Annotated in this window: 203 protein-coding genes, 4 tRNA genes, 7 rRNA genes, 1 other RNA gene and 5 pseudogenes (2 of these 220 cut by a window edge); 64 read left to right on the top strand and 156 right to left on the bottom strand. The window is 52.7% G+C overall.

Translation table 11 applies throughout. The features are described 5' to 3' along the window. Positions 1–399, top strand: partial view of a DUF481 domain-containing protein gene (locus K5621_RS02985; protein WP_100143083.1) — the 3' portion only. The gene continues 345 nt to the left of window position 1, outside the view; 399 of the gene's 744 nt are visible here — the last part of the coding sequence; its start codon lies beyond the left edge, outside the window; its stop codon occupies positions 397–399. A 26-nt stretch (positions 400–425) separates the two neighbouring features. Here K5621_RS02985 and K5621_RS02980 read toward each other — a convergent pair whose 3' ends face one another. From K5621_RS02980 to zapE, 9 genes are all read right to left on the bottom strand, one after another. Continuing rightward, positions 426–992 (bottom strand): hypothetical protein, encoded by a 567-nt coding sequence (locus K5621_RS02980; protein WP_221050388.1) that lies wholly within the window; start codon positions 990–992, stop codon positions 426–428. 9 nt (positions 993–1,001) lie between these two features. Continuing rightward, a complete protein-coding gene (gene rlmB / locus K5621_RS02975) occupies positions 1,002–1,739 on the bottom strand; it encodes a 23S rRNA (guanosine(2251)-2'-O)-methyltransferase RlmB (protein ID WP_100143081.1) in 738 nt (245 codons plus the stop codon). Further along, a complete protein-coding gene (gene rnr / locus K5621_RS02970; RefSeq protein ID WP_221050387.1) occupies positions 1,740–4,154 on the bottom strand; it encodes a ribonuclease R in 2,415 nt (804 codons plus the stop codon). Between the two features lie 46 nt (positions 4,155–4,200). Further along, positions 4,201–4,821, bottom strand: coding sequence for a tetratricopeptide repeat protein (locus K5621_RS02965; RefSeq protein ID WP_025009338.1), 621 nt, complete (start codon positions 4,819–4,821; stop codon positions 4,201–4,203). Between the two features lie 113 nt (positions 4,822–4,934). Then, positions 4,935–6,230: an adenylosuccinate synthase gene (locus tag K5621_RS02960; protein ID WP_100143079.1), complete on the bottom strand. Its 1,296-nt coding sequence runs from the start codon at positions 6,228–6,230 to the stop codon at positions 4,935–4,937. A 65-nt stretch (positions 6,231–6,295) separates the two neighbouring features. Next, positions 6,296–6,484, bottom strand: a complete 189-nt coding sequence (locus K5621_RS02955; RefSeq protein WP_100143078.1) for a DUF2065 domain-containing protein — start codon at positions 6,482–6,484, stop codon at positions 6,296–6,298. Positions 6,485–6,600: 116 nt separating this feature from the next. Beyond that, positions 6,601–6,993: a 30S ribosomal protein S9 gene (rpsI, locus tag K5621_RS02950; RefSeq protein ID WP_025009335.1), complete on the bottom strand. Its 393-nt coding sequence runs from the start codon at positions 6,991–6,993 to the stop codon at positions 6,601–6,603. A 14-nt stretch (positions 6,994–7,007) separates the two neighbouring features. Further along, entirely contained in the window at positions 7,008–7,436 is a 429-nt protein-coding gene (gene rplM, locus K5621_RS02945) for a 50S ribosomal protein L13 (RefSeq protein ID WP_025009334.1), read from the bottom strand. A gap of 298 nt (positions 7,437–7,734) precedes the next feature. Continuing rightward, a complete protein-coding gene (zapE, locus tag K5621_RS02940) occupies positions 7,735–8,829 on the bottom strand; it encodes a cell division protein ZapE (RefSeq protein ID WP_100143077.1) in 1,095 nt (364 codons plus the stop codon). Positions 8,830–8,998: 169 nt separating this feature from the next. On the opposite strand from zapE, the gene K5621_RS02935 reads away from it, so the two are divergent. From K5621_RS02935 to degS, 3 genes are all read left to right on the top strand, one after another. Further along, positions 8,999–9,352, top strand: a complete 354-nt coding sequence (locus tag K5621_RS02935; RefSeq protein ID WP_100143076.1) for a ZapG family protein — start codon at positions 8,999–9,001, stop codon at positions 9,350–9,352. Between the two features lie 142 nt (positions 9,353–9,494). Then, entirely contained in the window at positions 9,495–10,850 is a 1,356-nt protein-coding gene (degQ, locus tag K5621_RS02930; RefSeq protein WP_100143075.1) for a Do family serine endopeptidase DegQ, read from the top strand. Between the two features lie 164 nt (positions 10,851–11,014). Beyond that, positions 11,015–12,097 carry an outer membrane-stress sensor serine endopeptidase DegS gene (gene degS, locus K5621_RS02925; protein ID WP_221051108.1) on the top strand — a complete coding sequence of 361 codons (1,083 nt, stop codon included), beginning with the start codon at positions 11,015–11,017 and terminating at the stop codon, positions 12,095–12,097. A gap of 76 nt (positions 12,098–12,173) precedes the next feature. On the opposite strand, the gene rraB is transcribed toward degS, so the two are convergent. The 6 genes from rraB to K5621_RS02895 form a co-directional block, all read right to left on the bottom strand. Continuing rightward, positions 12,174–12,563 (bottom strand): ribonuclease E inhibitor RraB, encoded by a 390-nt coding sequence (gene rraB, locus K5621_RS02920; RefSeq protein WP_221050386.1) that lies wholly within the window; start codon positions 12,561–12,563, stop codon positions 12,174–12,176. 31 nt (positions 12,564–12,594) lie between these two features. Beyond that, entirely contained in the window at positions 12,595–13,338 is a 744-nt protein-coding gene (locus tag K5621_RS02915; protein WP_100143072.1) for a 1-acylglycerol-3-phosphate O-acyltransferase, read from the bottom strand. Positions 13,339–13,487: 149 nt separating this feature from the next. After that, entirely contained in the window at positions 13,488–14,249 is a 762-nt protein-coding gene (locus tag K5621_RS02910; RefSeq protein WP_221050385.1) for a metal ABC transporter permease, read from the bottom strand. 2 nt (positions 14,250–14,251) lie between these two features. Continuing rightward, positions 14,252–15,160: a metal ABC transporter solute-binding protein, Zn/Mn family gene (locus K5621_RS02905; protein WP_039034462.1), complete on the bottom strand. Its 909-nt coding sequence runs from the start codon at positions 15,158–15,160 to the stop codon at positions 14,252–14,254. Beyond that, on the bottom strand, positions 15,144–16,349 hold the full coding sequence (locus K5621_RS02900) for a hypothetical protein (protein ID WP_221050384.1): 1,206 nt from the start codon (positions 16,347–16,349) through the stop codon (positions 15,144–15,146). The genes K5621_RS02905 and K5621_RS02900 overlap by 17 nt, the downstream gene beginning before the upstream one ends. A gap of 81 nt (positions 16,350–16,430) precedes the next feature. Then, on the bottom strand, positions 16,431–16,730 hold the full coding sequence (locus K5621_RS02895) for a DUF2946 domain-containing protein (protein WP_100143069.1): 300 nt from the start codon (positions 16,728–16,730) through the stop codon (positions 16,431–16,433). 226 nt (positions 16,731–16,956) lie between these two features. Here K5621_RS02895 and K5621_RS20080 point away from each other — a divergent pair, with 226 nt between their 5' ends. Next, complete coding sequence (locus K5621_RS20080; protein WP_039034459.1) at positions 16,957–17,082, top strand: hypothetical protein; 126 nt, start codon at positions 16,957–16,959, stop codon at positions 17,080–17,082. Between the two features lie 4 nt (positions 17,083–17,086). On the opposite strand, the gene K5621_RS20120 is transcribed toward K5621_RS20080, so the two are convergent. Then, complete coding sequence (locus K5621_RS20120) at positions 17,087–17,281, bottom strand: hypothetical protein (protein WP_342370145.1); 195 nt, start codon at positions 17,279–17,281, stop codon at positions 17,087–17,089. A gap of 322 nt (positions 17,282–17,603) precedes the next feature. Here K5621_RS20120 and K5621_RS02885 point away from each other — a divergent pair, with 322 nt between their 5' ends. Further along, positions 17,604–19,223, top strand: a complete 1,620-nt coding sequence (locus tag K5621_RS02885) for a mechanosensitive ion channel family protein (protein ID WP_221050383.1) — start codon at positions 17,604–17,606, stop codon at positions 19,221–19,223. 60 nt (positions 19,224–19,283) lie between these two features. Here K5621_RS02885 and K5621_RS02880 read toward each other — a convergent pair whose 3' ends face one another. Beyond that, positions 19,284–20,990 (bottom strand): formate--tetrahydrofolate ligase, encoded by a 1,707-nt coding sequence (locus K5621_RS02880; protein WP_100143067.1) that lies wholly within the window; start codon positions 20,988–20,990, stop codon positions 19,284–19,286. A 233-nt stretch (positions 20,991–21,223) separates the two neighbouring features. Next, positions 21,224–22,057 carry a MaoC/PaaZ C-terminal domain-containing protein gene (locus K5621_RS02875; RefSeq protein ID WP_221051107.1) on the bottom strand — a complete coding sequence of 278 codons (834 nt, stop codon included), beginning with the start codon at positions 22,055–22,057 and terminating at the stop codon, positions 21,224–21,226. 199 nt (positions 22,058–22,256) lie between these two features. Between K5621_RS02875 and K5621_RS02870 the strand changes: the two genes are divergently transcribed. Next, positions 22,257–23,051: a methyltransferase domain-containing protein gene (locus K5621_RS02870; protein WP_221050382.1), complete on the top strand. Its 795-nt coding sequence runs from the start codon at positions 22,257–22,259 to the stop codon at positions 23,049–23,051. Here the strand turns inward: K5621_RS02870 and K5621_RS02865 are convergent. After that, positions 23,012–23,647, bottom strand: coding sequence for a chemoreceptor glutamine deamidase CheD (locus K5621_RS02865; RefSeq protein ID WP_221050381.1), 636 nt, complete (start codon positions 23,645–23,647; stop codon positions 23,012–23,014). The two genes, K5621_RS02870 and K5621_RS02865, sit on opposite strands and share 40 nt — an antisense overlap. A 45-nt stretch (positions 23,648–23,692) precedes the next feature. Next, entirely contained in the window at positions 23,693–24,580 is an 888-nt protein-coding gene (locus tag K5621_RS02860) for a TraB/GumN family protein (RefSeq protein ID WP_221050380.1), read from the bottom strand. 47 nt (positions 24,581–24,627) lie between these two features. Between K5621_RS02860 and K5621_RS02855 the strand changes: the two genes are divergently transcribed. Both K5621_RS02855 and K5621_RS02850 read left to right on the top strand, forming a co-directional pair. Next, positions 24,628–24,939, top strand: coding sequence for a prephenate dehydrogenase (locus K5621_RS02855; RefSeq protein WP_221050379.1), 312 nt, complete (start codon positions 24,628–24,630; stop codon positions 24,937–24,939). Between the two features lie 117 nt (positions 24,940–25,056). Next, the gene (locus K5621_RS02850) at positions 25,057–26,790 is read left to right on the top strand and encodes a bifunctional diguanylate cyclase/phosphodiesterase (RefSeq protein ID WP_221051106.1); all 1,734 of its coding nucleotides are present in this window, start codon (positions 25,057–25,059) and stop codon (positions 26,788–26,790) included. Here the strand turns inward: K5621_RS02850 and K5621_RS02845 are convergent. After that, on the bottom strand, positions 26,787–27,311 hold the full coding sequence (locus K5621_RS02845; protein WP_221050378.1) for a DUF3016 domain-containing protein: 525 nt from the start codon (positions 27,309–27,311) through the stop codon (positions 26,787–26,789). The two genes, K5621_RS02850 and K5621_RS02845, sit on opposite strands and share 4 nt — an antisense overlap. Positions 27,312–27,591: 280 nt before the next feature. Here K5621_RS02845 and K5621_RS02840 point away from each other — a divergent pair, with 280 nt between their 5' ends. After that, a complete protein-coding gene (locus K5621_RS02840) occupies positions 27,592–27,897 on the top strand; it encodes a hypothetical protein (protein ID WP_221050377.1) in 306 nt (101 codons plus the stop codon). A gap of 6 nt (positions 27,898–27,903) precedes the next feature. On the opposite strand, the gene K5621_RS02835 is transcribed toward K5621_RS02840, so the two are convergent. Then, complete coding sequence (locus K5621_RS02835; protein WP_208193918.1) at positions 27,904–28,413, bottom strand: DUF4240 domain-containing protein; 510 nt, start codon at positions 28,411–28,413, stop codon at positions 27,904–27,906. Between the two features lie 119 nt (positions 28,414–28,532). Between K5621_RS02835 and K5621_RS02830 the strand changes: the two genes are divergently transcribed. From K5621_RS02830 to K5621_RS02820, 3 genes and pseudogenes are all read left to right on the top strand, one after another. Further along, positions 28,533–28,928 carry a hypothetical protein gene (locus K5621_RS02830; protein WP_221050376.1) on the top strand — a complete coding sequence of 132 codons (396 nt, stop codon included), beginning with the start codon at positions 28,533–28,535 and terminating at the stop codon, positions 28,926–28,928. A 166-nt stretch (positions 28,929–29,094) separates the two neighbouring features. Beyond that, positions 29,095–29,373, top strand: a pseudogene (locus K5621_RS02825) (HU family DNA-binding protein); the annotation flags it as partial. A gap of 266 nt (positions 29,374–29,639) precedes the next feature. Continuing rightward, complete coding sequence (locus tag K5621_RS02820; RefSeq protein WP_221050375.1) at positions 29,640–30,332, top strand: TorF family putative porin; 693 nt, start codon at positions 29,640–29,642, stop codon at positions 30,330–30,332. 23 nt (positions 30,333–30,355) lie between these two features. On the opposite strand, the gene rimK is transcribed toward K5621_RS02820, so the two are convergent. The 4 genes from rimK to K5621_RS02800 form a co-directional block, all read right to left on the bottom strand. Continuing rightward, positions 30,356–31,261 carry a 30S ribosomal protein S6--L-glutamate ligase gene (rimK, locus tag K5621_RS02815; RefSeq protein ID WP_100143172.1) on the bottom strand — a complete coding sequence of 302 codons (906 nt, stop codon included), beginning with the start codon at positions 31,259–31,261 and terminating at the stop codon, positions 30,356–30,358. 81 nt (positions 31,262–31,342) lie between these two features. Next, positions 31,343–33,070, bottom strand: a complete 1,728-nt coding sequence (locus K5621_RS02810) for a putative bifunctional diguanylate cyclase/phosphodiesterase (protein WP_221050374.1) — start codon at positions 33,068–33,070, stop codon at positions 31,343–31,345. Positions 33,071–33,082: 12 nt separating this feature from the next. Continuing rightward, on the bottom strand, positions 33,083–33,514 hold the full coding sequence (locus K5621_RS02805) for a response regulator (RefSeq protein WP_221050373.1): 432 nt from the start codon (positions 33,512–33,514) through the stop codon (positions 33,083–33,085). Then, positions 33,511–35,643, bottom strand: coding sequence for a CHASE domain-containing sensor histidine kinase (locus K5621_RS02800; RefSeq protein ID WP_425332463.1), 2,133 nt, complete (start codon positions 35,641–35,643; stop codon positions 33,511–33,513). Before K5621_RS02800 ends, K5621_RS02805 begins: the two co-directional genes overlap by 4 nt. Before the next feature lie 304 nt (positions 35,644–35,947). On the opposite strand from K5621_RS02800, the gene K5621_RS02795 reads away from it, so the two are divergent. Further along, positions 35,948–36,130: a PA3496 family putative envelope integrity protein gene (locus K5621_RS02795; RefSeq protein WP_039034443.1), complete on the top strand. Its 183-nt coding sequence runs from the start codon at positions 35,948–35,950 to the stop codon at positions 36,128–36,130. Positions 36,131–36,165: 35 nt separating this feature from the next. On the opposite strand, the gene K5621_RS02790 is transcribed toward K5621_RS02795, so the two are convergent. Then, entirely contained in the window at positions 36,166–37,131 is a 966-nt protein-coding gene (locus K5621_RS02790; RefSeq protein WP_221050371.1) for a PDC sensor domain-containing protein, read from the bottom strand. 221 nt (positions 37,132–37,352) lie between these two features. On the opposite strand from K5621_RS02790, the gene K5621_RS02785 reads away from it, so the two are divergent. Then, positions 37,353–38,705 (top strand): flavohemoglobin expression-modulating QEGLA motif protein, encoded by a 1,353-nt coding sequence (locus tag K5621_RS02785; RefSeq protein WP_100143053.1) that lies wholly within the window; start codon positions 37,353–37,355, stop codon positions 38,703–38,705. Positions 38,706–38,755: 50 nt separating this feature from the next. On the opposite strand, the gene K5621_RS02780 is transcribed toward K5621_RS02785, so the two are convergent. Both K5621_RS02780 and K5621_RS02775 read right to left on the bottom strand, forming a co-directional pair. Then, complete coding sequence (locus K5621_RS02780; protein ID WP_221050370.1) at positions 38,756–40,123, bottom strand: alanine/glycine:cation symporter family protein; 1,368 nt, start codon at positions 40,121–40,123, stop codon at positions 38,756–38,758. Positions 40,124–40,241: 118 nt separating this feature from the next. Beyond that, the gene (locus K5621_RS02775) at positions 40,242–41,204 is read right to left on the bottom strand and encodes a LysR family transcriptional regulator (protein WP_100143051.1); all 963 of its coding nucleotides are present in this window, start codon (positions 41,202–41,204) and stop codon (positions 40,242–40,244) included. Between the two features lie 92 nt (positions 41,205–41,296). Here K5621_RS02775 and K5621_RS02770 point away from each other — a divergent pair, with 92 nt between their 5' ends. Further along, a complete protein-coding gene (locus tag K5621_RS02770) occupies positions 41,297–42,238 on the top strand; it encodes a sodium-dependent bicarbonate transport family permease (protein WP_221050369.1) in 942 nt (313 codons plus the stop codon). Here K5621_RS02770 and K5621_RS02765 read toward each other — a convergent pair. Beyond that, positions 42,226–42,798, bottom strand: a complete 573-nt coding sequence (locus K5621_RS02765; protein WP_221050368.1) for an SRPBCC family protein — start codon at positions 42,796–42,798, stop codon at positions 42,226–42,228. The two genes, K5621_RS02770 and K5621_RS02765, sit on opposite strands and share 13 nt — an antisense overlap. 234 nt (positions 42,799–43,032) lie before the next feature. Here K5621_RS02765 and K5621_RS02760 point away from each other — a divergent pair, with 234 nt between their 5' ends. Both K5621_RS02760 and K5621_RS02755 read left to right on the top strand, forming a co-directional pair. Next, positions 43,033–43,434 carry a hypothetical protein gene (locus tag K5621_RS02760; protein WP_221050367.1) on the top strand — a complete coding sequence of 134 codons (402 nt, stop codon included), beginning with the start codon at positions 43,033–43,035 and terminating at the stop codon, positions 43,432–43,434. Positions 43,435–43,528: 94 nt separating this feature from the next. Continuing rightward, positions 43,529–43,768 (top strand): hypothetical protein, encoded by a 240-nt coding sequence (locus K5621_RS02755; protein WP_221050366.1) that lies wholly within the window; start codon positions 43,529–43,531, stop codon positions 43,766–43,768. A gap of 117 nt (positions 43,769–43,885) precedes the next feature. On the opposite strand, the gene K5621_RS02750 is transcribed toward K5621_RS02755, so the two are convergent. The 5 genes from K5621_RS02750 to K5621_RS02730 form a co-directional block, all read right to left on the bottom strand. After that, the gene (locus tag K5621_RS02750; RefSeq protein ID WP_221050365.1) at positions 43,886–45,340 is read right to left on the bottom strand and encodes an MBL fold metallo-hydrolase RNA specificity domain-containing protein; all 1,455 of its coding nucleotides are present in this window, start codon (positions 45,338–45,340) and stop codon (positions 43,886–43,888) included. 440 nt (positions 45,341–45,780) lie between these two features. Continuing rightward, complete coding sequence (gene arsJ / locus K5621_RS02745) at positions 45,781–47,022, bottom strand: organoarsenical effux MFS transporter ArsJ (protein WP_245003128.1); 1,242 nt, start codon at positions 47,020–47,022, stop codon at positions 45,781–45,783. A gap of 11 nt (positions 47,023–47,033) precedes the next feature. Then, positions 47,034–48,047 (bottom strand): ArsJ-associated glyceraldehyde-3-phosphate dehydrogenase, encoded by a 1,014-nt coding sequence (locus K5621_RS02740; RefSeq protein ID WP_221050364.1) that lies wholly within the window; start codon positions 48,045–48,047, stop codon positions 47,034–47,036. Between the two features lie 13 nt (positions 48,048–48,060). After that, on the bottom strand, positions 48,061–49,083 hold the full coding sequence (gene arsB / locus K5621_RS02735) for an ACR3 family arsenite efflux transporter (protein WP_221050363.1): 1,023 nt from the start codon (positions 49,081–49,083) through the stop codon (positions 48,061–48,063). A 65-nt stretch (positions 49,084–49,148) separates the two neighbouring features. After that, complete coding sequence (locus tag K5621_RS02730) at positions 49,149–49,484, bottom strand: ArsR/SmtB family transcription factor (protein WP_221050362.1); 336 nt, start codon at positions 49,482–49,484, stop codon at positions 49,149–49,151. A gap of 778 nt (positions 49,485–50,262) precedes the next feature. Here K5621_RS02730 and putP point away from each other — a divergent pair. The 3 genes from putP (at position 50,263) to K5621_RS02715 (ending at position 54,301) form a co-directional block, all read left to right on the top strand. After that, positions 50,263–51,759, top strand: coding sequence for a sodium/proline symporter PutP (gene putP, locus K5621_RS02725; protein WP_100143042.1), 1,497 nt, complete (start codon positions 50,263–50,265; stop codon positions 51,757–51,759). A gap of 105 nt (positions 51,760–51,864) precedes the next feature. After that, positions 51,865–53,007 (top strand): glutamate 5-kinase, encoded by a 1,143-nt coding sequence (gene proB / locus K5621_RS02720; protein ID WP_101095655.1) that lies wholly within the window; start codon positions 51,865–51,867, stop codon positions 53,005–53,007. A 46-nt stretch (positions 53,008–53,053) separates the two neighbouring features. Further along, entirely contained in the window at positions 53,054–54,301 is a 1,248-nt protein-coding gene (locus K5621_RS02715; RefSeq protein ID WP_100143040.1) for a glutamate-5-semialdehyde dehydrogenase, read from the top strand. 570 nt (positions 54,302–54,871) lie between these two features. Here the strand turns inward: K5621_RS02715 and K5621_RS02710 are convergent. Next, positions 54,872–55,888 (bottom strand): IS110 family RNA-guided transposase, encoded by a 1,017-nt coding sequence (locus K5621_RS02710; protein WP_039034405.1) that lies wholly within the window; start codon positions 55,886–55,888, stop codon positions 54,872–54,874. 2,266 nt (positions 55,889–58,154) lie between these two features. On the opposite strand from K5621_RS02710, the gene K5621_RS02705 reads away from it, so the two are divergent. Beyond that, positions 58,155–59,258 (top strand): phosphoribosylaminoimidazolesuccinocarboxamide synthase, encoded by a 1,104-nt coding sequence (locus tag K5621_RS02705; RefSeq protein ID WP_025009300.1) that lies wholly within the window; start codon positions 58,155–58,157, stop codon positions 59,256–59,258. 359 nt (positions 59,259–59,617) lie between these two features. On the opposite strand, the gene K5621_RS02700 is transcribed toward K5621_RS02705, so the two are convergent. The 3 genes from K5621_RS02700 to K5621_RS02690 are packed head-to-tail and all read right to left on the bottom strand — an operon-like array spanning position 59,618 to position 62,161. Further along, complete coding sequence (locus tag K5621_RS02700; protein ID WP_028779627.1) at positions 59,618–60,091, bottom strand: GNAT family N-acetyltransferase; 474 nt, start codon at positions 60,089–60,091, stop codon at positions 59,618–59,620. Continuing rightward, on the bottom strand, positions 60,084–61,007 hold the full coding sequence (locus tag K5621_RS02695) for an ornithine cyclodeaminase family protein (RefSeq protein ID WP_028779626.1): 924 nt from the start codon (positions 61,005–61,007) through the stop codon (positions 60,084–60,086). The genes K5621_RS02700 and K5621_RS02695 overlap by 8 nt, the downstream gene beginning before the upstream one ends. A 2-nt stretch (positions 61,008–61,009) precedes the next feature. Next, positions 61,010–62,161 (bottom strand): alanine racemase, encoded by a 1,152-nt coding sequence (locus tag K5621_RS02690; RefSeq protein ID WP_028779625.1) that lies wholly within the window; start codon positions 62,159–62,161, stop codon positions 61,010–61,012. Between the two features lie 112 nt (positions 62,162–62,273). Between K5621_RS02690 and K5621_RS02685 the strand changes: the two genes are divergently transcribed. Continuing rightward, positions 62,274–63,188 carry a LysR family transcriptional regulator gene (locus tag K5621_RS02685; protein ID WP_028779624.1) on the top strand — a complete coding sequence of 305 codons (915 nt, stop codon included), beginning with the start codon at positions 62,274–62,276 and terminating at the stop codon, positions 63,186–63,188. 161 nt (positions 63,189–63,349) lie between these two features. Further along, positions 63,350–63,559: a universal stress protein gene (locus tag K5621_RS02680; RefSeq protein ID WP_221050361.1), complete on the top strand. Its 210-nt coding sequence runs from the start codon at positions 63,350–63,352 to the stop codon at positions 63,557–63,559. A 16-nt stretch (positions 63,560–63,575) separates the two neighbouring features. Here the strand turns inward: K5621_RS02680 and K5621_RS02675 are convergent, their stop codons facing one another. The 9 genes from K5621_RS02675 to K5621_RS02635 form a co-directional block, all read right to left on the bottom strand. Further along, positions 63,576–64,856 (bottom strand): winged helix-turn-helix domain-containing protein, encoded by a 1,281-nt coding sequence (locus K5621_RS02675; RefSeq protein WP_221050360.1) that lies wholly within the window; start codon positions 64,854–64,856, stop codon positions 63,576–63,578. Between the two features lie 174 nt (positions 64,857–65,030). Beyond that, positions 65,031–65,873, bottom strand: coding sequence for an ABC transporter permease (locus tag K5621_RS02670; RefSeq protein WP_245003164.1), 843 nt, complete (start codon positions 65,871–65,873; stop codon positions 65,031–65,033). Continuing rightward, positions 65,873–66,787 carry an ATP-binding cassette domain-containing protein gene (locus K5621_RS02665; RefSeq protein WP_100143034.1) on the bottom strand — a complete coding sequence of 305 codons (915 nt, stop codon included), beginning with the start codon at positions 66,785–66,787 and terminating at the stop codon, positions 65,873–65,875. The genes K5621_RS02670 and K5621_RS02665 overlap by 1 nt, the downstream gene beginning before the upstream one ends. Then, a complete protein-coding gene (nosD, locus tag K5621_RS02660; RefSeq protein WP_100143033.1) occupies positions 66,774–68,078 on the bottom strand; it encodes a nitrous oxide reductase family maturation protein NosD in 1,305 nt (434 codons plus the stop codon). Before nosD ends, K5621_RS02665 begins: the two co-directional genes overlap by 14 nt. A gap of 5 nt (positions 68,079–68,083) precedes the next feature. Beyond that, complete coding sequence (locus tag K5621_RS02655) at positions 68,084–68,584, bottom strand: nitrous oxide reductase accessory protein NosL (RefSeq protein WP_100143032.1); 501 nt, start codon at positions 68,582–68,584, stop codon at positions 68,084–68,086. 76 nt (positions 68,585–68,660) lie between these two features. Then, entirely contained in the window at positions 68,661–69,314 is a 654-nt protein-coding gene (locus K5621_RS02650; RefSeq protein ID WP_100143031.1) for a nitrite reductase, read from the bottom strand. A gap of 11 nt (positions 69,315–69,325) precedes the next feature. Further along, positions 69,326–70,069, bottom strand: coding sequence for an FKBP-type peptidyl-prolyl cis-trans isomerase (locus tag K5621_RS02645; RefSeq protein ID WP_100143030.1), 744 nt, complete (start codon positions 70,067–70,069; stop codon positions 69,326–69,328). 47 nt (positions 70,070–70,116) lie between these two features. Further along, positions 70,117–70,566: a rhodanese-like domain-containing protein gene (locus tag K5621_RS02640; RefSeq protein WP_100143029.1), complete on the bottom strand. Its 450-nt coding sequence runs from the start codon at positions 70,564–70,566 to the stop codon at positions 70,117–70,119. 54 nt (positions 70,567–70,620) lie between these two features. Further along, positions 70,621–72,657 carry a multiheme c-type cytochrome gene (locus tag K5621_RS02635; protein WP_100143028.1) on the bottom strand — a complete coding sequence of 679 codons (2,037 nt, stop codon included), beginning with the start codon at positions 72,655–72,657 and terminating at the stop codon, positions 70,621–70,623. A 385-nt stretch (positions 72,658–73,042) separates the two neighbouring features. Here K5621_RS02635 and K5621_RS02630 point away from each other — a divergent pair, with 385 nt between their 5' ends. Genes K5621_RS02630 through K5621_RS02620 form a run of 3 tightly spaced genes read left to right on the top strand, consistent with a single transcriptional unit; the run spans position 73,043 to position 75,964 of the window. After that, positions 73,043–74,971, top strand: a complete 1,929-nt coding sequence (locus tag K5621_RS02630; protein ID WP_100143027.1) for a heme lyase CcmF/NrfE family subunit — start codon at positions 73,043–73,045, stop codon at positions 74,969–74,971. Continuing rightward, a complete protein-coding gene (locus K5621_RS02625) occupies positions 74,964–75,362 on the top strand; it encodes a cytochrome c-type biogenesis protein (protein WP_100143026.1) in 399 nt (132 codons plus the stop codon). The genes K5621_RS02630 and K5621_RS02625 overlap by 8 nt, the downstream gene beginning before the upstream one ends. After that, positions 75,359–75,964 carry a TlpA family protein disulfide reductase gene (locus K5621_RS02620; RefSeq protein ID WP_229671847.1) on the top strand — a complete coding sequence of 202 codons (606 nt, stop codon included), beginning with the start codon at positions 75,359–75,361 and terminating at the stop codon, positions 75,962–75,964. Before K5621_RS02625 ends, K5621_RS02620 begins: the two co-directional genes overlap by 4 nt. 264 nt (positions 75,965–76,228) lie before the next feature. Here the strand turns inward: K5621_RS02620 and K5621_RS02615 are convergent, their stop codons facing one another. The 3 genes from K5621_RS02615 to K5621_RS02605 form a co-directional block, all read right to left on the bottom strand. Then, positions 76,229–77,170: a pseudouridine synthase gene (locus tag K5621_RS02615; protein ID WP_221050358.1), complete on the bottom strand. Its 942-nt coding sequence runs from the start codon at positions 77,168–77,170 to the stop codon at positions 76,229–76,231. Between the two features lie 82 nt (positions 77,171–77,252). Further along, positions 77,253–77,840, bottom strand: a complete 588-nt coding sequence (locus K5621_RS02610; RefSeq protein ID WP_100143023.1) for an LON peptidase substrate-binding domain-containing protein — start codon at positions 77,838–77,840, stop codon at positions 77,253–77,255. Positions 77,841–78,008: 168 nt separating this feature from the next. Further along, on the bottom strand, positions 78,009–79,064 hold the full coding sequence (locus K5621_RS02605) for an alpha/beta hydrolase (RefSeq protein WP_221050357.1): 1,056 nt from the start codon (positions 79,062–79,064) through the stop codon (positions 78,009–78,011). Positions 79,065–79,561: 497 nt separating this feature from the next. On the opposite strand from K5621_RS02605, the gene K5621_RS02600 reads away from it, so the two are divergent. Both K5621_RS02600 and K5621_RS02595 read left to right on the top strand, forming a co-directional pair. Continuing rightward, complete coding sequence (locus K5621_RS02600) at positions 79,562–81,955, top strand: TonB-dependent receptor plug domain-containing protein (RefSeq protein WP_221050356.1); 2,394 nt, start codon at positions 79,562–79,564, stop codon at positions 81,953–81,955. A gap of 215 nt (positions 81,956–82,170) precedes the next feature. Continuing rightward, on the top strand, positions 82,171–82,635 hold the full coding sequence (locus K5621_RS02595; protein WP_221050355.1) for a NanQ anomerase/TabA/YiaL family protein: 465 nt from the start codon (positions 82,171–82,173) through the stop codon (positions 82,633–82,635). A 41-nt stretch (positions 82,636–82,676) separates the two neighbouring features. Here K5621_RS02595 and K5621_RS02590 read toward each other — a convergent pair whose 3' ends face one another. The 9 genes from K5621_RS02590 to K5621_RS02550 form a co-directional block, all read right to left on the bottom strand. Then, positions 82,677–83,384, bottom strand: a complete 708-nt coding sequence (locus K5621_RS02590) for an MliC family protein (RefSeq protein WP_221050354.1) — start codon at positions 83,382–83,384, stop codon at positions 82,677–82,679. 126 nt (positions 83,385–83,510) lie between these two features. Beyond that, positions 83,511–84,188 (bottom strand): Crp/Fnr family transcriptional regulator, encoded by a 678-nt coding sequence (locus K5621_RS02585; protein WP_025009282.1) that lies wholly within the window; start codon positions 84,186–84,188, stop codon positions 83,511–83,513. A gap of 62 nt (positions 84,189–84,250) precedes the next feature. After that, on the bottom strand, positions 84,251–84,982 hold the full coding sequence (locus K5621_RS02580) for a nucleoside phosphorylase (RefSeq protein WP_221050353.1): 732 nt from the start codon (positions 84,980–84,982) through the stop codon (positions 84,251–84,253). Next, positions 84,982–85,713 (bottom strand): nicotinamide riboside transporter PnuC, encoded by a 732-nt coding sequence (pnuC, locus tag K5621_RS02575; RefSeq protein ID WP_269149838.1) that lies wholly within the window; start codon positions 85,711–85,713, stop codon positions 84,982–84,984. The genes K5621_RS02580 and pnuC overlap by 1 nt, the downstream gene beginning before the upstream one ends. 136 nt (positions 85,714–85,849) lie before the next feature. Next, positions 85,850–87,631 (bottom strand): SWIM zinc finger family protein, encoded by a 1,782-nt coding sequence (locus K5621_RS02570; protein WP_221050352.1) that lies wholly within the window; start codon positions 87,629–87,631, stop codon positions 85,850–85,852. Continuing rightward, the gene (locus K5621_RS02565) at positions 87,628–88,737 is read right to left on the bottom strand and encodes a VWA domain-containing protein (RefSeq protein WP_101094978.1); all 1,110 of its coding nucleotides are present in this window, start codon (positions 88,735–88,737) and stop codon (positions 87,628–87,630) included. The genes K5621_RS02570 and K5621_RS02565 overlap by 4 nt, the downstream gene beginning before the upstream one ends. Beyond that, the gene (locus K5621_RS02560; protein ID WP_221050351.1) at positions 88,722–90,932 is read right to left on the bottom strand and encodes a DUF5682 family protein; all 2,211 of its coding nucleotides are present in this window, start codon (positions 90,930–90,932) and stop codon (positions 88,722–88,724) included. The genes K5621_RS02565 and K5621_RS02560 overlap by 16 nt, the downstream gene beginning before the upstream one ends. Next, entirely contained in the window at positions 90,920–91,972 is a 1,053-nt protein-coding gene (locus K5621_RS02555) for an AAA family ATPase (protein ID WP_028779601.1), read from the bottom strand. Before K5621_RS02555 ends, K5621_RS02560 begins: the two co-directional genes overlap by 13 nt. Positions 91,973–92,038: 66 nt before the next feature. Further along, complete coding sequence (locus K5621_RS02550) at positions 92,039–95,716, bottom strand: DUF4132 domain-containing protein (RefSeq protein WP_221050350.1); 3,678 nt, start codon at positions 95,714–95,716, stop codon at positions 92,039–92,041. A 567-nt stretch (positions 95,717–96,283) separates the two neighbouring features. On the opposite strand from K5621_RS02550, the gene K5621_RS20075 reads away from it, so the two are divergent. Continuing rightward, a complete protein-coding gene (locus K5621_RS20075) occupies positions 96,284–96,418 on the top strand; it encodes a hypothetical protein (protein WP_280638580.1) in 135 nt (44 codons plus the stop codon). 58 nt (positions 96,419–96,476) lie between these two features. Here K5621_RS20075 and K5621_RS02545 read toward each other — a convergent pair whose 3' ends face one another. The 48 genes from K5621_RS02545 to K5621_RS02310 form a co-directional block, all read right to left on the bottom strand. Next, on the bottom strand, positions 96,477–98,654 hold the full coding sequence (locus K5621_RS02545; protein ID WP_221050349.1) for a hypothetical protein: 2,178 nt from the start codon (positions 98,652–98,654) through the stop codon (positions 96,477–96,479). Positions 98,655–98,702: 48 nt separating this feature from the next. Further along, on the bottom strand, positions 98,703–99,257 hold the full coding sequence (locus tag K5621_RS02540) for a YmfQ family protein (RefSeq protein WP_245003127.1): 555 nt from the start codon (positions 99,255–99,257) through the stop codon (positions 98,703–98,705). 20 nt (positions 99,258–99,277) lie between these two features. Next, the gene (locus tag K5621_RS02535) at positions 99,278–100,345 is read right to left on the bottom strand and encodes a baseplate J/gp47 family protein (protein WP_221050347.1); all 1,068 of its coding nucleotides are present in this window, start codon (positions 100,343–100,345) and stop codon (positions 99,278–99,280) included. Beyond that, positions 100,335–100,787, bottom strand: coding sequence for a phage GP46 family protein (locus K5621_RS02530; RefSeq protein WP_208180656.1), 453 nt, complete (start codon positions 100,785–100,787; stop codon positions 100,335–100,337). Before K5621_RS02530 ends, K5621_RS02535 begins: the two co-directional genes overlap by 11 nt. A gap of 7 nt (positions 100,788–100,794) precedes the next feature. Beyond that, entirely contained in the window at positions 100,795–101,397 is a 603-nt protein-coding gene (locus K5621_RS02525; protein WP_208193553.1) for a phage baseplate assembly protein V, read from the bottom strand. After that, on the bottom strand, positions 101,391–102,470 hold the full coding sequence (locus K5621_RS02520) for a phage baseplate assembly protein (RefSeq protein WP_221050346.1): 1,080 nt from the start codon (positions 102,468–102,470) through the stop codon (positions 101,391–101,393). Before K5621_RS02520 ends, K5621_RS02525 begins: the two co-directional genes overlap by 7 nt. Positions 102,471–102,476: 6 nt before the next feature. After that, on the bottom strand, positions 102,477–103,799 hold the full coding sequence (locus K5621_RS02515; RefSeq protein ID WP_221050345.1) for a DNA circularization protein: 1,323 nt from the start codon (positions 103,797–103,799) through the stop codon (positions 102,477–102,479). Positions 103,800–103,810: 11 nt separating this feature from the next. Then, on the bottom strand, positions 103,811–105,562 hold the full coding sequence (locus K5621_RS02510) for a phage tail tape measure protein (RefSeq protein ID WP_221050344.1): 1,752 nt from the start codon (positions 105,560–105,562) through the stop codon (positions 103,811–103,813). Positions 105,563–105,690: 128 nt separating this feature from the next. Next, complete coding sequence (locus K5621_RS02505) at positions 105,691–106,044, bottom strand: phage tail assembly protein (RefSeq protein WP_221050343.1); 354 nt, start codon at positions 106,042–106,044, stop codon at positions 105,691–105,693. Then, the gene (locus K5621_RS02500; RefSeq protein WP_221050342.1) at positions 106,044–106,397 is read right to left on the bottom strand and encodes a phage tail tube protein; all 354 of its coding nucleotides are present in this window, start codon (positions 106,395–106,397) and stop codon (positions 106,044–106,046) included. Before K5621_RS02500 ends, K5621_RS02505 begins: the two co-directional genes overlap by 1 nt. A gap of 16 nt (positions 106,398–106,413) precedes the next feature. Next, entirely contained in the window at positions 106,414–107,892 is a 1,479-nt protein-coding gene (locus K5621_RS02495) for a phage tail sheath subtilisin-like domain-containing protein (RefSeq protein WP_221050341.1), read from the bottom strand. 2 nt (positions 107,893–107,894) lie between these two features. Further along, entirely contained in the window at positions 107,895–108,077 is a 183-nt protein-coding gene (locus tag K5621_RS02490; RefSeq protein ID WP_144361180.1) for a DUF2635 domain-containing protein, read from the bottom strand. Between the two features lie 24 nt (positions 108,078–108,101). Beyond that, positions 108,102–108,695, bottom strand: coding sequence for a hypothetical protein (locus tag K5621_RS02485; RefSeq protein WP_221050340.1), 594 nt, complete (start codon positions 108,693–108,695; stop codon positions 108,102–108,104). Then, complete coding sequence (locus tag K5621_RS02480; RefSeq protein WP_208180664.1) at positions 108,692–109,231, bottom strand: phage virion morphogenesis protein; 540 nt, start codon at positions 109,229–109,231, stop codon at positions 108,692–108,694. The genes K5621_RS02485 and K5621_RS02480 overlap by 4 nt, the downstream gene beginning before the upstream one ends. After that, a complete protein-coding gene (locus K5621_RS02475; RefSeq protein WP_221050339.1) occupies positions 109,231–109,665 on the bottom strand; it encodes a gp436 family protein in 435 nt (144 codons plus the stop codon). Before K5621_RS02475 ends, K5621_RS02480 begins: the two co-directional genes overlap by 1 nt. A gap of 10 nt (positions 109,666–109,675) precedes the next feature. Next, positions 109,676–110,329: a hypothetical protein gene (locus K5621_RS02470; protein ID WP_221050338.1), complete on the bottom strand. Its 654-nt coding sequence runs from the start codon at positions 110,327–110,329 to the stop codon at positions 109,676–109,678. Between the two features lie 38 nt (positions 110,330–110,367). Further along, a complete protein-coding gene (locus tag K5621_RS02465; RefSeq protein WP_221050337.1) occupies positions 110,368–110,904 on the bottom strand; it encodes a hypothetical protein in 537 nt (178 codons plus the stop codon). Between the two features lie 2 nt (positions 110,905–110,906). Further along, a complete protein-coding gene (locus tag K5621_RS02460) occupies positions 110,907–111,164 on the bottom strand; it encodes a hypothetical protein (protein WP_221050336.1) in 258 nt (85 codons plus the stop codon). A gap of 64 nt (positions 111,165–111,228) precedes the next feature. Further along, positions 111,229–112,128, bottom strand: a complete 900-nt coding sequence (locus K5621_RS02455; protein ID WP_221050335.1) for a Mu-like prophage major head subunit gpT family protein — start codon at positions 112,126–112,128, stop codon at positions 111,229–111,231. Beyond that, a complete protein-coding gene (locus tag K5621_RS02450) occupies positions 112,128–113,099 on the bottom strand; it encodes a phage protease (protein WP_245003126.1) in 972 nt (323 codons plus the stop codon). Before K5621_RS02450 ends, K5621_RS02455 begins: the two co-directional genes overlap by 1 nt. Before the next feature lie 313 nt (positions 113,100–113,412). Further along, entirely contained in the window at positions 113,413–114,186 is a 774-nt protein-coding gene (locus K5621_RS02445) for a phage head morphogenesis protein (RefSeq protein ID WP_221050334.1), read from the bottom strand. Continuing rightward, complete coding sequence (locus K5621_RS02440) at positions 114,179–115,762, bottom strand: DUF935 domain-containing protein (RefSeq protein ID WP_221050333.1); 1,584 nt, start codon at positions 115,760–115,762, stop codon at positions 114,179–114,181. Before K5621_RS02440 ends, K5621_RS02445 begins: the two co-directional genes overlap by 8 nt. Next, the gene (locus K5621_RS02435; protein ID WP_221050332.1) at positions 115,759–117,417 is read right to left on the bottom strand and encodes a terminase large subunit domain-containing protein; all 1,659 of its coding nucleotides are present in this window, start codon (positions 117,415–117,417) and stop codon (positions 115,759–115,761) included. The genes K5621_RS02440 and K5621_RS02435 overlap by 4 nt, the downstream gene beginning before the upstream one ends. Beyond that, positions 117,417–117,998: a DUF3486 family protein gene (locus K5621_RS02430; RefSeq protein ID WP_221050331.1), complete on the bottom strand. Its 582-nt coding sequence runs from the start codon at positions 117,996–117,998 to the stop codon at positions 117,417–117,419. The genes K5621_RS02435 and K5621_RS02430 overlap by 1 nt, the downstream gene beginning before the upstream one ends. 9 nt (positions 117,999–118,007) lie before the next feature. Continuing rightward, complete coding sequence (locus K5621_RS02425; RefSeq protein ID WP_144361167.1) at positions 118,008–118,298, bottom strand: VpaChn25_0724 family phage protein; 291 nt, start codon at positions 118,296–118,298, stop codon at positions 118,008–118,010. Between the two features lie 8 nt (positions 118,299–118,306). Continuing rightward, a complete protein-coding gene (locus tag K5621_RS02420) occupies positions 118,307–118,609 on the bottom strand; it encodes a DUF2730 family protein (protein ID WP_144361166.1) in 303 nt (100 codons plus the stop codon). Then, complete coding sequence (locus tag K5621_RS02415) at positions 118,609–118,827, bottom strand: TraR/DksA C4-type zinc finger protein (RefSeq protein WP_208180673.1); 219 nt, start codon at positions 118,825–118,827, stop codon at positions 118,609–118,611. Before K5621_RS02415 ends, K5621_RS02420 begins: the two co-directional genes overlap by 1 nt. Before the next feature lie 11 nt (positions 118,828–118,838). After that, positions 118,839–119,438 (bottom strand): hypothetical protein, encoded by a 600-nt coding sequence (locus tag K5621_RS02410; protein ID WP_221050330.1) that lies wholly within the window; start codon positions 119,436–119,438, stop codon positions 118,839–118,841. After that, a complete protein-coding gene (locus tag K5621_RS02405) occupies positions 119,423–119,701 on the bottom strand; it encodes a hypothetical protein (protein ID WP_144361164.1) in 279 nt (92 codons plus the stop codon). The genes K5621_RS02410 and K5621_RS02405 overlap by 16 nt, the downstream gene beginning before the upstream one ends. Further along, positions 119,701–120,249 (bottom strand): glycoside hydrolase family 108 protein, encoded by a 549-nt coding sequence (locus tag K5621_RS02400; RefSeq protein WP_221050329.1) that lies wholly within the window; start codon positions 120,247–120,249, stop codon positions 119,701–119,703. Before K5621_RS02400 ends, K5621_RS02405 begins: the two co-directional genes overlap by 1 nt. 91 nt (positions 120,250–120,340) lie before the next feature. Continuing rightward, the gene (locus K5621_RS02395; protein WP_221050328.1) at positions 120,341–120,790 is read right to left on the bottom strand and encodes a hypothetical protein; all 450 of its coding nucleotides are present in this window, start codon (positions 120,788–120,790) and stop codon (positions 120,341–120,343) included. A gap of 9 nt (positions 120,791–120,799) precedes the next feature. Beyond that, complete coding sequence (locus K5621_RS02390; RefSeq protein ID WP_144361161.1) at positions 120,800–121,225, bottom strand: Mor transcription activator family protein; 426 nt, start codon at positions 121,223–121,225, stop codon at positions 120,800–120,802. Between the two features lie 84 nt (positions 121,226–121,309). Beyond that, the gene (locus tag K5621_RS02385) at positions 121,310–121,645 is read right to left on the bottom strand and encodes a hypothetical protein (RefSeq protein WP_221050327.1); all 336 of its coding nucleotides are present in this window, start codon (positions 121,643–121,645) and stop codon (positions 121,310–121,312) included. Next, positions 121,632–122,150, bottom strand: a complete 519-nt coding sequence (locus K5621_RS02380; protein ID WP_221050326.1) for a gp16 family protein — start codon at positions 122,148–122,150, stop codon at positions 121,632–121,634. The genes K5621_RS02385 and K5621_RS02380 overlap by 14 nt, the downstream gene beginning before the upstream one ends. 3 nt (positions 122,151–122,153) lie before the next feature. After that, positions 122,154–122,561, bottom strand: a complete 408-nt coding sequence (locus K5621_RS02375; RefSeq protein ID WP_221050325.1) for a hypothetical protein — start codon at positions 122,559–122,561, stop codon at positions 122,154–122,156. 10 nt (positions 122,562–122,571) lie between these two features. Further along, positions 122,572–122,826, bottom strand: coding sequence for a hypothetical protein (locus K5621_RS02370; RefSeq protein WP_144361159.1), 255 nt, complete (start codon positions 122,824–122,826; stop codon positions 122,572–122,574). A 26-nt stretch (positions 122,827–122,852) separates the two neighbouring features. Then, positions 122,853–123,062, bottom strand: coding sequence for a hypothetical protein (locus K5621_RS02365; RefSeq protein ID WP_221050324.1), 210 nt, complete (start codon positions 123,060–123,062; stop codon positions 122,853–122,855). 11 nt (positions 123,063–123,073) lie between these two features. Then, positions 123,074–123,146, bottom strand: an RNA gene (locus tag K5621_RS02360) — hammerhead ribozyme type II. Between the two features lie 10 nt (positions 123,147–123,156). Next, positions 123,157–123,615 (bottom strand): hypothetical protein, encoded by a 459-nt coding sequence (locus tag K5621_RS02355; RefSeq protein ID WP_221050323.1) that lies wholly within the window; start codon positions 123,613–123,615, stop codon positions 123,157–123,159. Beyond that, entirely contained in the window at positions 123,608–123,793 is a 186-nt protein-coding gene (locus K5621_RS02350; RefSeq protein WP_208193576.1) for a hypothetical protein, read from the bottom strand. Before K5621_RS02350 ends, K5621_RS02355 begins: the two co-directional genes overlap by 8 nt. Then, positions 123,768–124,007: a hypothetical protein gene (locus K5621_RS02345; protein ID WP_144361155.1), complete on the bottom strand. Its 240-nt coding sequence runs from the start codon at positions 124,005–124,007 to the stop codon at positions 123,768–123,770. The genes K5621_RS02350 and K5621_RS02345 overlap by 26 nt, the downstream gene beginning before the upstream one ends. A gap of 222 nt (positions 124,008–124,229) precedes the next feature. Next, the gene (locus K5621_RS02340; protein ID WP_208180684.1) at positions 124,230–124,871 is read right to left on the bottom strand and encodes a DUF3164 family protein; all 642 of its coding nucleotides are present in this window, start codon (positions 124,869–124,871) and stop codon (positions 124,230–124,232) included. Positions 124,872–124,882: 11 nt separating this feature from the next. Then, complete coding sequence (locus K5621_RS02335; RefSeq protein ID WP_221050322.1) at positions 124,883–125,227, bottom strand: hypothetical protein; 345 nt, start codon at positions 125,225–125,227, stop codon at positions 124,883–124,885. Positions 125,228–125,235: 8 nt separating this feature from the next. Then, on the bottom strand, positions 125,236–125,430 hold the full coding sequence (locus K5621_RS02330) for a hypothetical protein (RefSeq protein ID WP_221050321.1): 195 nt from the start codon (positions 125,428–125,430) through the stop codon (positions 125,236–125,238). A 3-nt stretch (positions 125,431–125,433) separates the two neighbouring features. Further along, positions 125,434–125,607, bottom strand: a complete 174-nt coding sequence (locus tag K5621_RS02325; RefSeq protein WP_221050320.1) for a hypothetical protein — start codon at positions 125,605–125,607, stop codon at positions 125,434–125,436. Positions 125,608–125,626: 19 nt separating this feature from the next. Continuing rightward, positions 125,627–126,571: an AAA family ATPase gene (locus tag K5621_RS02320; RefSeq protein WP_221050319.1), complete on the bottom strand. Its 945-nt coding sequence runs from the start codon at positions 126,569–126,571 to the stop codon at positions 125,627–125,629. 24 nt (positions 126,572–126,595) lie between these two features. Then, the gene (locus K5621_RS02315; protein WP_221050318.1) at positions 126,596–128,602 is read right to left on the bottom strand and encodes a transposase domain-containing protein; all 2,007 of its coding nucleotides are present in this window, start codon (positions 128,600–128,602) and stop codon (positions 126,596–126,598) included. A gap of 11 nt (positions 128,603–128,613) precedes the next feature. Next, a complete protein-coding gene (locus K5621_RS02310; protein ID WP_221050317.1) occupies positions 128,614–128,871 on the bottom strand; it encodes a helix-turn-helix domain-containing protein in 258 nt (85 codons plus the stop codon). 130 nt (positions 128,872–129,001) lie between these two features. Between K5621_RS02310 and K5621_RS19980 the strand changes: the two genes are divergently transcribed. The 3 genes from K5621_RS19980 to K5621_RS02295 all read left to right on the top strand — a co-directional run bounded on the left by K5621_RS19980 (position 129,002) and on the right by K5621_RS02295 (position 131,141). Beyond that, positions 129,002–129,775, top strand: a complete 774-nt coding sequence (locus K5621_RS19980; protein ID WP_245003125.1) for a S24 family peptidase — start codon at positions 129,002–129,004, stop codon at positions 129,773–129,775. A gap of 288 nt (positions 129,776–130,063) precedes the next feature. Continuing rightward, complete coding sequence (locus K5621_RS02300; RefSeq protein ID WP_221050316.1) at positions 130,064–130,486, top strand: carboxymuconolactone decarboxylase family protein; 423 nt, start codon at positions 130,064–130,066, stop codon at positions 130,484–130,486. A 73-nt stretch (positions 130,487–130,559) separates the two neighbouring features. Next, a complete protein-coding gene (locus tag K5621_RS02295; protein WP_221050315.1) occupies positions 130,560–131,141 on the top strand; it encodes a TetR/AcrR family transcriptional regulator in 582 nt (193 codons plus the stop codon). A 183-nt stretch (positions 131,142–131,324) separates the two neighbouring features. On the opposite strand, the gene K5621_RS02290 is transcribed toward K5621_RS02295, so the two are convergent. From K5621_RS02290 to K5621_RS02265, 6 genes are all read right to left on the bottom strand, one after another. Next, positions 131,325–134,531, bottom strand: a complete 3,207-nt coding sequence (locus K5621_RS02290; protein WP_221050314.1) for an efflux RND transporter permease subunit — start codon at positions 134,529–134,531, stop codon at positions 131,325–131,327. 10 nt (positions 134,532–134,541) lie between these two features. Continuing rightward, positions 134,542–135,600, bottom strand: a complete 1,059-nt coding sequence (locus tag K5621_RS02285) for an efflux RND transporter periplasmic adaptor subunit (RefSeq protein WP_245003163.1) — start codon at positions 135,598–135,600, stop codon at positions 134,542–134,544. 80 nt (positions 135,601–135,680) lie between these two features. Further along, the gene (locus K5621_RS02280; RefSeq protein ID WP_100143010.1) at positions 135,681–136,949 is read right to left on the bottom strand and encodes a TolC family protein; all 1,269 of its coding nucleotides are present in this window, start codon (positions 136,947–136,949) and stop codon (positions 135,681–135,683) included. Positions 136,950–137,221: 272 nt separating this feature from the next. Then, a complete protein-coding gene (locus K5621_RS02275) occupies positions 137,222–137,611 on the bottom strand; it encodes a hypothetical protein (protein WP_425332462.1) in 390 nt (129 codons plus the stop codon). A gap of 100 nt (positions 137,612–137,711) precedes the next feature. Beyond that, complete coding sequence (locus tag K5621_RS02270; protein WP_100143007.1) at positions 137,712–137,888, bottom strand: DUF3012 domain-containing protein; 177 nt, start codon at positions 137,886–137,888, stop codon at positions 137,712–137,714. Between the two features lie 74 nt (positions 137,889–137,962). Continuing rightward, the gene (locus tag K5621_RS02265) at positions 137,963–138,328 is read right to left on the bottom strand and encodes a SpoIIAA family protein (protein ID WP_100143006.1); all 366 of its coding nucleotides are present in this window, start codon (positions 138,326–138,328) and stop codon (positions 137,963–137,965) included. 243 nt (positions 138,329–138,571) lie between these two features. Here K5621_RS02265 and arfB point away from each other — a divergent pair, with 243 nt between their 5' ends. The 3 genes from arfB (at position 138,572) to K5621_RS02250 (ending at position 140,013) form a co-directional block, all read left to right on the top strand. Continuing rightward, entirely contained in the window at positions 138,572–138,988 is a 417-nt protein-coding gene (arfB, locus tag K5621_RS02260) for an alternative ribosome rescue aminoacyl-tRNA hydrolase ArfB (protein WP_100143005.1), read from the top strand. A 159-nt stretch (positions 138,989–139,147) separates the two neighbouring features. Next, positions 139,148–139,591, top strand: coding sequence for a type II 3-dehydroquinate dehydratase (gene aroQ / locus K5621_RS02255; RefSeq protein WP_100143004.1), 444 nt, complete (start codon positions 139,148–139,150; stop codon positions 139,589–139,591). Between the two features lie 41 nt (positions 139,592–139,632). After that, positions 139,633–140,013: an acetyl-CoA carboxylase biotin carboxyl carrier protein gene (locus K5621_RS02250; RefSeq protein WP_100143003.1), complete on the top strand. Its 381-nt coding sequence runs from the start codon at positions 139,633–139,635 to the stop codon at positions 140,011–140,013. Here the strand turns inward: K5621_RS02250 and K5621_RS02245 are convergent. From K5621_RS02245 to K5621_RS02220, 6 genes and pseudogenes are all read right to left on the bottom strand, one after another. After that, complete coding sequence (locus tag K5621_RS02245; RefSeq protein ID WP_221050311.1) at positions 140,010–140,456, bottom strand: hypothetical protein; 447 nt, start codon at positions 140,454–140,456, stop codon at positions 140,010–140,012. The two genes, K5621_RS02250 and K5621_RS02245, sit on opposite strands and share 4 nt — an antisense overlap. Before the next feature lie 12 nt (positions 140,457–140,468). Next, a complete protein-coding gene (locus tag K5621_RS02240) occupies positions 140,469–141,131 on the bottom strand; it encodes a TorD/DmsD family molecular chaperone (RefSeq protein ID WP_100143001.1) in 663 nt (220 codons plus the stop codon). Positions 141,132–141,182: 51 nt separating this feature from the next. Continuing rightward, positions 141,183–141,863, bottom strand: coding sequence for a DMSO/selenate family reductase complex B subunit (locus K5621_RS02235; protein WP_100143000.1), 681 nt, complete (start codon positions 141,861–141,863; stop codon positions 141,183–141,185). Between the two features lie 14 nt (positions 141,864–141,877). Next, positions 141,878–144,395 (bottom strand): annotated as a pseudogene (locus K5621_RS02230) (DMSO/selenate family reductase complex A subunit). Positions 144,396–144,424: 29 nt separating this feature from the next. Beyond that, positions 144,425–146,419 carry an MtrB/PioB family decaheme-associated outer membrane protein gene (locus tag K5621_RS02225; RefSeq protein ID WP_221050309.1) on the bottom strand — a complete coding sequence of 665 codons (1,995 nt, stop codon included), beginning with the start codon at positions 146,417–146,419 and terminating at the stop codon, positions 144,425–144,427. A gap of 15 nt (positions 146,420–146,434) precedes the next feature. Next, positions 146,435–147,356: pseudogene (locus K5621_RS02220) on the bottom strand (DmsE family decaheme c-type cytochrome). Between the two features lie 933 nt (positions 147,357–148,289). Here K5621_RS02220 and K5621_RS02215 point away from each other — a divergent pair. From K5621_RS02215 to K5621_RS02190, 6 genes and pseudogenes are all read left to right on the top strand, one after another. Next, positions 148,290–149,181 (top strand): annotated as a pseudogene (locus K5621_RS02215) (DmsE family decaheme c-type cytochrome); the annotation flags it as partial. Between the two features lie 40 nt (positions 149,182–149,221). After that, positions 149,222–151,216: an MtrB/PioB family decaheme-associated outer membrane protein gene (locus K5621_RS02210; RefSeq protein ID WP_221050308.1), complete on the top strand. Its 1,995-nt coding sequence runs from the start codon at positions 149,222–149,224 to the stop codon at positions 151,214–151,216. A 29-nt stretch (positions 151,217–151,245) separates the two neighbouring features. Next, positions 151,246–153,795 (top strand): DMSO/selenate family reductase complex A subunit, encoded by a 2,550-nt coding sequence (locus K5621_RS02205; protein WP_221050307.1) that lies wholly within the window; start codon positions 151,246–151,248, stop codon positions 153,793–153,795. A gap of 15 nt (positions 153,796–153,810) precedes the next feature. Next, entirely contained in the window at positions 153,811–154,476 is a 666-nt protein-coding gene (locus K5621_RS02200) for a DMSO/selenate family reductase complex B subunit (protein ID WP_221050306.1), read from the top strand. Between the two features lie 46 nt (positions 154,477–154,522). Next, a complete protein-coding gene (locus K5621_RS02195) occupies positions 154,523–155,179 on the top strand; it encodes a TorD/DmsD family molecular chaperone (RefSeq protein ID WP_157929047.1) in 657 nt (218 codons plus the stop codon). A gap of 136 nt (positions 155,180–155,315) precedes the next feature. Next, positions 155,316–156,113 carry a Crp/Fnr family transcriptional regulator gene (locus K5621_RS02190; protein WP_100142993.1) on the top strand — a complete coding sequence of 266 codons (798 nt, stop codon included), beginning with the start codon at positions 155,316–155,318 and terminating at the stop codon, positions 156,111–156,113. A gap of 211 nt (positions 156,114–156,324) precedes the next feature. Here K5621_RS02190 and rpmE read toward each other — a convergent pair whose 3' ends face one another. Then, positions 156,325–156,537, bottom strand: coding sequence for a 50S ribosomal protein L31 (gene rpmE / locus K5621_RS02185; RefSeq protein ID WP_025009259.1), 213 nt, complete (start codon positions 156,535–156,537; stop codon positions 156,325–156,327). A 125-nt stretch (positions 156,538–156,662) separates the two neighbouring features. Beyond that, positions 156,663–157,472, bottom strand: coding sequence for a FimV/HubP family polar landmark protein (locus tag K5621_RS02180; RefSeq protein ID WP_221050305.1), 810 nt, complete (start codon positions 157,470–157,472; stop codon positions 156,663–156,665). Positions 157,473–157,709: 237 nt separating this feature from the next. Between K5621_RS02180 and priA the strand changes: the two genes are divergently transcribed. Continuing rightward, entirely contained in the window at positions 157,710–159,905 is a 2,196-nt protein-coding gene (gene priA / locus K5621_RS02175; RefSeq protein WP_221050304.1) for a primosomal protein N', read from the top strand. Between the two features lie 54 nt (positions 159,906–159,959). Here priA and K5621_RS02170 read toward each other — a convergent pair whose 3' ends face one another. Next, on the bottom strand, positions 159,960–160,637 hold the full coding sequence (locus K5621_RS02170; RefSeq protein ID WP_100142990.1) for a DedA family protein: 678 nt from the start codon (positions 160,635–160,637) through the stop codon (positions 159,960–159,962). 280 nt (positions 160,638–160,917) lie between these two features. Here K5621_RS02170 and argS point away from each other — a divergent pair, with 280 nt between their 5' ends. The 5 genes from argS to K5621_RS02145 all read left to right on the top strand — a co-directional run bounded on the left by argS (position 160,918) and on the right by K5621_RS02145 (position 166,014). Continuing rightward, on the top strand, positions 160,918–162,663 hold the full coding sequence (argS, locus tag K5621_RS02165) for an arginine--tRNA ligase (protein ID WP_100142988.1): 1,746 nt from the start codon (positions 160,918–160,920) through the stop codon (positions 162,661–162,663). 3 nt (positions 162,664–162,666) lie between these two features. Next, positions 162,667–163,236 carry an SPOR domain-containing protein gene (locus K5621_RS02160; RefSeq protein WP_221050303.1) on the top strand — a complete coding sequence of 190 codons (570 nt, stop codon included), beginning with the start codon at positions 162,667–162,669 and terminating at the stop codon, positions 163,234–163,236. Between the two features lie 223 nt (positions 163,237–163,459). After that, on the top strand, positions 163,460–163,984 hold the full coding sequence (hslV, locus tag K5621_RS02155) for an ATP-dependent protease subunit HslV (protein ID WP_100142986.1): 525 nt from the start codon (positions 163,460–163,462) through the stop codon (positions 163,982–163,984). A gap of 21 nt (positions 163,985–164,005) precedes the next feature. Next, the gene (gene hslU, locus K5621_RS02150) at positions 164,006–165,331 is read left to right on the top strand and encodes an ATP-dependent protease ATPase subunit HslU (protein ID WP_100142985.1); all 1,326 of its coding nucleotides are present in this window, start codon (positions 164,006–164,008) and stop codon (positions 165,329–165,331) included. Positions 165,332–165,441: 110 nt separating this feature from the next. After that, complete coding sequence (locus tag K5621_RS02145) at positions 165,442–166,014, top strand: nucleoside triphosphate pyrophosphohydrolase family protein (RefSeq protein WP_221050302.1); 573 nt, start codon at positions 165,442–165,444, stop codon at positions 166,012–166,014. A gap of 145 nt (positions 166,015–166,159) precedes the next feature. On the opposite strand, the gene K5621_RS02140 is transcribed toward K5621_RS02145, so the two are convergent. From K5621_RS02140 to uvrD, 4 genes are all read right to left on the bottom strand, one after another. After that, on the bottom strand, positions 166,160–166,588 hold the full coding sequence (locus K5621_RS02140) for an excinuclease ABC subunit A (RefSeq protein ID WP_221050301.1): 429 nt from the start codon (positions 166,586–166,588) through the stop codon (positions 166,160–166,162). A gap of 139 nt (positions 166,589–166,727) precedes the next feature. Further along, a complete protein-coding gene (locus K5621_RS02135) occupies positions 166,728–167,768 on the bottom strand; it encodes an NAD(P)H-dependent flavin oxidoreductase (protein ID WP_221050300.1) in 1,041 nt (346 codons plus the stop codon). A 150-nt stretch (positions 167,769–167,918) separates the two neighbouring features. Next, complete coding sequence (gene ubiA / locus K5621_RS02130) at positions 167,919–168,779, bottom strand: 4-hydroxybenzoate octaprenyltransferase (RefSeq protein ID WP_039034837.1); 861 nt, start codon at positions 168,777–168,779, stop codon at positions 167,919–167,921. 101 nt (positions 168,780–168,880) lie between these two features. Next, positions 168,881–171,046 (bottom strand): DNA helicase II, encoded by a 2,166-nt coding sequence (uvrD, locus tag K5621_RS02125; RefSeq protein ID WP_221050299.1) that lies wholly within the window; start codon positions 171,044–171,046, stop codon positions 168,881–168,883. Between the two features lie 469 nt (positions 171,047–171,515). Between uvrD and K5621_RS02120 the strand changes: the two genes are divergently transcribed. Continuing rightward, complete coding sequence (locus K5621_RS02120; protein WP_245003124.1) at positions 171,516–173,159, top strand: methyl-accepting chemotaxis protein; 1,644 nt, start codon at positions 171,516–171,518, stop codon at positions 173,157–173,159. Between the two features lie 99 nt (positions 173,160–173,258). Next, positions 173,259–173,483 carry a hypothetical protein gene (locus tag K5621_RS02115; RefSeq protein WP_100142980.1) on the top strand — a complete coding sequence of 75 codons (225 nt, stop codon included), beginning with the start codon at positions 173,259–173,261 and terminating at the stop codon, positions 173,481–173,483. 52 nt (positions 173,484–173,535) lie between these two features. Here K5621_RS02115 and K5621_RS02110 read toward each other — a convergent pair whose 3' ends face one another. The 3 genes from K5621_RS02110 to hemE all read right to left on the bottom strand — a co-directional run bounded on the left by K5621_RS02110 (position 173,536) and on the right by hemE (position 178,513). Further along, on the bottom strand, positions 173,536–174,339 hold the full coding sequence (locus K5621_RS02110; protein ID WP_221050298.1) for an SDR family oxidoreductase: 804 nt from the start codon (positions 174,337–174,339) through the stop codon (positions 173,536–173,538). Between the two features lie 26 nt (positions 174,340–174,365). Then, positions 174,366–176,963 (bottom strand): putative bifunctional diguanylate cyclase/phosphodiesterase, encoded by a 2,598-nt coding sequence (locus K5621_RS02105; protein WP_221050297.1) that lies wholly within the window; start codon positions 176,961–176,963, stop codon positions 174,366–174,368. Between the two features lie 485 nt (positions 176,964–177,448). Then, a complete protein-coding gene (hemE, locus tag K5621_RS02100) occupies positions 177,449–178,513 on the bottom strand; it encodes a uroporphyrinogen decarboxylase (protein WP_100142977.1) in 1,065 nt (354 codons plus the stop codon). A gap of 502 nt (positions 178,514–179,015) precedes the next feature. Between hemE and rsd the strand changes: the two genes are divergently transcribed. Beyond that, the gene (rsd, locus tag K5621_RS02095; protein WP_100142976.1) at positions 179,016–179,498 is read left to right on the top strand and encodes a sigma D regulator; all 483 of its coding nucleotides are present in this window, start codon (positions 179,016–179,018) and stop codon (positions 179,496–179,498) included. 108 nt (positions 179,499–179,606) lie between these two features. Here rsd and acnB read toward each other — a convergent pair whose 3' ends face one another. Next, positions 179,607–182,204: a bifunctional aconitate hydratase 2/2-methylisocitrate dehydratase gene (gene acnB / locus K5621_RS02090; RefSeq protein ID WP_221050296.1), complete on the bottom strand. Its 2,598-nt coding sequence runs from the start codon at positions 182,202–182,204 to the stop codon at positions 179,607–179,609. 394 nt (positions 182,205–182,598) lie between these two features. Between acnB and hxpB the strand changes: the two genes are divergently transcribed. Beyond that, complete coding sequence (gene hxpB, locus K5621_RS02085) at positions 182,599–183,261, top strand: hexitol phosphatase HxpB (RefSeq protein WP_221050295.1); 663 nt, start codon at positions 182,599–182,601, stop codon at positions 183,259–183,261. Between the two features lie 57 nt (positions 183,262–183,318). Here hxpB and K5621_RS02080 read toward each other — a convergent pair whose 3' ends face one another. The 9 genes from K5621_RS02080 to ampD form a co-directional block, all read right to left on the bottom strand. Further along, a complete protein-coding gene (locus tag K5621_RS02080) occupies positions 183,319–185,373 on the bottom strand; it encodes a M13 family metallopeptidase (protein WP_221050294.1) in 2,055 nt (684 codons plus the stop codon). Positions 185,374–185,524: 151 nt separating this feature from the next. Then, positions 185,525–187,741 (bottom strand): patatin-like phospholipase family protein, encoded by a 2,217-nt coding sequence (locus tag K5621_RS02075; protein ID WP_100142973.1) that lies wholly within the window; start codon positions 187,739–187,741, stop codon positions 185,525–185,527. 98 nt (positions 187,742–187,839) lie between these two features. Next, the gene (locus tag K5621_RS02070; protein ID WP_221050293.1) at positions 187,840–192,270 is read right to left on the bottom strand and encodes an EAL domain-containing protein; all 4,431 of its coding nucleotides are present in this window, start codon (positions 192,268–192,270) and stop codon (positions 187,840–187,842) included. 170 nt (positions 192,271–192,440) lie between these two features. Continuing rightward, positions 192,441–193,871: a dihydrolipoyl dehydrogenase gene (lpdA, locus tag K5621_RS02065; protein WP_100142971.1), complete on the bottom strand. Its 1,431-nt coding sequence runs from the start codon at positions 193,869–193,871 to the stop codon at positions 192,441–192,443. A 157-nt stretch (positions 193,872–194,028) separates the two neighbouring features. Beyond that, positions 194,029–195,999 (bottom strand): dihydrolipoyllysine-residue acetyltransferase, encoded by a 1,971-nt coding sequence (gene aceF, locus K5621_RS02060; RefSeq protein ID WP_221050292.1) that lies wholly within the window; start codon positions 195,997–195,999, stop codon positions 194,029–194,031. 13 nt (positions 196,000–196,012) lie between these two features. Then, on the bottom strand, positions 196,013–198,679 hold the full coding sequence (gene aceE, locus K5621_RS02055) for a pyruvate dehydrogenase (acetyl-transferring), homodimeric type (protein WP_100142969.1): 2,667 nt from the start codon (positions 198,677–198,679) through the stop codon (positions 196,013–196,015). A gap of 71 nt (positions 198,680–198,750) precedes the next feature. Beyond that, complete coding sequence (gene pdhR / locus K5621_RS02050; RefSeq protein WP_221050291.1) at positions 198,751–199,503, bottom strand: pyruvate dehydrogenase complex transcriptional repressor PdhR; 753 nt, start codon at positions 199,501–199,503, stop codon at positions 198,751–198,753. A 201-nt stretch (positions 199,504–199,704) separates the two neighbouring features. Beyond that, positions 199,705–200,556 (bottom strand): beta-lactamase regulator AmpE, encoded by an 852-nt coding sequence (gene ampE, locus K5621_RS02045; RefSeq protein ID WP_221050290.1) that lies wholly within the window; start codon positions 200,554–200,556, stop codon positions 199,705–199,707. A 53-nt stretch (positions 200,557–200,609) separates the two neighbouring features. Then, the gene (ampD, locus tag K5621_RS02040) at positions 200,610–201,155 is read right to left on the bottom strand and encodes a 1,6-anhydro-N-acetylmuramyl-L-alanine amidase AmpD (RefSeq protein ID WP_221050289.1); all 546 of its coding nucleotides are present in this window, start codon (positions 201,153–201,155) and stop codon (positions 200,610–200,612) included. A 222-nt stretch (positions 201,156–201,377) separates the two neighbouring features. Here ampD and nadC point away from each other — a divergent pair, with 222 nt between their 5' ends. The 10 genes and pseudogenes from nadC to K5621_RS19975 all read left to right on the top strand — a co-directional run. After that, on the top strand, positions 201,378–202,238 hold the full coding sequence (nadC, locus tag K5621_RS02035) for a carboxylating nicotinate-nucleotide diphosphorylase (protein ID WP_100142965.1): 861 nt from the start codon (positions 201,378–201,380) through the stop codon (positions 202,236–202,238). Positions 202,239–203,105: 867 nt separating this feature from the next. Continuing rightward, positions 203,106–203,558, top strand: coding sequence for a pilin (locus K5621_RS02030; protein WP_221050288.1), 453 nt, complete (start codon positions 203,106–203,108; stop codon positions 203,556–203,558). Between the two features lie 8 nt (positions 203,559–203,566). After that, a complete protein-coding gene (gene pilB / locus K5621_RS02025) occupies positions 203,567–205,273 on the top strand; it encodes a type IV-A pilus assembly ATPase PilB (RefSeq protein WP_221050287.1) in 1,707 nt (568 codons plus the stop codon). Positions 205,274–205,358: 85 nt separating this feature from the next. Continuing rightward, positions 205,359–206,627, top strand: coding sequence for a type II secretion system F family protein (locus K5621_RS02020; protein ID WP_221050286.1), 1,269 nt, complete (start codon positions 205,359–205,361; stop codon positions 206,625–206,627). Between the two features lie 80 nt (positions 206,628–206,707). Continuing rightward, on the top strand, positions 206,708–207,622 hold the full coding sequence (locus K5621_RS02015) for a prepilin peptidase (protein WP_100142961.1): 915 nt from the start codon (positions 206,708–206,710) through the stop codon (positions 207,620–207,622). Beyond that, positions 207,623–208,234 (top strand): dephospho-CoA kinase, encoded by a 612-nt coding sequence (coaE, locus tag K5621_RS02010; protein ID WP_100142960.1) that lies wholly within the window; start codon positions 207,623–207,625, stop codon positions 208,232–208,234. It begins immediately after the preceding gene. Beyond that, on the top strand, positions 208,231–208,971 hold the full coding sequence (zapD, locus tag K5621_RS02005; RefSeq protein WP_100142959.1) for a cell division protein ZapD: 741 nt from the start codon (positions 208,231–208,233) through the stop codon (positions 208,969–208,971). The genes coaE and zapD overlap by 4 nt, the downstream gene beginning before the upstream one ends. A 44-nt stretch (positions 208,972–209,015) precedes the next feature. Further along, positions 209,016–209,228, top strand: a complete 213-nt coding sequence (yacG, locus tag K5621_RS02000) for a DNA gyrase inhibitor YacG (protein WP_100142958.1) — start codon at positions 209,016–209,018, stop codon at positions 209,226–209,228. A 2-nt stretch (positions 209,229–209,230) separates the two neighbouring features. After that, positions 209,231–209,626 (top strand): 8-oxo-dGTP diphosphatase MutT, encoded by a 396-nt coding sequence (gene mutT, locus K5621_RS01995; RefSeq protein ID WP_188726048.1) that lies wholly within the window; start codon positions 209,231–209,233, stop codon positions 209,624–209,626. Positions 209,627–209,705: 79 nt separating this feature from the next. Beyond that, positions 209,706–209,954, top strand: a pseudogene (locus K5621_RS19975) (transposase); the annotation flags it as partial. Between the two features lie 264 nt (positions 209,955–210,218). Here K5621_RS19975 and rrf (K5621_RS01985) read toward each other — a convergent pair. The 4 genes from rrf (K5621_RS01985) to K5621_RS01970 all read right to left on the bottom strand — a co-directional run bounded on the left by rrf (K5621_RS01985) (position 210,219) and on the right by K5621_RS01970 (position 215,394). Next, a 5S ribosomal RNA gene (gene rrf, locus K5621_RS01985) occupies positions 210,219–210,334 on the bottom strand. Positions 210,335–210,500: 166 nt separating this feature from the next. Further along, positions 210,501–210,576, bottom strand: a tRNA-Val gene (locus K5621_RS01980). Between the two features lie 92 nt (positions 210,577–210,668). Beyond that, positions 210,669–213,561, bottom strand: a 23S ribosomal RNA gene (locus K5621_RS01975). A gap of 289 nt (positions 213,562–213,850) precedes the next feature. Then, positions 213,851–215,394 (bottom strand): 16S ribosomal RNA (locus tag K5621_RS01970). Between the two features lie 1,044 nt (positions 215,395–216,438). On the opposite strand from K5621_RS01970, the gene K5621_RS01965 reads away from it, so the two are divergent. Further along, a complete protein-coding gene (locus K5621_RS01965) occupies positions 216,439–216,717 on the top strand; it encodes a transposase (RefSeq protein WP_221051102.1) in 279 nt (92 codons plus the stop codon). Between the two features lie 607 nt (positions 216,718–217,324). On the opposite strand, the gene rrf (K5621_RS01960) is transcribed toward K5621_RS01965, so the two are convergent. The 9 genes from rrf (K5621_RS01960) to K5621_RS01920 all read right to left on the bottom strand — a co-directional run bounded on the left by rrf (K5621_RS01960) (position 217,325) and on the right by K5621_RS01920 (position 227,322). Next, positions 217,325–217,440: ribosomal RNA gene (gene rrf / locus K5621_RS01960) — 5S ribosomal RNA — on the bottom strand. 40 nt (positions 217,441–217,480) lie between these two features. Further along, positions 217,481–217,556: transfer RNA gene (locus tag K5621_RS01955), tRNA-Thr, on the bottom strand. A 50-nt stretch (positions 217,557–217,606) separates the two neighbouring features. Beyond that, positions 217,607–217,724: ribosomal RNA gene (gene rrf, locus K5621_RS01950) — 5S ribosomal RNA — on the bottom strand. A 178-nt stretch (positions 217,725–217,902) separates the two neighbouring features. Further along, positions 217,903–220,796 (bottom strand): 23S ribosomal RNA (locus K5621_RS01945). Between the two features lie 295 nt (positions 220,797–221,091). Continuing rightward, positions 221,092–221,166: transfer RNA gene (locus K5621_RS01940), tRNA-Ala, on the bottom strand. Positions 221,167–221,224: 58 nt separating this feature from the next. Further along, a tRNA-Ile gene (locus tag K5621_RS01935) sits at positions 221,225–221,301 on the bottom strand. Between the two features lie 65 nt (positions 221,302–221,366). Beyond that, positions 221,367–222,908, bottom strand: a 16S ribosomal RNA gene (locus K5621_RS01930). Together the 16S, 23S and 5S rRNA genes with 4 tRNA genes alongside form the textbook arrangement of a ribosomal RNA operon. A gap of 732 nt (positions 222,909–223,640) precedes the next feature. After that, entirely contained in the window at positions 223,641–226,364 is a 2,724-nt protein-coding gene (gene secA, locus K5621_RS01925; RefSeq protein ID WP_221050284.1) for a preprotein translocase subunit SecA, read from the bottom strand. Positions 226,365–226,422: 58 nt separating this feature from the next. Further along, positions 226,423–227,322, bottom strand: a complete 900-nt coding sequence (locus K5621_RS01920; protein WP_100146120.1) for a M23 family metallopeptidase — start codon at positions 227,320–227,322, stop codon at positions 226,423–226,425. 28 nt (positions 227,323–227,350) lie between these two features. On the opposite strand from K5621_RS01920, the gene K5621_RS01915 reads away from it, so the two are divergent. Next, positions 227,351–227,803 (top strand): DUF721 domain-containing protein, encoded by a 453-nt coding sequence (locus tag K5621_RS01915; protein WP_025010897.1) that lies wholly within the window; start codon positions 227,351–227,353, stop codon positions 227,801–227,803. Between the two features lie 8 nt (positions 227,804–227,811). Here the strand turns inward: K5621_RS01915 and lpxC are convergent, their stop codons facing one another. From lpxC to ftsA, 3 genes are all read right to left on the bottom strand, one after another. Beyond that, on the bottom strand, positions 227,812–228,732 hold the full coding sequence (gene lpxC, locus K5621_RS01910; RefSeq protein WP_100146118.1) for a UDP-3-O-acyl-N-acetylglucosamine deacetylase: 921 nt from the start codon (positions 228,730–228,732) through the stop codon (positions 227,812–227,814). A gap of 179 nt (positions 228,733–228,911) precedes the next feature. Beyond that, positions 228,912–230,084 (bottom strand): cell division protein FtsZ, encoded by a 1,173-nt coding sequence (ftsZ, locus tag K5621_RS01905; protein ID WP_100146116.1) that lies wholly within the window; start codon positions 230,082–230,084, stop codon positions 228,912–228,914. 35 nt (positions 230,085–230,119) lie between these two features. Next, positions 230,120–230,686, bottom strand: partial view of a cell division protein FtsA gene (gene ftsA, locus K5621_RS01900; RefSeq protein WP_039035199.1) — the final stretch only. The gene runs 669 nt beyond the window's last position; 567 of the gene's 1,236 nt are visible here — the last part of the coding sequence; its start codon lies off the right edge, out of view; its stop codon occupies positions 230,120–230,122.

Here is a 230,686-nt window from a genome sequence, read left to right as displayed (position 1 = left end):
TACACAGAGATCTACACGGTTTCCAGTGGTTATGGTTTCGATGCCATCAGCACCCGCCGAACCAAGTTGAGTCTCGAAGTCGGCCCAGGTTATCGATACAACATGCCAATAGAAACTGACGCGGCGCCGGATCCTGTAGCCGAGAAAGATGTGATCCTACGAACCGCGGCCAAGTTTGAGCAGAAGATCCACGAGTACACCAGTTTCACTGCCGACCTGACCGCCGAGGTAGGCGAAAATAACAATACTCTGGCTCTGGACATGGGTTATAAAAACACCCTGTTTCAGGACTGGGCCTTCAAGATAGGCTTCAACGTTAAATACACAGAAGTGGTGCCGGAAGGCAGTAAGCAGACAGATACCATCACCACCTTCAACTTGCTCTATACCTTCCAGTAATTTCCGCACTTGAAGAGCTCTTTCAACTAAAGAGCTCCAAGAAAACGCTCCAGGATTAACGCGGCGTGCTTGTCACCGCGCTCAAGCGCCTGCAGATAGAGATAGATGGCGGTTTCATGCCGCTCCAACAGACGAAAGGCTACGCCGTACTCAGAGTTACTCTCGGCATCATCCGCCCACTTGGCATATTTTTGCTGGTAAGGTTCGACCCAGAGGCGCAGCGCCGCAAGCAGTTCATGCCAGGAAAGCTTAAGCCAACTGTCCACCTCTTTTTGCGCTTGCATGCGCACCTGCTCCAACAACGCCTCGTCCAGAGTTGCCAGCTCAGGCAGCAGTTTCAACAAAGCCTCGGCAGTATATTGCTCCACCTTGAACAATAGAGAAAACACGGCTTGGCTTTCTGTTAAGAGGCTTTCAGTTAAGTGGATTTCTGTTAACTGGCTCTCGGTTACCTGAGAATGATAATCCTGGCCGAGGCGCTCGAAGAACGCCATGCCATAGATTTCACCCAGATAGCCTTGTTGCAGTTGCATGAGATTCGGGCTGGCGCGGCCGTGAAGCTCGCCGCCCGTATTCCAAAGAGGGCTAGTCATACTCGGCAATTAGAGGCGCTGACGCACGGCTTCAAACAGACAGATACCGGTCGCCACCGACACGTTCAGACTGGAAACACTGCCCGCCATAGGAATAGAGATCAGGGTGTCGCAGCTTTCGCGGCTCAAGCGTCTCAGCCCCTTGCCTTCGGCGCCCATGGCAATAGCCAGAGCCCCCTTGAGGTCAGCCTGATACAGAGTGCTGTCGGCCTCGCCTGCAGTGCCGGCAATCCACACACCCCGTTCCTGCAAACGCTTCATGGTACGCGCCAGGTTGGTCACCTGAAACAGCGGCACTGTCTCGGCCGCGCCGCAAGCCACCTTGCTGACGGTCGGCGTCAGTCCCACGGAGTTGTCTTTAGGCACTATGACGCCGTGAACTCCGGCCGCATCGGCATTTCGCAGACAGGCCCCCAGATTGTGGGGATCTGTGACACCATCCAGGATCAGCAAAAATGGCGATTCCGTCTTGTCTAATAAAGCTTCCAGATCATTTTCGGTCAATACTTTGGCCGGACGCACCCGGATGATGATCCCCTGGTGCTGAGTGCTTTCGGCCTTGTCATCCAGTGTCTTGCGAGATGCCTGCTGGGCGCGAATGCCCCACTGAGCCGCCATCTCCAACAAGGGCTTGACCCTGTCATCCTGACGACCGCTGAGTAGCCACATTTCCAGCACCCGCTCCGGAGCGTGTTTCAGCAAAGACTCGACCGCGTGAATGCCAAACACCAGTTCCTGTTTTTTCATTTACTTCTTTCTCTTGACTCGTTTGGCTGCCTTGGGCTTTTTCGCCCCGGCGTTGCCGGCAGCCTTGGTTAATTTGCTCTTGGCGGATGCGCCTGTGGACTTAGACTTGGCGCTCCCTTTACCTGCCGGTTTCTGTGCCTTGGCCGAGCGGCGGGCTCCTTCAATATTGACCCTTTCCCGAGCGGTCAGCGGCTTACTCTTGCTGCGGCCTTTGCGGCGCTGGCTGCGGCCCTCTTCGTCCACCATCAGCAAGTCTATCTGTCTGTCGTCCAGATTGACCGAGGCGACTTTAACTGTCACAGGATCGCCAATCTGGTAGATCTGCCCTGAGTGCTCACCTATCAGGCGCTGGCGCATGGGATCATACTGGAAGTAGTCGCTGCCCAGGGTAGAGATATGCACCAAGCCGTCGATAAACAGCGCATTGAGGCGCACAAACAGCCCGAAGCTGGTGACGGAAGCCACCACCGCATCGAAGGTGTCACCCACATGGTCCTGCATAAACTCACACTTGAGCCAGTCGGAGACGTCACGGGTGGCTTCATCGGCGCGGCGCTCAGTGTTGGAACACTCTTCGCCAAGCTGATCCAGCTCATCGAGCTGATAGTGATAGCCACCGTCCGGGGTCCACTTGTCGCTCGCTTCGCCACGCTCTTTGGCGAGCAGGTAACGGATCACCCTGTGCAACACCAAGTCAGGATAACGGCGAATCGGCGAAGTAAAGTGAGCATACTCCTCCAGCGCCAGACCAAAGTGGCCTTCATTGTCCGGTGTGTAAGTCGCCTGCCGCATGGAGCGCAGCAACATCACCTGAATAAGTTCGGCATCGGCGCGACCCTGTACTTTTTCCATCAGCGCCTGGTAGTCACTGGGTTCGGGTTCGAGACCGCCGCCCATGGAGAGCCCCCGCTCAGCCAGAAACTCCTTGAACTGAGTCAGCTTCTGCTCGGATGGCGCTTCATGCACCCGATAGAGGACTTCACCCTTGTGCTTTTTAACAAACTTGGCCGCCGCCACGTTGGCGAGGATCATAAACTCTTCAATGATCTTGTGCGCCTGGTTACGGGCTCTGGGCACTATCTTGTCTATCTTGCGCTGCTCATTGAAGATGAACTGGGTTTCCAGCGTCTCAAAGGCGATGGCGCCACGGTTGGCCCGCTGGCTATCGAGCGCCAGATACAATTCCTGCAACACCTTGAGATGCGGCAGTAAAGGCTTATGCTCTTCCAGGCCTTCTTCGCCTTCCAGCATGGCCGCCACCTGGGTATAGGTGAAGCGGGCGTGGGAATGCATCACCGCCGGATAGAACTTGTAGCCGGATAACTTACCCGCCGCCGATACTGTCATCTCGGCCACCATACAGAGGCGGTCGACTCCCGGATTCAGGGAGCACAGGCCGTTGGAGAGCTTTTCCGGCAACATGGGGATCACCTGTGACGGGAAGTACACAGAGTTGCCTCGGGCACGGGCTTCTTGATCCAGTGCCGATTGAGTACGTACATAATAGCTGACATCGGCAATGGCCACCCACAGGCGCCAACCGCCGCCGCGCTTGCACTCGGCATAGACGGCATCGTCAAAGTCGCGGGCATCTTCACCGTCTATGGTGACCAAGGGCAGTTGTCGCAGGTCAACCCGACCTAACTTATCTTGTTCCTGCACTTCATCGGGGATCTTGTTCAGTTTCTTCTCGATGGCGGCAGACCAGGTATGGGGCAGATCATAGTTGCGCAGGGCAATCTCTATCTCCATGCCCGGTGCCATCTCTTTGCCCAGCACCTCAACCACCTTACCGGCGGCTTTGACATAGCGCCCCGGCCTGCGAGTAAGCTCTACCACCACCACATCACCCTGACGGGCACCGTTGCGATCGGCGTTGTCTATCAATATTTCCTGGGTAATACGCTTATCATTGGCGATAACAAAGGCCATGCCGCAATCGACATGGAAACGCCCCACCAAGGCGGCGGTTCGCTCGGCGACCAGGCGCACTATGCGGGCTTCGCGGCGTCCCTTGCGATCAACCCCGGCCTTCTGCGCCAACACCTTGTCGCCATGGAAGTACCTGAGCATATCGCCATGGTTGATAAACAGGTCATCGCCGCCTTCGTCGGGACGGAAGAAGCCATAGCCATCTCTGTGGCCCAGCACAGTGCCCTGGATCAAGTCCATCCGCTCCGGCAGGCCGTAACACTGACCGCGGGTAAATACCAGCTGACCATCGCGCTCCATGGCACGCAACCGACGCCGCAGCGCCTCGAGTTGTTCTTCGTCGGAGATGTTGAGGGCCGTGGCGATCCGCTCACGATTCAGGGGAGAGGTCTGCGAGCGCAGATATTCCAATATAAATTCCCGGCTGGGGATGGGGTTGTCGTACTTATCTTGTTCTCGCTCAAAATGAGGATCTTTTATCATTCAATTTCCAATTTTTTTCGTTGTCGCATCCAGTGCGACAAGCTAATTAACGGCTTTGCAGATGTTCCTTTTTGGCCTTCTCCACCTGACTGGCGGGCATTTTAGCCGCTAACAGCTGCAATAATCTTTTGGCGTCTTGCTGGGTCTGTTCATCGCTGAACACCTGGTTGTAGAGCCAGTGATACCCCAAGACATAATCCCTTGGGCTGCCATAACCCTTGGCAAACAGCTCGACCAGCATCATTCTGGCCGGTAGGTCACCGTTGGCGGCAGCGGGTAACAGGTACTGCACCGAACGTTCTTTGTCCTGCAGTACAAACTTGCCATCTTTATAATACTCGGCAATGCGCACCATGGCTTCGGCACTGCCCTGCTCGGCGGCATCCCTGAGCAGCGATATTCCTCTGGGCGGATTGGCCTTGACGCAGATGCCAAAATTAAGCATCTCCCCCCAGAGGTACTGGTACAACGGCTGCTTGAGCACTTCGGCGCGCGCCTCAATATCCTGTACCAGCTGACAGTCATCGGCTTTGACCCGGGTCAGGTATTGCTTGCTGCGAATAAGCTCCAGCAGTTCTTCCTGGCTGTAGATATCCACGGCCTTGGTTTCTTCGGCCAACACATTGGCACTGGTTACTAACAAGAGTAATAGGGCTATACGCAACATAAGCTGTCCTGATGACAAATAGACTGTCTTTTCATCGGCAGTATAACCCAATTCTTAAGGGCAAACAGTGTAAGCCCCATAAACGAAAAAGGCCGCTTAGGCGGCCTTTTTACTTAACTGAATGGATTCACCAGAATCATGGTCTCATTCCGGTCTGGCCCGGTTGAGATGATATCGACAGGTGTTTCCAGCAGTTCTTCAATCCGCTTGATATAGTTGATTGCTGCCTGTGGCAGTTGCTCCAGTGAAGTGGCACCAAAGGTGTTTTCACTCCAGCCTGGCATGGTTTCATACACAGGAGTAACGTGCTCATAGCCTTCAGCCGCCAGCGGAGTCACATTGGACACAGTACCGTCTGGGTGCTGATAGCCTACGCAGAGCTTCACTTCTTTCAAGCCGTCCAAAACGTCGAGCTTGGTCAGGCAGAAACCACTGATGCTGTTGATCTGAACCGCGCGGCGCATAGCCACTATGTCCAACCAACCCGGACGACGCTTACGACCGGTTGTCGCACCAAATTCCTGGCCCTTGGTTCCCAAGTGATCGCCGATTTCACATTCCAGTTCAGTCGGGAATGGGCCGGCACCCACACGGGTGGTATAAGCCTTGATGATGCCGCAGACATAGTCCAGATGACGTGGGCCAAATCCGGAACCTGTTGCCACACCACCCGCGGTAGTGTTGGAAGAGGTTACAAATGGATAAGTACCGTGGTCGATATCCAGCAATGTGCCCTGAGCGCCTTCAAACAGTATGTTGTCGCCATTCTTGCGGGCTTGATCCAGCAATTCGGTGACATCCACACACAGACCTTTCAGATAGTCTGCCAGTGCCAGTGCTTCATCCAGAGTCTTCTGGTAATCAACAGCTTCACACTTATAGTATTCGGTGAGCATAAAGTTGTGATAGGCCATCACTTCTTTCAGCTTCTCGGCAAACAGCTGTGGATTGAAGAGATCCCCTACGCGCAAACCGCGACGGGAAATTTTATCTTCATAAGCCGGGCCGATGCCGCGTCCTGTAGTGCCGATAGCCTTATTACCACGCGCTTTTTCGCGAGCGATATCCAGCGCACAGTGGAAAGGAAGGATCAGAGGACAAGCTTCAGAGATCAGCAGGCGTTCCTCTACCGGAATACCTTTCTCTTTTAGCATGCCGATCTCTTTCATCAGAGCATCGGGCGCCAAAACCACGCCGTTGCCGATAATGCACTTGACGTTATCGCGCAGAATGCCTGAGGGGATCAGATGAAGAACGGTTTTTTCACCATCGATAACCAGAGTATGACCAGCGTTGTGGCCACCTTGGTAACGGACTACGAATTTTGCCTGTTCGGTCAGAAGGTCGACAATCTTACCTTTTCCCTCGTCACCCCATTGAGTGCCGAGAACAACTACATTTTTGCCCATTGTTTGCTGCAAGGTTGCGGTTAAAGCAGGATTCTAACAGATATTGACATGGAAGGGGCAAGTATTTATGAAAAAATAATCAATATGACGATTCCTGCAACAACCAGAGCGCCACCCAAGCGTTGCATGATGGCTGTCGGTTGAGAAGCCACCTCCAGCAGATAGCGGCGCCAGCGATTAGGGAATAACAAGGGCCCTATCCCCTCAAGGATCAATACCAAACCCAAGGCCATCAACAGTAGTTGCCAACTCATGTTTCACCCCATTTAAACCTGCCACAACAACCCTGAGTATACAGGGCTGCTAGGGATAAATCTCAGCCATAAAAAAACCCAGCATATGCTGGGTTTTTGGTATCTCGAAAGCGATATTAACGCTTGGAGAACTGTGGCTTACGACGTGCTTTACGCAGACCAACTTTCTTACGCTCAACCTTACGAGCATCGCGGGTTACATAACCAGCAGAACGTAAAGTAGGACGCAGAGCTTCGTCCAGCTCCATCAGAGCACGGGTGATACCGTGACGGATAGCGCCAGCTTGGCCAGTGATACCACCGCCCTTAACAGTTACATAGATGTCCAGCTTTTCAGTCATTTCAACCAGCTCAAGCGGTTGACGAACAACCATACGAGCGGTTTCACGACCAAAGTAAACATCCAGAGGACGTTGGTTAACAACGATGTTGCCACTACCTGCTTTAGCGAATACGCGAGCAGTTGAAGTTTTGCGACGGCCAGTGCCGTAGTACTGAGTTGCAGCCATTTGCTTAATCCCGTTTAGATATCAAGAACTTGAGGTTGTTGTGCAGCGTGGTTGTGCTCTGCGCCAGCGTAAACTTTCAGCTTACGGAACATGGCACGACCCAGAGGGCCTTTTGGCAACATACCCTTGACTGCTTTCTCGATGATCATTTCTGGCTTGTGAGCTTGCAGCTTCTCGAAGCTGATTTGCTTGATGCCACCTGGGAAGCCTGAGTGCGAGTAGTACGTCTTGCCTGCAGCCTTGTTACCGGTCACAGTTACTTTCTCGGCGTTGATCACGATGATGTAGTCACCGGTATCTACGTGAGGAGTGTACTCAGCCTTGTGCTTGCCACGCAGACGCAGAGCGATTTCAGTGGCGATACGACCCAGGGTCTTACCTTCGGCATCAACAACGTACCAGTCACGAGCTACAGTTTCTGGCTTAGCAGTAAAAGTCTTCATTATTACAAAAACCCAAAGTTAAATTCTGTCACATGCTACCTGCGGATGCAGATAACACAAAAATGCCTTACTCTGCCCCTTCGAGCAAAGAAACTGGCTTTTAAATCCGCCCAATCGGCGGAGTAACGTGGGCAGGTGGCGGATTATAGTCAAAGCTGAACTAAAAATCACCTGCTTTTTAATATCTCGCCGCAAAAGGTGATCTTTTTCGAGCCGTTATCGCTCTGCCGCTATTCAAGCCTTATTGACCATGCCTATTTAATTGAATTTTCTATGGCAAAACGGATTTTGCTCTTACCTAAGGCAGATGTTCCAACGCCAGGTAATCCCGGGACTGCATCTCAATCAGACGGGAGCGGCAACGGCGGAACTCGAAACTCAGTTGCCCATCTGTATAAATCTGCTCGAGCGGAACCTCGGCCGAAATAATCAGTTTCACATGCCGCTCATAGAACTCATCCACCAGCGCCAGGAACCGGCGGGCGATATCATCCCCTGTCTGCTGGGCGCCCATCTGTTCCAGGCCACTGAGCAACACGGTGTGAAACAGCTGTGCCAGTTCCATATAGTCCCGCTGACTGCGAGGTCCATCACACAGTGCGCGGAAGTCGGCCAGCAAAACACCTTGAGCCTGCTTGCGGATCACTATGCTGCGTCCATCGATTTCTAGCGGTGTTTCAGAGACTTCTGACTCGGGCGCCAGTTGGGTGAAATAACGTTGTAGGTTGGATTCGGCCGTTTCATCGAGAGGATGATGGTAGATCTCAGCCTGCTCCAGGGTCCTCAGTCTGTAGTCGATTCCTGAATCGACATTCAGCACCTGGCAGTTGGCCTTAATCTCGGCGATGGCTGGTAAAAACCTGGCCCGCTGCAAACCATTCTTATAGAGGTCATCCGGCACTATGTTGGAGGTAGCAACCAAGACCACACCCTCCTTGAACAAGGCCTCGAACAGCGTACCCAGTAACATGGCATCTGTGATGTCCGAAACAAAGAACTCATCGAAGCAGATCACCCGATATTGTGCTGCCATCTGTTTGGCTATTACCAACAGCGGGTCCCGGGTTCCCTTGAGTTCGTCCAGTTCCCGATGAATTCTGTGCATAAAGCGATGAAAATGCGCCCTCAGTTTCTGCTCACCCGGCAATGCATCGAAAAAGGTATCCATAAGATAGGTCTTGCCGCGCCCGACACCGCCCCATAGATAAAGCCCTTGAACTTTTGCGTTTTTTTCACGGCTAAACCAAGCACGCCAAGCTGACTTTTGCGGCCGTTGCAGCTCATCATAAACACGCTGCAATGCCCGTACTGCCTGTTCCTGCGCCGGGTCATGGCTGAAATCATCACGGGTGAGATCTTGTTGGTAATGCTGCCAGGGGGTTAACTGCGACACTTGAATTCTTCTCTTTTAACCTTATTTGATGGGTACCTAACCTAACTCACGTAACAGAGTCGGGGCGGCAAATGGTATCATGAGACCTTAGCTCGGGGTATATTTTGCCCATATCCCCACGGGATAGGGCAAGCGCAGCAAGACACAAAGACAAATTTAAGGAGTCGATATGGAATGGCCACTGGTATTTGCGGCTTTTATTCTGGGGTTGATACTGGGTTATATCGGCAAGACCTTGGTCAGCCGCGGGCTCGGCAAGAGCAGTAAAGGGGCAGCCATAGAGCGCAGCAAGATGGAATTGAGCCAACACAAGCAGGAAGTCAGTGATCATCTGGCCGAACAGCGAGCACTATTGGGACAACTGACAGAACAGATCAATCGCCTCAATCAGCATTGGAATCAAGGCAGCCAAAGACTGGCCAAAGAGGAACAACTGCCCCCCTTGCCATTTATGCAAACAAGTACCAATGATGCTGATGACCAGGTTGAAACTACGCCCTCGCTCAGAGCAGAGCAGAATTAATCTTTATTAATGAATGATGAACTTTTTCACCAGGCGTAAAGTCGGATTAGTTAACGGACGCTCATACGAGCCTTTATGATTCAGCCACCTCGGTGGCAAACAATACATGGTTATTTGATCCCGTATTAGGAGCAATGCATAGATGAAAACCAAGTTATCTCTTGTTTCCGCCGCCCTGCTGGGGGCTACTCTGACACTGGCCCCGGTTGTTTCACAGGCCGCTTTGCCACAAGCCGTAGACGGCCAAACCATGCCGAGTCTGGCTCCCATGTTGGAACAGACCACTCCGGCAGTTGTCTCTGTGGCTGTTTCCGGCACTCAAGTTTCTCGTCAACGGGTACCGGATATCTTCCGCTACTTCTTCGGCCCCAACGCCCCACAGGAGCAAGTACAGGAGCGCCCCTTCCGCGGCCTGGGCTCCGGTGTCATCATAGATGCGGATAAGGGCTATATAGTCACCAACAACCATGTGATTGATGGTGCCGATGATATTCAGGTGGGTCTACACGACGGTCGTGAGATCAAGGCCAAATTAATAGGTAAGGATAAAGACGCCGATATCGCTCTGCTGCAGATTGAGGCAGACAACCTCACGGCAGTCAAGTCTGCCGATTCGGATGACTTAAGGGTTGGCGACTTCGCCGTGGCCATAGGTAACCCCTTCGGTCTTGGGCAAACCGTCACCTCGGGTATCGTCAGTGCCCTGGGGCGCACCGGCCTTGGCATAGAGATGCTGGAAAACTTCATTCAAACCGATGCCGCCATCAACAGCGGTAACTCAGGCGGCGCCTTGGTTAACCTGCGCGGCGAGCTTATCGGTATCAATACCGCCATTGTGGCTCCCGGCGGCGGTAACGTAGGTATCGGCTTCGCGATCCCAGCCAACATGGTTCATAGCCTGGTGGATCAGATCATCGAACACGGCGAAGTGCGCCGCGGCGTGCTGGGGGTCATGGGCCGAGATCTAGACAATGAACTGGCTCAAGGCTTCGGTCTCGAGACCCAGCATGGCGGCTTTGTCAGTGAAGTAATGGAAGGCAGCGCCGCCGACAAGGCAGGCATCAAGGCCGGTGATATTATCGTGAGTATCAATGGCCGTAAGATCAAGAGCTTCCAGGAACTGCGAGCCAAGATTGGCACCATGGGCGCCGGTAGCAAGGTAGAGCTTGGCTTAATACGTGATGGTGATGACAAGACGGTCAAAGTCACCCTGGGTGAAGCCAGCCAAGTGAAAGAAACCGCAGCCGGCGCTGTTCATCCGATGTTGGCCGGTGCCACTCTGGAGAACAGCAAGAAAGGTATCGAGATCACCGATATCGCCCAGAATTCTCCAGCGGCTATGAGTGGTTTACAAAAGGGGGACCTGATTATTGGGGTCAACCGCACCAAGACCACCACGCTCAAGGCTCTGAAAGAGGAGCTCAAAGAGCAGCAAGGCGCGGTGGCGCTGAAGATAGTCAGGGGCAACAGCAGCCTGTATCTGATCCTCAGGGGTTAACCATGGCGTAGAAACAGCGGGGAATTACCCCGCTGTTTTATTTTCAACGGTTAAAGTGATCTACAGAATCTGCTGTTTATCACGTGACTATTGTTCTGAACTATTGCTCCGAACCGTAAGAAACATGCTAATCTAACGAGCCTTTTTTAATATTCAGCAATATCATCACAATGAAAGAAACCCTGATCTATATCTGCAAAGCAGTGGTCTTTGGCCTGGTTATGGCAGCCGTCTTTTTGCTGGCCAACCGTTTTCTGGGCGAAGGCAATCTCGGTGGCAACCTGTTGCAGTTCAGGGGGAACAGTGGTGCAGAGCTGTCCTTTGCCAAGGCGGTACGCCGCGCCGCGCCAGCAGTAGTGAACATCTACAGCCTGGGTATCAATCAGAGCCGACCTCTGGATGGTGGTTTACTGCAGGGTCTAGGCTCAGGCGTCATCATGAGCAAGGAAGGCTACATTCTCACCAACTATCATGTGGTCAAGAAGGCCGATGAAATTGTGGTGGCATTGCAGGATGGTCGAAAATTCGGTGCCGAAGTCGTCGGTCAGGATCCGGAAACTGACCTCGCCGTGCTGGAAATCCAAGGCGAGAACCTACCCGTGGTACCAGTGAATCTCGACAGTCCTCCTCAAGTAGGCGATGTGGTGCTAGCCATAGGTAATCCCTATAACCTGGGGCAAACCATCACTCAGGGGATCATCAGTGCCACAGGGCGTAACGGCTTGAGTACAGGTTATCTGGACTTTCTGCAAACTGATGCCGCCATCAATGCCGGTAACTCGGGTGGCGCCCTGATAGACACCCATGGTGGTCTGATAGGCATTAATACCGCCGCCTTCCAGATAGGCGGTGAAGGGGGGGGCCATGGCATCAACTTCGCTATTCCCATCAAGCTGGCCTATGCGGTCATGGGTAAACTGATCAAGGATGGCCGGGTGATTCGCGGTGCCTTGGGGATCTCAGGTGAAGACGTCAGCCCGGTTGTGGCACAAATACTCAACTTGCCGGATCTTCGCGGTGTAGTAGTGACCGGCATAGAACCCAATGGCCCGGCAGCACTGGCCGGTCTGAGGCCCAGAGATGTGATCACTCAGTATCAGGGCGAAGAAGTTACCCGCATCTATATGCTGATGGACAGGATTGCCGAAACCACACCCGGTACCAAGGTTACCCTGCAAGTGATCCGTGCAGGTAAACAGATAGAGTTTCCGGTTGTAATAGGTGAGAAGCCGGTCGACTACAACTGAAAATAAATCTGCCAGCAAAACAGGCAGAGACAAAAACACCGGGCCAAGAACCCGGTGTTTTTATTGGTAACAGGACTTAGTCCTGCTCTTCGTCGTCTTCATCTTCCAGCTCGTCACCTATGTAATAGGTGCCCCAGCCGTCATAGTCGACCTTGTGCTTGACCGCCAGCTGCAGCAACTGCTCACAGGCCTTATCCAGAAGCTCGGCTTCAAGTTGATGGTAGGCAATAGCGTCAAAACAGAAGATCAGGCTACCGTCATCCAGCTCCACCTCTTCGGCATCATTAACCTCAAAGCCCAATTTAAAGGCATCGACAGCGGCCTTCTCCAGGCGCTCAAAGTTAGTGGACGAAAAATGGTGCTCTATGGTGTATTCAGCATCGGCCTCAGAACCGTCATCCAGCAAGGACTGAATAATGTCACGGTTTTCCTGCTTCTGCGCCTGCAACAGACGTTCAATAGACATGCTTGTCTCCGAAAAAAAGTGTCAGGGAGTATTATACGATATCCGCTGGCACAGTTTTACCCATAAGTGCTGCCGCCTCGGCATTCAGTTGTTTCAGCTTGCTGGCCATGGTGGCATGGATCTTATCGGATAACTCTTTGACATTGGCCTTGCTTAGACCGGTAGTCGCCACAGGCTCCATCATCTCAATGATCACCACACCGTTGTTCCAGCGGTTGAGCTTGATATGGCATTGATTGGAAGCCAGCACCGGCACCATAGGCACTCCGGCGGCTATGGCGGTATGAAATGCTCCAGCCTTAAAGGGCAATAGACCGCGACCGCGACTACGGGTACCCTCAGGAAAGATCCACACAGAGAGACATTTCTCCTTGATCTTGCGCGCCGTCTCGGCCATGGTTTCAAAGGCGCGGGCACGGTTCTTGCGATCGATGAGAATATTACCCGAAAGCCAATAAAGCTGACCAAAAAGTGGCATCCACAACAGGCTCTTCTTCCCCAGACTGACAGTACCTTTGGGAACCGCAGCCGTGTGGGTAAACATATCGAAATTATTTTGATGGTTCGCCAGAAAGATACAGGGCTCACCCGGGTTGGTTTTGCCTGCTCGCACTATGACTTTAACACCCAATATAGGGGCTACCGCCGAAAACAGTCGGGCAAACAGGTGTACATTATCCCTGTGTCTTGGACGCAAGATGCAAAAAATGCCACCAAAAACAAAGGCCAGCAACAAAAGCACTGCCAGCAGCAGAGAACGGACTATCAACAGCATAAATTTACTCCACTTATGCAACGGCGGACAGTATAGCTACAGGCCTGCTGTGGCTCAATCTTTTGTTTACATCTGTGCGCTGATTTTTAACAGCAGAAAAAATGCGGCCGCCGGGCCGCATTTGGAGGTTAGTTCTCAGCGGCCTGGACTCAGGGACGATCGCTGAAACTTAGCAGTATACGAAACAGCAGCGCACTCAGTGCCAGAGTTGCCACTATAGCGGCCCCACTAGGCAGGTCATAACTCGCCGAGGCCCACAGACCGGCGACATAACCCAATACTCCGACCAGATAGGCCCAACCAAGTGCGAAACGGCCGCTGTATTTATTCAACGCCAGTGCCGGCAGAATCAAGGTGCTGAACACCAGATAGACACCCACCAGCTCCACCGACAGGGTTATCACCAGGGCAAACAGGGGATAAAACACGGCGCCATTGAGCAAAGACGGGCGCCACAGCAATAGCCCCAACACCAGAGCATAAACCAGAGCCGGCAAGATCAGTTGTGGCCAGTTGACCCAAAGGATCTGCCCCGACATCAGCTGCTTGAGCAGCTCGGCACCATGGGGGTCGTTGGAGAGCAACAACATGGCAGTCACAGCAGCCAACACGTAGAAGCAGCCGATCATGGCCTCCAGTTCAGAGGCCATTTTACGTGACAACCAGGCTATGATTCCGGCCCCGGCCAGGGCAAACAATGCCGGCATCCATACATGAGAATAAGGAATATCCTCCAGATCATGGTTAAGATGCGCCACTATCGCCCCCAGTGCCGCGACTTGGGCAATCGCCAGATCGATAAAGATGATCCCGCGCTTCAACACCTGGCGCCCCAATACCACATGGGTTGAGAGCACCAGCAGGCCGGCCGCAAAAGCCGGCAGGAGTATGCTGAACAGTCCGCTGTCCATAATCAATTCACGCTCTTGAGCAGCGAGATGGCGCTGTCATACAGGCTGAAAAGATCCTGGCTCTGGGCGTTACCACCTACCGACATGGGCAATACCAATACCGGCAGCTTGGCTCTTTCACCCAACCAGTTGGCGCCACGTTCATCCTGATAGGATGCCACTACCACGGCACTGACATCCCCTTGCCCTGCCCGCTCAAGCAGCGAAGCCAAGTGTGAACTGCTGGGGGGCAACCCGGGCTTGGGCTCAAGATCCGCGACCTGAGAAACTCCCAACCAGTTGAACAGATAGCGGAAACTGGTGTGATAGGCGATAACCTTCTTGCCCTTGAGTGATGCCGCTTCGGCCTCCCAGTTGGGAATAGCCTGCTGCCAACGCTCGCTGAATGCCTTGAGCGCAGCCTCATAGTCGGCTTTTCCTTGAGGATCCAGGGCCACCAGCTTGGCGCTCAGCGCCTTGGCGATATCCAGCATCCGATAAGGGTCAAAGTGCAGATGCGGATTCCCCTTGGCGTGCACATCCCCCATGCTGCGGTCGACCGAATCCAGCTTATCCAGGGTCTCAACCTGATCGGCTGCAAAAAACAGCCCCTGATCCGTAGAGCGCACCTTGGCGTTGGAAGATTTCATCTGCAGCATAGGCAACCAACCGATTTCCAGATCCGCACCGGCGCAGACCGCCAGATCCGCCTGGCGCATCTTGGCGATCAAACTGGGCCGCGCCTGCACCTGGTGAGGATCCTGCAAGGCCGTTGTGGCCGAATAGATGTCCGCATCCGGTGCCAAGCTCTTGGCCAACGCGGCATATTCAGGTTCACAGGCAAAAATATTCAGGCTGGCCTGAGCCTGCCAACTGGCCACCAGAGTCAAAGCGGCCGTGGCCAGGCCGACAAATTTAGAATTGATGCGCACCGTGGGCCCCCAGAGTCATAACGTATTGCAGAGTGATAACATTGTCGTCTTCGATACCGTCGAAATTAGTGCCACGCTGATTGGTGTACTGCAGTCTTACGGTAGAGAAATGGCTGTGATGCCAGGCCAGGCTAACTTCGGTTTCTTTCAGCTTCTGACCGTGGAAATGATCGTCGTGGGCCTGCTGGGTATCCAACTCGCCATAGCGGATCCCGGTAGACCAGCTGGGGCTCCATTGGTAGACACCGCTCAGATACCAGCCCTGATGGTAATCTTTCGGCTCAGCATGGGCGTGTTCATCCTCGTGATGCTCATGCCCGGCCTCGGCAACGAAATCTGCCACCCGGAAATACTCACCACTCACAGTCAGATGCTGATACTTGTAGTTGCCGTTGGGTGCCCACTTATAAACAAAGTCGGCAATATAGGTGTTTTCACCCGTATAGGCTGCACCATGGCTGTGACCTTCGTGGTCGTGGCCGTGATCATGCTCCTCTTCCTCACCCGCGTGCTCTTCAAAAGGGGTCAGGCGGCCATTTTCATTGCGCAGATATGACAGTCCCAACTGCCAGGAACTGTCTGTCCCTATATCACCACCTATCTTGGTGTAAGCGGTGTAGACACCCACATCCTCGAACTCGCGCTCGCCGTGTTCATCCTCGGCACGCATCTTGTCGCCCTTGAAGGCCTCCAGCCCCATGACCCAGTAAAGATCAGTCGGCGCCACATAGTTCAAGCGGATACCATCATCGAAGTAATGATTGCCTAGGAAGGCGCGGTAAGCCGCCGGTCGGTCGGTAAAGACATCCGAGTGCGGGTGTTGGTTATTGAGATAGCCCACGTCAGACAGGAAACGACCGGCACGCACCGCAAACCCAGCCGGCATCGCCAAAGTTTGAATAAAAGCCTCTTCCAGCTCCACTTCGGTATCACCATCATGGTTTTCTATGATGGTGGTGACTTTTCCATAGAACATATCATCAATATTAGCGCTGAGTGCCAGTTCGGTTTCCCCCAGACCAAAACCTTCCTGACGCTCGGCCAAGGGACGATCCGCCGTTTGATAATAGCCATCCAAAACCGCACTGATCGCCGGATTGGTCAGCGTAGGGTTCTGGGCCATTGCACAGGTGGAAACCAAGCCACAGGCCAAGGCCAGAGGCGAAATACGAGTTGAAAAAACAGTCATTTTAGCTCCTGAAATACAGCAGTCATCGCACCGCAATTCGATGCGGTCGATAGCAAAATTTAAATAGCAGTTTCTTTAAATTCAGGCTGTAACAGGGGGTGCACGACTGTTAAACAGGCGAACGTGGGGCGCCTGCCAGGAAGAAGCCGTAAAACTGGCTCTGATATAGGATTGTTTGACAGCATCCAGATGCAGCCCGGTGCCGGGCATGACCTTATTCAGCTGATGCTGATGGAAGCAGAGAGTACAGTGAGTCTTGTGCCCCTCTTCGAGATGGGAAATGCTGTGGGCCGACGCAGCCACAGACAAGAGCACCAATATGGCGGCAAGCCATATGGCAATAGTGCTTCTTGTGCGAACAGCGATATCCAAACCTAACATCCCCCAGACAGATCCGGCGCTAGTTTAAGTCAGCTGAGACAAAGGTTGCAACAAGGTTACTGAGGGAAAATAAAGCTGCAAGCGTTACAAAATGTGTAAATTTGCAATCTATATTGAAGATATTTTGCTGACACGACAGGCGATTAAGTTCTGCTTAAGCTCTGCCGGATAAGGTTTAAGCGATACAGTATCAGCCATGCAATAGGCATCAACCAAAGGAAAAGCTATGTTGGCATTTCTCAAAAATAACCTGGGAATCATCCTGTTTGCCATTCTGTTTTGTGGCGCAATTTTAGGTGGCATCTATTACGTCGAAACCTCCCTGGCCAATCAGGTACAGGTGATAGAGTAAGCCGTTAACGGTACTTCTGCCGCTGCGCCGAATCATCCTCTTCAACTTTAACCGGCGCCTCAACCGTGTGCAGATGATCCATCAAGTGGCTGATCAGCAAGACGATCAGCCCAAGAATTGCGATGGGTATCCCAAAGTGTCTGGTCTCTGGGACCAACCAGGCACAGATAGTCGCCGCCAGCCCCAGGTAAAATCCCATCAGTTTCAATTTTAATAACCAAGGCGTCTTCCCTAGCCAGGCTTCACAATGAGGGCACTGGATCTGCGCAGAAAAGCCACTACCCCGCTGCTGAGCTATCTGAGAAACATTAAAGGTTTTATTGCAATTGGGGCATAACACTCGGGCTTTCTCCGACGAGTTCACAAAGGGGCGCCATTCTAGCAAAGCTGAGGTCCGCCTTATATCTCTCATGTGTGAAAAACCACAAATCTGTAAGCTTTTTTAGGCGCCATATGACGTTTCGTGTCATATTTATTGACTCAAACGCTTCAAAAAATACAGATAAGAATCGGACAAAAACATGGTTAGAACTCTCTTACTGGTGTTGTGTTTATCCCTCTCCTGGCAATCCTTTGCATCTGAACCTGAACCACTCGCCACCGAGCAGCTCACTTTGATGCAGCAAACCATAAAACAAAATATTCAACAGCTTCGCAGCGCCAAGGGCGAACTCAAGGCGGTAACGGAGTTTAGGATCAAGGCGCTGACTCTGGCGCAAAGAAATAAGCTCAAAGAGAGCATTGATGCCATTGGCGACAAGAATGCAGACCCTCAGGCCCTGATGAGCGTTCTGCCGCACCTGGAGGCGCAGCGACAACTGTTGCAGCAAATGGTGCAATATCTCGACAAGGAGATAGTGGCGCTGCAGGGCAAACTCGGCAAAGGGGAAGATCAACGGCTGATGCTTGAGATCTCCCGCCGCAGCCTGGAAAAGGATGAAATTCAAAAAGGCTTGCTGGAACTGCTCAATTGGTCTGAACAACTGGGGCAGGATGTCAGCCAGGCGAAAGACTCTCTCAAACAACATCTTATCGTCAGAGCCGAGTTGTTGGAGAGCCTGGTGAGCTACAACCAGCAGCAGTTGGGGGTTCAAATGGCCGAAAATGCTTTGGCGGGCAAAGATGTCAGCAGCGAGCAGAACAAGGCCTTGACCCTGCTGAAAGAGCGGCTAGAAAATAACAGCAGCAGCCTGAGCGCTGTAATTGGCATGCTGGATAAACTGGATGTGGATACCAGCGATCTGAAAAAGACCCTGTTTGCCATCTCCGGGGATATCACTCAGGACGTCCTCAATATCGATGTCGTCTCCAGCCTGGCCGGACAATGGCTCGATATCGCTAAGGCGCAGCTGATTGAAGGCGGGCCGGATATGCTGTTCAAGATATTTATCTTCTTGTTTATCCTGCTACTTACCGGCTTGCTGGCCAAACTGACCAAGCGAATCGTTGCCAAGGCGGTCAGTAACTCCAAGCTCAAGTTCAGCAAGCTGCTGCAAGATTTCTTCACCTCGCTTTCAGGCAAGGTCATCTTTACTTTGGGCTTGTTGATCGCCTTGTCACAACTGGGGTTCGAACTCGGGCCTCTACTGGCCGGTTTCGGTATTGCCGGGGTGATTATCGGTTTTGCGCTGCAAGATACCCTATCCAACTTCGCCTCAGGGATGATGATCCTTATCTATCGCCCCTTCGATGTGGGAGATCTGATCAATGCCGCCGGGGTCACTGGCCGAGTCAGCCATATGAGCCTGGTTTCTACCACCATCAAGACCCTGGACAACCAACGACTGATTGTTCCCAACAACAAAATTTGGGGCGATACCATTAACAATATCACCGCCGAGCATCACAGACGGGTAGATATGACCTTCGGCATCAGTTACAGCGACAATATCGAAAAAGCCGAAGCCGTGTTGGAGCAACTGGTGCAAGAGCATCCCAAGGTACTGAAACACCCTGAGCCCACGGTTAAACTGCACCTATTGGGTGAATCCTCGGTGGACTTTGTAGTGCGCCCTTGGGTCAGGCCGGAAGATTATTGGGAAGTTTACTGGGACATTACCCGGGCGGTGAAGATGCGCTTCGACGAGGAAGGGATCAGCATTCCATTCCCGCAGCGGGATGTACACTTCTACCGCGGTTAAACCGGTGCGGCAGTATCCAACACCACAAAGGGCGCAGATGCGCCCTTTGTCATTGCCGAGTTAAAGCCCTATCACTTCACCCTGTTCATCGATATCGATATGCAAATAGCCGGGGTTCAAGCCCAGCCCAGGCATGGTCATCACCTTACCCACCAAGGCGGTGACAAAACCGGCTCCGGCATTGAGCCTAAGCTCGGTGATTGGCAGAGTGAAACCGCTTGGCGCCCCCTTGAGTTTGGGATCGTGACTGATAGACATTGGCGTCTTGGCCATACACACAGGCAGCTTGTCTGCGCCAAGGCGCTGGATCTCGGCCAGTTGCTCACGGGCCTTGGCCGACAACTCAACTCCTGCTGCACCATAACCAAGCTCGGCCAGAGTCGCCAAGCTGGCCTCGAGTCCAAGCGAAGGGTCATAGAGAGGCTTGAAACCACGGCCCTTGCCTATGGCCGCCAATACCGACTCGGCCAGCGCCTTGGCGCCATCGGCACCTAGAGCGAAGGCCTCGCTGAGTTCGCAAGCATCGGCGCCCTCAGTCAGACAGGCTTGTCTCAGCCACTCAAGCTCCTGCTCGGTATCTTCGGGGAAGCGATTGATGGCCACCACCACAGGAGTACCATAGCGACGCACATTGGCCAAGTGCCAGGCCAGATTGGCAAAGCCCTGCTCCAGAGCCTGCCGGTCAGGCCGACTGACAGCCTCACCCTTGAGTCCGGCATTACTCTTAAGCGCTCTCAAGGTCGCCACCAAGACGGTGCAATCAGGCCGACGTCCGGAAACCGGCGCCTTGATATTACAAAACTTTTCAAAGCCCATATCCGAACCAAAACCGCCTTCAGTGACCACATAGTCGCTGAGTTTCAGCGCCATCTCATCGGCAATGACAGAGGAGTTGCCGTGGGCGATATTGGCAAAGGGTCCTGTGTGGATAAGACAAGGGGCACCATTGAGAGTCTGCATCAGTGTCGGCTCCAATGCCTGACGCAAGATGGCACACATGGCACCGGCAACCCCGAGTCGCTCGGCGGTAATCGCCTGTCCAGCGGTGTCGAGAGCCAGCAACACCTGGCCGACACGGCGACGCATATCATTAATATCACGACTCAGGGCCAAAATGGCCATCAGCTCTGAGGCGGCGGTGATATCAAAGCTCGATTCATGCTCCGGGCCATTATTCTCTCCCAGCCCTATCTGAATCTGTCGCAGGCTGCGATCATTGTGATCCATCACCCTGTGCCAAAAGATCTTTTCCGGATCGATATTGAGCGCATCCAAACCACTGCGACGGCTGAACTCTACCGCCCCGAGACGCTGCTCGTGATGCAGCCGGGCATCCAGCGCGGCGGCGGCCAGGTTGTGAGCGCTGGTAATGGCATGAATATCTCCGGTGAGGTGCAGATTCAGCTCTTCCATCGGCACCACCTGAGCATAACCGCCTCCAGCGGCTCCCCCTTTGACGCCAAAGACAGGCCCCATACTGGGCTGACGCAGACAGGCGCAGACCTTGTGTTCGAGCGCATGCAAGGCCTGGGTCAAGCCTATGCTGGTCACCGTCTTACCTTCACCATGGGGGGTAGGTGTTATTGCAGTCACCAGAATCAACTTGCCGGGCAAGTAATCATCGACCCGTTTGAGCAAACTCAGCGGGATTTTTGCCTTGTGGTCGCCGTAACAGCTGAATTCTCCAGGCCGCAGTCCCAGCTCGGTAGCAATATGCTCAATGGGACGCCTCGGCGTCATCCTAGAGATCTCTATGTCCTTCAACATTCAGTAAAACTCCCGCAGGGGCCAAAGCTAATCGTTCAAAAGACCCGCATACTAGGGTATTCCCGCCTCAAGCAAAAGCCCGAAAAAACGTCATTCAGTATTACCTTAATCTGAGTCAAAAAAACTTAACTGAAAATGGTTGAAAAACAGTTTCCAAGCGGAAGGAAAATGGCGAGCGCCAGAGAGGCCATTAAGACAGAGGCCCAGGTGCAAAACCTAGGCCCCCTTATGGCTCAGAGTAGTGAGACCTCGCCGCAAAGATGCGGCCTGCGCCCCTTCTGATCCCTGAGTTCAAACTTATAACCCTGCTCCAGGGTCTGAGCACAGAAACAGACACTGGCCGGCATAAACAGCGGCAGCTTGAATGCCACATCGATGACACAGGGCTTATTGCCCAGCTCCGGCATCAGCTGAGCCACGCAGCGGGCCTTGGACCACATGCCATGGGCCAACACCCGGTCGAAACCAAAACGCTTGGAAAGCAAGGGGTGCAGATGGATCAGGTTATAGTCGCCCGAGGCTCTGGCATAACGCCGACCCAGGTCGTCACCCAACTCCCAGACGCTGGGGTTTTCCCATTGAATATCCCCGGCCTTGGGAGGCCTGGCTCTGCGCCCGGGCTTATCTATACGGTACAGGTAAGTAGACAAGGATTCCCACACCAACTCTCCGGCCACAGTCACTCTGGAGATAAGGTCAAACTCGAGTCCGGAATCTGTCTCACGACTATCGGTGAGACGGCAATCGATATCGAAACACTCATCGACAGTAACACTGCGAAACTGACTGATACGGTTACGCAGGTGGATCATTCCCAGCAGAGGAAAAGTGATGGCATCATGAGTAAAGATCACCGCGTGCAACCTGAAGGCCATCACATACAAGTAAGTAGGCGGCAAAGTTTTACCATCAAACTCGAAGCCACACACCTGAGCGTAATCGGCCACCTTGCCGGGCTCCAAAGCCACGCCGGGAGTATTAACACTGATACGAGGTAAAGGCTGGTTGTCCCAGCCAGGCTTTCGCCCGAAAAAAATCTTGCGATACAGCGAAAACAACGAAGGCATCGTTCGCAGTTCGACACTGAATTTCATAACCAAAAAGCCCACCTTGAGTATTCCAAGCCGAACATTATACCTCATCCCCGCGATTTGCGGAGCTATCTATGATTTTGCCAACGGTCAGCCACCCGTTATCTGGGACTAATGCCAAGAACCACGGCTTGTGAGACACTATATGTCTTCGAGTCTTTTAGAACATCCAAAAGTGCAAGATCAGAACTTTGACAAGCTGGCGCAGAAGTTCGCCAACAATATCTATGGAACCCCCAAAGGACAGATCAGAGCCGCGGTACTCTGGCGCGATCTGCAAGAGCACCTCCCCTACTTTGCCGGCCGAAAACTCAGAGTATTAGATGCCGGCGGCGGTTTTGGCTTTTTCAGCCAGAAGCTGGCAGCCATGGGGCATGAAGTCGTACTTTGCGACATCTCCTCGGCCATGTTGGAACAAGCCAAAGAGCAGATTGCCGCCTCGTCCAAGCCCTTGGATATTCAACTGCTGCATTGCGCCATTCAGGAACTGAACATAACGGAACTGGGCCAGTTCGACCTTATCCTGTGCCATGCCGTTGCCGAATGGCTGCATGATGCCAAGGGCACACTAGCGGGTTTGCTGTCACTCTTGAAAGATGACGGCCTGTTTTCACTGATGTTTTTCAATAAGGAAGCGATGCGCTTTCACGCCCTGGTGTCGGGCAATTTCGACTATGTGGCCGCCGATCTGCAGACTCGCAAAAAAGTCCGCCTCAGCCCGAAACATCCGCTGCAGATAACCGATGTACAAGCTTGGTTTAACGAGTGGCAACTGGAGTTGAGATGTGAATCCGGGGTAAGAGTCATCCATGACTATCTTAAAAAGAGCCTGCCGGAAAATTTCGACTTCCAGCAACTGCTGGAGATGGAACTGAAATACTCACGCCAGCAACCCTATCTGTCTCTGGGCCGCTACGTGCATTTCATTGCTCACAAGGCATCCGGCCCGAACAACTCGATTGAGGGTTGATCTTTGCCATCCACTATCTGAGCCAGATAACGATTCTCTTCCGGCACCAACTGCGCCAGGCGTTCGGGATCCATGTGCTTGAGCAAGACCTTGCCGCTGTTGGGGTGAAACATCACCTTACGCGGCCAAGGGCCGCCCAAATCCTCCGCCTGCACTGGGATCTGCTCGAGTTCGAGATAACGCAGTACAAAATCTATGTTGGACTGGCCGACATTCAGCACACTGCTTTGGCCCATTCTGGCGCCGCCGAATACTTTGGCCTGTAATCTGTGTCGCTGACCACCGACACAGAGTATGGCATTGATCAACTGCTCCATGGCCCAGTTGCCGTAGCGGCAGCTGTAGCTGGTCAGTCGGTGCCAATCTTCGTGAAGTTTGCGCTCGGGTAACAGAAAGTGATTCAGGCCACCTATGCCGAGTACGGGGTCCCAGATACAAGCCGCCACACAAGACCCCAAGCGGGTAAAAATGTACTCATCGGCACCTGTAATATAAAAATCGCCGGGTTCGACCCTGGCAACCACCTTGCCAAAACGTTGATCCCACTGACGAACTGTTCCTTCAAACCCCTTGTACGCATCGCTAATGCCTTGCATCTCAACTCCCTGTGTCCAAGCACAGCAAGTATAGACCTCAGCGCCTCAGTTTGCCTCGCCGGACGGTACATCACAGCTTTGCTGCCAGCAGTTACGGCTGTTGACACCAGCTTTATGCAAATACTCGAGTAGGCTCTTTTTACCGGCCAGATGCCCGGCACCGACGGCCACAAATAGTGGCGCCTGATTGGAAGCCATCAGACTCAACAGGCGCTCGGCCATGCCTTGGTTACGCTGCCATAGCAGTTTTTCCAGCAATACGTCTTCACCTTCGCTGGACAGCTGATGCAACATCAACTCTGCCAACGCTTTTTCATTACCGCTGCGCCAAGCCGTGATCAGCGCCTGGATCTCCCTATCTTCACCGCGAATGCTCTCCCGCACCATACTCCACTGGTGCTCCAGCGCCAGCGAGTCCAGCAGTGCTAACTGCATTTCTGTACTTTCCAGCTCCAGCACGGGTCTGCCACCGACCCCATCCAACAGATACTGTTCCACACCCAGGCTGGGTTGATAACCCAGCTCCACGAAACGCTGCATACTGATTTGCACCGACTGCAACCAGGGGGACATCATCGCCAATTGCCGACACAAAGGCTTACCGCCACAGTAGCCCTGCAGCAGCGTCTGGGTTTCCTCATCAGGTGTTGCGGCCTTCAAGCCATACTTCTGCAGCAATTGCTGCGCCGCAGGATCGCGGACATCGGCTTCCAGCACCAGAGCACCGGCATTGTGATAGGCCTGCTCTATCTGATTTGACAGTGGGTAGAAGTCGGCCTTGCCAACATGTACTGAGCCCATGATAAAGGCCGTCTTGCCAGCGAACTCCAGTTGGTAGAAAGGCGGCTTGTCACCATCTCTTGCTTGAGCAATACCACTTAAAAACAAGCCACATCCGAAGAAGAACCACAGCAGTCGACTTGTTGCGCACATCCCTGTTCCTTATAATTTCAGCCAAAGTTCATCAGTTAGAGGCTGTTATGCCATATACCAAGGTCATTGAGCAACTGAAAGCCAATCTGCAGACCGCTTACCGCCAGGCTGTCGATGCCGATAATCGTCTGGATCAGCTGCAACAGGTCGGCCATGGGAAGTTTTCTGCCGTATTCACCCAAGATCAAGGCTTTACCACATGCAGCAATCGCTTCCTCCCTTATGTACAGGAGTTGGCACAGGCGGTAGCGGATCTTGAAGCCGAAACGGCGCCCACCCCGGAACAGTTGGAGGCATTGCTGCCGAAACTGGCAGTCTTACTGCAGACGCTGCAAAAATTTAAACAGCAGAGTAAGTAGCAAGAGTTCAAACAGCAAAATCACTGCGTTAAGCCGGGCCAAGCCCGGCTTTGTCATCTTAGTGTCACTTGCAACACCTAGACTCTATCCGATTTGGGCCTGGTGAGGTATTGCAGTTTGGTGGCCATAGACAGGATTGCTGAGCTTAGAAGAGTGTTGGATAAAGAGGATATCACCGCTCTGTTTCAGCCGATTATCAACATAGACAGCAACAGTATTCATGGTTTTGAAGCCCTAAGCCGCGGCCCTATCGGCAGCAGCGTTCATTCTCCATTTCATCTGTTCAATACCGCCGAACGACTGGGGCGCCTCTCCGAGCTGGAGACCTTGTGCCGCCGGGTCTCCATAGCCCAATTCCAGCAAAGACAACTGCCGGGCAAGCTGTTTATCAATATCTCCCCCAAGGCGCTGCTGGATCCCAGTCATCCCAAGGGACAAACACTCAAACTCTTGCAACAGTTCGGCATAGCGCCATCCAATGTGGTCATAGAGCTGTCGGAACAATACCCGGCCGATGACATAGATCAGCTCAAAGCTTGTCTGGATCACTATCGCAATCAAGGGTTTCTGACCGCACTCGACGACCTTGGCGCCGGCTACTCAGGCTTGCGCCTCTGGTCAGAACTCTCCCCCGACTATGTCAAAATTGATCGCCACTTTATCCATCAGATAGATAAGTTTCCGGTTAAACAGGAGTTTGTCCGCTCCATCATAGAACTGTGCCAGAGCCTGACCTGTAAAGTCATCGCCGAGGGCATAGAGACAGAAGCCGAGCTGACGATACTGCGCCAGCTCGGGATCACCTATTGTCAGGGCTTTTTGCTTGGCAGACCCGAGGCGCTGCCGGATAGGCAACTGCAGACCCGCTATCTCGCCATTCGTCAGCAGGAACAACCGAGATACAACGAGGCGGCAGAGAGCCTGTGCCATCAGGCGCAAACCTGCGGCTCTGATACCGAACTCAAGCAGTTGAGCGAACGCTTTCTCTCCCAGCCGGAACTTCAGTGCATAGTAGTTCTGGAGCAGAAGCATCCCTTGGGGCTGGTCTATCGCCATCGATTAATGGAGCTGTTTTCCCGGCCCTATGGCCGCGCCCTTCATGAGCACCAAGCGGCCACAGAACTCATGGACAAAGATGTGCTTATGGTCGATGCGGCCACGCCGCTGTCGCGGGTGAGTCAAAAGCTCACCGCCAAGCCTGGCTCCGAAATAGCACAGGAATTCATTATTCTGCGTCAGGGTGACTTCATCGGTCTGGGCCTTACCCGCGAGCTGCTGCAACGCATCACTGAACACAGAATACAGACGGCGCGCCACGCCAACCCATTGACTGAATTGCCCGGGAATGTGCCCATTCAGGAAGAGCTGCAACGGCTACGGAAACTACGACAGCATTTCTATCTGGCCTATTTTGATCTATGCCATTTCAAACCCTATAACGACATCTATGGCTTCAGTCGCGGTGATGAGGTGATAAGGGCCGTCGCCGGCCTGCTCAGACAATACGGCAAGGCGCAATTTATCGGCCACGTGGGTGGAGATGATTTCGTAATGATAGGCACAGAGCTGCAACTGCAAGGGGTTTGTCAGCAAATATTGGCAGAGTTTGAACAGGGCAAGAGGCAGTTTTTCAGTGACGAGCATTGGCAAAGACAACACTTGTTTACCCAGGACCGACAAGGGCTGGAATGCCGTCAACCGCTACTGCGCCTCAGCGTTGGAATACTGCCACCGCCATTGAGCCTGAACGCCAACGAACATGAATTGTCCCGCCTGTGTGCACTGGCAAAAAAACAGGCCAAGCACAGCCCCCGAGGGCTGTGCTTGCTGGAAATGCCCAGGACGGCTTAGAGTTTGGGCTTGAGTGTTTTCTGGAACCAATCTTTCAGCATTCGCTGTTCATAGCGAAAGCTATCGCTGTTAATTCTGTCCACATGGTCAAGAAACTGCATATCAGTCAGCTTTTCATCGCCAGTCATGACCACCTGATCGCCTTCCAGCAAGCGATAACTGAAGCTGAACTTGGGCGGGTAAACGTTCTTGACTACACGTATATCGTTAACGGTCGCACCAAAGGTAGGCCGTACATCGCCGGCCAAATCCACATCTGTGACTGTCAGTTCCAGCTTTTGGTTGTCTTTTAGAGATGAGGAAACGTCTTTATCCAAGGCTTTGGTCAAGGTCTCGAACAGACGCTGTTCGTAACGGGATTGCAGCTCGCTGGCAGACTTGATATCCCGAAAATCCTTGGGTGACTGCCACTCAATTTTGACCTTACCCGACTCGGTCACCGGGTTTTCATCGACCTTGTCGGCCGCCAGCGCCGAGCCAGAGGCCAGGGCAGCTGCAAGTAACAGATATCTGATTTTCATCTCAGCCTCCTTTGGGAGCGAATGTCAGTATGCATTTGGTTCAAACTCAGAGTATAAAATTTAACCTGAATCCGGGCTTAACGCAAAACTAATATGCGAACATCATCCTGTTATAAGTGATTATTTTATTGTGTTATTTTTATCTCATACCACAAAAATGCGTTAACCTGAGTATCAATTTGTAGCGACGCGACCCAACTTTCAAACAACACGGCTTGAGTCGGGCCCGAGGAAGTACTCTAATAGCAAAGCTAAAAAACCAGTCACAACAGGAGCGCCAGTGAAACTCTCACCGTCTTTGCTGATTACTTTGGGACTCTTTACCGCCCTGGGAGTTGTTCTCGTGGCCATCAATCAGGACGCCAAACCCAAGGGTCCGGAAACCTGGAGCGCCTTCATTTATACCCATGGCTTCGATTCGGGGCGTTATATCAAAGAGGACGATTTTAGCGACTATGCCAGCTGTAAGGCGTTTGCCATCGAGAAGTCCCAGGCCTCGGAGGGGGCACCTTGGGAGTGTGGCAGCTACTGCCGCTTCGACTCCCGCCGCCAGGGCTTTCAGTGCGAGCAGATGCGCAACGACTAAGCCTGCTTAGAAGGGGAAACGGGCGCTTAGCTTGGGGTAAAGCTTGCGCAGTGCCTTGGGTTGATCGTTGAAACGCTTGCCCTTGGGCTGACTCAGCCCCGAAGGCACAAAAGGCAACTCTTTCCCGGTACGGGTCTCGTATAGCTGGCCGGCCAGCAGATCTATCTCCTCAACAAAAGGATAGGCGTAACCATTCAGCTGCGGCCAAACGTCCAGCTCTCCCAGCGAATCCGCTGCATTGCAGGCCGCCTGATAACGCTCCTTACCCAGAGTCACCAGGAAATTGCGAAACTCGGCAAAGCCATAATCTGAATCGACTCCGGCGATGATGTAAGCTGCTCCCCAGAGATCCCAGCTATAACTCAGTCTGAGCTGCCGGGCAAAGTGCTTATCAAACTCGGCCAGATCATCATCGCTCAAGTCTTGCAATTTTTCGGTCAAACGTGCCTGGAGTTCCTGTTGGTCCTGTTCGGGATAGTCGCGGCTGACCAGCTCCCAAAACTGCTCTTCTGTCATTGAGTGTTATCCTGCCAAAAATGTCGGCGGTTATTTTACCGCAAATAGTGGCCAAAATCCGACTGGACTCCCCCCTGGGCTTTCCATAGACTTAGGCCAATTTCTCACAGGAGTCATTTATGTCCAACTCAAGACCAATACCCCTAGTAATGCTTGGTATCCTCTACCTGGTACTGGCCGTAGTTGCACTGTGGCGTACAATCAATACAGGCGCCCTGGACCTGTTTACCCTAGGGGTGATCCCGGTTTTGATCGGCATGTTCCTACGCACATCCTGGTCATTGTGGGCCCTACGCATCTATCTCTTTATTCAGACACTAGGACTACTGGCATTCGCCACTACGGCTCTGATAGCGCTGCAGATAACACCTGAAGATGTCAAACTGGAACTGGCTGGGCGAAATATCCCCTTGTTGCCGCTGGCGGCTGTGTTGTTGGCCTTGCTGGCATTCCAGTATTGGGTGGCTTTTTCGGCCAAGACCAAACGCTTTTTGCAGCAGGAAAAGTCTAGCTAGATGGCACCGATGACAATAAATCAGCGACCGGCTCACAATTTTGTGTCTTTTTAGTTAAAAAATAGTAGATAAAGCCCAAGAACCCCGCTGAAATGCCTTTTCAAGCCAAAAACCTTATGGCATGTTAGACGAGCAATAACAAACTTATCGACGGAAAGAAGAGACGCTCCAGATGAACAAAACTGAACTGATCGCTAAAATGGCAGAACACGCCAACCTGTCCAAGGCCGAAGCTGCCCGCGCCCTCAAGTCGTTCGAAGTAGCAGTGACCGATGCCATGAAAGAAGGAACTAAAATCTCCATCGTAGGCTTTGGCTCTTTCGAAACTTCAACCCGTGCCGCCCGCACAGGTCGTAACCCGCAAACCGGTAAAGAGATCCAGATCCCTGCCGCTACGATTCCCAAGTTCAAGGCTGGCAAATCACTGCGTGACAGCGTCAACTAAACCGCTTTTCACGAATGAAAGCGCCTCATATTGAGGCGTTTTTTATTGCCTGCGGTTTCCCATTCTCGACTGCACAAAAGCAGTGCAGCCCGCCCCAGCAGAATGCAACACTTTATTAACCAGTCTTGCAATCAAAATCTAACTATTTGTATTTAATGTTCATTTAAACTTGGCATGGGATTCGCTCATTCCGCACAGACAATAACGAGTGTCTGCACCGGTCAAGCTTGTCCGGTTCCAGAACCTAAACCATCGAGGGGATGAGAATGAAACACACCAAGTTTTCACTGTCAGTTATTGCGGGTCTGTTGTTGCTGGCCGGCGAAACCCAGGCCGCTGTATCGGGGAATATAGGAGCTACCTCCAACTATCTGTGGCGCGGCACCACCCAGACTGATGATGCGGTCGCCGTCCAAGGCGGTATAGACTATAGCCACGACTCGGGCTTCTACCTGGGAACCTGGGCCTCCAATGTCGACTTTGGTGACGACACCAGTTACGAACTCGATTTTTACGGCGGTTACTCCGGCACCCTAGGCGAAGACTTTGGCTATGACATCGGCTATCTCTACTATGGCTATCCGGATGCCGAAGGCGATATCGACTTTGGTGAGCTGGCGCTGACCCTCAGCTGGAAGTGGTTTGAGTTGGGTTATGCCAAGGTGGTCAACGCCGGTGATGACGTGGCCGCAGCGCCACTGGATAACAAGGATTTGAGCTATATCCACGCCGGGTTCAGCTATCCCATCACGGAAACCGTGACGCTGACAGCACACTATGGTTATTCAGACGGTGATGTGGTGCAGAGCTGGTTCGGGGTTTCCGACTACGCCGACTACCATTTGGCCATCAGCAAGGAAACCGGCATAGGCTCAGTCTCCTTTATGGTGGCCGATACGGATCTGCCGGACGACGATGCCAAGATAGTGCTCAGCTATGTCTATGAGTTCGAATTCTAAGGATGGGAAAGCCCGAGGCGCAATCAGGCGATGACTGGACGATTGCGTTTACGGGCGGCAACCATTTTTTCGATATGCTCCACTATCGGCTCGGCCACCTTGATACCCGTGGTCAGCTCTATACCTTCGATACCGGGAGCCGAATTGACCTCAAGCACTAAGGCGCCGCGCTCGGAGCGAAGAATATCCACCCCGGCCACGGCCAACCCCATCGCCTTGACTGCATCAATGGCGGTCTTGCGTTCCTGAGGGGTAATCTTGATCTTCTCGGCGCTACCACCCAAATGCAGATTGGAACGAAAATCTCCCTCAGGCCCCTGACGCTTCATGGCCGCAACCACCTTGTCACCCACCACGAAGCAGCGGATATCACTGCCGTTGGCTTCTTTGATATATTCCTGCACCAGAATGTTAGCCTTAAGCCCCAGAAAGGCTTCTATCACGCTCTCGGCGGCCTTTTTGGTTTCGGCCAGCACCACGCCGATTCCCTGGGTGCCCTCCAAAAGCTTAATCACCAGCGGCGCCCCACCCACCATGGCGATGAGATCCGGAATATCATCCGGCTTGCTGGCAAAGCCAGTGACCGGCATACCCACCCCTTTGCGAGAGAGCAACTGCAGTGCCCGCAGCTTATCCCTTGAGCGGGCTATGGAGATAGAGTCATTGGCGGCGTATACCCCCATCATCTCGAACTGGCGTACCAGGGCACAGCCGTAAAAAGTCACACTGGCATGGATCCTCGGGATAATGGCATCAAAACCGGCAAGCTCTTCACCTTCTAGATGAATACTGGGCTGCACCGAATTGATATTCATATAACAGTTAAGCGGATTGATCACCCGGGCCTGATGGCCGCGCCCTTCACAAGCTTCCACCAGCCTGCGGGTAGAATAAAGCTCTGGAAATTGAGAGAGAATACCGATTTTCATGTTTGAGAGATCCGCCAAAGAGTTATGGCCCAGCAAAAGAGGTGGCATCTTTGACTATCCCTTACCAATAGGCAAGCAAAATCAAACATCCCCCTCGGTCAGCAAAGGTAAAATTTGCTGCGCCTCAAAGTCCTCGGGCCGAATCGGCCGACAATAGAGGTATCCCTGCAGCAGATTGCAACCCCGCTCACGACAAAACTGCGCCTGCGCTTCGGTTTCTATGCCCTCTGCCACCGACACCACGTTAAAACCGTTGGCGAAGTTAATCAAGGCCGATAACAAACGTTTACCGCGTTCATCCTGCTCAACCGAGGCCACAAAACTCTTGTCGATTTTCAGTACATTGATAGGAAAATATTTGATGTGCTCAAGGGACGAAAAGCCGGTGCCAAAGTCATCCAGTGACAACACCACACCAAGAGAGGCAATCCGCTCCAACACCTTGGCCAGCTCCAAAGGCTCCTCAATCAGGGCATTTTCGGTGAGTTCCAGCTCCAGCTGCGTTGCCGGCAGTCCGCTCTGCTGCAACACCCTGACAATGGTCTGATATAGGGTTTCACGAATGATCTGCGATGGCGACAGGTTGACCGCCACAGATAACTGCTTCCCCCTGGGGGTCAGCATCGCAAGCCACTTAACCGTTTGCGCGCAGGCCTGTGCCAACACCCACTCGCCTATCTCATCTACCAGGCCTATCTCTTCGGCTATCGGCAGGAAACTGTCTGGCGCCAGCAGGCCATCTTCCGGATGTTGCCAGCGCAGCAAGGCCTCCATACCCAACAACTCGCCGGTAATCGCATCAAATTTGCCCTGATAAAAGACCCTGAACTCATCCCGCTCCAGCGCGGTTCTCAGGCCCATTTCGATACGGTTGCGAAACCTCACCTCCCTGGCCAACTCTTCGGAATAAAACTGGATCTGATTCCGGCCCATTTTTTTAGCGCGATACATGGCAATATCGGCACACTTGAGCAGCTCAGAGCTATCGCAAACCAAGTCGCTATATACCGCTATACCGATGCTGGCACCGATAAGCACCTCATGCTCTCCAAGCGGAAAAGGCTCTTCAAAGGCCTGTTGCAGCCTGTTGGCCACGACCATAGGGAAGTATCGATTCTCGGACTCTGTCACCAGCACCACAAATTCATCACCGCCGAGGCGGGCAATGAGATCTCCTTCCCTGAGCGCCGCGCTGAGACGGTTGGCCACTTCCACCAGTAGGACATCTCCCACCTGGTGCCCTAAGGTGTCGTTGATACCCTTGAAATCATCCAGATCCAAGAGGATCACCGCCAGCATGTCCTGATGACGCTTGACCTGACTCAAGGTGCGATTCAGACAGAGTTCAAAACCGTAGCGATTGACCAGCTTGGTCAGGGAATCATGTTCGGCCAGTTCTTTGAGTTTCTCGTGGCTTTGGCGCAGTGCCAACGCCATCGAGGCCCGCTGTTTAGCGTTGCGAATTGCGCGGGTCAAGCGACTGGTATTCACTTCATCCTTGAGCAGAAAATCCTGCGCTCCCAACTCGATGCAGCGCTGGGCCAGCTTGTCGTCCTCATAACGGGAGATCATCACTACCGCGGTCTGCTCCCCGGCAGATTCATTGAGGCGGCTCAAGACCTCCAGGCCATTGGCATCGGGCAACATATAGTCGAGCAATATGCCGTCGAAACGCTGCTGACAGGCAAACTCCAAGCCCCTCTGGGCGCAGTTGGCCTCCATCACCTTGAATGCCAGGGAAGATTGATCCAAGGCGCGGATGATAGCGGCTCTGTCTATCTCATCATCATCGATCAACAGCAGATTCATGCTTTCCATCCCTCAGGCTTCCGGCAATTCGACAATACGCCAATAACTTTCCAGCATATTGAAAATATTATAAAAACCATCACTTATTTCATGCTTGACCATATAACCTGCCACATGATGCTTATAAGCCTCGACCTTGTCTTCATCGGCACTTGAGGTAGTCAGCACAAAGACCACGGAGAGAGACAACACAGGGTCATTGCGAATATGGCTGAGAAACTCCAGGCCATTCATCCTTGGCATATTGAGATCCAGCAGGATCAGATAGGGGTGGCGCACCCGACCATCATTCAGCATCTCCAAGGCCTCCAAACCATCTTTGGCTCTGACCAAGGGATTCAGTAGCCTAAGCTGCCGCATTGCTCGTTGTACCGCCATGTAATCGACATCATCGTCGTCAACCAACAGAATAGTGACTTCCTTATATCCGGCAGTTTGGCTCATGACTCCTCCTTGAAGTGGACCGGCCAAGTGAAATAAAAGCTGCAACCGCGCCCTTCCGATTTCACCCAGATCTTGCCGCCCATGTTTTCCACCGACTTTTTCACCAAAGAGAGCCCCAGACCACTGCCTTCAACTTCATCTCTTGGTTTAAGTGTTTGGAATATGGCGAAAATTTTATGATGAAACTTGACCGCTATCCCAGGGCCGTCATCCATAACACAAAAACAATAGTAGTCTCCCTGACGCTCGCTGCTGACGCTGAGTACCCCCTCTTCTTTATCGTGATGTTTGATGGCGTTGCTGAACAGGTTTCTAAATACCAACTCCAGCGGCACCCTGGCCGTGGTCAGCACAGGCATTTCAGACAAGATAACCAGCTTGAACCCAGTTGGCGGAGCCACCAGGCTGAAGGTATCCTGCAGCAACTGTTTGCTATCCACCTCTGTCAACTCGGTATCCACCCTGCCTATGCGCGAGAAGGTCAACAAGCCATCCAGCAGCCGAACCATTCGCTGGACCCGGCTCTTGATCAGTCGCAAATACTTTTGTACCTGTTCGCTGCTGTTGTCACTGAGATCTTCTGCTAGCCACTCGGATAACTGCTCTATGCCCCGCAGCGGCGATTTGAGGTCGTGAGAAGCTATGTAGGCAAAACTGTCCAGCTCACGGTTTATTTTCTCCAGCGCTTCCGTGTGGCGGGCTTTTTCCGCTTCAATCCGTTTGCGATCCGAGACATCATTGATAGTGGCCAGAATCGACTGGCCATTAGTAAAATGAATTGGGGTCAACCCCACTTCAACCGCCACCAGAGAGCCATCTTTGGCGCGGCCAAACAGATCATCACGCTGGGACATATTCTTGGCAATCGGCTGCTGCAGGTAGCCCCCCATGTGTTGATTGTGCGACTTATGCAGGCTCTCCGGCAGCAGTATATTCACGCTGCGGCCCAACAGCTCATCCCGGGCATAACCGAACAGTTGCTCTGTATGGGCATTCACCAGAGTGATGAGTCCATGACCGTCGACCATGATCAGCGCCGACGGCGAGGCCTCAATAACCAAACGGAAGCGCTTTTCATTGGCCAGGATCTCATTGGCCAGCAAGCCTTCCTGATACCTGGCCCTGGCGTTACTGAGCAGAAAATAGAGCAACACCATGATAAATAGCACGCCTATGCCCAACATCAGCTTGCTTTGCAGCTTCTCGGTTTCGGTGACAAAACTCTTGTCGGCACCGATTTGCAGCAACCATTGATGACCGCCGACCTTGAGTGGCAGTACTTGGTTATAGGTTTTGGTAACCTGGCCTTCCTCCTCAGTGCTGTACAGCAGCGAAGTGTCAGAGGGGGTGTCGCCATCGAAGATCTCTAGATTCAGACTGGGAAACTTGTCGGCCAAAATGCCTTGCATCAGGTTGTTCATTCGAAAGGCAGCATAAACCACACCTTTAGCGGCCTTGGGGCCGACAGAGGTGTCATCATAAAGTGCTAAGTACATCAAGAAGCCGGCCTGAATATCCTGCTGAGTTTCCTGTACCAGGGTAATTTTGCCGGATATTGCCGCCTCCCCAGTGTTGATGGCTCTGTCTATCGCTTCTCGGCGAGTCGGTTCGGAATACATGTCATAACCAAATGCCCGCCGATTACGCCAATCGAAGGGTTCCAGATAGATAATGGCCTGGTAAGTCTCACGCTCGCCCGTTGGGTATATTCGATACTCCTCAAAACCTTCAGCACGGATGGCGGCCTCATGAGCCGCCAATTGTTCCGAGGGCACAATAACGCTGTAACCTATCCCCTGGATCCCGGGATAAAAGCTCTCCATCTTGGCGTTGGTCACATACTCGTGCCACTCCTCACGGGTCACGCCGTCGGATGCCATAAACAGGCCCACGCCGCCCCGCAGCACCTGTTCATAGGTCAACAGACGATCTCTTATGGCATCTTTGACCAGCATGGCCTGATACTCAAAACGCTCACGTCCGCGCTGCTCCGCATATTGATTGAACAGGTACCAACCCAGGCAAGTAAAAAGGAGTGCAACCAGGATAATCACCCAAACCGAGGCCGGAGTGGAAAAGCCGAAGCGTTTTACAGAGGTGGATGATGCGGTGAGACGATCGTCCTGGATCATAAACAGCCGAGTCCTTAGCCAATTAAGCGAATGCTATGAGGTTAATTCTGGTCGGGTTCATGAAAAAAACAAGTCAAAAACAGCACAAAAGCCCCAAGATTTAGGTTCTTGGAAAATATGCTCAAAATGCTGTCTCGATCTCATATCCCTCAGAACCTCAATGCTAGATTTCAATTTAACCAAAACTAATATTGATTAGAGGGACGGAAAGAATCATTTGCTTTGTTAGACAAAAATTTTTGCTTTTCAGCCAATGCTTTTTTGGCTAGAAAATCCTTGGATAAACCGTGAGGAATTCGTGATGGCCCATATTGTTGAACTCGTGCCCAACGATGCTGAAATTGAAGCGATGACCACCCCAAAAAACCGCCAGGCCGAGAAGGCGCTGCAACATAAACGCCAGATAAAACGCCGTTTGGAGGATTATCTGGAACGCCTGGAACTCAGACGAGCCATGGGGCTCGATGATGACGATATGTTTTAGCCTTCAGAAATAGGAGGATGTCAGCAACATCCTCCTTACCCTTGCCGTCCCCGTAAAGACTGGGTTTGAATAAGCAGGGCCTCGGCCTTGGCACCCAACCAGACGTATAGTCCCAAGGCCACCAACAAGCCAACCACCGCCAACATCATCAAAATCGCTCCCTGAATATATTCCACCTGTCCGAGTGATGCCTTGAACATGGTCAGCAAGGCCTCAATAGAGATGGCGATCAATATGGTGGAAACAAAGCGGGTAATGGTGCGCCGGGTGGAACTGTGGCGGAAGATGTCTTTGTGCATCAACACCTCCTCTTCCAGTATGGTCTTGCCGAGATCGAATATCGCCAACGCCAGGGTGATATAGATGATGATCCCGAACGGCTTGAGCGAGTCATGAGCCAGTTGCGGCCCCTGCACCAACAAGTGCCAGATATCCCTGGCCGAAATCAGCACTAATACCCCGACTATGATGAATAGCCCTGTCACCAGAGTGAGATAAACTGCCTTGAACAGCGGCGTCACCTTGCGCCTTAAACTGTCGCCCATCATAAACTCAATCAGCCGGGTCAGATTGATATCTACCACCACAAAGCCACGACTGGCATCCAAACGGCTCACGTCCAGGGACGCCGATAAGCATAACTGCCCGGACGCATTGGAAAGATAAGGCGAAGTTATCTGTACCCCGCTCTTGTCGCTGGCATTGAGAAAATAGGGGCGCTGGCTGCGATCCGGGTGTTCACCCACAGCCAGCAGTTTGATCTTTTGCTGGATAAGCGCCAGGTTAGGACTCACCTGCTGGCCATTCTCATCGAGCAAATACATCAACTCCACAAAGGGATAGCAGACCGCTACTTCGGAAAATACCTTGATAGCCTTTCCGGTATCCTCAAAGAGCTGAGCATCGGCCATGCCGGTCAGAATCGACTGTAACAGTTCATCGATTAGCGGCTGATACTCATGAAAACGTTCAATCACACTCAAGTAACTCATGTTTGCCATAACGGCTCCTGAAATTCCTGCCATCTATCTCAGGTAAGCAGTTTGAATGCCAAGAATACAAAACCATAAATATCAAATAATTACTGAATTCCAGGTTAGCCAAGCATGCTCAATAATCAAACAGTTGCACCAAGATCTGGCAAGGATAAATTCTGTTGCCAGATAGCGCGTTATCCAAGATGATAATCGTTAATAACCTGTGTCTTCCGAGGAGACCATTGATGCCAGACACAAGTGCTTATAAAGAGGATCTGCGGCGCCTCTCGGATGAGCTGATCCGGTTGCAAAAACCGATAAAAATCCTCGATGCCATCAAGTGGCCGAGAGAGATAGAGGCCCGATTTCTCGAGAATAACGGCAAGCAATTACCCGCGATAGACGCCGAGTTTTACCAGCGTCTGCCGCTGCCTTTTGACCCGGATAAGACCCGCCAAGAGTTAACTGAATTGCGTCTGCAGACCCGCAAGCGTCTGGGAAGATACGACAAGCTGGGCAAGATATTGATAGCCAATATCGAGCAATATCTTCAGGTTATCGACATGCTGCAACACCGCGGCAAGGCCGACTTCGGTGAATTCAGCCGTCGCCTCTACGGCAGCGCCAACCATAAGCTCCACGGCGACAGACACAATCTCAGGCAGCTCGGCGATCGTTTGAGTTATATCTTCTCGCTGCCGGCAGCGCTGCGCAGCAATCGTCATCACCCCAAAGAAATCGCCGCGCCGGAGGCGGTGGACATACTCGGCCGCCGCCTGAAAGATTACTTTCACAGTGACGATATTCGGGTGCGCTTAAGTGACGGCATAGTCTCGGATGCCGCCGTGGGCGGCGATACGGTCAAGCTCAACAGCAAGGCGCTATTCAGCCAATCGGATCTCGATGTTTATGAGGTACATGAGGGCTGGGTACATGTGGGCACCACCCTCAATGGCCGGGCTCAACCCTGGGCCACCTGGCTCAGCGTCGGTTCTCCCAGGGTAGCTGCAGCCCAGGAAGGGCTGGCCGTATTGATGGAAACCATCACCCTGAGCTCCAACCCAGGGAGGGCCAGGCGTATCAGCGACAGGATCACCGCGGTCGATATGGCCGAGCAAGGTGCCGACTTTATTGAAGTATTCAACTATTTCTGCGGCCAGAATCTCAGTAAGCGAGACAGTTACCGGGTCACTCAGCGGGTATTTCGCGGCGGCATGGTGCAAGGTGGCAGCTATTTCACCAAGGATATCTCCTATGTGCGCGGCTATGTGGAAAACATTAACTTTATCCGCTCCGCCATCACCGCCGGGATCCCGGAGATTATCCCTATGCTGTTTGTCGGCAAGCTGGCTATTGAGGATATCCCGGTGCTTTATCAGGCCCACAGGGAGGGGCTTATTGCCGCCCCCAAGTATCTGCCGCCCATGTTCGATAACTTCAGCGGCCTCTATGCCTGGTTTGGTTTCGCCTCAGGGATGGCCGGAATAGATCTCAAGGGGGTGCAGCGTCACTTCAGTCATCTATTCAAACAGTTACCCAACGCCGAACCTATGTTCGAGTTACTGGAAGACACTGAGTTTGACAGCAACGCCGACTGATAAAAAACAGGGCAACTTAAGTTGCCCTGTTTTGGGTTCTAAACCAATCACTATTTTTGCAACTCAGCCTGACGCTGCTTGATAAAGTATTCCCGAGTCAAAGTAAAGACCACTGGGCTGAGCAGCGCCAGAGCTATCAAGTTGGGGATCGCCATCATGGCATTCAGGGTATCGGCCACCAGCCAGATAAAGTCCAAAGACGCCATGGCGCCCACAGGCACCATCAGAGTCCAGACCAGGCGAAACGGCACTATGGCCTTGGTACCCAATAAATACTGCACGCATTTTTCACTGTAAAAGCTCCAGCCGAGAATGGTGGTAAAGGCAAAAATCGCCAGTGCCACGGCCACTATGTACTGCCCTATGGGCAAGGCATGGCTGAAGGCATAGGAGGTCAAGGCAGCGCCGGTTTCCCCCGAGGTCCAGGCGCCGGAAACGATAATCGCCAAACCTGTGATGGAGCAGACCACTATGGTATCGATAAAGGTACCCAACATGGCCACCAGTCCTTGAGCCACAGGGTTATTGGTCTGGGCAGCCGCATGGGCAATCGGCGCACTGCCAAGACCCGCCTCATTGGAAAACACCCCTCGGGCCACCCCGAAACGTATGGCGGCCCACACGGCCGCCCCGGCGAAACCGCCCTGGGCCGCCACTGGGTTGAAGGCGCTCTCGAATACCAGCTCCAGCGCCGCCGGGATTTGATCGAAATAGACCACAATCACAGCCAAGCCTGAGGTAATATAAAACACAGTCATCAGGGGAACCAACTTACCGGCAACGTCGGCAATCCGCTTGATGCCGCCCATCAGGACGGCCCCCACCAGGATCATCATCGCCAGGCCGGTTGCCCAGACTGGAACACCAAAGTTGCTGTCCAAGGCATCGGCCACCGAATTGGCCTGCACTGTATTGCCGATACCAAAACCGGCAAAGCCACCAAATAAAGCAAATAGCGTTCCCAACCAGGCCCATTTCTGGCCGAGGCCATTCTTGATGTAGTACATGGGGCCGCCTATGTGGTTGCCGCTGTCATCGACCTCGCGATACTTGACCGCCAGCACGGCTTCAGAGAACTTGGTGGCCATTCCCACCAGCGCGGTGCACCACATCCAGAACAGTGCCCCCGGGCCGCCAAGAAATATTGCCGTCGCCACTCCGGCGATATTCCCTGTGCCTATGGTGGCCGACAGTGACGTCATCAGCGCATTGAAGGGGCTGATCTCCCCTTTCATATTGGTGTCTTTATCCGGGATCCGCCCGGACCAGAGTAAACGGAAGCCTCTCCCCAGCTTGAGAAGTTGCATAAAGCGCAAACCTATGGACAGAAACAGTCCTACCCCCAGGATCATCACCAGCATGGGCACACCCCAAACCAGGCTGTTGAGCTGGCTAACCCACTCCATTATTGTTTCCATTCCAACCTCATATAGTTATTGTTATCACTGCAATTTCTACCTGTTATTTATGGCAAAATTGCATAGGGAACGTCCAGATTACAACGAAAGATTAACAATTGGAAACCCGAGGTCAAACTCAGTCGGCGCTCAACCCCAGGTTGGTTGGTAGCTGGGCGATATCACCAGCCACCCATTCGGCCTCTATGCACTGCTGCAGATGCTCAGCCATAAAATGTACCAGCTGCCGCGCCGCATAGGGCATACGCCTGTCTTTACGGCTCACCAGATACCAGTTGCTCTCCAACGGGAAGCCCTTCACGTTCAGAATGGCCGGGCGCTCACGCCCTTCCTCTAGGGTATGGGCCGAAATAACTGATAGCCCCAACCCAGAGGCGACCCCCAAACGAATGGCCTCATTGCTTTCTATCTGCATACAGTCGCCCAGTTCCATCCCCTGACCGCTGAGCCAAGACTCAAACATCAAACGGGTAGCCGACCCCGGCTCACGAATGAGAAAGCGCTCGCGACTGAGCTGCTCAAACTTGAGTTCACTCTGCCCGGCGGCCCAATGATCTCTGGGGGCAATCAACTGCAGAGGGTTACGAATGATCCGTGCCGATTGCACAGTTTCGCCCCTGGGAGGATGGCTGAAGAGGTAGAGATCGTCTTCCAGATGCTCAAAACGATTCAGCACATGGGCACGGTTACCTATGTTCAGGGTGACTCGGACACCGGGGAAATGGCGATAGAAGGCGCCTAGGATCCGCGGCACCACGTACTTGGCCGTGGTCACCAGGCCGATATTGATGTGGCCGCTCTGCCCTTCCCGCACCTTGGCCAGCATGCCGTTGAAGTCTTCCAGACGGGTCATCACATCGATGGCGGCCCGGTACAGCTCCTGCCCAACCTGAGTCGGCCGTAGTCCTCCCGGGCCGGTTTCCAGTATGGGCTCACCCACCAGCTCGGCCAGCTTTTTCAATTGCAGCGACACGGTCGGCTGAGTCAGATACAGGTGTCTGGCAGCGGCGGAAATATTCTGCCGCCGGACCACTTCGATATACACCTGCAACAAGCGCAGGCTGAGATGGCGAAGATCCATAGATAATTATCTATATATATGTAGTGAATAATTTATTTTCCAATATAGCGCCGGGCGAGCACAATCTCCAGCCGTCTAACAAGGAGAACCCCATGCCTGATGTTGTTATTGCCTTTTTCGGCCTAGGCCTGTTGGCCGGTCTGCTCAAATCGGATCTCAGAGTCCCCGAATCCACCTACGAAACCCTTTCCATCCTGTTAATGCTGACCCTGGGCCTCAAGGGCGGCATGGCGCTACACGGCCACACGGATCAGCTGTCCTTTGCCGAGCTGGGATTGGTGATAGGTCTGGGACTGGCTATCCCGCTGGCGCTGTATCCCATATTGAAAAAAGTGGTTCGCCTATCCCAGAGCGATGCCATCAGTATTGCCGCCCACTACGGTTCGGTCAGTGCCGGGACTTTTGCCGTTGTCTACGCCATGACAGAGCAGCTGGGCTGGCCACTCAAGCCCGAAACCACTCTCTATCTGGTATTGCTGGAGCTGCCATCCATCATAGTCATGCTGTGGCTCTATCGACGCCTGAACCGGGATAAGCCGGGACGCAGCGGTAATATCCTGCTGGAAGCGCTTACCAGTCGTGGGGTGATATTGCTGGGGGGCGGCGTGCTTATCGGATGGGGCTACGGCGCTGAAGGCTTGGCCTCTTTGAGCCCTGTGCTGATGCAGGGATTCAAGACCTTGCTGGCGCTGTTCCTGCTGGAGATGGGCTTATGTACCGCCAGGGTGTGTGCTCCGCTGCCCTTGAGTCACTGGCGTCTGTTGGCATTCGCTGCCATCACGCCTTTCGTACTCGCCTGGGTGGGTATCATTACAGGTCACGCCCTGGGGCTGCCCGCCGGTTCGGCACTGGTACTGGCCGGCCTCTGCGCCAGCGCCTCTTATATTGCGGCACCAGCGGCGATCCGCGCGGCCATTCCATCGGCCAATATCGGCGTGGCCATGCTGGCCTCGCTGGGGGTCACCTTCCCGATTAACCTGCTGATAGGGCTGAATCTTTACCGTCAATGGGTAGCCTGGATTTACGGGCTCTGAACTTGTTCCTGCGGCGCGGGTGCAGACTCGAGTAACAGCTTGAGATTGCTGAGCCCGCGCAATAGATCCGTGGCGATCATGGTTTCAAAATCGACAAACAGAAACATCAGATTCATCGGATAATCCAGATGCCCCTTAAAGCCCCAACTGAGGTTGGTTCTATTACCTTCATAGGGCTCAAACAGCATGTAGGCGGGTTCAGTGGCCTCTAAGGGAGTCAGAAATCTGAGCTCATAATCGATGCGTTTGTTGGTATCCATGGCGACTATCTCCTGCTCGCCGCGGCCCACCTCTGGGTTATCACTCTCCCAAGCCGAGACAAAGCCAACAGAACCATCGATGCCACGATAACTGCGCTTCATCGCCGGATCCATCTTGGCCCAGACGCTGAAGTTATCTTGATTCTTAAGATACTTCACATAGTCATAGACCTCGGCCACCGGGCGGTTGATCACCACATTGGTGGTCACCTGGTAGTCGCTTTTGACAAACAGGGCGGCGATCAGCGGCACAGCCACCATCAATGCCGACAGGATAAACAGTGTCTTGATAAAACGCATAAGGATTCTCCAAACAAGTTTTCACCCGACAACCATTACTTGCCTGAGTATATCCCGCAAACCGCCCAAAAGTAACAAGATTGTTAATTGATGGGGATTGCAATTTGAAAAGATCGAAAAATAAACTTTGGCAGAGAAGCGAGCCAAGCCACAGTTCCCGCCAGGCGATTTGTTGTACAAATACTTTTAGGTTACAGTCACCTATATACACGGATGTCTAACCAAGGGATTGTAATGGGACTTATCCTGGCACCACTGCTGATTATCTGGCTGGCAATACTGACTGTGGCGGGTTACCAGACCACCTTATACTTCAAAGAGACCTTCAGTCTCAGCGGCCTATTGGTTTTTGCCGGCATCAGTTTGCTTTGCGCCGCCCTCTATTTACTGATCCATTTTCGGCGCTATCAAGACGCCGAAACCTTAAGTGTTTTCGAGATCAGTCTGGACCTCTTATTCAACCCCATCAGCGGTGGCATTTGCGTATTGGCGCTGCTGCTGATCTGGCTGGTGCCCATGGGGGCTTGCAAGCCTCTGCTGCTGGCATTGGTGCTTGGCCTGGCGATCGCTACTCTGGCTGGGGTCGCTCTTGAGGAGAGTTTTATGACAAAAAATGGGATCCAACGTACCCACTAAATAGAGGTGGATGCGGCTAAGGCTCGCCGAAGCCTTAGCCGCATCTTCACTGTGATATCCGGCCACTGAGGCCACAGCAATCCAAGGAGAGAGAATGATCCAACTCAGCAATAAAGAAACCGGCACCGTTATCGGGCATATCTCCGAACAGCAGTTGCAGTTCCTGATCGACAACCTGGTAGAAGAGCATGATGACGATCAGGATTACTGGCTGAACCGTACTCAACTAGAAACCTTTAAGGCCATAGAGGCCGATGCCGAGCTCATCAATCTATTGGAAGCCGCCATGGGCGAAGCCGATGAGCTGGAGATCATCTGGCAGCGCCAGGGCTAAAGCCAGGTTTGCACCAACAATAAAAATGCTCCTTAATAACGGAGCGTTTTTATTGTTAATGGCAAAGATAAAATAACCCAGGTTAATTCTCAGAAGCTGTTAAGCCTGACAACTCACTTAGCCCACAATCCAACTCAGTTCGGGAAGACGGCTAAGATCCAGCTTGTCGCCTTCGGTCGCTATGGCCGAGGCCTGGGGTCTGGGCTTGGGCTGCACGCCATCGGCATGTTCCAGCACACTCAGGAGTTGCCGCTGGGCATCCGGCTCACCGTGAACCAGAATGAGTGGCGGCGCCCCTTCAAACTCACGATACCAGCGCAGCAGTTCGGCCTGATCCGCATGGGCCGACAATCCGCCGACTGTGTGAATTCTGGCGGCGACATTCACCGAATTGCCGTTGATGGTGAGCTCACTGGCACCATCGACCAACAGCCGCCCCGGGGTTCCCAGTGCCTGAAAACCACAGATGATAATGTCGCACTCGGGCCGCCACAGATTGTGTTCCAGATGACAGCGGATACGACCGCCGTTACACATGCCGCTGCCGGCAATAATAATAAGCCCCTGGTGTACGTCGTTGAGTTCCATCGACTCTTCGGTACTTTGAATAAACTCTATCCCAGACAGCAGCGGGTGCTGCCCGGGGTGCTGATGCACGAAGCGCTTGAAGTCCTCGTCCATCAAGGGATAGTTATTGATATACACCTTGGTGGCCTCTATGGCCATGGGGCTGTCGAGGCAGATTTTCCAGCGTGACAGATCCCATTCCCCGGCATAGAGGTGAAACAGATACAAAAGCTCCTGCGCCCGGCCAACCGAGAAAGCAGGGATCAGGATATTGCCGCGGCTCTCACTGATGGCTGTCGCGAAGATCCCCTTGAGTTCTTCCAGGGTCGCCTCCCAACTACGGTGCAACCTATCGCCATAAGTGCTTTCCATCAGCACCAGATCGGCCTGTTGGATCAGCGTAGGATCTTTGAGGATCGGCATACCGGCGCGGCCAAGATCGCCACTGAACACCAGTTTTTTCTGGGTGTTACCATCATTGATCCACAGCTCCAATAGCGCCGACCCCAGAATATGGCCGGCATCACTCAAACACAGGGTCACACCGGGAATGGGATCCAGCTTGGTGCCATAGTCCAGTGGAATAAAGCGGGTCAGTGCCAGTTCGACATCTTCTTCGGTGAACAGCGGCTCTATCGGTTCGAGATCTTGCCTGGCGCGTTTGCGGTTCTGCCGCTCGGCATCACGCTGCTGCAGCATGGCGGCGTCCTTGAGCATGATGGCGCACAGATCCATGGTGGCTTTATGGGTGTAGATGGGGCCGCTAAAACCCTGCTTCACCAGCAGGGGCAGCCGCCCAGAATGGTCGATATGGGCGTGGCTCAACACCACTGCAGTCAGGGATTCAGGAGCAAAGGGAAAGGCTTCATGGTTACGCAGTTCATCCTGCCGCCCTCCCTGAATAAGACCACAATCCAACAACAAACTTGCATCGTTGACCCGCAACAGATGGCAGGAACCTGTGACTTCCTGGGTGGCACCCCAAAACTGCAAGCTCATGGACATAACACTTCCCTCTTTGAAACAATTCGGCCAATGATGCTACGGATAATCTTCCCAACGCTAATAAGCCAGGATCTCGGGAAAACTCTGCCGCACCTTCCTAAGGAAGGTGCGAATAAGTCCTCGTGGCCTTCTCTTTTGTAGAGAGTGGCTTGCACAGCAATTGGCGTTCAAGGCATCTGACTGAAGGCATGCCGGGGCCTGTCGAAGTCGGATAACGCAGAGAGCCGGTTGCTGTGAAAGCCCCGAAGGGCGTTGCTTACAAACCTGTCTGCTATGTTGTGCTTCTTGTAAAGGACTAGCCATTTGCTGCGAACCACGCCTTGCATACAGGCCTGTAAGCCAACGCAGAGCACGCATGGGACTTGTTCGCACCTTCCCTAAGCCTATGCCCTTATGGGAAAAAGTGACACTCCCTTATAGTCTAATTTTGCAATGGATCATTACGCCTCATGCTCTTGGGGCAGACCACGGGAGATAATCAGAGTCAGCAGTAACATGGCGCTGGAAACCCACAGACAAGCCTCCAACCCCCACCACTGAAACAGCGCACCGGAAAGCACTGTGCCCAGCAAGCGCCCGGCGGCGTTGGCCATATAGTAGAACCCCACATCCAGGGATACCCCATCCTCGCGGGCATAACTGACAATCAGAAAACTGTGCAACGAAGAGTTCACCGCAAACAAGGCGCCGAACAGCAACAGGCCGCCGATCAGCCAGACGTACGAGTATTGGCTGTCAAGCCCAAGGGCGATAAGCGCGGGCACCAGAGTGAGCAAGCCGCACCAGAAGAGCGCCGCCGCCCGTCCCGGCAAGGCCGAGTCTTTATGCTTGCCAACGGTCTTGCCGTCAGCCCTGGCGGTCAGCCTGGGCGCCAAGGCCTGCACCAAGCCGTAGGCGATAATCCAGCCGGCCAGAAAGCCCCCCACTTGCCAGTGATCCCAGCCAAATTGGCTGGCCAGATACACGGGCAAGGCCACCACAAACCAAACATCCCTGGCAGCAAACAGAAACAGCCTGGCCGCAGAGAGAATGTTCACTGCCCGGCTCTTGGAAAACAGCTCACTGAACTTGGGCTTATTCTTGGCCTGGCCCAGTTCCGCCTTGAGAAACAGCAGCGAGCTCAGCCACACCAAGGTCAAAACAGCGGCCATGGCGGCAATGGCACCGGCAAATCCCAGCAGGCTAAGCAGGGCGCCGCCGAGGAAGAAACCTATTCCTTTGAGGGCGTTCTTGGAACCGGTCAGCAACGCCACATAGCGATACAGGGTCTGTCCCGCCTGGGCCGCATCCTTGGGTACCAGAGTCTTGATAGCACTCTTGGCACTCATCTTGTTGAGATCTTTGGCAATCCCCGACAGTGCCTGGGCCGCCATCACCCAGGGAATGGTCAGCCAGGCCTGAGGCACCAACAGCATGGCCAGCGCCACTATCTGCAGCCCAAGGCCGATATTCATGGTGCGGTTGAGCCCCAAACGGGCGCCGAGCCAGCCGCCCAACAGATTGGTGACCACACCGAAAAACTCATAGAAGAGAAACAGCATAGCAATGGCCAGCGCACCGTAACCCAACTGATAAAAATAGAGCACCACCAGCATGCGTAGCGCGCCATCTGTCAGGGTAAAGGCCCAGTAGTTACCGGTGATCAGCAGATATTGGCGCAGCGCCGGACTCATTTCAGCCATGGTGTAGTCCTTCAGGCATCCCGGTCCAAACGGCCCACCATTAGCGCCAACTCGGCGGTACGGTTGGCATAGCCCCATTCGTTGTCATACCAACAGTAGAGTTTGAGCTGAGTGCCGTTGATCACCATGGTAGACAGCCCATCCACTATGCAGGAGCGGGGATCTGTCTTGTAGTCCACCGACACCAGCGGCCGCGACTCGAAGCCGAGAATGCCCTTGAGCTCAGTCTCGGCCGCCTGTTGCAGCAAGTCGTTGACCTGTTGCTCTGTTACTGTTTGCTCCAATTCAAACACACAGTCGGTCAGCGAGGCGTTGGCCAGCGGCACCCTGACCGCATGGCCGTTGAGGCGGCCTTTCAGCTCAGGGAAGATATGGGTAATGGCGGTGGCACTGCCTGTGGTGGTCGGGATCAGGCTCTGGCCACAGGCGCGGGCACGGCGCAGATCCTTATGGGGCGCATCCAATATAGTCTGGGTGTTGGTGATGTCGTGAATTGTGGTCATGGAACCATGACGAATACCGAAGTTCTCATGGATGACCTTGACCACAGGCGCCAGACAATTGGTGGTACAGGATGCGGCTGTCACTATCGGATGCCTGGCCGGGTCATAACTCTGATGATTCACCCCCATCACCAGGTTAGCGACGCCGTCCTCTTTCACAGGCGCTGTCACCACCACCCGTTTCACCCCTTGATCAAGATAGGCCTGCAGCAGCGCCTTGGTTTTCATCTTGCCCGAGGCCTCAATCACCAGATCGCATTGAGACCAATCGCTGTCTGCAATGGCCTGATTGCGACTGGTCGCTATCCGCCGCCCGGCTATGACTATGGCGTTGTCCTCATGCTCTACTGGGTGCGGCCAACGGCCATGAACCGAGTCAAACTCCAGCAGGTGCGCCAGGGTGGCGGCATCACCCGCCGGGTCGTTGATCTGCACAAATTCGAGTTCCGGCCAATCCCAGGCAGCCCTCAAGGCCAGCCGTCCCATGCGGCCAAAGCCGTTAATTCCCACCTTTATTGTCATCTCAGTTCTCCTTTTATTTGTTGGCCGCAAGCCAATTACCGCGGCGGCGATTGGCAAATGCCACCAGAGACAGCATCACAGGCACTTCCACCAGAACCCCGACGACTGTGGCCAGCGCCGCTCCCGAGTGCAGACCAAAGAGGGAGATAGCCACGGCAACCGCCAGTTCGAAAAAGTTGGAAGTGCCTATCATGCAAGCCGGGGCGGCTATGTTGTGGGGCAGGCGCAAACGCTTCGCCAGCCACCAGGCCAGCAGGAAAATACCGTAAGTTTGCAGTAACAGCGGGATGGCGATCAGCACAATATTTTGCGGCTGGGCCACTATGGTTTCGGCCTGCAGAGCAAACAGCAGCACTACCGTCAGCAGCAGCCCCAATATCGACCAGGGCTTGAGCTTGGACAGCAAGGCCGTGATCGCCCCTGGTCGGCTATTGAAGTGTTTGCGGGTCAATACCCCGGCTAACAAAGGCAGCAACACATACAGCGCCACAGACAGAATCAAGGTTTCCCATGGCACCTGTATATCGCTCACCCCCAGCAGCAGCGCCGACAGCGGTGCGAAGGCAAAAATCATGATCACATCATTGACCGATACCTGCACCAGAGTGTAGTTGGCATCGCCCCGGGTCAGTTGACTCCAGACAAACACCATGGCGGTACAAGGAGCGACTCCGAGAAGGATCATCCCGGCGATATACTCCTGCGCCGTTTGCGGCTCTACCCAAGGGGCAAACAAAAAACGGAAAAAGAGCCAGCCAAGCAGTGCCATGGTAAAAGGCTTCAGCAACCAGTTGATCACCAGCGTCAGCAGCAATCCCTTGGGATTTCGGCCAACATCCTTGATAGCGGAAAAATCGATTTGCACCATCATGGGATAGATCATCACCCAGATAAGCACGGCGATCACCAGATTGACATGGGCGTATTCCAGCGCCGCAATTGCGGCAAATACATTAGGTGCCAGATAACCCAGCGCTATCCCAGCTAAAATGCACAGCCCTACCCACAGGCTAAGCCAACGTTCAAAAATGCCCATACATCCCCCTCTCCGGTTCCCCGGCGGTTAACTTCCGGCGCTCAAGTGATAGATTTTGGCCGGTTTTAACAGCAAGCTTGCGGCCTCGAGGCCATGGCCTCCAGCCGAGTCAGCTCATCAGCAATAAAGCCAGGGTTGGCCGTCAGTGTGTCCCGCAGCAACTGCTCGCACCAGGGTGCCAGCTCGGGGCTGAGACGATAAAACACCCATTGGCCCCGACGTCTGTCTTGCAGCAACCCCTGAGTTCGCAGCTGCGCCAAATGACGGGAGATCTTCGGTTGACTCAAGGCCAGGGCCTCAGTCAACTCGCAGACACAAAGCTCTCCCTGCTGCAGGATCAACAGCAGGCTGCGCAGCCGGGTTTCATCGGCCAAGGCTTTGAAAAAATTCGGTAGTTCCATGATAAATGCCGCTCCTTAAGGCCAATATTCGGTCAGCCATACATCTGCCGTTTCAGTTGCCACTCAAATAAACACCTTCAGCAACCGGCGGAATATATGGATAACCAGATATATGGTAAATCATATATAAAAACGCCTATAGTTCAAGCGCTATTTTGAAGAGTCTATCGACGTTGGGCAGAGCGTCTGGCCCAGCGATTGCGCGGGTTTGCAACTGTTCATTTAGCAGAGTCAGGTACTGTCGTAAATTAATTTTAAACTCTAATTATTTCCGGCTTATTTCAGAGCTTGATTGCAAAACAGTTATAGCTCAAATCGAGATCTTATCGCTTGTCTTATAATTGCATGCAATATATTAAAAATTGATAAGCTTAAGAAAATAAAAACATAAACATATGATTTTAAACAAATAATATAACAAAAACCCAGCAATAACCCAGTAAATCAATCAGATATAAACTTGATCATTTTCTGATAAGCATGAATAATATCGTTCGAATCAAAACCATTTGAACACTAATCATTTAATTGGTTAGCCTTCAAGTGGTTTTTCATTAGCCCAACTTTAGATAAAACTTAAGGAAGGAGAATCACGATGAATGCCAACAGCTCACAGGAGTCTGACAGTCATCTTTCACGCTACCAAATCAGCCTCAGAGATAAAGCCAAGTACCTGATCCAATTAGGGTGTTTCTGGCTCGTACTCTCAACCTACCTATACCCATTCTGCAAACAAAAACTCAATCAAGCCTTCAGTGGCAATAACGGGCACTAATCTATGGATTATTCGAGTTATATCTCTTTGGCCATCTACTTTGTGGTCATGTTGGCGATAGGCCTGTTTGCCTATCGCAATTCTACCGATGATATTTCGGGCTACATTCTCGGCGGCCGTCAGGTCAGCCCTCAGGTCACGGCGCTGTCGGCAGGTGCTTCCGATATGAGTGGTTGGATGCTGATGGGTCTGCCGGGCGCCATGTTTGTTATCGGCTTCGACACCATCTGGATTGCGCTGGGCCTGCTTATCGGCGCTTGGTTCAACTATCTGCTGGTGGCGCCCAGGCTCAGGGTTTATACCCAGGAAGCCGATGACGCCCTGACTCTGCCGGACTTTTTCAGCAAGCGCTTCGAGAAGAAAAACGGCTCGGTGCGGATGATTTCTGCAGCGGTGATCATACTCTTCTTTACTCTCTACACCTCTGCCGGCCTGGTCGCCGGGGGCAAACTGTTTGAATCCGCCTTCGGCCTGAGTTACCAGCTAGGCCTGGTGATCACTGTTTCAGTGGTGGTGGCCTACACCCTGCTGGGGGGCTTTCTGGCCGTCAGTATGACCGACTTTGTGCAGGGCTGTATTATGTTTGTCGCCCTGGTGATGGTGCCTATAGTGGCTTTTCAGGAGTTCAACAATGGCACTGAGATGATGGCGCAGGCCAATCACACCATAGTGCCTCTGTCTGAATCTGTGGAGAAAATGAGCCTGCTGGCGATTGTTTCCAGCATGGCCTGGGGACTGGGCTATTTCGGTCAACCACACATCATAGTGCGCTTTATGGCAATTCGTTCGGTGAAAGATATCAAGACCGCCCGCAACATAGGCATGAGCTGGATGTTGGTGACCATACTCGGCGCCCTGGCCACAGGTCTTATCGGTGTTGCCTATGTCAACAAGTTCCACCCAGGGCTGCAGGATCCGGAAACCATCTTTATTCTGTTCTCGGAAATTCTGTTCCACCCCTTGGTGAGTGGCTTCCTGCTGGCGGCGATTCTGGCTGCCATCATGAGCACTATCTCTTCACAGCTACTGGTATCATCCAGTTCACTGACCGAGGATGTTTACCGCGCCGTGTTCCACAAGGACATAGACGAGAAGAAGCTGGTGAATATAGGCCGTTTCGGGGTATTTGCCGTTGCTGCCGTGGCCACCTTGCTGGCCCTGGATAGCAACAGCAGCATACTGTCACTGGTGAGTAACGCCTGGGCCGGTTTCGGTGCCGCCTTCGGGCCACTGGTGCTGTTCAGTCTGTTCTGGTCGAAGATGACCCACTCGGGCGCCGTTGCCGGTATCCTCACCGGCGCCATCACTGTGCTGCTGTGGATCCTGCTGCCTGTCTTGCCCGATGGCAAGACACTCTCCAGCGTGATCTACGAGATAGTTCCCGGCTTTATCATAAGCTCTGCGGCGATAGTGCTGGTCAGCCACTTTAGCCAGGATCCCTCACACTCAGTGCAGGAGACCTTCCACGCTACCCGGGAAAAACTGCAGCAGGTCGGCTGATAGCTGGATAGAACAGCTCCCCAATTAGACCCGGTGGCAGACGCCGGGTCTGGTTTCCATCCCCAACCCGCTTCGAAGTAACACCTCAAATAGGTTAAGGAAGTTATGAATAAGCAACCAAGGCAACGAATTGTTCTAAAAGTCGGCAGCGCCCTGATTGCCCCTGACAGACAGGGCTGTAGCTCGCGCTATCTGCTGGCCATAGCCCAATTCATTGTGCGCTGCCGCGCCAAAGGCATTCAAACCATACTGGTTTCTTCCGGCTCAATTGCCGCCGGAGCCCACAGGTTTCCACTCAAACCTGGCAGTGAAGTCAATAGCCCAGAGGCCCAGGTGGTACTGAAAAAAGCCATGGCCGCCGCCGGGCAGACTGAGATGATGGCGACCTGGGATAAGTTTTTCGACTTTCCCACGGCGCAAATTCTGCTGACCCATGGCGACCTGCGCGACAGAGAGCGCTATCTGTCGATTAGGGAAACCGTGTTCACCCTGCTGGATCACGACATACTGCCGATCCTCAACGAGAACGATACCGTCACTACTGATGCGCTCAAGGTGGGTGACAACGACAACCTGTCGGCCATGGTGGCAGCCGCTGCCGACGCAGATACCTTAGTGATCTGCTCGGATATTGATGGTCTCTACAACAAGAACCCGCATCTGCACAGCGATGCCGAGCTGCTGCCCGAAGTCAATAAAATCGATGCCACCATCTATGCCATGGCCGGCGGCAGTCACAGCGATGTCGGCACCGGCGGCATGCGCACCAAGATAGAAGCGGCGGAAAAGGCCAGCTCCCACGGCATTGATACTTACATAGTCAACGGCTTCAAAGAGGAGAGCTTCAACGCCCTGTTGTCGGGCCGCAATCCCGGCACCCTATTCCGGGCATCCGAAACCCCGCTGCAGGAGCGGATGCACTGGCTGACCCACACAGTGAGGGCGCAGGGGGAAGTGATAGTCACCTCCGATGAAGAGATGGATAGCGCCAAGGATTGCGCCGAGCTTTCCAGTAATGAAGTACTTGAGGTCAAAGGCAACTTTGCCGCCGGCGATACCATACTGCTGTGCAGTGACGACGGCACCCGTCTGGCCAAGGCTCGCAGCAACTACAGCAGCCGCCTGCTGAGTTTTATCGCCGAGCAGGAAGACCCCGAACTGGCCGACAGCTTTACCGATAGCCTGGGCGGCATAGTCTCGGAAAAAGATATCGCCCTGCTCTGTAAAACGCCGCAACTGGAAAAATAGCAGCGGCCCGCCACCAGAGTAGTGCAACGAACAAAGGAGGACCTAAATGAGTCTGATAACCACACTGGCAAGCTCAGCGGCCAAGGCGGCCAGGGAGCTGGCACTCATAGATACCCAAACCAAAAATCAGGTGCTGAAGGCGATGGCCCAAGCGCTTCTCGCTGAAAATGACAATATTCTCAAGGCCAATGAGGAAGATCTCCTAGCGGCCCGCAGCGCAGGTCTCAGCGAAGCCATGCTCGACCGGCTGACCCTGACGCCAGAGCGGATCGCCGCCATGGCCAGCGGCATAGACACCATAGTCAAGCTGGACGATCCCGTGGGTCAGCGCCGCGAGCTGGGCCGCCGTCCCAACGGTATTCAGATAAGCAAACTCAGAGTGCCGCTCGGGGTGGTCTGTATGATCTATGAGGCGCGCCCCAATGTGACCGCGGATGCCGCAGCGCTGTGTTTCAAATCGGGCAACGCGGTAATACTGCGCGGCGGTAAAGAGGCGCTCAACTCCAGCCTGGCGATAGCCAAAGTGCTGCACAAAGTGCTACAGGAGTTCAAACTACCAACCGCGCTGGTATCCGTGGTGCCAGATCCCGACCGCGCCCTGATGCTGGAACTGTTGCAACAGCGCGACTATATCGACCTAGTGATCCCAAGAGGCGGCGAAGGCCTGATCAACTTTGTCAGCGACAACTCTAAAATCCCGGTTATCCAGCACTTTAAAGGCGTTTGTCACCTCTATGTCGACAGAGATGCCGATGTGGAAAAGGCGCTCAACCTGCTGCTCAACGGCAAGACCCAACGCACCGGCGTCTGTAATGCCCTGGAGGGCCTGTTGGTACACAAGGATATCGCCAAAGTCTGGCTGCCCATCGCCGCTCAGGCCTTGGCCGACAAGGGGGTAAAGATCAATGCCGATAAGAAGGCGGCGCCCTTCTTCGACCAGGCCACTGTGCTGACGGAAGAGGAGTTCGGCCAGGAATACCTGAGCTTGGAAATCGCCGTGCGCCAGGTCGACTCACTGGCGGATGCCATGGAGCATATCGCCCGCTTCGGCAGCCACCATACCGAGGTGATCTGCACCGAAAGCCAACAAGCGGCGCAACAGTTTCAGCAAGGGGTCGATGCCTCTGTGGTGATGGTCAACGCCTCATCACGCTTCAGCGACGGTAGCGAGCTGGGGCTCGGAGCCGAAATCGGTATCGCCACCACCAAGCTCCATGCCTACGGCCCCATGGGACTGGAGTCATTGACCACGGAGAAATTCCTGGTCAATGGCACAGGTCAGACACGCGACTGAGGAAGGGTTTGGCAATAGCGGGGCTTATTGCCAAACCGCTATTGCCTTATAAACACAAGAGATTGTCCGCTGCATAGCGAGCCCTGCCACTGAGGCTAATATAGCTTCAGGACTCGATGCAGCCCATCACCTGCGGTGCGGATGGGCAGGAAGCCCGAATGCCGTGAAGGACAGGACGTCCGAGAACGGCCTTTCGCACAGGCGATCCTGTGACATGGCGAGAGTCGCGTAGCGACATGCTTACGAGCGAGAGCCAGGGATGGCGAGCTGGCCGTTAAACAGGGAAGTTGTTGTGAATACATATATGGACCCATCCCGTTTGCAAGACATTTGATTTCAATTTGAGAAGAGTTCATTGCACCCATATATTCGGCCTGTTACTGAGTTAAATCTCTGGCCCTGATGGATATGTGCTTCTACTTTCCTCATCATCCCTGCGGCTTCACGATGAGCCTATGGATTCAACAGGTTTTAAGTAGAACAGTCTGACTGTCTCATCATCAAATCAATTGTCACCGCAACTTGGTGATAGGTTTGCATTATCTTACTTCACAACCTGATTTATAAGCTTCATGTCGCCGGCCGATACGTTTCTTCTTTGGCCGCTATGACCCAGGCAATTCTGGCAAGCTTGTTGGCTACTGCAACGCAGGCGCGATTAAAGCCTCGACGCTCCACGAGGGCCTTCGCCCACAGGCTGAGCTTATCGGTTTTGTGCTCGCAGTGACGCAAAATGGACCTGGCACCATGAATGAACAAGGTTCGTAGATAGGCATTGCCTCGCTTACTGATCCCCAGCAGATTATCCTTGCCGCCACTGCTGTGCTGCCTGGGTACCAGACCGCACCAAGCTGAAAAATGGCGGCCATTGTGAAATGCCTTCCCCTCCCCAACAGCGGCATAAAATGCCGTCGCAGTGACAGGACCAACCCCCAAGACGGTGCCTAATCGTTGGCAGATAGGATTATCAGCATTTTCCTGCAATACCTGCTTTTCACACCCTTTCAGCCTGTTCTCAAGTTCGACAAACTCATTATACAGTCCATGGAAAATCGCTCGACCTTTGGCTGTGAGTGCATTCTCACCGTCTTCCAAAATGTCGGGCAATTGACTGCGAAAGGCCGTTTTTCCCTTTGCCAGCACGATGCCATATTCGGCCAACATGCCTCGAACCTGATTCACCAAGGCGGTGGTTTGCTGTGTGAGTCGCTCACGAACCCTGTGCAACATCTGCACATCTTGTTGTTCGATAGATTTGGCGGGCACGAAGCGCATGTTTGGTCGCTGAGCCGCCTCCGCTATGGCAAGGGCATCGTTGTAGTCATTTTTATTTCCCTGCCGATAGGGAATGACATATTGAGGAGGGATCAACTTAACCTGATGACCAAGGGCAGTAATTTCCCTGTTCCAATAGTGAGCGCCACCACAGGCTTCAATCGCGACCAGGCAAGGTTCCAACTTAGCGAAAAAACCGAGTACTTCTTTTCGTTTAAGCATTTTCTTGCGCACCAGCTTACCTGCTTTGTTGACCGCAACAGCGTGGAACACCAACTTTGCGATATCCAAACCGATGGTTGTAATCTTCATAGTGGACCCATCCTCTTTCCAGATGACTTTCAACAACTTCATCGTGGCCCATTGCGAGGCCGGTTAAAAGGGGATGGGTCCATTCCATTTCCCTGTAGCCTCGACGAAAACATCCCTGTTTTCGACGGTCACAGTTCCGCCTGTGCCTGGAATTAGGCGTACATCTGCAGCTCAAAACAACTCTGTGTGGGAAGAATTGCACCAATTCCCCCTTCGGAGCCGCCGCTGGCGTTGTTGCAAATTGGCGTAGCCGAGACAGGGATGTCGAGGCTCGAAGGTCGAGCAAGGATGCGAGTCCTGAGTGTAGCCAATTTGCTTCATAAGCCAGCGGGGATTTCGGCTACGTCGGGGTGTCCTTGGGGATGCAAGGGGCTTTGGACAAGCAAAGCCCCTTGCCCGGTGTGGTTTGGCGAGTGTCGCGTAGCGACATGCTTTCGAGCGAGAGCCAGGGATGGCGAACTGGCCCTTGTGCATGGAGGCATTTGCTCCACGACTTTACGCTGCTGGCACAGCGGCTATCATAGCTTCCAGCTAAAAGTCGCTAATTAGTATTGGCTGGGCTTCCAACCTCAATGCAGCCCATCACCTGCGGTGCGCTTTTCGCACAGGCGATCCTGTGACACGGCGTGAATACGTCCCTGTAGCCTCGACGAAAACATCCCTGTTTTCGACGGTCACAGTTCCGCCTGTGCCTGGAAAATAGGCGCATGTCTGCAAACTCTTCAGATATTTCAAGCTACTCCATTCTCACAGAATGCACCGATTCCCGCTCGAAGCGGCCGCAGGGCGTTGATGACAATCGCGTAGCGAGGCATGGCCGTTCACGGGCGTCCTGCCCTTCACGGCATTGGGACTCCTGTCCGGCAGATGCTGACGCAGCTCTGTCGAATCAATCAGGGGCGAGTGTCGCCTAGCGACGAGCTAACGAGCGCGAAACAGGATGTTGAGCTGGGTAAGAGTCACATGAATGTGACTCTGAGCGTCTGGCGCGATAGCGAATTGACATCATAAGCACAAGGGGTTTTCCGCTGCGTCGCGGGTCGCTGGGGGTTTGGAAAGGGGGCTAGTCGATACAGCCCCCTTTTCTCGGGTGTGGGGCGGCGAGTGTCGCGTAGCTACTGGCTACGAGCGAGAGCCAGGGATGGCGAACTGGCCCTTGTGCATGGATGCATTTGCTCCACGACTTTAGGCCGCTGGCACAGCGGCTATCATAGCTTCCAGCTAAAAGTATCTAAGTTAGTATTGGCCGAGCTTCTGAACCATGATGCAGCCCATCACCTGCGGTGCGCTTTTCGCACAGGTGATCCTGTGACACGGCGTGAATACGTCCCTGTAGCCTCGACGAAAACATCCCTGTTTTCGACGGTCACAGTCCCGCCTATGCCTGGAAAATAGGCGTATGTCTGCAGCTCAAAACAACTCTGTGTGGGAAGAATTGCACCAATTTCCCCTTCGGAGCCGCCGCTGGCGTTGTTGCAAATTGGCGTAGCCGAGACAGGGATGTCGAGGCTCGAAGGTCGAGCAAGGAGGCGAGTCCTGAGTGTAGCCAATTTGCTTCATAAGCCAGCGGGGATTTCGGCTACGTCGGGGTGTCCTTGGGGATGCAAGGGGCTTTGGACAAGCAAAGCCCCTTGCCCGGTGTGGTGTGGAACACCACGACTTTAGGCCGCTGGAACAGCGGCTATCATAGCTTCCAGCTAAAAGTTACTAATTAGTATTGGCAGGGCCTCCGGCGACGGATGTTTCTCATTGCCTGCCGCAGGCTTATGCACAGGCGATCCTGTGACTCGCTGCGAGTACATCCCTGGCTCAGAAGGTCACAGTTCCACCTGTGCCTGGGAAATAGGTGTATGTCTGTGGGTATATAAGCAATTTCAAGCAACGCTATGATTGCAGAATTGCACCAATTCCCCTCGGTGTAGCCGAAAGCCGTTGGCGCAAATAAGGTGGCTGAAACATGGATGCCGAATCAGCGCCCAAGCTCCCGGGGTGCAGCCTCATTAGTCTCTATCGCGAACAGAGTTTTGCCCCAGTAAACAAAGCCTCCCCGTGGCAAAAGGTTGCGACTGAGGTAAAATAGCCCATCTTTTGTCGGCGGCATCTCATACTGGTATGACTCCACAGCGGCTCTACCTCTCAAGCACAGCCTTTTTTGCTGCTTGCTGCTGCCCCGCCGTCGGCTCGCATTATCCCGGAAACAGGCAGATAACAATAACCCCGCCTGCCGGACTTAGCCTTAAACCCTACACCCAGAGGAATACTCGTCATGAGTCTTGCTGATTCCGTTCTAGCCGTAAACAATGATCTGCCTATCCGCACCGACAAACCGGTTCACAGCGGAAAAGTGCGCAGTGTCTACTGGTTGACCGAGGCCGACAGCGCCAGATTGATCCGCGAAAAGGGCTATGATGTGCCCGCCGATACTCCGCTGGCGATCATGGTGATCTCGGATCGTATCTCCGCCTTCGATTGCATCTTCCACGGCGAAGAAGATCTCAAAGGGATCCCGGGCAAGGGGGCGGCGCTCAACGCCATCTCCAATCACTGGTTCAGCCTGTTCAAGGAAAAGGGGTTGGCCGATAGCCATATTCTCGACATTCCCCATCCTTTTGTGTGGATAGTGCAAAAGGCTCGCCCGATAAAGGTGGAGGCCATTATTCGCCGCTATATTACCGGATCCATGTGGCGCGCCTATCAAAAGGGTGAGCGGGTATTTTGCGGCATCACACTGCCGGAAGGATTGCAAAAGGATCAGCAGTTGCCCGAGTTACTGATCACCCCATCAACCAAGGGCATACTCAAGGGGATCCCCGGGGTGCCGGAGCAGGATGATGTCAACATCAGCCGCGCAGATATCGAGGCCAACTTCGAGGCCTTCGGCTTTGAAAAGCCTGAAGATATCGATCTGTACGAAAAACTGCTCAAGCAGGGATTCGAAGTCATTTCCGAGGCATTGGCACAGCAAGATCAGATCTTTGTCGATACCAAGTTCGAATTTGGCTATGTCACTGACAAACAAGGCCAATCCAAGCTTATCTATATGGATGAAGTGGGAACCCCGGACTCTTCACGTATTTGGGATGGTAGCGCCTACCGTGACGGTAAGATCCTCGAGAACTCCAAAGAAGGCTTCCGTCAGTTCCTGCTCAACCACTTCCCGGATCCGGATATCCTGTTGAACAAGGACAGAATGCCGGAACGTGAAGCCCTGGCCCGCGACAACGACCTGCCACTGGAGGCCATGATGAATGTCTCGCGTACCTACACAGGTATTGCCGAGAAAGTCACCGGAGCCAAGATCACTCTCTCGGATAATCCCAAGGCAGAAATCATCCGGGTACTCAAGGAACAATACGGCCTGGTGGACTAAGGCATTCTGCCGCGGCTGCTAATGAGGCAGTTTCCCGTTAAGCATAAAGCCCAGAATGTTATTACTTGTGGTTGGTAGCATATAAAAAGATCTATTCATTTAGGTCTTTTTTTATATAAATTGATCTTTACCCCGAATTTAAGACAATCACCACCGCCATAGGCAGTGGTTTGGGGTGACAATAGAAAATAATATATCTCAGTATATTCTTCATTAGCTCTCCAGATTGACAAATTAAAACCTCAACTTTATGAATCAATTCATCAATAATTTGAAAACCTAAATTTAAACAGCCACTTAACTTTTACCACAAATTAAATCATGAGTACTACACTGAACCGTCTAGCCCATTTATTCAATCAAATATCTAAGCTAAAAATTAATTCAATTTCATCATCAAGTCTTCTGCCCGTTGGTGTAAACCCAAGCTTTTGGTAAATATAGAGAGCATTCCCTTCCTCTTTATCCATTGTGGTTAGCGACACGCCTTTTAAACCAACAATGGAAGCGTATCGCTTACTGAAGTTAATCGCGTGACTCCCCAATCCCTTTCCTTGAAAACGATGGTCAATCATGACACGCCACACGTACAAATGGTCCTTTTGAAAGTGATCATCGAACTTATCGAGTAGTCTTGGATCGATAAGAGAGATGAGCCCTGCTGGCTTATCGTCTAAATAAATGCCGTAGCTGACACTATCGTCGTTAAAACTCGCCTCTGCAAGCCATTCTGCGTTATTAGCAATAAGATGCTTTTGAAACTCTCCCACTGTAAGGTCAATAATGTCATCGATGGTGTTACCGTTTATTTTTAAAAAGCTAACGTTATTCATGGCCATCTTCCTTGGATAGGTATTTATCTAAAATTATTTTAGCAATATAAAGATCTTGATAGGCAATTCCTGAGCTATCAAAAATAGTAATGTCGTTTTCGTTCCTTTCTTTTAATTGAAGCTTGTCGCAGATCTGATATATCTCTTTATCTGGTGCATGCTGGAACTCACCAATTGTTTTGGACTGAGGTAAATAATCACAGTAGAGGATGGCATTCTCAAATAGCGATGGCGGCAGTTCCTGTTTTCCTATTTTATCTGCTCCCATTGCAGAAATATGAGTTCCAGACTTCACCCACGACGATTCAAATAGAGGAGCTGTAGACGCCGTGACGGTGACAATAATATCTGCGCTTTCACAGGCTTCTTGAGCAGTCTTGATATCAGTTGTTAAACCTTCATCGCTTAGCTCTTGCGCCAGTTGGTTAGCACTAGTCTGATTTCTACCAACAATCATGACTTTAGATAGGTTCCTAACTTTTGAAATGGCAAGCGCTTCATATTTAGCTTGATGACCCGTGCCAAATAACGCGAGTACCGTTGAATCTTGTCTCGCCAATAGATCAACTGCGATGGCATCAGCTGCAGCGGTTCGGTAGGCATTAACCAAACTTGCTGACAAAATGGCTTTCATTTCTCCCGTATCAGGTGAGAGAAGAAAAATATGAGTACCATGGTTTGGTAGCCCAACTTGGTTATTGTAAGGCCAATAACTTCCCATTTTCCAACCAAGCAATTGATCTGTGCGTGCCGATTTGAGTGAAAATATTGAACCTTCTATCTGGCCAGATGCGTTAACGACCGGAAATATTGATGAGTGCTGCTCTTGTACTGCGGAAAATGCCGCTTTGACTGCTTTGTATGCCAGTTCGTGAGTAATTAACGCTGCGGTTGTTTTTTCATCTAAATAAAGCATGTTTACCACCCTGAGATACGTTGCCATTGTTCAATTTGCCCCTCGACCAAGTCAAAGACATGGTATTGACTGTGCATTGCGCTTGTAGAGCATGCATGATTTGGGACTATGTGAACTCGAGAACCAATGGGAAAACATTCGAAGTCGATCTCGCTTCCAGAAGCCGCTTCGAGTATGCCGTGCTCTTGATTTACCTGCACGACTTTCAGTATTTGACTCTCTTGACCATTCGGTTGGAGAACCACGCCATAACATTGTTCGTCATGGCCTTTATCTAAAGAAAGAGCCATCCAACCAGCATCAACAAATATTTGTCCCCTTGATTTGTTGTGTCCAATAACACTACTTACTACTGAGATTGCGATATCGTTTAAGGTACATACTCCAAGCTGATGCATCACTAAATCAAACAACGAATAGACACCAGCTCTGACCTCTGTAATTCCACTTGTGTTTGTGTATGAACATGCCGTTGGGGTAGACCCTATGCTGACTATTTCGCAGTGAATCCCCACTAATTCGAGGCGTTTCGCTGCAAGTAGTGCAGTCGCTACTTCATTACTGGCTGATTGGTTTAGCGCTTCTTGAGACGAACAGTGGTAAGATTCACCTGCGTGGAGCATCACACCTTTAAAATCGGCAAAACCTTTATCTAAGCTCTTAGCCATAGCAATCAAGGCTTCGGAATCTGCACTGACGCCACCTCGGTGTCCGTCACAATCAATCTCTATAAGACAGCTAATGACACACTCATGTTCCTGACAGTAGGTGTTAACGAAATCGACTTGTTCCATGCTATCAAGTAACACCACAATGCTAATGCCACGTTTCAGTAATAGCTCGACTCGTGATAGCTTTTCTTGTGATATGCCAACTGCATAGAGAATGTTTTTACAACCATAATTAGCAAGCTGTTCTGCTTCCTCAAGGGTAGATACAGTGATTGGATCCTCTAGAGAGTCAATTAAGTAAGGAAGCGCATCTAACGACTTTACCGTTTTAAAGTGGGGTCTTAGTGGCGCGCCCAGTTTCGACATATGACTGCGCATTTGCGCGAGATTGTTTAAAAACTTTTGTTTGTCCAGGTAGAGAAATGGTGTGCCGATGGCATTGTATTGCTTTTCTAAATCAGGGTGTTCTGTATGTTTAATCATTTCATTTACCTAAGCTCGCAAATTGCAGTTCAATGTCGATGAAATGATTATGAGATAGGAGAAAGTTGAATTATATTAACAAAAATCTACTTATAGATTAGGTTGAAAGTTAATGTTGACGACAGAAGATATTCGATTTCTTGTGGTAGTGTCTAACCATAGAACATTGGCAGATGCGGCTCGTGCACTCAATATAACGCCTCCATCAGTCACTCAGCGTATTCAACATATCGAAAAGAAGCTATCACTTAAGTTACTTCAACGACCTTCGCGTGTGGTTAGCCTAACAGAAGAAGGGCGCGTCTTAGTCGATACCGGTATTTCGATCCTTGAGGACTTGGATGAACTCATCGATAAGCTCAATGAAAGCAGAGGGGATGTCAGTGGTCGTCTACAAGTTTTGGCGCCCCTTGGCTTTGGCAACGATGTGATAGCCCCTTTATTAGGTGAGTATAAACAAGCTCATCCGCGCCTAGAGGTGGAGCTAGAATTGTCAGACAACCCAAACTGGGCAAACCATCATAAATGGGACATTATCATCTACATTGGCCACTTAGCGGATTCCAGCCTTAAGATGGTGAGCTTGGCCCCAAACAAACGCTTTGTTTGCGCTTCGCCGGAGTATCTATCTCGTCATGGACAGCCTAAGACTCCGCAAGATCTTAAGAAGCATCAATGTATTGCCTTGAGAGAAAATAATGAAGATGTCACGCTGTGGAGCTTTACTCATGCAGTGACAGGGGCCATAGAAAGTATTCGTATTCGCCCTTCTCTTGCAAGTAATGAGGGTAGAGTGATTAAAGACTGGGCGTTACAAGGCTTGGGGATCATCATGCGATCCGAATGGGACATTCAGTCACAGATTGATAGTGGTAAATTAGTGCGGCTGTTACCTGATTACGAGCTTCCAAACGCCGATATTGTTGCCCTAGTGACTTCTGCTGCGCATGAGAGGTCGGCGCGAGTCACTGGCTTTTTATCTCTACTAAAAGATCAATGCCAAAAGACGCCGTGGTTAAATCGATAGTAAGTTGTTATCGGAGTTGTGCACTACAAACCTAGTATTTTCGCAATTATTATTCATCAAAGTAGAACAAAATTTCTAACCAGCTAATGCCCACAATGAATTAGCTATTCAACTAACTCTTTGTGGATTAATATTTAGCCTCGGAGAAAATCCATGCACTTTTGCAGCAGTTGCATCCAGAACAGCAACTCGAGGTAGTGATCCGCCGCGGCAGTGCCACGGGGCACATCCTCGAAGAAGCCGAAAGCGCCGATGTGGGCATGATAGTTATCGGCTGTCATCAGCGCACGGCGCTGGCCCATTGGTTGCGGCCCAGTGTCGCCGAAGAGGTTATCAACAAGGCCAAATGCCCAGTCATGGTAGTGAAATAACCGAACCGTCAACGGCTCAGAGTTTCACTTCGCTGTAGGTGGTCCAGGCCAGCAGGTTACCCATCTGTGGCACTATCCAAACGGCAGTCTTGTGATCCTGATGGATCCGGTAGTAGTAGATCACCTCATCGCGGATATCGTCTTTGCGGATCTCGCGATAGAAGTGCATCGCCGAGTCACTGACATTGTTAGGTTTGGTCAGCTCTTTCTGGGTCACTTTGACTTGAAATACGTCGACCTGATTGTCGGAAATCTCGGTACTGTACTGCTGAAAATGGCCCCGCAGTTGATACTTTATCGGGGTGGTGATGCAGTCCTGATCTGTCACACAGGCGGAGGAGTAGAAGCGGCCGGAATCTTTACCTTCATACACCAATGACAGGCTGAGATCGGTGCGCACCAAGAGCTCCCCGGCAACCGGGAAATAGATGTCGGCATGGTAGTTGTGTTCAATGACTTCGGCATCATCAACGGCCGCGGGGATGATAATGCGGTTATAACGGATCCGCCGCTCCATCACTCGGCTGAGAGGTAAAAACTCCTTCATATTCAACCCGGCTGGGTTGGGATCTATGGTGGTGATATTGATAATGCCATCGCCGTCACAACCGGCTTCATCGGCGCTGGGACAAACAGCAAAAGAGTAATTGCGTCCATCGGTAGCCGCATAAGCACTGAAATGCTTCAATCCCTGGATCACGTTGCCTTCTGGCGTCAGGTGCTTTTGCCACATAGAGGGATGTAACTTCTCGGCACCATCATGATAAAACAGTTGCGCCGAGGCCAGCGTACCGCCCACATTCAAGGGCAACTGCTTGTCGGCATGCCATTGGCTGACATGTTTGACCATTTCGTGATAATCACTGAAATACCAGAAAAAGCCCACCAGTCCCAACAACAATAAAATCCCCAGGATTTTAATTTTCAGAGACACGCTCACCAAAGCATTACGGATGGCCTCGCCATCGGATATGGCCAGCATATGCACATGAGACTGCTCGGAGATATTCAGCTGGTAGCCGCGGCGGGCAACCGTCTTGAGCTGAATTTCGGGATAGGGTTCCAGTTTTTTCCTGAGAATACTGATGCATTGAGTCAGTGAGGTCAGCGCCACCACTCGCTCGGGCCAGCCAACGGCCAACAATTCATCTTTGCCGAACACATTTCCCGGGGCTGACAACAGGTGTGACAATACCTGAGCCTCAGAAAAAGACAGAACTATTTCTGAACCGTCACGTTGATCCAGTAGGTGTTTGGCCTTGGCATCCAACACCAAATAGGGAGTCAGCTGCTGCATTGTCACTCCAGAAAATCACTCCAAGAAGTTTGATCGGCCCCCCTTGACGTGGACCGAGTATGATTTTGGAGTGTACCCTGATAGTAAGCGGCATAATGTGATAACCATACCATTTAACAATTTGTTTCTATTCGATAAAACCTTTAATAAAGTCATACGCAATCAAGCATTAAGCTAGAGTTGTCGTTTGTTGAAACAGAAACGACAACCTAGATACAAAAGCAACAGCCAAGAGAACAAAATGCCCAGCAACCAAGGCCATTGTGGTACTCCGGCGGTCGCCATTCCCAGAAAACTTTGATTGAGTAAGCGAAATACCGTTGCCGGGTTCAACAACATCAGCCATTGCAAACTCTCTTGACCCAGACTGTCGACCGCCACCACAGCGATTACCAATAGCGCCAGATCGTAAAGCAATACCAACACCAGCCAGAACAGCATCAAGATTGCCAGCGCCTGAGCCTTCTGTCGGGCCCAGAGACTGACCCAATATCCCAACAATATAAACACCAAACCGAGTAACCAGGCGCTTGTCACCAGAATAGTCAGAGTGGCCGGTAACTCCAGCGTTCGGTAGGCAGGTTCCAATATGGCCAGCAGACACAAAGGCAGACCAAAGCCTATCAGCAGCGCCACCAGCAAGGCTCCCCCCTGCCCCAGCAGCTTACCCGTGAGCCATTGCCCACGAAGCATGGGATAGGTCAACATCAACAGTAAAGTCCCGGCTTCATCCTCACCGACAAAAGCATCGTAACTCAACAGCAAGGCCAACAGGGGCATCAAAAAAACCGTCAGGGTCAACAGGGAATTCACCAGTTGCGGCAATGGCTGCCAACGAAACTCGCCCCCGATTGCGCCGCTGCCGAAAATAACCGCTGTCGCCAACAAGGCAAACAAACAACAAGCCGTCAGCAACCAGCGACTGCGTACGCAGTCTTTAAACTCCTTGACGGTAACGACCCAAACAGGATTATTGGACTGCACTTGCAAGGGTTCTCCTTGAGTCACAAGCTCCATCACGCGGCCTCCCCGAGTTTGTTGCGCGAACCAGTCGAAACCGGCTGCCCGAGATCCGATGCCATAAAATGATGAAACAACTCTCCAAGAGACGCCTTGTGCAGTTGGAAATCAAAACAATGGTACTTTTGGGTTAAAATAGCCACGACCTCGGCCACGTCAGCGCTGTCAATCCGCAACTTCCCTTGCGTAAATACTGGACCCAACACGGGATCGCGACTGAGATCCAACCCAGATGGTAACCACACCTCCTGTGGTAAGCTCGACTGACGACGCAAGCCTGCTAAATCCCCCAGAGCCTGAATACGCCCTTTGGACAGGAGTAATGCCAGATCCAGATGCGGCTCGACCAAAGCCAACTCGTGAGTACACACCACTATGGCGCAGCCTTGCTGCTTCAGCGCCGCCAATTGAGCATACATCAGTGCCGAGGCAGAAGGGTCCAGACCCACTGTCGGTTCATCGAGCAACAACAATCCGGGGCGGCTGAGTAGCGCCTGCGCTAACCCAAGCCGCTGTCTTTGCCCCTTGGAGCAATGCCTCAGTTTACGCTGGGCGATATCTTCCAGCTCAAATTCGGCCATTAATGCCCTGACTCTGGGCTGAGCAACCCCCTTCAACTTGGCAAAGTAACTCAATAGTTCACCCAGGGGCATGTTGTCGTAGAAGCTGACGTTCTCGGGTAGATATCCCACTTGCATGCGGCTTTCACCGGCCGCCTTACCCAAAATAGTCAGCTCGCCAGCGGCCGGCGGTAACAGTCCCAGCAAGAGCTTGATCAGAGTCGACTTGCCCGCACCATTGTGCCCGGCCAGGGCCAACATTTTTCCCTGCGGCAGTTGAAAGGTGATATTTTCCAGTACCTGTCTATCCTCGCGGATAAAAGCCAATTGCTGACAATCAATGCTGAGCATAGTATGTCTCCTCTAGCAGATGGCGCGAGCCCACCGCCCCGGTTGTCACAGTAGAGATCAGCGGTGGTTGCAACAAAGGGAAACTGTCGCGAATGCCGATATCTTCCCCCAACGACAACTGGCGCTGTAACCAACGCAATAAGAGCACCACAGGGCTGTCCATCAATAATCTGGCCTCTGGATAGAGCCAAAACAAACGATCCAACGCATCATTGGGCTGATAAGGGCTATCGCCAAGGCCATTGGCATCCAAGTCCCAACCTTGATAGCTGCTCCAATAATTACCTTGACCTTGATAACTCCACTCCTGTGCCTTATCGCCGACATAACGCACCTGAGTAAGATTGTTTTCTATGCTGTTACGCCACAGGCTGTTGCCCTCTCCCCCCAGAGCGACACTGATGCCGGTATCACTGTCGCTGAAGCGGTTATGGCTGATACGATTGTCGGCAGCACCGTATATAAATAGCCCCTTACCTTCACTGGCTATGGCGGGATCCCCTTTGGGATTGTGAATAGTTGCCACCAGATTGTGGTGCACTTCGCTGTTGTTGGTCACATTGAGCAAGATGCCGAAATCGACCGCATTAGTAACCTTATTGTGTTCCAGGGTGATCGCCTTGGAGCTCATCAGCGCATATCCCCCCAATAGATTCCAGGCGTTATTGTTCCAAGCACAATCTTGGCGGGTATACATATAATGAATGCCATATTGCTGGCGACTGAACTCGTTGTGGCTGGCGCGACTGACATCAACATTTTCCAGATAAATGCCATCACGAACCGAATGAATGCTGTTGTAGTGCAGCTCGGGGGCTTCTACATATTCCAGAAAAATCCCATCGCCCCGATCGAGAAAGTAACGCTTGTCATCGCCGAGGATCTTGCAGTGTTCAATTCTGGGCCGTTTTAATTTTTCGCCATGAATACCAAATCCAGGCCCTTGTAGTTCCAACCTCAAGAGCTGGACATCATCGGCACCCGGCAGCAGACGCACCCCAGAATCATGTTCATAAAGATCGGCGCCCCAATTACGGATCTCAAGCCCTTCAAGACGCACCCCAGCGGCGGCGATAGTCACGGCACTGCCCTTACCGCCGCCATCAATCACAGTACCCGGGCGACCAAGTACAGTAATGGTTTTACTGATGACCAAAGGCCCCTGATATTCGCCGGCTGCCAGAGTCAACACCTCACCTTCATTCAGCGCATCTATGCGTGCCTGCAATGGATTTTGGCTGCCAAAGCAGCCAAATGAGAGCAGTAGAAGGAGCAGTAAAAACCTCAACATAGCCCTTAGTGACTTCCTTCAAGTAGCTCCAGGGTAATATCCTTGTAGGTCAACACCCGGCCTCCCCAAGACTCGGCAAAGGCTTCTGCCGCCTCTTTGGTTGAGAAGGGGGCAACAGCGGGTCCCATCACTCCCTTCTTGCTAGTGCCATAGACATACCAAGCCTTGGTAGCATCGATAAAGGCACTGTCATCGGGATGCTCCCAGTCGGTTGTGCCCATGTCATGGACAAACATCGCCTTGATCCGGCGCTGATTTTCCGGTTGCAGCGCAAAACTGAACATGTCACGGCTGGAGCAGAACTTGGGCACGGCATTACTGTCTTTGAGCATCAATTGCCCTTTGGGTCCAGGGTATTTGGTGATCACCATGCCACACATATGGCATTTGTCATGCTGCTGAAGGTGTTGAGCTCGAATGGGCTGATCATCACTCTGGGCCGGACTACAAGCGGGCAAACCCAGCATTAAAAGTGGAATAGCGATGGCAAGTAGTGTCTTTTTCATCTTTATCTCCAGTCATTAGAATCAACACCTCGCCGGGGCCTTGCAGGGACAACCCATTGGCGAGGGTTGAAAAAAATCATTCGAGTCGGCTACGGGCGTTGGCAATAGCATATTGCAACGCCTGACGATCCAACTGCTCATTGTCGCTATCGAGCAACAGCTGCCAGTGGCCTATGGCCTCGGCATATCTTTGGTTAAGAAAAGCATCGTTGGCCAACAGCAACCGGGTGCCGGGGTCGGCACTATCCAGCGCCAAAGCCTGCTCGACCCATTCCTGGGATTCCGGCAGCCACTGACGCTGATCTCGGTAATAGGCGGCTTCGGCCAACTGTCCCAACAAGGCGGCGCTCTTGCCCTGAAGTTGCAACTGCTGCTTCAGGGTGGCCACCGCATCCAGATACATGCCGCCGCGCACATAGGCCTGCGCCAGCTGTTGCATCAGGCTGGTGTCTTGTGGCGCCTCGGCACTAGCGCGCCGAAGCCGGACAATTTCGGCAGCCAACAGATAATCTATGCTGTCATCGGCCTCGGCCAACTGCCAATCGTTATAACGGCCGGTATAGGAGTAAGTCCCGAGACTCAGGCCTATGATCAGCAGCGGCAATAGACTCCAGTGCCACAGAGCCGGCACGACTCTATCACCCCGGCTGGTTTGCCACTGGTAGAGGGCAAACAGCGTCATAAACGCCAGACTCAGCAGGGCAAGTCCCAACCAGAGCGGGTTAGCCATAGCGCCTCCTGTCAACCGTGACCAGGCATAGGATGCTTGTTGTCTTTACCCGGCTGTTCAACCTTGACCAGTTCAACTTCAAAGATCAAAGTGGCCTGAGGCGGGATAATTCCCGGGGCTTCCTCGCCATAGGCGAGCTTGGAGGGGATAACAAAACGGAACTTGGAGCCTTCAGGCATCAGTCTAAGCCCCTCTTCCCAGCCGGGGATCACTGTCATCAAGGCAAAACGGCTGGCAGCCTTGTTGGCGCTGCTATCTTCAAACACAGTGCCATCAATCAACTTACCGACATAGTTGACGGTCACCACATCTTCGGGATTGGGCTTCTTACCCTTGCCCATGCTCAGCACTTCATACTGCAGACCACTGTCGGTCACTTTAACGCCGGACTTTTTCTTGTTTTCGGCCAGGAAGGTTTCACCGGCCTTGAGGTTGTCCTCAGCCAACTTATTGAAACGGGCCTCTCTTTCTTCATTGAGTACGATGGCGCGTTGATTCAGTAGATCCAGGATCTGCTCATCTGTCAGCTGCTGCTTATCTTTCAAGGCATCGGTAAAGCCGGTGATCAGCAGCTCCATATTGACTTCGGCTCCCAGCTCCAGCTGTTGATAAACCTGGCCCGAAATATAGTTACCCACGGACGCACCGAGGGCATAGGAAGTCTTGTCTGTTTCTGTTTTCAAGTCGGCCGCCAACGCGGGCAGACTCAGACAGAGAGAGAGAGAAATAGTAGCGGCAAGTTTTTGTAATTTCATGTTTTTATCCTGCAATATAAAAAATTCAATGCCCAGTAAATCAGTTATTAAGGACGCTCTATCGGCCGTCCGGAAATACGCCAGCCATAGATACCATCCGGCATCTGCCTGACGTCGGTATAACCCAGTTTCATCACCTCTCTGGCGGCCACATTGCTGGAGGTACATAGACGGTTGGCACAGTAAAACACCATGGTGGTGTCCTTGTTTTCCGGTAGCAATGTCTTCCAGTTATTGACGTTGAAGTAAATGGCACCGGGAATGAAGCCATCGCCCCATATTTCCAGAGTGTTGACGTCGTAGAAAATCACCCCTGGCTGATTGAGTAACATCTCGGCTTCGCGCATGGAGATCTGGTTGAGGATCTCTTCATGGTAGGGGGCCGGTACTAAATCTCCACCGCCACCGGCCTGTACTGCAGGTGCGGCAAACAGGAATGCCAATGGCAACAGCAGTGACGATTTCAGTGACTGTTTCAATGAGAATCGGAGTTGCATCTTTATTCTCCCTAAGAATGGCTCCAGGCAGATGCCCGGAGCCACGATTACCCGTTACAGCGAAGCTGTCTTGGTGCCCTTGCCATCGGCAATGGCTTCAGCTTGAGTCACGTAAGTAGTTGCTGCATCCATACGCTTACGGGCATAACGAGGAGCGTGAACACCCCATGAGCCGTCTTTACGTACGAATTCAACAATTTCACGAGCCTTGTCGGTCAGCAGCAGAACTTGTGTCTTGTCTTCGATAGACAGCTTGTTCTTGGCAACTTTGCGATCGATTCGCTTGAGCGCATCTTCCACCTTGGCCAGGCTGTCTTTGACAGGAGTCTGCCACTTCATGACCTTACCGTAGATCTCTTTCTGATCCTTGAAGTGCAGGCCCTTGCTCAGCTCAGACTGGAACTGGCTGTGACAACCCTTACGCTCAACCACGTCATGGTCAGAGATAGAGGTACGAGCACAGGTCCACATCAGGTCGAGATAGCCGTGACCATTCTCATCCTGAGCCACAGTCCAGCCTTTGGTGGTGGACTTACGAGGTTGACCTTCAGGAGGATTCAGCGTCTTGCGATCTGGGCTGACATCGATCTTCCACAGGTGAGACTTACGCACTGCGTCGAAGCCGGCCATATCTGGGTACTGAATCGCGGTGAAGTTTTCACAGCTACCCATGTTAGGCATGTGACAGCTGGTACAGCTGTTCTTGGCGTGAGTGCTGGTGTTGGCAGCCATTTCGGCCTGAACCTGGTGACAGTCAACACAGTCTTTCTTGATTGCAGGCTTGGTGTAACCGGATTTCCAGTCGTTACCTGTTACTTCGTGTGGATCGTGACAGGTAGAACAACGCATGCCCTTGTCATAGTGAGAAGACATGAACATCTGTGAACCTTCGGTACCACAAGATGGGCAAGAAGACTTCATCTTAACGTTGAAGGCATATTCCAGCTTTTCCTTGCCTTGCTCGGTTTCGGCCAGTTCGTCAACATAGTTGAACCGCTGGTGACAACGTTCACAGTTGGAAGGCATGCCGCCGCCGTTACCGCCATCCAGGTGACCACCGGCGCCGTGACACTCTTCACAAGCGATACCGCGGCTGATGGTGTGCTCTTGCAGTTTCTTGGGATCGCCAAGGGCATCCAGGTATTCCTGCTTGTTCTTAAAGTCAAACTTGAAGCTATGACACACTTCGCAGTAGGAGCTGGCAGGCTGGAACAAGAACTCTTTCTTGTACTTGGCACCGTAGGAAGTCATACCCCACTGGTGAGAACCACTGGCACCGAAGTCTTCCATCTTGGTTGGGAAGTCAGGAATAACCTTCTGGATCTTCTTGGCCATTTCCGGAGTCAACCATTCTGCCCAACCACGGGAGAACTGGTTACCACCGGCAACCATGGTACCTGTACCATCTTTCAGCAGACCGCCTTCAATATGGTAGGAACCACGCACCAGATAGCTGTCGATAAAGCCGTACTTGGTACGAGGAGTACCTACAGTGGCGTAGATCGCATCTGGCGTCACACCGTCCGGCAATATAGAAGCGTCAGAACCATACAACTTTTTCTTCAGATCGTTGTCCACTTCCGGGTGTTCACCTGGGAAACGTATGGTCTTGGCGTGACGAGAACGCTGCCACTTCTCATACTGTACCGCGTGACACTCACCGCACTTCTCAGGACCAACAAACTTGTTGGGGAAGTCGAGGATTGACTTGGCAGCCAAACGATATTGCACCGCTGAAGGGCGGCCAACACGTTTGCTGTACTTCTGGCCGTTACCTTGGTCCATGTACTCTTCACCGCGGTCACTGACCTTGTACATACCAATGAGGCGGCCTTCTTCCTGATACTTGAACACAGGGTGATTCTGGAACAAGTAATCAAACAGCTCTTTTTCCTGAACGATATAGTCTTGCAGCGTCTTCACGCCATTGACTTTTTCCATACCGTTGGGATTGGCGATCACCTTCTGTGCCGACTCTCCCATCTGCTTATTGCCGTGACCTGGTTTATCTGCCGCGAGCGCAGTAGCGCCGCTGACGGCAGAAAAGCAAAACAACACACTGAGTGCTGTCTTTTGTTGCCATCGTCTCATCATACTACTCCTGAATATGTCGTTGGTTATTTCACAAACGAACTTGTTATTGCCGGCTTGACCGGTCGCGACTCATTCTTCATATGTGCGGCAGCAAAAACCTGCGCTAGAGCACAGCCCCCCCCCGCTTGAGAAATCAAGAAAGCAACATCTTATATTTGTCTTTTAAAACAATGACTTTAATATTTGAAGATAAGATTATTCAGTTCTTTTTTTGAGCGTTTTATTTCTCAAAAAAGCTCAATCTTGATGCTGAAAATTAAAAAATGTCGCACAACCAAACTGGCGGCAATAAAGGCGCGACAGATCACAGAGCCAAAGCATTAATCCTCCTAGTCTCTGGCCATCTATTTCCGGGAATTTCCCACATAACAAGAGAGCAGCCATGTTTACCATCACCATGTTGCCCGAACTGGGGCACTTTCTGCTGATCCTAGGCGGCGGCTGCGCCTTGTTCAGTGCCTTATTGGCATTACTCAAATATCGCTGGCCACAATTAGACTGGCCATTGCAACCTTTGCTGCTGGGGCAATTCCTCGGGCTGAGCGGGGCTATCGTCATACTGGCGCTGGCATTTGTTCTCAACGACTTTTCGGTGGCTTATGTCGCCAACAATTCCAACTCGGCTCTGCCGCTGTTCTACAAGCTGGCGGCGGTATGGGGTAGTCATGAAGGGTCTTTGCTGTTTTGGATGACAGTAATGGCTCTCTGGGCCTACTGTGGACTACCGAGACGTTCGCAGGATAAGGGGTATCTGTTGATGCTGCATGGCAGCTGCTCGGCGATTCTCTGCGGCTTTATCTTCTTTATGTTGCTGTATGCCAATCCCTTTGCCCGCCTACTGCCGGAAGTGCCCATAGAAGGGCGCGATCTCAGCCCCATGCTGCAGGACATAGGCCTTATCCTGCATCCCCCCTTGCTGTTTCTCGGCTATGCCGGCCTTGGGATCTGTTTTTGTATCGCGCTGGCGCTACTCGTCAGTGATAAACTAACGGCCCCCCGTCTCGATAGACTCAAGCGTCATATGTTGCTCACTTGGGTGTTTCTTACCGCGGGCAATGCCTTGGGGTCCTGGTGGGCCTATAACGAACTGGGCTGGGGCGGTTGGTGGTTCTGGGATCCGGTGGAAAATGCCGCCTTTATCCCCTGGTTGGTCACCACTGCGGCACTGCACTGTCTGTTACTCAAAAACCATAATCCTTTGGCACAGCTGTCAGCCCTGGCGCTGGTACTGCTGGGTTTCAGCCTGTGCCTGCTGGGCACCTTTATTGTGCGCTCCGGCATTATTCAGTCGGTGCATGCCTTTGCCGCCGATCCGGAGCGAGGAGTCATCATACTCCTGTTACTGCTACTTTATGGTGGCGCCGGATTCACCCTGTTTGGTCTCAGGTGTCGTCACTACTGGCGAGCGGGCAAATTGGCGCCGCTGAGCCCTGACGGCCAATTATTGCTCGGTAGTCTGATCCTGCTAGCCATGGCTCTGACCACTCTGTTGGGTACCCTGTATCCACTCTTTTATCAAGCCATTGGACTGGGAAGCTTGTCGGTCGGCGCTCCCTACTTCAATAGCCTGTTTGTGCCCATGTTGGCGCTGGCGCTCCTGCCAATGGCGCTCAGCACCTTGCCAAAGGTTAATTATAAGTATCTGTTTATGTTAGCCTTTGCCACATTAGCACTGACGGCTGTTGTATTGTATTTCCGGGGTTCTTTGGATCCTTGGTTGCTAGCGGGGGGCAGCATGACGCTGTTCTTGACCTTGATACTGTTGCTTTACCTGCTGCCATTACCCTCAAAGAATTCCAAGCCATTGAATATTCCCATGCTATTGGCGCACTTTGGACTCCTCATCAGCATCATCGGCGCAACCGGGGTCAGTTGTTTCGAGCAGCATTCACTGCTGCGAATGGGACCGGGCAAGGGCAGTATTCTGGGCGACTATACCTTTATCTATGAGCAGACCCGCCTGATTGACAAACCAGCCTATCGCGGCGAACAGGCGGTAATACGGGTAGAGCGCGATGAGCAACTGCTTACTTACCTCTACCCGGAGCGGCAGGAATTCAACACCAATGGCATGTCACTGTCCCAGGCCGCCATCCATAGAGGTGCTTTTGGTGATCTCTATGTCTCCATGGGCACTCAGCTGAGTGATGAAGAATTTTTGGTGCGCCTCAGCATCAAACCATTGGTGAGTTGGATCTGGCTCGGCGGCGCCTTGATGGCTATCGGCGGTTTAACCGCTCTCAGACGCAGATACCAACAACAGCCTCAGGCCGCTTTCCTTAACGCTTCAGGGAGACTCCAACATGATTAGGCTAATGCTACTTGGATTATGGCTCAGCTTTACTTGCGTCGAAGCCCAGGCGACCGATATGGATATCGCCCACCTCAGCATAGATATTTCCAAGGAATTACGCTGCCCTATGGCCACCAACCAAAACCTGTTTGAGTCGGAAACCGCCATTGCCAGCGAGCTCAAGGCGCAGATCTATCTGATGTTGCAACAGGGCAAGAGCCGGGAGCAGATCCTCGACTTTATGGTGGAACGCTATGGCGAACAGATCCGTTACCAACCCAGTCTGAATGCCGGCACGGCATTGTTGTGGTTGGGGCCTATCGTCTTGCTATTAGTGCTTCCCGGCGTACTGCTGTTTTTCGGCCGCAATAACACTCAATCCACCCATGATCAGGAGGACCCATCTTGAGATCTTACTTGCTTCTTTGTCTTGCCCTGTTGTTACCCCTGCCACTGTCGGCTCAAGGGGGGATCATGCAACAAAAGGCCTACCATACCGGTGAGCCTGTACCGAACAAGCCTATGTTTATGCGTGGGTTTGTTGAAATGCAATATGCCAGAAAGGTAGCGGACGTCACCTTTGCCGATCTGCAGGGTAACCCCAAGACCCTGGATGAATACAAGGGCCGTGTAGTACTGCTGAATCTTTGGGCCAGTTGGTGTCCACCCTGTATCAGAGAGATGCCAACCCTGGCCAAGCTGCGCAACAAATTGCAAGGCAGTAACATTCAGATTGTGCCGCTATCTATAGATGAAGATCCGGCGGCGGTGGCTCCCTTTCTGGCCAAGCATGAGCTTAAGTTGGATAACACTTGGATAGACAGCAAGAAAGAGATAGAGAAGATCATGCCGGCCAACGTGGTGCCTGCAACCTATGTATTTGACCCTAATGGCAACTTAGTCGGCTTTATCCGGGGCTATCTGGACTGGGATGACCCGGGTATTGATGACTATCTGTTACGTTTTGCCGCCAAGTATCAGGCAATCGCCGAAGGTAAAACGTCACAGTAACAGTGCAACCGTCCCGGGGCATCTCCCCAAGTCACTCCGGGCAACTCTTTGGCAAAGAACAATGTGACTTCTCCGCCCACACTTTTTGCCCGCTTTCCCGTCACGCACGCCTCTTTTTGTCGGGAAAGCTTTTTCTTTTTCAGCTTAGCCAAAATCCAGACTCGATAACTTTCAGCGCTCACCTGATAATCCGTCTCTCGCGCTTGCGAACACGCCCTTAGCCACAACTCACTTGGGTCACAAACCCATTGGATTATCGGCTCATCACGCCTCAGTTGCGCGCGCCAAATCAGCCTCAAAACCAGCTACGCTTAAATCCTGCGGCTTGCCACTGATGGGATCGATAAAGCGCAAGCGACAAGCCATCAGCTTGAGGGGCTTATTGAAATTGTCTTCGCTCCTAGGCTGCAACTCAGGGTAAAACCTGTCGTTCAGCAGTGGCATTCCGAGGCTCTGCATATGCAGCCTGAGTTGGTGAGTCTTGCCGGTAATTGGACTTAGACTGAACAGCCCCATATCGCCATTAACGGCGATGAGACTGATTTCCGAGTGACTGTTGGCCTCACCCTCTGCCAAGCGCATGATAAAACTGGGCTCGCCCTTGATGAGGCGATTTTTCACTGTCCAGTGCAGCGGCAGGCTAAGTTCACCAGTTGCCAATCCCGCCTGAAGCTCAGGTGTCAGCCGCGCCAGCGCCTGGTAGTCCTTGCGTATCAGGCCTTCACGGAACAGCGCATGGTAGGCATGCCGGGTTTCGGGATCTGTGGACATCAGCATGACTCCGGCCGTTTCTCTGTCCAGCCTGTGTGCCGGCGCTATGGTTTCTATCCCGGTGCGGCGCCTTAACCTGTGCACCAGGCACTCGTTGACATAGTTACCGCTGGGAGTCACAGGCAAAAAGTGCGGTTTGAATACCAGAATACTGTGCTCGTCCTGAAACAGGATCCGCTCTTCAAAAGGGATCCGGGTTTCTTTGGGGACTTCACGGTAATAGTAGACCCTGGCGGTAGGCCGATAAGGGGTATCGGCCTGGATAGGCTCGCCATTTTGCCAGTGTACCTTGCCGGTTGCGACCCGCTCACGCCAGACATCGGCATCGATGCGGCTGAAATGGTCGATAAGAAAGGCCAATACAGTGGCTTTGTCGGTCACATCCCTTGGCAAGACTACATAGGAGGGCTGTGCGGCTCTGTCTGTTTGGCTCATAACTCTTCCGGCAAAATAAAAAATGGCGACTCAGGGCCGCCATTCTACTCTATCTGCCTTAAATTATTCGAGGCAGGTACTCTCAAAGCTGTTGCTGAACATGGGACTTAATCAACTTGAGCACAAAGTCCATGGTCTTGTGGCAATCAGGTTGATTCAACAACAGCTGTTTGTCCTTGTTGTATAAGGGCAAAACCTCCAGCCAACGCTGGCTCACCCAGGCGGCATCATCCAGATGCACTTCTGAGGAGTAGAGCCCGCGCAAGTCCGGGTTGACCTCATAAAACTGCTCCAGTGCCGCGCTGATAAGAGTGAACTCGCCCCGAATAGGCTCCTCGGCCCAGTTGGGACAATCCATTACCTTTGCCAGCCAACGGCCATCTTTTTCCTGTTTGGCGGACAGGACTTTGACCCTTTGCTTGCCTTCCAGGGTGATACTCAGCGAGTCATCTTCCAGCTGATTGAAGTCGATGAGCTCGCAGCGAGTGGCAATGGGAAAACTGGGCGGCATGGCAACGCTGTTACGCATTCCGAAAGCCAGCGGATATTTCCCCTTCAGGACATCGGCCACCATGCTCAGGGTAATGGGGTCAAGGATCCTGATCTCAAGCCGTCCACCTGGCAACAACAAGGCATCATAGGTCAGTAACGCCATTTCCTGTGTATGCATAGCAACCTCCTTCCCCTCGGGGAGTGAGCAACCGAAAGCGAACCTGAGGTTCAACATTCGTTTTAAAGTCTAGCAGTTGCTGAAATTTCATCCATTGGCAATTTAGGCTAGTCCTTAGGTCTGCTAATGAATTAGACAGGTATTGAGTGAGTTTTGTTGCAAGCGTATTTATAGAAGCTCCAGTCTTTGGGCTATTTTGCCGCCGAGAAATACCTCGGCAAATTCATCAGCCAATCTGTTACTGAGATCGGCGGCGCGGCGCCAATATTGAATTCGACTGGCGCTATCCAAGGTTTCAAAGTCCTTGCGATCTGGAATTTTGCCATAGGGTAACGAAGCGACAAACTCCTCTGTGGGTGCCAACACCAAAGCATTATGATAACGGCGCTTGGCCCGACGCCATGGCAAGGATTTATCGAACCATCCCGGCGCCATATGGGGATAAAAATGCGGATACAGGGTCAACCCCGGCGCCCGTGACAGCGGCAGGTCGAAGTGGTAATCAGTGATGCCGCCATCATAGAAGTGCCCGTTGGTCACACCGCTGATTTCGGTTACCGGTGACAGCAGCAGTGGAATAGAACCTGTGGCCAGCAACACGGCTTCGATATTGTCACTGCTGAGCAAGGCGCTATTTCCGGGGAGATCTTTAAGCTGAGCGAAGGGAGAACCCTCTATGGCAGAGGCAAATACCAGACGCTCAAAGTGCCACCCCAAGGTGCGGCGACTGACAAGGTTGGTCATCGCGGCAGCGCCCAAGCCTGCCGCCAGCGCCAACTTGCTGCCGGCCCGGTTCAAGTGACGGGCGCGGCATACCACTATATGGCTGCGAATATGCGGCTGTTTGAGGATCTCTTCGGCGCCGCTTGTGCCTAAAATCCCGCTGACTATACCGCGAACCTGGCGGCTGACCTCTTCCCGACTCGGACGGGTTTCATAGCGCTGGCCTATGTAGAGTTGTTCCAGCCTTTGATAAGCCGCCAGCGGATCTGCCTGAGCCAGACAGGCCAAACGCCAGGCGCCGGATGAAGCACCAAGAGTGTAGAGCGGAGTCTGCCTCTGTTTGAAAAACTCACCAAACAGGTATTTGTCGAGCCCGGCAATCCCCAGCCATTTGGGACCACCGGACGCCGCCAATAGTTGAGTAAAAGACTCAGGCTTTAATCCCTGTTCCATCAATGTCTGATGGGCGTCTGTACCGGCAAGAAATCGCAAGTTAGTCAAAAAGTCACTCCCTGAGCCGCAAAAGTCACAGGCAAGATACCGCAGCCTTGCGCCGTCTGCCAAGCCCGGCCCGAGCCCCAAAGGTTTTATCCCCTTGCTCGGCCGCCCTTCCCACGCTCCACGAGCCAAGCAAGCGCATTTCGACGCACAAAAAAACGACAGCCAGGCTCTTTTCTGGTAACCATGCAGGTAAATAACCAGGCAAAAGCCAGATAAAAAACGGGCTTGATTCGATAAACAATGACAGCTCAATAAAATATTAAATAACAAAAACAAATAAACACAAATAACAATTACTTAAGAAAAGCAAAACCTAAAAAACACCAAGACAAAAAGAATCAGAAAGCACCAAGTTTAGGAAAAAAATTTCTCGAAAAAACCAAATGTTTCTAGAACGCTGCGCTCTGAGTTATCACTTTTACGTCTAAATGCATCAATTGTAACAATGCTAATATCCGCGCAATAAAAATGCAGTTTTGAATCATTCAAGAGGTCGTATGCGCTTAGCTCTTATTTCACTGGCAGTAGCGAGTCAACTGACTGTTCCTGCCGTCTTTGCTGCCGAAGAGCAGCCCAGTATCGAAACCATCTCCGTCATAGGTTCACGTATCGCCCTGCGAACCGCCACCGACAGCGTGGCACCGGTCGATATCATTACGGCCGAACAACTGGAAGCCACTGGCATGACGGAAACCGCCAAGGCGCTGCAGTTTGCCGCACCTAGCTACAGCTTCCCCTTCTCCTCGGTCACCGATGGCTCAGATGCCGTGCGTCCCGCCAGTCTGCGCGGCCTGTCACCGGACCATACCCTGGTGCTGGTTAACGGCAAACGCCGTCATGGCTCGGCACTGGTCCATCTCTCTGGAACCGTGGGCAAGGGCTCGTCCAACGTCGACTTGAACGCCATCCCTATGACGGCCATCAAACGCATCGAAATTCTCCGTGATGGCGCTTCGGCCCAATATGGCTCTGACGCCATCGCCGGGGTGATCAACGTAGTACTCAAAGACAACAGTGAAGGTGGCATGGTATCGGCCCAAGCCGGTCAAACCTATCAGGGTGATGGCGAGCAGTGGCGTGTCGGCCTCAACCACGGCCTCGGCATAGGTGACACTGGCTTTGTGAATCTGTCGCTGGAAGCGCATCACAAGAACAGCACCAATCGCGCCGGATTGGATCCGCGTCAGCAATATCCATTGCTGGCCGATGACAGCCCGGATCCCCGCGAAGAAACCGTTAACCGCAAGAATCACCATGTGGGTGACGCCGAATATGACAACCTGGGGTTGTTTCTCAATGCCGCTCAGGAGTTTGCCAATGACAGCAAACTGTACGCCTTCGGTGGCTTAAGCCAGCGCGAGACCCGCTCCGGCGCCTTCTTCCGCCGTCCACTGGATAGCCGCAATGTTGCCGAAATCTATCCCGATGGTTTCCTGCCGCAGATAACCCCCAAGATCACAGATCAGTCGCTGCTGCTGGGTTATGAATTTAACCTGGGCGAGTGGCAGTTGGATGCCTCGGCCGGATACGGCAAGAACCGCTTTAAGTACCGGGTCGAGAACACACTCAACGCCTCTTTGGGCCCCGGCAGCCAAACCGAATTCAACGCAGGTACCCTGTCCACCGAAGAGTGGAACCTGACTCTGGATGCCTCACGTTACTTCGACTTTTACAATGACTCAGAGCTCCTGGTCGCTATGGGCACAGCCTGGCGCCAGAACGCTTATCAGGTGGAAGCCGGAGAGCAAGCCTCTTATATCAATGGCGGTTATCAGAACAAGGCCGGCGGCAGCCAAGGCTTTGGCGGCTTTACCCCAGAATCGGCGGTAGATGAGGATAGAGACAACATAGGTGTCTATCTCGAGGTGGAAAACCAACTGACCGACGACTTCTACTGGGCCGCCGCGGTGCGCTATGAAGACTATTCCGACTTTGGTGACAACACCAGTTGGAAGCTGGCGGCCAGATACGATCTGACCGACAACCTGGCACTCAGAGCCACGGCCAACACTGGCTTTCGCGCACCCAGCGTGCAGCAGTTGTACTTCACCAATATCTCGACCCTGTTCAACCCGGATCCCGTGACAGGCCAGCTGGTACCGACCGAGTCGGGCACCTTCAACAACCTGTCTTCCGTGACCCAGGCGCTGCAGGTAGGCAAGCTGCAACCCGAGTTGTCAGAGTCCTTCAGCCTGGGTTTGGTGTACACCAATGATTCCGGTCTGGCGGTGACTCTGGATGCCTATCAGATCAGCATAGATGACAGAATCGTGCTCTCCAGCTCACTGACTCCGGCCGACTCCCAGGTGGTGGCAGATGCACTGGCCGGTACCAACGCCGAGTCGGCACGCTTCTTTATCAATGCCGTCGATAGCCGCACCCGAGGTGTGGATGTGGTGGTGACCCAGGACTTTGATCTCGGCAGCTACGGCGATCTGCGCGCCAGCCTGGCCTATGCCTATAACGACACGGAAATCCGCGATATTCATCTGCCAAACCTTCTGGATGGCCTGGAAGACCAGCTGTTTGACCGTATAGAGCAGACCCGGATGACCAAGGCCAATCCGAAGAACACAGGTAACCTGGGGCTGACCCACAGCCAGGGCGACTTCAAGACCAACCTGCGCCTGAGTTACTTTGGCCCCTACACCATAGGTTACTCACGTGAAGACGTGGAGTACGACGGTAAGTTCACCGTGGATCTGTCGCTGACCTATGCGGCCACAGATAGCCTGAGCTTCACCGCCGGGGTGCAGAACCTGTTCGATACCTATCCGGAAAAACGCCCGGACGACAACAACTTCAACGGGATCTTCGTCTATCCCTTGACCAACACACCTTTTGGTTTCAACGGCGGTTACTACTTCCTCGAAGCCAGATACAGCTACTGATTTACCGGGAAACATATTTGCAGGGAAACATATTTGCAGGAAAACATGGGGGCCAGCGATATCGCTGGCCCCTATGCTTTTTGGCGCTGATGCCCCCTGGTATCGGCCGCTTGGCAACTCAAGCGCCTGTATGCGCCTGCTGCATCTCAAAGAGATCAAACTTCCAGCAGGAATGCTATTATACTGAGCCAACCCCTTTCCCCAGAAGATACAAAATGATAGTGGATACTCTGGCCAACCGTGGCCATTACCGAGTGCTGGGCCCGCGTATTCAGGCTGCCCTGGATTATCTGGCCGCAACAGACTTCAGCCAACTGGCCCCCGGCAGCTATGAACTGGATGGTAAAAAGCTGTTTGCCATAATCAACGATTACCACACCAAGCCCAGAGAAACCGAGCCATTCGAGGTACATAAACGCTATCTGGACGTGCAGTATGTGGTCAGTGGTGAAGAGGAGTTTGGCTACCTGCCGCTACGTGCCCAAACGCCCAGTCGCCCCTATCATGAGGCGCACGACTATGCCGAGTTTGATTATCAATCCAACCGCGAAGCCGCGGCATTTATCCCTTTGAAGGCCGGCATGTTTGCCATCTTCTTCCCCGGAGACATGCATATGCCGGGCACGCTGGCCAAGGCCGTTGCTGTCCGCAAGGTAGTCGTAAAAGTACTGTTGGATTAGAGTAAAGCGCCCGCGATTGCGGGCGTTTTTGGGTCAGAGGTTTACTTATCGTCCTGGGTTGTGGGCTTGCAAAGCATCTCCTTGGCGCCATAGCCCCAGGTCACCCGGGCCTCGCCCTGATGCTCCCAGAAGCTGTAGTCACCGCCCTGATACTTGGCGCCGCTACCGCTTGGCACACTGAACATCAAAATGCTTCTGTCGCCGCGCTCGGCAATCATGGTTGCCGGCTCTGTCTCGAAGAAAGTAGTCACCAACTCATTGGCCGGGTTGCCGTCACAGGCAAAGAATACCGGGCCGGTAGACTGCACCAAATGATAACGGGACTGCAACTCCACTATCCGTCTTTGATATGAATCCTTGGTACATTGCAGCTTGTCTTCACTCTTCCAACATTCGTTGCGGCCCTTGATCCAGCCGCGCTGCTCGGCCTTGAGCAGGGGTGGCTGTTCATTGACCGCCTTGTCACTGGCCTTGGCATAAACTTCGGCCAGCTGCTGATCCAGCTTGGCAAGCTCGGGTTCCTGACAAATAAGCATCTCTATACTGGAAGCCCGCTCGCCCAAGGCGTTGCAATCAAATGTCGGCAGTTCCCGCTCTGTTGCCTGGGGCGAGGTTGAGCCATCACCTGTAGCCAATGCGGCGGCAACATCCTGGCTGTTATCCAGTGCCTGCTGCCCGCAGCCACTGAGCGTCGCCGCGGCGACCAACGCCAGTACAAGTCCTGCCTGTGAAACTGTCCCCAAACTCATTTTTGCTCCTTAATCTTCTCGCTAGATCTACTCGCGGCTGCCAAAGCCTTTGCGCAAACTAATCCTAGTCTAAAACCCGTCGCCTGTCCGCTGACTGAATTAAATGTCAGATCAATGAGTTGGCTACTAAGCCTTATCGACAAAATCCTGCAATGCCTGCAGGTTGGCAATTTTCAGCAAGGCGCCCTGTTTTATGACCAGGCCCTTGTCGATAAGCTCTTTTACCGCCCTGCGATAGACCCGGCCAGAGGTGCCGAATCGCTCCGCTTCCTGATCCGGGCTGCCACAGGAACCCAGCATCACCTCTTCGTGTTGACGCCTGAGCAGATCGAAAGCGATGTTATAGCTGATAGGGTGCAAGAGCCTATTGGTGTAAATGTCCAGCGAGTCCTGATAATCCCAGGCCAGGGCGCTGGCAAAAAAGAGGGTAAATTCGGGTTGTTGCAGCAGCATCTGCCTGACTTTCTTCAGGCATAACTGGCGGATTTCCATCGGCTCTTCGGCCACCACACTCCACTGACAACTGGTGGCAGTAAAGAACTCCATTTCACCGAAAAGGTGCCAGTCGCAATCCAACTCCCCCAATTGAAACCTGCGGCCATTGACGGCGCAGATATTCATCGACACCCGGCCTTCGGGCACCAGGCACATATGGGTCAACTCCCGCCCCTGAGACAAGAGATCTTCACCGGCCTGCAGCAATTGGCTCTGGCCGCAGCACTCGAGCATGGCGTCGCAAAACGCCTGGTGAGACTGCTTTAGATGCGCACTGAAACGCCCGGTGCTGTATGGTTGCAGCTGCATAACAACAAGATCCCGTAAAGATGATGGCTCATGCTAGCCCATCAGCCTTACGGGCACAAACTTCAACAGCAGAGCGCCTGCAGCGCCGCCAAAGACGCCAACTTCTCCCCCTGCATCATGGCGCTATCGGCGTCGACATACTGGTTGATGCCCTGTTGCACATCTTCGCCATACAAGACCACATTATTGAGCACCGCAGCCACTTCCAAGCCTCTCAGGCGGCCAAGCGTCAGCAGCGCGGCAGTTTCCATGTCGGCCCCCAAGACTCCGAGTCGATGCCAATGACGGCAAATCTCCAGCTCATCATCCCGGTAAAAACTGTCGTGTGAGCGCACTATGCCAGCGTGGAAGCGGCAATCGCGGCGCTGCAAATAGGCCGCCATGGCATTGATAAGCTGCCGACTCGCCAGCGCCGGATAACCGGGCGGCGCATAACAAGCTGAGCCACCGTCATCGCGCACTGCGGCCTCCGCCAGAATCAACTCGCCCAAGGCTATCTGCGGCTGCAGCGCGCCGGCGGAGCCGACCCTAATGACACGGCGGGCGCCACACTGATACAACTCTTCCAGGGCGATAATCGCCGATGGTGCGCCTATGCCTGTACTGCAAACAGTGACAGCGACGCCTTGGTAAAATCCGCCCATGCTGCGAAACTCGCGGTTCTCTGCCAGCAACCGGCCATCGTCCAACAGCGCGGCAATTCGATTGACCCTTTGTGGCTCACCACAGAGGATCACCCGCTCACTCACCTGCGATGGAGACAGACAGATATGCGGCTGTTTATCGGCACTCATCAGCAAGCCTCCGCCGGACGGCTGCCATTGTCTTTGGCGGTACGCATCCACTGACGGGTGCCGTTGGCGGCAATAAACAGCAGGATGATGTATTCAATCGACAGGGCATAAACCCCTTGGGCGGCATAGATGCCGACACTGACCACATTGATAAGTACCCAGAGGATCCAGTTCTCGACATATTTTCGGGTCATCAGAATTTGCGCCACCACAGACAACACTGTCATTACTGAGTCCCAGAAAGGGAAGGCATCCGGCTCCAGTACAGGCTGGGCCAGCCCGGCACCAAACAGGTTGAGCGTATCGACACTGACCTGGGCAAAGAGAGCAAATACCGGATCGATATAGACAGTCATCAGGCCGATGCCCAGCACTGAAACCGCCGCGGTAAAGGCCAGTTTTTGCTTCGACAGCCAACGCACCTTGAGGGTGTCGCCGGTTTGCTGATCCGGCCGGGTCCAGGCATACCAGCCATAGAGGTTGGCGCAGAAGAAAAACAGCTGCAGCAGCAAGATGCCGTAGAGCTGTATTTGATAAAAAATAATCGCAAACAGAGTGACATTAACCAACCCAAACAGATAGTTAATCGTTTTTTCCTGGCTGGCAAACCAGATACAGAGCAAACCAAATACTGTGCCCACGGCTTCAATCCATGACATGGCATAGCCACTGCCAATGGGAATGTTCACCAGGGTATTGTTGATATCAAACCAAGCGGCAATATCCATCATCTATTCCTTGCATTATTGTGTTTTGCGCCCATGTAAGCAGATGGCAAAGCTCAAGTTAAGGACATTTGTCCCTCTCGGCTGATGTGAATCACAGTGAAAGGGACAAGATGGAACGATCGGTATCGCAGGAGTTATTTTACGCTTCCGGATAGTGCACCGGCTTGATCAGGCACATGGCGAGCATTTTCTCGGCGCAATAGGCGGCGCGCAGATAGTCCCGCGCTTTAGCTCCCTTGAGGTTGTGACTCAGCGTCATCAGCCCGAGACGCTCGGCCCTTTGCGCCAATGTTGGCCTTGGTGCCGGCAGGCCATCGGCCAACTCATTCAGCACCCCATGCAGGGTTTGTTGCATCAGGCCCAGGTGCGGCTGCGGCGCCTGGGGGGCTGACGGCTCGGCCAGCGCCTGCCCGAGTAGCTGCTGGTCGCCGGATTGGGGCAAGGTATCGAAAAAGAGGCTGAACCAGTTATCCAGCAGCAGGGACACAGGTCGCAGGTATAAGTGGCTGGCGGTGCGCTCGATGCGCGCCACTATCAGCTCGGGTACCCGCTCGCCCAGCAACTCCAGATTGGTCACGGCTCTTTGACTCAACTTGTTGTAAGGCAACGAGAAACTCAGCAGCGCCTGCTCCCTGTCCCAATAATGCAGTTCCATACACTGACTGGCCTGATTGAAACCACTCAGGTAGAGACCGCTTGGCCGGAAACACAGGTACTCCTGTTGCCAGTCTATTTCGTCGGCAACAGAGAGACTCACGGGCTCCAGCGGCTGGGTCGCGGGGTAGACCCGGGTATCCTGCAAACGCCGCAGGCGCCCCCAGGCATTGAGTTCGGCCTGAGCCAGGGTTTGGGTCTTACCCTGCCAACCCAGGGCCGACGGCGCGCCTGCCAGCATGGGCAGACCGCGAAATACACTGGCATAATCCAGCCGCTGCTCGGCTTTGGGGCGGCTCTCGGCCAGGGTGATAAAACGCCCCTGCTCATCCTGCAATACCTGAGTCACACCATGGGCGCCCCCTTCGCTTTGCCAGGGGAAAGCGCCCAGTCCCAGCACCTGCTCCGGCGCTTGTTGATAGGGTCTTTGCTTCTGAGCCTGGCTGCCTTCCAGAGCCGCCAAGGAGCGAGCCAGACAGCTGAGCAGCAATTTTCGGTCCCTGACGCCTTGGCCCGAGACATATTTTTCCAGCGTGCCATGCAGCTGTTTCAAAGCGGTCAGCGGCAGATTTTGCCTGTCCATGGGCACCAGCAGGAGTTCCAGCTCTATCAGGGACGAGGGCCGCAACCTCTCTATGCCGAGCTCAGTCATCTGCTCCAGCAACTTAAGGCAACGGCGCTTTAACTGATCGCGGCTCTGCTGCCCCAGATACTGCAACTGCGCCTGCTCATCGAGCAGCCATTGCGGCCATTCAAAGGCGATGGCCTGTTCTTGGCAATAGAGCCAGACGGCGAGCAGCGCATAACGCTGCGCCTCTTCGGTGCAGATAATATCCTGCAGCCCCTGTACACGCCGAAAATACAGCTGCTGCCCCTCCAGTTCGACGCAGACTGTGCCTTGCGCAAGCTTAATATCCACCGCCCAGCGGCGCTGACTCTGCTGGTACAGACGGCGAACCTGAGTCTTGCCGGCATCATTCAAAAGCTCGGCCAGATGGAGTTCCACCCGGGGCGGCTCTTCGGCGCGAGTCTCAGGGGATGCGGGCCGCTCCAGCAGATAAAGCGCCGCAGCCACTATGTGTTTACACAGGCCGGAGGCGCCGCAATCGCAGCGACTGGCGAGCGGGTTATCCCAATCCAGCAGCCCCTTTTGCCCTTCAAACTCAAAGCCATAATCCTGCATCTGCGGCTGGCTTTTCTCCAATGCCTTGCGGGCCCGGCGCACCAAACCTGCACTGCCGAGGCTGGTGAGTATGGTTTCATTCATCGGCGTAGCCCCATAGTCAGCGCCAGCCATTCGGCAAAGTTATCCGGGCTGAGTGAGCCTATCTCCATCCCCAGACGCTGTAAGTTGTCGGTGCTAAAAGTGCTGTAGAAAGGCTCGGCATCGTGATTCATGGCGGTCATCCCCAACATCTTGATACCACTGTCTATCATCCCCTGGGCCTGGGCCAGTAAGGCCTGCATCGAACCACCCTCTTCAAAGTCGGACACGGTTGCCACCACAGAGCGCCCCGGCTCGGAGCAGAGTTGCTGACAATAGCGCCAGGCTTGGGAGATCAGGGTGCCGCCGCCCAACTGGCAATTCAGCAACACTGACACGGGATCCTGGGCCTGCTCACTCAAGTCCACCACTTGGGTGTCGAACACCACCAGCGACAACTTCACCGATGGCAAGCGGGTAAGGATCCCGGCGATCACTGCCGAGTAGATCAGCGAAGTCGCCATGGAGCCGGACTGATCTATGCAGAGCACTATGTGCCATGGCAGTTGGTGCTGCTGACGGGCATGGAAATAGACCCGCTCGAAACAGACCTTCTCGCCATCAAAATGCTTGAGGTTGCGGCGAATACTGGTCTGCCAGTCCAGATTGGCCAGCCGTTTCACCGGACTGTGGGCCTGGCGGTTGAGCCTGCCACTCAAGTTGTTGATATAGGTCGGCCGCAGGCGGCGCAGCAACTCCTCGACCACTCCCTGAATAATTCGCTCTACCTGTTGCCGAATGGCCGGCTTGTGATGGGCATTGAGTTTCAGCAACTGCTTCAACACCCCCATACTGGGAGTGATCTTTTCCAGCACCTGCGGCTGCTGCAACACCTGATGCAACCCAAAGCGCTCGACCGCATCGGACTGCAGCCTGTCGTTGACTGAACGGGGAAACAGGGTCTCCGCCGCCTCCAGCCAGTTGGTCACCGCCAACTCGCTTTCTCCCAAGCCTGCGCTTACCTTGAAGCCACGCTGCAGCTGGCCCTCCTGATAGAGCTGCTGCAACACCTCATCCTGTTGCTGTTGCCGGGCGCTGAGACGGGTATCAAGCGCGTTGGCGTAGCGCCCCAACACCAGACGCCAGCGCTGCTTCAGTTGCTCATCCATTGACTCAATCCTTGTTGCTCCAGGTCACTGCGCAGCTGCCGCTCCAGCGCCAGCCCCTGTTGAAAGTCCTGTTCAGATATCCCGTATTGCAACCAATTCAGGCCATTATCCCACTGATTCAGCTGCAGCAAACGGCGGCAGAGCTCATCCACCTCTCTGGCATCCAGCGCGCAGAACAAGCCCCTCATGGCCGGTAGCTTGTCGATAAACTGTGCCTCACTCAGCTCACTGAGCCAGCGATTCAGCATGGGCAGCAGGCCATGGTCTTGCCGCAACCAGTGCGGCACCACCTTGAGCAACGCCTCAATCACAGGGAAGGGATCGTTTTGCAGCTGCAACTGTTGCAGCAGTGGCGCCGGGTCCAACTTGTCCAGCTCGATAGCCAAGGCCTGCAAGACAAAATAGAGCACGGGTCGATGGGCGTTATGACTTGTCAACCAGCGCAGTCTGTCACGCCAGGGAGACTCGAGCTCGTCCTGATGCAAGACAGCTACGCTCTGCAGATCCAACAGTAACTTCAGCGCCTCTTCATCGCTCAGACGGTTGATTGCCGGTAAATGAAAGCCGACCTGATGCCACAGGGCTTTTTGGTAAGCCAGCAGCTCAATATCGGCAAACAGTGGATGATGCGCTGCCGCCAGCAAGGTCATAAAGCTATTGGCCAGTTGCTGAATGTCGCTGCATTGGCTTATCTGCTGCGCAATGGCATGGGCGCTCAGCTCTTCCGGCATCCCCAGATGCAGTGCCAACACCAGTTTTTCCACCAGTTGCTGCAAATCCTCCTGGGGCAACTCACTGAGCTGCCGTTTCACCACCAGCTCGAGACGTAGCCCCAGGCTGGATTTCTCGGCCAGTGCCACTTCCACCGCCGGAGTCCAATGATAGTTCCAATGTTCGTGGCGATGGTTGAACTTCAATTGCCGGATGACCGGCATGCCATTTTGTGGCCTGGCAAAACCGCTGCCCACAAACAGCAGCCGACACAGGAGGCGACGGCGCTCAATATGCTTGTCCGTCATGGCGTAGAGATCGAAGTGGCAGCGTCCAGGTTTATCCGTCTGCAGTCTGGCCTTGCGACATAGCGCCAACACCTCTTCCGCCAGCGGTAAACTGGGTTGGTCGGCCGGTAACTGCCCCAGGGCATCGCCGCTGAGCACCTTTTGCCAGGGTTCGAGTGTCGATGCCGACAGCTGCTGTTTAATCAGGCAACTGCCCAGAGAATCCAGCAGATCATAGCTGCCGGGGCGCGCCAAGCCACGCAAACGACAGAGGGCCTGCAGATGCTCAAAGCAGTTTTTCTTATAGATCAGCGGCAGTTGCGGCATCTGCTCCAAGAGGTAGAGTAACCAATCATCGGCGTTCAATTGCCGCTGCTGAAACTGCCAGCGACAGAAGGCCGGATAAGGCATACCGGCGCCGTAGCCTTTGCGGGCATCCAGCAAGGCGTCACTGAAACGGATCACAAAGCTGTCTTGCGTGTCATCGACGACGATCGCCTTGGCCTCATCGGCAAAGTTAATCAACGCCGGGGTATGAAAACCACCTGTGAGCACGGCCACTCGCTCATAGCGGCGGCGGGCCGCCTTGATATGGGCCCGCATCTGGGTTTCACGGGCCAGATCGCCCATCTCTTCCAGGCTGTCTGTGCCAAAGCAGGCACGACTGGCGGCGCAGAACAGCAATACCTGGGTAAAGAAACTCTCGGCCGAGGCGAAATTTTGTTGTTCAAACAAACGCTGCCACAGTTCATCGGCATCCCGGCAGCCCAGTTGCTGCTGTAGGCGGCGACTGTAATCCGAGCTTAAAAAGCGGCTATCACTCCAGCGGTTGCTTACACCACCCTCCAGCGCCTTTTCATCCAGATCGATGAAGATCACCTCAATGCCCTGCGCCGTCGCCCAGCGCAGCGCCTGCCATTCAGGGCTGTTCTCGGCCAGAGGGTAGTAGCTGCCACTCTGATAGATGGCAATAGGCGGCACCACAGTATCGCGCTGCAGCAGCGACAGATGGCGGATAAAACTGCCGGGGGCTTCTATTAACACGGCCTGGGGCTGCCGGCGCTGTAACTGCTCCAGCACCATGGCGGCGCAGGCGGGGCTGTGATGCCGCAGAGGCAACCAGCACACCCCGGGATCGGCCGCGGCGGCCTTGAGCAGTTCACCAAACTCCTCTCTAAGGAGTATCACCTCATCCACAGCGCTTTTCCTGCCTGGAAGAAGGCTTGCCACCCCTGGCGCTCTCGGGCGACCACATCCATGTAATGAGCCAGCTTCTTCACATCGTCGGCCTTGTCCTTGATTAGCGTGCCGTGCATCTGCTGCACCAACTGGGCGGCACTCATGGGCTCTTGCCAATAGAGGCTGTGCAGGGCGCAGCCATGCACTATATTAACCGCCTCGGCCGTGGACAGAGTGGCATCCATCGCCTGCGGGCCGACTGTGCTACGAAGGTCGTGAAATACCCGCACCAGCAAGTCCACCAGCGCTTCATCCAACTGTACCTGCTGGCCGCTGTCCGCCAGACGCTGGCTCACCTGAGCCAAAATCAGCTGGCGCTCCAGCAGAGGATCGCTGAGCACAGGCACTGTCTCGAAGTTGAAACGGCGTTTGAGCGCGCTGGACATCTCGTTGACCCCACGGTCCAGCAGGTTGGCGGTGGCTATCAGGTTGAAGCCGGGCTTGGCCTGAATCGAGACGCCCAGCTCGGGGATACTGAGGCTTTTTTCCGACATCAGCGAGATCAGTACATCCTGCACCTCCTGCGGGCAGCGGGTGATCTCTTCAATACGCACCAGCTTGCCCTGCTCCATCGCCTGATAGACGGGGCTTTTCAGTAAAGCCTCCAGGCTGGGGCCACCGGACAGCAACAGGGCAAAGTTCCAGCTGTACTTGAGCTGCTCCTCCGTGGTGCCTGCTGTGCCCTGAATGAGATACTCACTGCTGCCGCTGATGGCGGCGCTCAACAGCTCAGAAAGCATCGACTTGGCGGTACCGGGTTCACCGACCAGCATCAGGCCGTTGTTGCCCATCAGGCTGACAATGGCCCGCTCCACCAGGGCATCTTCCCCGTAGTATTTTCGGCTGATATCAAGCGCCGCATCGCCGCAGATAAAACGTCGCACCGCCCCGGCCGACATCGCCCAACCCGGTGGAATAACGCCCTTGTCGGCCGCCATCAAGCGTTGCAATTCATCCCGATAACGCTGCTCGGCATGAGCCCGAATGACTTGTTCCATCCTGTTTGCTTCTCCTTATTGGCTGCCACCAGTAAGGAAGCAGCCTAATCCATCCGTTATCGACCTTTACCAAGGCAGTTTCGATTCCCAGTCCGGATCTGCCACACACTTGTCGCCGACTTCACGATAGTCAACGGCGATGGCATTGAGCAGGTTGACCGGCACCTCGGCCAACGGCAATTGACGGTAGCGGGCATAACGGCCGCGGGGGTTGGTCCGCTCCATGACCCTGATGTCATAGATGGCAGCGGCCTCGTTTTCTTCCGGCACGCAGTTACCGCTGAAGCCGAACTCCACTCTCAGCCCCAGGGTATCGAAACGCTTGAAGTAGTGATCAAAGAAACCGCCGTCTTCCGCTTCGCCGCGCTGATAACCTTTCTTGGTCAACAGGCCACGCAGGGTATAGCAGTCGGTCATCCGGCCGCGCTGGTCATTGAGTGCCTCCTGACCTTCAGTCAGCGTCACTTCGGCACTTCGCAGTTGCTCGAACAGCGGCTTGACCTTGTAATCCTTGAGATGTGAACGCCAGGCATCCAGCGCTGCCTCCGCTAACAGGTTACCGCTCACCAGGCGTATACTCGCCGCAGCGGGCAGTTGCAGCTCTTCATCGTCAATATCGATAAAGGCGCCGTCTTCCGTGGGTCTGAAGGTTTGCCATTGACCATCAATCTCCACCTGCCAGAGGGTGCGCTGCAACAGGCGATACATGACCGGATGCTGATGCAGGTATAGCTGCCAGTCTGCGGCGAGCCAATGCCGCTCTGTGACCATGGCCTCATACAATCTGGCACTTTGCTGTTCAACCACCTGCTTGAGTTCTTTCTTGCAGTTGCTGAACCATTTTTTCACTTCGGCAATATCGCCTTCGTTGTCTGTCTGCCGAGGTTGCGGCAGGCTCTTGAGCAGCTTGCCCTCTTCGTTGAGCAATCTCAGCTTGAGGTCGTCCCCGAGTGCCAGCGCCAAAGTACGGCTGCCGAATTCAAACGGGCTGGGCTGGGTCAGATGTTCGAGCCCGGCCGTCTGCACAGTGCGATCCGCCAGTTCATCCTGAGTCCAGCCGTTACGGGCCGCAATTTGACTGACTTGCGCCCGCGCCAGCTCCTGCACTGAGTTGGTACGATAACGCCGCGAAATACTCAGCAGAAACTGAATAGCCACAGGATCGTCCGAGTTGGCCAAGGCCTGTAACATGGCCTCTATCTGTGCCCGCCGCTCATAGCGCTTCTTCATAAAAGGTTGGATCATGCCCAGCAGGGTTTGCGCATCGCCGCCAGCGATCAGGGCCAACATCCCCTTGTCTTTGATGGCCGAGCCCAAGAGCTCATTCTTTTTCTCGGCAAAACAGGTTTGAAACGCATCCTCAAGGGTCTTGTGTTGATACTCTTTACCCCAGTTATACCGGGCCCATTGCTGGAAAATTTGCAACTGTTGATGTTGGTGAGCGTTGGCGTATGCCAGCGCCTCATCATCCGAAGGGCAACGGGTATCCTGGGCGATAAATGCCGCCAGAATAAAATGCCCCAGACGCTGACGGCTTTCGCTATCCAGCAGCAACAGATAGTGACTCAGCAATGGGTTACCCTGAGGCTGCTTGAGCTTCACCGCCAAGACGACCCACCAGAACACCAGTTCGGGCTCGACCGGGTTGCCATCTTCAAAACGGCATGCGGGCAGCGCTTCACGCGGGAACCAATCCATAGACTTGGGTGGCGCCTTTTTAAGGCCGGCCTTGGCTTCGGCCAGCAGCGCTTCCTTGCCAAGGAACTGGCTGATATCGGCGCCGGTTTGCAACAAGGCTTCCAGCAACACCACCCGGGTTGGCATATCTTTCTCTTTCTTCAGCGCCTGGCTCAATGCCTCCTGCGCCGAAGCCGCCTTGAGGCGACCCAGCCAAGTGGCGGCCAGCACCCGGTTATCCTTGCTGCCGGAGGCCAGCTCAGGAGTAATCAGGCTGATATCGGCGCCGTGGCGTTCGGCGCAGTACTGAGCCGCCGCCTGTATGGCTTTGCGACCATGGAAGGCATGTTCATGAACCTTTCTTTGCCAGTGCTGCGGCAGCTTGGGAAATTCGGCCAGAATCGCCAAGGTCTGTATCAATACCTGATTGGCATCGTGTCGATAGGTGCCATTGAGCACCTGGCCATTGAGGCCATGCTCTATATAGTCGGGGTTTTCGGCAAAGAAGGGCCAGATCAGCAGTTGTTCACAGGCGGCCGGCAACCAGTCATCTTCGCGGCCTTCGTAACCAAACAGGGCTTCAACCAAGGCCGCGGCGGGTTGATTCTCTTGGTTGCACAGGCTCAAGAGTTGCCGTAAATCCGTCATTCCCTGCAGACTTTTCAGAATATGTTCCTGCCCCAGCATACGTTCCCAGGAATGGCAGGAGAGCTCATGACGTTCCATCCGCAAAATAAGCCGCAGACAGGCTTTGGGGTGCTCATCGAGATCGGCGTGGCTGATCAGAGAATAAAACCCTGGCAGAGATGATTGCCGGCCTCTTTCGAGGTCCATCAGCGCCGCTTGCAGCTTGGCACTACTGATCTGCTGCCAGCGTTGCAGACTTTTCCGGTCGTCGGCCAAATGCCTTTTGCGATAGCTGGGGGCATCTGGGTGCTCCGCCGCAGCGATATCGTTTTCAAGCTCTTTGATCTCTTTAGCCAACTGCTTTTCACACAGACCTAGCCATTCTTCAGGCACTTTGACGTTTTTATCAATGGCCGCAACGGCCGGAATATCCCAGCTAAACTGGTCACTCTGTTGCTGCCGGGTCGTGTTATCCAGCATTTTCGCCAGTGCCGTTTTTACAGCAGCGGATTTCTCTTCACTGTGCCAGCGCTGCAGCAAGGGGGTCGCTTCAGGATAGCGGCCGGCCACAACCAGCCAGTGACCACGGGTAGCCGCCTTGGCCCCCGGAAATTCCCGCTCCAGAAACGCCAGCAGCTCTTGTTGCGAGCTCTTTTTCAGCAGTTTCAGGGCCTCTTCACGGACAGTCGCCGAACCATCGGCGGCCAACGCCATGACCAGCGGCAGCTGCGCCGGTGACAGGGTCTGACAGGCTTTATTGAGCAAAGCGCAAAAAGTTTCGCGGCCGCTGAAATGCAACTGTTTCAACAGCTGCAGATATTCAGGATCTTCACTGAGCTTGAGCCAGTCGGTTCTCTTCCTCAGCGCGGTGCGGAAAGTATCGTGATAATAAGAGTCAGAACCTTCAAGAATAAAGGCTTCCAGCTCATGGGGCGGGTGTTCATATTGCGCGACCAGCGAGGCCAGATAGTCACGACTGGGCAGATCTTTGCCCGCCAAACGGCAACCGTAATACTCTTCCGCCAACTCTTTGAACAGCATCAGCACGCCATTGAGCCAGCCGCTCGAGCTGTTTTGCACGCCGTAGATGCTTATGTCGGGGTTGCAGGCATGACACACCAAGCCGAGACGGCGCATAACGGCCGCTTCATTACAGGCACCGGTTGCCACAAACCGGTTAATGGCATCACGGGCCTGAACCAGCCGCTCATCATTTTGTCCGTAACCATAGGAAACACCCGGCCGCGCCAGTGTTTCTCTAGCACTGAGCTGCTGGAGCTGCGACAGGCACGCCACAGGTTCACCGCTCAAAATATACTGACTGACGGCTTGTGCCAAACCGGTTTGCTGCTCATCAATAATCCGGCAAGCGTCTAGCAGTAACTTGTCTGTATTGGGGCGAGTGAAGGCTTCAAGCTTGTTTTTTAATACGTCCAGCATCTCTCATATTCCTTGAGTCATTAGCAAATATGTCTTCCCTCCCCCAATAGCAGACATTCAGTAAACACCTGCTTAAGCCGGCAGCCGAGCCTCCTTTTCGGACGAGGAAGGGCAATTCTAACGGAAACGCAAAAACAATATCGTTTACAAAACACCCATTTACAGTTCAATGCCGCCAAGTGTGATCTGCCCTCCCCCGGGATGACGCCATATTACCCATAGAGAGCGGTTGATTGGCCTTGAAGCCGCCAGCGACTTAGGCCATGCCAACAGTAAAATCAGCAATATCCGGCAAGGGGTCATAGTCAATGTCTCAAACCTTGTTTAAGAAACAGGCTAGCTGGAGATTGCAAACAGAAGTTACCAATGGTAACTTTACGCTTGTTACCATAGGTAACTTAGCCAACCAAGCGTCGGTGGCTGTCGTTTCAAGGGCGTCCGTTTCAAGGGTATCTGTTTCGAGGCCGTCCGTTTCGAGAATGGACAAAACAGCCGACCGGTACAGCTTGGTATTTTTTTGCCGTTGCGCTCAAGCCGTAAACGGCTAACAGCAACAGGAGTTTTAGTGTGGAAAGGTTAACCAAGTGCACTCTGGACAATGCCGATGAACTGGCCAAACCCATATTGCAGGAGATCAAGACTCGCTATGGCATGATCCCCAACTTCTATTCGGCTCTGGGTGTAGCGCGCCGTGCAAAATGAGCACGTAGGACTACTAAAACGAGCAATTGCGGTAGTGCTCAATTTAGTAGTCTTGGTACTAGGTACGCCTCCATAATGAGGTTATTGAAACGAATCTCACTGTCTGTCCTTGATTGATTGTTGTGGCTTGATCCAGTGTGCCACCTGCAGGGATAGTTAAATCGCCAACGACCGCTGTTATCACAACCTCTTGGCCGTCTATGCGTGGATTTGGAAGAAAGTTCGCGCTCATGTTGTAAGAGCCAGGAGCTGGTGCGGAAAGCCTGAGAAGAGCAGATTTATTCTGTAGCTCTGCCAGGGTTAGACTCGATCCATTATCAACGGATACCACAGTAGAACTCGTCCTGGATTGCTTGGCCATCTCGCCCTTTGCTCTTAAGTTGCTCGTATTTGTGTATATTATTTTATCAGAACCCTTATAGCGTATCGCTCCTCCAATAAAAACAGAGTAGTCATTGATATCGCCTGTTGCCCCGTCCAGAGCCTCAACCAAAAGAGTATCGACTATATTGTCGTGACTAATGTGATCTATTGAAAAGTTAATGCGACCCAAAATCCGAGCTGTCTTGAACACTTCAGTCACCTGAACATCATCAACAACCAATATTTCATTGGATACATTGCCAGACGCTGACCCTACAATAACGCCAATGCCTATCTTGTTGCCGCTTACCTTCCTTATCGATGTGTTCCCCAGGGGGATACCATCTATCCTAACCCCGCTAGACCCACCACCTGTAACACTGGCACTATTTAGATATGTCCATGAGACATCGTATATGTCTACGTTGTCAGTGTTTTGTCTTAAGTAGACTCCAGCAATATTAAATGCATTAACATCTTTAGTAGCTGGTATTTCTCCTCGTACGTTATTGATTGACACATTAACGAGAGGATGATTTTCTTTCAGTGCCCTACCTGCACCCGTGCCATAACCCTGGTCTGAGGTGCTAACTGGATACAATTCTCCACTTGCATTTACGTTTCTAACAACTAAATCTGATGCAAAGCCATTGTGAGCAAGAACACAGCAACTCGATTGATCTGCACCATCTTCAACATTGGTAATTTGACCGCGATATGCATCATCTTGATCGTATGCGTGTCGACATCCGAGGCCATTAACGTTCTCTACTTCAAATTTTGTCACTATTCGGTAATTCAGCCCATAACCCGTCCCCCCCAATGCCGTTTCTCGTGGATTTAGCGGACGTGTATCTTTGCCGATCACGTCGTAGCTTTTGCGAACTGTCATTGAGTCAAAATAGGCACCGTCAACTTCAACATCAGAATGACGAACTTTATCAAATCCAATGATGGCGGCAGCATTAAATGCAAACGTTGGGCTACACGAGATGCGTACATTTTTCATCGAACAATCTTTTAACTGACTATTGAAGTGATAAAAACGTATCTGCCCTGCGCCCTTGTAACTCCTTAATCCTCCCTCAACAGTTATAAAATCACCCGAAATTGATGCTATCTTGACGCATTCAAAATTAACTTCTTCATCGTCGGCTGGGCGAAGGGCACTGTCCCAAAGATATCCAATATCACCAACGTTAAAAACAGAACTAGCGTTGGACACACTGAACCCAGGACCTTGACGAAACAGTTCTGACTCCAGTACTTGATATTCGGTCTCATTTGAGTTAACCATGGCTAAAACATATGTGTTATCAGATAAATTCTTTAACTTAGCGTTGTTAACATTCAAGTGGAACGCCTTTCCGTCGGCAACAAAGTTCCCGACATATTCTTTACCTGAACTCCACTCTATGGTGCTACCGCTTTCAACATGAGAAACAATAGCGTCATATGCAGCTTGATAGTTTCCTGTTTCGTCAGAAAAATCATCAACATAAACACTACCTATAGGGCTGTAATCATCTAAATTGGCACTGGCAGAACTGTTACATAACCAAAATCCATTTCCAGTACAATATATAGAACCAGCAACTGTTGGGAATGATTGATCAAGCATACTCCATACGTTGTCATATTTTTTCTGCAACGCTAATATGCTTTTTAGCAATATATCTCGATTTTCACTATCTGGGTTACCAGCAGCGGAACGCAAATTCAAAAACTCATCAATAACATCATTAAACCAATCAGCACCTGGATAGCTTGGTACATTGTTGTCACCTGACTCGGTAAAGTAACCAGGGGAACCAGACTTTGGTTTGTTAGCAGGACGAGAGGCAGCTTGTGAGCCATTTTGTAAAGGATACATTGCTAAACTCCAAATTAAAAAACGATTTAACCGCCATAAAAAGCGTGTTCATTGTTCGTTTGCGTAGTAAAACTCGTAGTACAAGCCTGCGAGCTTGTAACGATTCAACGTGCACTCAAGCACGCCGGCATCGGATGTCAGTAGCGGTGTCAATACATCATCCAAGCAAGTCATGTAGGCCCCTGGAATGCCGTATACGGTCACACGCATAATGTGCCGGTATTTCTGTTCCCATAATGGGTAAACGCAGGAACGCAGACAGTGATGCGGGAATGTCTCATCAACTTCTACCGTGAACCCCAAATCTGTCGCTAACTTCTGAACGTTCCATGCTTGCAAGCCGCCTTTGCGGTGGTATTTTTCGACTACTGCATAGCGCCGGTATTCAATGTTGTTCCCAAGGTCAGTTTTGCACTCGGGAAGACCCAGATACTCTTCCCACTCATCCAACAACTTGGTAGTCGTCTCTGGCCGCATTTCATTAAGCAGCTCATCAGCACTTAGCTCAGCGCCTTCCAGACGTGGTGCATATCCAGCTGCATACTTGCTCAGGTCCAGTTGCACTTCTCTTGGCCACAGAATGCCGCGAGGCATCTGGGCCATTATTGAGTTAGTCCATTGCTCTACGGAGTGCCCCATGTCACGGCCCCCAGTGCATGCAGTTCGTTTGATAAAGCGGTGACATCTGCATTTAGATCCAGCAAGTAATTATTTACGCCTACAGTTGCCCCAATAGCCGTGCGCACACCAGAAAGAAGCAATGTTTCGCCTGGGCTGAGAGTGTTGAAATAGCTCTTAACACTGGTCATAACGCTTTGGCGCAGTTCAGCGGTATCCGGCGTCAAAGTGATATCCAAATCGGTGATTTTCAGCGCCAGTGGAATGTATACGGCCTCAATACCACCAGGCCGGCCAACGTCAGCACCAGTTGCAGGATCAGGATGGCGGTAGATGTAGTCGGCCATGGCCACCTGGTCTTGATACGTTGGCAGGATATCGGGGCGATCATCAAAAACAAACGCATAGCCTACTGTCGCCGGGCCCTGGTAGTTGTCCACGGCCCAGGCACGATTTACCCCGGGAACTTCGCGGCACCAGGCCACATAGTCGTGAACAGCGCCGCCCATTGGCGGATTGCGCTTACGGAATAGCAAACGCTCCAGCACCTGGGCAACGGGTTCAAGATCTGCGCCACCCGTTATGTCACCGGTAATCCCATTTGGTTGAATACCTGGCACAGTAGAAACCAGAGTTAATACCGTCCCGGCCAGTAAGTTCCCGGCTGCTCCGGTTTCCTCCGCCTCAACCTGAACTTCCACAGAGCCACCGGATGGCGCATTCGATAGCGTCACCCGATACAGGCGGCCATCTGAATGTGTCATCACAGTGTCAACGGGAATAGGCACATTACCGGTAAAGGTCACAGAGCCTGCGGCACTGGTGGCCAGCTTCTGGATCACACCCTCATAACGGGCGGTATCGATAATGGTTTGATCTTCTGATTCAGAAGACGGAATGATTTGGCGAACGATCCAACTTTGATAATCATAGAGATCGCGAATGCTACCGCTTACTGCGGCGTTCAGTGCCTGTTCGATACCGAATTTAGGCAAAACGGTATCCAACGAGGCTTCAATATCAATTAAGCCACTTTCTACCAGGCTGCGCAGTGTAGGTACATTAAATGGCACGTTGAGACTCCCATTTCTTCGACGCTGTAAATGAGATCACCTCACCATCAGGCTTAGTGATCACAATCTTCAAGGCCAGGGTCTGAAACCGTGGAATCGAGCCGGTCACCACAACAGACTTAGCCAACACACCATTGCCTTGGTCAGCCAACATCCATGCGAGAGCATCTTGTGCATATTTAACAGCCCTGTTGCGCACCTCATCGGTCAGCTTTTCGCGATACAGCAACCATATTTTTGAGCCCCAAGGCGCATCATAGAAAGTATCGCCAGGCCATCCTCGCTGGTCAGCTGAGCCATCAGGCAGCGTATCTGAGTCTTCAGCTCTGGCATCGGTAAACAATGAGATCAAAACGAGGGAGGAAATTTCGCCATTGATATTTCCTCCCTCGATGATGACACCTGCATTTTTCACCATGTCCAGCACGATGCTAACGCTCATAACAAACCTATTCCGGTGGCGATGTCGGCCTGCTTTCTGCGTCCTGATGAATATGCCCAAGATACGAGATGTTATTGGCCGACAAGTCTAAGCCAGTTACTACGCTATCTGATGTGATACCACCTGAAGCGAAAATCCCCAGGTCTGTTGATATTCCACCTGTCACATGTAACGGGCCTTGAATTAATGTTTCAGGGGAAATAATAGTGAAGGAATTGGCTGCTTCGAAAATAACGTCGGTTGCTGTAACGATTATCTGGCCAGCCTGGGTCAAGCGGATTTTGTGACCCTCAAGATGGTATATAAAAACATCACCATTTTCACCATGGGGCCGATATTTTTTATCTTCAACGGCAATGGCTACCAGTCCAGATAAACTACCACCCAGGGCCGCCACAATCGCCTCAGCACCCACTGGTGGATATGAGCTCATGCCGTAGTTCTGGAAGCGTTCGATATTGTCACCTGACTCATCGGCGTGCATCTTCAGTTGCAGGTTCTGCCGCTGCAAGTCTTCAACAATCCCGGTTACCAGTGCACGAGTGAGCATGCCGGTTATCCTGCGGCGTATGGGTGCCAGCAGCTTATCGATATAGCGCTCAGTTACCATTGACCACCTCCCAGCTTGGTGTTCTTAACAACTTGGGCAGGAATATCCATAGCCTCTGGCCTCACCACACTGATTACAGCCAAACGGCCGCTATCGTCTTCGCTGAACATGATAGATGAAATCAGCATGTCACTATCAAGGCCCATAATTTCATCGGTCACAGGTACAATTTTATTGATATCCCATAGCTTGCCTGTTTTTGGTATCCGCCATCCAGTCACCGTATATTCAACGCTGTTCGATTTTCCTATGCTGCGCTGACGCTCCCATTGGCCGCGTTTTGCTGCGCCTTCTGCAGTAGTGATCTCTTCGTTAATGATAATCATGGGGCGATAACGGATTATCTCGTTATCAGTAATATCTGCCTTGATGCCGCCAACCGTGGAAAGCGCAGAACTATCCCATGCACCATGTCCGGCACCAGCGGCTTTAACTGTGAACTTGCTATATCGTTGCCGCCAACTAAAGCGCCCTCGGCCTGCTTTGATATTGTCCCCAAGTCTAAGGGCAACACCGGCCCGCTCTTTGCTGGCACGGGTGATCACCAGGTTGCCAAGGGTGTCACTGGTTAGCAGCACACCTCGCTGCTTGGCGAGGCGTGAAAGCAGCTCGTGCGGAGTCTCACCCTGTTCAACCTGAATACGCTGAAACGGCTCACCCACATCAGTATTCACCACCACTGCAATACCAAATGGAGCGCACACGGTATTGGCTATTTGGCTTAGGGTTTGGTTATTCAGCTGGCCGCTTTGAATATCCACAGAGCAATCAACCAGGTCGGCAGTTTTATCACGGCCAGACACCGCAATAGTGACGGTTGTTTCATCGTAGCTTGGGATCCAGTCGTCAACATAACCGGTAATTACTCGCTCGCTGCCGATATCAACTGTGCATTGCTGCCCCTGCTTTATTGGCTCCATGAACTTTTCATATTGCCCTTGACGCCCTTGCCATTTCCACGTTAATTCCAAATCGAATGTGCCAGACATAGCTTCAAGCGAACGGGTAACGGATATTTTTGTCCACCCTTGATAAATATTACCCCCGGCTTTCAATATAATGTTTTCTGCCATTATCAATTAACTCCCGGAAATAACTTCAACATCATCTGTCGGCAAAATAAAAGCCGGGTTTGAAAACCCATTTCTTTTCACTATGCTATCGCGCCGTTCTGTATTGCCGGTTTCCTGCCATGCCACCAAAGCAACGGGAACAGTAGTCGTTGCACGGTAGATACTTACCTGCGGCAGCAGTTCCGCCCTTGCTCTGGTATCAGCCAACACCGCCTGACGTAACCTGCGCATCTGGCGCCAAACCGCAGAGCTCCCTGACTCAACCGCAGCTGCTGCGTAATCAGCCAGTTGTTCTGCAATGCCGTATCCTATCGACTTAAGCTGTTGCCCGGTAAGAATCGCATTACGCTCGGCACCGGAAAGGCTTTCAACAATCTCTGGTTGATCATCCAGCTTCTGCACTATGTCGGCCTCTGCCAAAGCCGAACACTGAGATACTGCAGCACTATTGAGCACCAGCGTTTTGAATGCCGCGGCATTGGCAAGAATGGCTTCCTGCTTGGTCGGATTGGATACTTTAGGTACCGATGCTGCCATGCCGCCATCGCTGCTGATATCTCTGGCCAGGCCACCGGTTACCGCCAGCTCTGCACGGGTACCTTGCCAGCGGTTCTGCACGTTTCGGTATACCTCAAGTGACCGGATTGGGTCGGTGACTACGCCTTTAATGTCTTCCAACAAACCCATGGTTTCGCGGGCCAGTTCGCCAGGCTGTGCCAATAAGTTGCCAATAGAGTCCTTGGTGCGAACAAGTCTGTCTGCCCACTGGCGAAGTTCATCCGGCAGCGAAGGCAAGCCCCGCGCCAGTTCGTCCATATCATCAAGGAATAAGTCCAACATGTCGCCAACGCCATCCAGGGCATCGGTATCAAACTCGTTGGCGAAGGTCTGCTCAATCGCAACTTGGGTATTCTGCGCTTCGCTATTAACTTCTGTGGCTGTGTCTGAGGTGGCATTGGGGAACAGGTTTTCACCCACCTCAAACACCTCAAAGCTAAACGTAGCGGTACCATCAATTCGATTAACCAGCTTGTGGCTAACCCTGCCTATCTGCACCTTACGAATACCAAACCAGGGATGAACAAGTTCACCTGGGCCGGGCTGGTTTAGCGCAGTCAGTATCGCCTCAAGCTGCTGTAAATAGTCATCACCCAGCACCCGCCCGGTAATGTTTTCCCGGGTTAACACCTTGCCGTTGTCTTCGGTATAGCCAAGTTCTTTCTTGGGATATGAATGGGGAACGGCGCGGCGGCCACTTTCGCCGTCGGCCTCTTCCAGTAAAAACGCCACCCCCCGAAAGGAGGCGGACAAACGATCTTCAAATGCCATTTACAGCCCCTTTAATTGATACCTGTATCGGGATCCACAGTAATACCCGGTGGCGCTTTTTCTACCGTTAACCTTGGTCTGTTATCTGATAAGTCCAGCTTGAGGTTCAACTGGCCACCAACACCGTTAACCATATTGCGGATGTCAGCATTAGGGTCGGCAACCGTTTTCATTTCACCGGCCAACCATTTTTTAATGCCGTCAATGGCGTCCATCAAACCAGGTTCAGCCACAAGGCCATAGGATTTAGCCAGGGCTTTTTCTTCTTCGCTGGTACGTCCTATCTTAAGCAGGGGAAAGTTCTCCGCCTGGCTCAGGCCAAAACCGACTGTGCCAAGCGCCACAAGATTTTGCATGCTGAATAATTTGGCACCGCCGCCAGCCTTTCCTTTTTGGTTGGAACCACCGGCAACATCCGGCATACCGCCGCCCATGCCGCCCTGGCCCATATTCACCACGTACACAGGCATTACGCCCAAATCCGAAAAGCCACCTTTACCGCTTGCAGCGCCTTTACCTTTGCTGCCGAAGATATTCTTGATATCGCTGGCAACCTCAAGGCCTTTTTTAGCGGCGACCAAACCACCAACAACCCATAGAGCGGTTTCCCCCCACTTGAGCCAGTTATCAATGGTTTCCTGGTCAACACCGTTAATAGCATCGGCGAGGTCTTTAATAGGTTGGGATAGGCGGCTCTCTGCAAAATTATTGAATGATGTATTGAGCGCCTTTATTGCGTTATTAAACTCGGCTGCATTCTTTGCAGCGGCTTTTTGGGTTTCGCCATATTCACCTGATGATGTTGTCATCTTCTGCAACAACTCTTTATTCTCTTGCGAATATAATGACGACAAACCTTGAATGGCTGTTTGGTCGAATACATCACCTAGCTTCAATGGGTCATTCTTTGCTTTATCCAAAACCTCCAGCAACAACTCAACAGGCTGGCGCAGTTCCTTGGTACCTTTTTTGAATACCTCTATTCCCTGCCTATTTAAAAATTCCACCTTTTTCTTATCAGAGAAGGTCGCGAATACGGCTTGAATAGATGTCAATGATTCGTTCGCATTACCCTTGGCCTTTGCAAACAGCTGCACCAATGCCGCCATTTGCGTTATTGCCTGGGTACCTTTGCTTTGATATGTCGCGAATAATTGCTCTGAAATAGATGCCAGGTCTTTTACGTTAACGCTACCGATGGCGAACTGACTGTATAAGTCGTCAATGGTATTCATTACCTGCTTGGCGTCTTTAATACCTTTCTCGCGGAACTGGGCAAACAGCGCACCGCTTGATTTAGCATCTGCGCCAAAGGCCTGCATGAACAGCCCCATGTTTTCCAGGTTGTTGAGGACAAATTCAAAGTCACCTGTTTTTCCCAGCAGTTCATCAACAGCCGCCGCGAACGCCGTGGTATCAATGCGGATATCGGCCTGATTGGCCAACGACAAGATATTGCCTTTTAACTGCGATACCTGCTCATCTGTCAGCTTGGCGTTGGTACCTATGCGGGTCATCTGTTCAGAGAAGTTACCTATGTTGCGCACAGTAGCACCAGTTACCAGCCCGGCAGCCAAACCCACATAGCGGTTACCAATCGCATCAATACCCCGCCCCGCAGCATCGGTACTACGGCGAACCAGGGTCATTGCCTTTTCATTTCGCTTGGCAAAGTCGCTCATGGAGTTGCCATATTGGCGCGCCTTGGCGGCAAGGTTGCCGGCCAAGTTCAATATGATGTCGGTTTTAAGTTGCTGGGCCATGAATCATATCTCTTAACTTTGAGAAACTGCGCCAAAGCTGGCGGAGTGACATTGAAGCGGAGACGCTAAGCGGGATCCTCGAAGACAACGCCAACTGCAAGTCTTCGCAAACATCCGCCAGCGCCTTATTATCGCCCCCGCTTTTTCAGCTCCTCGGCAATAAGCTGGTCCAGCTCAGAGGCTTTGTGCTGCAGCAAATTAAAGTCATCCTGATGTAACTTGCGCAGGGTCTTGATATTGATTGGCCCTTGGATACGGCCAATGTATTCGACCTGGCGCACCAGTAACTCCAGGCCATAGAGCACGTCACTGGTATAAGCAATGGCCTTGCCGTCTTGAACCACCACTTTCTCAGCTGCGATTTGCGCATCGATATAGTCACCGGAGGCCAGCTCTCGCAAGCCGACCTCCTTGTGAATGACCTTACCGTTATCACCGTCTGACTCGACACCGTGCTCCAGTTCAAAGGTCATTATTGCCATCAGATACGCTCCACCCGGTTACCCTGGAACGTACCTGTAATTTCCCCTGAGTCAGACACGGTAAATGGAGCCTGCGGAGCACAGTCGGTCATCATATAGTCAACGCCGTTATCACCCTCCCAGGTGAGGGTGGCATTGGTAATATTGTTGATCTCCAGCACATCCACATCTTCATCGGCAGCGATTACCACCGCAATGGTGGGTACCGTGTATTCGTTCGACTGCCCCCATACGCGGCCTGGGCCCACGTGGGGAGTACGGGTATAGCCGCCCGGGCTAAGAGTCGAGCCCTTTTTCGTTTTAAGCTGTTTGCTGTTGGCACGAATAACCACTTCACCAAGGATTTGTCCCATGTTGATAGCTCCCTAATTAGAGTTTGAACTGCATCAATGCGGCGAAGATCCGCAGCTGGTTGACAATGTCTGGGTGGAATACGCAGTTAAGGCGGTTCTGGTCGCCGGCATCGCGGTACACTTCCAGGCTGTCCTTGAACGCCTCGAAGTCTTCCATCAGCGCCTTGGGTACCCAGTCGTTATTGGCGAGTTCCAGAATGGCGGCGCGCATAATCTTGGGCGTCACCACCGGTTGGCCTGGGTCAAGGCGCTCCAGCACGTCATCATTGGCCAGCTTGTGGCGCGGGAAGCGATTGGTCACCATGGTGCGCAGTGAATAACGCAGGTAGCCCAGCGTGGCCGGAGTAGTGATATCCAAGTAGCTTGGATCAGGATCCCCAAAGGCGTTCTCACGGTACATGCTGACTTCGCGCTCAATGGCCACTTCGCCGCCAGGGGTCACCATGTAGGTGGCGATACCATCACCCAGCAGCAGGTTGCGTTCTGTGCTGTCCCACTGCACATCTTTGGCGGGTGGCAGCAAGCCTGTCATCACCAAGGTCTGCAATGGCCGCGCCGGATCTACCCCCAAGGAGTAAGACGCCTGGCCTGCATAAGCCGCGGCAAACTCATAGGGTGAGTGGGGCGCTTTGTTGGTACCCATGCAAGTGAAAAGGTAGTCATTGCGGGCGGTACCGAATGCACCGGTCTCGGCAAAGGTGCCACGGAATGCGGTGTAGGCTATGCCCTCAATCATCTTCAGCGGCCCCCAGCGGGTCACCAGTTCGTCACGCAGCTTGTTGAGGCTCTGGGTGTCGTTGAACGGCATCACAATATGGTTGTACCACTCGTTTGGAATTGCGGCGATCACCGCATCCATATCCGGGGTACCTGCGCCGCCGGTCATTTCGACCAGGGTGAGGGTGACGCCTGTTGGCAACACTTCACCGTCGTAGTAGTTGTAGCGGATATCGATGTCATCACCAGTGGCACCGGTCCATTTGCAGGTGAGCTCAACGGTATCGGTAGTCGCTGCCTTCAACGCAGCAGTTACCGGCAAGTGCACGTTGGCATTTACCTTGGCGATGATGGCCGCCGCGATGGTGTCTGCATCATCTGCATCATTGACCGTAACCTGCACAGATTCGCCGGCGATGAGCAGTGCAATAACACCTGCCTTGGCCGTTACCGCTGCCACGGTAATTTCACCTTTGGCCGCACTGCCGCCAAGGTCGGCCACGCCCAGGGCGTAAACATCGGTATAGCCATTGGACTGACGAAACGTTTTCAGCATCCGTGACAGCATTGAACCATAGCCATAGAGCGAATCCATTTGGCTTTCACTGGTTGTTATCCGGTTCAGTGTCAATGCTGTAGCCGTACCAGTGGCCAACTGCTGACCAATCACCAGCACCTTTTGTGCCAGTGCCGGGGTACCGGACAGCGCCTGACTGTTATCGATATCGATATAGACCAGCGGCACCTTGATATCGTTGGGGATATTGCCTAACGCCATGGTTATTCTCCTTTCGCTTTAGCCTTTGGCTTGGCAGTGGCTTTCTGTTGCACCACATCACCATCTTTGAGTCTGCGAACCCAGAATGATGAACGGGTAACGTTTTCGCCTTCTTCGGCGAGATAGCTGCCGTCCGGCTTGCGCACCGGCACGGCTTTGTTTGCAGGTTTTACGTTAATCAACATGATCCATTTCCTGTTTTGATACCGCTATTGCGGCAGGTCTACTACGCCGTCAATGGTTGGTGCGCCGTCTGCCAGCTCACCGGAGAGGCCAAAGCGGAGGAAGTCATCCAGCGAAGCCTGGTCAATAGCTTCATCGAGATACCACTGCTGTGACCAGCTCACGGCCCAGCAGGCGATTCCCAGCTCATCGATACCTGTGCTGTACAAGTTGTCTGCGCGGAAATTGTCGGCCTTCGAATACGCCTCCGGTGGTGACACCTTATTCATCATTGCGGCAACCAGCTTGCCTGCGATGACTTCGGCCAGTGTGTCCTTGGGGTAGGCAAAGCGTTCGGCGGTAAATACATAGGCCGCCATATTGACGGTACCGACAATTCGCCCACCAATGCGCTGGTAATTGGCTACGCTCAGGGCGGCAATACGGATACCGCCATCACGTTTTGACAGCCAGCGCTTCACATCCTGTGCGGTGTCGAAGCGGCCAATATGCCGCTCAACAGTTTCCACCTTATCGAGATCGCGTGCGCTACCTTCCAGCAGGGGTTTCAGGTACTCCACCACCTTGTTACAGGCGTACACGGTAGAGCCGACAAGGTTAAAATCAGGTCTAGTGGTCATTGCATAAGCTCCTGCCAAAAGTCACCAATCACGGCATACACCTCGGTTTGATTATCACGGCTCAACCCCAGGAACTGGCGCTGAGGAATATTCATCACCCGGCTGAATGCTGAAATAAATTGCGTGCGCGGCGCGATAGCCTTGCCAAATGCCTGACTGACAACACGAGTATGAGCATCAACTTGCACCGAACCTGCAAAGCCATCTTGATGCACAGCCGCATAAGGCAATGGTGAGCCCACTCGAACCTGGTCACGTTCAACCAGATACTGAATGGAGTCGAGCAGATCACCTTCACCCTGCAGCAATGACTGATTACCGTGGCGAGTTTTGGCGTATGGAGCAGACCAATCGGGCCAGCTGCTGCCATCAGGCGCTTGCTTCTCATCGGCGATACGTCTCCTGGTCTGGCTTTCAACCACGGCGCCCAGGGTGTCGAGCAGCGCCATTTTATGCTTGGGGTTGCCCAGGGTTTCCAGCAGCTGCTGATAACGCTGCAGCTGCTCGGTACCTGTGACCTGCATACTGATAGACATCAGAGAACGCCCCGTAAGTTGTTCCGGGTAAACAGGCGCTCGTTGTCCTGTACCAGCTCCACCTTGCCAACGCTGCTTTCAGCGGGCGCTTCAATGGTTGGCAGGCCAAGTTCCCGCTTGCCGGATGCTATCTCGCGCAACGTTTCCAGTTGCATCTTGTAGCGATCTTCAAGAAGGTTAGTGGCTTGGTTATCCCTGTCCGCCAACCAGTAGAACGCAATGAGGATGGCAATCTTATTCAAGATCCCGGGTACAGCCTGCAGGGGCAGCACGTAACGACGCCCCAGGAACGAGTCTATCTCTTCATCCGCTTGTTCAAGCGCCTGGTTGATATAGGTATCGTTCAGTTCGCCGGTATCCCTATCGATAGCGAAGTTCCACAGCATTGACTCATCGCGATCAATCAGGTCTTGCTTGGTTGCATAAGTTGCCATCCGCGTTACCTCATACCTGGTCGACTAAGTCTTCGAGTTCAACGGGTTCAACAATCAAGTTGGGTTCCCGGTATACTCGCTGCGCTTTTTCTTTAGTGAGCAATACCACCTGCTCTGACTCATAACCCTGCGCATGAACTCCCGCAGCCGCATCCGCTTCATGCTCCACCATGAGCACCAGCGTTTTCTTGAGACGATGAAACTGCACGCCGCTACGCCAAAATCCAGCGTCCGACTTAGCACGTACTTCAAAAGCACCAAGAAGGGTGCAAGCATCAGCGCCAGGTTTAGCAGCCCCAGCATCACCTTGCGATAGATCCACGCTTTCATCTTTACTCCCGTTTTGTTTGGCTTGCGCCTCTGCTTCGGCCTTGGCCTTGGCTTCTTCATCAGCTTTGGCTTGCGCCTCTGCTTCGGCCTTGGCTTTGGCTTCTTCATCAGCTTTGGCTTGCGCCTCTGCTTCGGCCTTGGCTTTGGCTTCTTCATCGGCTTTGGCTTGCGCCTCTGCTTCAGCCTTGGCCTTGGCTTCTATTTCGGCTAAAGCTTCGTCCGATTTGGCTTGCGCCTCTTTGATGGCAGAATTCTCTGCCACTGTTTGCCCGGTTGCAGTTGCTGCAGTTTTCCGGGGGCGACCAGCGCCTTTAGTTGTTTTCGTTCCACTCACGTTGAGCTCCTTTTAAACTCAGTTTGAAGAACCTGTGGTTATGGTTTAACGCCCCACATGCTTAAGATCACTCCGGCAGATGCCGGCAAACCGTTGGCGGCAGCAAAGGAGATAACAGACACTTGCTTTGCGGCGTCCGAGGTGTAATGCCTGAACCTGAACTTCTGCAAGGCGTTGATATCCACAGCAATGGTGTAATCTATGGTGCGCTTCTCATTGGTCGTTTGGGTGTTGAGGGTGATGGGGCGCAGCGAACCCTCATACGGAACCCAGCCTCCCTGGCCGTCCTCAACTTCAATGAACACGCCCCAGTCAATCACGGCGGTACCGGTTTGTTCACGCAAGCAACTCAGGCTCAAACTCACCATTCCAGAGAAGCGTTTGAGCGCTGTTATCTCACCGGTAACCAGGTCAACATCAATGGATGGATCGGTTAATGTGACCTGATTAAAAAGAATGGTCTCTGGCTGATAATCCACTGCCAGAGACTGCTTGGCATCGTTCGCATCCTGGGTAACAAAGCTGGCTCGCAGCAATACTTTGGGAACAACGAACGGACAACAGTCGCCAAACATGCTCAGTACTCCGTCACAATGACGTTGCCGGCATTGGACAAGGTGCGGCCCCAGACCTTCATTGACAGCGATGTGTTCACTTGAAAGCCAACATCCCCCAGATGCCTTAAGTTATGGCCGACTGTTTGCGCTGCATCAGGCTTAACGTCTGATACCCAGTACAGCAAGGTGGCACCCGCTTGGTTTTCAAAGCAGCCTTTCTCGGCAGCACTGAGTTGCGTCCAATCGTCACCTTGTACCGTAACTATTTGACTGGCCATCTTGATCTCCGGTTAAAGGGTGGCGCGTCCTTGCGCCGGTGTCCGTCCTGGTTGCGGCTTGTGGTTATGCTGTAATCAGCGGTGACACCACGATCTCAACATCGTTGTAGTAGATGTTGGTATCGCCACCTTCGATGAGCATGCGGGCAATCAGCTTCTTGGCTGCCGCTTCATTGTCGGGTCCGACAACCAGCTTGGTTGCACGGGTACCAATTGGGGTGCCGTCTACTTTTTTCATCTTCTGCAACAGCTTTTTGGCGGCTTCGTAGTTGGCTTCGGTGAGCGCGGCCTTAGAGCCAATCGCTAATTGAGGGAACGAGAATCCAACGTTACAGCGGCCATCAACACCTGCTGCGTACTTGTTGTTGAACCAGGTGTACTCTTCGTTCGGGTTCATGTTCTTGAACACGAACGGGCGGCGATTCTGATACACCACAGGCTTGAGCACCTTGGTATCGTCAATCAGGAACCAGGGCTCACCGGTATCGGTAAGCGGATCGCCAACCACATTGGAGAAGGTTGTCGCCGGCGTGGTTTCCAGTGGGTGATCGGTATCGAAGTAGTTCTGACCGTCATAACACAGGGTGCTAAAGCCTGCAGCCAACAATGGATACGCCAGGGTGTCCGGGAAATAGGCCACCTGATCGCCGTAGTTCTGGGCAATCACGCTATAGTGACCAATCTGATCATCATCCACGTTGTCGCGGGATACCGAAATAGAACTCTCGAACGTTTTGTTCTCGATGGAGTAACCATGCTTGCCCATGTCGGCCAACTGACGGGCGCCGGTCCATTCGACAATGCCTGGCAGGTCTTTCAGCCAGCCGTAAAAGTTGGCTGCACCTGAGCTGGGCACTTCGGTAGCAATCATGTTCCATTGCGGCTTTGCTGCCGACAGGCCCTTGGTGTAGGCCGCAGACATAGTGGCCTGCAGGGCTTCCAATACTTGTGCTTCAGTAGCCATTAGTTAGCTCCTACGTTCAGTTGGTTTTTGGCTGCCAGGAACTCTTCCTTACTGACACCCATCTTGCGACACATCGCCAGCTCGTGTTCTTCGAGCTCGGCATCGCCGTTAGTTTTTGGCGCCTTCTTCTGCGAGTTGGTAGCAATCACAGGGGCGGAGCCAACAAAGGCTTTGAACTTCTCGACCCCGTCTTCCATACGACACAGGCCGACATACATATCCTTGTTTGCCGGTGCCACCTTGCCCTCATCAATCGCTGACTGAACCAGGGCATCAATCTCCTGTTCATGGATTTCGGCCAGTTTGGCTTCGGCGCTTTCGGCGCGGTTCAGGGCAATCTGGTGAGTGTCCTTGGGCACGTAAAGCGTCAGGTCTGGTTGGGCGGCACGGTTCAATGCGACTTCTTTCTCACTCTTGAGTGAGTTAATCGCAGTAACCGCCTGTTCTTCGGTTGCTGTTTCGGCAAGGCCGAGTGCAGCCGCGATGAGCTGTGGCAGCTTCATGGGGTTGTCCTCTTGTCGGTTAAGGGCGGGAACATAAAAATTGGGTTTGTTGGTCAGGCCGGCGCTGCTCATAGAGGTGATCACGCCTTCGCTGTCGTGGTTGAACGCCGGGGAATAGTAGCTGTAGAGCTTGTCCTTTATCTTATAGCGGCCAAGGTAGGTCCATTCGACCTGAGCCCAGATTTCACCACCGCGATTTTCCAAAGCCAAAATCCAACCGGCAGCATCGGCATCCTTGCCCTCCGGTCCTCGAATCTCCGTAGAGTGTTCAATATCAAAAGGCAGCTTTGAATCGAAAGCGGCAACAATGCCATCCGGGTTTGAGTTCTTCCAGGAACGGCCATCGCGGCCCACTACGTCACCGGCTGGGATCATCGGCAACCAAATGGTATTGGCTCCTTGCTCTTCGCCAAGACCATCTATCATGGTTTTCGATAAGTTAAAGCACACTGCCAGGAAGGATTTCATACTTGCTCCGTTCATTAAGCACTACATAACAACCTCCGTTTGCTGATGGACGGTTGATATGAACAGGAGTCAGGATGCATAAAAAAAGCAACTGGCGATAAATAACGTCAGTTGCTCTATTGGGGTGGGTGCGAGTATGCCGGTTGAGGTTTCGGCAGCGCTTAAAGATTACCCGAAAAAAACAGCGGATCAAGCAGCGAAACACAAAGCCACTTAAAACTTATGGCGCAACCATGTTTAAACACCGTTTAAATCAACTCACAAGCGTTTAAACTTTTTTCTGAGTAACTTTGTAGCTCGTATGCTGTTAGCGTCATTCTGAGAGCGTTTGGCGCATTCGCTGCTCTTTTTCGGCCAGGTCATTTGCCAGTGCATTTTCTCGCCTTTGCCCAGGGTTATAGTTCCAGCCTGGTTCAATGCCTTCCGGCAGGGTTTCAACTTCACCGGTTCGCTTGTTAACCCAACGCTTGTCTTGGCTGGCTGGTGACTCGGTACTGACTTTGCCTGCGGCAATCAACTGCTGGGCTTCGTAGTTTGAAACCTGACGTATCCAGCACTGGCAGCCCCAGCCATTGGGTGGCATATGCACTTGCCACCAGGGATGGTCAGCGGGCAATAGGGTGTTATTCCATTTCACGTGTTCAAGCCGGTGCTCCCGCGATGGCCCCAACTGATACAGTAAATACGGCATGGCACGTTTGGTGCGCTCTATACGTTCCCACTGGCCTGCGGCTCTGGCGGTGCGCATGTTGGTGCGATAGATGGTTTTCAAACGGCCTTCACTGCCCAGTTGCACCGGCTTTGTTTCACCGGTTAACGGGTCATCCATCAATTGCACCCCCCACCAACCTGATTTTACAAGCAAGGGTTTGAGTACGCTTTTGAACTGCGCAAAGGTTTGGCCCTCTTCTATGGCCTGCTCAACCAGCTGCTTAACGTCAACCAATAGATCTGAGTTCAGCATCTTGGCTACAGTAAATGCGTTGTTGTGTTCCTGCTTCCACACATCGCGGTAATCAAAGCCAGGTTCAATGCCCTTGCGCTTGAACCAATCCAAGGCCTCCTTGGGTACGATGTTCTCAGGCATCGGTGGCGTCTCCCATTCCCCTGGCCTGGAACATATACTGCGCCATCTGTTCCACGAACTGCTCCGCGCCGAGCTGCTCCTGCAGCTGAGGTAACGCCGCCAGGAACTGCTCATAGCTGTCAGAGTCATTGGCAAGTTTCAGGATCGGGTTCATAAACTCGTCAGCCATTTCCACCCAGTCGCCCATGGCCTCGTTGGTCATGTTGTCAATTTCGGCTTCCGGTGTGTTGCGTACCCGGTTAATTGCCAGCATGTGGTTGTGACCAATTCCCTGCAGGCGAGAGTTCATGCCAAGCGATTGGTCGATACTATTCATGCCAACCATTGTGCTTGGAGCCAGTACCTCTTCATCATCTTCAGGTTCTACCAGAGAGAACTTATCGCGCATAGCCGCCGCCGATACCCGCAGGCCGCGATCAATCAATGGCGTAATGCTATCAACCAGCATCTTTAAATCTTCCGGCTCTGGCACATCTATGCGCACTTTGGGGTAATGCGGTTGTACGCCCCAGTTCAAAATGATGAAGGGCTTCACCAGGTACTCATTGACGCATGCAGCCAGTTGCCGCGCATCCCACTTGGCAATATCGATACGCACATCATTGTGCACATTGGCCTGAGACTGCGAACTGCCATCATCCGCTGTCATGGTTTGGCCAAGCACGGCTTTTGATATCTGCTCATCACACCAGCGCGCCATGTTCTCAAACAGGGTGTTACCGCCGTTGCCTTTGGCGGTTTCAATCAAGTCTATCTTCATCGACTCGGGGATCACCGCGCCGGCGTCAGAGGCGATACGGCCAATGGCGTTGACCAGGGTTTTGATATCGTCCTCGCTGGCATTGGCACCGTATTTACCCACGCGCACCGGGATACCGAATACTTCGGCAAAGGCCCACCAATCGCGCACAGTGAACGACTTGAGCATGTACATCACGGCAACCAGCCTCGCCAAGCCATTGCGCCAGACGCTGCCGCTTTTTGAACGAGGGGTGTGCACCATAAATTTATATGGCTCAAGTGCTGCCCCCTGTGGTGCGTCTTCCGATATCAGCAGTATCTGTTCCAGGGTTTCTTCATCTTGGCGCAGATAGCGTGGGTCCACCCATTTGTAATCGTCCGGTTTCCACGGCATGGCGCGGGTGTTCCACAGTATCTGCACCACGGCCAGCCCCTTGCCCAAGCCATCGAGCAGGTCGAAGAAGAGTTCGGGGATCATGTCATCGGTCATCAATTCACGAACGCGCTCAGCCATCAGCACATCTTGTGGGTCTTCGCTGTAGGCTTCTACCGAAGGTTCGATTGCTGCCACTGCTAGCTTGCGGGTGCGCAGCTGCGCGGCGTAATGCAGATCACGTTCTTCCATTTCTTCGGCCAGAGTCATGTACGCCTCTGGGTCGTTGCCGTCAATCACACTGCGCAGGATCCCCGCCAGCCGTTGCGGGGTGATAGTTGAGGCAACACTGGCAGGCCTTGGGTTACGAACGCCCGTGGTATATGCACGGGCGATATCATCACTGAGCACTTCTTTGTCGGCTTTAATTGGGTTGCCGCGTGCGTCCAAAATTTGCGTCATAGTCTTATACCTCTGCCGCGCAAGTCATGCTGCGGCATATCATCGAATCGGTTGTTTTCCTGAGCGGTACCAAAAAAACGGCGATGGGTTTCATCGGCATCAGCTTTGATGGTGTGCAGTTCGTAGCGGGTGATATCAGCCTTCGATGCCAGTATCCCCAAGAAGATAGCCACGGCACTATCACCGTGACGCTTGTTACCGTCGCTGCCAGTGGTACGGCTATCGTCGATACCAGGAACGCCGCGATAGAGTTGTATTTGCCCCAGGTCGGTGATCACATCTTCATGCTTTGGCAGCGAGATCTCGTTGTCTTCAAACAGTGCTTTAAATCGTGGCATGTTCTCGCGATAGAATGCCACCGACAGCATGACCTCAACCACATCAGCGCCGTATTTATAACGAGCCTGCTCGGCCAGGTACTGACCATTGCCGCGGGCATCGAGGTAAATACCATCGCGCCTTGGCAACCTATCGCAGATGTAATACAGCGCTTGCTCTTGCTGCTTGAATGGAACGTTTTTCAGCTCAACCAAAAACGGTACCGTGCGCTTGGTGTCGTCTTCAACGGTCACTGGTGCAAATACGGTTAAGTCACCCGTACGAGCAAAGTCTTCTCCTAGGGCGTGGCGCAAATTAGTGGGGAGTTTTTTAAGCTCAGGCAGAACATGTTGCTCAAGCCACTCGTGCATTTCACCTATACGGGCATGCTCGCTGGCCTCGTTGAAACTGGTCGAACCGGTAAAACGCAGCACTGGCCCATTGAGGATCGCCGCTCGTTCACGCAGTCCACGGCTAATGTAAGCACCGCCGCCGTTCTTGGGTACGCAGTAGTATTCTTCCAGGGCGTCTTCTTCGGTGGCGGTAGCCCTGAGTAATCCAGCCTTCCATTCATCCTCAGCCTCTTGGCTCCACTCTTTACCGCGCACCTGACAGATACGCTTATATAAGCCGTCATGGCAGGCATCATCTAAGGTGATACGGTGGATTGAGTAATCTTTTTTGCCGGCGCGGGAATCATTAATCAGGGTGTTAAAAAGATTCTCATCACCGTTGTGTGTGGAGATTAGCCGCACCTTTGCGCCCCACATGGTGAGTGCGTTTGCGGCCTTAAGTACTTCAGCTAGCTTTTCGTGAAATGCCGCCTCATCGATAGTGACGTTACCTTGCATACCCCGTAGGTTTGACGGGTTGCTTGATAGCGCCTGAATCTTATAACCCGAGGCAAAGTAAATGGCGAAGGTCAGGATCTCTTTGCCGTCCTGACCATCGTCAATGAATAATTCTTCCTGGATCTCACCAGCCGCTTTATTGAATACCTTGGCCCACATGGCCGCCGCGTCAATAAACTCCCTCGCCATCTCTTTGTTGGATCCAACATAGAAATGGTTGGTACCGCCTTCGCCACGCGCAGTGCTTGCCGTTAATGCGGCATCACAAGCCTCTGCCCATGTCAGCCCAGTTCGGCGGGATTTTTCAGCAATCTTAAGTGGTGATTCATCAGCAACCCAATCTTTTTGATAGCCGAGTAAAACCTCTTTGGGATCGAAGCGACTGAGTACCTGTGCCTCATAGGCTGGATCGAAGGTGCTGGCTGATGCACCTACCGCTAAAGCAGCTCCAACTGCCGCGCCCACTAGCTTTTGTTTAATGCTCATTATGCAATCCCCAAGATTTCGCGCTTGAGCAGATCTACCGCGTCCTTGGTGAGGCCTGCTGTTTTGGCTACCTTCTCGGCTTTATCCGCAGCCTCTACCGCAAAGGCACTGCGGATCTCTTTCTCCACCTTAAGGCTCGACATCGATGCCTGTTCAATACGCTGTACAACCAGGGCCAGTTGCCCCAGTGCCTTGGGCGATATCACTTCGCCTTCTTCACCTTCTGCGGCTTCCATCATCTTCATCGAAGTTTCAAAGGCCATGGTGCGCACGAACTCCTGCAGCAGCTTGCCCACGTCTGACGTGGGAGCCTGGCCGAGTTTGCTTATCCAGACTTCGGCCACTTCACGCGACTGCCGCAGGCGTTGGCCCATGTCTTCCATGCGTTTTGCGTAGCGGTTAAAGCTTGAGCGACTTATCTTTGCATCAGCTGGCAAGCCCGCTTCTTCAATCATCTGATTGACGGCATCGCGGATATCTTCCTGCGTCATGTCGCCACTGCGAATGAGCACATTCAGCGATGAACGTATCTCCTCGGGCAGCAGTTGGATTTTGCTTTTGCGGTTACTGGCTACTTGCATGATGACCCCTTAAGCCCGAGGGCGCTTAACACCTGGCACGGTTGCTTGGCCAGTGGCAACATCTTCACCACGGCCAGTGAGCCTGGCGATTTGGCAATCCTGGATATTGCGCAAGGTGATAAGCCCCTGTTCCTCAAGCCAGGCCAGGTGATTGCGTACATTGTCGCGGCTAATGTTATGCCCGTAGGCATCCAGGCAAGAATCGATAATCGACTCGTTGGCCTCATAACCGTGCATTTCGCGCAGAGAGCGCAGGATCACCAAGCGCTGATCTTCAATTAGCAGTGTTTTAAATGACATATGATCCTCTACTTATCGTCCTTCAAACGTTGTTCCAACAGCAGTTGAGCCAAGTGTTCAACCGGTTTTATCTGCGCCCTGAGCTCTTTCATTTCGCCCCGGGTTTCGGCCATTTCCACCATCAGTTCCGTAAGCTGCTTCTGGGTAGGCAGGCTGTCTACCCTGGCGCTCAGCTCATCCACCTTTTTATCTATCTTTTCCAGGTCGTCGCGCTTGGCATAGGTTTTTGAAAGCAGCGCCAGAACCAACATGCCAATGGTGCTTAACCCTGCCCACACCATGGGCCAATAGGTTTTAAACCATATATCCATCAACGTGGCTCCCTGGCTGCTTGACATGGCACGCAACGTACTGCGCTGTTATTTACAGCAAGGCGCTCTGCTGCTATCTGGTCACCACAATCCAGGCACCAGCGGTTGCCATCCTCGTCAATGTCCGGCGTTTCAACATCACGTGACAACTGCCTGGCGATTGCCTGCTCGCGGAACTTCTGCTCTGCGTCCTGCGCCTGGTCAACCAACTCTGTCATAGAAGATCCTGTCATTGACGGCCCTTAACCACGTTTAATAATGCATTGGTCATCTTGGCACCGCTGCCTTTGGGGTGCGGGGCAAAACCGTCCAGCGTGCGCAGACCAAGGTAAGCCCATGCCGGGGTAGACAACATGGCGGCTACCGCCACATCAATACCGCTGCCGTAGTTGAATGCGGCCAGGCCTTCCATTACAAAGCAGTAGAATATGGTGGCCCACATTGACTGCCGTGCCATCAGCGGGCGGGTTTTGCGTATGTAGGGATCCTCGGCTTTGTCGCCGGCGCGAATGGTCTCTTGAGTTTGCAGATGTTGAGACTGGGCATCTTTAAATGTCAGCTCCTGGCGGCGGGTAATTTCACGCTCCATTTCCACCTTGAGCCGTTCCAAATCAACCAGCGCCTCCGGCGGCATCTTTTGCAGTTCACGGGCAAGTGCTGCTTCCTTCTGGCTGGCGGTGACACCCAGGGCACCATCCACCTGTTCTACCATGTCGGCCACTTTGTTGGCGGTTTCACTGCCACCGAACATAGAAGAAATACCCCTTATGGCAGCAGGTCCAACTTCCATTGCCAGCTTGGCCGCACCCAGTATTAGAGAGAGTGACATTGTCTTATACTCCTGATTTTTGAAAGTTTGTCGGCGCCACTGGGCGCGTTAGGTTTGTTTGCTGTGGCTTGGTCTATATGCACACGGATGTCGCACTGACTCACGCCATGCCAGCCTCTGTTGAAGAATGATTGCATGGTGCCGCAGTGGCTGAAGAACGGCGCGACAGCAGGAACAGCAGCGCCGGTTTGATAGGCTTTCAGTTCAGCATCAAGGCGCAGCTCGCGCCCCCTGACTTTTGAGTAGTCCCAGTTTTTGCCCATTACTGCATCTCCCACGCGGCATCGGTTAGATGCACCAAGCGGTTATGCCAGCCCTCAATGAAGCGCACCTGAGTGTGGTTTTTCTTTATAATACGTGCATACAGCCTGGCACGGCGCAGGCCATAGCGGGCGCAAAGGTATTCAACGTCGCAGCCATTTACCGCCTTGCGGGTATTGGGCCCAACCTTTCCGTCTGCTTTGCTGCCGCATATTTCCTGCAGCATTCGGATGGCGGTAACAGCCCCATGCTGCACGGCACTGTCGAGCATGTATAACGCCACCGGGGCTGACCAGTCATTACAATGAGCAGCCAGCCAATAGTTCCTGTGGTAAATGCGCACGGCGGCATCAATGGTAAGCGCGGCGATATCTATGTTGGGGAAGGCGCGTTTGCTGATACCGAACTTGGTTTCTCCGCCTGGATCCTTGGGGTCGTTGACATAGCCACCATCGGCACGCAAGCCGCCTTCCATTTTCAGAATGAAGTAAACGGCATGGCAAAATTCAGGCGTGTAGCCTTTGGTTGAAAACGGGAAGTCTGAAAACATGAAAGCACAACCAGATTAAGTATCTTAATTCGATTGTGCTTTTTATAGAGAGAATGGATTAATTAATGTGGATTTTTGCTATTGCTGGATTCTATTGCCTGGAAACTTCGCAGCTGAACTTGTTTGAAAGCCTTAACATCCTGAGCTTCCATCCGTTAAGCACAGCCTCTTTTGCTTCGCCATCTTTTAAATGTTCACTGAATACACTTCTGATAATTTTTTCGTCAGCTGTTTCAGGGTCATTCCATGTTTGTGCCTTATTGTAATCAATAAACGCGGTGAGTTTATAACATGGCATTATCGAAATGACATCTAATTGTTGGGTTGGCGCCAGTACCACCGTTATTGCGCCTTTCGTATCAGTCAGGTTTATTTTGATATCGCGATATTGATTACTTGATTCAGCAATATGGCTATTGCCTTTCTTGTACCAGTCAGCCGCATATACATTAGACATTTCGAAAGATTGGATCAAGTCATCAATCTTTGCAGCCGAAACGTTTACTGAAAAAATAGCAGCCAATAAAAGTAACTTTTTCATACTCGTCCCTTAAAACAAATCCGGTTGTCGGTTCTTCACTTCGCGTTTGCGCATCTTAGCAATTACCCGATAGATATGCTGCATTGATTTATCGTACTTGCGCGACAGAGCTTCTACGTTGTCGCCGGTAAACTCATGCCATATCGACAGGTTCATTATCTCAGCTTCCAGTTGCCGACCCCTTGGCAGATACAACTGCACGCCGCCGAACTCGCGGCAGATGCGGTTAAGCATAGGGATGGCAATTTTACTGTCGGCACCATGCTGCTCCAACTCATGCTTGAACATGGCATAGATTTGCCGCATCGCTTCGGGCCAGCGCTGTGAGTCTTCACCATCGGCTATGCGTTCAATATCTTCCAGGCTAACATTGTCATAGCCAAAGAGATCACTGTTGTCATTGCTTGCAGCACTTGGTTTGTTTGCAGCGGTCATGGTCGCCCCCGGTCACTCTATCAAGATGAAAAAACACCCCGCATAGCGAGGTGTTTTCAGTATAAGGCATGGGGGCTCTACTGGTCATGGAGTTAATGATGTCAAAGAGAACAGCTTATAAACTTCTTTTGAAAATTCATCTTCACTCATAGATTCATCGACATACACAAAAAACGGAAATCCTTTCCCTGTTACAACGGTGCGTCTGCGATATATTACTCTCACACCTTCCGTTATATTTTCCACCTCATAATACTCTGGTGGTTCAATACAAGCAGGATGTGAAAAGTGGTCGCCATCTACTAATCCACCTATCAATAAGAATTTAGTAGTATCACCCTCAAAACCTTTGCGTTCACCGCCGTTGGCTCCAACAAAATCCCATAGTTTCCCGCCAACATTGATATTATCTTTTCCCACTGTAAAACTCCTCATAATGCCCAGCCAACATATCGTATCCTGCTGGTGCTGTGAGTTTATCGTTTGGTGGAACGCGACCACCGCTCGCAACAATGGCATCAACCATACAACGGTAGTGCCACTTCTTCAACGCTTCAAGAACCTGCGCCGCATGTTCTGAGCGCAGCCAGTTTACCCGGTCCACCCCTTGGCCGTTGTCTGTCTTGGTCATGCGTTTAACATAGGTATTAAGCGCCACCTCGGTATTGCTGCGGACAAACCCCTGGGCAAACATGGTCAACCAAATGGCGCGTATCTTGGCAACTTCAGGCGCACGATCCCGGCGCTTGCTCTTTGGCTTGAAGCCCTGGGCTTTCATTTCAGCAATTACCGCTTTGAGCTGCACCTCATCAAGCTCCTTGGCACTGCGCTTGCCGGTAACCTTTTCAAGCAAGTTGCGGTACATGTCATCATCCAGATGCAGTTCACGCTTACCGATTTGAACCAGTTTAAGTAGGTTTGACATAGTTCAAACTCCAGCACTTTCTTTGATAGTCAATATGCATTGGTTCCAACCGGATTTTTGTCCGTCCATATGTACCTGGTCTATCAATGATGAAACTGCAAACATCGAACCAAATTCATAATAATTCAATGGGTCATCATTATGGAATCGGCCACCGACATGTTCAGCCCACCGGCTTTTAGTCCAATCCTTTCTAGGTCTTTGTTTAATTTCAGGCAGCAATTCAACAACAATACGTTTTTTGATTTCTACAAGAGATTCATAACCAGTTTTTAATAATGCTTCATCACTTGTTTTTGCAACCTTTGAAGCGAATTCACCTGTGTGCAGGTTTGCCAATGTATAAAGTGCATCCAAAGCCTCACGTAAAACCTCTATCTGAGATTTCAGTTCGTCAATTTGTTCATTCATCTTCAATCACCTATGCCGCGCTGCGGCTGTTGTTGCTTAAGTTGCGTTCATTACGATGCTCAGCCTGACACGCCTTACATCTGCACTGCAGGCCGTCAGGTTCTCTGGCAGATGGCGACCAGAAAAGCGTATCCTGGGGCCAGTACTCTTTGCAGCGGGGGCACAGCTTCTGCAATCCAACCTCGTCGTCTATGATTGCTTTGCCATTGGCCAGCCTGCGCTGCATCAGCATCTGATTCATAATGGGTGTGTATTCACCAAACATAATCCCCCCTGGCATTCACGCTTGAGCTAGTGTTTGCTGGCTTGCTTAATAACCCGGTTAACCAGGGCAATCCGGGTCTTCTGACCTTCTGCACCCTGCAGCTTAGCCAGCATGATCTCAGCCACTTGTCTAGCCTTGCCCGGATCGCGTTGAAGCATATTCTTCATGCTCGTTTCCGCATCTATCACACTGGTGCAGATTAAACTCATTGCTTGTTTCTCTAAGGTTTTCATCATGGTTTACCTCTTTTCGGCTGCTCATCAGTGCCCGGCAACCACACCGGGCAGACAGACAAGGCGCAAGGCCTTGCTGTTTCGCTTTGGTGTGGGTTCATCCTGTTGGGGTGCTGCACTGCATGCAGGCGGCTTTGGTTAGCTCCAGCCCATCCAGCTTCTTGAACTGACGGCACAGAACGGAGGCTTTGGGAAAAAATGGTTCATGCCAAACAAGCTTTTCGTGCATTCGTGGATGTTGTTTCTTCGCTTCCCGTTTCCCCCAGATCTTTTCGATTTGAGCAATTTGCTTTGCCGTATAAATGGCCTTGCTTCTTTGGCACCATACTTCTGGAATTATCGAAGGTGCATCGTTTGTAAGGTCTTGTTTAATTCCTATCCAAACACCCTTGATAAACCCATCGATATAAACCGTCAGCACAGTTTTTGATTCGCCAGAACGCTCGCGGCGAACAGATAATTCATGACCTTTGTAGGTAAAGGTGATGTTGACAAACATTGCCGTCATTTCGGTTTCAATGTCTTGCCATAGCTCTTTGCTGATTGCTTTACTCATCGTCCCACTCCTTTTCGTTACTGTCCTGGACAGTTACTTTTTTCACTCTTTGGGCTCGCCGCTGGCGCCAGTTACCAAGGTTGTTGTCGGCCCAGGCTTCGGCGTCTGCCTGGGTGCAGCGGTTGTGCTGCGCGATGTAGGCGATAAGTTCCTTATGCCGTTTCCGTTTCAGCGTCATGGCGTTCACTTATCAATTGCTCATATTCTTCACGCACGTTCGAACCCTGGCGGCCAAGCACATAGTTCAGTGCAGCTATGTAGCCGTCTTCAAAGGTGCAATCCGGGAAACAGCTGCCCTCAATTTCAATCATGGTTTCAGCCATGCTGATTTCATGTTCTATCTCGCGGCGGCTGAGGGCGCAGAGAAACAGCTTTTTCAGTTCAGCGGTCATCGTATTGACTCCGTTTTTGCTTGTCGTACACAGTCACTATGTTGCGGTTCTGGATGATGAAGTAGGCGCAGTTGCTGCTTGGTTGGGCGGCTGGCAGTTGCTACCGCCTCAACCAATTGCGGCAAGTTGCGCCCGGTTCGCTGGCGCCATCTGTCCACTGCATGACGACTGACATTGATTTCTCCGTATCGGGTATGCAGTAGCAATGGCATCATCGCCTCGCTACAGCTTGGCGATATCGAGAGAAATCTGTTTATAGGCGCCATCATCCTGGCGTTCGTATACGCGCAGGTAAGGCGTGGTACCAGTCACCTTAATGGAGTCACCAATGGCATCCATTGCTTGGCGCCAGTCAGGATCCGTGATGTTGAGTTGGCGTAGGCTCAGCACTTGGTTAACGTCGATATTGCCCTGCTTATCCACGCGGAATGCCGAGTTAACCAGCGCTTTGATGTGGTCGTTTGAACCCACGCTCCAGCGTTTGATGCATTCATCAATCTTGGCTTTGGCTGCTTGTATCCGTTCATCAAAAATACGGTGCTCGCCAATTGAGCGTGTCACCTTGTATTTGCCGTCGAACGAAATCAGGGTGACGTTGCCTTTGGCACCGCCGTATTTCACATCGTGCTCGGCGGCTGATACGTCCACAAAGTCGGCTACCTGAGCCATAGAGTTGGCCTTGAATAGGCTCATCTTTGCCTGCAAATCTTCGGCGAACATGACGATGGACATCACCACCTCATCGCGCAGTTTGTCTATCTCTTTGATTTGGCTTTCAGGCACCAGATGCCCCTGGGCGTTTTTGCGAAAACCGGCAGGTGATACGACTTCAAATTGGTTGTTAAAATTATCGGTAGCATTCATGGTATTGCTCCTTAGAAATTACGTGGCCACACGCTGATTAACTCAGGTGAATAGGGGTTAAGGGTTTGGCATATCTCGGCAATCAGTGGCAGTTCATCATCTACCCAGCGCACCAGGCAGCCGTTGAACTTGGCAACACAAATCTTGCTGTCTACACCCCGGTGAACCTGGGTAATGCGGGTGGCCTTACTGCGCAGCTTTAATGTGGTTTTGTTGCGCATGTCGAACTTGGGCTTTTCGATATCAATAACCGGCGTTGGCTGGTTGTCGTTGATAGCGACCACAGTGCAACCGGCCATCTGCAACCGGCCTACGGCAGTAAGAGACAATGCTTGTCTTTCCTGTTTGGTTTTCATGCCACACCTCACTTGCTGATTGATTGGTAGATAAGCCCGGGAGCGATTACGATTTCGCTTTGGCTCAGGTCGTCCAAACACAGGTCGCCATAAAGCCGGTTTACAGGCCGATTAAAAACGTATTGTTTGCCATCATTGCCCGTGATTAGGCGCTTAGCCTGGGTGACGCTGCCGTCACATATCTGTACGTTTAGGTATTCCATTACCTACCTCACTCCTTGTCCTTGGCTCCACATCACTCTTGCCTGTTCCTCTGATAGGGCCGGAAACAATTCCAAAACTTCTTCCACAGCCTCATTCATCATTGGAAATTGCGAGTGGGCTTTAACCATCGCATATGCTGCTAACACGATTGGGTGCTGGCGATTCAGCTCTGACATATGAAATTCCATATCCACCTCACTCATTGGTTTCGAGTTCTGCGAACGCAGTGCGCAGCAGCTTCTCGGTAATGGCGCCACGCTTGGCAAACATCGCCGCCAACTTGAGTGTTTTACTCAGCAGACGCAGGCCGCCGGGGCGCTCGCTGATTTGAATCATCAAGTTAACTTCCGTCTCGCCGGCAATGTTCCAGGCGGCGGCCACAGACTTGACATCAGCCTGCTTGGTTTTGTGAATGCCGCGCTTTTTGGCAATGCGCGAAAACAGGCGGGCAAAGTCTTCATTGCGGCGGCCGCCGGTCAACTGGGTGTAAACCTTGTTGTTACCTACCAGTGCCATACCAATGCCGGTTTCTTCCTGCAAAATGCGTAGCTCTTCCAACGTTGGGTAATCCAGGTGGTCGGCTTCATCTACAATCACCAGGCCTTCGCTGCCTTTCAGGCGCTGGCGGATAACGCGGGACAGTGGGCCCTTGGTGCGCGGTGCTTGGTCCATGCCAAGTTCCATGGCTATTTCGTACAAGCATTCGGTAAGGGTTGAACGGCTGGGGCTGGCGGTAACCTTCCACACGTTGTTATTGGTGCGCTGGTACTCATCCAGGGTTTTGCTTTTTCCCACACCGGATGCGCCATACAACACCACAATCGACTCGGTGATTTGCGCGTAGCTGAGGTCGTCCATAATCTGCTTGGCGGTTTGAGTCATCACAAAGCCTGGGTCTACGCTGGGGTTGGCGTCGCGCTGGTCACGCATACGTAACCAGTTGCCGAGCTTTTCAATAATCTTTGCCGGGTTGGCCTTGTATTGGTCGTTCAATATCTGGCTCAGGGTGGAGGGCGATACGCTTATCTCCTGGGCAATTTGTGAAGAGGTAACCCGCTTTGATTCAATCAAGCTGCTTACGCGCATCAGTACATCTGTTTTGCTGGTTTCTGCCTTCGCCAGGCTCACTACGTTTTCCATAATCAATCCTCTTTTACAGTGGGTTTAAAGGCGGTTCTTTTGTTTCAGTTCACGCAGGTAGGCCACGCTTTCACTGAAGTTGATTTCGCACTTGGCTTTGTGGTCTATGTCGGTTTCTTCCTCATAGGCCACGGCGGTGGCCGTATTGCCTATGGCTGCAGGGCGGGCCATGGTGACCACTTTGGTTTCGGGGATAACCTCTTCTTCTACCGGCGCCATCATGGCGGCCAGCTCCATTGAATCGACACTGATCTGTGCCTGAGCGGCCAGCTTGTTGGCTTTGGTAAACTGGGTACGTTTGCGCTTGTGTTCGCGGGCGGCTTGGGTATCGCCAAAGCCCACCTTTTCAAGGCAATCGGCAGTGCAAAGGTGCACGCCATTGAGGGCGTATATTTCAACTGATTCGTGCAGGGCTTGTGGGTCGAATCGTGCAACTAGCTTTTGGCCGACATAGTTCATCAGCATTTCGTTGAAGTAGCGGTTCTTGCGGCCACGCAAGCTGCCGCCGGACTCCAGCACTATGGTGCCATGCTTGGATACCCGCACCGCTTCGGCTTGCAGCATCATCAGTTGCAGTTGGGCGGTGGTGGCTTTGCGAATGGCAGCGTTCTGGTAGCTGGCGTCAAAGGCTTGGTTGAACGACATAAAGCCTTTACAGATTTCGGTATTGCGGCCTGCTTTGGCGTTGTACATTTCAACGCCTTTGGCTATGGCTTTAAGGAAGTCTTCGACGTCAATCTCTCTGCTGCCATAGTTTTCTGGCTTGGCCATTGGGTTGGGGCCTGTGTAGCCACCCTCACACAGTGGCTTCTTGTCTATGTATTCCTCAAGCCCGCCGACACCGAAGGCACGTTCTATCGGTTTGGCTTGGCCGTGGCCTTTGCCCAGGATTACGCTAGACCAATGCAGCTTGATCCCCAGCATGGGGATAATGCCCAGCGGGTCATCTTCCTTCACTTTAAAGCGGTAGCGGTTTGGTACCCCGCCGGTCATCCATTTGTTGGCAGCGGCGCGGGTGTTATCTATGGTGATCTCTTTCGGGATACCGTACTTCTTGCATACGTCCATCAACGACAGGCGGATGCTGTCGGTGTTCTCGCTGATGTCACAACGCCAGCCCACAATTTTTCGGCTGTAGATGTCTTGCCAGAACCAGGTTTTCGGACGCAGGATTTCGCCGTTGAACCACTTAACAAATACGTTGTGCTGGTAGCCGTCACCGTTGATCCATTCAAGGGCGTGCAGGCCTTCAACCGTGCGTTCCTGTGGTGGGTACAGTTGGTGCAGTGCGTGCTCGCCTTCGCGCAGCAACACTTTTTGTTGTGCGGTAACTTCGTGGTCAAGACGACGGCTGAGGCTTTTTAAACTTGGTATCTCCCAGCCGTTGTGCGTGGCGGCATCTTTCAGGCGCTCGTAACATACAGTCATATTCGGTTGTTCAAGCCGCAGGTAGTCGGCTTTGAAAAACTCCCAGGCGGCAGGGGTGACGTAGGCGAACTGGTTCTTTTTCTTGCTGTCGGCAACTTCAAAGTGGCGCGGCAGCAAGGCCGGTGCCCAGTCTGCTTCTTCAATGCCTTTCACTTTGGCGCAGTGGCGCCGCAGAGTACTGACGGCAATGCCGTATTCTTCACTTACTGACTCATAGGCATCCATCATCTGTATGCCGTTATTGCGCAGGGCAAACACGGCTTTAACTGCGGTCAGGGCGTGCTGTGCTTTGTCGCGTGCTGTATTGCTGGCTTGGTTCCAACGGCCCCACAATGCTTCGCTGCAATATGCATGTTGTTGGCTTTTCTTCTTCGGCAGATCCAGAACCTGATCGCCGACTTTTATTTTGCCTTCTCTTTTGTAGATGGCGGTTTGAGTGGCAGGAGGCAAAAGGCTGATGTGATATTCAATCCCTTTTGTCCCTTGTCTCTTTCTTGACAGGTGAGGCTTTGACTCAGCCAGCCGTTTCAATTGCTCTCTGACATTTCTTTCTGAGCCAGGTAACCCAACCACGCCCGCGAGTTCGCTTGCTATTAGCCACATATTGAGACTCCTTAGCTAGCTGCTCGCAGTGAACGGTAACGGCTTGGCCATATTTCATCGGGTTGCAGATCCAATGCCTTGGCAATAATCCGCTCCCCTTTCGGCCATGGTGAACGAAGCGCATTTGCAAGAGTGTTTTCGCCGAGGCCAGCGTCCCTTGATAACTGACGAACGGACAATCCGCGCTTTTTTAAAGCAGCAACGATGTCGGCACGATGCCAATCGCTTCCCTCATTTGAAATTTTTTGAGACACTCTCTCGTTATTCATCTTGGTTACTCCAGTGTGTTGCTCCACTTAGTAACTCAATAATTGATCAAACGGACTTAACGGTCAATATCAACGGATGAATATTTTTCCTTTGCATCCGTTTGTGTATTTTTAAAGCATGGATTTAAATATGAATAAAGACTTAGTAAACAGCATCTTAAGCGGAACGGATCCTGAAGAGCAGGAAACGGATGCAAGATCCGTTACCTCCAATGAGAAACGGACGATGTGGTTTATTGCATCCGAAGTGGCAGGGCACGGAAGTTTTCCAACATCCGATAGATGGACAAGAGATCATTTGAAGGAATTGGCGGCAGGTAAAGAACACCTGGCACGCAAGAGAAAAGGCACCAAGGCGATGGAATATCATATCAGCCTGTTCCCAGCTGATACCCAGAGAAGCCTGCTAGGCGATGATATTGATTGCATAGGTGAAGCGCCAAAGGTTTACAGCGCAGTGCCTATGGTTAGTGACTTCTTAGATGAGTTCGCTTTGATACCCGGATATAGAATTCAGGTGTCGGCTGGTAATGGTTCACTGAATCCAGACCAAAGAGACCCTGTAAGGCATTTGGCGTTCAGGCGTAAATGGTTGAAGTTCAGAGGCTTCAATGAAAAAGACCTGGCGATCGTATGGGCCAAAGGCGACAGCATGGAGCCGACTATCAGCAATAACGACACACTGGTAGTTCACCTTGGCCGCAACAAACCGGCCGATGGCCACATCTATATATTCAGGAACGGTGATGAGCTGTTCGTGAAGCGGTACCAAAGCATGCTTGGTACCTGGCGCCTGATAAGTGACAACGCTTTCTATAGTCCGCTCGATATCACCAAGCAAGATCAGCATCAGTTCGAGGTAGTAGGTCAGGTGGTTCACATTGCCAAAGACATCGGCGATTGATTTAAAGGTTTAAAGGTTTTTTAAAGCAGCTTTCATTGGCTTTGTTCAGTGCTCACTTTACTAGGCCAAACCAGCGACATCAGATAGGATTGCTCAAATTAGGTAAAACTGACAAGCTCACCAAATGAGTAAGGGGCCAGAGTCATCACAAACTCAAAGCCCCTTGCCACATCTGGCTTCCAACCACATTGCGATCCCATTTGATCCAGCGACTTCCCACTTGATCCCGGATCCTTGTTCATTGTTCATTTAACTAGACCCTATACACTGGGCATAAATGGCGCGGTCATGAAGGGCTATCTGGAGTTTGAGGCCAATCTGGAAGAGCACAGCCTGCTGAGCCTGACCCAGCGGGAGATGATCTCCCTGGCGGTTGCCAACTATAATGGCTGCGAATACTGTGTCAGCGGCCATAGCTTTTCCGGGAAACGTGCCGGACTCAGTCCCGATGCCTGTATCAAGGCGCAGCAGGGCAAGGCCGATAACAGCGAAGATCAGCTGCTGCTGGATGTCGCCCTGGCGCTGCTGCAACACAGAGGCAAACTGCCGGACTCCTTGCTAGAGGCCTGTCTGGATGCCGGGATCAGTGAGGCCAAGGTGATGCAGGTCTGCGCCTGGAGTGGTCTGAATAACTTCAGCAACTGGGTCAACAACACAGTGCAGCCGAAAATCGACTTTCCAAAGGTTCCACTGCAACCCTATACTGAGTGACAAAAGAGAAGCGACAATGCGATGCATTGCCGCTTTTTCAATTTAAATTCAATCAGCTATCTATGGGGAATACGTGAAGAAGAGAATGCTCAAAGATCAGCGCCGTGAACAACTGCTCGAAGTTGCCTGCGAGATTGTCCGCGAAGCCGGTACCGATGCGCTGACCTTGAACACCCTGGCTCAAAGAGCCGGAGTGACCAAACCTTTGACCTATCGCCACTTCACCACCCGACAAGGATTATTGGCACAGATGTACCGCCACTACGACAGCCAATTTGTCAAGGCGGTGAAACAAGCCGCAGCGGAGCAAAAAGCTTCGCTGGCAGAGCTTTGCACCTTGGTCTGCCGCGCCTATCTGGACTGCGCCGTACGCTGCGGCCCCGAATATGAGGCGATAGTTGCGGCGCTGCGTGGCTATCCTGAGTATCAGAACATCACCACAGATATTCGCGACTTCTTCACCGATTTCTACAGCGAACTCTTTGCCGATTACCTCAAGCAGCCTGCTCCACAAAGCAAGCTGCTGTGCTGGGCCATCCATGGCGCCATCAATGAAGTCGCCAATGCCGTGGCCTGCGGCCATGCCACCCCCCAAGAGACAATAACCAGGCTAAGCCAACTGCTGCAGCGTATGCTCGGCGCCGATGAGAGCTGAACCCTGTCATTGATGCTCAAAGCCTCGGCCCCAAGCGGTTCCCCAACGTATTTTTCCTTTAAAAACGGGCATCCCTGCCCAGGCCTACCGCAAAGCGGCAGGCCTTAGACGCAGGCCAGGTAGGCAGTCCGGCCATAACCCAAAGCGGCTCTCATCTTCCACTTAGGTCGCGTCATCTTCCCATCAATCCAAGGTTTCCAGCTCCTTGTCGCTCTTGAGATACAGGGCTCGATACAGGGTCGGCAATACCAGGAGAGTCAATGCGGTTGAGCTCAGCAGGCCGCCTATCACCACCACGGCCAGCGGCTTTTGGATCTCACTGCCGGCACCGGTTGACATCAAGATGGGGATCAGCCCCAGCGCCGAAGTCAGCGCCGTCATCAACACAGGGCGCAAACGGCCGACCGTACCTTCAAACACCGCCTGATCCAACGACTCGCCGCTGTTGCGGCGCTGGTTGATTGAATCCACCAGCACCACGCCATTAAGCACCGCCACCCCAAACAGAGTAATAAAGCCGATGGAGCTGGGCACAGACAGATAGGTACCACTGAGCCAGAGCGCCAACACACCACCTATCAGTGCCAATGGTACATTGGCCATGATCAGCGCCACCTGCTTGATAGAGCCAAAGGAGAAGTAAAGCAGCAAGGCGATCAGTGCCACAGAGATTGGCACCACCATACTCAGCCTTTGTTGGGCCCGCTGCTGGTTCTCATACTGACCGCCCACCATCACGGTATAGCCCGGCGGCAGTTGGGCTTCGGGCACCAGGTTGTAGATATCCTGCACCACGGAGCCCATGTCCCGGCCGGAGACGTTGGCCTGCACCACGACTCGCCGCTGCACATCGTCACGGCGGATATTGGGCGGCGCCATCTCTATGCTGACATCGGCCACTTCGCCCAAACGCACCTGCGCCCCATTGGCGGCCACCAGACGCAGATCGGCTATCGCATCCGGGCTCTGGCGGAAACGGCTGGCCAGACGCAGGTTGATATCGTAACGGGCGTTGCCGTCGATCACCTGACCAGCGCTGCTGCCGCCTATGCCTGTGCTCACCAGCGACATCACCTCATCGACACTGATGCCGTAACGTCCCAGCATTGCATTGTTGGGCCGCACCACCAATTGCGCCTCGCCGGTGATCTGCTCAAGAGACACATCCACGGCGCCGGGCACCTGGGCCACCAGTTTCGACAGTTGCTCGCCTTTTTCTGCCAGCACATCGAGATCCGGGCCAAACAGCTTGATGGCCAACTGTGCCTTGACCCCGGACAGGAGTTCATCGACCCGGGTCGCGATCGGTTGGGAAAAGGTCAGCAATAATCCGGGGAAGACACTGAGTTTCTGCTCCATCAAGCGTTGCAGTTCGGCGCGGTTTTCGGCCGAAGTCCACTCATCCAAAGGTTTGAGACCGATATAGATTTCAATATTGCTCACAGGCTCAGGGTCACCGCCCAGCTCAGGTGCCCCTATGCGTGACAGGGCATACTCCACCTCAGGGAACTCCAGCAGTAGGGCCTCAAGTTTGGGCGCCACATCCAGAGAAGTCTCCAGGCTCGCAGTGGGGGCCAGGGTGACCCGCAAGTTGATGGTGCCCTCCTCCAGTTCAGGTACAAATTCCGTGCCCAACCTTGGCAACAGCGACAGGCTCATGCCTAGCATGACTACCGCCACCAGCCCCACCTTGCCAGGCGAGGTCAATACCTTTTGCAGCAGCGGGCGGTAGGCCCGCTCAAGCGGTGCCAATACTGGGCTTTGCCGGAAAGTTACCCCCTTGCGGAACAGATAAACGGCCAGCGCCGGCACCACCAGCAGTGCCACCAACAGCGCCGAGATCATCGCGAGGATGATGCTCACCGCCATGGGCTGAAACAGCTTGCCTTCGACCCCTTGCAGGGCAAACAGTGGCGCAAACACCACTATGATGATAGCCGTGGCAAAGAACACCGGGCTGCACACCTCTTTGGCGGCCTGCCATACCCGCATGGCAATCGAACCTCTGTGATAATCTTCCTCACCATGATAAGGGTCAGCCTCGCCATCGCTGCGCTGCCGCGCTTGGTCTTGATGGCGCCTATCCGGCTCACTCAGATGTTTGAAGATGTTCTCCACCATCACCACAGAACCATCCACCAGCATACCTATGGCGATCGCCAAACCACCGAGCGACATCAGGTTGGCCGACATTCCCAGATAGCTCATCACCAGCAATGCCAGCAAAATGGAGACAGGAATCGACAACAGAACCAGCAAGGTGGCCCGTACGTTGACCAGGAACAGTGCCAGGATCACCACGATAAACAGAAAGGCCAGCAACAGGGCATCACGCACTGTGGTCACCGCCTTGGTCACCAAGTCTGACTGATCGTAGAACACCTCGAAGGTGACTCCCTCGGGCAGCGCCTGGCTGATCAACTGTTCGCGCTCGGCGATATCATCGATAGTCGCCTTGGTGTTGGCGCCCATTCTTTTGAGCACCACCCCGGCAACCACTTCGCCCAAGGCCTTGGCTTCACCATTGTCGTCCCGACGGGTCATGGTGACGGCACCAACCCGGATTTCACTGCCAAAGCCCACTTCCGCCAAGTCAGCAACTGTGACCGGCGTGCCTTGGTATTCGCTCACCGGAATGCGGCCTATGGCATCCAGCCCGGCCTGACCCGCAGGCAACAGACCATAGCCGCGCACCACGAGTTGCTCCTGACCATTGGGCATAAACCAACCTCCGGCATTGCGGTTGTTGGCATTCAGCGCCTGCTCCAGCTGTGACATCGACAGGCCATAGGCCAACAGTCGATTGGGATCGACCCTGACCTGATACTGACGCACATCACCACCAAAAGAGAGCACATCGGTCACGCCGCCAACCGGCATCAGCAGCAACTTCACCAGATAATCGTTGAGACTACGCAGCTCATCGGCGCCGATATTGCTATCCGGCTCGGCTCGCAGAATGTATTGATAAATCTGCCCAAGACCCGAGGTGTTGGGGCCGATTTCCGGCACTCCGACTCCGTCCGGGATCATCTCCTTGGCGGCAGCCAGCTGTTCAAACACCTGCTGACGAGCAAAATAGATATCTGTGCCTTCCTCAAACACCACAGTCACTATGGAAAGCCCGGTACGGGAGAGTGAACGTACTTCTGTCACCGCAGGCAGTGAGTACATGCTGGACTCCACCGGATAAGAGATGAGTTTTTCCACCTCTTCGGCCGCCAGTCCCTCGGCCTCGGTATTGACAGTGACTTGCACATTGGTCACATCGGGAAAGGCATCCAGATTAAGCTTTGGCAGGGCAAACACCCCCACCACCAAAACAACAATCAAGGCCAGCAACACCAGAAAGCGGTTGCGGATAGCCCAATCTATTAACGATTGCAGCATAGTGCTTTCCTCAATGGTTGTGGATGTCGAAGCCGGACTTGGCCAGCTCGGATGCCAGGAAGAAGGCGCCGGCGGTAACAACCCGAGTTCCGGGCTCTATGCCGGATACCAGATTCATGCCGCGCTCACTGGCCAGCAGTTGCACCTCTTTGGCCTCGAAACCATCATCATCTTCGATAAACACCTGCCAGTCGCCATCACGACTGCGGCTCAATGCCGCATCCGGCAGCATCACACCTTCACCGCGGGGATCGGGCAAAAACAGTTCGGCAAACTGGCCCGCATGCCAACGCACCTGAGTGTTATCCAGCCGCGCCAGCACCCGCTCGGTGCGGGTCACGCTGGACAACTCATGGGAGCGCCCTATCACGCTGGCACTGACACTGCGATCGCCAATTCGCACCAGAGTCTCACTGCCTTCGCTCAGGCCTTCGGCCTGCGCTGGGGTCAGCTCGGCGGCCACCCACAGCGAGCGCTCATCGGTCAGCTGCAACAGTTGGCTACCGGCGCCGAGCAACTGCCCTAGGCGCACCTCATCCTGCTGCACCCGACCATCTATGGGCGCCAACAGCTGATACTGGCCTATCTCCTGGGGGCGACTTTCCAGCGCCTTTATCTGTTGATCTGTCATCTGCAGCGACTTGAGAATGGCGCGTTTTAGACTGACATCAACCTGTGTCTGCAGCCTGCGACTGGCACTGACGGCACTCTCGCTCATGCGACTGACCCGGCTCCACTCGGCGGCGGCATTGATATAGTCTGCCTGAGCCTGGGCCACGGCGGCACCACCCAAGGTCAACAAGGGGTCGCCCGCCTTTACCTCTTGCCCCGGCACCACATGTCGTTCCAACACCCGCACTTCCAGTTGCGGCGTCAGCACCACAGTACGCTCGCGATCTACCAGCAAGGTGGCATTGGCGAAAGCATTGAGGCTAAAGCCACCAACGCTGACCTCTTGGGTTTCTACTCCAGCCAATTGGCGCTGCTCGCTTGAGAGCTGCAGCGCCTGATGTTCATCTTCATGTCCCTCTTCGGCGGCGACAGTCAAAGGGCTGGACAGCCCCAACATCAGCGCCAGTAAGGCGGCCTGCAGCCTTGGGTATTGTAGAGTCTTATTCATTGTTCTGTACCTTAGTGTGTATGGGGCTGTCATTGGGCATTCTCCTGGGATACGGCTATTTTCGGCAGTGCGCCGGGCAGTTGCCCCGAAGCGCCCATCCACTCGAGCCAGCTTTGGTAGAGGGCGGCCTCCAGTTCAAGACCGGCCTGAAAACTGCTGGCTAACTGCCGCCGACTGGTCAAATAGTCGCTGGTGCTAAGATCGCCGCTGCGCCAGCGTTGCCCCAAGAGTTCGGCCGCCTGGCGACCGGCCACCAAGGCCTGCTGTTGCCAATCGAGCCAGCTCTGCTTCAATCTGGGTAAGCTGTAGTTGAACTGCAATTCTTGTTGTTTAAGCGCCATCTCAACGCTTTGGTACTGGGCACTGGCGGCGGTGACCGCCTCCATGGCCGCCTTTATCGACTCGCTGTAGTCGTTGCGCAACTGCAGCGGCACAGATATGCCAATTCCCAGCTTGTTGTCGGAGCCTTCTCTCTCGGCATTGAGGCTTAAATTGGGGTCGGCCGCCGCCTGGGCCTTAGCTTGATTGACTTGCAGCCGCGCCAATTCAAGTTGCAACCCGGCACTGACCAGAGCCGGCACAGGCGCCTCGGTTGCGGGCAACTCTAGCCGATCGGCGAAGCTGCCAAAGGGCAGCTCTGCCCGGCCAAAACGCGCCAAAATACGGGTATCGGCATCCAGCAGCGCCTTCTGGGCCAGCGCCAATTCACTGATGGCACTGGCTTGTTCCAACTCCATCAGATTCAATTCCGCTTGGGACAGATCACCAACCTCGGCCCTTTGCCTGGCGATCTGCAACTGCTGCTCACCATAGTTTTGCTGCGCCCGCACAAACATCAGTTTCTTCTGTGCCAGACTCTGATCGACCAGGGCCTGCAACACCTCGGCATACAAGCGGGAACGTTCAATAGCGATATCACTCTCCAGCAACATCAACTGTGTGAGTGCCAGAGCACTGGCCGCGGCGCGCTTATCGCCCCAGTCAATGGTTTGGCTGAGAGACAGGCTGTAGGTGTCATCTTCCGGGGCATTTTGATAACTCAAGCCCAGCTCTGGGTTGTAGATGGCGCGATCGGCGCCCTTTGCCAGATACTGGGCCTCGCGGATCCTCGCTTCCTGAGCCTGAAACTCGGGTAAGGTTCTCATTCGCTGCATCAGCTGCTCGAGCCAGGCCAATGACACTTCAGACTCGGTGCCACCAACGAGATAGGAGATCTCCGGCTTCTCAGCGGCAAAAGCCGGTTGTGAGGCTAACGCTCCCAGCCCCAATAGACTCATGGAGACTATAAATTTCAACATAAACTTTCCTTGGGAAAGACCTATATGGCCGCAATGAAATCGTGTGGCCAAAGGATAAACCTTAGAGTTAAATCTAAAGTCAATGGTTAATGCTTTGCTTGTTGAATCGAATACTGATCAGAGTGCTGCAGCGATGCTGGCCATGACGCATGAGATGAGTCAAATAGTCGGGATAAAAGCGGTTAAAGGCTCTGACTATAGACAGCACAAGACAGGCGCCATGGCACACAGGCAAACTGCGCCTGGACACCACAAACACTGAAATCAGTCAGTTAGGCTATTGGGGGACGGTAATCCGGAAACGGAAAATAGAGCTGTAAAGCCGGCTCAAGACTCTGAGGCCGGGGGGGGATCAAGGGAGTCGGGCTCTGTGCCAGAGTCACAGGCAAAGACAGGTGCCCGCCATGGCACTGACAATCGAGGCAGAGATCAAACTCCTGGGATTCTGTATGCACATGACTGTGAGCCACTCGGGAAATATCCATCCCTGATGAAGTCTCTGCCTCACAGGTACAATCGACACATTGGCTGATAACAGTGACTTCGGTGACAAACTTGAGATGAGGGTGATTATTCTCTTCCTCGGTATGATTGCCCAGATGCAACTGATGCGCGCCTATATTGGCGGCGCAAAATTGCAGCACCACCAGGGCAATAAGCATATGAGTCAGTTTACGGACAAATACAGCCAAGGATAATTCCCACTCAGGGTACAAAAACGGTCTGTGCCCAAATAGACCAACAGACCGAAATAAAGTTCAGTTATTTAAACACGCAATGCTTGGCGTAATCGGCAGCTTCATTGGCAGTCCAATCACCCTTGGGCTTTTCATCCATCTGCTTACACCAGGCGTCGCTACCTACTTCGGGAGCACAGGCGCTCAATCCAGCGGCAAAAACCAACGCCAGAGAAACCGCAAAAACTTTGGATAATGACATCGAAATTTCCTTATATGTGAATCGACAACCGCCCAAGAATAACAGAATTGCCCTTTTGACCCCATAGGAGATGATTAGCGCAGCGAACGTTTGGCAATCCAGCGAATAGCCTCGTCTTTATGCTCCAACGGATACCAGGCCAGTTCGGCGCTGACAAAGGGCCCCAGCAGGCGCACCGCATTACCGACCCAATCCGGGCCACCGACAAATACCAAGGCATCGAAGGGCGGCAGCTGCACTTCACCGGCTCCCGAGAGTGAAGCCATTTCCCAGCCTTCCAACAACACATCGGCCTCTATGTAGAGACAGACTTGCCCCCACTCCTGACGGTAGCTGTTGATCGCGGGACGCAGGTAGGTGCGGTAATCCTCGGCGGTAATACGGCCGCTGGCGAATAAGCTGATCACGCCTTTGGCAATATCCGGAATTTGACACAACATAAGCACAACTCCATTGAAGCATCAACACAGGCCTAGCGTACGACCGATGTTGATATGGGTAATACCTTTACTGATAGTAAGTTTAGCCTTCCGAGACACCACGTCTGCCTAACATCGAGTGCCGTGTCGGCGCCATGTCGGCCGCTCCAGCACTTCGACTGCCGACTTTCCGTCTCGCTGAGCGAGTAAAGCCAAGCTGGGAATGGTAATATAGCGACCGCCCCAGATAACCGTTATTTTGCCATGATAAAGATCTCAAACCGTGTTCAAGTTTCAGAAAATGAAATCGAATGGCAATTTATCCGTTCCAGTGGTGCCGGAGGCCAGCACTTGAATAAGGTCTCTACCGCGGCCCAGCTTATCTTCGACATCAAGGCCTCGTCGCTGCCGGACTTCTATAAGGAAAGGCTGCTGACCAAGGCCGATCACCGCATCACTCAAAGTGGCAAGATCATTATAAAGTGCCAACAAAGCCGCAGCCAGGACGCCAACCGCCAAACCGCGCTACAGCAGTTTATCGAGCTGGTCGCCTCGGTCGGTGAAGTCGCCAGGAAACGAATTCCCACCAAGGCCACCCGCGCCAGCCAAAGGCGCCGGGTCGACAGCAAGAAACAACGCGGTGAAGTCAAATCGCTGCGGCAGAATAAGATCCGCTTCTGATAAGACCAGTCTCGCTACAGTAATAGACAATAATTGCTGACAACTGAAAGGAATGTGCAGCGATTGTGCGGCTATTGGTCGACAAATTCGACAGCTTTTGCTGAAATCAGGGGGGCACAAATTCAAGTGCGAACTCTCCCTCAAGGCAAGGAAAACAATATGAGCAGTCAGGCAAAAATACTCTTGGTGAACGGCCCCAATCTCAACCTGCTTGGCCGCAGAGAGCCGGAACATTACGGCCACCAGACGCTGGAGCAACTGGTGCAGGGATTGCAGGACAAGGCTGCCGCCGCCGGAGTGGAGCTGGAGCATATCCAGTCCAATGCCGAATACCAACTCATAGAAGCTATCCACAACACAGATGCTGGATTTGTGATTATCAACCCGGCCGCCTTCACCCATACCAGTGTGGCACTCAGAGATGCTCTGCTGGGGGTCGCCATTCCTTTCATCGAAGTGCACCTTTCCAATGTGCATGCCAGAGAGCCCTTCCGCCATCACTCTTTCTTTTCCGATAAGGCCAAGGGCGTGATAGTGGGACTGGGGCCAAAGGGTTATGAGTTTGCCCTAGAAGCCGCCATAGCGGCACTCAAACAAGGCTGAGCAGAGGAAGGTCCTGTCACCCTTTAGTGCTGAGAATGACGATGGACATCCGCAAAATCAAAAAACTGATCGAATTGGTGCAGGAATCCGGCATCAATGAGCTGGAAATAACCGAAGGTCAGGAGGCCGTGCGTATCCGCCGTTTTGGCCCGCAGCAACCTCAGACCAGCTTCAGCATGAACAGCGACAACGTGCAGGTGCTGGCGCCTGTCGCTGGCACTTTCTTACGCAGCGCCGGCGACAATGGCCAGCCACTGGTGGAACTGGGCACAGAAGTCGAGCCAGGCACTGTGCTGGGTTATGTGCAGGCGATGAAGGCGCTCAATCCGGTCAAGGCAGAACAGAGTGGTACGGTTAAAGCCATACTGGCCGAAAACGGTGAAGCGGTAGGGTTACAGCAAACCCTGTTTGTACTGGATTAACCGGCTCCCATATTTCGGCTGAGTCTGCGCCGCTGAGTGTATAGCTGTTCGAGTTGACGGCTGATATCCAACAGTTGTTGGCGCTGTTGTTGCAGCGATTCATCCAGGTTGTCAGCAGACAACTCGGCAGCCAATTTCGATGCCAGGTGCAATATCTGTTGCTCTGCCTGACTCACCGGCTGCTGCTGCGCTTCCTTGATGAATAGCAACCTGAAACAGTCGTAGAATACCGACAGCAATACGCCATCATCTATCTGGCTTTGAGTAAAACGAGGATCATCGGGATTATAGCTCAGCGCAGCAACCAGATTACACAGCGTTGTCAATGAGGTCGCTCCTGCGGACAATTCATTGACAAGCTGACGATTGAGTAACTCTTTAGCCAAACGTTCAGCAAACTCAGCCTTTTGCCACTGGGCTCCTAATGCCTGGATAACGCTCACTCTTATCTCCTGCTAACGAAACAACCTGACGGACATAGGTACCAATTCAAAATCATTGGTCAATTGTTGCAAAAAATCTTGTGCCAACAAAGCGATGGCAAAGTAAAACTCCGTTTGCGCATGTTCCGCAGCCAATTCCAGGCAACGTCCTGACCAGGTCAACAGATGCTGTTGCAACAACACTTGAATAAAACGTTTCAACGCCTGATTGTCTGGCTCTTCTGCCAAGCGCCCCAAACTGGCATCCAACACGCTAAAGAACAAACCGATATGGTCAACAGGATCGCGAACCGTCAACGCCAGACTCACATCATGAGCCTGATAAAAATCCATCAATGCCAGAGTGCTTCTGTCATTCAGCAGTTGTTCCTCACCCAGATACACAGAGCCATAAGGTATTGCCTTAGGTTCACCGGGACCGAAAAACAGTTGTCCATAATCGAGTTGTAACTCCAGAAATTGAGTGTCATCCCAATTTTGCAGATAGTGAACCAAGGCTTCCCTACCGACTCGGTTACCATCGCGGCCCGCAAACTCAGGCCAAGTTTCGGCCACCTGATTCTCCTTCAGTTCGGTAATCAGTTGCGCTTGTGGATACTGATAGAGAAGATGATGCAATAAACGTGCAATCCCCTGATATTCAGCGAAATCTATCTTTGATAATGGATTAGTCATCTTTTTTCCTGAGCTGAAGTAAACAGGCGCCCGGAGGCGCCTGTTGCACGATTACACCTCGTTGGGGTTGAGCACCTTGCCGGCACCACTGCCCGCAGGCTGACCATGGCGATTCGCCTTGATGATCAGGTTGGGGGCCGTGATTGATGCACTTGGCAATGGGGCGATATGACCATCCCCATCCCCATACTTGGCGCGCAAGTTGTCCATGGTATCGAAGTCCAGCGCTCGCATTGGGCAGGATTCCACACACACAGGTTTTTTACCTTCAGCCAAACGCTCATAGCAACCATCGCATTTGGTCATTACTTTACGCTCTCTATCTATCTGAGGCGCATCGTAAGGGCAGGCTCTGGCACAGCTTTCGCAACCAATACACAGGGACTCTTCGACATGGACCAGACCATCTTCACGACGCTTGTGCATGGCGCCGGTTGGGCAGGCTTTGACGCAGACAGGTTCACTGCAATGGTTACAACCAATGGACATATAGTAGGCAAATATATCCTGAGTGTAGGTATCGGTATTCGGATCCACAGACCAGTTACCGCCACCATATTCATAAACCCGGCGCCAGGTCACCCCTTTCAGACTAGGGACACCATTGGTCAAAGGCTGGTTATTGGCTCGCAGCAAATCGCCCTGACGATCTTTACAGGAAACGTGGCAGGCCTTGCAACCAGTGCACTTGGTAGTATCGACATAGAAGCCGTATTGAATAGATTGAGTCATTTGCAAGTGCTCCCTTATGCTTTCTTGATGAGCTGAACACGATTGGTATGCTGCGGATTCCCCTTGGCCACAGGGCTAGGGATATAGCGAGTCAGAGTATTGATGGCCCCACCGACATCGATCACCTTACCAAGTTGGCCGGTACGACCATTGGCATCGGCCAGGTACCAGGCCCCTTGGCCCAGTGCAACCACACCTGGAGCGACTCTTGGAGTCACTTTTACAGGAACCTCGATAGAACCGCGCTCGTTGTACATCTCGACCACATCACCGGCAGCCAACTGATAGGCGTCGGCGTCGATGGGGTTGATCCACACAGCGTCCTCCACTGCCTCACGCAGCCAAGGCACATTGTGGTAACTGGAGTGAGTGCGCCCCTTAGTGTGATACCCGGCGAGCTGCAGTGGGAAGCCGGCATCTATGGCGTCCTGATCCTCATAACCATCCCAAGTCACTGTGTACTGAGGAATGGCTGTAATGGTGTCACCTTTAACCTTATCCTGCTCCCAGTTCTTGGCACGCCAAGCCAGCTCAGCAGAATAGATCTCTATCTTGCCTGAAGGTGTAGATAGCGCTTCGCCACCATTGACAAAGCTGTCGAGGGCAACATGCTTGTCTCCCATGTTCTTGCGGAACACCCCGATCTTCTGGGCTTCTTTATAGCTGGCAGGGAAAGCTGGGCTGACGCCGAGGTTCGCACTGGCGCTCTTGGTCTTCTGATACAACTCTTCCAACCAGTCGGCTTCGGTTTTACCTTCGGTGAACAGCTGACCAACACCCATTTTTTCAGCGATCATGGCAGCGGCTTCATACATGGACTTGCAATCCCACATAGGTTTCACCGCGGCAGACATAGCGGTCAAATACCCCAGCGAACCTGAAGCATAGGAATCATTCACCAGATCGTTGGACTCCAGCCAGCTGGTATCGGGCAGTATGATATCGGCAAACTTGGCCCCTGGAGTCATCCAGCAATCGCAGGAAACGATAAACAAGTCTTCAGCATCACGTAAAATACGTGCGGTGTTGTTGATTTCAGCGTGCTGGTTCAGCAAAGAACTGTCTGAGGCGCTGAAAACAAAATGAATGTTACTGCCAAGCTTTTCATCAAGATCCGCAGTTCCCCGGATACCATGAGTACGCGCGGTGAAGTTCTTACCGTTTTCAATCGCTTCGGTCCAGGTAAAGAAAGAGATGGCTTCCTTAACTGGGTTGGAACCGGTTGGGATACCGGCACGTGACATGCTGCTCATGTAAGGCAGTTCACCGTTAGAGGCGCCTGGCGTACCCAGCTTGCCGGTCAGTACCGACAACATATACAAGGCACGCATATTTTGCTCACCATTGGCCTGTCTGTTGACCCCGGCACCCACAACAATATAAGGAGCCTTGGCATTCATCAGATCTTCGGCAACCTGGCGGATGTGGGCGGCACTGATGCCGGTAATCTTCTCGGCCCACTCTGGAGTACGAGCGCCTTGAGCGGCAAACTTACCAACCCCCAAGATGTAGTCATGGTAGTTGTCGCTGCTGTCCATGCAGGCTGCGTATTCTTGCTTCTTGGCATCACCGCTGGCCAAAAACGCGGCCTTTTGTTGCTCGATAGAAGCGGCGTCATAACCCACGGCATGCTTATTGATAAAGTCCAATGAGTTGGCATCAACCCAACCTGAGTGGATCATCTCGAAAGCAACGGCCTCGGCAAACGCCGCATCGGTTCCGGGGCGGATCGGCAACCACATTGACTCTTTACCCAACATAGAGTCGGTATAGCGAGGGTCAATCATCACGACCTTAAGACCATTGTTCTTCATCAAGGCCTGCAGGTAGTCGTACCCTTCACCCGAACCGGATTGACGCATTTCACTGGGGTTGTAACCAAAGCCCAGGAAAAAGTCACTGTGCTCCATGGTCACAGTCGATGAACCGGAAGTGCTGCCGGTACCAAAAGTATGCTTGGCCGCTTCCATCTGTTGCGCCCAGGAATAGTTGCCATAGGCATTCAGGCAACCACCGACCAGGTTAAACAGGCGGTTAAAACAGGCGTTGGAGGCAAAACCATAATAGGCGCCAGAGCCATAGCTACGGAATACCGCCTTGTTGCCATATTGGTTGATCACCCGTTGCAGGTTCTCGGCGATAGTTTGAGTGGCCTCATCCCAGCTGATAGGCACAAACTTGCCCTCGCCACGCTCGCCCACGCGCTTCATCGGTGTTTTCAGACGATCCGGGGCGTAAGTACGTTGACGCAATGAACGACCACGGGCACAGGCGCGGATTTGGTGGAGGCCGTAAACATCTTCCACCTCATGATCGGTTTCCACCCGGGTAATAATCCCATCACGGCTGAATACCTTAATCGGGCAGTTAGAGCCGCAGTTCACCAAACAGGATGACCAGTTAATTTGTTCATCACTGACAGGTGGCTTGGGCGGGACAACGTTGGCGTCATCAGAGCTGGAATTACAGCCTGAGACTGTTGCGGCACAGCCCAAAGCTGCACTCATTTTCAAAAAAGCTTCTGCGTTCCATTGTTTTTATCCTCACGATTTAAGCCTTGCTCAAGGCAACAGGTAGCTGAAGGACAACATCAGCTGATGGGCGTTGTAGTTATGATTCAATACGCCCAGAGTGGTCAGGCCGGTGACGGCATCGATACCGACATCACTGCCATCCGTATCGAAGTAGCGCTCGTACCGGTACGACACCTTCAATGCCATGGCATCGTTCAGGTGATAGCGGCCATACAGCTCGACGCTGTGGTTGAAGCTGTAATAGTCGTCATACTGCGCCGCACCGATACAGGTTTCCCCTTCCGAGTCGGCAAATTGATAGTCGGCACCCAGGGTCAGGCGGTCATCCAGCAGGCCGCTGTAAGCCACCCCGGCGCCCAGGTTGATGAAGCTGTCATCGATGTCGCCATACCAGGTCGCGCTCTGATCGCCACTCTGTTTGGAGGCGATCCACTGTTGACCGGCAAAGCCGTAAACACTCAGTTGTTTGCTCAACTGCAGCGTCAGGTTCAGGTCGTAACCGTAATCGCGGGACTCGGTCAGGCCGATAACCGTTTCATGGTAATCATCAAAGGCATAGTGGCTGTTCAGATCCAGCGTCATCCAGCTCAGCGGGGTGTACTGCAACCCAAGCTCCATTGCGGTCCGGCGCCGATCGGCCAGGTGATACTTGCGCAGCAGGCTCTGGGTTTCACTGGAGGTCAGCTCGGCCGCCTCATAGCGGCTGCCATCCCGCTCACCCAGGCTGGCTTTCAGATCAAGCTTCAGTGGCGTGAACAGTTGCATGCCCAGCTTGGCCCACAGGTTATGGTCGCGAGTGTCTTCCCGCTCGCCATAGCTACGCTCAAGCTGTTTAAAGTCGTAACCGGCCTGGAGTCGGTAACCCGGTGCCAGACGGTAGCTGGCATTGAGTTTCAGTGCCTGACGCTCCATATCCAGCAGCGGGTTTTGCCGGATGGCACCACTGACGGGGTTGAATTCGAGCTGCACAAAATCTGCCACGCTGGAGTCGTTGTCGCGCTTGCGGTAATCCAGTTGACCGCCCAGACGCAAACGGCTATTGACCAGGGTGCTGACAGCCAGATTGGCGTCCAGGGTATCGACCTGACCATCCCAATTTTGCAGCGGGTTGCCGCTCATCTGGATCAGGCCTTCATCCTGGATCATCCGTCCGGCAATGGCCCGGCCGCTGATAACCGTGTTGCTCAGCCGGTACTGACCATTCAAGGTCAGTTGATGGGCCTGGTTATCCGGAGTGGCACTGTAGATGTCACTGGCATAAGGCAAGCTCAGGTTGTTGATATCATTGCTGTACTGGCTACCTTGATAGCCCAGTTCAGTAAACCAGTTATCGCCACTGAGCTGTAACCCGGCCTGCAACTTGTCGTTGCTCTCATCCACCGGCAAGGCGAAGTTGACCGGCCTTGGGCTCATCAGACTGGCGCTGCGGTGGCCCTGCTTTTCCTCTCTGTCATAGCGCACATAGCTACTCAGATCGCCGAATTGAGCCAATTGGCCGAAGTCATAACGAAAGCCAATTCCCGCCTGTTGCCGCTCCAGTTGCAGATCCAGGTAACGTAGGGTGTCATCGGGTTGCAACATCCCCTGGTTATGCCAAAGTCCGGTGCCGACGTTGCCGTTCTCATAACGGGTCAGACTGCGATAGTCCAGCGTCATCTGGTACTGACCGGGGCGGCCGGTCTTGAGGCTGACAAAGCCGTTATCCTGACCCAGGTGATGGGCTTGCAGCTGGCTGCGATAGCCGTTGTTAGTGCGATAACCGAGGGCGGCATCGACACTGGCGACCATGCCGTCATGGTCATCGCCGAAGGCGTTGCCGCTGTGAATATCGTCACTGTCGTTGTATCCGGCATTGACAGTCACTTCACCGGCGAGCCCGGGAGTCAGTTGGCACTGCCGACACTGAAAACCGGCGGTATTGACCTTATCTGTGTTGGCGCGGCCGACACTGAAGTCGGCGGCCATCGCTGAGCCAGAGAGCCCCAGCAGAGCCATAGTCAATAGATTCAAAGGAAATCTCATCTTCAACACTCCTGCTTAACGGGACAGCACGCTGCTTACCGGATGATTGGAACCATGAATTTGGCTGTGGCAGTTCAAACAGCTCTTGCCGGAGCCAAAGGCGTTGATACCGCTTTGGGATACAGCTCTTGAGGCATGACCATCATCGGCGTGACACTGCTGACACAACTGGGGTACCCGGGCTTTCAGCAGGGACTCATTCACACTGCCGTGGGCGTTATGGCAGTTGGCGCAGTTTTCCACCACGGGAGCATGCTCCCACAACACGGGGCCACGCTTGTCGGCATGACATTCATAGCAAGTGGTGTTGATACTGCTCTGCTTGAGTGCACTCTCGGTCAGGGAGCCGTGCGGGTTGTGGCAATCGATACAGGTCATGCGATCCCACTTGAGCGGGTGGGATGAACGCTTGCTCATATCGGCCTTGGCACGGGTATGGCAGCTGGTGCAGGCCTCGTTGATCCGCAAAGGATTGAGCATGGGGTCTTCGGCAGCATGCACCTGATGGCAATCGGCACAGGCTACCTGCTCCAGGTTATGCAAGCTGTTGTGCCAAGCCATCTGCTTGGGATCATTGTGGCAGCCCAGGCAGACGCTGTTCTGACTATCGGCAGAGAGTTTGGACTCGGGGCCGAAGCTAATCATCGGCTCTTTGCCGCCACGGTTATGTTTGCCCATGGGGCCATGGCAGGCTTCACACTGCAACCCGGCCATGGGGGGGAGCGGCTGTTGTCCAGGACACCATGCACGCCCTGAAACAGAGCCATCACTTTGGGATCTTTTTGTGACACATCAGGCAGGAGTCTGCCCCTTTAGGGGAATACTTACCTTCACTGAATTTCTGTGTGAGCACTTGCTCCAGCTCGGCTTCACCCAGGTCATCCCAAGGCGCGGCCTGAGCCAGGGTTGTCGAAGCGAGTAACATGGTACTCAGCATATATAGGCCAAAATTCCAGCCTTTTTTGATACTTTTCATCATTCTCCGGCCTTTATTATTTATTTATTTAACAAAACCAAAGGAAATAACTTTCCCTTCGGTAATTTTAATTCATCCGAATTTCAAATCATTAAATACTGCACTTTCAGCAACCGAAATTGGGACAAATATAAAAAAACCACGGAACAAACAAGATATAGATCACTAAAAATTTAATTCAATAGCTACAAGGACGATATATGATCAACATCAAACTTTGAATAAAAAAGAAAAGTCTAAATAAGCACTCGGTTAAATGAGAATGAAAAACAAATCGATTCGTAGATAATTAAAAATATAAAGACAGAACTCCTTAAACAAGGCGGCACAGCGGAAATTTCGCATACATATTGAGTAGAAACATAGATTAAAAATATGAAAAGAATTGGTAAATCACACTGAAAAAACAAACAGATAATTCAACACACCCCAGCCAAGTCAAGGATTAAAAAGCCATTTCAAACATAAAGATAGCAAACAGACTCAAGAAAAAAGAACCAAAACCCAACAGCACTGGCTCACCTAAAACAGGGAGATTGCCGCATTAAAAACATCTCAATTGCACCTATAAAATTACGAAAATGAAAGCCATACACATATAAACAGAAAAACTATTACGTTATATCCCCTTAGCCACCAAGCATTCCTCGAACTGAAATTAATTAAACGATAAACGTGACCATTATCACCCAAACCTATGAGTCCTTTATATGCGTATAAAAGTATCAACACACCTTTTGGATTAATGTATTGATAACAAAAAATGCAAAACAAAACATTAGTAAATGTGAAGAACAAATATCAACCAGCTCATTCTTAGTGGCTTTTAATGGAATTTCACATAATAAAACGGGGAGCATGTATATGATTTTCGTGTATAAAAAACTCGCACTCATGGTGCCATTATTATTGTTGTTGCCATCAGTAAATGCCGCGCCTTGGGATGACCTGGGTGAAGCCGAGCTGGAGCAAGTGCTCACACAGAAATTCAGTGAAGGTAAGTATTCCCCTAAAGGGGCAGACTCCTGCCTGATGTGTCACAAAAAAGATCCCAAAGTGATGGCTCTGTTTCAGGGCGTGCATGGTGTCCTGGACAACAGCCGCTCCCCCATGGCCGGGTTGCAGTGTGAAGCCTGCCATGGCCCCATGGGCAAACATAACCGTGGCGGCAAAGAGCCGATGATTAGCTTCGGCCCCGAGTCCAAACTCTCTGCCGATAGTCAGAACAGCGTCTGCCTGGGCTGCCACAATGATCCCAAGCAGATGGCTTGGCACAACAGCTTGCATAACCTGGAGCAGGTAGCCTGTGCCGATTGCCATCAGGTGCATGCTGCCGAAGACCCCATGCTCAATCCTTTGCGGATCAACGAGGCCTGCACCAGCTGCCATACCCGTGCCAAGGCCGATATGAGCAAGCGTTCATCCCACCCGCTCAAGTGGGATCGCATGACCTGTATCGATTGCCACAACCCGCACGGCTCCCCTGACCGAGAGTGCACTCAAGCAGAGCAGTATCAACACCACTTGCTATGAATGTCATGCCGATAAGCGTGGCCCCGTGCTGTGGGAGCATGCTCCCGTGGTGGAAAACTGCGCCAACTGCCATAACGCCCACGGCAGTGTGAATGAGTCCCTGCTGAAAGCCCGGGTGCCACAGTTGTGTCAGCAGTGTCACGCCGACGATGGTCATGCCGCCAGAGCTGTATCCCAAAGCGGTATCAACGCCTTTGGCTCCGGCAAGAGCTGTTTGAACTGCCACAGCCAAATTCATGGTTCCAATCATCCGGTAAAGCAGCGTGCTGTCCCGTTAAGCAGGAGTGTTGAAGATGAGATTTCCTTTGAATCTATTGACTATGGCTCTGCTGGGGCTCTCTGGCTCAGCGATGGCTGCCGACTTCAGTGTCGGCCGCGCCAACACAGATAAGGTCAATACCGCCGGTTTTCAGTGTCGGCAGTGCCAACTGACTCCCGGGCTCGCCGGTGAAGTGACTGTCAATGCCGGATACAACGACAGTGACGATATTCACAGCGGCAACGCCTTCGGCGATGACCATGACGGCATGGTCGCCAGTGTCGATGCCGCCCTCGGTTATCGCACTAACAACGGCTATCGCAGCCAGCTGCAAGCCCATCACCTGGGTCAGGATAACGGCTTTGTCAGCCTCAAGACCGGCCGCCCCGGTCAGTACCAGATGACGCTGGACTATCGCAGTCTGACCCGCTATGAGAACGGCAACGTCGGCACCGGACTTTGGCATAACCAGGGGATGTTGCAACCCGATGACACCCTACGTTACCTGGATCTGCAACTGGAGCGGCAACAGGCGGGAATTGGCTTTCGTTATGACTTCGGCCAATTGGCTCAATTCGGCGATCTGAGTAGCTATGTGCGCTATGACAGAGAGGAAAAGCAGGGCCACCGCAGCGCCAGCCTGATGAGCCCAAGGCCGGTCAACTTCGCCTTGCCGGTGGATGAGAGCAACGACAAGTTGCAGGCCGGGTTACAGCTCAGTGGCGATAACTGGTTTACTGAACTGGGCTATCAAGGTAGCCAGTACAGCAATGATATCAACAACCTGAGCTTGCCTTATGCCAGTGACATCTACAGTGCCACTCCGGATAACCAGGCCCATCAACTGACCTTGAATGGTCAGTACCGGCTGAGCAACACGGTTATCAGCGGCCGGGCCATTGCCGGACGGATGATCCAGGATGAAGGCCTGATCCAGATGAGCGGCAACCCGCTGCAAAACTGGGATGGTCAGGTCGATACCCTGGACGCCAATCTGGCTGTCAGCACCCTGGTCAATAGCCGTTTGCGTCTGGGCGGTCAACTGGATTACCGCAAGCGCGACAACGACTCCAGCGTGGCAGATTTTGTGCAGCTCGAATTCAACCCCGTCAGTGGTGCCATCCGGCAAAACCCGCTGCTGGATATGGAGCGTCAGGCACTGAAACTCAATGCCAGCTACCGTCTGGCACCGGGTTACCGACTCCAGGCCGGTTACGACTTTAAACAGCTTGAGCGCAGCTATGGCGAGCGGGAAGACACTCGCGACCATAACCTGTGGGCCAAGCTGGGCATGCAACTGTTCACGCCACTGAAGCTTGATCTGAAAGCCAGCCTGGGTGAGCGGGATGGCAGCCGCTATGAGGCGGCCGAGCTGACTTCCAGTGAAACCCAGAGCCTGCTGCGCAAGTATCACCTGGCCGATCGACGCCGGACCGCAATGGAGCTTGGGTTGCAGTACACCCCGCTGAGCTGGATGACACTGGATCTGACCAGCCACTATGCCTTTGATGATTACCATGAAACGGTTATCGGCCTGACCGAGTCCCGCGATTACGGTTACGACCTGAACCTGACGCTGCAGTTGAGCAAACAACTGAGTGTTTACGGCTTTGCCGGTCAACAGTGGATCGCCTCCAAACAGAGTGGCGATCAGAGCGCGACCTGGTATGGCGACATCGATGACAGCTTCATCAACCTGGGCGCCGGGGTGGCTTACAGCGGCCTGCTGGATGACCGCCTGACCCTGGGTGCCGACTATCAATTTGCCGACTCGGAAGGGGAAACCTGTATCGGTGCGGCGCAGTATGACGACTATTACAGCTTCAATCACAGCGTCGAGCTGTATGGCCGCTATCACCTGAACGATGCCATGGCATTGAAGGTGTCGTACCGGTACGAGCGCTACTTCGATACGGATGGCAGTGATGTCGGTATCGATGCCGTCACCGGCCTGACCACTCTGGGCGTATTGAATCATAACTACAACGCCCATCAGCTGATGTTGTCCTTCAGCTACCTGTTGCCTTGAGCAAGGCTTAAATCGTGAGGATAAAAACAATGGAACGCAGAAGCTTTTTGAAAATGAGTGCAGCTCTCGGTGCTGCAGCTACAGTATCCGGTTGTAACTCCAGCTCTAAGGATGCTAATGCAGTGCCTCCCAAGCCTCCGGTGGTGGAAGAACAGCTGAATTGGTCGGCTTGCCTAGTAAACTGCGGCTCCAACTGCCCGGTAAAAGTGTTCAGCCGTGATGGTGTCATCACCCGCATTGAATCCGACCATGAAACCACAGATGAGTATGGGGTAAACCATCAAATTCGCTGTTGTCCCCGTGGTCGTTCACTGCGTCAGCGCACCTATGCAACCGACAGGTTACGCCAGCCGATGAAGCGCGTGGGCGAGCGTGGCGAGGGCAAGTTTGTGCCTATCAGCTGGGATGAAGCCTATGCCGAGATTGGGGCAAAACTGCAACAGATCGCCCAAGATCAAAGTAAGGGTCCCGAGTCCATTTATATGCATTATGGAACCGGTGCTTACTACGGGTTTGCAGCCAACACCGCTACTTGGGGACGGCTACTCAACCTCAATGGCGGCTTCCTGAACCATCACTGGGATTACTCTTGGGCCGGGGCATATGCGGCCTGTATCGCGACCTATGGCGACCAGTGGGACAGTATTGGCGGCACTTCGCTGGATCAGATTGCCAACTCGGATCTGTTTGTCGGTTTTGGCTTCAATCCCAATGAAATTCGCATGAGCGGTAGTGGTGAAGGCTATGATTTTATCCAGTCTCTGGCGGCCAACACCAAAGGCATCAAAGTCTGGATGGTCGAACCTCGTTACACAGACTCAATGCGCGGCAATGAAACACACTGGTTACCCATACGACCAGGCACAGATGCGGCGCTTGTTGAAGCCATCATTCATGAAATGATCGCTTCTGGATTTGTTACTCGCGAAGTGAAGGGTTTCCTGGATAAGTATGTGGTGGGATTCGATCAACAGTCTCTGGAAAATGCCAAGGCTGCGGTCGCCCTCAACAATGATCCCTTTATTGCCTCTCATGCCCAGTACATAGATCCAACTGAAAACTACCACGACTACATCATGGGTGTCGGTAAGTTTGCCGCCGATGGTGCCCATGATGCCAAATGGGCCGCAGAAGTATGTGGCGTCCCCGAACACAAAATCAAAGCCTTGGCCACAGATCTCATGAATGCCAACGCCCCCTATATTAGTGCCGGCGCGGGCATCAGCCGTCATGCCAATGGCGATCAGGCCACCCGTGCGGTATACACTCTGGCAATCATGACCGGCAAACTGGGCCGCGAAGGGGTGAATAACGGCGCCATGCCTACCAGCTACAGCTTTGCCATTCCCGGCATGCCTACCGGCACTAACCCGGTTGATGTCACCATTCCTGTGTTTACTTGGTCAGAAGCCATAGTTCGCGGCCAGGAGTTTACCGGCAGCACAGATGGCGTTCGTGTCGCCGGTAGCACTAACGAACTGGTGGATCACAACACCACTAAACTCAAAACCAATATTAAGGCGATTATCAACTGCGCCGGTAATGCCTTGATTAACCAACATTCCGACAGCAACGGCACCGCCGCCATTTTGAAAGACGAGAGTCTGTGCGAGCTAATCGTGGTCTGTGACTGCTGGATGACGCCATCGGCCAAGTTTGCCGACTATCTGTTGCCGGACAGCACTTGGCTGGAATCCAATGACTTTGCCAACGACAGTTACGCTTCGGGACAGATGGCCTATGCCACCTTTATGAGCAGCGCCCTGAAGCCTTTGGGCCAGGCTCAGTCCATGTACGACATCTGTAGCGGTATTGCCAAGGCGATGGGCAAAGAAGCCGCCTATACAGAGGGGCGTACAGGCGAACAGTGGTGTGAACATTTGTATGAACAAACCAAGGCGATGCATCCTGACATTAAATGGCCTGAGACCTATGCCGAGGCGCAAAAAGCCGGGGTATTCCGTAAATACATGCCAACATCGACCATTGCGATGCAGGCTTATATCACCGACCCGGTTGCCAATGCCAGACCTACCATCTCAGGCAAGATCGAACTCTATTCCATCTCACTGGCGCGCAAGGCAGCCACCTGGACACTACGCCCTGGAGATCAAATCACCGCGCTACCTAAATATGTAGTGACTTGGGATGGCTACCAGGATCAGGAAGCAATTGACAAAGGCTTTACCTTACAGCTGTGTGGCTACCACACCAAGGGACGCACCCACTCCAGTTACCACAATGTGCCTTGGCTGCGTGAGGCCGTGGAAGATGCCCTGTGGATGAACCCAACTGACGCCGCGGCACAAGGTATTGCCGATGGTGACATAGTGTGGGCCTACAACGAACGCGGCACTATTGAAGTGCCGGTGAAAGTGACTCCCCGAGTGATACCCGGTGTGTGTTCACTGGGACAAGGCGCTTGGTACAAGCCGGATCCGGCCAAGAACACCGGACCTTCCGGACATACTGTCGATCTGGGGGGTTGTATCAACACCATTACCAAATATCACCCATCTCCCATTACCAAGGGTAACCCTCAACACACCAACCGTGTTGCTGTTATCAAGAAAAGATAATAGAGGATCGAAAAAATGACTCAGCAAACTCAATATGGATTCTATTTTGACAGCAGCAAATGTACTGGTTGCAAGACTTGTCATATTGCCTGTAAAGACCGCATGGTTGGCCTGTTGCGTGCCAAGGACAATGTCAGAGAACTGGGGGTAGCCGCCTTACCCGGGGTGATTTGGCGACGTGTCTATGAATACGGCGGCGGCAATTGGAGCCAAAATAGCGATGGCAGCTATGAACAGGATGTATTCGCTCACTATGCCTCCATAGGCTGTAACCATTGTAGCGAACCCGTCTGTGTTAAGGCTTGTCCAACCGGCGCCATGCATAAACAGAAAGATAATGGTCTGGTGTTAGTCGATGAGTCCCTGTGCATTGGCTGCGAAAGCTGTGCCAGAGCCTGCCCTTATGATGCGCCGCAATTGGATGCGCAACGTAAGATTATGACCAAGTGTGATGGTTGCCAGGACAGATTGCAGCAAGGACAGAAACCCATATGTGTTGATGCCTGCCCGCTCAGGGCACTGGATTTCGATACCATGGATAACCTGAGAGCCAAATATGGTGATGGCGATGGTCACTTTGCTCCGCTGCCCTCGCAATCTATCACCTCTCCCAACCTGATAGTCAAAGCGCCCCGCAATGCTCGCAGCAATGGGCACATTTTGAATATTAGAGAAGTGTAACCCTCCAAGAGAGCAGCCTTGGCTGCTCTCCTTTTTGTGGATGATTATGACTATATCAACCGATACACTCTTAAGTTTACAGAGTATTGCCAACGTATTTCATAAGGTGTTGCTGGATCTGCCAACGGCTGAGCTGGTCGAACACTTTCGACTAAACGATATCGCCACCCAGTGGCCCAGGTTAACCCAAAGTAAGCGCGAATCCCTGGCCTTGACCGAATTGGAACACTATCTCAAACACTGGGATGGCAGCAACAAGCAACTGATTGCGCTTCAGTTGGACTATGGCCAGTTATTCAACGGCCCGGGAACTCCGGTTGCGCCACCTTGGGGCTCAGTCTATCAATCGGCATCCGCTTTATTGAATGAAGCCTCGACGCTGGAGTTGATGAGGTTTTATCAACAACATGGCCTACAGATCCATTTTGAGCGGAACGAACCCGTTGATCATCTCGGACTGATCTTTGCCGTTATTGCCTACTTGTTGGCTCAGCTCAACGAAGATAAGCAACATGACACCATGGCAATCCTTCACACTTTACTCGATCGTCATGTGCAACCTTGGGTACAGCAGTGTCTGGAATTGGCCATCGCACATGCCCAAACAAACTATTATCGAAGCATGGCGTTATTAGCCAGTGAATATTTTCTCTATCTACAGAGATTGGTGGATGAGTCGCCTGTCATTATCAATAGAGATTAGCGCTCACAACATAAGAAAAAACTGATAACTCAGATGTACCCGACACAGCTCAATCCTTATTTTGCGGATCAATAACACATTTGTCACTCAAGAGGTTTGTTACTATTCAATCAATCATTATTTTAGGGCATAAGTAATGTTGAATGTTATATCACTTGGCGCAGATGAAAAAAAGAAATCGACTCTATTTTTTCCCGGAGGAGTCAATGAAAGTATCGCTAACTTCTTTTACGCCAACGGTATCGTAAGAAAGTTAAAGAAAGGCTCGCCATTAAACAAAAATATACTTCTCAATAACTTTGTCTACCTTGAAAGCGGGCTAATATTTTACTCCAAAAGAACCAACGACTTTACTCGCCCCAAATTTTTAAATGTCATTTTCCCTGGCCGGCTGACTGACTATCACCTGTTATTGGATGACGGTTGCACATGCTGTAAAAGCATTCTAGCCGCCAGAGACAGCAAGATCATAACCATAGACAAGAAAGTAATAAAGAAATTGGTTAATGAGGATGTAGAGCTCTTCATGCAGTTTATGTATGACGCGGCCTACTATACAGAAAGACAAACTGGATTAGCCATATTTCTGTTAACATCATCACCGGAAGATAAGCTTATTAAGTTCTTGTTTGATATATTAGTTGTTCTTCAATCCCCATTTAATAATCGCTGGTTAACCATAGATCTCAAGTTAACTCGGGAAGAAATAGCCGACATATTGCATATCAGTACCATAAAGCTGGATCTGATGTTTGGCCAATTAAAAAAACAAGACTTACTTAAAAGGGTTAACAATAAACTATGCGTTAATATCGATATTTTCAGCGACTTATCACCCTGCCCATTAGGCAGAGAAGATGCCAGAGGCTGTCAGTCGAATAATATGCAGAAGTTCAAACCGAAAAACATGATAAGCCTCAACAACATGTATTGACTGGGGCTTTATGAGTCATAAAGCCTGGGGATTTCACTGGTTCAAAGTGAACTAGCTATGCCCTCATTCAAATACTATCCATAAGATATTTAGCTGATTTCCATTTCCGATAAGGTTATCCAAAGGCGCTCGTAAGAGCGATACTCTTGCCCCAAAAAGAGCAACAAAAAAGGCGTCCATGGGACGCCTTTTCGATTGGTTGCAGTGGCAATTACTTCTTGCCCAGCATACCGAAACGCTTGTTGAACTTGTCGATACGACCACCGGTATCAACAACTTTCTGAGTACCAGTGTAGAAAGGGTGACATGCACCGCAAACGTCCAAGTGCAGAGCTTTGCCTGCAGTAGAGTTTACTTTGATGACGTTGCCACAAGTACAAGTTGCAGTGATTTCTGCGTATTCAGGATGGATACCTGGTTTCATTGGGGTTACCTCAAGTTAAGGCCATGTCGCTCTTCCAACCCGAAGTCGGACACCACATGCGGTTAATATCAAAAGTTCAGGGCGCAGAATAGTACAGTATCTGCCCAGCGCTGACAAGTAGGTGACTACATCTGCTCGAACTTTTCTTTGGCGGCCGTCTTATCTCCATAGGACTGCAACAAGCGGCTACTGGGGCAGTGTAACTTGGCATCGCGGCGAAGGTGGCGAATGTTGCCACGGTTGAAGGCCTTGGGGTTGGCCTCAAAAATAGCCAGCATAGCGCCGTAGACATGGGTATGGCGGCTCTCGGCATAGCGGCTGGCCACCCGCCAGAGGGTTTCAGTACCATCGAAATCCAGCATGCATCCCAGCTCACGCGTCTCAATTGGCGGCGCCGTTACCTGTGAGCCTGGCGCGGCAACGGCTTGAGAGGCCAAGGACATGCCAAGGCTTTGAGGCTCACTCTGGGGTTGACCGGCGACTTCTTTAACTCTTTGAGCTTGAACGGCTGACGATGGCACAGCTTCGCTTGCTCCTGTTGTGGCTGGCACTGCAGCCCGCTGTGACTCACTCGGCATCTGCTCACCAAAGACCCGGGCACGGTTAGAGCGCAGTGCCACAGGCACCGAGGTATCGAACAAGGGCAAGCGTTTGAGTTCATGCCAGCGATTGATTCGGTATTCCCGCACCAACAATTCGGCCTGCTTGTCGGTCACTTCATCTATCCCCAGCAGCAGCACCATGTAACGGTTAATGGGTTGCACCATGAGTTTTTCCGCCGCACCTTGCTGCCTGACAATAAACTCAAGCCGGGTCATATCCTCACTGTCGGCCACCACGTTGACCTTGAGCATGGGCAAGTGCCCAAGCTCAAACATTCTTTGATTGATACTGACATGGGCGGTTTCTGCTCTGGCAACAAACGTTAGCAACATGAGTACAAGCATCAGTAAACCCGCTCTCATCCTATCCTCTCTGTTTGATTTTGAATTACCCAGTTTAGACTATCCGGCTTAGGTTCTCTGGCTTAAGTTCTTTGGTTTGGATTCGTTAAGTCAGCAGATTCAAGCTGTGGTTTTTGCGGCTTTTTGTTTCCGGGACTGGTTCTCTCATTCTAGCCTGAGTAAACTGACGGGCAACATGTGCCGTGATCATTTGCGAAAATTCTGACTATGCCGCAGTTTGTAGAAGTTGCCCTTCCCGTTCCCATGCGGCAGAACTTCAGTTACCTGATGCCCAAAGCTTGCCCCTGGCCACTCGAGCCGGGAATGCGGGTGCGGGTGCCCTTTGGCCGCCAGCAACTCATAGGCCTGGTGACAAGCCTGAGTGATGAGTGCGAGCTCGAGCCCAAACAACTCAAGCCGGTATATCAAGTGCTGGACAGCGAGCCATTGCTGCCACCGGCGCTGTACCAACTAACCCTCTGGGCCGCCAGATACTATTTCTGCAGCCAGGGGCAGATGTTGACCCAAGCCCTGCCGGTGGCGCTGCGCAAGGGTGCCGATGCCGCGCCGGAGAAAATCAGTTATCTGTGTCTGACCAGTGCGGGCCAGGAGGCCACACTGGAGTCGCTGAAACGCGCTCCCGCCCAACGCAAACTGCTGCAACAGCTCAAACAGGGGGAACTGACCACTGAAGAGGTCAATGCGCTGGAGCTGAGCAAGAGTGCCATCAAGGGGCTGCTGGACAAGGGCTGGGCCGAGCAACGAGAGCGGTCAGTCAGCGCCAATCTTGAATGGCGGCAAAAGCTTGAACTGGGGGAAGAACCTCACAGGCTCAACCCGGAGCAAGCCGTGGCGGTCGCCAGCCTCAATGCACAGAGCGGCTATCAGTGCAGCTTGCTTGAAGGGATCACAGGCTCAGGCAAGACAGAGGTCTACCTGGCGGTACTGGAAACCATACTCAAGGCTGGCAAGCAGGCGCTGATCCTAGTGCCGGAAATCGGCCTGACGCCGCAAACCATCAACAGGTTCAAACGCAGATTCAAAGTCACGGTTGCCGTGATCCATTCCGGCCTGACCGACAAGCAGCGCCTCGACGCCTGGCGCCTGGCCCGCAGCGGTGAGGCGGCCATCATAATCGGCACCCGCTCGGCGCTGTTCACCCCCATGGCCTGGCCCGGGATCATCATTCTCGATGAGGAACACGACAGCAGTTTCAAACAGCAGGAAGGCGTGGGTTATCACGCCCGGGATCTGGCCGTCATGCGCGGTCACCTGGAGCAGGTTCCTGTGCTGCTAGGCAGCGCGACGCCGTCGCTGGAGAGCCTGCAAAACGCCCTCAGCGGCCGCTATCAACATCTGCAATTGGGAGAGCGGGCCGGCAATGCCCTCAAGGTGCGTCAGGGACTGATAGATATCCGCAACCAACCGCTGCAGGCGGGCATGTCGCAACCGCTGCTGAACGAGATGCGCCTGCATCTGCAGGCCGGTAACCAGGTGTTGCTTTTTCTCAATCGCCGCGGCTTTGCCCCAGCCCTGCTGTGCCACGAATGTGGCCATCTGCATGAGTGCGATCGCTGTGATGCGTTTTTCACCCTGCACCAATCCCTCGGCGAAATTCGCTGCCACCACTGCGGCAACCAATACGCGATTCCACGCCAGTGCCACAACTGCGGCAGCACCATGTTGCAGGGTCAGGGCATAGGTACGGAGCAATTGGAGGCGGCGCTCAGCAAGGAGTTTCCCGAGTATCCCGTGGTGCGAATCGACCGGGATACCACCAGCCGCAAAGGCTCACTGGAACAGCACTTAAGCGCCATTCATCGCGGCGAATACAAGATATTGGTAGGCACCCAGATGTTGGCCAAGGGACATCACTTTCCCGATGTCACCCTGGTGGGGCTGCTGGATGTAGATGGCGCCCTGTTCAGCGCCGATTTTCGAGCTCCAGAGCGCTTCGGCCAACTCTATACCCAGGTAGCCGGTCGCGCCGGTCGCGCCAGCAAGCCAGGCACTGTGCTACTGCAGACTCATCAGAGCGATAACCCCTTGCTCAGGGACCTGCTTCACAGAGGCTATGGCGAGTTTGCCCGCAGCCAGCTCAATGAGCGCCAGCAGGCACTGTTACCCCCGGCCTGGCATATGGTGCTGATCCGCGCCGAATCACACCGCGCCGAGGATGCCGATGCCTTTCTGGCGGCCTTTGCCGCCATGTTACCCATGGACAAGGATTTTGAAGTGATAGGCCCGCTGCCAGCGCCGCTGGATCGCAAGGCCGGCAAGTATCGGCGCCAGTTGTTGGCCCAGGCCAAGGACAGACGCAGGCTGCAACAGGTGTTTGAACAGCTGTTGCCTCAGGCCGAACAGCTACCCGAGGCCAAGCGCTGCCGCTGGAGTCTGGATCGAGATCCTCAGGATCTGTTGTAATTGATAAGAGTCAGCAGGTTCTGCTGTAACTCCCTTGAACGGCTTTAATCCGGCTCAGAATTGACCGTGAGGCCCCTGCTTGTCCTGCGGCTTGCGCAGCAGCTTATAGGTCAGCCAACTGCCGAGCGCCAATACCAGAGTGATCACCGGCGCCGCCATCAACGCCATGGTCAACAGCTTGCTGATCCGCTCGGGCAGAAACGGCATCATATAGCCCAGTGATACCAACAGCCCCACCCAGAAGAAGGCGCTCAGGGCCGCAAAAAAATAGAAGGTCTTGATACAGGCCATGCGCACGCCCATCACCAAAGGCAGCAGCGAACGCACCAACGGCAGAAAACGGGCACAGAAAAGCGCCACCAGCCCATGACGACCAAGGAGTTTATCCACTGCCGCCAGACTGTCGGGCGGCACCTTGTAGACCCAGCCCTGCACCTTGGGCAAACGATTGAGCAGCCGCCCCTGAATAAATGCCAAATAGCTGCCGCCTGCGGCCGCCACAAACAGTAACAGAAACACCAGCAAGGGGTTGAGGATCCCCATTCCCGCCAGGGTGCCTGAGAGTATGACCACACTGTCGCAAGGCAAGGGGGCCGCCGGCAGCAAAGCACTCTCCAGGAAAATAAAACTGAAGATGCACACATAGATACTCAGAGCGATACCCGGAGCATGCAGCGCGGTGAAATCCTGTTGCCAAATGGCTTGTAACACTGTGGTGATGGAGTCCAGCATCTATATCTCCATTGAAACTATCGACGCATGCCGATGGCAAAATCGGCACTTGGGGGAAGACAGGATCGACATCATACTCCCCAAAAATAAAGATCAGCGATTCTTAAACAAAGATTCATCCATAATAGTGATCTTAAAACGGCCCTGGCTGTGGCAAATCCAGGCAACAACAAAATTTGCTGATAAAACCGTACTGGTGATAGCAATGTTACCGCCGAAAGCGCTAGAATGTGCGGTTATCCCCTTTTAACCTTTATCAGTCAGTGTCGATAAAACGCCAATGAAATCACATATCCAATCTTTGCTTGAACAGACAGTAGCCACTTTGAAACAACAGGGGTTGATCCCCGAAGAGACTGCGCCAAGGATTCAGGTAGACCGAACCAAGGATAAGAGTCACGGCGACTTGGCCACCAACCTGGCCATGATGCTGACCAAAGCTGCCGGCAAGCCACCTCGGGAGCTGGCACAACTGATCATCGACAACCTGCCTGCCTCAAGCCATGTGGCCAAGGTAGAGATAGCTGGCCCCGGCTTTATCAACTTCTTTATTGATGACAGTGCCCTGGCCAAACAGCTGCAGGCGGCACTGGCCGACGAGCATCTGGGTGTGAGTCTGCCCAAGTCGCAAACCGTGGTAGTGGACTACTCCTCCCCTAACCTCGCCAAAGAGATGCATGTGGGCCACCTGCGCTCCACCATCATTGGCGACAGCGTTGTGCGGGCGCTGGAGTTTCTCGGTCACAAGGTGATCCGCCAAAACCACGTCGGCGACTGGGGTACCCAGTTCGGCATGTTGCTGGCCTATATGGAAGAGCTGCGGGCACAAAATGGCGAAAACGCCAACCTGGAGCTGTCTGATCTGGAAAGCTTCTATCGCGCCGCCAAACTGCGTTTCGACGAGTCGGCCGAATTTGCCACCCGCGCCCGCCAGTTGGTGGTCGAGCTGCAATCCGGTGACGAGTACTGCAACAAGCTGTGGCGTGAGTTCAACGATATCTCCCTGAGCCACTGCCATGACGTATATCAGCGCCTGGGCGTCAGCCTGACCCGCGCCGATGTCCATGGTGAAAGCGCTTACAACGACGATCTGGAACAGGTGGTCAAAGATCTGGATGCCCAAGGCTTGCTGTCTGAAAGTAACGGCGCCAAGGTGGTATTCCAGGAAGAATTCCGTAACAAAGACGGTGAAGCCCTGCCGGTAATCATTCAGAAGGCCGATGGCGGCTATCTCTATGCCACCACAGACCTGGCAGCCATGCGCTATCGCTCGGGTACCCTGCATGCCGATCGCGCCCTCTACTTCGTGGATCTGCGCCAGGCGCTGCACTTCCAGCAAGTGTTCAGCCTGGCCCGCACCGCAGGTTTTGTGCGCCCGGAAATGACACTGGAACACATGGGCTTTGGCACCATGAACGGTGAAGACGGCCGCCCATTCAAGACCCGCAGCGGCGGGGTGGTGAAACTGGTTGACCTGCTCGATGAAGCCAATGTCAGGGCGCTGGAGCTGGTACGCAGCAAGAACCCCGACATGGACGAAGACACCCTGGCCGAAATCGCCCGAGTAGTCGGCATCGCCTCGGTGAAATACGCCGATCTGTCGAAGAACCGCGCCAGCGACTATATCTTCAGCTTCGATCAGATGCTGAGCTTTGAAGGCAACACTGCGCCATACCTGCTGTACGCCTACACCCGGGTTGCCGGGATCTTCAAGCGGGCCGAAGATGTGGATCTGAGCAATGCCGTTATCGCTCTGGAGCACGACAAGGAAAAAGAGCTGGGCAACAAGCTGGCCCAGTTCGGTGAAATCCTTGCCCGTATGGTCGACAAGGGCCAACCCCATGTACTTTGTGGTTATCTGTTCGAACTGGCCGGTGCCTTCTCCAGCTTCTACGAAGCCTGCCCCGTGCTGGCGGCCGATAACGAAACCCAGAAGCACAGCCGTCTGCTGCTGTCTCAATTGACCGCCAAGACCCTCAAGCAAGGCCTGTCACTGCTAGGTATCGAGACTCTGGAGCGCATGTAATCCATGGGACGCGATTACGCCAATAGCAAACCCAAGCCCCGCAAGCCTGCCAAGCGGGGCGCTCGCAAGCAACCGCAGCCCAAGCAAGGCTTTCCTGTGCTGTTGCTTGTGGTGGTAGTGGCAGTGGTGGCCGGCTTTGGCTATTTCCTCTGGAGCCTGAAGAGCAGCGCCCCCGAGGCCGAAGTGGCTCAGCCTCAGCCACAGACTAAGCCGGTGCCCCAGAAGAAAGACCCCAACGCCTTGCCGCCCAAGCCCAAAGAGGAGTGGACCTACCTCAAGGAGCTGGAAAACAAGCAGGTAGAAGTGGATCTGCCGGAAGAGAGCAACAAGCCATCTCGCCCTTATCAGATGCAGTGCGGTTCCTTCCGGGTGCAATCCCAGGCCGACGAGATGAAAGCCGTGATCGCCTTCCAGGGGCTAGAAGCCCAGGTGCGCAAGGTGCAAGGCACCAGCGGCGTCTGGTACAAGGTGGTGCTCGGCCCCTACGACAGCAAGCGCGATGCCGAGCGGCAGCGCCACGTGCTGCAAAGAGCCGGTCTCAACGGCTGTATGATCTGGTTCTGGGAAGATTAAACTCCTCTCAATTTAAAGGCTGCAAACAATAAGATTTGCAGCCTTTTTGTTTTTCAGGACGAAAGCCTCTGCCGGGCACTTGATATTCCCGCCCCCAACCCCATATAGAAAACTATCACCTCATTAGTTGGCCTTGCTGTGCCCCAATGGGCCGTTTCATGCAGCAGACCCTGGGGATTTGACCCATGACGGACGCGCCGTCCGCCCGAGAAGAGGATCTATCGTGACCACTATCGTATCTGTACGCCGTAATAATCAGGTTGTTGTCGCCGGTGACGGCCAAGTGTCTCTGGGCAACACTGTGATGAAAGGCAATGCCCGCAAAGTACGCCGCCTGTACCACAATAAAGTATTGGCCGGTTTTGCCGGTGGCACCGCCGATGCCTTTACCCTGTTTGAACGCTTCGAGGCCAAACTGGAGATGCATCAGGGGCATTTGATGAAGTCGGCGGTCGAGCTGGCCAAAGACTGGCGCAGCGACAGAGCCTTGAGAAAACTCGAAGCCATGTTGGTGGTGGCCGATCATGAAAGCTCACTGATCATCACAGGTAACGGCGATGTGGTGCAGCCGGAGCATGATCTTATCGCCATAGGCTCTGGTGGCAACTATGCCCAGGCCGCGGCGTTGGCGCTGCTGGAGAACACCGAACTGGGTGCCCGTGATATTGCCGAGAAGGCGCTGACCATAGCCGGCGATATCTGCGTATTTACCAACCAGTTCAAGACTATAGAAGAACTGAATTACTGATCCCGAGCGTGAGGAAGCATTATGTCTGAAATGACACCCCGCGAAATCGTCCACGAACTGGACGCGCACATCATAGGCCAACAGAAGGCCAAACGCTCTGTCGCAGTAGCCCTGCGTAACCGCTGGCGCCGCATGCAGCTGGATGCCGGCTTGCGCCAGGAAGTGACCCCGAAGAATATTCTGATGATAGGCCCAACCGGTGTTGGTAAGACAGAGATCGCCCGCCGTCTGGCCAAGCTGGCCAATGCGCCTTTTATCAAGGTTGAAGCGACCAAGTTCACCGAAGTGGGCTATGTGGGTAAGGAAGTGGAGCAGATCATCCGCGATCTCACCGACGCCGCGGTCAAACTAACCCGCGAGCAGCAGATGAAGAAGTGCCGCTCCCTCGCCGAAGAAGCCGCCGAGGAGCGGGTTCTCGATGCCCTGCTGCCCAAGCCAAAGAACGATTGGGATCAGGAAACCGAGGACAAGTCCCACACCCGCCAGGTGTTCCGCAAGAAACTGCGTGAAGGCCAGTTGGACGACAAAGAGATCGAAATCGATGTCTCGGCGCCGCAAATTGGTGTCGAAATCATGTCGCCTCCCGGCATGGAAGAGATGACCAACCAGCTGCAGAGCCTGTTCCAGAACATGGGTCAGGGACAGAGCAAGCGCAAGAAACTCAAGATCAAGGATGCCTACAAGCAACTGGTCGAAGAGGAAGCCGCCAAGCTGGTCAACCAGGAAGATCTCAAAGAGCAGGCCATTGAGCTGGTCGAGCAGCACGGCATAGTGTTCCTCGATGAGATAGACAAAATCTGTAAGCGCGGCGAGACCTCTGGCCCGGATGTGTCCCGCGAAGGGGTACAGCGTGATCTATTGCCGCTGGTGGAAGGCTGTACAGTCAACACCAAGCACGGCATGGTGAAGACAGACCACATTCTGTTTATCGCCTCCGGTGCCTTCCAGATGAGCAAGCCATCGGATCTGATCCCCGAGCTGCAGGGCCGTCTGCCGATTCGAGTCGAGCTGGATGCCCTGACCGCCTCCGACTTCAAACGGATCCTCACCGAGCCCCACGCCTCGCTCACCGAGCAGTATGTGGCCTTGATGGGCACCGAAGGAGTCAGCATCGAATTTACCGAGTCGGGTATCGACCGCATCGCCCAGGCCGCCTGGCAAGTCAACGAACGTACCGAAAACATCGGCGCCCGTCGGCTGCACACTGTGATGGAGAGGCTGATGGAAGACATCTCTTTCGAGGCCAGCGACAAGTCCGGCAGCAAGTTTGTTATCGATGCCGAATATGTCGATGCTCACCTGGACAACCTGGTTCAGGATGAAGATCTGAGTCGCTTCATTCTCTGATTTTTACCCCCCCAAAGCCTCCTTCGGGAGGCTTTTTTTACGGCGCTTTTTTGCCTTCGGCGCGCGCATTCTTTATCATCCCCTCCTTTGCCCAAGCTGGAACCCAAGCTATGAAACTGACTCTGCTGACTCAAGAGCTGTACAGCAAGCTCTACCGGGATATTCACGAATTCCGTATCACCTTCGATCTGCCGGTCAACTCTCCTGACACTCTGGATGCCAAGGCCGACACGCTGCACACCTCGCTTATCAGCGAAGAGCTGACCGAACTGGCCGAGGCCGGCGATAAAGTTGAACAGGCCGACGCCATAGTCGACAGCGTGTATGTGTTGATGGGCCGCTTGGTACACTTGGGCTGCACCCAAGTTGGGGAGCGACTGGAGATCAGCTACCTGATAGATCTGCTGCTGCAGGTTGCCGCCAACAAGGCTATCGACTTTGAGCCTTGCTGGGATGAGGTGCATGCCAGCAACATGAGCAAGGTGTGCCGCAATGAGCAGGAACTGGCAGATACCGTGGCCCACTATGCCAAGCAAGGGGTGGAAATTGTCGGTAACCGTCAGGGTGACTTCCTGATAGCCAAGTGCGCCAAGGATGTGGAAATGACCGGCAAGACAGTGCGTCAGGGCAAGGTACTCAAGTCTGTTTATTATCGTCCAGCCAACCTCAAGGACCTGGTGTAACGCTCGGCGTTCAATCCTAAACTGGCACTCGCCTTTGGGGAACCAAACAGGTTCCCAACCGCTCGCCCACAAAAGCAGACCTCGACCTCAGGTCTGCTTTTTCAGCGATTAAAACTGTGAGTGCTTCATCGTTAGAACTTCACCGTTAGAACTTCACCAAGGTCCCTTTCAGCGCAACGCCAGCCATGATAGCCCCGGCGCCGCACTCATATTCGGTTTCGCTGGCAAACTCACGCTTCTTGTAATAGGACTGGATATTGACCACGGCGTCCATTCCTTCACGCTCGGCGCGTTCCTGCAATGCCTTGAGGGCACTCAACATCACCCACTCACAGGCTTCGCGATCCGACTTGCCAAAGGCATTGGTCTTTTTATTGGTGATCACCTCACCATAGCTCTTGCTGATCTGCGGATGCGCCTGAGTGGCAAAATACAGGGGCACATCGTAAAGGGCTTCTTTGGCCTTCTCGGTCTGCAGCAGCTCCTGCACCGGATACTGGGCTATGGTATCTCGCGCCGCGGCGTTGGCGCTGACCATCAGGGCCAGCAGCGCCAGAGCAAGTGATTTTTTCATCTATATCTCCCTATTGCGGCTCTACGCCGCAGTCAAAGCTTTGATTGCCGTCCATCTTAAGATAGGGTCACTCCGCCGATTGCAGGAGTGACTAATTCGCAATGATACAATTAGTTACACATCGCAGACCAGAAAAAGCTCACGACTCAATGAAGGCCGCCATCAACTCACGGGTCAAGTCGGCGGCGGGAATTTCCCGACATCCCTCCGGGTTCTGACCACACCAGAGCGGACTGAAATCACTGCAGTCGCGTGCTTCTGCCGCGGCGCGCAGCGGCGCAATGGCATTAGCGGCCAATGGGAAATCCGGCGCTTGCCCCAAAGGCCCCAACTCACGCATTAAACGGGTCATTATGCCTCTGGCCGGACGGCCACTGTAGAGATTGGTCAGCGCCGTATGGCGATTCATTTGCGGATCTTTCAGCGCTTGGCGATGCAGTTCACTGATCTCGGCCTCCGGGCACAAGAGATAGGCCGTACCCACCTGCACCCCGGCCGCCCCCAAAGCCATGGCCGCCTGCACTCCGGCGGCATCGGCAATACCACCGGCGGCAATCACGGGCACCTTCACCGCCTGTACCAGGCGCGGTAACAGGGCAAAGGTACCACTGTGCTCGGTCAAATCATCACTGAGGAAATGGCCTCTGTGACCACCGGCTTCCAGGCCCTGGGCTATGATGGCATCCACACCTCTGGACTCGAGCCATTTGGCTTCGGCGACGTTGGTTGCCGAGGCGATCACCTTGGCGCCCCAGCTCTTGACCCTGAGCATCAGCTCGGTGGAAGGAAGCCCGAAATGAAAACTCACCACTTCGGGACGAAAGGGTTCTATAACCGCAGCGACCTCGGCATCGAAGGGGCGCCGCTCAGCACCACCGCCGAGTTCTTCGACCTCGAATTCACGGTAATAGGGCGCCAGTTGCTGCAGCCAGGTACGCAAACGCTCGGGTTGTTCCTCGGGTGGCTTATGGCAGAAGAAGTTGAGGTTCAGCGGCCGGTCACTCTGACGCCTGAAACTCTCAATGGCTTGCTTGAGTTTGTCATGGGATAGCATGGCGCAGGGAATGGAGCCGAGCGCACCGGCGGAAGCGACCGCCAATGCCAGCGGCACGCCCTGAGCACCAGCCATGGGGGCTTGAATAAGCGGTAATTCAATACCAAAGAGTTGTTCTATCAACATACCAAGACTCCTTCTTGCTTCAGTCCTCAGCGGCACCTCTTGCCACTGCTTCATTCAATAACCCAGCTGTTCAGATTAACGGCTGGCGGCGGTGTGTGCCAGCAAAAACGCCGCGAGAATCGCGGCGTTGATAGTCAAACTCAATGTCGTTCAGAGCAGGTAATCCATCCCCAAGGCGACAAACAAGGCCATACCCGCCCAGTTGTTGTTGAGAAACGCCTTGAAGCAGGGCGCCCGCTGTCTGTCATAAATCAGCTTCTGCTGATAAAGCCCAAAGCCGATAAAGGCCAGCAGCCCCACCAGATAGAGGGCGCCACGCTCGGCCACATAACCTGCTGTCATAAAGCAGGCCAGCGCCGCCAGCTGAAACAGACCGATGATCTGCCTGTCGTAACGGCCGAACAGAATGGCGGTGGACTTGATCCCCACCTTGAGGTCATCGTCCCTGTCCACCATGGCATACATGGTGTCGTAGGCCACAGTCCAGAACCAGTTGGCGGCAAATAGCCACCAGGCTTCGACAGGGACTTCACCTGTCTGGGCGGCGTAGGCCATGGGGATCGACCAGCTCCAAACCGTGCCGAGGAACATCTGCGGCATATTGGTGTAGCGCTTGGTGAAGGGATAGATAATGGTCAGCAGCATGCCGACAAGGGAGAGTTTAACCACCAGAGGATTGAGCAGCAGCACCAGACCAAAGGCAAAAAGCCCCATGACCACAAACAGGCCCAGCGCTTCTTTGACCGTGACCTCGCCACTGGCCAAAGGCCTGGCCTTGGTGCGCTCTACATAGGTGTCCAGCTCACGGTCGGCATAGTCGTTGATGATGCAGCCGCAGGCACGCATCACAAACACACCTATGATAAAGATGATCAACACCTTGAGATCCGGTAAGCCCCCGGCCGCCAACCACAACGCCATTAAACAGGGCCACAGCAGCAGAAAAGTTCCTATGGGTCTGTCCAGACGCGACAGACGGGCATAGACGTCAATTTTTTCCCTCAAGTTCATCGGTAGGCTCTCCAAACATCCCGGCCTTAAGCTTGCCCTGCATTATGACTCAGCGGCAATGTGATTGACACCACAAAAAGCAAATTTTCCTGTTATGACAATCAACAAGCAACCAACTTGGCGTAAGCCACCACCAACCACTTGCTGCCGAAATCGTCAAAATTTACCTGCACCCTGGCCTGTGCGCCCTGGCCCTCGAAGTTGGTTACTATGCCTTCACCGAATTTGGGGTGCGCCACCCGTTGGCCGACATTAAAGCCCGTGTCGTTGAAGCTGCCTTGCGACTTGCTGAACCTGTTATTGGCCATGGGGGTTGCCACCTGCGCCTTGAGACGGATCTCCTGCAGATACTGAGGCGGGATCTCCTTGATAAAGCGCGATGGCCGTGAGTAGTTTTCACGGCCATAGATGCGGCGTGACTCGGCATAGGTGATATACAGCTGTTGCATGGCGCGGGTCATGCCCACGTAACACAGACGCCGCTCTTCTTCCAAGCGATCGCCCTCTTCCAGCGACAACTGGCTGGGGAACAGTCCTTCTTCAACACCGGCCATAAACACCAACGGGAACTCCAGCCCCTTGGCCGAGTGCAGCGTCATCAGCTGCACCGCATCTGTGTGGGCATCGGCCTGGCCTTCTCCCGCCTCCAGTGCCGCATGGGACAGGAAGGCGTTCAACTCACCCATGTCCACCAGCTCTTCCGGCACTTCGAAGGTGCGCGCCGCGGTGACCAGTTCCTCGAGGTTTTCCACTCTGGCCTGAGCCTTTTCGCCCTTTTCCTGCTCATACATGGCCTTGAGCCCGGAGTCCTGGATCACTCTATCCGCCTGGCGATAGAGGGGCAGCTCTTCGGTGTCGCTGCGCAGCTGCACTATCAAGTCCATAAAGCAGCGCACCGCATTGGCGGCACGGCCAGCCAAGACCTTCTCCTCCAACAAACGGACGCAGGCCTGCCACAGGGTGAGTTGCTGCTGCCGGGCCGTGGTTCTGAGAATATCCAGGGTGCGATCGCCTATGCCTCTGGCGGGAGTGTTGACCACCCGCTCGAAAGCGGCATCATCATCGCGATTGGCAATCAGACGCAAGTATCCCATGGCATCCTTGATCTCCTGACGCTCGAAGAAGCGCAAGCCGCCATAGATGCGATAGGCCAGCCCCTTGTGCAGCAAGGCCTCTTCCAACACCCGCGATTGAGCATTACTGCGATAGAGGATGGCGCAGTCACTGAGACTGCCGCCCTTGTCCTGCCAGTCGCCAATGCGGCCTATGATGAAGCGGGCTTCATCCATCTCATTGAAGGCACAGTAAACTGAGATAGGCTCACCATCGACATCTTCGGTCCACAGCTGTTTGCCCAGCCGATCCGGGTTATTGGCGATAAGCTCGTTGGAGGCCTTGAGAATATTGCCGCTGGAACGGTAGTTTTGCTCCAGGCGAATGGTTTCGGCATTGGGAAAGTCCTGCAAAAACTTGTGCAGGTTTTCCACTTGGGCACCGCGCCAGCCATAGATGGACTGGTCGTCGTCGCCCACTATCATCACATTGGCACTCTTGCCCGCCAGTACTCTGATCCAGGCATATTGAATAGCGTTGGTATCCTGAAACTCATCCACCAGAATATTGCGGAATCTATCCTGATAGTGGGCCAGAATATGTTCCTTGTTGAGAAACAGTTCGTGAGCTCGCAAGAGTATCTCGGCAAAGTCTACCAGCCCGGCGCGATCACAGGATTCCTGATACACCTGATAGATTTGCACCAGCTTCTGCTCCATCGGGAAGAGGCCGCCATCCAGATGTTTCGGCCTGAGTCCTTCATCCTTCTTGCCGTTGATATAGCCGGCCACCATCCGCGGCGGATACTGTTTCTCATCCAGATTCAGGCTTTTGAGGATACGCTTGAGCAGGCGGAGCTGATCATCCGAGTCGAGGATCTGAAAATTTTGCGGCAGGCCGGCATCCTGCCAGTGAGTGCGCAGCAGACGATGGGCCAGACCATGGAAGGTACCGATCCACATGCGGCCCATATGGTTGCCGACTATCTTCTCCACCCGTTCCCGCATCTCGGCGGCCGCCTTATTGGTGAAGGTTACCGCCATAATGGAGTATGGGCTCTGGTTTTCCACCTGCAGCAGCCAAGCAATCCTGTGAGTCAGTACCCGGGTCTTGCCACTACCGGCTCCAGCGAGCACCAGCATGCTCGATTGAGGTGCGGCCACCGCCTCACGCTGCTTGTCATTCAGGCCATCCAATAAAGAAGATACGTCCATTCGCGCCTCCACAAAAACGAGCGCGCATTATAGCAGGAAAGCCCCTCTGCTCATACGTAACCAAGAACTTGGCCAACGGCAAAAAAGCATGACGAATGATAAAAATGAATGCAGAGAAGCCAACACAATCAAGCCTAAGCGGGCAAATAGCAACGCACTATTCAATAGTGAACAACAAATCACGACTTAATTTGTCCAGGGAATCCCCCTGAAAAATGTCCTAAGAGAGTTTTCACCAGCAATAGCGCACGCCGGAAGATAGCAAGGCGTTATATGCCTTAATTCCACGACACCATCTTTTTTAAACCAAAACGCAAATAATGACTTACAGATATAAGCAATGAAAAATACTAAAAACTAAAACATTTACCAATTAAATTGCCTTAACTCACAGTTTATTCCGGTACAAACACCTAGGATATTGAAACATTCATTATATATTTCATACATTTGTTTTTGGAGTCGGGTTGTGAACCAAGCCATCTTTTCCAATCTTTCTTTGCGCAAGTTATTGATCACCTTGTTCGCTGCGCTTTTAGCGCTATTTTGCCTATCCTTGGGCACTATTGCCTATCATTTGCAAGAGGTTAAAAGTCAGATCAGTCTGTTGGAACGAGAGTATCACAGCAATGATCAGGCCGCCTCTTTACTACAACTGGTATCCGGTCTTAGACGTGAACAGTTGGGTTACAGCTTGAGACGGGTACTGGACGCTCCTATGAGTGAAGAATCACGTCAATATCTGCAGGATCAGACCCTGTTGATCCATGCGGCACTGAAAGATCTCAAGCAGGGTGCAGGAAAAGACACCCTTACACAATTAATGAAGCTGGATGCCCCACTGCAAGCCTTCATGGGGCTGCATAATCAGTTTTTGAAACAAGACCTCAGCGATCTGGCAGAAAATACAGCCAACATGCTCACCTCAATGGAAGCGTGGCACATCTACAACAATGTTGAGACAGAACTCAAAGCCTTAATGGAACTGGAAACCCAGAAGGTCAGCGATGCCAGAGGAGCCAGTGAACAAGCAATTCAATCTCTCAGCAACAGCCTGGTCATCGTCTTCTGCCTCTTTGTAACCCTGGCGCTCGGAGCCGCTTGGTTCCTGCTGCGACGCATTTTTATGCCTCTGAATGCCACCACTCAAGTACTGGAAAACATTGCTTCCGGCGATCTTGCGACTCGCATCCCGATGGAAAAATTCAGCAGCAGCGAATTTACCCACTTGGCCGAAACGCTCGAACAGATGCGCACCACACTGCACGATATGATCTCTCAAATAGGTGCCGCCTCGGTGCAGCTGGCCGCCGCCGTGGAAGAGATGACTACCGTTGCTGCTGAATCCGCCGACGAGATGCAACAACAACGCTCTGAGGTCGACCAGGTAGCTACCGCCATGACAGAGCTGCAGAGTTCGATTGCCGATATTTCCCGCAACACCACCCAAACCGCCGATCAAGCCAATCAAGGCGTACAGGCAACGACCGAGGGACAGCAGGTAGTGTTGCAAACCCTGGAAACCATTCGAAGCTCAGATACGGAAATCACTACCGCCAGCGAAGTCATAGGTCAGCTGCAAAAAGACTCTGACTCCATTGCCATGGTGCTGGAAGTGATCGCTCAGATCACCGAACAGACTAATCTGTTGGCCCTCAATGCCGCCATTGAAGCCGCCCGGGCCGGTGAGGCCGGCAGAGGCTTTGCCGTGGTGGCCGATGAAGTGCGTACTCTTGCCAGTCGGACCCAAAGCTCGGCGCTGGAAATCAAAGGCACCATAGAGCAGCTGCAACAAAGAGCTCAACATGCCAATGAAGTAATGCAAAGAAGCCGTGAGCGGATGCAGGGCAGCGTTCGCTGCGCCAACGACGCCAGCGATGCGATTGAAAGGATCAGTGCGGCCATCAGTATCATCAACGATATGGCAATTCAGGTCGCCAGCGCCACCGAGCAGCAGACCGCCGTTACTGGCGAGCTGGGGGTCAATATCACCAATATCAGTGACGCCGCCTCCAAGGTCTCCATGGGAACCGGACACGTGTCTCAATCCAGTCAGGAACTGAGTCAGCTGGCCCACAACCTGGCCCAACTGATCAGCCGTTTCCGCACCTAAAAACGCGATATAGCTCACACTCATGCGACCGCTACGGTCGCATGATAATGCACTGTGTTACGCCAATACGGACATCTAACGAACCTGGAGGTGCTGATTATGGGATATTCAATTAAAGATCTGATATATAACGGTGAAACTCATGGAGTACATAACTGGTCGACGCTGGAAGGCAGCCAGTTTTACTGGCATCCGGATTGGTTGCATATCGCCGAGGACTTAACCGGCCACAAGGCCACGGCCCATATTCAGGCACAAAAAGAGAAAGCCAGCCATGAAGAAGCCAAGGCAACGATAGTCCAGCATCTCAACGACAAAAAGTAATCTCTGGAATGCCCAAAGCCTCCCACGCGGAGGCTTTTTCATACTTAGTAGACTAATGTCCGGAGGCAATGGCCTTGCGGGCCAGGTTATCCACCCAGACCGGAGCAATAAGCCGGAGCCAACGTCCCAGCCTGCCACGCCAGGAAGTGATCAGCATCCTGCCCCGAGCGGCAATGACAGGCAACATCATCTGCGCACACTCTTCGGCGCTCATGATCTTACTCTCTGTCATAGGAGAAACCCCGAGCGGCTTACCCTCTCCATCCAGTGCCCGTCGATGGATCTCTGAAACCACAAAGTCGGGACAGATCACTGTCACAGCGACATTGTCCTCAGCCAACTCGATACGCAGAGAATCGAAGAAACCCACTACAGCATGTTTGGAAGCGGCGTAACCGCTACGGGTAGGCACTCCAGTGAGCCCCGCCACGGAAGCCACGGCAACGACTTGCCCCTGAGTGGCCTTGAGATGAGGCAGAGCCGCATGAGTCAGCCAAGCCGGGCCAAGGTAATTGACCCGCATCAACTGTTCGAGAATGTCCAGCTGCTTGAGTTCATCGAAGCGGCTCCACATGGTCATACCGGCATTATTGATCAGTATGTCCAGTCGGCCAAAACGCTCGATAACCGTGGCTATCAAGGCTTCACAATCCTGTTGTCGCCCGATATCACTACAAACCACCAGCGGCGCACCGCCGACCGACTCGACCTCCATCGCCAGGGTACGCAACCTGGATTCATTGCGGGCACTGAGTACCAGTTGTCCGCCAAGCGGTGCCAGTGCCAGAGCGAGCGCCCGCCCAATTCCTTCCGAGGCGCCGGTGATCACTATGACTTTATCGGCCAATCCTTCCATCTGCAGTCCATTGTCTGTCGAAGTAATCAGGCTAAGCTCGCATACTCCTCTTGCAAGTGCAATCCCTGCTGCTGATGTTCATGGCGCTTCTCCCAGAGGTAAAATTGCTCCAGGGGTTTAGGCCGCCCTATGGCATATCCCTGGGCGTAATCGACCCCAATTTCCAGCAATTTATCCATGATCTCCTGGTTCTCGACAAACTCGGCCACGGTTTCTATCCCCATGACCCGGCACACATCGTGAATCGATTTCACGATCGCATAGTCCCTGGCATTGGTCGCCAGATGCCGGACAAAGCAGCCATCTATCTTCACATAGTCCACGGGAAGCTCGCGCAGATAACCGTAAGAAGCAAAGCCACTGCCAAAGTCGTCCAAGGCAAAGGCAAATCCCAGGCGGCGCAATTGGTTGAGCATCTCCATCGCCCGAGTTCGGTTTTGAATCGCGCTGGTTTCCGTGATCTCAAAGCAGACACAGGAACTGGGGATCCCGAAACGGCCCTGCATCTCGGCGATATATTCGAGCATGCCCTCGCTGCCCAGACTATTACCCGAGAGGTTGATAGAGATACTGATCTCAGGCCACAGCTGCGGATGCTCAGAGAGCCACAGGAAAGCCTTGCGGATCACTTCCCTATCGACATCGGGCATTAACTTGAAGCGTTCCGCCGCCGCAATAAACTGAGCCGGAGGCAAGATGCGGCCACTGTTGTCGCGGATCCGCAGCAAGATCTCCAGTCTCTGACGGCGACAACAACCATTGAGCCCCTTAATCGGCTGGAAATAGAGCAGCAGCTCTTTGTCTTCTATGGCCCTGGCAATGCGCACCGCCCACTTGGGGGCATTGCGTTCATTGGCCAGCTCTTTGTTGCGATCATCGAAGAAGTGAATTTGGTTGCTGCCCTTGCGTTTGGCTGCCAGGCAGGCAATGTCGGCGTCCTTAAGCAGCTCGGCCGGCGCACGGCAAGGACCACGATGGAAAGCCACCCCGCAGCTGACACCGACCCGGTAATGGGCGCCACCACAAGGCAGGCTCAGCAACGAAACTTGCCGAACCACACGTTTCAACAACCTGGCGACTTCCAAGGCGCTACGGTTACGGACGGCCAAACCAAACTCATCACCACCGAGCCTGGCCAGTATTTCATCCCCCTTCAGGCAAGACTCTATGGCCCTGGCAACCATGATCAACATCTGATCACCGGCATCATGACCACAGTTATCATTGATAAGCTTAAACTGCTCCAGATCCAGATAACAAAATGCCAAAGTGCGGGCCCCATCGGCGAACTCCGCCAGGCGCTCTTCAAAGGCGCTGCGATTATAGAGTCCGGTAATGCCATCGACACTGGCCTTCAATCTGAGCTGTTGCTTGAGGTTCTCCTCCTGAGTGATATCCCGCAGCACAAGAACTCCACCGATCACAGTTCCCTTGTGATTGAATAGATTACTGACGGCTCGTTCCATAATCTTGGGTTGAGGGTTCTGCAGAGTGACCTTGCTGTATTCAGGCACCCGACTGCCGCTGGCCATGAAGCTGAATAACTCTTTATCCAGTTTTTTATCGCTCTTGAGCAGGGTATCCAGGGTACGGCCCTGAGCTTGTTGACTGCGCAATCCGAGCAGTGATTCCGCCTGGGGGTTAAGGTAAATGACCTTGGCCTTGTTGTTGGTGAGGATCACGGCTTCGGCAATAGATTCCAGGGTAATTCGGGAGCGTTCCTTCTGCTGAAAGATGCGCAGCAACAGGTTGTTGATCCTGTCGGCCAACACCTTGAATTCGGCGCCGCCGCTGCCACTAACATGGGTATAGCGTCTGGCACTGGGATCGATCTCTTTTAATTCCATCATCAGGCGATCAAAAGGCTTAACCAACCCTCGCCTTAACCACAAATAACCTATGGCCACCATCAGCATGCCCCCCAATAGCAGCAGCATCACTACGGATAGGCTTTGCCATTCCAGGCGTTCAAAAGCATCTCTTTGCTGCCTGACCTGCAGCATCAATGGCGCCCCCACCAGGCTAGGGACTTGAATTTGGCTATATAACAGCATGTGCTGCCCCGAACTTAGGGGCTTATCAGCCGGGACCAAAGTAATCGAATGGATCAGATCGGCTTGGCCGAGACTTTGCAGGTGAACGGGGGTCAATAAACGGGTCACAATCAGAGCTTCATCATCGTTAATGCGATGAAAACCTATCTGTAGTGGCTGCCCTTTAACAATGGCGGCGCCGTAAGCCTCTTTACCCAGAGACTCGAACATATTGGCATCGGGGAACACTTGTCCGGCGACTCGGGTTCGACCATTGGCCAATGGGATGATTTTGCCCTGTTCTAGGCGGAACAGGCTGATATTGGAAGACTGTAGCCCCTCCTGCCACCCCATCAACAAGGCGTCTGTCTGATTCTCCAGGATCGGGGCATAAAGACGCGCCAGTTGAACCAGCCGATAAGACTCGCGATCGAACTGCTGTTCAATCCCCGCGTATTCATGTTCAAGCGTCTGTTGCCGGAACTGGCCCAGGCTATATTCAAACCAAAAATTCAAACTATAGGCGACAGTCAGCAGGGCCGGAATACAAAAACCCAGAATAAATACGCCAATTTTTTTGCCAATGTGCATCTCAAACCACGGCTTCTTATTGTTTTCGGAGAACTGAAGTCACCAGTCTCCGGTGGGCAACATACCTCATTTGACGTGCAATCATAACGACTGTGCCGACGTCTTATCTGTCATCCCACTCAGATAAAGGCAGACTACACCAGTCTGGCACTGACTACTATCTGCATGTGTTGATTTGGCGCAGGAAAAGGTGGTTACTTATGTGCTTTTCAGCACAATTTACAAAATTGGAAATGCCACTAATGACATTCTGTTTGGAATACGACTCAGCCCTAACGACGGCTTTGAAAACGAACGGCTATCGGTTAAGCGAATAAAAGAAAAAATCTACCATACAACGGCATTAAACAATGGCGACCGATAGTCAATATCCGCCCTGAAAACAAAGTAATCACAAAACAGGAATGGCATTTCCGCCAGCGAACAACCAGTAGTCATAAATAAACTAAAGGCCCGCGTTGCGGGCCTTTCATCAAGCAACTGGGTTACTTGTGATACTGAGCCGACAGTTCATGTACCGACTTAACGAAGGCAGCGGCATGCTCAGGATCCACATGCTGGTGAATACCATGACCCAGGTTAAATACATGACCAGTACCTTGACCATAGCTGGCCAGGATCTGCGCCACTTCTTCATGAATACGCTCAGGAGAAGCGTACAGAGTCGATGGGTCCATATTGCCTTGCAGGGCCACCTTGTCACCCACACGCTTACGGGCATCGCCTATGTCTATGGTCCAGTCCAGACCCAAAGCATCACAGCCGGTTTCGGCCATGGCTTCGAGCCACAGACCACCGCCCTTGGTAAACAGGGTCACAGGCACCTGACGACCTTCAGAATGACGGTTCAGACCATCGATTATCTTCTGCATGTAACGCAATGAGAACTCGCGATAGGCCGCATGAGACAGCGCACCGCCCCAAGAGTCGAAGATCATCACGGCTTGAGCACCGTTGGCGATTTGGGCGTTCAGATACAGGGTTACGGAATCGGCCAGTTTGTCCAGCAGCATATGCAATGCAGCAGGCTCGGCATACATCATCCGCTTGATCTTCTCGAAGGCCTTGCTGGAGCCGCCTTCGACCATATAAGTGGCCAGTGTCCATGGAGAGCCGGAGAAACCGATCAACGGCACTTCGCCCTTGAGTTCGCGGCGAATGGTGCTGACGGCTTTCATCACATAACCCAGCTCATCTTCCGGATCCGGAACAGCCAGCTTCTTGATGGCTTCTATGGTATCGGTTGGGCGTTCGAAGCGAGGGCCTTCGCCGGCTTCAAAATACAGACCCAGCCCCATGGCGTCAGGCACAGTCAAAATATCGGAAAACAGGATTGCCGCATCCAAATCAAAACGACGCAGCGGTTGCAGGGTAACTTCACAGGCTAAGTCGGCATTACGGCACAGCGCCATAAAATCACCGGCTTCAGCGCGGGTAGCACGATATTCTGGCAGATAGCGGCCAGCCTGGCGCATCATCCAAACTGGGGTAACATCAACAGGTTGCTTGAGCAGCGCACGTAAATAACGATCGTTTTTTAATTCTGCCATTGGGCTTATTCCTACTCCGATTGAGATCTGCTGGGGCGGTAGTTTAGCATTTGCGGCTGTATTGTAACCTGTGTCTGAGTATTTATGTGACCATTGCCATGGATAAAGCGCCTCAATAAGCTTCAAAGTCCATCATTGAGCCAGGCGAAACATTACATTTACACAACAAACACACAAAAAACCACAGTGTCAACTAAGTGGCTAAAGACAGAAAAAAGTTGCACAGCTTCTCACCCTTTGGTATAAAAACTCTGCGCTAGCAAGAACAATCAAGAAGCTCGTCACATCGAGCCTGTTAAAACTTTCCTCGCCCAGCTGTAGTTTCTACCGCTGGGCTTTTTATTTCCCATATCATAATTTGATACATTTTTTAACATCCCCCATTTCCCCGCACAAGAAACAACCAATCCGACCTCGATTGAAAAACACCGAAAAGAGTTGATCACTGATTAACTTGTCACCTAAATTAGGAGCAAGTGCGGTGATAAAGGATGAGACAAGCATGCTGAAACAACTTGAACAAGCCGAGCAAAAATGGGGCGGAGCCAATGCTCTGGTGGATCAATGGTTGAACAACCGCAGAAAACTACTGGTTTATTACTGTAAGTTGGCTGGACTGGCTCCCTATGAAAAACGTGACAAGTCCCTGCCCTGTGTAGATCAAGTCCGCAGCTTCTGCAATCTGCTGGTGGATTACGTCTCGGAGGGGCATTTCGAAGTCTTCAACAAGGTAGTCGACGCCTGTGACGAACAGGGACACTCGAACAAGGCACTGGCACAGCAGTTGCTGCCGAAGATTGTCGAGACCACAGATCAGGCCCTGGACTTCAGCGACAAGTATTCCGAGTTGGAAAGCGACGATCTGCTCTACCAGCTGGATAAAGATCTCGCCGAACTGGTACACGCCCTGGAGACCCGCTTCCAGCTGGAAGACAGAATGTTAGAAGTGCTGCACAACAAGAAGTTGGCACCGACCATCAACTGAATCCAATAACGGGCCTGCAAGCCATCGCCGTACCATATTGCATCCGTCTGCGGCCTTTCAGACACAAAAAAGCCAGCTCTATGAGCTGGCTTTTGTTATTGCGATAACTTAAACCGCTGACTGGAAGATCACTTCACCGGCCTTCTTGGTGTAAGACTCCAGTTGGTCGAAGTTCAGGTATCTGTAGGTATCGGCCGCTGTTGCGTCCAGTTCCTTGGCATATTCCTGATACTCTTCAGGGCTTGGCAAACGTCCCAGTAGCGCCGCAACGGCAGCCAACTCGGCAGAGGCCAGGTACACATTGGCACCCGTACCCAGGCGGTTCGGGAAGTTACGGGTAGAAGTCGACACCACGGTCGCACCATCGGCAACCCGTGCCTGGTTACCCATACACAGAGAACAACCCGGGATCTCGATACGAGCACCGACACGGCCGAAGATACCGTAGTAACCTTCTTCGGTCAGCTGATCCTTGTCCATCTTGGTTGGCGGAGCAATCCACAGACGAGTCGGCAGCGTCTTGGCAAACTTGTCCAGCATCTTACCCGTGGCGCGGAAGTGGCCTATGTTGGTCATACAGGAACCGACAAACACTTCATCAATCTGGGTGTTGGCTACCTGAGACAGCAACACGGCATCATCGGGATCGTTCGGTGCACACAGAATAGGCTCTTTGATCTCGTTCAGATCGATTTCAATAACCGCTGAATACTCGGCATCCTTGTCGGCTTCCATCAGTTCAGGGTTCGCCAACCACTCTTCCATACCCTTGATACGACGCTCTATGGTACGGCGGTCACCGTAGCCTTCGGCGATCATCCACTTGAGCATGACTATGTTGGAGTTCAGGTACTCGATGATAGGATCTTTATCCAGCTTGATGGTACAACCGGCGGCAGAACGCTCGGCAGAGGCATCAGACAGTTCGAATGCCTGCTCAACCTTGAGGTGCTCTAGACCTTCAATTTCGAGAATACGGCCGGAGAAGATATTCTTCTTGCCCTTCTTCTCAACGGTCAGCAGACCCATTTCGATGGCCTTGTGCGGAATCGCATGCACCAGGTCACGCAGAGTGATACCAGGCTGCATCTTACCCTTGAAGCGCACCAGCACAGACTCAGGCATATCCAGTGGCATAACACCAGTCGCGGCGGCAAAAGCCACCAGGCCGGAACCGGCTGGGAAAGAGATACCGATAGGGAAACGGGTGTGCGAGTCACCACCTGTACCTACGGTATCAGGCAGCAGCATACGGTTCAGCCAGGAGTGAATAACACCGTCACCTGGACGCAGAGAAACACCGCCGCGGTTCATGATAAAGTCAGGCAGAGTGTGGTGCGTATTCACGTCAACAGGCTTGGGATAAGCGGCTGTGTGACAGAAAGACTGCATGGTCAAATCGGCGCTAAAACCGAGACAGGCCAAGTCTTTCAGCTCGTCACGTGTCATAGGGCCGGTAGTATCCTGAGAACCGACAGAAGTCATCTTGGGTTCACAGTATTGACCGGGGCGGATACCTTCTACGCCACAGGCCTTACCTACCATCTTCTGCGCCAGGGTGTAACCCTTGCCGGTATCGGCAACGTCACCTGGACGCACGAAGACATCGGAGGCTTCCAGACCCAGAGCTTCACGAGCCTTGTCGGTCAGACCGCGGCCGATGATCAATGGAATACGGCCACCGGCACGCACTTCGTCCAGCAGCACATCAGTCTTGAGTTTGAATTCAGAAATAACTTCGTCGCTGTCGTGACGGGTCACTTTACCGGCATAAGGATAGATGTCGATAACATCGCCCATCTCCATGTTGCCCACATCTAACTCAATCGGCAGAGCACCGGCATCTTCCATGGTGTTGAAGAAGATAGGGGCTATCTTACCACCGAGGCAGAAACCACCGGCACGCTTGTTGGGCACGAATGGAATATCATCGCCCATGAACCACAGCACAGAGTTGGTCGCCGACTTACGGGAAGAACCTGTACCTACCACGTCGCCCACATAAACCAGTGGGAAGCCCTTGGTCTTGAGTTCTTCAATCTTCTTGATTGGACCTACTACGCCTGGCTGATCCGGCTCAATACCGTCGCGGGCGTTTTTCAGCATCGCCAAGGCGTGCAGTGGGATATCGGGACGTGACCAGGCATCAGGAGCCGGAGACAAGTCGTCGGTGTTGGTTTCGCCTGTGACCTTGAATACGGTCAGAGAGATTTTCTCGGCCAGCTTGGGACGGCTGAGGAACCACTCAGCATTGGCCCAGGACTCAACCACTTGCTTGGCATAGGCGTTACCCGCCTTCATCTTCTCAACCACATCGTGGAAGGCATCAAACATCAGCAGGGTGTGGGACAGAGCCTTGACCGCCAGCGGGGCCATCTGCTCGTTGTCCAATTGGCGGATCAGGGGTTCGATGTTGTAACCGCCCTGCATGGTACCCAAGAGTTCCAGCGCACGCTCGGCGCTCAGGATTGGCGATTTCACCTCACCCCTGGCAACGGCATCCAGGAAACCGGCCTTAACATAGGCGGCTTCATCAACACCTGGGGGAATACGATTTTCGAGCAGGTTAAGAATAAATTCTTCTTCGCCTGCAGGTGGGTTTTTCACTAATTCAACAAGCTCAGCCACTTGATGTGCATCCAATGGCTTAGGGACTACGCCCTCAGCAGCACGCTCTTCGACGTGTTTACGATATGCTTCTAGCACGGCAACATTCCTCTTTGTTAGGCGCTCTTACGACTGCACGTCTTCATGAATGAAGCTGACAGCCCCACAGGATCGACCCGTAAATTCCGGCCTGCAGTATACTACAGCTTTGCAAAAGTATGAATGAGATCACACTAAGGCAACTGAGAAATCGTGGCAAAATCCCAAGGTCGGCAACACACTAAGCCCCTCATTAAACAAAGGAAATTAGACAATAGTTTGAAAAAATGATTTTTTCATTTAAATACAAACAATTAGATTGTAGTAATCGAATTAAATTCAAACGCCTTCAGCCAAGCATCTCCTAATCTCCCCTGCCGGGATAATTTTGCATCCCAGAGTCGCTTTTCGTTATCCTGCATCCTAATCCGCAGCGTTTTTTTGAGACTTTTCCATGCAAGCACCCAGCATTCAGGCCGTTATTTTCGATATGGACGGAATATTGATCGATTCCGAACCCGTCTGGCAGCAAGCCGAGTATCAGGTTTTACACTCGCTTGGAATGACAGTCAGCCGCGAGGCCATTGCGCTCACCACCGGCCTGCGAATCGATCAAGTGGTGGACTTCTGGTTACAGCGCTTTCCCGAGGTCAAAGTAGATCCTCAATATATCGCCGAGCAAATCATAGCGGCAGTCATCGCCTATATCCGCCGCGATGGCAAGCCCATGCGCGGCGTTGTCGATGCCCTCAGTGCCTGTCGTAGTCGAGGCCTGAAAGTGGGTCTGGCCACCTCTTCCTCCTGGGATATTATCGATGCCGTGCTTGGCAAACTCGCCATCACAGAAGCCTTCGATGCGATTCAATCGGCACAGGATTATCCACTCGGTAAACCCCACCCAGAGGTTTATCTCTCCTGCGCCGCCCAACTGGCACTGGCGCCGAGCCGCTGTCTGGCGGTGGAAGACTCTTTCAACGGCCTGATAGCCGCTCGCGCCGCCAATATGCAGACCTTAATAGTCCCGGCAGCCGAGCAGCGCCAGGATCCCCGCTGGGCTGCGGCGCATTATCAGCGTGATAACCTGGAAGCCCTGCCGACACTGCTGGATACCCTATAAACCGCCAGATACAACAGAGCCAGGCATCTGCCTGGCTCTGTTTTCTGATAATCCACCTTACCAGATCTTCACTCTGTCCTCTTCCGACAGATACATCTTGTCAGTCGGCTTGAGGTCGAAGGCTTTGTAGAAACCTTCCACGTTGCGGGGAGTGCCCATGGCGCGGTAGTGGCTGGGTGAATGCGGGTCAGTCAGCAGACGACGCCCCAGCTCCTCATCACGGTAGTTGCGGCGCCACACCTGTGACCAACCGACGAAGAAACGCTGATCGCCGGTCAGGCCATCCATTACCGGCGCTTCTTTACCGTTGAGACTCAGGTGATAAGAGCGTAGGGCAACGGTCAAGCCACCCAGATCGCCTATGTTCTCGCCCAGAGTCAAGTCACCGTTGACGAACTTGCCTGGCAGAGCTTCAAACTGGCTGTACTGGGCAGACAGCTGCGCACCGCGCTTCTGGAACTCTTCGCGGTCTTTGTCCGTCCACCAGTTGCGCAGGTTACCGTCGCCGTCATACTTGGCGCCCTGATCATCAAAACCATGGCTGATCTCGTGGCCGATCACCGCGCCTATACCACCATAGTTCACCGCATCATCGGCTTCCATGTTGAAGAAAGGCGGCTGCAGAATGGCGGCCGGGAACACGATTTCGTTCATCACAGGGTTGTAGTAGGCGTTCACTGTTTGCGGTGTCATGTGCCACTCAGTGCGATCGATTGGCTTGCCCAGCTTAGCCAGCATGTCCTGGTACTCGAAACGGGCATAACGCTGGTAGTTACCCACCAGATCGTCGGCCTTGATCTCCAGATTGCTGTAGTCCTTCCACTTGTCCGGATAACCTATCTTGTAGGTAAACTTGGACAGTTTTTCCTGAGCCGCTTTCTTGGTCTCGGGGGTCATCCATTCCAGCTCATTGATGCTGACTTCAAAGCCCTTGATCAAGTTCTTAATCATCGACTCCATCCGCGCCTTGGCCTCAGGCTGGAAGTGACGGGCAACGTATTCTTTACCCACCAGCTCACCAATCACTTGATCGGCGCCATCGACGGCCCGCTTCCAGCGTGGTTTTTGCTCCTGAATACCCATCAAGGTCTTGCTGTGGAAATCAAAATGCAGATCGACAAACTGCTGGCTCAGCAAGCCTGCATAGGAATCCACCAGATGGAATGCCAAGTAGTCTTGCCAAGCCGAGACAGGGAAATTGCCGAACTCGGCGCCCAGCTTCTCAAAGTAGGAAGGCTGACGCACTATCACGTCCTGGGTCTTGCCGGTAAGCCCTGCGGCCTTGGCGAATCCGTCGAAGTCGAAGTCGCCCATCAGCTGCTGCAACTCTTTCAGGCTCATCTTATTGTAGGCCTTGTTGGCGTCGCGAGACTCGACCCGGCTCCACTGGCTCTGGGCAATAAAGAGTTCAATGTTGGCGACATTGGCTGCGGCGGCATCGGCGTGCGGGTAGCCTGCGGCACTCATCAGCTTGCGGACATATTCACGCATCGCTTCGCGATTGGCGACAAACTTGGGATCGTCCTTGAGGTAGTAATCACGATCCGGCAGAGTCAGGCCGCTCTGGTACAGGTAAACCCCGTATTGGCTGGAGTTCTTGGCATCGTTGTTGACGTAAAAACCAAAGGGAACGCCGGAGCCATCGGTCAATAGCTTGCCCATCAGCGCAGCAATATCGGCGTGGCTGGCAGTCTTGGCGATATCGGCCAGTTGCCCCTTGAGCGGCGCGATCCCCAACTGGTCTGTCAGAGTGGTATCCATATAGGCGGCATAGAAATCGCCTATCTTCTGCTCCACTGAACCCTCGGCCTTATTGGGCTTGGCGGCGGCTTCCTCGATAATCTGTTTCAGGGCCGCCTGGCTTTCTTCGTAAAGAACAGAGAAGGCACCATAGTTGGATTTGTCGGCCGGGATAGGCGTAGTGGCCAACCACTTACCGTTGACGCTGTAGTAGAAATCGTCCTGATGACGAACTTGATGGTCAAAGTTCTCCAGCTCAATACCCGAGACCTTTTGGGTTTCGACTTGCGACTGTGGCGCTTGCTGGCTGGCACAGGAAGCCAGACCAAGGCTGAGGGCGACGCCCAATGCCAGGGTGCTTATTTTGCTCATTTTCATCCCCGAATCTGTGATTGTTCAAATAGTTATATTGTTACAAACATGTCAGCTTAAAACCTTAGCACTCCCTGTGACCAGTCTGTAGTGGATTTTTGTAAATATCTATGAACACTACAGAGCGGGTCACTGACAGGCGATGCCCGCCTTAGAAGTTTTTGCCGAGAAACAGGTAAACCGCTTTTTCCCCGTTATCACTGAAACCAAAGCCGAGCGCCGCAGGGCCCAGTTGGGTTTCTGTCCCCAGATACAAGCTGCTGGAATAGATGAGATCGTTAAACATTACATGCTCATCCAGGCCCCAAACGTTACCCGCCTCCAAGCTAGCCCCAAGATACAGGGGGAAGTCCTGCATCCCCAGCGCATCGCGACCAAGATCATACTGATAGATAAAGGCACCGAAAACCTTCTGCGCGCCGGCGATGGAGTTCTTGTGGTAGCCGGAGAGATTCAAGAAACCGCCGAGGTCCGATACATAGAGGGTAAAGTTGCCATCTTTATCCACAGTGGCATAGGACGCCTTGCCGACGAAAGAATGACTGCCGACACTGACCACCCCCTTCCAGTCGGCTTCTATCTGCAGCGACTGCTCGGGATCTGTCTTGAACTCTCCCTCTTCATACTCTTCATTGCGCAGATAGACATTCAGGGTGAAACGGTTACCCGAGGTGGGAAAGCTGATGCTGTCCAGAGTGTCATAGCCGAACTTGAAGTAGGCACCATAAGTATTGAACTTAAGATCATCGAAAAAGGCATCATTGGAGACAATCCCGGACTCTGCGGTGAGCCCCAACTCCACTCGCCCCTGTTTGACATAGTTGTACCCCAACCCAAGGTCGACCCTGTGACTCTTGCGATCCAGTTCAAAGTAGAGTTTGTTGGCATCAAAGACATCCCAACCTTTGATCTCATACTGGTAACGGGCGCGGGCATAGAACTGCTGATCTTTGTCCAGAGGTTGGTAAAATTCGGTACCTATCAGCTTCTCGAAGCCCATCTTCAGCTCGTTGCGCCATTCACCACCATTTTCGGTCAAGTCTGTCATGGTCACGGCACCATCCAGAGTCACCGCCGAATCCAGTGAGAAATCGTCCTCCCAATTCAAGCCAAATTGAAAATAGTTGGGCCCCCAGGACTTGGCCTTGGTGGTCACGGTTAACACCCTACCCTCGGCAGTATCCTGAAATTCGGCGCTGACCCGCTCAAACTTGTTCAGCGAGTATAGGCGGGCGATGCTGTCATTCAACTCTTGCTTGCTGACCCTATCGCCCACCTCGATCTCCAGCATATCATTGAGCAGCGAGTCACTGACCTTGGATTGGTTGTCGAGAACGATACGAATCACAGGACGATCCAGCTCATCCATCCAACCTCGACTGGTCTCACGCTTTTGCTGCACATAAGCGCGGTATTCCTCGGGGGAAACAGCCAATTGACTCAGTCTGGCGGTATGTTGTACCGCGGCCGTCACTCCGGCCTCCAGCGCCTTGGGCATGTCGGTAAAGTCTGTGGTGCTAAGCTTATCTATGGCAGGGCGTAGCAGTATGTCGTCCTTGGTCAATAAGGCCTTTTGCCGCTCTGTGCTGGCATTGGTCAACATGGTCGACAGCTGGTTCAACACCGCTATTGTGCCGTTGAGCTGATCTTTCTTCACCAGAGGTGAACCTATGTCGACGGCAATAATCACATCGGCGCCCATGGCCTTGACCACATCCACCGGCATGTTATTGGCAATGCCCCCATCCACCAGCAACTTGCCATCAATTTCGGCCGGTTGCAGCGCTCCCGGCACGGTAGCCGAGGCTTGCATCGCCTGCACCAGGCTGCCACTGCTGATCACCACAGGCAAACTGGTTTCCAAATCTGTCGCCACCGCCCGATAGGGAATGGACAGCTCGTTGAAGCTGTTGAACTCCCGCACCAGATCTGTGGTATTGCGATACAGTTGCGACATGGTTTGCCCCAAAAGCACCCCACTCGGCGACTGCACCTCACCGTCACGTATCCCCAGATTAAGCGGAATATTGTATTGATCCCTTTGCTGTTTATCCCGGTAGCTCATGGCCTGGCGAGGAATGGTATCCGAATATCCCTTGGACCAGTCCTCATTCATCATGATGATCTCTATTTCTGTGGCGCTGTAGCCAAGCGCATAGAGACCACCCACATAGGCACCTATGCTGGTACCGGCGACATAGTCGACTGGGATATTGTTGGCCTCCAGCATCTTGAGCACTCCGACATGCGCCGCGCCCTTGGCGCCACCGCCACTGAGAACCAGCCCCACTTTGGGACGTTCAGCCGCCATCGCGGCCACACTCAATAGAGTGCCAATCAAAACCAATAAGCGCAGAGAGGTCTTCATACCTTGCAAGCATTCCAGAATCAGAGACGACATATTCTAACAAAGAATTTACAGTAAAGAGAAAGCTCTAAAAGAGCATAAACAACCGTTATGGATGGCTATTCATAAAACCAGGATGTCAACTCGGCGGCAGGCACCGGCTTGGCAAAATAATATCCCTGAATAACATGGCATCCCCTCTGCGTGACTTGTTGCAACTGCTCCCGAGTTTCCACTCCTTCGGCAACCACCTTGAGTCCCAAGTTACGGGCCAGCTCGACGATACTGCTGACTATCGCCTGATCGGCGCTATTACTGGCAATATCCTTGAGGAAGGAGCGATCTATCTTCAGAGTGTTGACTTCAAAGTGGCGCAGATAAGCCAAAGAGGAGTAGCCGGTACCAAAGTCATCAATCGCCACCTCTATGCCATGGGCCCTGAGCTGTTGCAGATGCTGGCGAGCAATCTGCAACTCTTTCATCAGCACCCCCTCGGTGATCTCCAGAGTCAGATATTGCGCCTGCATTCCGGTTTCTTCGAGGATCTTGCGCACACCACTGATAAATTCCGGGTGGCGGAAATGCATCGCACTGACATTCACCGATAACTTAAACGGCCGGGCACTAGTCTGGCTCCAGCGAACCCCATCCTCGCAGGCTTGGCGCAACACCCAACGGTCGATGGCGACAATCAAACCACAGGACTCGGCAACCTTAATGAAAATATCCGGCCGTACAAAGCCTTCCGTCGGGTGATGCCAACGCAACAAGGCTTCCATACCGATAAAATCTTGCCGTTCCTTGACATCGAACTGACCCTGGTAATAGAGCTCAAACTGGTCCTGCTCTATGGCATGACGTAAATCCGCCTCTAAACGCAGGTGATACAAGGCCTCGGCATTACGATCACTGGAGTAGTACTGGAAATTACCCCGCCCCTCTTCCTTGGCGTGATACATGGCCAGATCGGCATTCTTGATCAGCGCCTCGGGCTGTCTGGCATCATCGGGCCAGATGCTGATCCCGATACTGGTGGAAATAAAAAACTCCCGCCCATAGAGTTCAAACGGCTGCGCTATTTGCGCCAACAGGCGCTCACACAAACGATTGAGCTTATCTATCTCAACATCGTTCACTAGGATTACGAACTCATCACCGCCAAAGCGGCACAACACCTGCTCCTGCTCCATTACCGACTGTAATCGGTTGGCGGCCTCGACTAACAAGGCATCCCCCATGCTGTGACCATAGGAGTCGTTGACATACTTGAACCTGTCCAGATCCAAAAACAGCAAGGCCAGTTTCTGTTGCTTATCACTCGCCCCTTCTATCGCCTGCTGCAAACGGTTGGCAAACAGCGAGCGATTCGGCAAGCCGGTCAGCACGTCATAGTTGGCCAGGCGGCGCAGATCCGCTTCGGTACGCTTGCGCTCAGTGATGTCGGAGAACACCACCACATAGTGTTGCACCCGCTCCTTGCGATCCTGCATCAGAGAGATATTGAGCCACACGGGGCAGCGCGACCCGGCAACCCCCTTGATCTCAAGCTCGCCGGTCCAGGAGTCCTTCTCTTGCAGCAGGGCCGCGACATTATCTTTATGGAAATGCTCACCAACCACTAACTTACCAAAGTGTTGTCCCTGAAGCTTTTGTCTGTCCTGACCGACTATCGCCTCTGCGGCGCGGTTGGCGACTTTAATTACCTCTTCGGCGTCCAGAATAAATACCCCTTCTGAGGTGTTTTCAAACGCCTGAGCCAGCAATTCGACTTCATCCTCCAGTTGCCGCTTGATAGTAATGTCGGAGTAGATACCGGCGGCCTTGCTGACCTTGCCGGAAACCGGGTCATGACTCACGGCCCGGCCACGCACCCTGAGCCAGCCCCAACTGCCGTCACGACGCAGATACCGGTATTCCGTCTCGAACCTGTCGCTCTCACCCTCGAGCAGTCTTTGCCACTCAACCAAGGCGGCAGCCCTATCGTCCGGATGCACCGGCAGTTGTTCTATGTCGATAAGAATAAGGTCATTTTCATTGCCAAGCACGCCGCCACGATTGTCCAAGTGAAACTGGCCGGTATCACGGCGCCACTCCCAGAGATCCGACTCACTGCCCTTCAGCGACTGCCTCAGCCTGTCGTCGCTCTGGCGCAGCGCCAGGTTCATGGTCATAAAACGTTGCACCTGACGCTGACGCAACAGCACGATACTGAAAATCGTTGCCAGTACAATGAGTAACAACAACCCCTTGAACCACTGACTCTGCCACCAGAACTGGTCAACAGAAAAAGGAAAGCGAAAGGCTTCTGATTGCCAGAGACCATTATTTTGGCTAAGCACCTCCAGTTGATAAGCGCCGGGAGTCAGCCCTGAAAGGTTGATCTGGGACTGATTATCCAGCAGCAAATAGTTCAGAGTCTCCTCCCCCGGCCGCCGCAAACGGTATTTGAGACTGATAGGCGCATCATCCAGGTAATCCATACTGGTCAACTGAAAGCTGAGCATGCGGGCTCCCGGAGCAATGCGCTTTCCGGGTACAGGCACCAAACTCAGCTCCGTCTTGTTGTCATAGTAGGCGGCAATAGATTCGAGAATGGCGCCATGACGGGGGATACGGTTCACCATGGCATCGACATCGAGCAACATCACCCCATCCGGGGTGCCTACATAGAGCCCCTGTTGCGGCTCAAAGAAATAGGCCCCTTCATTGAGTTCTTTGCCCACCAAGCCGTCATCATTATTGAATACAGTGAGCTGCCCGCTGCGCTTATCCTGGCGGATCAAGACATAGGTGCAACCCACCACTCTATAATCCCCGGTGTCCTGGAGGAAAAACACCGTATTGCAGTCCAGCTGCCATTCCTGGGTCAGCCGACGTACCTTCATGGTCTGTAAGTCCAACTCAATCAAGCCCCCCTGGCGAGTCGCCAGCCAGAAGCGATCCGGACTCAGTTCCAGTAACTGACTCACAGTCGGCATATGCGGCAATTCGTCGAATACCGTCTCCAGCGAACGATAACCGCCGCCCTGTTCCAGATAGCCGAACGACTTATTACCACCGAGCCACAAACGCCGACGGCTATCGCGGTATACACCATAAATCAACCGATTATTACCGCTATGCTCGGCACCTGGCAGACTCTTGTGAGTCATACTGCCACTAGTCTGATCCCATTGATAAAGGCCATTACTGGTCGCAAACCACCAAAGATTATCTTCATGCAGAGTATTGAAGACTGTCTTATGACTCAGTGACTGACCACTGCCGTTCCAATCTCCCAGGGGTTGCCCCTTCAGGGTCTGTTTATTCATCACAAACAAACCATTGGTGGAGGAAAGCAACAGGTGCTCCGAATCCAGGTTATCTATCTTGTAGATACTGTCATTGAGCTCCATCCCCTGAGGCACCGCGGTTTGGCTCTGTTGGGTGTGTCTATTGACCGCCAATAGCCCAGAGTCGGTTCCCAGCCACAACATCTCACTGTCGGCCAAGATGGTCCAAACCATCTCATCACTGAGCTTGTAAGGCTCAGAGGCGCTAAAACTATCCAGTAAAAAATCTGGGGAATCGGCCACCACAGCCAAGGAATGTCCGCTGCCGCCGACCCAAAGTAAGCCATTGGCATCGACCAGCAAGGCATTGATATATTCGATACCGGCCTTGAGCTTCAACTGTTCTTTAAACTGTTTCAACTGACGAGTCTTGGGAGACCATTTCAGCAAACCTTGCTTACTGGCAATCCATAGGTTTCCGTGGAGATCTTCGGTGATCACACTGGTAAAAAAGGGGATTTCTGCCACGGGAATGATGCTGTTAGCCGGTAAATCGACTCGAAATACCCCTTTACTGGCCGCCATCCAGATCTGTTTATGACTGTCGATAAACAGGGCGTTGAGGCGGCCGTAACTTTCCTGCCAGGGTAAACGTTTAACGACTCTGCCATCCTGAGATCTCAGTTCCACCCCGTAGGCGTGGCCCAACAACAAGTCACCGCTATCGAGCTGCAATACCTGGCTCCAGAGCAGATCTCTGTCATAGGGCAGCTCAAACAACTTCTGCAGTTGTTGCAGATCCTGACTCAAGCGCCAGAGCTGAGCCTTTTCAGTCAATAACAACCAATCGGCATTAGCCAACTTCAGGCTCTTCACAACCCCACCGCCTTGATAATCGGGGAACAGTTCATCACTGCCAAACTGACTAAAACGGTTATCGGCTATATGGTAGAGATAGGCGTGCGACAGCGTACTCACCAGCATCTGCTGCTGTCCAAGAGACTGAACCAATGGCAGATACTCGTCGGCCATTCGTGATTCCAGGCCATTGCGATCCAAACGGCGAATGTTGGCATTGCTGAGGCGATACAGCCCCTGCTCGGTGGAGAGCCAGATAAATCCCCGCTCATCCATACTGATGTCGAGAATACTGGTATTGATCAAACCGTCTCTGGAAGAAAACACCCTTTGAACCAGTTCATCGGCATAGGTGGGTGCAGCCCCGAAACAAAGGCAGAGTGATAACCCTAGAAAAATAGTGACTAACTTTCTAATCATCGGCTGATGAATAACCCTGGTGACCAGTCTTGAATTTACCAGCTAGATTGCTGAATTTCATCTTAAAAACAACAATACTTTTACAAATAGCCAAATAGGCACAAAAAAACAGGCCCAGCTAACTGGGCCTGTTTTCGACACTGCTTGGGAACAAGGTCCCATTCAGAGAATTACTTTTTCTTTTTTGCCTTTGGATTCGGCAGATCTGTGATTGAACCTTCGTAGATCTCGGCCGCCAGCCCTACAGACTCGTGCAGAGTCGGGTGAGCATGAATGGTCAGCGCCAGATCTTCAGCATCACAACCCATCTCGATGGCCAGACCGATTTCGCCCAGCAACTCACCACCGTTGACACCCACAATGGCGCCACCGATGACTCTGTGAGTCTCTTTATCGAAAATCAGCTTGGTCATACCTTCGCTGGCATCGGAAGCGATAGCACGGCCGCTGGCGGCCCATGGGAAGGTAGCCGTTTCGTAAGCTATGCCCTGCTCTTTGGCTTCTTTCTCAGTCAGACCAACCCAAGCCACTTCAGGATCTGTGTAAGCGATGGATGGGATGACCTTAGGATCGAAGAAGTGCTTCATACCGGCAATCACTTCGGCGGCCACGTGGCCTTCATGCACACCTTTGTGAGCCAACATTGGTTGACCCACGATATCGCCCACGGCGAAGATGTTGGCCACATTGGTACGCAGCTGCTTGTCGACATTGATAAAGCCACGCTCATCAATCTTGACCCCAGCCTTGTCGGCATCGATCAGCTTGCCATTGGGAGTGCGGCCAATGGCCACCAGCACAGCGTCGTAACGCACTGGCTCGGCAGGTGCCGACTTACCTTCCATTGACACATAAATGCCGTCTTCTTTGGCTTCAACCGCTGTCACCTTGGTTTCCAGCATCAGGTTGAATTTCTTCTTGATCTGCTTGGTGAAAATCTTCACCACATCTTTGTCGGCCGCTGGGATCACCTGGTCGAACATTTCAACCACGTCGATTTCACTGCCCAGAGACGAGTAAACAGTACCCATTTCCAGACCTATGATACCGCCGCCCATCACCAGCATCTTGCCTGGGATCTCTTTCAGTTCCAGTGCATCGGTAGAGTCCCAGATACGAGGGTCTTCATGAGGAATGAAAGGCAGCTGAATTGGACGAGATCCGGCAGCTATGATGGCGTTGTCAAAGTTAACCACTGTGGTTTCACCATCGGCGCCCTGCACCTGAATGCTGTTAGGGCCGGTGAACTTACCGAAGCCGTTAACCACCTTCACTTTACGCATCTTGGACATGCCGCCAAGACCATTGGTCAGTTGGCCAATCACCTTCTCTTTAAAGCCACGCAGCTTGTCGAGATCGATCTTTGGTTCACCGAACACAACGCCGTGATCCGATACCGCCTTGGCCTCTTCAATCACTTTGGCTACATGCAACAGGGCTTTGGAAGGAATACAACCCACATTCAGGCATACGCCACCCAGAGTGCTGAAACGCTCAACAATCACTGTCTCCAGGCCTAAATCTGCCGCGCGAAAAGCCGCAGAATAGCCAGCAGGGCCAGCACCTAATACCACTACCTGAGTTTTGATTTCGTTACTCATTTTTTCCTCTGATTTCTTTCATTCCGTTGGGGACAGCCATCCCAACCTGCGATGCGCCAGCTCGAAAGTGCTTGTCTCGTAAGGTGGGCGCATTTTAACCCGTGTTTGACACTGATCACAATAAACAAAAGGCCGCCCCGAGGGGCAGCCTGTTGTGTTAGAGGATCATTGTCCGAATATCGGACAAGATACCTGACAGAGTGACACTGAAGCGTGCCGCCATCGCCCCGTCGATCACCCGGTGATCGTATGACAGTGACAGTGGTAACATCAGCTTTGGCTCAAACTCTTTGCCGTTCCACTTCGGCTTGATCTCAGACTTGGACACCCCGAGAATCGCCACATCCGGATAGTTGACGATAGGCGTAAACGCGGTACCGCCGATCCCCCCCAGGCTGGAGATAGTGAAGCAGCTGCCTTGCATGTCGGCCGCCTTAAGCTTGCCGTCGCGGGCCTTGATCGAAATTTCGGTCAGCTCGCGGCTGAGCTCGATAATGCCTTTCTTGTCCACATCACGCACCACAGGCACAACCAAACCGTTTGGCGTATCGACCGCCACCCCGATGTGGTAGTACTTCTTACGGATCAGCGATTCACCATCCGGGCTCAGGCTGGAGTTGAATACCGGGAACTGCTGCAGCGTCTTGGCAACCGCCTTCATCATGAACACCAGCGGAGTGATCTTCACATTCAGCTTCTGCTTGGCCGCCAATTCATTCTGCTGCTTACGGAAGGCTTCCATCTCTGTGATATCAGCCTCATCGAACTGAGTCACATGGGGAATGGTCACCCAGTTGCGATGCAGGTTAGGGCCGGAGATCTTCTGGATCCGAGTCAGTGGTACTTGTTCCACTTCACCGAACTTGCTGAAGTCCACCTTAGGTGCATCGATAACCTGCAGACCACTGCCGCCGCCGACAGAAGTCGCCGCCGTGGCCTTGGGCCGAGACAGTTCATATTTCACATAGGCCTGCACATCCTCTTTGAGGATACGGCCCTTGCGACCTGTACCTTTCACCTGAGTCAGGTCAACACCGAACTCACGGGCCAGGCGACGTACCGCCGGAGAAGCGTGTACCGCACCTGTGTTAGGCTGGGCACCCGCACTCGGATGATGCGGCACAGGTGGACGACTCTGCGCTGCAGGCGCGGCCGCCGGTGCCGGAGCTGCTACCTCTGCCTGAGCAGGGGCTTCTGCCGGTGCAGCAACAGAAGCCACCGCGGCGCCTTGAGTCTCAACCGTGGCAATCACGCTACCCTGAGACACCTTGTCACCCACTTTAACGGTCAGAGAAACCAGCTTGCCACCGAAGGGGGCCGGTACTTCCATGGTCGCCTTGTCGGTTTCCAGCGTGATCAGCCCTTGATCGGCACTGATCTCATCACCTACCGCCACCAGCACTTCGATAACGTCCACATCAGCAGCATCACCGATATCGGGAACCGCAATCTCTTTCACTGCAACAGAGGCAGGCGCGGCAGCCTGAGCGGCCACCGGTTGTGCGGCTTCAGAAGCCGCTGGCGCTTGCGGTGCTTCGGCAGAGGCGCCAACTTCCAACAGCAACACCAAAGAGCCCTGGGAAACCTTGTCGCCAACCTTCACTTTCAGTGACTTGACTGTACCCGCCTTAGGCGAAGGGACATCCATGGTCGCCTTATCGGTTTCCAGCGTGATCAAACCGGCATCGGCTTCGATAGCCTCACCTTCGCTCACCAGCACTTCGATAACATCGACATCTGCGGCATCGCCAATATCCGGCACTGTCACTTCAATGACCTGGCTGCCACCGACTGCAGGCGCAGCCTGTTCTGCAGCAGGAGCTGGGGCCGCAGCCGGAGCAGGCGCGGCTTCAGCCTTGGGCGCTTCTGCAACAGCTGCCGCTTCTGCGCCTTCGGCAGCCATCAAGGCTATCAAGGTGCCTTCAGACACGCTGTCGCCAACGGCCACTTTCAGCTCTTTGAGCACACCGGCGAATGGCGCAGGAATATCCATGGTCGCCTTATCGCTTTCAACGGTAATAATGGAGTCTTCAGCCGCCAGGCTGTCACCCACATTGGCACAGATCTCAATAACCTGTACCTCGTCCCCGCCAATATCGGGAACCAGTACTTGTTTCATATCAGCCATTCTGCTTCCCCTCTTACGCGTGCTGTGGGTCGATCTTGTCGGCGTCGATGCCGTATTCGGCAATGGTCTTGGCCAGAACATCTACCGGCAGCTCGTTGCGGTCCACCAGCGACTTGAGCGCAGCAACCACGATGAACTTGGCATCCACTTCGAAGTGGTGACGCAGGTTGGCGCGGCTGTCAGAGCGGCCGAAGCCGTCGGTACCCAGCACCTTGTAGTCACAAGGCACATAAGCGCGCAGCTGCTCGCCGTAGATCTTCATGTAATCGGTCGCGACAATGGCAGGCGCATCTTTGGCCAGCACTGTGCTTACATAAGGCACCTTAGCGGTTTCGGTTGGGTGCAGCATGTTCCAGCGCTCAACCGCCTGGCCATCACGCGCCAGTTCGTTGAAGCTGGTAACGCTGAACACATCTGTGCTAATACCGAAATCTTTCGCCAGCGCCTGTGCCGCCTTGCGTACTTGCTCGAGGATAGTGCCGCAACCCATCAGCTGGACTTTGCCTTTGCCGGAACCGGCAACGCTTTCCAACTTGTAGATACCCTTGACTATGCCTTCTTCCACGCCTTGTGGCATTTCAGGCTGAACATAGTTCTCGTTCATTGTGGTCAGGTAATAGAAGATATCTTCCTGATCTTCGCCATACATGCGGCGAATGCCATCCTGAACGATAACGGCAATTTCATAACCATAGGTTGGGTCATAGCTGATGCAGTTAGGAATGGTGTTGGCCAGAATATGGCTGTGACCGTCCTGGTGCTGCAAGCCTTCACCGTTCAGCGTAGTCCGGCCGGAAGTACCACCGACCAGGAAACCACGGGCGCGCATGTCGCCGGCGGCCCAAGCCAGATCGCCGATCCGCTGGAAGCCGAACATGGAGTAATAGATATAGAAAGGGATCATCGGCGTATCATTGACCGAGTAGCTGGTCGCAGCCGATACCCAAGAGGACATGGCGCCCAGCTCGTTAATCCCTTCCTGCAGTACCTGACCGGACTTGTCCTCACGATAGTAAGCGACCTGATCCGCATCCTGAGGCACATATTTCTGGCCTTCGTGAGCATAAATACCCACTTGACGGAACAGACCTTCCATACCAAAGGTACGGGCCTCATCCGGGATGATAGGTACTATCTTCTTACCTATGCCCTTATCTTTCAGCAAGGCGGTCAATACCCGCACAAAGGCCATGGTAGAAGAGATCTCACGGCCGTTGGAGCCTTTGAGAACCGCATCAAAAATCTTCAGTGAAGGCACTTGCAGCTCTTCGCTGAACTTCTGCCGACGGGCAGGCAGATAACCCATCAGAGCCTCACGGCGTTCCTTGAGGTATTTAACCTCTTCGGAGTCCGGTCCCGGATGGTAGAAGGGGATTTCATCCAGCTTGTCATCAGGGATTGGGATGTTGAAGCGGTCGCGGAAGTGACGAATGGCTTCAATGTCCATCTTCTTGACGTTATGGGCAATGTTTTTGCCTTCACCGGCATCACCCAGACCATAACCTTTCACTGTCTTGGCCAGAATAACGGTTGGGCGACCCTTGGTCTTCTTGGCTCTATCGAGCGCGGCGTAAATCTTCACCGGATCGTGACCACCACGGTTCAGGCGCCAGATGTCATCATCAGACATGTTGGCTACCATCTCGGCGGTTTCAGGATACTTACCGAAGAAGTGTTCACGGGTCCAGGCACCGCCTTTGGCTTTACAGTTCTGGTATTCACCGTCAACGGTTTCGTTCATCAGTTGCAGCAGCTTACCGCTGGTGTCACTGGCCAGCAATGGATCCCAGTAACGGCCCCAGATAACCTTGACCACTTCCCAACCGGCGCCGCGGAATTCACCTTCCAGCTCCTGGATGATCTTGCCGTTACCGCGCACAGGGCCGTCGAGACGCTGCAGGTTACAGTTAACGATAAACACCAGGTTATCCAACTCTTCACGAGCGGCCAGACCGATGGCACCCAGCGCTTCCGGCTCGTCACACTCGCCGTCGCCCAGGAAGCAATACACGGTTTGCTCGGAGCAATCCTTGATACCACGGTCAGTCAGGTACTTGAGGAAGCGCGCCTGATAGATAGCCTGGATAGGTCCCAGACCCATGGACACCGTAGGGAACTGCCAGTAATCAGGCATCAGCTTGGGATGCGGATAGGAGGACAGGCCTTTGCCATCCACTTCCTGACGGAAGTTGGCCAGCTGTTCTTCGCTCAAACGGCCTTCGAGGAAAGAGCGGGCATAGATGCCGGGGGCAATATGGCCCTGGAAGTAAACCAGGTCGCCGCCGTCTTTCTCGTTGGGAGCACGAAAGAAGTGGTTAAAGCACACATCATAGATAGTGGCACTGGATGAGAAACTGGAAATATGACCACCAAGCTCCAGATCTTTCTTGGAACCACGCAGTACCATGGCCAGCGCGTTCCAACGCACAATGGCGCGAATGCGGCGTTCCATCTCCTGATTGCCCGGCATTTGAGGCTCTTGCCAGGCCGGAATGGTATTCAGGTAAGCAGTAGTGGCAGTGTAAGGCAGGTGAGTACCGTTACGGCGAGCCTTGTCGATCAGCTTTTCCAACAGGTAATGAGCACGCTCAGGGCCTTCCTGCTCCAATACGGCCTGCAGGGATTCTACCCATTCCTGTGTCTCTAACGGATCCAAGTCTTGTAGCATATTTTCAGACATGACACTGTCCTTCTATACATTGTATTAATAGTGATTGCGACGTCCTGAGGCGGGCCATTGCCGCCTTTGGGCTACACGCCGCTCTTCAAACGGCGCAGGCTACGCTGCAACCGGCTATCTTCTTCGCGTACCGACAACATGACTTCCTCGATATAACTCAAGTGGTCATTGGATGCTTCACGCGCAGCTTCGGGATCGCGGCGAACGATTGCGGCCAGCAAGGCCCGCCTATGTTTATTCGCCATGGATGAAGCTTCTTCGCGACGGCTCAGAAGCTCCAGGTTTTGCGCCACATTTTTATGTAGCACAGGGGTTAAACTCAGCACCAGGTGCAGCATGGCAACATTGTGTGAAGCCTCGGCTACCGCCCGATAAAAATGCACAATGGCAGCAGCTTGCGCTTCGATACCCTCGGAGTCTTCCACTTCCTGGATCATCCGCTGGATATTTTGCATATCGGCATCTGTTCCGCGCAGGGCAGCAAAGTAAGCCATCATGCCTTCGGTGGCATGACGGAACTCCAGCAAGTCGTACTGACTCTCCGGATCACCCTGCATAAGTTCGACTATGGGATCGGCAAGACTCTGCCACAGCTGTTCTTTGACATAGGTACCGCCGCCCTGACGGCGCAGCAGTAATCCTTTTGCTTCCAGCTTTTGAATCGCTTCCCGCAGTGAGGGACGGGAAACTTCAAACTGTAATGCCAACTCGCGTTCAGGAGGTAACTTCTGACCCGGCTGAAGGCTGCCTTCCAGGATCATCTGCTCCAACTGATTCATGATGACATCAGAAATTTTTGGCTGACTGATTTTGCTATAAGCCATCTGGCCCTCAGCTCCTATTGTTAATTGGTCTTACCAATTATCATGAGTGAGCGCACTTTATCAAATCACACTTTCAAAGTCCAGTTGGTGATCTACATCAAGTCATCTCACGATGTGTGAGCATAGCCCAATTTTCCCATCTCTGGGCAAGCCCGCTGATAACATAGGTTTGACATCCCCTTTCCGTCATAGATATCAATGTTAATTGACCAGGCCAAAGATAGTTAACAGAGATAACAAAGTGATCAGCAGCGTTGAATTACGCTTACTCAGAGCCAGCAAGGCCAGGGTGGATTGAACAGATACAGGGACTCCCTCATCTTCCGGCAGGGTTTCGGCAGCCAGCGCCACTTGGGTCACTATCTCTCTGGGCTGGGAATCCAGTGTCAACGCCAACTGACACCAACGAGGAAAAGCGTTGCTGAAATGGCCACACAATACATAACCAAAGCCAATAATCCGCGCCGGTAACCAATCGAGCCAATACAAGAGTGTATGTACCAGGGGCCACTCTTTACTCAAACGCTGACGCCTTTCATCAAAAAAGCGCACACTGCAATAAAACACGGCTCCCACCGGGCCAAATAAGATAAGGAACAGCGCCACTGCACCATAATAGCGGTAATTGAGCCAGGCCACGCTCTGGCCCACCCGAGCCCCGAGTTCCCCCTCACTGACCGCATCCAGGCACTCGCTGCAATCCAGCTCACCGGCAAAATGAAAACTGGCCTGCACATCACCACGGCAGGCGGCCTGCACATAACGCTTGAACAAACGCCTTTGATACTGATGGGAAAAACACACTATCGCCAACGCCACCCACAACAATAGCGAAGCCAGGCCCCAAAACCATCCATCCACCACCCATAGCGCCACCGCCACAGTGACCGCAGGCAATAACAGCGCCACCATCATGCCACCTGTAGTACTCAACTGGCTGTCGGTAAACATCTGCTTTTGATACCAGAGCAGTGCGCTGTCCAACTGCCAACGAGCCGGCAGCAGTTTCAAACGTTCAACAATAATCGCGATCAACAGGGAAAACAGTGCCATCTTTCCTTCTCCTTGCTCTATCTAGGCCAGTGACCATGCCAAATCCACAGCCGTCACAGTGCCTGTAAATATCTCTGCCAATCAAATCCTGGGCCAGGATCTGTCTTACGTCCCGGGGCGATATCACTATGGCCCACAATTCTCTCTTTACTGATATCCGGGTAAGCCAGCCGTAAATTCTGAGTCAGAGTAATAAGAGTATGATACTGCGCCTCGGTAAAGCCGGAATCATCTGTGCCCTCCAGCTCAATGCCAACGGCAAAATCATTACAGCCGCTGCGACCTTGAAAACTGGAGACTCCGGCGTGCCAGGCGCGTTGATCTACCGAAACATATTGGCGCAACTCACCATCGCGGCAAATAAGAAAATGCGCCGACACCTGCAACCCTTTGAGATCGGCAAAACTGGCATCGGCCGCTACATCCAGCTGTCCCAAAAACAGCTGCTCTATATAAGGCAGACCAAAATGGCCGGCCGGCAGACTGATATTATGGATCACCAACAGGCTCACCTCAGCATCGGGCCTACGATTAAAATGAGGCGAAGGGCTGTGGTTTGCCTGCCGATACCAGCCGTCATGCCATTGTTCCTTTACCAACGACTCTCCCCCTTATTCCTATTCGGCCACCAGCAACCCATCGCCGCCAACGTCAAACATTGAGGGCGGCAATGCCCGCTGATACCGGTTAATCTCATCATCTGCCGAGGTTAAAGCCTCGGCGAGTTAAGCCTCGAACACAATACCAGCAGCCCGGCTTATTATGCTAATCTAGCAATAATCATTACCCCAACAATCCCGAGTCAATCAAGGACGCGCATCATGCTCGAAAATGATATCAGGGTCAGTGTCAAAGCCGCTCTGGACGAAGACCTTGGCCACCAAAAGGCCTCTGAGGGCGATATCACCGCTCTGTTGATCCCCGCAGACAAGTATGCCGAAGCCACTCTTATTACCCGTGAAGAAGGTGTTTTCTGCGGTAAAGCCTGGGCCGAACAGGTATTTAACCAGCTCGGCGGCGAAGTCGCCCTGCACTGGCATGTAGACGATGGTGACCTGGTGCTTCCCAACCAGCTGTTGTGTGAGCTTTCTGGGCCGGCACGCCTGTTACTCACCGGCGAACGCACCATGATGAACTTTATTCAAACCCTGTCGGGCGTGGCCAGCCTCACCAAAGTCTACAATGATAAATTGGCCGGCACCCAATGCCGCCTGCTGGATACCCGTAAGACCATTCCCGGCCTGCGCACGGCACAAAAATATGCCGTCACCTGCGGTGGAGGCAAAAACCATCGTATCGGCCTATTCGATGCCTTCCTGATCAAAGAGAATCATATTATGGCCTGTGGCGGGATTGCCAACGCCATCTCTGCAGCCCGTGAGCTGCACCCGCAAAAACCCGTGGAAGTCGAAGTAGAAAACCTGCAGGAGCTGACCGAGGCGCTGCAAGGGGGTGCCGATATTGTCATGCTGGACAACTTTGATATCACCATGATGCTGCAAGCGGTAGAGCTTAACGACAGCTTCAAAGCCAAGGGATTGGGTGCCAAACTCGAGGTCTCCGGCGATGTTACCCTGGAAACCATAGGCGCCTTTGCTCAAACCGGCGTGGACTACATCTCGGTCGGCGCCCTGACCAAGCACGTACGGGCGATGGACCTCTCCATGCGCCTTAAAAACTAAGGCCCGAGTTCCTACTTCGGCCTCCATAAGCGAGCCCCGGCGCCCCGGGCTCGCTCGCCGACGCTAACATCGCCAACCGCAGCCAGACTCGATTCCACCGCTCAAGCCTCTATTCACTCAAACCTCTATCCATTTAAACCACTATCCATAGCCACTAAACCCATAGCTGCTAAGCCCTCAGACTCACCCCGCCACAGAGCATCTGCCAGCGAGAGAGCCGATTGACCACTCACCCACCATAACCCAAGGTTCCCACTCGTCTAAATTTACCCCCAAAGCCCATCAAGCACCCGGGCGAACAACCCAAACCATGAAATGGCAAATAAACATAATATTAACAAGCTTAATTTGACACTATGATGCAGTATTGCATTTTTTGACAATGACATTTCTCTGACATCTTCTTAGCAAGTGCCAAAATATTGTTGCCACCATGATAAGCACTCATGTAACAATTTTGAGCTTTACCGCGTATTTACGCCATTTTTCGCCACTTAGAGATTCCCTTTTGAGTAACTTTATACTAACTTTTATAGCGGGCGAGATGGCCGCTTCGGCCAACCTCACCGACAAGGTAACCAACCAACCGGGCGTCTGCCTCGGGCATGTGAAGTTGTTACAAATGTAACAACCCAGCTTAGAGTAGACACTCGGATCCTTAAGGTGCGGTTTGCCGGAACGACATACGATAAACTTAAATAGTTTTGCTGAACTGATTGAGTCTGGATCCAGATAGGCTTTGGGGTCATCCCCACTAAGCTGGCAAGCCGGGAAAGACCGCCTGAATATTTACAGGCATCACAGGAATACGAGTAACAGGGAATCAAGTTACCGATTCACTCAAGACGGCAACAATGGAGAAAGCAAATGAAAGGTATCAAACTCAACAAGCGTGCTCAGGGCTTTACCCTGATCGAATTGATGATCGTTGTCGCGATCATCGGTATTCTGGCGGCCATCGCACTGCCTGCGTATCAAACATATACCAACAAAGCTAAGTTTTCTGAAGTTATCGCAGCTACTGGTGCTGCGAAAACAGCAATTGATGTTTGTGTACAATCAAATGGCTTAACTGCAGCAGCAGCTGGAGATGTTTGTGTAACAGCCGGTACAGCAGCTGCGGGAACAAATCAAGTAGGGCAATACGTGGCATCAGTCACCGTAGCGGCTAGCGGAACAACTGGCTACACGATTACTGCATTGTCACAAAATATCGGCGCCACGGCTAAAAATTATGTACTCACAGGAACAATCTCTAACAATGGCGTAAAATGGAACAAAGACGCTACAAGTACTTGTATCGCTGAAGGTTGGTGTTAATTTAATCTATGCCCACCACCGGCCTCCATTTAGGATTATCGACCCTATTTATCCGTAAGGGGCTGCTCGATGAGAGCAGCCTGGCGGAGGCCATCAAGCAGTCGCAAAAAGACAAGCAAGCCCTGGTCACCACCCTGGTGGCCAGTAAGCTTTTATCTGCCCGCAGCATAGCCGAGCTCTGTTATGAGGAGTACGGCACCCCACTGCTGGATCTCAACGAGTTCGATCTCGGCAGCATTCCGGAAGAGTTTCTCAACAAGAAACTGATCGACAAGCACCGCTGCCTGCCGCTGTTTAAGCGCGGCAACCGCCTCTATATCGCCACCTCGGATCCCACCAATATCGCCGCCCTGGAAGACTTTCAGTTCAGCGCCGGCCTGCATGCCGAGGCGATACTGGTCGAAGAGGACAAATTAGCCAAGGCGCTGGAAAAAGTGCTGGAAGAGGACTTGAGTTCGCTGGAGCTCGATGGCCTCGACGAAGAGTCCCTCGCCGGCATTGAAGTCACCGACACCGACAAGCGTCCGGAAGACAACAGCGAAGGCAAAGACGATGCCCCCATCGTCATCTATATCAATAAAATTCTCACCGATGCCATCCGCAAGGGGGCGTCGGATCTGCACTTCGAACCCTACGAGAAGCGCTATCGCATCCGTTTCCGTATCGATGGCATACTCCATGAGGTGTCCGAGCCGCCGATTTCACTTTCCGGGCGGATATCGGCGCGACTGAAGGTGATGTCCAAGCTGGATATCGCCGAGCGCCGGGTGCCTCAGGATGGTCGCATCAAGATGAGGCTGTCGCGCAACAAGAGCATCGACTTTCGGGTCAGCACCCTGCCCACCCTCTGGGGCGAAAAGATAGTGATGCGGATCCTCGACTCCTCTTCCGCGCAGTTGGGGATCGAAAAACTCGGTTATGAGGAAGACCAGAAACAAGCCTATCTGGAGATGCTGGCAAGACCCCAGGGAATGATCCTGGTCACAGGCCCCACGGGTTCGGGAAAAACCGTGTCCCTCTATACCGGCCTCAATATTCTCAACACCGAAGAGCGCAATATCAGTACCGCCGAAGATCCGGTAGAGATCAACCTCGAAGGGGTCAACCAGGTACATATCAACACCAAGGCCGGGTTAACCTTCGCCTCGGCACTGCGCTCCTTCCTGCGTCAGGATCCGGACGTGGTGATGGTGGGGGAAATTCGCGATCTGGAAACCGCCGAAATCGCCATCAAGGCGGCACAAACCGGCCACTTGGTGCTCTCGACCCTGCACACCAACTCATCGGCCGAAACCCTCACCCGCCTGCTCAACATGGGCGTACCCGGTTATAACATTGCCAGCTCGATCAATCTGATCATTGCCCAGCGCCTGGCGCGCCGTCTCTGCCCCGAGTGTCGGCAACCGGAGGAGATCCCCGAACATGAGTTGCTGCAGCTGGGCTTCAGCCAGCAACAGATAGATGCGGGCTTTACCCCTTATAAACCTTGTGGCTGCGAGCTCTGCTCCGGCGGTTATAAGGGCCGGGTCGGCATTTATGAGGTGATGAAGATGTCCGATGAAATAGCTCGAACCATTATGGAAGGCGGTAATTCACTGCAAATTGCCGCCACCGCCAAACAACAGGGCATGCGCGATCTACGTTTGTCGGGCTTACTGAAGGTGATCCAGGGGGTCACCAGCATTGCCGAGGTCAACCGGGTAACCAGTTATTGATGGGGATAATCGCCAAAGCGGTTACCGATGAATCTGACTAGAATTAACGGCAGATGGCTGAAAGGGCATATCGCAAGGAACTATTATGGCAACAGCAACGGCGGCAGCCAAAAACAATAAAACCAAGAAGAAAGGTGCCAAGGCTCAACCCCAGATCTATACCTTTACCTGGAAGGGGCTCAACCGCGACGGCAAGCAAAGCTCCGGCGAGTTGCGCGGTGCCAGCATAGCCGAAATCAAAACCCTGCTAAAAAGTCAGGGGATCAACCCCAAGACGGTACGCAAAAAATCGGCTTCGCTGTTTGGTGGCGATAAAAAAATCAAAGCGATGGATATTGCGGTGATCACCCGCCAGATAGCCACCATGCTGGCCGCCGGGGTGCCCCTGGTAACCTCCATCGAACTGATCGCCCGCGGCCATGAAAAGAATAGGATGCGGGTTCTGCTGGGCACAGTGCTGGCCGATGTTCAGGCCGGTATTCCCCTTTCCGATGCCCTGCGTCCTCATAGAGTCTATTTTGATGACCTTTATGTCGACTTGGTCGCTGCCGGTGAACACTCCGGCTCACTGGATGCAGTCTTTGAACGTATTGCCACTTACAAGGAAAAGGCCGAGGCGCTCAAGTCCAAGATCAAAAAGGCCATGTTCTATCCGGCGGCCGTGGTTGTGGTAGCCATCGCCGTGACCGTACTGTTGCTGTTGTTTGTGGTACCCCAATTTGAAAGCATATTTGCTGGCTTTGGTGCCGAGCTGCCCGCATTTACCCAGTTGATAGTCAATATCAGCCGCGCCCTGCAGAGTACCTGGTATATTTTCCTGGCGGCCATTGTCATCAGTGTTTGGCTATTTGTGCGCGCCCATCGCAACTCTGAGCATTTCCGAAACCGTATAGATGAAATGGTGCTTAAAATTCCATTGATAGGTGAAATTCTTCATAAAGGGGCCATGGCCCGTTTCGCCCGCACCTTGGCCACAACCTTTGCCGCCGGTGTACCTCTGATCGATGGCTTGGAGTCTGCCGCCGGGGCTTCGGGTAACTATGTCTACCGCAAGGCGCTGTTAAATGTGCGTACCGAAGTGATGGCAGGGATGCAGATGAACGTGGCGATGCGCACCACCAGGCTGTTTCCGGATATGCTGATCCAGATGGTGATGATAGGCGAAGAGTCCGGCTCACTGGACAATATGCTCAACAAGATTGCCAATATCTATGAGATGCAGGTGGATGATGCCGTTGATGGCCTCTCCAGCCTGATTGAACCTATTATGATGGTGGTTATCGGCACCCTGGTAGGGGGGCTAATCGTTGGTATGTACCTGCCTATCTTCCAAATGGGTAACGTGGTAGGTTAATGCTGTTATTGGTATCCAGCAAAATGTAATAATAAAAACAGTAGGTTCGAAACCATTATTTTAGGGCAGCTTAATATTTCATGTCAGAATTTATTGCCATACTGAGCCACAATCATTGGCTCTTTCTTGTTCTCTGTTTTCTGTTTGCCTCAGTAATAGGCAGTTTTCTCAATGTGGTGATCCATCGTCTGCCGGTAATGATGAAGCGTGAATGGCAGCAGGAATGCAATCAGTACCTGCATGAATATCAAGCCGACTTTGTCAAACAGATAGGTGAAACAAAGTTAAATGCTCCAATAGATAATTATCCCCCCAAATATAATCTATTGTTGCCAAAGTCTGCCTGCCCCAAGTGCGGAACCCATATCAAACCCTGGCACAACCTCCCCATAATCGGCTACCTGTTGCTTGGCGGCAAATGTGCCTCCTGTAAGACGAATATTTCCGCCAGATATCCCCTATTCGAGTTGCTGACGGCCTTACTCATTTGTACTCTGGGTTGGTACTTTGGCCCGACCCTGCAATTTGTTTATGCCACTATTCTCACTTTTGGGTTGATAGCTCTCAGCGGCATAGATCTGGATGAGATGCTATTGCCCGACCAGATAACCCTGCCGCTGTTGTGGTTTGGTTTACTGATCAATCTCTCCGGCACTTTTACCAGTATTACCGATGCCACCATAGGTGCCGCAGCCGGTTATTTGAGCCTCTGGTCTATCTACTGGCTGTTTAAATTAGTCACCGGCAAGGAAGGCATGGGTTATGGCGACTTCAAGCTGTTGGCACTGTTTGGCGCCTGGCTCGGATGGCAAATGCTACCTCTGATTATCCTGCTATCTTCATTGGTCGGCGCCTTGGTGGGCGTGTTGCTCATACTGTTCAAGGATCTCAATCGGGGGAATCCCATCCCCTTTGGCCCCTATATTGCCGTAGCTGGTTGGGTTGCCTTGGTGTGGGGACAACAGATTGTTGATTGGTATTTGGGGACGCTTTAAATGGCAAACTTTATTGTAGGCCTCACCGGCGGTATAGGCAGTGGCAAAACTACAGTCGCCAATCTGTTTGCCGAACAGGGAATCGTCCTGGTCGATGCCGATATCATTGCCAGGGAGGTGGTCGCCAAGGGCTCAGATGGCCTCAGACAAATTGGCGATAAATTTGGCCCTCAGATGCTGACTCCTGAAGGCCATCTGAATAGAGCGGCGCTGAGGGAGCAAATATTTCATCATCCGCAAGACAGGGAATGGCTCAATGCCCTGCTGCATCCCATGATACGAACCCGTATGCTGCAACAGATAGCAGCGGCAAGCTCCCCTTATGTCATCATGGTCGTTCCCCTGCTTTTTGAAAACGGCTTGGATAAACTGGTGCATCGCACCTTGGTGGTAGATATTTCACCCAAATTACAATTGCAGCGAACTATTGAGCGTGACAAGGTGTCTAAGGAACAAGTTCAAAACATTATCAATAGCCAGAGCGACCGCCAAACCCGGCTCGATAAGGCGGATGATGTCATTGATAATCAGGGAGATGTTACTGCGCTGCAGTCGCAAGTGCTGGCGCTGCATAATAAATACTTACAGCTGGCAGAACGACAAAATCCATGAATACAACAGAACTGATATTCGAACAGCCGCTCAATGAAAAGGTCCGCAGCTATTTGCGTCTGGAATATCTCGCCCATCAATTAGACAATAACTTGCAGCAAGATCATCAGCACAGATGCTTCTACCCGCTTTTTTCTCTCTGTGAACTCACGGAACGCTGTGATTATCGCAGCGAAGTTATTAAAGATATCGACCGTCAACTCATTCAACTGCAAAGCTGGCAACAGCAAGACCAAGTCGATCAGCAGCAGCTCCAGTATTATCTCGAACAATTTTCCCTCGCCCGCGAAGCTCTACAACATCCACAGCGCCCCGGTAGTCAGTTAAAACAAGACAGATTTATATCGGCGCTCAGGCAGAGGTTCAGCATGCCCGGTGCTTGCTGTAACTTCGACCTGCCACAACTCCACTTTTGGCTGGCCAAGCCTTGGGAAGAGCGAAGCCAGGAGTTTCGCCAATGGACCAGCCATTTCAATAGCCTATTACAGCCCATCAGTCTGATACTGCAACTCACCCGAATGAGTAGTGAATATAGAGATGCCGTGGCTCATGCCGGCTTTTATCAAGGCGATAGCCAACAAAGCCTGTCACTGGTCAGAGTCAAACTGGATGCCGAACACGGCTGTTATCCTACGATAAGTGGCCACAGGAATCGTTTTGCTATTCACTTTGTCCAGTTCGACCAGCAAAAACATTCGGATAAAACCGTCAAATTCCTACTGGCGACCTGCAGCTAAACTCTTTACCATGGGCGCCATCTGTTAGCCCAAGAGACACACAAATGCCTATCACAGTTAAGTGCCCCACCTGTCAAAAAGAGGTGGAATGGAGCCCCGAATCCAAATTTAAGCCCTTCTGTAGCGAGCGCTGTAAACTCATCGATCTCGGTGATTGGGCCTCGGAAAAACACGCCATTCCGGTCAAACCAGAATTCGATGAACAACTGCTGGATGAGTTTGGCTACGATGAGGGTAACTTCTTCAAGGATCAGTAGTAATGAAACGAGTTCATGTCGCAGTCGGAGTGATCAAATCCGGCGAGCAGATCCTCTTGGCCAAGCGCCATGGGCATCTGCACCAAGGTGGGAAATGGGAGTTTCCAGGTGGAAAAGTCGAAACCGGTGAAACCGTCACCCAAGCCCTTGCCAGAGAATTGATAGAAGAAGTCGGGCTCAAGGTAACGGGCTCAACTCCGTTCATGTTGTTGTCTTATGACTACCCGGACAAACAGGTGTTGCTGGATATCCACCTGGTCACGGAATTCAGTGGTACGGCCTATGGCGTAGAGGGACAGCAAGTCGAGTGGGTGCACTTGGAAAAACTCCAGGAATATACTTTCCCGGATGCCAACCAACCGATTCTTGATAAAATCCTTACAGAGCTTTCAAACTAAGCCCTAAGCCAGCCTATGCTGGCTTTTTATTATCCCTGTCTTGTCGACTCAGATGTCCCAAATCACCTCTGCAGAGTTCATCGTTGCTGGCGCAGGCTGGCATACTATGGATACGGCAATACCTTTCTCAAATCTCACTTTGATTAAGCTACCCGCCTATTCCCCAGATCTGAACCCGATGGAGCAAGTTTGGCAATGGCTCAGACAACACTGTCTTTCCAACCGAGTATTCGATTGCTACAAGCACATTGTTGACCAAGTATCCCGAGCCTGGAATACCTTCATTGAGGATACTGGTCGGGTGAAATCTCTGTGCTCCAGAGACTGGATAGATCAGGGACTGGATAAATCTGATCAGATAAACCAGTCGAGCCATTCTCAACATATCCACAGCACCATCTCACATGGGGGCGAAAGACATCTGCTCATCAAGCACAGCTTGATAGATGGCTGTAGCGCGAAGCAGCTTGGCTGCGAGCTGAGGGGCACACACTGCGCCAGCAGCTTTGGGCTGCATGTTAAGTCGTGCTCGCTGGAAGCGAGACAAACAAAAAAGCCCTAGCTGAATGCTAGGGCTTTTTGTTTGTTAGGCGTCTGGCGATGACCTACTCTCACATGGGGAGACCCCACACTACCATCGGCGCGATTGCGTTTCACTTCTGAGTTCGGGATGGGATCAGGTGGGACCACAATGCTATTGTCACCAGACATATTCTTACTGGTTAATTGTCCGTCTGACGGTATTGTTTCCTCGCTACGCTGCTCATGTACTCCAGTACACTGCGCGGCTCGCTCGTCACGGCTTTGTCAGCCAAACAATTACCTGCGTCATTAACCTTTGTTCTTCAATTCAGAAAGCTGTTGCTTTGAAATATGGTGGTCGCTACTGGGATCGAACCAGTGACCCCCTCCTTGTAAGGGAGGTGCTCTCCCGGCTGAGCTAAGCGACCGGTATTCTTGGCTGTGCTCTTCTTCAGAGCTTGAGTTCAAACTTCAATCAAGTATCTAACTTCTTCAAGTCCGTAAAACCCATCTGGGTTGTATGGTTAAGCCTCTCGAGTCATTAGTACAGGTTAGCTCAACGCCTCGCAACGCTTACACACCCTGCCTATCAACGTCCTGGTCTCGAACGGCTCTTCAGAGGTCTCTAGGACCTAGGGATGACTCATCTTGGGGCTCGCTTCCCGCTTAGATGCTTTCAGCGGTTATCGATTCCGAACGTAGCTACCGGGCAATGCCATTGGCATGACAACCCGAACACCAGCGGTTCGTCCACTCCGGTCCTCTCGTACTAGGAGCAGCTCCCCTCAATCATCCAACGCCCACGGCAGATAGGGGACCGAACTGTCTCACGACGTTCTGAACCCAGCTCGCGTACCACTTTAAATGGCGAACAGCCATACCCTTTGGGACCGACTTCAGCCCCAGGATGTGATGAGCCGACATCGAGGTGCCAAACACCGCCGTCGATATGAACTCTTGGGCGGTATCAGCCTGTTATCCCCGGAGTACCTTTTATCCGTTGAGCGATGGCCCTTCCATTCAGAACCACCGGATCACTATGACCTGCTTTCGCACCTGCTCGACGTGTCTGTCTCGCAGTTAAGCTGGCTTATGCCATTACACTAACCGTACGATGTCCGACCGTACTTAGCCAACCTTCGTGCTCCTCCGTTACTCTTTGGGAGGAGACCGCCCCAGTCAAACTACCCACCAGGCACTGTCCCTAACCCCGATTAGGGGCCCAGGTTAGAACATCAACACTACAAGGGTGGTATTTCAAGGTTGACTCCAACAAGACTGGCGTCTCATCTTCATAGTCTCCCACCTATCCTACACATGTAGGGTCAATGTTCAGTGCCAAGCTATAGTAAAGGTTCACGGGGTCTTTCCGTCTAGCCGCGGGTATACGGCATCTTCACCGCAATTTCAACTTCACTGAGTCTCGGCTGGAGACAGCGTGGCCATCATTACGCCATTCGTGCAGGTCGGAACTTACCCGACAAGGAATTTCGCTACCTTAGGACCGTTATAGTTACGGCCGCCGTTTACCGGGGCTTCGATCATGAGCTTCTCCGAAGATAACCCAATCAATTAACCTTCCGGCACCGGGCAGGCGTCACACCGTATACGTCATCTTGCGATTTTGCACAGTGCTGTGTTTTTGATAAACAGTTGCAGCCACCTGGTATCTGCGACTGCCAGCAGCTTACGACGCGAGGTCTTCACCGTTTAAGCAGCGTACCTTCTCCCGAAGTTACGGTACCATTTTGCCTAGTTCCTTCAGCCGAGTTCTCTCAAGCGCCTTGGTATTCTCTACCCGACCACCTGTGTCGGTTTGGGGTACGATTCCTGCTAACCTGAAGCTTAGAAGATTTTCCTGGAAGCATGGCATCAACCACTTCATCCCCGTAGGGACTCGTCATCAGCTCTCAGTGTATGTGTGCCCGGATTTGCCTAAGCACACCACCTACTACCTTAAACGCGGACAACCAACGCCGCGCTGGCCTAGCCTTCTCCGTCTCTCCATCGCAGTTAGCAGAAGTACGGGAATATTAACCCGTTTCCCATCGACTACGCCTTTCAGCCTCGCCTTAGGGGTCGACTCACCCTGCCCCGATTAACGTTGGACAGGAACCCTTGGTCTTTCGGCGAGGGGTTTTTCACCCCCTTTATCGTTACTCATGTCAGCATTCGCACTTCTGATACCTCCAGCGTGGGTTACCCCTTCGCCTTCAACGGCTTACAGAACGCTCCTCTACCGCACTGATGCAAGCATCAGTACCCGTAACTTCGGTGAATTGCTTAGCCCCGTTACATCTTCCGCGCAGGCCGACTCGACTAGTGAGCTATTACGCTTTCTTTAAATGATGGCTGCTTCTAAGCCAACATCCTAGCTGTCTAAGCCTTCCCACATCGTTTCCCACTTAGCAATTACTTTGGGACCTTAGCTGACGGTCTGGGTTGTTTCCCTTTTTGACGACGGACGTTAGCACCCGCCGTCTGTCTCCCGGATAGCACTCTTTGGTATTCGGAGTTTGCAAAGGGTTGGTAAGTCGGGATGACCCCTAGCCTTAACAGTGCTCTACCCCCAAAGGTGTTCGTCCGAGGCGCTACCTAAATAGCTTTCGAGGAGAACCAGATATCTCCCGGTTTGATTGGCCTTTCACCCCCAGCCACAAGTCATCCGCTAATTTTTCAACATTAGTCGGTTCGGTCCTCCAGTTGATGTTACTCAACCTTCAACCTGCCCATGGCTGATCACCGGGTTTCGGGTCTACACCTAGCAACTAAACGCGCAGTTAACACTCGGTTTCCCTACGGCTCCGCTATTCGCTTAACCTCGCTACTAAATGTAAGTCGCTGACCCATTATACAAAAGGTACGCAGTCACGGTCTCAAGTACCGCTTCCACTGCTTGTACGTATACGGTTTCAGGTTCTATTTCACTCCCCTCACAGGGGTTCTTTTCGCCTTTCCCTCACGGTACTGGTTCACTATCGGTCAGTCAGGAGTATTTAGCCTTGGAGGATGGTCCCCCATATTCAGACAACATATCACGTGTGCCGCCTTACTCGTTTTCATCTCTGGTTAGTTTACATGTACGGGGCTATCACCCTGTGCCGCTGTGCTTTCCAACACATTCCACTAACACCCCAAAGACTTAAGGGCTAATCCCCGTTCGCTCGCCGCTACTTGGGGAATCTCGGTTGATTTCTTTTCCTAAGGGTACTTAGATGTTTCAGTTCCCCTCGTTCGCCTCAATACGCTATGTATTCACGTATTGATGACACCTTATGGTGCCGGGTTTCCCCATTCGGACATCGCTGGCTCAAATGCTTGTTACTAGCTCACCAACGCTTTTCGCAAGTTACTACGTCCTTCATCGCCTCTGACTGCCAAGGCATCCACCGTATACGCTTGGTCGCTTAACCATACAACCCGGATGAGTTTTCATCGGTTTGTATTGCAACCAGCTTAAGTTTACTTGTCTCACCTCCGGGTTAAGGAAGTGGACTCGCCTTGAAGAATTTCCAAAACACTTGATTGAAGTGTTTGAGAACTCAATTTGTATGCATCAAATCCAACTCCTAAAAGTGGTTTTGATGTCTACTATCAGCTTTCCAAATTGTTAAAGAACTCATTGACCTACCAGGGTCAACGGCCTGCTCTATGAACAAGCAATCTGTGTGAACACTCAACAAACACCAATTATCGCTTAGGTAAGGAGGTGATCCAGCCCCAGGTTCCCCTAGGGCTACCTTGTTACGACTTCACCCCAGTCATGAACCACACCGTGGTAAACGCCCTCCCGAAGGTTAAGCTATCTACTTCTGGTGCAGCCCACTCCCATGGTGTGACGGGCGGTGTGTACAAGGCCCGGGAACGTATTCACCGTGGCATTCTGATCCACGATTACTAGCGATTCCGACTTCATGGAGTCGAGTTGCAGACTCCAATCCGGACTACGACCGGCTTTATGAGATTAGCTCCACCTCGCGGCTTCGCAACCCTCTGTACCGACCATTGTAGCACGTGTGTAGCCCTACTCGTAAGGGCCATGATGACTTGACGTCGTCCCCACCTTCCTCCGGTTTATCACCGGCAGTCTCCCTAAAGTTCCCGGCATTACCCGCTGGCAAGTAAGGATAGGGGTTGCGCTCGTTGCGGGACTTAACCCAACATTTCACAACACGAGCTGACGACAGCCATGCAGCACCTGTCTCAGAGTTCCCGAAGGCACCAATCCATCTCTGGAAAGTTCTCTGGATGTCAAGAGTAGGTAAGGTTCTTCGCGTTGCATCGAATTAAACCACATGCTCCACCGCTTGTGCGGGCCCCCGTCAATTCATTTGAGTTTTAACCTTGCGGCCGTACTCCCCAGGCGGTCTACTTAATGCGTTAGCTTGAGAGCCCAGTGTTCAAGACACCAAACTCCGAGTAGACATCGTTTACGGCGTGGACTACCAGGGTATCTAATCCTGTTTGCTCCCCACGCTTTCGTGCCTGAGCGTCAGTCTTTGTCCAGGGGCCGCCTTCGCCACCGGTATTCCTCCAGATCTCTACGCATTTCACCGCTACACCTGGAATTCTACCCCCTCTACAAGACTCTAGTTTGCCAGTTCGAAATGCGGTTCCCAGGTTGAGCCCGGGGCTTTCACATCTCGCTTAACAAACCGCCTGCGCACGCTTTACGCCCAGTAATTCCGATTAACGCTCGCACCCTCCGTATTACCGCGGCTGCTGGCACGGAGTTAGCCGGTGCTTCTTCTGCGAGTAACGTCACAGCTAGCAGGTATTAACTACTAACCTTTCCTCCTCGCTGAAAGTGCTTTACAACCCGAAGGCCTTCTTCACACACGCGGCATGGCTGCATCAGGGTTTCCCCCCATTGTGCAATATTCCCCACTGCTGCCTCCCGTAGGAGTCTGGGCCGTGTCTCAGTCCCAGTGTGGCTGATCATCCTCTCAGACCAGCTAGGGATCGTCGCCTAGGTGAGCCTTTACCTCACCTACTAGCTAATCCCACCTGGGCTTATCCATCAGCGCAAGGCCCGAAGGTCCCCTGCTTTCCCCCGTAGGGCGTATGCGGTATTAGCAGTCGTTTCCAACTGTTATCCCCCACAAATGGGCAAATTCCCAGGCATTACTCACCCGTCCGCCGCTCGTCATCTTCAAAAGCAAGCTTTTGAAATGTTACCGCTCGACTTGCATGTGTTAGGCCTGCCGCCAGCGTTCAATCTGAGCCATGATCAAACTCTTCAATTAAAGTTTTGGTTGATTCCGAAGAATCGACTCAATGAATTCTGTTCGTATGAACACTCTTCATCGAGTTAAATCGTTTTGTCGATTTCTCAATGCCTGTGAGTGTCCACACAGATTTGCTTGTTTATCTTGTTAAAGAGCAATCCCTTAGGCGCTGTGGCCATCGGGTCAGGGCTGCGTATTCTACGCTTTCCTGCTGCGGCGTCAAGAGGTATTTACCATCTTTTTCGCCTGTCGTTGAAAGGACTCAAGAGCCTCTTTTCTTCGACCCTGTCACGTCTTTCGCGTTGCCGCTGTGCCGTGTCAGTGGGAGCGCATTATAGGGGGCCTGAACTTTTGTGCAAGGGCTTTTTAAAAGAAAAAACTCAATTTATTGGTCGACTGTAGAAACCCCGCTCAACCACACAGCTTACCTACCCATTAACCACAGACTTATCCACAAACCTATTTGTATAAGCAATTCTGGTAGTCGTACTTAGAGGAAAGATTCAACTCATGTATTACACCTTATTGGTCATGAAACCAGTCAGAAATAATCGAGATTCCGTATAATTACTAAAATGTTTTCTCATCCAGTACAGGGTTTTGCCCAAGTTCATAGCCTCGAAGCCAGAATCCCAAGCTTTAGTCGTGCGGCTAATCGACTCTGAGCACCCGGCATCTTCATACATGCCGATGATAAAATAACTGTGCCGACCAACTTAGAAACCATATAGCTATATTTTTAGTCTGGGGCAACTTAGAGCTTTGGTGAATAGCTAGAGATAAACGATTAATACCTACCACTCTGCAAAGGCAAACTAAAAGGATATTCATTAGCTCAGTTGCGGCGGTTGCATTTATCAAGAATATGCACGGACAACTATCTCCTTAACGGCCCTGCTCGGTGTGAGTAGCACCAGTGTTAACGCTTGGGCCGCAAATTACCTGGCTGATGGGCTCGATGGTTTGCTTGATAAACCGAAACCCGGACGACTGTAGTGGCATAGCGAATTTAGCCAACAAAATCAAACGACAAAATTTGGACGACACGGGGTCGCCGTCTCCGTGTCGTCAAACAGCAGCAATTTGATTATAAGTATCTGTTTGGGGCGGTGCGCAAGTAGCGGTAAAACGGAAGCATTGGTTACGCCCCTGGTCAACAAAGATGCCATGATACTTCACCTTGAATTGATATCGTTGACAACCGAGAGCGACCGGCATGCAGTGGTCATCGTTGATGGCGCAGGCTGGCATACTATGGATACGGCAATGCCTTTCTCAAATCTCACTTTAATTAATCTACCCGCCTATTTCCCAAAGCTGAACCCGATGGAGCAAGTTTAACAATGGCTCAGACAACGCTGTCTTTCCAAGCGAGTATTCGATTGCTACACACAAATTGTTGACCAAGTATCCCGAGCCTGGAATACCTTCATTAGGATGCTGGTCGGGTTAAATCTCTGTGCTCCAGAGATTTAACCCGACCAAATAGTTAATCAAATTGGTATCACATGGGGGCAAAAGACATCTGCTCATCAAGCACAGCTTGATAGAGGGCTGTAGCACGAAGCAGCTTGGCTGCGAGCTGAGGGGCACACACTGCGCCAGCAGCTTTGGGCTGCATGTTAAGTCGTGCTCGCTGAAAGCGAGACAAACAAAAAGCCCTAGCTAAATGCTAGGGCTTTTTTTTTGTTAGGCGTCTGGCGATGGCCAGCTTCGAGCAAGCTCTCCGCGTTCGTCTGTCGCATCAAACTGAGTTTGATAAACGCGACAACCTCACCCCTACTCCACATGGGATTGTGCCTCACGCGTTCGGACTCTTTATCTTCCCCATGTGAGAGTGGACATTTCAAAATGCAATTAAAAAAAAGAAAATCCCCAACACAAAGTGCTGGGGATCCATCGTTACTGTTTTGTCTTCACTTTTCTAAAAAGTGAAAACCAAAGTGGCGTCTGGCGATGACCTACTCTCACATGGGGAGACCCCACACTACCATCGGCGCGATTGCGTTTCACTTCTGAGTTCGGGATGGGATCAGGTGGGACCACAATGCTATTGTCACCAGACAAATTTTGTTGCTGCTATTTAGTGCCTAGCAGCTGAATATGGTGCTGATACCCAGAATCGAACTGGGGACCTCATCCTTACCAAGGATGCGCTCTACCGACTGAGCCATATCAGCAAATTCAACTTTGATTTCACTTTATCTAAAGTGATAATCAGAAATTGGGCGTCTGGCGATGACCTACTCTCACATGGGGGGAGACCCCACACTACCATCGGCGCGATTGCGTTTCACTTCTGAGTTCGGGATGGGATCAGGTGGGACCACAATGCTATTGTCACCAGACATAAAATTGTACGGAACAAATTTTAAACGCGCTTTAGCGCGGCCGTTAGGGTCAAATACAGGGATGTATTTGATAAATTCATTCCTAAATTCAGAAAGCTGTGCTCTTTTCAGAGCCTGAGTTCAAACTTCAATCAAGTATCGACTTCTTCAAGTCCGTAAAACCCATCTGGGTTGTATGGTTAAGCTCTCGAGTCATTAGTACAGGTTAGCTCAACGCCTCGCAACGCTTACACACCCTGCCTATCAACGTCCTGGTCTCGAACGGCTCTTCAGAGGTCTCTAGGACCTAGGGATGACTCATCTTGGGGCTCGCTTCCCGCTTAGATGCTTTCAGCGGTTATCGATTCCGAACGTAGCTACCGGGCAATGCCATTGGCATGACAACCCGAACACCAGCGGTTCGTCCACTCCGGTCCTCTCGTACTAGGAGCAGCTCCCCTCAATCATCCAACGCCCACGGCAGATAGGGACCGAACTGTCTCACGACGTTCTGAACCCAGCTCGCGTACCACTTTAAATGGCGAACAGCCATACCCTTGGGACCGACTTCAGCCCCAGGATGTGATGAGCCGACATCGAGGTGCCAAACACCGCCGTCGATATGAACTCTTGGGCGGTATCAGCCTGTTATCCCCGGAGTACCTTTTATCCGTTGAGCGATGGCCCTTCCATTCAGAACCACCGGATCACTATGACCTGCTTTCGCACCTGCTCGACGTGTCTGTCTCGCAGTTAAGCTGGCTTATGCCATTACACTAACCGTACGATGTCCGACCGTACTTAGCCAACCTTCGTGCTCCTCCGTTACTCTTTGGGAGGAGACCGCCCCAGTCAAACTACCCACCAGGCACTGTCCCTAACCCCGATTAGGGGCCCAGGTTAGAACATCAACACTACAAGGGTGGTATTTCAAGGTTGACTCCAACAAGACTGGCGTCTCATCTTCATAGTCTCCCACCTATCCTACACATGTAGGGTCAATGTTCAGTGCCAAGCTATAGTAAAGGTTCACGGGGTCTTTCCGTCTAGCCGCGGGTATACGGCATCTTCACCGCAATTTCAACTTCACTGAGTCTCGGCTGGAGACAGCGTGGCCATCATTACGCCATTCGTGCAGGTCGGAACTTACCCGACAAGGAATTTCGCTACCTTAGGACCGTTATAGTTACGGCCGCCGTTTACCGGGGCTTCGATCATGAGCTTCTCCGAAGATAACCCAATCAATTAACCTTCCGGCACCGGGCAGGCGTCACACCGTATACGTCATCTTGCGATTTTGCACAGTGCTGTGTTTTTGATAAACAGTTGCAGCCACCTGGTATCTGCGACTGCCAGCAGCTTACGACGCGAGGTCTTCACCGTTTAAGCGGCGTACCTTCTCCCGAAGTTACGGTACCATTTTGCCTAGTTCCTTCAGCCGAGTTCTCTCAAGCGCCTTGGTATTCTCTACCCGACCACCTGTGTCGGTTTGGGGTACGATTCCTACTAACCTGAAGCTTAGAAGATTTTCCTGGAAGCATGGCATCAACCACTTCATCCCCGTAGGGACTCGTCATCAGCTCTCAGTGTATGTGTGCCCGGATTTGCCTAAGCACACCACCTACTACCTTAAACGCGGACAACCAACGCCGCGCTGGCCTAGCCTTCTCCGTCTCTCCATCGCAGTTAGCAGAAGTACGGGAATATTAACCCGTTTCCCATCGACTACGCCTTTCAGCCTCGCCTTAGGGGTCGACTCACCCTGCCCCGATTAACGTTGGACAGGAACCCTTGGTCTTTCGGCGAGGGGTTTTTTCACCCCTTTATCGTTACTCATGTCAGCATTCGCACTTCTGATACCTCCAGCGTGGGTTACCCCTTCGCCTTCAACGGCTTACAGAACGCTCCTCTACCGCACTGATGCAAGCATCAGTACCCGTAGCTTCGGTGAATTGCTTAGCCCCGTTACATCTTCCGCGCAGGCCGACTCGACTAGTGAGCTATTACGCTTTCTTTAAATGATGGCTGCTTCTAAGCCAACATCCTAGCTGTCTAAGCCTTCCCACATCGTTTCCCACTTAGCAATTACTTTGGGACCTTAGCTGACGGTCTGGGTTGTTTCCCTTTTTGACGACGGACGTTAGCACCCGCCGTCTGTCTCCCGGATAGCACTCTTTGGTATTCGGAGTTTGCAAAGGGTTGGTAAGTCGGGATGACCCCCCCTAGCCTTAACAGTGCTCTACCCCCAAAGGTGTTCGTCCGAGGCGCTACCTAAATAGCTTTCGAGGAGAACCAGATATCTCCCGGTTTGATTGGCCTTTCACCCCCAGCCACAAGTCATCCGCTAATTTTTCAACATTAGTCGGTTCGGTCCTCCAGTTGATGTTACTCAACCTTCAACCTGCCCATGGCTGATCACCGGGTTTCGGGTCTACACCTAGCAACTAAACGCGCAGTTAACACTCGGTTTCCCTACGGCTCCGCTATTCGCTTAACCTCGCTACTAAATGTAAGTCGCTGACCCATTATACAAAAGGTACGCAGTCACGGTCTCAAGTACCGCTTCCACTGCTTGTACGTATACGGTTTCAGGTTCTATTTCACTCCCCTCACAGGGGTTCTTTTTCGCCTTTCCCTCACGGTACTGGTTCACTATCGGTCAGTCAGGAGTATTTAGCCTTGGAGGATGGTCCCCCATATTCAGACAACATATCACGTGTGCCGCCTTACTCGTTTTCATCTCTGGTTAGTTTACATGTACGGGGCTATCACCCTGTGCCGCTGTGCTTTCCAACACATTCCACTAACACCCCAAAGACTTAAGGGCTAATCCCCGTTCGCTCGCCGCTACTTGGGGAATCTCGGTTGATTTCTTTTCCTAAGGGTACTTAGATGTTTCAGTTCCCCTCGTTCGCCTCAATACGCTATGTATTCACGTATTGATGACACCTTATGGTGCCGGGTTTCCCCATTCGGACATCGCTGGCTCAAATGCTTGTTACTAGCTCACCAACGCTTTTCGCAAGTTACTACGTCCTTCATCGCCTCTGACTGCCAAGGCATCCACCGTATACGCTTGGTCGCTTAACCATACAACCCGGATGAGTTTTCATCGGTTTGTATTGCAACCAGCTTAAGTTTACTTGTCTCACCTCCGGGTTAAGGAAGTGGACTCGCCTTGAAGAATTTCCAAAACACTTGATTGAAGTGTTTGAGAACTCAATTTGTATGCATCAATTCCAACTCCTAAGAGTGGTTTTGATGTCTACTATCAGCTTTCCAAATTGTTAAAGAGCGGGCTTAAAAAAGCCAAAGATAAATACTGACTTATCTTTGGCGTCTCTCGTCCTTTGTAGAGTGACGGTTCCAGCACTTCCAAGGGAAGTGGTGGAGCTATGCGGATCGAACCGCAGACCTCCTGCGTGCAAGGCAGGCGCTCTCCCAGCTGAGCTATAGCCCCGTATTTAATTCCTTCGCCAACTAAACCTAAACCGGTTTAACACAAACAGCGGAAGAATTGGTGGGTCTGAGTAGACTCGAACTACCGACCTCTCGCTTATCAGGCGAACGCTCTAACCACCTGAGCTACAGACCCCCATGCTCTACTTCTTTATCAAGCAATCTGTGTGAACACTCAACAAACACCAATTATCGCTTAGGTAAGGAGGTGATCCAGCCCCAGGTTCCCCTAGGGCTACCTTGTTACGACTTCACCCCAGTCATGAACCACACCGTGGTAAACGCCCTCCCGAAGGTTAAGCTATCTACTTCTGGTGCAGCCCACTCCCATGGTGTGACGGGCGGTGTGTACAAGGCCCGGGAACGTATTCACCGTGGCATTCTGATCCACGATTACTAGCGATTCCGACTTCATGGAGTCGAGTTGCAGACTCCAATCCGGACTACGACCGGCTTTATGAGATTAGCTCCACCTCGCGGCTTCGCAACCCTCTGTACCGACCATTGTAGCACGTGTGTAGCCCTACTCGTAAGGGCCATGATGACTTGACGTCGTCCCCACCTTCCTCCGGTTTATCACCGGCAGTCTCCCTAAAGTTCCCGGCATTACCCGCTGGCAAGTAAGGATAGGGGTTGCGCTCGTTGCGGGACTTAACCCAACATTTCACAACACGAGCTGACGACAGCCATGCAGCACCTGTCTCAGAGTTCCCGAAGGCACCAATCCATCTCTGGAAAGTTCTCTGGATGTCAAGAGTAGGTAAGGTTCTTCGCGTTGCATCGAATTAAACCACATGCTCCACCGCTTGTGCGGGCCCCCGTCAATTCATTTGAGTTTTAACCTTGCGGCCGTACTCCCCAGGCGGTCTACTTAATGCGTTAGCTTGAGAGCCCAGTGTTCAAGACACCAAACTCCGAGTAGACATCGTTTACGGCGTGGACTACCAGGGTATCTAATCCTGTTTGCTCCCCACGCTTTCGTGCCTGAGCGTCAGTCTTTGTCCAGGGGCCGCCTTCGCCACCGGTATTCCTCCAGATCTCTACGCATTTCACCGCTACACCTGGAATTCTACCCCCCTCTACAAGACTCTAGTTTGCCAGTTCGAAATGCGGTTCCCAGGTTGAGCCCGGGGCTTTCACATCTCGCTTAACAAACCGCCTGCGCACGCTTTACGCCCAGTAATTCCGATTAACGCTCGCACCCTCCGTATTACCGCGGCTGCTGGCACGGAGTTAGCCGGTGCTTCTTCTGCGAGTAACGTCACAGCTAGCAGGTATTAACTACTAACCTTTCCTCCTCGCTGAAAGTGCTTTACAACCCGAAGGCCTTCTTCACACACGCGGCATGGCTGCATCAGGGTTTCCCCATTGTGCAATATTCCCCACTGCTGCCTCCCGTAGGAGTCTGGGCCGTGTCTCAGTCCCAGTGTGGCTGATCATCCTCTCAGACCAGCTAGGGATCGTCGCCTAGGTGAGCCTTTACCTCACCTACTAGCTAATCCCACCTGGGCTTATCCATCAGCGCAAGGCCCGAAGGTCCCCTGCTTTCCCCGTAGGGCGTATGCGGTATTAGCAGTCGTTTCCAACTGTTATCCCCCACAAATGGGCAAATTCCCAGGCATTACTCACCCGTCCGCCGCTCGTCATCTTCAAAAGCAAGCTTTTGAAATGTTACCGCTCGACTTGCATGTGTTAGGCCTGCCGCCAGCGTTCAATCTGAGCCATGATCAAACTCTTCAATTAAAGTTTTGGTTGAACCCGAAGGTTCGACTCAATGAATTCTGTTCGTATGAACACTCTTCATCGAGTTAAATCGTTTTGTCGATTTCTCAATGCCTGTGAGTGTCCACACAGATTGCTTGATATATTGTTAAAGAGCAGGACCGCGATGATTCTCATCGAGTCAGGGCTGCGTATTTTACAGAACCCTTTTTCAGCGTCAAGCCCTTTTTTATCTGGTTTCGAGTGGGTGATGATTTTATCATCACACCTTTGAAACCAAGGCTTGTTGCCAACTACTGAACTTGAATTTGAACAATTATTTTGTTCTCGTTCGCCGTGTCAGTGGGAGCGCATTATAGGGAGCTTGAACTTTTGTGCAAGGGCTTTTTTCAGCATTTTACGATCTTTTTTGAGGTTATCGGGTTAGCCACAACTTAAACACTTTTTACTCCCAGAGTTATCCACATTTATGGCTTCCGGAGCCTTTTTAGACCTCCAAGCATATAATGATTTACTTTCCGGGCAGGCAACTATCTTCAGAGTTTCACAGCAACTGGAGTAATAATTGACTTAGCGGTGGCGACGATAGACTAGATAGTCCACGCTGGTTTACATCTTTACTCCCGACAATATCCAGCTTCTGTCGAGTCGTTCTTTTCCAATATAGGTCTCCAATGTGTAAACCTATTTCAGGACGAGACACATATAAGAAAAAAGGCAATCCGAAGATTGCCTTTAATGACTTACAGTGTGTTAGCTCAGTTTGCCATGACACTGTTTGTATTTTTTACCTGAGCCACAAGGACAAGGATCGTTGCGTCCAACTTTCTCACCCTCACGCACAACTGGAGTATGTGCCGCGACTTCAGCATCTTGTTCGGCTTCATTCAAAGCTTCAGACGTGGCGTGCTGATATTGATGTTGGATCCGCGCTTCTTCTTCACGGCGACGGGCTTCCATTTCATCTACATCTGATTGAGCCTGTACCTGAACCTTGGACAAAATACTGATCACATCGTGCTTGAGTGACTCCAGCATTTGCTGGAACAGCTCAAAGGACTCACGCTTATATTCCTGTTTGGGGTTCTTCTGTGCATAACCACGCAGGTGAATACCCTGACGCAGGTGGTCCATGGCCGCCAGGTGCTCTTTCCACAAACCATCCAGGGTTTGCAGCATCACGGCCTTTTCGAACTGACGCAGCACCTCAGGGCCCACCATCTGCTCTTTGGCCTCATAGGCCTTGAGCCAAGATTCGATGATCCGCTCACGTAGCGTCTCTTCATGCAAGTCTTCTTCTTTGTCCAGCCACTCCTGCAGCGGCAAGTCCAGTACAAATTCCTGCTTGAGTCGCTGCTCGAGGCCGGGAACGTCCCAGAGCTCTTCAACTGACTGTGGTGGAATGTATTGATCGATAACGCCTGTGATCACGTCTTCCTGAATATTCTTGATGGTATCTTCAATGCTTTCGGCATCCATCAGTTCGTTACGCTGAGCGTAAACCACCTGACGCTGGTCGTTGGCGACATCATCAAATTCCAGCAACTGCTTACGAATATCGAAGTTACGGGCTTCCACTTTGCGCTGGGCATTCTCAATCGCACGAGATACCCAAGGATGTTCGATGGCTTCGCCTTCTTCCATGCCCAACTTCTTCATCATGTTGGCAACGCGATCTGAAGCGAAGATCCGCATCAGGCTGTCTTCCATCGACAGATAGAAACGTGATGAACCCGCATCGCCCTGACGGCCGGAACGACCACGCAGCTGGTTATCGATACGACGGGACTCGTGACGTTCTGTGCCCAGGATGTGCAAACCACCGGCAGCAACCACGGCATCGTGACGCTCTTGCCAGTCGGCACGGATCTTGGCGATCTGCTCCTCGGTTGGGTTTTCCAGTTCCTCAACTTCCGCTTTCCAGCTACCGCCCAAGACGATATCGGTACCACGACCGGCCATGTTAGTGGCTACGGTAACAGCACCACTACGTCCAGCCTGAGCAACAATTTCAGCTTCTTTTTCGTGGAACTTGGCGTTCAGTACCTTGTGAGGGATCTTTTCCCGATCCAACAGGTTGGACAGCAGTTCAGACTGTTCGATGGAAACTGTACCGACCAATACCGGCTGGCCGCGTTCACGGCAACCCTTGATGTCCTGGATAATGGCGGCGTACTTTTCTTTGGCGGTGAGATACACCAAGTCAGCCATATCGTTACGGATCATCGGCCGGTTGGTGGGGATCACTACGGTATCCAGACCATAGATATGCTGGAATTCAAAGGCTTCGGTATCGGCAGTACCTGTCATACCGGCCAGTTTTTCATACTGACGGAAGTAGTTTTGGAAGGTGATAGAAGCCAGAGTCTGGTTTTCATTCTGGATCTTCACACCTTCTTTGGCTTCCACCGCCTGGTGCAAACCTTCAGACCAACGACGCCCCTGCATGGTACGGCCAGTGTGCTCATCGACGATGATCACTTCGCCGTCCTGCACTACATAATCGACATCCCGCTCAAACAGGGTGTGAGCACGCAGCGCGGCGTTGACATGATGCAGCAGTGAGATATTGGCGGCCGAATAGAGTGAATCCCCTTCGGCCAGCAGGCCAGACTGGGTAAGCAGAAGTTCAATTTTTTCCTGACCGCGTTCAGTCATGTGAACTTGCTTGGCTTTTTCATCCACGCTGAAGTCGCCCTCACCGACATAGTCGTCCGAATCTTCTTTATCCTGGCGGATCAGATTAGGGATCAGCTTATTGACCTTGATGTAGAGTTCAGAGCTGTCTTCCGCGGCGCCGGAGATGATCAGCGGCGTACGGGCTTCATCAATAAGAATGGAGTCGACTTCGTCTATCAGAGCATAGTGCAATGGACGTTGTACCCGCTCCTGCGGTGAAAACGCCATGTTGTCGCGCAGATAGTCGAAACCAAATTCGTTATTGGTACCGTAAGTGATATCTGAGTTGTAGGCAGCTTTCTTTTCCAGCTGGCCAAGACCGGCGACGTTAACTCCGACTGTCATTCCTAGGAATTCAAACAGTGGGCGGTTAGTGTCGGCGTCACGGCGAGCCAGATAGTCGTTCACTGTAATAACGTGAACACCCTTGCCGGTCAGCGCATTGAGATAAGCGGGCAGCGTGGCGGTCAGTGTCTTACCTTCACCGGTGCGCATCTCGGCAATGCGGTTACTATCCAGCACCATACCGCCTATCAACTGCACATCGAAGTGGCGCATCTCGAACACCCGCTTGGAAGCTTCACGCACAGTGGCAAAGGCTTCGGCCATGATGTCGTTAAGGGTTTCCCCTTTTTCGAGTCGGTCACGGAACTCCTGGGTCTTGGCCTTGAGCTGCTCATCGCTGAGTTGCTCATATTCGCCTTCGAGCGCGTTGATCTTGTTGACTATTTTGCCCAGGGCTTTAAGGGTGCGGTCGTTACGACTACCAAATACTTTTGTCAGTAATTTACCTAACATCTGAATCACTTATTCTGTTGTAGGCCAAGCCTCTTGCGAGTCTGGCGGCCAGTTCCAATTAACCTGCTTTGCGGTAGACGTACTTCTTGGGATCTATCTGCTGTCCACCCCGCAACACTTCGTAATGCACATGAGGTCCTGTCGAACGCCCAGTGCTTCCCATGGTGGCAATTTTCTCGCCCTTGGCGACCACGTCACCTACAGTTACTGACAAAGCTTTATTATGACCATAGCGGGTGCGCAATCCGTTACCGTGATCTATCTCCACCAACTCACCATAGCCAAACATATTCCCGGCCCATGTCACCACCCCACCACCGGTGGCGATCACATCGGCTCCTTCCGTACCCGCAAAGTCTATGCCTTTATGCACAGTTCTGCGGCCATTGAAAGGATCATTACGTAAACCGTAGGGCGAAGATAACCAACCTTTATTGATTGGCCGCCCTGATATATAACGCTCTTCATCTATATGGAGATTGGAAGCCACTGTTTCAAGCAGTGACAACTGAGCATTATTACTATCAATTCCTGATGCCAGCCGATCCATATCGGAGATCAGCTGCTCCAACTCTATGCTGGTACCCAGCTCGCTCAAACCGCCAATACCTACCTCGGCGCCGAAATCGAACTGTTCTTCAAGTTGGTAATTCTGGGCAAGAGTTTGCCCGAGAGCCTCAAGCCGGGTCAGTTTGGCCTGCATTCTGGCGACATGAGCCACCAAGGTTGCCAACTGAGTTTCGGTTGCTTGCTTGAGATCTTTGACTTGTTTCTGTTGCTGCTCACGAGCCTGACGCTCGTTGTCGACGTTGGCCTGTTGCGACTCAAATCGCTCTGCGTTGTATTGATAGAGCCCTGTGCCCGCAGCGAGGAGCAAAATAGGCAACAGCAACCAGCGTTTGCCCGGTTGCCAGCGCGTCACGCCATTCCGACCTTGAATAAAAACTGTTACACTCATAGCCTAATTCAGCCATCTTATTATCATAATGAAGAAGCTCCCTCAGCACCTCAGCCAATTACTGCATCAGTCGGGACGTTTGCCCGATCTGGCCGAGAAAGCGGAGCTTTTGTTGTATCTGAACCAGCATGTCAAACAACTGCTGTCAGGCCCTGTCAGCGAACAGCTGAAAGTCGCCAATCTGCGCCAAAGTGTGTTGGTTATTGAAACCCCTTCCGCCGCATGGGCCGCCAGGATTAACTTCCAAAAAACCAAACTTCTCGCCCAACTTCAGGCAGAAACGCTCCCAATGCTTACCGCTATTGAGGTTAAAGTCAACCCGGCACTGGCAACATCGGGGGCAAAACCCCAAGTGGTTCACAGACAGTTGAGTGAAACCGCGGCTTCACATATTAATGCTCTGGCCGAACACACAGAAGGTGAGCTGGGCCAGAAACTAAAACGGCTGGCTGCATTAGCCAGCCGTAAAAGGCAGTCCTAGTTTTACGATTAAGCCATCACCACATTGGATGGCATCATAAAGCTGACAGGCACATCCGCTTCTTTTTCGAAGCTGACCAACTCCCAAGCATCCTGCTGGGCAAGCAGAGCCCGCACCAACCGGTTGTTAAGAGCATGCCCCGTCTTGTAGGCACAGAATTCTCCGACTATGGCGTGACCCGCCACATACAGGTCACCAAACGCATCCAGAATCTTGTGCTTAACAAATTCATCCTCATAACGCAGGCCATCGGGGTTGAGGACACGATATTCATCAAGCACAACCGCGTTTTCCATACTGCCGCCTAATGCCAAGTTGTTGGCACGCAGGTACTCGATATCACGCATAAAACCAAAGGTTCTGGCGCGGCTGATATCTTTCACAAAGGCAGAAGAGGAAAAATCCATCACCATATGTTGTTGACTACGGGCAATTTCAGGGTGATTGAAGTCAATAGCAAAATCGACTCTGAAACCTTTGAAGGGTCGCAATTCAGCCCACTTATCACCGTCTTCAACACGCACTGTGTGCTTGATCTTCAGATATTTCTTGGCCGCTGACTGATCTTTGATCCCCGCGCTTTGCAGCAGGAATACAAAGGGGCTGGCACTGCCGTCCATGATGGGGATCTCGGGAGCATCCACTTCAATAACGGCATTGTCGATACCCAAGCCCGCGAGTGCCGCGAACAGATGCTCAATCGTTGAGATGCGAACACCTTCATCATTGACCAGAGCCGTACACATAGTCGTTTCACGCACCTGCTCTGCCTTGGCAGCAATCTCCACTGCCGGCTGCATATCGGTGCGCACGAGTACGATCCCTGTATTGACTGGTGCGGGCTTGATAGTCAAAGTCACCTTATTGCCGGAGTGCAAACCGACACCGGTGGTCTTTACCATTTTTTCAACAGTTCTTTGAAAAATCATTTAGTTACCCGTATTCATCTCAACAAAAAGCCCTGCCTTTGACGATAAAATACTCACTCGTCAGGCGCAGCTGGTCGGATATCCTAGCATAAATCGATAAATTCACAAAAATTTACCAGCCTTCACTTCCAACAAAGCAAAGGGAATTTTCCAATTTACACCCGCGATACCCGCCAGTATCAGTCGGCTTGCTTACGCAAAAACGCCGGAATATCCAAATAATCAAGCTCGTTCTTGTGCGGGTTAGGCGCAGGCTGAGACGCCGGAACCGCATTCCCTTTAGTGGAAACAGGCACGATAACCTCTTCCTGGGTCGCATAAGTATCGACCTTAGGTTCAACCACAGGTTCAGGACGTGGAGCAGGTTTAGATACCAATTGAATGTCAGGTTTTCTTTCCGAACCTATGCCGGTAGCAACCACAGTGACTCGCAACTCATCGCTCATCTCAGGATCGATTACAGCACCAACAACTACGGTCGCATTGTCAGAAGCGTAAGCCTTGACGTGGTTACCCACAGTCTCGAACTCTTCGATGCTCATATCCATGCCAGCAGTGATGTTGACCAGTACGCCGCGGGCGCCAGCCAAGTCGATATCTTCCAGCAGTGGACTGGCAACGGCCGCTTCGGCCGCTTCTTCGGCGCGATCTTCACCACGAGCAACACCCGTACCCATCATGGCGTTACCCATTTCGGACATAACGGTTTTCACGTCGGCAAAGTCGACGTTAATCAGACCGGGACGGGTGATCAGCTCGGCGATGCCCTGCACCGCACCTAAGAGTACGTTATTGGCTGCTGCGAAGGCATCCAGCAATGACGTGCCACGGCCCAATACCTTGAGCAGCTTCTCGTTAGGGATAGTGATCAGCGAGTCAACATGCTTGGCCAGCTCTGCGATACCCTGATCGGCATAGGCCATACGCTTCTTGCCTTCGAATGGGAAAGGTTTGGTGACCACGGCCACTGTCAATATCCCTTCTTCGCGAGCAATCTGCGCCACCACAGGAGCGGCACCTGTACCCGTACCTCCACCCATACCGGCAGCGATGAAGATCATATCCGAGCCCTTGATGGCTTCACGGATATTTTCACGATCTTCTTCGGCAGCGGCGCGGCCGACTTCCGGGTTAGCACCGGCACCCAGGCCCTTGGTGACATCGCGCCCCAGCTGAATTGTGGTGCCCGCGGCAGACTTACGCAGTGCCTGGGCATCTGTATTGGTGGCAACAAACTCAACACCTTCGATGTTGTGTTTCACCATATGTTCGACGGCATTACCACCGCCGCCACCGACGCCGATGACCTTTATCACCGCCTCGTCAGAATGAGTATCCATGATCTCAAACATGGTTGAATTCTCCGTATTACCTGCGTTTACGTAAGTTAAAACTCACCTTTAAACCAGCTCTGAACCCGATTCCAGAGACTGGTCACCCCTTGACGCTCGGGTCGTTCAAACTGACGTTCGATAACCCTGCGTGCGCCGTAATGTAACAGCCCAACACCTGTGGAGTAGATGGGCTGATCCACATATTCATACAAACCTTTCACCGGCAGCGGTGATGCCACCCTGACCGGCATGCCGAACGTGGCTTCGGCAACATCCACAGCCCCTTCGATAGAGGCGGTACCACCGGTCAACACTATGCCAGCGGCAATTTGATCTTCCAGGCCACTGTCCTTGAGCTCTTTGAATACCAACTCGAACAGTTCCTGATATCTGGGTTCAACCACCTCGGCCAGAGTATGGCGCGACATGGTTCTTGATGGTCGGCCACCCACGGACGGCACTTCTATGCTATCTTCACGGCTCACCATGGAGCTGCGGGCACTGGCATGCTGCACTTTAATCTGCTCGGCATGCGACAGCGGCGTACGGAAAATTTTGGCGATATCACTGGTTACCTGGTTGCCGGCCACCGGCACCACGGCGCAGTGACGCAGAGCGCC

This window comes from Shewanella carassii, from assembly GCF_019670705.1.
Classification (GTDB): Bacteria; Pseudomonadota; Gammaproteobacteria; order Enterobacterales; family Shewanellaceae; genus Shewanella; species Shewanella carassii.
Note: the sequence above shows the minus strand (reverse complement) of the source record. Positions and strands in the feature narration are given on the sequence as shown.

Excerpts from the sequence above, each read along its gene's own strand:
- K5621_RS02980 (WP_221050388.1), bottom strand. The coding sequence starts at position 992 with ATGACTAGCCCTCTTTGGAATACGGGCGGCGAGCTTCACGGCCGCGCC.
- rlmB (WP_100143081.1), bottom strand. The coding sequence starts at position 1,739 with ATGAAAAAACAGGAACTGGTGTTTGGCATTCACGCGGTCGAGTCTTTG.
- rnr (WP_221050387.1), bottom strand. The coding sequence starts at position 4,154 with ATGATAAAAGATCCTCATTTTGAGCGAGAACAAGATAAGTACGACAAC.
- K5621_RS02965 (WP_025009338.1), bottom strand. The coding sequence starts at position 4,821 with ATGTTGCGTATAGCCCTATTACTCTTGTTAGTAACCAGTGCCAATGTG.
- K5621_RS02960 (WP_100143079.1), bottom strand. The coding sequence starts at position 6,230 with ATGGGCAAAAATGTAGTTGTTCTCGGCACTCAATGGGGTGACGAGGGA.
- K5621_RS02955 (WP_100143078.1), bottom strand. The coding sequence starts at position 6,484 with ATGAGTTGGCAACTACTGTTGATGGCCTTGGGTTTGGTATTGATCCTT.
- rpsI (WP_025009335.1), bottom strand. The coding sequence starts at position 6,993 with ATGGCTGCAACTCAGTACTACGGCACTGGCCGTCGCAAAACTTCAACT.
- rplM (WP_025009334.1), bottom strand. The coding sequence starts at position 7,436 with ATGAAGACTTTTACTGCTAAGCCAGAAACTGTAGCTCGTGACTGGTAC.
- K5621_RS02935 (WP_100143076.1), top strand. The coding sequence starts at position 8,999 with ATGGAATGGCCACTGGTATTTGCGGCTTTTATTCTGGGGTTGATACTG.
- degQ (WP_100143075.1), top strand. The coding sequence starts at position 9,495 with ATGAAAACCAAGTTATCTCTTGTTTCCGCCGCCCTGCTGGGGGCTACT.
- rraB (WP_221050386.1), bottom strand. The coding sequence starts at position 12,563 with ATGTCTATTGAACGTCTGTTGCAGGCGCAGAAGCAGGAAAACCGTGAC.
- K5621_RS02915 (WP_100143072.1), bottom strand. The coding sequence starts at position 13,338 with ATGCTGTTGATAGTCCGTTCTCTGCTGCTGGCAGTGCTTTTGTTGCTG.
- K5621_RS02910 (WP_221050385.1), bottom strand. The coding sequence starts at position 14,249 with ATGGACAGCGGACTGTTCAGCATACTCCTGCCGGCTTTTGCGGCCGGC.
- K5621_RS02900 (WP_221050384.1), bottom strand. The coding sequence starts at position 16,349 with ATGACTGTTTTTTCAACTCGTATTTCGCCTCTGGCCTTGGCCTGTGGC.
- K5621_RS02895 (WP_100143069.1), bottom strand. The coding sequence starts at position 16,730 with ATGTTAGGTTTGGATATCGCTGTTCGCACAAGAAGCACTATTGCCATA.
- K5621_RS20080 (WP_039034459.1), top strand. The coding sequence starts at position 16,957 with ATGTTGGCATTTCTCAAAAATAACCTGGGAATCATCCTGTTTGCCATT.
- K5621_RS20120 (WP_342370145.1), bottom strand. The coding sequence starts at position 17,281 with ATGGGATTTTACCTGGGGCTGGCGGCGACTATCTGTGCCTGGTTGGTC.
- K5621_RS02885 (WP_221050383.1), top strand. The coding sequence starts at position 17,604 with ATGGTTAGAACTCTCTTACTGGTGTTGTGTTTATCCCTCTCCTGGCAA.
- K5621_RS02880 (WP_100143067.1), bottom strand. The coding sequence starts at position 20,990 with ATGTTGAAGGACATAGAGATCTCTAGGATGACGCCGAGGCGTCCCATT.
- K5621_RS02875 (WP_221051107.1), bottom strand. The coding sequence starts at position 22,057 with ATGCCTTCGTTGTTTTCGCTGTATCGCAAGATTTTTTTCGGGCGAAAG.
- K5621_RS02865 (WP_221050381.1), bottom strand. The coding sequence starts at position 23,647 with ATGCAAGGCATTAGCGATGCGTACAAGGGGTTTGAAGGAACAGTTCGT.
- K5621_RS02860 (WP_221050380.1), bottom strand. The coding sequence starts at position 24,580 with ATGTGCGCAACAAGTCGACTGCTGTGGTTCTTCTTCGGATGTGGCTTG.
- K5621_RS02855 (WP_221050379.1), top strand. The coding sequence starts at position 24,628 with ATGCCATATACCAAGGTCATTGAGCAACTGAAAGCCAATCTGCAGACC.
- K5621_RS02845 (WP_221050378.1), bottom strand. The coding sequence starts at position 27,311 with ATGAAAATCAGATATCTGTTACTTGCAGCTGCCCTGGCCTCTGGCTCG.
- K5621_RS02835 (WP_208193918.1), bottom strand. The coding sequence starts at position 28,413 with ATGACAGAAGAGCAGTTTTGGGAGCTGGTCAGCCGCGACTATCCCGAA.
- K5621_RS02830 (WP_221050376.1), top strand. The coding sequence starts at position 28,533 with ATGTCCAACTCAAGACCAATACCCCTAGTAATGCTTGGTATCCTCTAC.
- K5621_RS02820 (WP_221050375.1), top strand. The coding sequence starts at position 29,640 with ATGAAACACACCAAGTTTTCACTGTCAGTTATTGCGGGTCTGTTGTTG.
- rimK (WP_100143172.1), bottom strand. The coding sequence starts at position 31,261 with ATGAAAATCGGTATTCTCTCTCAATTTCCAGAGCTTTATTCTACCCGC.
- K5621_RS02810 (WP_221050374.1), bottom strand. The coding sequence starts at position 33,070 with ATGAATCTGCTGTTGATCGATGATGATGAGATAGACAGAGCCGCTATC.
- K5621_RS02805 (WP_221050373.1), bottom strand. The coding sequence starts at position 33,514 with ATGAGCCAAACTGCCGGATATAAGGAAGTCACTATTCTGTTGGTTGAC.
- K5621_RS02795 (WP_039034443.1), top strand. The coding sequence starts at position 35,948 with ATGGCCCATATTGTTGAACTCGTGCCCAACGATGCTGAAATTGAAGCG.
- K5621_RS02790 (WP_221050371.1), bottom strand. The coding sequence starts at position 37,131 with ATGGCAAACATGAGTTACTTGAGTGTGATTGAACGTTTTCATGAGTAT.
- K5621_RS02785 (WP_100143053.1), top strand. The coding sequence starts at position 37,353 with ATGCCAGACACAAGTGCTTATAAAGAGGATCTGCGGCGCCTCTCGGAT.
- K5621_RS02780 (WP_221050370.1), bottom strand. The coding sequence starts at position 40,123 with ATGGAAACAATAATGGAGTGGGTTAGCCAGCTCAACAGCCTGGTTTGG.
- K5621_RS02775 (WP_100143051.1), bottom strand. The coding sequence starts at position 41,204 with ATGGATCTTCGCCATCTCAGCCTGCGCTTGTTGCAGGTGTATATCGAA.
- K5621_RS02770 (WP_221050369.1), top strand. The coding sequence starts at position 41,297 with ATGCCTGATGTTGTTATTGCCTTTTTCGGCCTAGGCCTGTTGGCCGGT.
- K5621_RS02765 (WP_221050368.1), bottom strand. The coding sequence starts at position 42,798 with ATGCGTTTTATCAAGACACTGTTTATCCTGTCGGCATTGATGGTGGCT.
- K5621_RS02760 (WP_221050367.1), top strand. The coding sequence starts at position 43,033 with ATGGGACTTATCCTGGCACCACTGCTGATTATCTGGCTGGCAATACTG.
- K5621_RS02755 (WP_221050366.1), top strand. The coding sequence starts at position 43,529 with ATGATCCAACTCAGCAATAAAGAAACCGGCACCGTTATCGGGCATATC.
- K5621_RS02750 (WP_221050365.1), bottom strand. The coding sequence starts at position 45,340 with ATGTCCATGAGCTTGCAGTTTTGGGGTGCCACCCAGGAAGTCACAGGT.
- arsJ (WP_245003128.1), bottom strand. The coding sequence starts at position 47,022 with ATGGCTGAAATGAGTCCGGCGCTGCGCCAATATCTGCTGATCACCGGT.
- K5621_RS02740 (WP_221050364.1), bottom strand. The coding sequence starts at position 48,047 with ATGACAATAAAGGTGGGAATTAACGGCTTTGGCCGCATGGGACGGCTG.
- arsB (WP_221050363.1), bottom strand. The coding sequence starts at position 49,083 with ATGGGCATTTTTGAACGTTGGCTTAGCCTGTGGGTAGGGCTGTGCATT.
- K5621_RS02730 (WP_221050362.1), bottom strand. The coding sequence starts at position 49,484 with ATGGAACTACCGAATTTTTTCAAAGCCTTGGCCGATGAAACCCGGCTG.
- putP (WP_100143042.1), top strand. The coding sequence starts at position 50,263 with ATGGATTATTCGAGTTATATCTCTTTGGCCATCTACTTTGTGGTCATG.
- proB (WP_101095655.1), top strand. The coding sequence starts at position 51,865 with ATGAATAAGCAACCAAGGCAACGAATTGTTCTAAAAGTCGGCAGCGCC.
- K5621_RS02715 (WP_100143040.1), top strand. The coding sequence starts at position 53,054 with ATGAGTCTGATAACCACACTGGCAAGCTCAGCGGCCAAGGCGGCCAGG.
- K5621_RS02710 (WP_039034405.1), bottom strand. The coding sequence starts at position 55,888 with ATGAAGATTACAACCATCGGTTTGGATATCGCAAAGTTGGTGTTCCAC.
- K5621_RS02705 (WP_025009300.1), top strand. The coding sequence starts at position 58,155 with ATGAGTCTTGCTGATTCCGTTCTAGCCGTAAACAATGATCTGCCTATC.
- K5621_RS02700 (WP_028779627.1), bottom strand. The coding sequence starts at position 60,091 with ATGAATAACGTTAGCTTTTTAAAAATAAACGGTAACACCATCGATGAC.
- K5621_RS02695 (WP_028779626.1), bottom strand. The coding sequence starts at position 61,007 with ATGCTTTATTTAGATGAAAAAACAACCGCAGCGTTAATTACTCACGAA.
- K5621_RS02690 (WP_028779625.1), bottom strand. The coding sequence starts at position 62,161 with ATGATTAAACATACAGAACACCCTGATTTAGAAAAGCAATACAATGCC.
- K5621_RS02685 (WP_028779624.1), top strand. The coding sequence starts at position 62,274 with ATGTTGACGACAGAAGATATTCGATTTCTTGTGGTAGTGTCTAACCAT.
- K5621_RS02675 (WP_221050360.1), bottom strand. The coding sequence starts at position 64,856 with ATGCAGCAGCTGACTCCCTATTTGGTGTTGGATGCCAAGGCCAAACAC.
- K5621_RS02670 (WP_245003164.1), bottom strand. The coding sequence starts at position 65,873 with ATGGAGCTTGTGACTCAAGGAGAACCCTTGCAAGTGCAGTCCAATAAT.
- K5621_RS02665 (WP_100143034.1), bottom strand. The coding sequence starts at position 66,787 with ATGCTCAGCATTGATTGTCAGCAATTGGCTTTTATCCGCGAGGATAGA.
- nosD (WP_100143033.1), bottom strand. The coding sequence starts at position 68,078 with ATGTTGAGGTTTTTACTGCTCCTTCTACTGCTCTCATTTGGCTGCTTT.
- K5621_RS02655 (WP_100143032.1), bottom strand. The coding sequence starts at position 68,584 with ATGAAAAAGACACTACTTGCCATCGCTATTCCACTTTTAATGCTGGGT.
- K5621_RS02650 (WP_100143031.1), bottom strand. The coding sequence starts at position 69,314 with ATGGCTAACCCGCTCTGGTTGGGACTTGCCCTGCTGAGTCTGGCGTTT.
- K5621_RS02645 (WP_100143030.1), bottom strand. The coding sequence starts at position 70,069 with ATGAAATTACAAAAACTTGCCGCTACTATTTCTCTCTCTCTCTGTCTG.
- K5621_RS02640 (WP_100143029.1), bottom strand. The coding sequence starts at position 70,566 with ATGCAACTCCGATTCTCATTGAAACAGTCACTGAAATCGTCACTGCTG.
- K5621_RS02635 (WP_100143028.1), bottom strand. The coding sequence starts at position 72,657 with ATGAGACGATGGCAACAAAAGACAGCACTCAGTGTGTTGTTTTGCTTT.
- K5621_RS02630 (WP_100143027.1), top strand. The coding sequence starts at position 73,043 with ATGTTTACCATCACCATGTTGCCCGAACTGGGGCACTTTCTGCTGATC.
- K5621_RS02625 (WP_100143026.1), top strand. The coding sequence starts at position 74,964 with ATGATTAGGCTAATGCTACTTGGATTATGGCTCAGCTTTACTTGCGTC.
- K5621_RS02615 (WP_221050358.1), bottom strand. The coding sequence starts at position 77,170 with ATGAGCCAAACAGACAGAGCCGCACAGCCCTCCTATGTAGTCTTGCCA.
- K5621_RS02610 (WP_100143023.1), bottom strand. The coding sequence starts at position 77,840 with ATGCATACACAGGAAATGGCGTTACTGACCTATGATGCCTTGTTGTTG.
- K5621_RS02600 (WP_221050356.1), top strand. The coding sequence starts at position 79,562 with ATGCGCTTAGCTCTTATTTCACTGGCAGTAGCGAGTCAACTGACTGTT.
- K5621_RS02595 (WP_221050355.1), top strand. The coding sequence starts at position 82,171 with ATGATAGTGGATACTCTGGCCAACCGTGGCCATTACCGAGTGCTGGGC.
- K5621_RS02590 (WP_221050354.1), bottom strand. The coding sequence starts at position 83,384 with ATGAGTTTGGGGACAGTTTCACAGGCAGGACTTGTACTGGCGTTGGTC.
- K5621_RS02585 (WP_025009282.1), bottom strand. The coding sequence starts at position 84,188 with ATGCAGCTGCAACCATACAGCACCGGGCGTTTCAGTGCGCATCTAAAG.
- K5621_RS02580 (WP_221050353.1), bottom strand. The coding sequence starts at position 84,982 with ATGAGTGCCGATAAACAGCCGCATATCTGTCTGTCTCCATCGCAGGTG.
- pnuC (WP_269149838.1), bottom strand. The coding sequence starts at position 85,713 with ATGATGGATATTGCCGCTTGGTTTGATATCAACAATACCCTGGTGAAC.
- K5621_RS02570 (WP_221050352.1), bottom strand. The coding sequence starts at position 87,631 with ATGAATGAAACCATACTCACCAGCCTCGGCAGTGCAGGTTTGGTGCGC.
- K5621_RS02565 (WP_101094978.1), bottom strand. The coding sequence starts at position 88,737 with ATGGATGAGCAACTGAAGCAGCGCTGGCGTCTGGTGTTGGGGCGCTAC.
- K5621_RS02555 (WP_028779601.1), bottom strand. The coding sequence starts at position 91,972 with ATGGAACAAGTCATTCGGGCTCATGCCGAGCAGCGTTATCGGGATGAA.
- K5621_RS02550 (WP_221050350.1), bottom strand. The coding sequence starts at position 95,716 with ATGCTGGACGTATTAAAAAACAAGCTTGAAGCCTTCACTCGCCCCAAT.
- K5621_RS02545 (WP_221050349.1), bottom strand. The coding sequence starts at position 98,654 with ATGTATCCTTTACAAAATGGCTCACAAGCTGCCTCTCGTCCTGCTAAC.
- K5621_RS02540 (WP_245003127.1), bottom strand. The coding sequence starts at position 99,257 with ATGGCCCAGATGCCTCGCGGCATTCTGTGGCCAAGAGAAGTGCAACTG.
- K5621_RS02530 (WP_208180656.1), bottom strand. The coding sequence starts at position 100,787 with ATGAGCGTTAGCATCGTGCTGGACATGGTGAAAAATGCAGGTGTCATC.
- K5621_RS02525 (WP_208193553.1), bottom strand. The coding sequence starts at position 101,397 with ATGGTAACTGAGCGCTATATCGATAAGCTGCTGGCACCCATACGCCGC.
- K5621_RS02520 (WP_221050346.1), bottom strand. The coding sequence starts at position 102,470 with ATGGCAGAAAACATTATATTGAAAGCCGGGGGTAATATTTATCAAGGG.
- K5621_RS02515 (WP_221050345.1), bottom strand. The coding sequence starts at position 103,799 with ATGGCATTTGAAGATCGTTTGTCCGCCTCCTTTCGGGGGGTGGCGTTT.
- K5621_RS02510 (WP_221050344.1), bottom strand. The coding sequence starts at position 105,562 with ATGGCCCAGCAACTTAAAACCGACATCATATTGAACTTGGCCGGCAAC.
- K5621_RS02505 (WP_221050343.1), bottom strand. The coding sequence starts at position 106,044 with ATGGCAATAATGACCTTTGAACTGGAGCACGGTGTCGAGTCAGACGGT.
- K5621_RS02500 (WP_221050342.1), bottom strand. The coding sequence starts at position 106,397 with ATGGGACAAATCCTTGGTGAAGTGGTTATTCGTGCCAACAGCAAACAG.
- K5621_RS02495 (WP_221050341.1), bottom strand. The coding sequence starts at position 107,892 with ATGGCGTTAGGCAATATCCCCAACGATATCAAGGTGCCGCTGGTCTAT.
- K5621_RS02490 (WP_144361180.1), bottom strand. The coding sequence starts at position 108,077 with ATGTTGATTAACGTAAAACCTGCAAACAAAGCCGTGCCGGTGCGCAAG.
- K5621_RS02485 (WP_221050340.1), bottom strand. The coding sequence starts at position 108,695 with ATGACCACTAGACCTGATTTTAACCTTGTCGGCTCTACCGTGTACGCC.
- K5621_RS02480 (WP_208180664.1), bottom strand. The coding sequence starts at position 109,231 with ATGTCTATCAGTATGCAGGTCACAGGTACCGAGCAGCTGCAGCGTTAT.
- K5621_RS02475 (WP_221050339.1), bottom strand. The coding sequence starts at position 109,665 with ATGGCAACTTATGCAACCAAGCAAGACCTGATTGATCGCGATGAGTCA.
- K5621_RS02465 (WP_221050337.1), bottom strand. The coding sequence starts at position 110,904 with ATGTTTGGCGACTGTTGTCCGTTCGTTGTTCCCAAAGTATTGCTGCGA.
- K5621_RS02460 (WP_221050336.1), bottom strand. The coding sequence starts at position 111,164 with ATGGCCAGTCAAATAGTTACGGTACAAGGTGACGATTGGACGCAACTC.
- K5621_RS02455 (WP_221050335.1), bottom strand. The coding sequence starts at position 112,128 with ATGGCTACTGAAGCACAAGTATTGGAAGCCCTGCAGGCCACTATGTCT.
- K5621_RS02450 (WP_245003126.1), bottom strand. The coding sequence starts at position 113,099 with ATGAAATCCTTCCTGGCAGTGTGCTTTAACTTATCGAAAACCATGATA.
- K5621_RS02445 (WP_221050334.1), bottom strand. The coding sequence starts at position 114,186 with ATGCCTGAGAACATCGTACCCAAGGAGGCCTTGGATTGGTTCAAGCGC.
- K5621_RS02440 (WP_221050333.1), bottom strand. The coding sequence starts at position 115,762 with ATGACGCAAATTTTGGACGCACGCGGCAACCCAATTAAAGCCGACAAA.
- K5621_RS02435 (WP_221050332.1), bottom strand. The coding sequence starts at position 117,417 with ATGAGCATTAAACAAAAGCTAGTGGGCGCGGCAGTTGGAGCTGCTTTA.
- K5621_RS02430 (WP_221050331.1), bottom strand. The coding sequence starts at position 117,998 with ATGCAAGTAGCCAGTAACCGCAAAAGCAAAATCCAACTGCTGCCCGAG.
- K5621_RS02425 (WP_144361167.1), bottom strand. The coding sequence starts at position 118,298 with ATGTCATTTAAAACACTGCTAATTGAAGATCAGCGCTTGGTGATCCTG.
- K5621_RS02420 (WP_144361166.1), bottom strand. The coding sequence starts at position 118,609 with ATGGATATATGGTTTAAAACCTATTGGCCCATGGTGTGGGCAGGGTTA.
- K5621_RS02415 (WP_208180673.1), bottom strand. The coding sequence starts at position 118,827 with ATGACAGAGTTGGTTGACCAGGCGCAGGACGCAGAGCAGAAGTTCCGC.
- K5621_RS02410 (WP_221050330.1), bottom strand. The coding sequence starts at position 119,438 with ATGTCACTCTCTCTAATACTGGGTGCGGCCAAGCTGGCAATGGAAGTT.
- K5621_RS02405 (WP_144361164.1), bottom strand. The coding sequence starts at position 119,701 with ATGGGCAAAAACTGGGACTACTCAAAAGTCAGGGGGCGCGAGCTGCGC.
- K5621_RS02400 (WP_221050329.1), bottom strand. The coding sequence starts at position 120,249 with ATGTTTTCAGACTTCCCGTTTTCAACCAAAGGCTACACGCCTGAATTT.
- K5621_RS02395 (WP_221050328.1), bottom strand. The coding sequence starts at position 120,790 with ATGAAAAAGTTACTTTTATTGGCTGCTATTTTTTCAGTAAACGTTTCG.
- K5621_RS02390 (WP_144361161.1), bottom strand. The coding sequence starts at position 121,225 with ATGACCGCTGCAAACAAACCAAGTGCTGCAAGCAATGACAACAGTGAT.
- K5621_RS02380 (WP_221050326.1), bottom strand. The coding sequence starts at position 122,150 with ATGTCAAACCTACTTAAACTGGTTCAAATCGGTAAGCGTGAACTGCAT.
- K5621_RS02375 (WP_221050325.1), bottom strand. The coding sequence starts at position 122,561 with ATGAATGAACAAATTGACGAACTGAAATCTCAGATAGAGGTTTTACGT.
- K5621_RS02370 (WP_144361159.1), bottom strand. The coding sequence starts at position 122,826 with ATGTTTGGTGAATACACACCCATTATGAATCAGATGCTGATGCAGCGC.
- K5621_RS02365 (WP_221050324.1), bottom strand. The coding sequence starts at position 123,062 with ATGATGAAAACCTTAGAGAAACAAGCAATGAGTTTAATCTGCACCAGT.
- K5621_RS02355 (WP_221050323.1), bottom strand. The coding sequence starts at position 123,615 with ATGAGTAAAGCAATCAGCAAAGAGCTATGGCAAGACATTGAAACCGAA.
- K5621_RS02350 (WP_208193576.1), bottom strand. The coding sequence starts at position 123,793 with ATGACGCTGAAACGGAAACGGCATAAGGAACTTATCGCCTACATCGCG.
- K5621_RS02345 (WP_144361155.1), bottom strand. The coding sequence starts at position 124,007 with ATGACCGCTGAACTGAAAAAGCTGTTTCTCTGCGCCCTCAGCCGCCGC.
- K5621_RS02340 (WP_208180684.1), bottom strand. The coding sequence starts at position 124,871 with ATGAATGCTACCGATAATTTTAACAACCAATTTGAAGTCGTATCACCT.
- K5621_RS02335 (WP_221050322.1), bottom strand. The coding sequence starts at position 125,227 with ATGAAAACCAAACAGGAAAGACAAGCATTGTCTCTTACTGCCGTAGGC.
- K5621_RS02330 (WP_221050321.1), bottom strand. The coding sequence starts at position 125,430 with ATGGAATACCTAAACGTACAGATATGTGACGGCAGCGTCACCCAGGCT.
- K5621_RS02325 (WP_221050320.1), bottom strand. The coding sequence starts at position 125,607 with ATGTCAGAGCTGAATCGCCAGCACCCAATCGTGTTAGCAGCATATGCG.
- K5621_RS02320 (WP_221050319.1), bottom strand. The coding sequence starts at position 126,571 with ATGGAAAACGTAGTGAGCCTGGCGAAGGCAGAAACCAGCAAAACAGAT.
- K5621_RS02315 (WP_221050318.1), bottom strand. The coding sequence starts at position 128,602 with ATGTGGCTAATAGCAAGCGAACTCGCGGGCGTGGTTGGGTTACCTGGC.
- K5621_RS02310 (WP_221050317.1), bottom strand. The coding sequence starts at position 128,871 with ATGAATAACGAGAGAGTGTCTCAAAAAATTTCAAATGAGGGAAGCGAT.
- K5621_RS19980 (WP_245003125.1), top strand. The coding sequence starts at position 129,002 with ATGAATAAAGACTTAGTAAACAGCATCTTAAGCGGAACGGATCCTGAA.
- K5621_RS02300 (WP_221050316.1), top strand. The coding sequence starts at position 130,064 with ATGAAGGGCTATCTGGAGTTTGAGGCCAATCTGGAAGAGCACAGCCTG.
- K5621_RS02290 (WP_221050314.1), bottom strand. The coding sequence starts at position 134,531 with ATGCTGCAATCGTTAATAGATTGGGCTATCCGCAACCGCTTTCTGGTG.
- K5621_RS02285 (WP_245003163.1), bottom strand. The coding sequence starts at position 135,600 with ATGTTGGGGCTGTCCAGCCCTTTGACTGTCGCCGCCGAAGAGGGACAT.
- K5621_RS02280 (WP_100143010.1), bottom strand. The coding sequence starts at position 136,949 with ATGTTGAAATTTATAGTCTCCATGAGTCTATTGGGGCTGGGAGCGTTA.
- K5621_RS02275 (WP_425332462.1), bottom strand. The coding sequence starts at position 137,611 with ATGCTTATTGCCCTGGTGGTGCTGCAATTTTGCGCCGCCAATATAGGC.
- K5621_RS02270 (WP_100143007.1), bottom strand. The coding sequence starts at position 137,888 with ATGTCATTATCCAAAGTTTTTGCGGTTTCTCTGGCGTTGGTTTTTGCC.
- K5621_RS02265 (WP_100143006.1), bottom strand. The coding sequence starts at position 138,328 with ATGTTGTGTCAAATTCCGGATATTGCCAAAGGCGTGATCAGCTTATTC.
- arfB (WP_100143005.1), top strand. The coding sequence starts at position 138,572 with ATGATAAAGATCTCAAACCGTGTTCAAGTTTCAGAAAATGAAATCGAA.
- aroQ (WP_100143004.1), top strand. The coding sequence starts at position 139,148 with ATGAGCAGTCAGGCAAAAATACTCTTGGTGAACGGCCCCAATCTCAAC.
- K5621_RS02250 (WP_100143003.1), top strand. The coding sequence starts at position 139,633 with ATGGACATCCGCAAAATCAAAAAACTGATCGAATTGGTGCAGGAATCC.
- K5621_RS02240 (WP_100143001.1), bottom strand. The coding sequence starts at position 141,131 with ATGACTAATCCATTATCAAAGATAGATTTCGCTGAATATCAGGGGATT.
- K5621_RS02235 (WP_100143000.1), bottom strand. The coding sequence starts at position 141,863 with ATGACTCAATCTATTCAATACGGCTTCTATGTCGATACTACCAAGTGC.
- K5621_RS02225 (WP_221050309.1), bottom strand. The coding sequence starts at position 146,419 with ATGAGATTTCCTTTGAATCTATTGACTATGGCTCTGCTGGGGCTCTCT.
- K5621_RS02210 (WP_221050308.1), top strand. The coding sequence starts at position 149,222 with ATGAGATTTCCTTTGAATCTATTGACTATGGCTCTGCTGGGGCTCTCT.
- K5621_RS02205 (WP_221050307.1), top strand. The coding sequence starts at position 151,246 with ATGGAACGCAGAAGCTTTTTGAAAATGAGTGCAGCTCTCGGTGCTGCA.
- K5621_RS02200 (WP_221050306.1), top strand. The coding sequence starts at position 153,811 with ATGACTCAGCAAACTCAATATGGATTCTATTTTGACAGCAGCAAATGT.
- K5621_RS02195 (WP_157929047.1), top strand. The coding sequence starts at position 154,523 with ATGACTATATCAACCGATACACTCTTAAGTTTACAGAGTATTGCCAAC.
- K5621_RS02190 (WP_100142993.1), top strand. The coding sequence starts at position 155,316 with ATGTTGAATGTTATATCACTTGGCGCAGATGAAAAAAAGAAATCGACT.
- rpmE (WP_025009259.1), bottom strand. The coding sequence starts at position 156,537 with ATGAAACCAGGTATCCATCCTGAATACGCAGAAATCACTGCAACTTGT.
- K5621_RS02180 (WP_221050305.1), bottom strand. The coding sequence starts at position 157,472 with ATGTTGCTAACGTTTGTTGCCAGAGCAGAAACCGCCCATGTCAGTATC.
- priA (WP_221050304.1), top strand. The coding sequence starts at position 157,710 with ATGCCGCAGTTTGTAGAAGTTGCCCTTCCCGTTCCCATGCGGCAGAAC.
- K5621_RS02170 (WP_100142990.1), bottom strand. The coding sequence starts at position 160,637 with ATGCTGGACTCCATCACCACAGTGTTACAAGCCATTTGGCAACAGGAT.
- argS (WP_100142988.1), top strand. The coding sequence starts at position 160,918 with ATGAAATCACATATCCAATCTTTGCTTGAACAGACAGTAGCCACTTTG.
- K5621_RS02160 (WP_221050303.1), top strand. The coding sequence starts at position 162,667 with ATGGGACGCGATTACGCCAATAGCAAACCCAAGCCCCGCAAGCCTGCC.
- hslU (WP_100142985.1), top strand. The coding sequence starts at position 164,006 with ATGTCTGAAATGACACCCCGCGAAATCGTCCACGAACTGGACGCGCAC.
- K5621_RS02145 (WP_221050302.1), top strand. The coding sequence starts at position 165,442 with ATGAAACTGACTCTGCTGACTCAAGAGCTGTACAGCAAGCTCTACCGG.
- K5621_RS02140 (WP_221050301.1), bottom strand. The coding sequence starts at position 166,588 with ATGAAAAAATCACTTGCTCTGGCGCTGCTGGCCCTGATGGTCAGCGCC.
- K5621_RS02135 (WP_221050300.1), bottom strand. The coding sequence starts at position 167,768 with ATGTTGATAGAACAACTCTTTGGTATTGAATTACCGCTTATTCAAGCC.
- ubiA (WP_039034837.1), bottom strand. The coding sequence starts at position 168,779 with ATGAACTTGAGGGAAAAAATTGACGTCTATGCCCGTCTGTCGCGTCTG.
- uvrD (WP_221050299.1), bottom strand. The coding sequence starts at position 171,046 with ATGGACGTATCTTCTTTATTGGATGGCCTGAATGACAAGCAGCGTGAG.
- K5621_RS02115 (WP_100142980.1), top strand. The coding sequence starts at position 173,259 with ATGGGATATTCAATTAAAGATCTGATATATAACGGTGAAACTCATGGA.
- K5621_RS02110 (WP_221050298.1), bottom strand. The coding sequence starts at position 174,339 with ATGGAAGGATTGGCCGATAAAGTCATAGTGATCACCGGCGCCTCGGAA.
- K5621_RS02105 (WP_221050297.1), bottom strand. The coding sequence starts at position 176,963 with ATGCACATTGGCAAAAAAATTGGCGTATTTATTCTGGGTTTTTGTATT.
- hemE (WP_100142977.1), bottom strand. The coding sequence starts at position 178,513 with ATGGCAGAATTAAAAAACGATCGTTATTTACGTGCGCTGCTCAAGCAA.
- rsd (WP_100142976.1), top strand. The coding sequence starts at position 179,016 with ATGCTGAAACAACTTGAACAAGCCGAGCAAAAATGGGGCGGAGCCAAT.
- hxpB (WP_221050295.1), top strand. The coding sequence starts at position 182,599 with ATGCAAGCACCCAGCATTCAGGCCGTTATTTTCGATATGGACGGAATA.
- K5621_RS02080 (WP_221050294.1), bottom strand. The coding sequence starts at position 185,373 with ATGAGCAAAATAAGCACCCTGGCATTGGGCGTCGCCCTCAGCCTTGGT.
- K5621_RS02075 (WP_100142973.1), bottom strand. The coding sequence starts at position 187,741 with ATGAAGACCTCTCTGCGCTTATTGGTTTTGATTGGCACTCTATTGAGT.
- K5621_RS02070 (WP_221050293.1), bottom strand. The coding sequence starts at position 192,270 with ATGATTAGAAAGTTAGTCACTATTTTTCTAGGGTTATCACTCTGCCTT.
- lpdA (WP_100142971.1), bottom strand. The coding sequence starts at position 193,871 with ATGAGTAACGAAATCAAAACTCAGGTAGTGGTATTAGGTGCTGGCCCT.
- aceF (WP_221050292.1), bottom strand. The coding sequence starts at position 195,999 with ATGGCTGATATGAAACAAGTACTGGTTCCCGATATTGGCGGGGACGAG.
- aceE (WP_100142969.1), bottom strand. The coding sequence starts at position 198,679 with ATGTCTGAAAATATGCTACAAGACTTGGATCCGTTAGAGACACAGGAA.
- pdhR (WP_221050291.1), bottom strand. The coding sequence starts at position 199,503 with ATGGCTTATAGCAAAATCAGTCAGCCAAAAATTTCTGATGTCATCATG.
- ampE (WP_221050290.1), bottom strand. The coding sequence starts at position 200,556 with ATGGCACTGTTTTCCCTGTTGATCGCGATTATTGTTGAACGTTTGAAA.
- nadC (WP_100142965.1), top strand. The coding sequence starts at position 201,378 with ATGCTCGAAAATGATATCAGGGTCAGTGTCAAAGCCGCTCTGGACGAA.
- K5621_RS02030 (WP_221050288.1), top strand. The coding sequence starts at position 203,106 with ATGAAAGGTATCAAACTCAACAAGCGTGCTCAGGGCTTTACCCTGATC.
- pilB (WP_221050287.1), top strand. The coding sequence starts at position 203,567 with ATGCCCACCACCGGCCTCCATTTAGGATTATCGACCCTATTTATCCGT.
- K5621_RS02020 (WP_221050286.1), top strand. The coding sequence starts at position 205,359 with ATGGCAACAGCAACGGCGGCAGCCAAAAACAATAAAACCAAGAAGAAA.
- K5621_RS02015 (WP_100142961.1), top strand. The coding sequence starts at position 206,708 with ATGTCAGAATTTATTGCCATACTGAGCCACAATCATTGGCTCTTTCTT.
- coaE (WP_100142960.1), top strand. The coding sequence starts at position 207,623 with ATGGCAAACTTTATTGTAGGCCTCACCGGCGGTATAGGCAGTGGCAAA.
- zapD (WP_100142959.1), top strand. The coding sequence starts at position 208,231 with ATGAATACAACAGAACTGATATTCGAACAGCCGCTCAATGAAAAGGTC.
- yacG (WP_100142958.1), top strand. The coding sequence starts at position 209,016 with ATGCCTATCACAGTTAAGTGCCCCACCTGTCAAAAAGAGGTGGAATGG.
- mutT (WP_188726048.1), top strand. The coding sequence starts at position 209,231 with ATGAAACGAGTTCATGTCGCAGTCGGAGTGATCAAATCCGGCGAGCAG.
- secA (WP_221050284.1), bottom strand. The coding sequence starts at position 226,364 with ATGTTAGGTAAATTACTGACAAAAGTATTTGGTAGTCGTAACGACCGC.
- K5621_RS01920 (WP_100146120.1), bottom strand. The coding sequence starts at position 227,322 with ATGAGTGTAACAGTTTTTATTCAAGGTCGGAATGGCGTGACGCGCTGG.
- K5621_RS01915 (WP_025010897.1), top strand. The coding sequence starts at position 227,351 with ATGAAGAAGCTCCCTCAGCACCTCAGCCAATTACTGCATCAGTCGGGA.
- lpxC (WP_100146118.1), bottom strand. The coding sequence starts at position 228,732 with ATGATTTTTCAAAGAACTGTTGAAAAAATGGTAAAGACCACCGGTGTC.
- ftsZ (WP_100146116.1), bottom strand. The coding sequence starts at position 230,084 with ATGTTTGAGATCATGGATACTCATTCTGACGAGGCGGTGATAAAGGTC.